This window comes from Microbacterium sp. GXF7504 (genome assembly GCF_054798235.1).
Genome location: NZ_JBSJZI010000005.1, coordinates 1 through 203,951, shown reverse-complemented (window position 1 = coordinate 203,951; position 203,951 = coordinate 1). Strand labels below are relative to the sequence as shown.

The window sequence follows — 203,951 nt, the reverse complement described above, 5'->3', positions numbered from 1 at the left end:
CAGCCGCTACGGTGCGAAGAAGGGTTGAGTTAGATGCCTCGTAAGGGTCCCGCCCCGAAGCGCCCCGTCGTCAACGACCCGGTCTACGGCGCACCGATCGTCACCTCGCTGGTCAACAAGATCCTCGTCGACGGCAAGAAGTCGCTCGCCGAGTCGATCGTCTACGGCGCCCTGAAGGGCGTCGAGGCCAAGACCGGCCAGGACGCCGTCGCGACGCTCAAGAAGGCGCTCGACAACGTCCGCCCCACCCTCGAGGTCAAGAGCCGCCGCGTCGGTGGCTCGACCTACCAGGTGCCGGTCGAGGTCAAGCCGCACCGCGCGAACACGCTCGCGCTGCGCTGGCTCGTCTCGTACGCGAAGGGTCGTCGTGAGAAGACGATGACCGAGCGTCTCCAGAACGAGATCCTGGACGCCTCGAACGGTCTGGGTGCCGCGGTCAAGCGCCGCGAGGACACCCACAAGATGGCCGAGTCGAACCGCGCCTTCGCCCACTACCGCTGGTAATCAGCGGATCGTGGCCGGTCCCCGGCCGCCCGGCACCGCCGGACCGGGGACCGGCCCCTCAGCTACCACCTCACAACAGGTAAGGAACAGCCCGTGGCACAAGAAGTGCTCACCGACCTCAACAAGGTCCGCAACATCGGCATCATGGCGCACATCGATGCCGGCAAGACGACGACGACCGAGCGCATCCTCTTCTACACGGGCGTCAACCACAAGATCGGCGAGACGCACGACGGTGCGGCGACGACCGACTGGATGGAGCAGGAGCAGGAGCGCGGCATCACCATCACCTCCGCCGCGGTGACCTGCTTCTGGAACAAGCACCAGATCAACATCATCGACACCCCCGGTCACGTGGACTTCACGGTCGAGGTGGAGCGCTCGCTGCGCGTCCTCGACGGTGCCGTCGCCGTCTTCGACGGCAAGGAGGGCGTCGAGCCCCAGTCCGAGACCGTGTGGCGTCAGGCCGACAAGTACGACGTCCCCCGCATCTGCTTCGTCAACAAGATGGACAAGCTCGGCGCGGACTTCTACTTCACCGTCGACACGATCATCAAGCGCCTCGGTGCGAAGCCGCTCGTGCTCCAGCTGCCGATCGGTGCCGAGAGCGACTTCGTGGGCGTCATCGACCTGGTCGAGATGCGCGCGCTGGTGTGGCCCGGCGACGCCAAGGGTGATGTCACCATGGGCGCCAAGTACGAGATCCAGGAGATCCCGGCCGACCTCGCCGACAAGGCCGCCGAGTACCGCGAGAAGCTGCTCGAGACCGTCGCCGAGTCCGACGAGGCGCTGCTGGAGAAGTACTTCGGCGGCGAGGAGCTCACGCTCGCCGAGATCAAGGGCGCCATCCGCAAGCTCACCGTCGCCGGCGAGCTGTACCCGGTGCTCTGCGGCTCCGCGTTCAAGAACCGCGGTGTCCAGCCCATGCTCGACGCGGTCGTCGACTACCTCCCCTCGCCCCTGGACGTGCCCGCCATCGAGGCGCACGACCCCAAGGACGAAGAGGTCGTCATCGAGCGTCGTCCCGACGCCTCCGACCCGTTCGCGGCGCTCGCGTTCAAGGTCGCGGTGCACCCGTTCTTCGGTCGCCTCACCTACGTCCGCGTCTACTCCGGTCAGCTCGCTTCCGGCGCCCAGGTCATCAACTCGACCAAGGGCAAGAAGGAGCGCATCGGGAAGATCTTCCAGATGCACGCGAACAAGGAGAACCCGGTCGACGAGCTGCGCGCCGGCAACATCTACGCGGTCATCGGCCTGAAGGACACCACCACCGGTGACACCCTCGCCGACCCGAGCGCGCCGGTCGTGCTCGAGTCGATGACGTTCCCGGAGCCGGTCATCGAGGTCGCGATCGAGCCCAAGACCAAGGCCGACCAGGAGAAGCTGGGTGTCGCCATCCAGAAGCTCGCCGAGGAGGACCCCACCTTCCGCACCGAGCTCAACCCCGAGACCGGTCAGACGGTCATCAAGGGCATGGGCGAGCTGCACCTCGACATCCTCGTGGACCGCATGAAGCGCGAGTTCAAGGTCGAGGCCAACGTCGGCAAGCCGCAGGTGGCGTACCGCGAGACGATCAAGCGCGCCGTCGAGCGTCACGACTACACCCACAAGAAGCAGACCGGTGGTTCGGGTCAGTTCGCGAAGATCCAGTTCGCGCTCGAGCCGCTCGAGGTCACGGCCGACAAGACGTACGAGTTCGAGAACAAGGTCACCGGTGGCCGCATCCCGCGCGAGTACATCGAGCCGACCAACCAGGGCTTCCAGGACGCGATGAACGTCGGTGTCCTGGCCGGCTACCCCATGGTCGGTGTCAAGGCGATCCTCATCGACGGCGCGAGCCACGACGTCGACTCCTCGGAGATGGCGTTCAAGATCGCGGGCTCGATGGGCTTCAAGGAGGCCGTCCGCAAGGCGAACCCGGTCCTGCTCGAGCCGCTCATGGCGGTCGAGGTCCGTACTCCCGAGGAGTACATGGGCGACGTCATCGGCGACCTGAACTCGCGCCGTGGCCAGATCCAGTCGATGGAGGACGCGGCCGGCGTCAAGGTCGTCCGTGCCAACGTCCCGCTGTCCGAGATGTTCGGCTACATCGGCGACCTGCGGTCGAAGACCTCCGGCCGTGCCGTCTACTCCATGGAGTTCGACAGCTACGCCGAGGTCCCCAAGGCCGTCGCCGACGAGATCATCCAGAAGAAGGGCGAGTAACCTCCTCGGAGGCCTCTCCCGGCGGATGCGGCGCCCGTCGCCGCATCCGCCTCCGGATCACAACTTCACACGCAACTCTCTCTACTAGACTGAGAACCATCCCCGTAGAGGACCGGTCGCAACCCAGTGCCCGGAGCTTCTACATGAACGTCCTGAGGAGGACCCAGTGGCCAAGGCCAAGTTCGAGCGGACCAAGCCGCACGTCAACATCGGAACGATCGGTCACGTCGACCACGGCAAGACCACGCTCACCGCTGCCATCTCGAAGGTGCTCGCCGACAAGTACCCGTCGGCCACCAACGTGCAGCGTGACTTCGCGTCGATCGACTCCGCTCCGGAAGAGCGTCAGCGCGGTATCACCATCAACATCTCGCACGTCGAGTACGAGACCCCGAAGCGTCACTACGCGCACGTCGACGCCCCGGGTCACGCTGACTACATCAAGAACATGATCACCGGTGCCGCCCAGATGGACGGCGCGATCCTCGTGGTCGCCGCGACCGACGGCCCGATGGCCCAGACCCGCGAGCACGTGCTGCTCGCCAAGCAGGTCGGCGTCCCCTACCTGCTGGTCGCGCTGAACAAGTCCGACATGGTCGACGACGAGGAGATCCTGGAGCTCGTCGAGCTCGAGGTCCGCGAGCTCCTCTCGTCGCAGGACTTCGACGGCGACAACGCCCCCGTCGTCCGCGTCTCGGGCCTCAAGGCGCTCGAGGGCGACGAGCAGTGGGTGCAGTCGATCCTCGACCTCATGGAGGCCGTCGACTCGTCCATCCCCGACCCGGTGCGTGACAAGGACAAGCCCTTCCTCATGCCGATCGAGGACGTCTTCACGATCACCGGTCGTGGCACCGTCGTCACCGGTCGCGCCGAGCGTGGCACCCTGGCCATCAACTCCGAGGTCGAGATCGTGGGTCTGCGCCCGACGCAGAAGACGATCGTCACCGGTATCGAGATGTTCCACAAGCAGCTCGACGAGGCCTGGGCCGGCGAGAACTGCGGTCTGCTCCTGCGCGGCACCAAGCGTGACGACGTCGAGCGCGGCCAGGTCGTCGTGAAGCCGGGTTCGGTCACCCCTCACACCAACTTCGAGGGCACCGCGTACATCCTCTCCAAGGACGAGGGTGGCCGTCACAACCCCTTCTACACGAACTACCGTCCGCAGTTCTACTTCCGCACCACGGACGTCACCGGCGTCATCACGCTGCCCGAGGGCACCGAGATGGTCATGCCCGGTGACACCACGGACATGACGGTCGAGCTCATCCAGCCGATCGCCATGGAAGAGGGCCTCGGCTTCGCGATCCGTGAGGGTGGCCGCACCGTCGGCGCCGGCACGGTGACCAAGATCCTGAAGTAATCCACTCGGATCTCCACGGTGAGGGATCGGGCTTCGGCCCGGTCCCTCGCTGCGTTTCCGATGGATGCGTCGCGTTACGCGCAGGTAAAGATCCGTCATGCACTAGATCGCGATCTTGTGGATCTGCTGATAGTGCGGCTAGGGTGCTTTGTGGGGGCAGGCGCTGAGGTTGAGTCGTCTTGACTCCCGTTGCATCCACGAACATCTGCACTCCCCCCAGAGACACCTACGGAGAGAACATGAAGAGCCTTCGCATCAAGCTGGCCGCGATCGCCGTCGCGATCGTCGCCCTCGTCGCGGCGCCCGCCGCGGCCAACGCCGCCTACACCCCCTCGCCGCAGGGCGGGACCACCACGTTCACCGCCGCTCCCGGCGGCAGCGTCAGCGTTCCCTACACCGGCTTCCAGCCGGGCGAGACGGTCCGCTTCTCGCTCACCGGTGAGAACGCCAACGGCGCGACCCTCGCCCTGGTCAAGACCGCGGTCGAGACCAAGACCTTCGACAAGGCCGCTTCGGCCTCCGGTGCCGTCACCGTCACGGTCACGCTGCCGTCGAACGCCACCGGCGCGTACACGCTGTCCGCCCAGGGCCTGACCTCCGGCACGTCGGCTGCGGCCGTCACCATCAACGCCGGCCAGGTCCCGGCCGCGACCGGTGTCGACTCCGCCTCCCTCATGGGCGTCTGGATCGGCGGCGGCGTGCTGCTGCTCGGTGGTCTGGCCGTCACGGTGTTCGCCGTGCGTCGCCAGCGCCAGGACGTCTGAGTCCACAGCGACTGACGGAAGCCCCCGGGGGAGACCCCGGGGGCTTCTTCGTGTCCGCCGGCCGGCGGGTCGCGACACGCGGAGCGACACGCCCGGGTTTGCGACACGCCCGGGCGCCACGTAGACTAGTCAGGTTCCACATTCCGCGTGCGCTCCGGCGCGCGCAGGATCACTGCCAGGGCAGTGCACAGAGCGATCACGACTCTGGGCCGCGGGCAGCAGAACACCACCCCAACACTCCACACGTCGGAAGACCGGCGGTCAGCCGCGTGCGGAGAGACGGGGCCGAGGCCACTCGGTCTCGGACTGACATGAGAACAGCGGTGCAGCATCCCGCGAAAGCGGAGGAGTGCCCCGGCGCGTGAGCGTCGCCGTGCGTCCAATGCCCAAGAGGTATGACGCGAGAAAGAGAGTGAGCAGACAATGGCGGGACAGAAGATCCGCATTCGCCTGAAGTCGTACGACCACGCAGGTCTCGACTCGTCGGCACGCAAGATCGTCGACACCGTGACCCGTGCCGGCGCGACGGTCGTGGGCCCCGTGCCCCTTCCGACCGAGAAGAACGTCGTCGCCGTCATCCGGTCGCCGCACAAGTACAAGGACAGCCGCGAGCACTTCGAGATGCGCACCCACAAGCGCTTGATCGACATCATCGACCCGACGCCCAAGGCCGTCGACTCGCTGATGCGTCTCGACCTCCCGGCCGACGTCAACATCGAGATCAAGCTCTGAGGTTCGACATGGCTGACATCACCACCAAGACTTCCAAGGGTCTGCTGGGCACCAAGCTCGGCATGACGCAGGTCTGGACCGAGGGCGGCAAGATCGTCCCCGTCACGGTCATCCAGATCACCCCGAACGTCGTGACCCAGGTCCGCACGCCCGAGAAGGACGGCTACTCGGCCGTCCAGATCGCCGCCGGGCAGATCGACCCCCGCAAGGTCACCAAGCCCCTCGAGGGCCACTTCCAGGCCGCCGGTGTGACGCCCCGTCGTCACGTCACCGAGGTCCGCACCGCTGACGCCGCTGACTACTCACTCGGTCAGGAGCTCACGGTCGACGGTCTCTTCGAGGCCGGCCAGCTGGTCGACGTCGTCGGCACCAGCAAGGGCAAGGGCTTCGCGGGTGTCATGAAGCGCCACAACTTCAAGGGCGTCTCGGCGTCCCACGGTGCGCACCGCAACCACCGCAAGCCGGGCTCCATCGGTGCCTCGTCGACGCCCAGCCGCGTCTTCAAGGGCATGCGCATGGCCGGTCGCATGGGTGGCGAGCGCGTCACCGTCCTCAACCTCACGGTGCACGCCGTCGACGCCGAGAAGGGTCTGCTGCTCGTCAAGGGCGCCGTCCCCGGTGCTCGTGGCCGCATCGTCTACGTCCGCAACGCAGTGAAGGGTGCCTGATCATGGCTGACTCGACTCTCGCGCTCGACGTCCGCAAGGCAGACGGCAAGAAGGCCGGCTCCGTGGAGCTGCCCGCCGCCCTGTTCGACGTCAAGACGAACATCCCGCTCATCCACCAGGTCGTCGTCGCGCAGCTCGCGGCGGCTCGCCAGGGCACCCACTCGACCAAGCGTCGCGGTGAGGTCTCCGGTGCCGGCCGCAAGCCCTTCAAGCAGAAGGGCACGGGTAACGCCCGTCAGGGCTCGATCCGCGCGCCGCACATGACCGGTGGTGGCATCGTCCACGGGCCGAAGCCGCGCAACTACTCGCAGCGCACGCCCAAGAAGATGGTCGCCGCGGCCCTGCTCGGCGCCCTGAGCGACCGCACCCGCGGCCAGCGCCTGCACATCGTCGAGGGCTTCGGCATCGAGGGTGCGCCCTCGACCAAGGCCGCCGCGGCCGTGCTGTCGACGCTGAACGCGACCAAGAACGTCCTCGTCGTCATCGAGCGAGGCGACGAGCTCAGCATCAAGAGCGTCCGCAACCTCGCGTACGTGCACGTGCTGACCTTCGACCAGCTGAACGCCTACGACGTGCTCGTCTCCGACGACATCGTCTTCACCAAGGCCGCCTACGACGCCTTCGTCGCGGCGAAGTCGGCCACCGAGGAGGTCTCGGCATGACCGCCGTCAACAAGGACCCGCGCGACATCATCCTGAAGCCGGTCGTCTCTGAGAAGAGCTACGGGCTCATCGACGAGGGCAAGTACACGTTCCTCGTGGACCCGCGCTCGAACAAGACCGAGATCAAGCTCGCGATCGAGAAGATCTTCGGCGTCAAGGTCGCGTCGGTCAACACGATCAACCGCGTCGGCAAGGCCCGTCGCACCCGCTTCGGCATCGGCAAGCGCAAGGACACCAAGCGCGCGATCGTCACCCTGAAGTCGGGCACCATCGACATCTTCACGGCAGTCGGCTGACGGCCAGGGGAGAGGACACACACATGGCTATTCGCAAGTACAAGCCGACGACCCCGGGTCGCCGCGGCTCGTCGGTCGCCGACTTCGCCGAGATCACCCGCTCGACGCCGGAGAAGTCGCTCCTTCGTCCGCTGTCGAAGACCGGTGGCCGCAACAACCAGGGCCGCATCACGACGCGTCACATCGGTGGTGGCCACAAGCGCCAGTACCGCGTGATCGACTTCCGTCGCAACGACAAGGACGGCATCAACGCCAAGGTCGCCCACATCGAGTACGACCCCAACCGCACCGCGCGCATCGCGCTGCTGCACTACGCCGACGGCGAGAAGCGCTACATCATCGCGCCGAACAAGCTGTCGCAGGGTGACGTCGTCGAGTCGGGTCCGAACGCGGACATCAAGCCCGGCAACAACCTGCCGCTGCGCAACATCCCCACCGGTACCGTGGTGCACGCCATCGAGCTGCGCCCCGGCGGCGGTGCCAAGATGGCCCGTTCGGCCGGCGCCTCCGTGCGTCTGGTCGCGAAGGACGGCCCCTACGCGCAGCTGCGTCTGCCCTCGGGCGAGATCCGCAACGTCGACGCCCGCTGCCGCGCCACCATCGGCGAGGTCGGCAACGCCGAGCAGTCGAACATCAACTGGGGCAAGGCCGGCCGCAACCGCTGGAAGGGCATCCGCCCGACCGTCCGCGGTGTGGCCATGAACCCGGTCGACCACCCGCACGGTGGTGGTGAGGGCAAGACCTCCGGTGGTCGCCACCCGGTGTCGCCGTGGGGTAAGGCCGAGGGCCGCACCCGTCACGCGAACAAGGAAAGCGACAAGCTGATCGTCCGCCGTCGCACCGCCGGCAAGAAGCGCAAGTAGGTAGGAACAGAAGATGCCACGCAGTCTTAAGAAGGGCCCCTTCGTCGACGAGCACCTGCTTCGCAAGGTCGTGTCGCAGAACGAGGCGGGCACCAAGAACGTCATCAAGACCTGGTCGCGTCGCTCGATGATCGTGCCGGCCATGCTCGGCCACACGATCGCCGTGCACGACGGTCGCAAGCACATCCCCGTGTTCGTGAGCGAGTCCATGGTCGGACACAAGCTGGGCGAGTTCGCGCCCACCCGCACCTTCCGCGGCCACGAGAAGGACGACAAGAAGGGCCGCCGCCGCTGACGCGGTGGCGCTCCAGAGAGGACAGAGGAGGAGTAGGCATGGTCGAATCCATCGCACGCGTGAAGCACATCCGCGTGACCCCTCAGAAGGCCCGTCGCGTCGTCGCGCTCATCAAGGGGAAGCAGGCCGAGGAGGCCCTCGCCATCCTGAAGTTCGCGCAGCAGTCCGCGAGCGAGCCGATCTACAAGCTGGTCGCTTCCGCGATCGCCAACGCCCGCGTCAAGGCGGACCAGCAGAACGAGTACCTGGACGAGGCCGACCTGTACGTGAAGAACGCGTACGTCGACGAGGGCACCACCCTCAAGCGGTTCCAGCCCCGTGCCCAGGGTCGCGCGTTCCAGATCAAGAAGCGCACGAGCCACATCACGGTCGTGCTGAGCACGCCGGAGGTCGACGAGACCGCGGCCGGCGCCCAGAGCAAGAAGGCGAGCAAGTAATGGGACAGAAGGTCAACCCGTACGGCTTCCGCCTCGGCATCACCACGGACCACGTGTCCCGCTGGTTCTCCGACTCCACCAAGCCGGGCCAGCGCTACGCCGACTACGTGGCCGAGGACATCAAGATCCGCAAGCTCCTGCAGTCGAAGCTCGACCGTGCAGGCGTGAGCAACATCGAGATCGAGCGCACGCGTGACCGCGTCCGCGTCGACATCCACACCGCGCGTCCGGGCATCGTCATCGGCCGTCGTGGTGCGGAGGCCGAGCGCATCCGCGCCGACCTCGAGAAGCTCACCGGCAAGCAGATCCAGCTGAACATCCTCGAGGTCAAGAACCCCGAGGCCGACGCCCAGCTCGTCGCTCAGGGTGTCGCCGAGCAGCTCTCCGCCCGCGTGGCCTTCCGCCGCGCGATGCGCAAGGGCCTGCAGGGCGCGCTCCGTGCCGGCGCGAAGGGTGTCCGCATCCAGGTCTCCGGCCGTCTCGGCGGCGCCGAGATGAGCCGTTCGGAGTTCTACCGCGAGGGTCGTGTGCCGCTGCACACGCTGCGCGCGAACATCGACTACGGCTTCTACGAGGCCAAGACCACCTTCGGCCGCATCGGCGTGAAGGTCTGGATCTACAAGGGCGACCTGACCAACAAGGAGCTCGCCCGCGAGCAGGCCAACGCGCCGAAGTCCCGCGACCGCGGTGACCGTCGTCGTGGCCCGCGCAACGAGGCCCCCGTCGCAGAAGGAGCGTCCGCCTGATGCTTATCCCCCGCAAGGTCAAGTACCGCAAGCAGCACCACCCCAAGCGCGACGGCCAGGCCACCGGCGGCACGAAGGTCACCTTCGGCGAGTTCGGTATCCAGGCCCTCACGCCCGCGTACGTGACGAACCGTCAGATCGAGTCCGCTCGTATCGCGATGACCCGTCACATCAAGCGTGGCGGCAAGGTGTGGATCAACATCTACCCCGACCGTCCGCTCACCAAGAAGCCCGCCGAGACCCGCATGGGTTCCGGTAAGGGCTCCCCCGAGTGGTGGGTCGCGAACGTCAAGCCGGGTCGCGTCCTCTTCGAGGTCGCCGGCGTCAACGAGCAGCTCGCTCGTGAGGCCCTGACCCGAGCCATCCACAAGCTGCCGCTGAAGGCACGCATCATCAAGCGCGAGGAGGGCGACGCGTAATGGCGATCGGCACCAAGCAGCTCGCCCCGAGCGAGCTCGACACGTTCGAAGACCAGCGCCTTGTCGAGGAGCTGCGCAAGGCCAAGGAAGAGCTGTTCAACCTGCGCTTCCAGTCGGCCACCGGCCAGCTCGAGAGCCATGGCCGTATCCGTGCGGTCAAGCGCGACATCGCGCGCCTGTACACCGTGATCCGCGAGCGCGAGCTCGGCATCCGTGCCACGCCTGCGCCCGTCGAGGCTCCGGCGAAGGCCAAGAAGAGCAAGGCGAAGAAGACCGAGGACACCTCGGCCGCCGCCGAAGGAGAGGCTGAGTGATGGCCACCGAGAAGAAGGACGAGGCCGTGAAGGCCGACGCGCCCGCCCGCGGCTACCGCAAGGCCCGCCGCGGCTACGTCGTCAGCGACAAGATGGACAAGACCATCGTCGTCGAGGTCGAGGACCGCGTGAAGCACCCGCTGTACGGCAAGGTCATCCGCCGCACCTCCAAGGTGAAGGCGCACGACGAGACGAACTCGGCCGGCATCGGCGACCTGGTCGTCATCAACGAGACCCGTCCGCTGAGCGCCACCAAGCGCTGGCGCCTGGTCGAGATCCTCGAGAAGGCCAAGTAAGCCTCCGGGCCTGCTTGGAACCCAAGGAGTAACAAGTGATTCAGAACGAATCCCGCCTCAAGGTGGCCGACAACACCGGTGCCAAGGAGCTGCTCACGATCCGTGTGCTCGGCGGCTCGAACCGGCGCTACGCCGGCCTGGGCGACGTCATCGTCGCCACGGTCAAGGACGCCATCCCGGGCGGCAACGTCAAGAAGGGCGACGTCGTCAAGGCGGTCGTCGTCCGCACCCGCAAGGAGACCCGTCGTCCCGACGGGTCCTACATCAAGTTCGACGAGAACGCCGCCGTCATCCTGAAGAACGACGGGGAGCCCCGCGGCACCCGCATCTTCGGCCCGGTCGGTCGTGAGCTTCGCGACAAGAAGTTCATGAAGATCGTCTCGCTCGCCCCGGAGGTGATCTGACCCGATGGCCAAGATCAAGAAGGGTGACCTGGTCCAGGTCATCACTGGCAAGAAGCAGGACAACGGCGGCGACCGCGGCAAGCAGGGCAAGGTCCTCGAGGTCCTCGCCGAGCAGAACCGCGTCATCGTCGAGGGCGTGAACTACGTCACGAAGCACACCCGTGTGGGCCAGTCCCAGCGCGGCACCAAGACGGGCGGCATCGAGACTGTCGAGGCCCCCATCCACATCTCCAACGTCGCCCTGGTCGACCCCTCCACGAAGAAGCCGACCCGCGTCGGCCACCGCGTCGAGGAGCAGGTCAAGGACGGCGTGAAGCGCACGGTCCGCGTGCGCTACGCGAAGAAGAGCGGCAAGGACCTCTGAGCATGAGCAACGCAACTGCCGTGGAGGCTGGCAAGATCCAGCCCCGCCTCAAGCAGAAGTACCGGGACGAGATCCTGCAGAAGATGCAGGACGAGTTCGGCTACGAGAACGTGATGCAGATCCCCGGCCTGGTCAAGGTCGTGGTGAACACCGGTGTCGGCGAGGCGGCTCGTGACAGCAAGGTGATCGATGGTGCGGTCGACGACCTCACCAAGATCACCGGTCAGAAGCCGGTCGTCACCAAGGCCCGGAAGTCCATCGCGCAGTTCAAGCTGCGCGAGGGGCAGCCCATCGGCGCGCACGTCACCCTCCGCGGTGACCGCGCCTGGGAGTTCCTGGACCGTCTCATCAACCTGGCGCTGCCCCGCATCCGCGACTTCCGCGGGCTGAGCGACCGCCAGTTCGACGGCTCGGGCAACTACACGTTCGGTCTGCAGGAGCAGTCGGTCTTCCACGAGATCGACCAGGACAAGATCGATCGCGTGCGCGGCTTCGACATCACCGTCGTCACCTCCGCCAAGACGGACGACGAGGGCCGCGCACTCCTGCGCCACCTCGGCTTCCCGTTCAAGGCGAACGACGCGAAGTAATCCCCCCGTCGGCATCCGCCGGCATCCACCACAGGTCGGCCGTCGTGTAACGGCGCGTCGAAACCTGGTGAACGAAGGAACACCCACATGACAATGACAGACCCGGTCGCAGACATGCTGACCCGTCTGCGCAACGCGAACTCGGCGCACCACGACTCCGTTTCGCTGCCGAGCTCCAAGCTCAAGACGCACATCGCCGAGATCCTCAAGCAGGAGGGTTACATCTCGGACTGGTCCGTGTCCGACGCCCGCGTCGGTCAGACCCTCACCATGACCCTCAAGTACGGCCCGAACCGCGAGCGGTCGATCGCCGGCATCAAGCGGGTCTCCAAGCCGGGTCTGCGCGTGTACGCGAAGTCCGGCGAGCTCCCCAAGGTCCTCGGTGGGCTGGGTGTCGCCATCCTGTCCACCTCCTCTGGCCTCCTCACGGACCGCCAGGCCGAGCAGAAGGGCGTGGGTGGGGAAGTCCTCGCCTACGTGTGGTGATCTGACATGTCGCGTATCGGACGTCTTCCCATCGACATCCCCGCCGGCGTCACCGTGACCGTCGACGGTCAGGATGTCACCGTCAAGGGTCCCAAGGGTGAGCTCGTGCTCACCGCGGCCCGTCCCATCGAGGTCAAGGTGGAGGAGAACCAGGTTCTCGTCACCCGCCCCGACGACGAGCGCGAGTCTCGGTCGCTCCACGGCCTGACCCGCACCCTGATCAACAACAACATCATCGGTGTCACCCAGGGCTACACCAAGGGCCTCGAGGTCGTCGGTACCGGTTACCGCGTCGCGCAGAAGGGCTCGTCCGTCGAGTTCGCGCTCGGGTTCTCGCACCCGGTCCTCGTGGACCCGCCCGCCGGCATCACCTTCACGGTCGAGGGCAACAACAAGCTCACCGTGAGCGGCATCGACAAGCAGGCCGTCGGCGAGGCGGCTGCCAACATCCGCAAGATCCGCAAGCCCGAGCCGTACAAGGGCAAGGGTGTGCGCTACGCCGGCGAGGTCGTCCGGCGCAAGGCCGGAAAGGCTGGTAAGTAACCATGGCTGTGACTTCGAAGGCTGCTGCACGTTCGCGTCGTCACGCCCGTCTTCGCAAGAAGATCGTCGGCACCGCCGAGCGGCCCCGTCTGGTCGTGACCCGTTCGTCGCGTCACGTGTTCGTCCAGCTGGTCGACGACGCCAAGGGTCACACCCTGGCGTCCGCGTCCACGCTCGAGACCGACCTGCGCGGTTTCGACGGTGACAAGACCGCCAAGGCGCGCAAGGTCGGCGAGCTCGTCGCCGAGCGCGCGAAGGCCGCCGGCATCGAGGACGTCGTGTTCGACCGTGGCGGCAACCGCTACGCCGGACGCGTCGCCGCGATCGCCGAGGGCGCCCGCGAAGGAGGGCTGAACCTGTGAGTGAGAACAAGGAGACCGAAGTGACCGACGCCACTCAGGCCGCGCCTGAGGCCACGGACGCGGCGGCGAACGCCACGACCGACGCCCAGCGCGAGCCGCGCGAGGCCCGCCGCGGCGGTCGCGAGCGCAACCCCAACCGCGACCGCAACTCGCGCGACCGCTCGGAGAGCCAGTTCCTCGAGCGTGTCGTCACGATCAACCGCGTGTCGAAGGTCGTCAAGGGTGGTCGTCGCTTCAGCTTCACCGCGCTCGTCGTCGTCGGCGACGGCAACGGTGTCGTGGGCGTCGGCTACGGCAAGGCCCGCGAGGTGCCGCTGGCGATCTCGAAGGGCGTCGAAGAGGCGAAGCGGAACTTCTTCCGCGTGCCGCGCGTCGGCTCGACCATCCCGCACCCGGTGCAGGGCGAGGCCGCTGCCGGCGTCGTGCTCCTGCGTCCGGCCGCCGCGGGTACCGGTGTCATCGCCGGTGGTCCGGTCCGCGCCGTGCTCGAGTGCGCCGGTATCCACGACGTGCTGTCCAAGTCGCTCGGCTCGTCCAACACGATCAACATCGTGCACGCGACCGTCGAGGCCCTGAAGAGCCTCGAGGAGCCCCGTGCCGTCGCCGCCCGTCGCGGCCTCGAGTACGACGCGGTCGTTCCCGGCATCATCATCCGCAACGAGGCCAAGGCTGCAGCTGCGGCGAAGGCAGGTGTCTGATGGCTAGCCGTCTGAAGGTTACCCAGGTCAAGTCCAAGGTGAGCGAGAAGCAGAACCAGCGCGACACGCTGCGTTCGCTCGGTCTCAAGCGGATCGGCGACTCGGTCGTCCGTCCCGACGACGCGCAGACGCGCGGTTACGTCAAGACCGTCGCGCACCTCGTGAAGGTTGAGGAGATCGACTGATGGCCGAGAAGGCTGAGAAGACGACCGACGAGGTCGTCGAGAAGAAGGCTCCCGCGAAGAAGGCCGCTGCCAAGGCGCCGGCCAAGAAGGCGGAGCAGAAGGATGCGGCCCGCCCCGGCGTGCTGAAGGTGCACCACCTGCGTCCGGTCCCCGGCGCCAACACCGCGAAGACCCGTGTCGGTCGCGGTGAGGGCTCCAAGGGTAAGACCTCGGGCCGTGGCACCAAGGGCACCAAGGCCCGCTACCAGGTCAAGGTCGGCTTCGAGGGCGGCCAGATGCCGCTGCACATGCGCACCCCGAAGCTGCGCGGGTTCAAGAACCCGTTCCGCGTCGAGTACCAGGTCGTGAACCTGGACAAGCTGGCCGAGCTGTACCCGGCCGGTGGCGACGTGACCGTGAGCGACCTCGTCGCGAAGGGCGCCGTTCGCAAGAACGAGAAGGTCAAGGTGCTCGGCAACGGCGACATCGCGGTGGCGCTGAACGTGTCGGTGGACAAGGTCTCGAGCTCCGCGGAGCAGAAGATCGTCGCCGCCGGCGGCACCATCAAGTAATCACCCGGTGGGGGTCGGAGCACGCTCCGGCCCCCATCGTCGTACCTGCGGGGAGCCGTCCGCTTCCGCTTCGCGCCTCAGGGTGGGCTACCCTGAATATCTGTGCGCGCGCCCCGCGCCGGCACCCATCTGGAGGACTCCCACGTGTTCAGCGCTATCGCGCGCGTGTTCCGCACGCCAGACCTGCGGCGGAAGATCGCATTCACCCTGGGCATCATCGTGCTCTACCGCCTCGGCGCGCACGTCCCCACGCCGTTCGTCGACTTCAGCAACGTGCAGCAGTGTCTGGCGGACTCCTCCGACACGCAGGGGCTGCTGTCGCTGGTCAACCTCTTCTCCGGCGGCGCGCTCCTCCAGCTCTCGATCTTCGCGCTGGGCGTCATGCCCTACATCACGGCGACGATCATCGTGCAGCTGCTGCGCGTGGTCATCCCGCACTTCGAGACCCTCTACAAGGAGGGCCAGGCCGGTCAGGCCAAGCTGACGCAGTACACGCGGTACCTCACGATCGCCCTCGCGCTGCTGCAGTCGACGACCCTCGTGACGGTCGCGCGCAGCGGTCAGCTCTTCGGCGCGACCGACATCGCCGCCTGCAACCAGCTCCTCACCAACGACGCGTGGTGGGCGCAGCTGCTCATGATCATCACGATGACCGCCGGTACCGGTCTCATCATGTGGTTCGCCGAGCTCGTCACCGAGCGCGGCATCGGCAACGGCATGTCGCTGCTCATCTTCACCTCGATCGCGGCGTCCTTCCCGGCGGCCATGTGGGCCATCTGGCAGTCGCGCGGCTTCGAGACGTTCCTGCTCGTGCTCGCCGTCGGCGTGGTCATCGTCGCACTCGTCGTCTTCGTCGAGCAGTCGCAGCGCCGCATCCCGGTGCAGTACGCGAAGCGGATGGTGGGGCGGCGCACGTACGGCGGCACCAACACGTACATCCCGATCAAGGTGAACATGGCCGGTGTCGTGCCCGTCATCTTCGCCTCGTCGCTGCTGTACATCCCGGCGCTCATCGCGCAGTTCAACCAGACACCCAACGAGGACGGCCAGCTGCCCGGCTGGGTGGTCTGGATCAACAACAACCTGACCACAGGCGACAGCCCGCTGTACATGGCGGTCTACTTCCTGCTCATCGTCGGGTTCACGTACTTCTACGTCGCGATCACGTTCAACCCCGTCGACGTCGCCGACAACATGAAGAAGTACGGCGGCTTCATCCCTGGCATCCGCGCGGGCCGCCCGACCGCCGAGTACCTCGACTACGTGCTCACCCGCATCACGCTGCCGGGGTCCATCTACCTGGGCCTCGTCGCCCTGATCCCGCTGATCGCGCTGGCGACGGTGGGCGCGAACCAGAACTTCCCGTTCGGCGGGACCTCGATCCTCATCATGGTCGGCGTCGGCCTCGAGACCGTGAAGCAGATCGACGCACAGCTCCAGCAGCGACACTACGAAGGGCTTCTCCGATGACCGCACGCCTCCTGATCGTCGGACCGCAGGGTTCCGGGAAGGGCACCCAGGGTGTCCGCATCTCGAAGGCGTTCGGAGTCCCCGCGGTCTCGACCGGGGACGTCTTCCGCGCGAACATCTCCGAGGGCACCGAGCTCGGCCGCCAGGTGCAGGCGATCATCGAAGCCGGCAACCTCGTCCCGGACGAGCTGACCAGCGAGGTCGTGCGCGACCGCCTCTCGCAGGACGACGCCGCCCGCGGCTTCCTGCTCGACGGCTACCCCCGCAACCTCGGGCAGGTCGCCGACCTCGACGCGTTCCTCGAGGCGCGCGACGAGAACCTGGATGCGGTCATCGAGCTGAACGTGCCCCGGGCCGAGAGCATCTCGCGGCTCACGCTCCGCGCGAAGGAGCAGGGCCGCACCGACGACACCGAAGAGGTCATCGCCAAGCGGCTCGCGATCTACGAGTCCGAGACCGCGCCGATCCTCGACGTGTACGGCGACCGCGGGCTCGTGCTCTCGGTCGACGGCGTCGGCTCGCTCGACGAGATCACCGAGCGGATCGTCACCGGGCTCATCGCCCGCGGCCTGACGCCGCAGTCCTGATGGCCCTCCGCCGCGGGATCTACAAGTCGCCCGCACAGCTGCGTGCGATGGTCGAACCCGGACGCATCACCGCGGCCGCGCTCGACGCCGTCCGTGCCGTCATCGCGCCGGGCGTGACGACCGCGGAGCTGGATGCCGCCGCATCCGCCGTGGTGCTCGCGCGCGGCGCCAAGTCGAACTTCAAGATGGTCCGCGGCTACCACCACACGACGTGCGTCTCGGTCAACGAGCAGGTCGTCCACGGCATCCCGGGCGACCGGCCGCTCGAGCCCGGTGACATCGTCTCGATCGACGCCGGCGCCGAGTTCCAGGGCTGGAACGGCGACTCCGCGATCACGGTCGTGGTGCCCGACCCGGCGCGGCCCGACCTCGTCGCGGCGCGCGAGGAGCTCTCCCGGGTGACCGAGGGGTCGATGTGGGCGGGCATCGCGGCGATGGCACGCGGCAGCCACATCGGTGAGATCGGTGCGGCGATCGAGGACTTCGTCGTGGCGTCCGGCCACGGCTACGGCATCCTCCGCGACTACGTCGGTCACGGCATCGGTCGCAAGATGCACGAATCGCCCAGCGTGTTCAACTACCGCGTGGCCGATCCGGGTCCCCGCATCCAGCCCGGCCTCGTGCTCGCGATCGAACCGATGATCGTGTCGGGCGACGAGGCGACGCTCGTCGAGGACGACGACTGGACCGTCTCGACGGTCGACGGCGGCGACGGCTCACACTGGGAGCACAGCGTCGCCGTGCACGATGGTGGCATCTGGGTGCTCACGGCGCCCGACGGTGGGGCAGCGGGGTTGGCGCCGTTCGGCGTCGTCCCCCGCGAGATCGGATAGGACGGAAATGGCTGCTGCACAGCGGAAGAACAAGGGCCCGAACTGGTTCGCCATCTGGATCAGCGTCGCGGCCGTGGTGGTCGTGGTCGGCGTCGCCGCCCTGGTCGTGTGGATGAACAACGTCGCGTCGGAGCCCGCGGTGGCGCCGGTCGCGTCGAACGTCGACACCGAGACCGGCGGCGTGACCTTCGGCGACGGCCCGAACACGGTGGACACCTACATCGACTTCCTCTGCCCCTACTGCGGTCAGTTCGAGGAGACCGAGGGCAAGACGATCCAGAACCTCGTGGAGTCCGGCGAGATCACCCTCACGGTGCACCCGGTCTCGATCCTCGACCGCCTCTCGCAGGGCACCGAGTACTCGAGCCGTTCCGCCGCCGCGTTCTACTCGGTCGCCGTCGCGGACCCCGACAACGCATACGCGTACCTGCAGGCGCTGTTCGCGAACCAGCCGGCCGAGAACACCTCCGGCCTGACCGACGAGGAGCTCGTCGCGCTCGCGGAGCAGACGGGCGTGAACGTCACGGCCGAGCTCGAGGAGAGCATCCTCACCGGCGAGTTCAAGGGATTCGCGAAGGAGCGGTCGCTCCCGGAGGGCGCCACCGGCACCCCGACCCTCATCGTCAACGGCGAGATGGTGAACGTGACCTTCAACCCGCAGACGGACATCGTCGACCGCCTGAAGTAGACCGGCATCCGTCTCACACGACGCCCCCGCCCGGGTCCTCCGGGTCGGGGGCGTCGATCGTGCACCCGGCGGCGGACGCGACGACACGCCCGACTGGCGGGATGGCGAGACGTCACGTATAGTTGATCTTTGGTGCTTTGCGCCTGTCTCGGCGTGTCGCCTGGACGGGCCCGCGAGCACCGTATCCCATCCACCGCAGACCGGCCGGTCTGCAGAAGCGTCAGCGAGGCTATGGCTAAGAAAGACGGTGTCATCGAGATCGAGGGTGTGGTCTCCGAGGCTCTTCCCAACGCGATGTTCCGCGTGGAGTTGAGCAACGGACACAAGGTCCTCGCCACGATCTCCGGCAAGATGCGGCAGAACTACATCCGCATCATCCCGGAGGACCGCGTGGTCGTGGAGCTCTCTCCGTACGACCTGACCCGCGGCCGTATCGTCTACCGCTACCGCTGAGCCGCCCGGCCGAGAAGTAACGGCCTGTGGAGCCTTCCTCTCCACGGGCACGAAGACAGCGAACAGGAACGAACATGAAGGTCAACCCGAGCGTCAAGCCGATCTGCGACCACTGCAAGGTGATCCGCCGTCACGGCCGCGTCATGGTCATCTGCAAGTCCAACCCGCGCCACAAGCAGCGCCAGGGCTGAGACGACGGATGCGGCCCGCGGCCGCATCCGTGCAGTGCACAACTCAACACAACACACCAGGCAGGATCAGAACCCGCAAGGGGGACACCTCGGGGCGGAGGCCCGGGCACCGATCCTGCTCCACACCTCCACTCACTCCTAGGAGCACCGCATGGCACGTCTTGCCGGCGTCGACATCCCGCGCGACAAGCGCGTGGTGATCGCCCTCACCTACATCTACGGCGTTGGTCGCACCCGCTCGGTCGAGATCCTCACCGCGACGGGCATCGACGAGAACATCCGCGTCAAGGACCTCACCGACGACCAGCTCGTCGCACTCCGTGACTACATCGAAGGCAACTACAAGGTGGAGGGTGACCTTCGCCGCGAGGTCGCCGCCGACATCCGCCGCAAGGTCGAGATCGGTTCCTACGAGGGTCTGCGTCACCGTCGCGGCCTTCCCGTGCGTGGCCAGCGCACCAAGACCAACGCGCGTACGCGCAAGGGTCCGAAGCGCACCGTCGCCGGTAAGAAGAAGGCGCGCTAAGGCGCCCCCAGGTTTAGGAGAACAGACAAATGGCACAGGCCAAGTCCGCGGCGCGCAAGCCCCGCCGCAAGGAGAAGAAGAACATCGCCGTGGGTCACGCCCACATCAAGTCGACGTTCAACAACACGATCGTCTCGATCACCGACCCGTCGGGCGCCGTCATCAGCTGGGCGTCCTCCGGTGGCGTGGGCTTCAAGGGCTCGCGCAAGTCGACCCCGTACGCGGCCGGCATGGCCGCCGAGTCGGCCGCCCGCCAGGCCGCCGAGCACGGCGTCAAGAAGGTCGACGTCTTCGTCAAGGGCCCGGGTTCGGGCCGCGAGACCGCGATCCGCTCGCTGACGGCCGCCGGTCTCGAGGTCGGTTCGATCCAGGACGTGACGCCGCAGGCGCACAACGGCTGCCGTCCCCCCAAGCGCCGCCGCGTCTGACACTTCGGAGCCGGGGCACCCATCACGGGTGCCCCGGCATCCGCGCGCTTCTGGATGCGCCCGTTCCGGCATCCGTCCACAACTCAACATCTCAGCCACTGCAAGTGTCATATAGCGGGCACTTAGCCGAAAGGAACACATCGTGCTCATTGCACAGCGTCCCACTCTGACCGAGGAGAAGATCGGGGAGTTCCGCAGCCGCTTCGTCGTCGAGCCGCTCGAGCCCGGTTTCGGTTACACGATCGGCAACGCGCTGCGTCGCAGCCTCCTGTCCTCCATCCCGGGTGCCGCCGTCACCAGCATCCGCATCGACGGTGTGCTGCACGAGTTCAGCACCATCCCCGGTGTGAAGGAGGATGTCACCGAGATCATCCTGAACATCAAGCAGCTGGTGGTCTCCAGCGAGCGCGACGAGCCCATCACCGCGTACCTGCGCAAGACGGGTGCGGGCGAGGTCACCGCCGCCGACATCTCGGCCCCCGCCGGTGTCGAGGTGCACAACCCCGAGCTCGTCATCGCGACCCTGAACGACACGGCCCGCTTCGAGCTGGAGCTGACGATCGAGCGCGGTCGCGGCTACGTGTCCGCCACGCAGAACCGCAACGAGTACGCCGAGGCCGGTCAGATCCCGATCGACTCGATCTACTCGCCCGTGCTGAAGGTCAGCTACCGCGTCGATGCCACCCGTGCCGGTGAGCGCACCGACTTCGACAAGCTGGTCCTGGACGTCGAGACCAAGCCGTCGATCGCCCCGCGCGACGCCGTGGCCTCGGCCGGCAAGACCCTCGTCGAGCTGTTCGGCCTGGCCCGTGAGCTCAACGTCGAGGCCGAGGGCATCGAGATCGGCCCCGCGCCGGTCGAGACCGTCCTCACCAACGAGCTCTCGATGCCGATCGAGGACCTGGACCTGTCGGTCCGCTCGTACAACTGCCTGAAGCGCGAGGGCATCAACACGGTCTCGGAGCTGGTCGCCCTCTCCGAGACGCAGCTGATGAACATCCGCAACTTCGGTCAGAAGTCGGTCGACGAGGTGCGCGACAAGCTCGTCTCGCTCGGTCTCTCGCTGAAGGATTCGGTGCCCGGCTTCGACGGCGCCCACTTCTACGGCGGCTACGACGACGAGACCGTCTGATCCGGCCCCGCACCCGTTCGTTTTCAATCTGGAGTAATTGAGATATGCCTAAGCCCAACAAGGGTCCCCGCCTCGGTGGCGGTCCCGCCCACGAGCGTCTGCTCCTCGCGAACCTCGCTGCGGCGCTGTTCACGCACAAGTCGATCAAGACCACCGAGACCAAGGCGAAGCGCCTGCGTCCGCTGGCCGAGCGTCTGATCACCTTCGCCAAGCGCGGTGACCTGCACGCCCGTCGTCGCGTGCTCTCGGTCATCGGTGACAAGGAAGTCGTGCACGTCCTGTTCACCGAGATCGCCCCGCTCGTCGCGGACCGTGAGGGCGGCTACACCCGCATCACCAAGGTCGGCAACCGCAAGGGCGACAACGCCCCCATGGCCGTCATCGAGCTCGTCCTGGAGCCCGTGACCAAGAAGGCCAAGGCCAAGAAGGCCGACGCCGCTCCCGCCGCAGCCGAGGCTCCGGTCGAGGAGGCCCCGGTCGAGGAGGCCACTGAGGCTCCCGCCGAGGACACCGCCGCCGAGGCCGGCGCCGAGTCGCCCGAGGAGGGCGCCGCCGCCGAGGCCGCCGCGGAGGAGGCCGTCGAGGCTCCCGCCGAGGAGAAGTCGGAGTAATCCGAACCGGCATCGCACGAAGCCCGCGTGGACCACGGTCCACGCGGGCTTCGTCGTTCCCGGGGGAGGCGGGATGCAGCGTCGTCACCGGCGGCGGGTCGGTGGTGGTCCGGCAGCGTCGTTCAGCGGGTGCGGTGAGGACCTTCGGTCCGTTCGAACCCGCGGGTGTGCGGCGGTGTCGGGTGGATGTCGGAGGTCCGGCGTAGTGTTTCGGGTATCAGGAAACGCCGCACACGTGCCCATTTCGTGCGACCCCGATGCCACCCGGATGGGTGGTGGGATGAGGAGCGATCATGGGCACGGGCACCGGGCATCTCGACCGGCTGAAGGCGCTGGTGCGGGATGCTGCGGCAGCGCATCGTGCGGTCGCGGTCGCGCAGGCCGCGGAAGCGCGGGTGTTCGCGGATGCGGTGGAGCTGGTGCTGGAGCGGCAGGCGGCGCTGCGTGCGGAGGGCCGGCTCGGTGAGGGTGACATCCCGTTGCGGGAGGTGTGCGCGGAGCTTGCGACCGCGTTGCGACTGTCGGATGCGGCGGTGCAGCGCCGCCTCGGGGATGCGGCGTCGCTGCGGTCCGGGTTCCCCGCCACGACGGCGGCGTGGGAGCGGGGTGAGGTCGATGCGGGGCAGGTGTCCGCGATCCTGAACGCGGGGATCCCGCTGACCCCGGAGCACCGGGACCGGTACGAGCAGATCGTGCTGGACGCGGCGCGGACGGAGGCAGCGGGGCGGATGCGGCACATCGCCCGGGTCGTCGCCGCCCGCATCGACCCGGACGGCGCGGCCGAGCGGGTGACGGAACGGCACGCGGAACGGCGGGTGCGGGTAATCGACCTGGACGACGGGTTCGCCCGGCTGCTCGCGGACCTTCCCGCGACCCTCGCCTACGCGATCCACGACCGGCTCACCCGCATGGCCACCACTGTCCGCGACGGCGACAGGGATACACCAGCTTCGGCCGACGATGCCGTCGAGGTGCCTGCAAACGCACCCAGCCCTCAACCCGAGCCCGACACCGCCCCGACCGTCGTCACGGACGCGACCCGTCCCGCCCGGCACGGGCAGCTGGGAACCCCACCGGCGGCCGGTGCCGGGGACCCGCGGACGCTGGACCAGCTGAGGGCGGACGTGCTCGCAGACCTCCTCCTCGCCGGCGGCACCGTCGCCCACGGCGACGGCCTGACCGCGGTCACCGGGCACGTGCAGGTCACCGTCCCCGTCCTCACCGCCGCCGGCCAAGGCAACGCACCCGCGCTGCTGGCCGGGCACGGACCCATCGACCCCGACACCGCGAAACGCCTCGTCGGGGCAGCATCCGGGTGGGACCGGGTCCTCACCCACCCGTACACCGGCACCGTCCTCGACGTCGACCGGTACCGGCCACCCGAAGCCCTCAAACGCCTCCTCCGCGCGAGGGATGAACACTGCCGGTTCCCCGGCTGCCGCCGCCTCGCCCGCGGCGCCGACCTCGACCACACCATCGACGCCGCCCTCGGCGGGAACACCAGCCTCCACAACCTCGCCCACCTCTGCCGACGCCACCACACCCTCAAACACCACACCGCGTGGACCGTGCGACAACGCCGCGGGGGCGTCATCGAATGGCGAAGCCCCACCGGACGCACCCACCACGACCGACCACCCGCCACCGTCACCTTCACCCCCGACACCGACCCACCACCGTTCTGAGGCGGGGAGTCGTCTCGACCCGCCCCGCTCGCGAAACGGCGTGAAGCGACGAGACGTAACCCGCCCGACCCTGGGCCGTGGCGCGGTGCTACTGCTCGGCCGGTGCGGCCTCGGGCTCGTCCTCCGCGGGCGGCGCCGTGAGGTGGCGCACGATCGCCTCGAGCCGGAGCTGCGACTCCTGCGACCGTCGCAACGCCTGCTCCACGGCGTCCGCGAACACCCGACCGCCGGCATCACCGGGGTGGATCTGATCGCCCGCCAGCAGCTCCAGGTGCGGCGCGATCGACCCCGCCCAGTCCGCGAGCTGCACGTCGTGGTGTGCGCGCGCGAACGCCCCGAGCTCCGCGTTCACCCCTTCGGTCCACGACCGCGGCGCGTACGCGTTCACCAGCACGAGCCGCCGCGACGACCCGATGATGTCGCGGATCTCCGCCAGGGTCTCCCGCTCGATCGGACCGTTCGTGCCGAGCGCCACCACCACGTACGGGCGCAGCTGCCCGGATTCGGCGAGCCCACGCAGGATGCCGGGCGCCGCGTACATCGACCGCGACACCGCGGCGTCCACATGGATGCCCGGGAACCGCTCCAGCAGCGCCGGCGCGGACGCGAGCATCACCGAATCGCCCACCGCCGTGATGTCCCACCCCGACACCGGTTCCGGCGTCGCCGTCGGCACCGGCACCGGGGTGTGCTCGGGCGTCCCCGTGGGCGACGGCGTGGGGGAGGGGGATGCTGCCGCCTGATCCCGCAACGCCTCCATCCCCGCATCCACGACCGCCTCGCCGCTGGACACGTCCGGGGCCGCCGCGATCGCCGCCGTCGTCCCGCCCACGAGCGCGACCGACAGCACCGCCGCGCCCAGCACCCGGACCCGTCCTCGCCGCGACCGCCGCAGGGCGGCGCCGGCGCGCGCGAGCCCGCCGCGGAACCCCAGGCGCCGCACCGGCGTCTCGAGGAACCGGAACGACACCTCGGCGGCGACGAGGGTCAGCAGCAGCGCGAGCACGCCCACGGTCACCGGGACGGACCCCGCGTCCGCGGGCAGGCCCAGCCCCGCCAGCAGCAGCACGAGCACGGGCCAGTGCCAGAGGTAGATCCCGTAGGAGCGTTCACCGATCACACGCAGCGGCGCCACGTCGAGCGCCCGCCCGAACGGGGAGCCCGGCCACACCCCGGCCGTCAGCACCACGGACGACAGCACGGTCGCGAGGATCAGCGCGGCGGGCACCGTCGTGTCCCCGGGGCGCAGGGTCGCCGCGGACAGCAGCAGCACGAGCCCCACCGCGCCGGCCAGCGACACGAGTGAACGCACCCAGCCCCGCAGCATCCACGCCGCGGGCTGCTCGAGCGCCGGCTGGAGCAGGAACGCGAGGGCGACGCCCGCGAGCAGCCCGAACGCGTGCGAATCGGTGCCGAAGTACGCCCGGGTCAGCCCGCCGGACGCCGCGACCGCCACCATCCACGCCGCCGACCCGGCGCCGAGCACCAGTGCCGCCCCCGCGCGGGCGAACCGTGACGGGATGCGGAGGAACAACGGCAGCAGCAGCGGCCACACCAGGTAGAACTGCTCCTCCACCGCGAGCGACCACAGGTTCCGGAGCAGCTCCGGCTGCCCCTGTGCGAAGTAGTCGCCGCCCGCCGCGATCGAGACCCAGTTGAACGAGAACGTCGCCGCACCGAGCACCTGCCGCCCGAGGTCGACCAGCACGTCGCCGCCGATGAGCCACGCGACGCTCGCGCAGACCGTCACCATCAGGCCGAGGGCGGGCAGGAGGCGGCGCGCCCGCCGCGACCAGAACCGCCCGAGCCGGATGCGGCCGTGCTCCGCCCGCTCCCGGATGAGGAGCGACGTGATGAGGAACCCGCTGATGACGAAGAACACGTCCACGCCGACGTAGCCGGCCCGGAGCACGCTCTCCGGGAAGAGGTGGTACAGCACGACGAGGGCCACCGCGATGGCGCGGAGACCGTCGAGGCCGGCGAAGCGGGGGCGCGGAGGAGTGTTCGTCACGACGAGGAGGAGGCGATACCGAGAGATCGGGAAGCCCCCAGTCTAGGTTCCATACCTCAGCGGTTCCCGAACGACGACCGCTCCGTGGGAATCCGGGGCGGCCCGGCGCCCGGATAGGCTGGACGGGTGCGGATCCGGCTCGACATCGCCTACGACGGCACGCACTTCCGCGGCTGGGCGCGCCAGCCGGGCCTGCGCACCGTGCAGGGCACCATCGAGGCCGCGATCGCACGCATCCTCGGCGGCGACCCCCGCCTCGTCGTCGCCGGCCGCACCGACGCCGGGGTCCACGCCTCCGGGCAGGTCGCGCACCTCGACCTCGACCCGGGGCAGGCTGCACGACTCACCCCGCGTCGTCGTGGTGGCGGGGGCGACCCCGTCGCGGACCTCGCCCACCGCATCCGCGGCGTGCTGGGACCGTACGCCGACGTGACGGTCCACCGGGTCGGCATCCCGCCGGAGGGGTTCGACGCCCGCTTCTCCGCCGTCTGGCGCCGCTACGCCTACCGCGTGGCCGACGAGACCGTGGGCTACGACCCCCTCGAACGGGCCCGCACCACGAGCGTGCGCGGCCGGCTCGACGTCCAGGCGATGGACGCGGCGGCCCGCTCGCTCACCGGCCTCCACGACTTCGCCTCCTACTGCAAACCGCGTCCCGAGGCGACGACCATCCGCACGCTGCTGGAGTACGACTGGCACCGCGACGACGACGGGATCCTCGTCGCCAACGTGAAGGCGGACGCCTTCTGCCACAGCATGGTCCGGGCGCTCGTGGGCGCCTGCGTCGCGGTCGGCGGCGGCCGCCTCGATCCGGCCGACCTGGTGCGCCTACGCGACGCCGCCGCGCGGACGAGCGAGTTCCCCGTGCTCGCCGCCCGCGGACTCACGCTCACCGAGGTGGGGTACCCCGCCGACGACCTCCTCGCCGCGCGCGCCGAGCAGACCCGCGCCCGGCGGGACCAGGACTGAACACACCCTGAAGGTTCGTCAAGCAGTCGGTCGGATGCCGCGTCACGCCGCTATGGTGAGGGCATCATGAGGGTGATCTCCTACAACCTGCGCAAGCATCGCGCAGCCGGCGAACTGCAGGCGCTCGTCGAGACGCACGGCGCGGAGGTGCTGTGCCTCCAGGAGGCCGACACCACCGACATCCCGGAGGAGCTCGCCGGACTCCGCCTCGCCGAGGCGACCCAGCGCAACCGTCTCGGTCTCGCGGTGTACTACCGGGAGAGCAGCTTCCGGCTGCAGGCCGTGCGCGCGCTGTCGCTGAAGAAGTCGCTGCACGACCGCGTGCTCAAGCCCGCCGAGGAGCGGATGCTGGGCGTCAGGCTGCACGACATCGACGCCGGCCGCGAGATCATCGTCGCGTCGTTCCACGCGGCGCCCCTCACCGCGCTGAACTCGCTCCGCCGGCACCAGATCCGCACCGCCCTCGCCGAACTCCAGGACCTCGGCCCCGACCTGCCGGTGCTCATGGTCGGCGACTACAACTACCCGGTCTTCAAGGAGAAGCTGGGGCAGCGGGTGCGCGACCAGGGATACGAACTGTCCCTCAGCGACGCGCGGACCTACACGCGGTACCGTTTCTTCCGGGGCCACTACGACTTCGTCACCTCGAGCGGGTTCGACGTCGAGACCGTCCGCACGCTGCCGCAGGGGCTCAGCGACCACCTGCCGATCCTCGTCACCGCCCGCATCGAGGAGCAGCGGAGCCGGCTCGCCGGCTGAGCGTCCGGCCGATCGACCGGGAAGGACGGGCTCAGGCCGCGTCGGCCTCGCGACGGCGCCGCGCGACCAGCGCCGCAGCCAGCACGACGACGCCCGCGAGCACCAGCGCGCCCCCGCCGACCCACAGGCCGAGCAGCGACTGCGCGGACAGGCCGGTCACCGACAGTGCCCCGACGGTCACCGTGACCGTGTCGCCGGGCGAGGAGGCGGAGAACACCGCGATCGTGTAGGCGCCCGCCGCATCGGCCGGGAAGGTCACCGCGAGCGGGTCGAGCCCGCCCGCCGCGTTGGCGCGTGCGCCGCCGTACGTGGCGGTCTCGATCGCCGTCCGCACGAGACCGAAGCCGACACCGGTCGCGTGCTCGCCGCGCACCGTGATCGTGAGCGGCTCGCCCGCGACGAAGGTGCCGTCGGAGACGCTGAGCCGCACCGTGCCGCCGGGTTCGCTCGTCGTCGACGAGACGCGCGCGGCGTCGTCCGGCGGGTACGCCTGGGCGGGTGCTGCCACGCCGATCACGGCGGTGAGGATGAGCGCGAGCGTCGCGAGGACCCGCGGGAACCGGTGGTGCATGGTCGTCCGTTCGTTCCGGGCGTGGAGAGACCCTCTGTGGATTATGACGGAGTCGAGCAGCTCGCGGTAATCGAGCCCGCGTTGTCGGGGAGGACCGGCGTCGTGGCGGCGCCCAGGACCGGTGTCGCGGGGGTGCGGACCCGGATGCGGGCGGTCGCCTCCGCGCCGGGTGCGAGGTCGGTGGTCCAGATGAGCACGGGGCGCCCGTCGTGCGTGCCGGTGCCGAAGCCGGGGAAGTCCGACGAGCCCTGCGACATCGCGAACACCACCTCGCTGCCCACCGGCAGGTACAGGTACGCGACGGTCCGGGTGACCCCCGCGGCGACGCCGAACGCGCCGCCGCCGGTGATGTAGCGGGGGAGGTCCGCCGCATCCGCCGGTGCGTCGCTGCGGAGGGTCACGGTGAGGGCGGCGTCGGGGTCGCCCTCCGTGTCGGTGCACCATGCCGTGCCCACGTCCACGTGCATGTAGTAGTCCATCTTCGAGCCGGTGCCGTCGTTGAGGTACACCCCGAACGTGGTCTGCTCCGCGTCCGTCACCGGCAGTGCGCCCTGCAGGGTCGTGCCGTCCAGCACGGCCTGCTCGGCCGGGTCGGCGCTCCAGACCAGCACGCGGTCCTCGGATCCCGCCTGGGCGAGGGCGGCGACGAGCTGCGTGATGTCGGCGCGACCGTCGGCCAGCGCCTCGAACACGGCGGCGGCGGCCGCCTGGAAGAATGCGTCCTGCTCGCGGGGGTCCTCGTAGCGCAGGTACACGTCGTTGAGCAGGAGCTGCAGCGCATTCTCGCTCGTGAGATCCTCACCGGTCACGAGGGTGACGGGCCCGGTCGCGCGCAACAGGTACGACAGGGCGACCGGGTCGAGCGACAGCACGCCGTCGGCCCACACGCCACGCTCGTTCGCCCACATCGTCTGCGCGAGTTGCGCGGTCAGCGGGAAGGACGGCACCTGTGTCACGTTCTGGATGTAGCGCCCCGGCTTCTGCTCGTAGACGGCGATGAGCTCGTCACTGAGCGGCACCACCGACGTGTCCGTCTCTGGGAAGTCCGAGGACGAGGCCTGTGCGGCGAGCGCGATCGCGCCGGCGTCGGTGTGCACCATCGCGGTCGCGCCGACGATGCCGCCGAGCGAGCGCCATTCCGCGTTGTTCTGGAACAGCACGAGGTAGTCGCGCGGCCGGTCGGCGCCGAGGATCGACGGCATGAGCTCGGTCGCGCGGCTGAGCGCGCCGGTCGCGGATGCGGCGGTGCCGATGAGTTCGCGCACCTGCACGACCTGGTCGGCGAGCGGTGCGAGCAGCCGCTCGGTGGGGATCGTCGCCACGGTGGCGGCGGCTTCCGCCGTGCCGGCCGCGGCGGTCGCCGCCGGGTCGTGGAGGCTTGCGAGCGCGTCGAGGTCGAAGCGTCCGCCCTCCGGCTTCAGCGACGACAGCGAGAACCCGGACGCGGACGCCGCGAGGGGTGAGAGCGCCTCTCCCACGACGTCGTCGACGGCCGCGACAGCGGTGCGCACCGCGCCGAGCTGGTCGCCGACCCAGGGAAGACGCATGGCGGCCGACCACACCGGGTCGCCCGTGAGCGCGCGGGCGGCGGCGGTCTCCTCCGCGACCCGGCCCACGCCGGCCGCGGCGCTCGCCGGGTCGCCGAGGGACGACATGAGCGACGACGCCTCCCGCTGCGCGTCGCGGAGGTGCCCGGCGGCCATCGCGCCGCGGACGCCGATCCAGGCGGTGGCGGCGAGGACGAGGACGAGGACGGCGACGAGCACCCAGATCACGACGACGCCGGCGCGGCGGGCGCGACGCGAGAGCGGGGAGCGCAGCGGCGGTGAGGCGGTCACCCGATCACTCTACGCAACGCCCCCCGACTAGACTGACCCGACGGAAGAGGGGGGCAGGATGGCGCGGATGCGGGCTGGACGTTCGGCGGTTGCGGTCGCGGCGGTCGTCGCACTCTCGCTGCTGGCGGGATGCGGACCGGCCCCGTGGAACGGCGGAGGCGACGCCACCCCGACCCCGACGAAGACGAAGAGCACACCGGTGCCCGCCCCGGTGTCGAACGACCTGTCCGCCGGATCGACCCAGCACCAGGTGACCGCCGGTGCGGTCACCGCGACGATCGACTACTGGTCGACGCTGTCCATGGACCGCTGGACGGCGACCGCCCTGAAACCGATCAGCCTCTCGATGGCGACCACCGTCACCCCCGACGACGGCAAGAAGGTGTACCTGCAGAAGGCGACCATGGTGGCGGTCCCCGCCAACGCGACCGAGACCTTCGAACCGCTCGCGCCGCAGGTGGACCAGGCGTCCGTCGCGCCCGGATACCTCGTGCTCTCGCCCTACAGCTACTCGCAGACCTTCAACGTGGGCGACGCCCCCGCCTCCGCGACCTACGTCACGGTGCAGTTCACGTACGACTTCCTGGTGCAGACGACGCCCACCTCCGCCGAATACGCCAAGCAGACGGGCAGCGACACCCTCGTGATCGCCATCGCCCCCTCCGCGACCGAGGACGCCGAGGACTGACGCGCTCCGGCGCGCTCAGCGCGCGTCGGCGCGGACCGTGCGGTCGCCGCCCGCATGCGCCGCCTCCGCCGCCGCGGCGATCGCACGCGCGACGACACCCGCAGCATCCACGTCGTCCGGACGCACGGAGGTCCATCCCACGCTCGCCGAGAGGCGCACGAACCGGGACGGGTCGGTCGAGCCGCCCACCGCTGCCAACACCGCCTCGACGTGCTGCTGCAGCACCGCCTCGGTGCGGTTGACCAGCACGAGCACCCGCCCCTCGTCGTCGACGACGACGTCGGCGTCCGCCGGCACGGCCCCCTCGACGGTGTCCTGGAACCGTGCCGCGAGATCGTGGAATCTGTCCCGTCCGAGCACCTGCGACAGTTCGGCCGCGTCGTCGAGCTGCACCGCCAGCAGCGCCCACCCGGTCTCGCCCCGGGCGCGCGCACGGCGCAGGCGGTCCGCCACCGTGCGGAGGGCGTCGCCCCGCGTCGCCGCGGCGGACGCGGGGCCGGACTGGGCGAGGGTGATGACCGCGAGCAGCGCGCAGACGAGGAACGCGATGACCCCGATCGAGTTCACCGCTCGGACCATCGAGAAGTCGCCCGCCGCGCCAGGCGCGAGGACACCCCCGACCAGTACCGCGAGCCCGAGCGCCGCGAACAGCGTGCACAGCACCACGAGCGGGATCAGCGGACCGGTGTCGCGCTCCGGCAGCCGCCGCAACTCCACGGCGCTGAGCCCGGCGAACACGCTCGCGCCGTAGAAGACGATGCGGAACGCGACCGAGAACGCGTCGTCCGGGACGACCCCGAGCGCGACGATCGCCGCGACCCCGTATGCCGGCGCCGCCCATTCGTGCGCCCGAGCACCACGCCAGGCGCGCAGTCCCGACCACAGCAGGGGGACCGCCGCCAACATCCCGGCCAGTGCGACCCGGCGCACCCGCTCCGCGCCCACGAGCTCCGCCGACAGGACGGTGTAGATCCCCGCCGCGGCGACGATCGTCATCAGCGCCCACAGCAGCGTCGCCCGGCACGGCCGGGCGAGGAACGCCAGCGGCACGACGAGCATCACGGCGAGGGTCGCGGTCGCGGCCTGCGGGACACCGAGGGTGAGGGCGGACAGGTCCGTCATCCGGTCATCCCTCCACCGGCACGGTCACCGTCACGGTCGTCCCGACGCCCTGCTCGGACGTGAGCTCGAGCCGACCGCCGTGCGACTCCACGATCGAGCGCGCGATCCCCATCCCGAGGCCCGTGCCGCCGACCCCGCTCGCACGCGCGGTCGCGGCGCGGAAGTACGGGTCGAACACGCGTTCCAGGTCGGCCGCGGCGATGCCCACGCCCTCGTCGACGACGGCGATGCGCACGACGCCGTCCGCCGCCTCGCCCCGGACGGTCACCCCGCCTCCCGGGGGCGTGTACTTGATCGCGTTGCTGAGGAGGTTGTCCACGACCTGCCGGAGCCGGAAGGCGTCCCCGACGGCGGGGAGGGCACGGGGCGCATCCACGTGGACGGTCACGCCACCGGCATCCGCCACCGGCTGGAAGGAGGCGACGGACGCACCCACGATGCGCCGCAGATCGATCGGCGTGCGCACGAGCCGGGCGCTCGACCCGTCGTGCGGGTGGGCGAGGATCTCCTCGATGAGATGGCGCATGCGGTGGGAGGCCGCCTCGATCACCCGCACCTGCTCGCGCGCGCGCTCGGGGAGCGTGTCGTCCTCCGCCAGCAGCTCGGCGTGCCCGAGCACCGCCGTGAGGGGGTTCCGCAGCTCGTGCGACACGATCGTCGCGATGCGGTCGCGTGCCAGCTGCGATTCGATGAGGGCCGTCACCTCCCGCACCATGAGGAGGGTGCTCGCCTCCTCCCCGGTCGTCGGCGGCAACGGGCGGATCGACACCGCCACCGCCCGCCACGCACCCTCCGCGTCGAACAGCCACACCAGCTCGTCCTCGACGGGTTCCCCGGCGGCGGCGCGTGCGAGCGGACGGCGGTGGGGCGGGAGCGGCTCGCCGCGCAGCGAGGAGTACTCGACGCTGCGGCCGGGCTCACCGGGACGGTCGGGGTCGAGGCCGTACAGCGACAGATAGGTGTCGTTGACGGTGAGGACGCGGCCGTCGGGGGCGACCCGGACGATGCCGAGGTCGACCGAGTCGAGCAGGAACCGGATGCGGTGCCCCTGCGCCCGCACGTCGGTCACCGTCTCCTGCAGCTTTCCGGCCTGGCGGCGCAGCAGTGTCTGGAACGCCCGGGTCTGGCGGGTCGTCAGCGCCGTGCTGATCGTGAGGAACGTGAGCGAGAGCAGCACGATGAGCAGGGACCCGACCGCGGCCTCGTCGTCGCGGTTCGACACCGCGTCCACGAGCATCAGCAGGCAGATGAGCGCGCCGCCGGTCAGCATGGCCGCGAGGCCGAAGTGGGTCGCGATCCACACGACCGGGAACACCCAGAGGAACCCGGTGGAGATCGCGCTGCCGTGCGCCATCAGCCCGATGGCGACGATGTCCAGCATGGGCAGTGCCAGGATCGCGCCACGGGGGAGACGCTGCCACGGCATGGCGAGGGACACGGCCGTCACCACCACGATGGCCGCGACGCCGGTGGCGAACTGCCAGGTGGCGAACTGCTCCGGTGCGAGCGCCTGCACGATGAGCGCGACCACGACGACGACCGCGGCCAGCAGCAACTGCGACGCCCACACCGAGCGGGTGCGGGCCGTGGTGTCGGGCTCGGGCTCCACGACCGGGGAGGCGGCGATGACGTCCCCGGCTGACATGCAGGCGAGTCTACGGATGCTGACGTATAATTTGGCACCGCCGTCCAGGATTTCTCTTCGCCGGGAAGGCACACACCCGAACCCGGTCCGCCGGGAGCCGAGATCCCCGTCGCCGACGCCGGCGACTCCGAGGAGTGGACCCGTGAACTCTCGATCGACCGGTCGCCGCCTCCGGCGCACCGCCGCCCTGGCCGTGCTGGCGCTCGCCGGCGGCACCGCGCTGACGGGCTGCGCCCAGCTCGTCGACACGTTCAACAACCTGCAGGGGGAGCCGGTCGGGGTGGTCGCCACCCCCGTCGCGTCCCCGTCGGCGTCGATGCTCTTCAACTCGCAGTTCACCTATGACGGGTCGGTGACCCTCACCAGCGACATCGCCGACGGGCTCACCGTCAACCTGGACGTCTGGGCCGAGGACCCCAAGCGCACGATGGAGTGGACACCGACGCGCCCCAAGACCTTCGGGTTCGCGATCAACGTCTACGACAGCAGGGTCGACGACAAGGCCGTCCTCGCCGAGAAGCGGCGCGTGTACATCTCCTCCGTGCAGATCAACGGGCAGACCGCGCAGAGCTCCGGTCAGACGCAGACGGCCTATCAGTTCGCGGCCGACCCGCGCACCCTCGTGCCCTCGGACACGCTCCGCTCCGATCGCGGCCTGCTGCTGAACCACTTCCAGGGGGGACTCCTCGTCGAAGGGCAGACGATCCAGCAGCTCCCCGCGGACACCTACGGTCTCACGCTCGAGTTCGCGTTCACGGTGTCGGTCGAGGGGACGGCGAACACCGACAGCTCGTTCCAGCAGCAGGTGATCTACCAGTACCTCCCCGTCGCGATCTACCCGGACTGAGCCGCGTTCAGACCGGGCGCACCCACGCCCCGCGACCACGCCGCAGCATCCGCAGATACGCCTCGAACGCCGCCTCGTCCCCGGGCTCGGCCCGTGACACCGCGATCTCCGGCAGGTCCTCGTATGCCACCAGCGGGGTGGACTCCTCGAACCGACGGCGCAGCAGCATCCCCTGCCGTGCGTTGTCCTCGGTCGGCAGCAGCGGCACGAGCACGACCCCGCCGGGCAGCGCCGCGACCGGCACCGTCTCCGGCGCCACCTCACGGACCGCACGGCACAGCGCGTCCTCCACGGACGCCGCCCGGACCGGCCCGTGCGCGATGCGGATGAGGGGCAGGTCGGGGAGGGACAGGGTCACCAGCGTGACCGGCTCGCCGGCGGCGAACCGCTCACGCACCCACGCGCGCAGCGCGGACACGTCGCGGATGCGGGCGTGGCCCGCCCCGCCGGCGCGTCCGAGGTCCGCCGCCATCCGTCCGATGCCGAGGCTGAGCAGCGCCACGGCCGCGACGCTCACGAGGGTGCTGACCGGGCTCAGTGCGCCGCCCGGGCGTACCGCGTCGTCGCCGATGCAGCTCACCGCGACCACCCGCAGGGCGCTGTAGAGGCCGTACCCGACGGCCACGGCCTGCACCGCCCGTGCGCCGACGAGCCGGGAGACCGGCTGCGTCCACGCCTCGACCGCGGCGAGCACGCACACCACGGTCAGCGCGATCGACTTCGCGACCCCGCTTCCCGCCCCGCCCAGCAGCGGCGCGGTCGCCGCGACCGATCCGGACAGCAGCAGGGCGCCGGCCATGGCCGCGCGGGAGCGGCCGTTGAGCCGGCGCAGCGCCACCCACAGCACGGCGGGGGCGAACACCATGGCGCCGTTCGCGAGCGCGAGTGCGAGCACCGTCCCGCCGCGCTCCTCCGCGAGCGTCATCAGCGCGCACAGCATCCCGGCGACCCCGCCGACGGCCGCGTACCGCAGCAGCACACCCCGCGGACCCCGGTCGCGCAGCCCGTCCGTGCGCAGCGCCAGCACCGCCCCCGTCGCCAGCAGGCACACGGTGAGCAGGGCACTCAACTCGGTCGCGCTCATCGATCCCCCGGGTTCCGCGAATCTTGCGGAAATCTTGCGCTCGGGTTCGCGACCAGCGGCGCGAACCTTGCGGGGAGTGTAGCAACGTGGTCATCGACGCCGACGACCGAATCGGCGCAGCGCCCGCAGCACACCGACGCGGGCCCACCGAGCAGGATGCGAGACCCCATGTCCGACCCGCGGATGTCCTACCAGCCCGCCCAGGCCCTCGAGCCGTTGCCGCTGACGCAGGATCCCTTCGCCGACGCCCCCGGCTTCGACGAGGACTTCATGGCGGTGCTGGAGAACACCACCGTCCACCGGTCGACCATCGGCTGCGTCATCCCCGCGTACAACGAGGCCGAATCGATCGCCGACGTGATCGAGGCGCTGCTCAAGCAGACCCGCGTGCCCGACGTGATCCACGTCGTGATCAACAACACCACCGACGACACCGCCAAGATCGCCGCGCAGTATGCCGGCCCGCACGAGATCACGACCGACCTCGGCGAGCAGTTCACCGAGGTGTTCGTGCACGACATCGGCAAGAACCCGGACAAGAAGGTCGGCGCGCTCAACTACGGCTACTCGCTCGTCGAGGGATGCGACTTCCTGCTCGGCGTCGACGGCGACACGGTCGCCGATCCTCGCGCGGTCGAGTACCTGGAGACCGAGGCGGTCAGCGACACCCGCATCGGCGGCATCTCCGCCATCTACACGATCGACGACCGCCCCATCAACGGCCTCGTCGCGAAGTTCCTCATCGCCGGGCAGCGCACCCAGTTCGCCGCGTTCAACCTGCAGAACCTGCTGCGCGGCCGCAACATGGCGGTGCTGGGCGGACAGTTCTCGATCTTCTCCACCAACGCCCTTCGTGATGCGATGAAGGCCAACCACCAGTCCACGCCCTGGGTGAAGGACAGCGAGGTCGAGGACTCGCTGCTGTCGCTGCAGATCAAGAGCGCCGGCTACCTGACGAAGATCAGCCCGTACGCGCGCGCCGCGGTCGGCGGCATGACGACCCTCAAGGGCTACGACGCGCAGCAGGTGAAGTGGACCTACGGCGCGATCGAGCTCATGTGGCCGGGACAGCGCGGCGACACGAAGGGGCAGCCCTTCCACCCCAACCTGCGCCTGCGCTGGTTCGAGAACTTCGGGATGCTCACGAACCTCTTCGTGCGCGTGGCGTTCCTGATCCTGCTCGCCGGGTCGCTGTCGATCAACGCGTTCGTGTTCTCGCCGTGGTGGCTCATCCCGCCGGCGGTGGCCGTGCTGCTGAACCTCCGCATCGCCCGGACCATGAAGTACTGCACGAACCGCGACATTCTCTTCGCGGCGCTCGTGTTCCCCGCCGAGATCTTCATGTGGATCCGGATCGGGCACTTCCTGCGCTCGTGGTCGCGCTTCCTGTCCCGCAAGAAGGTCGACAACTGGGCCATGCAGGCCAAGGCGGAGCGCGGCGGCGGCACACTCGGCCACTGGGTGCCGCTGGTCATGCTCGTCATCGTGCTCATCGCGATGGCCGTCATCTGGAACCTGCTGGGGCCGGTCGCGCAGTCGTCGATCCTGTGGGTCGGCTGGCCGATCGTCGGTGTCGTCACGGTGCTGCAGACCGTGCTGATGCTCTCGAAGCTGTTCCGCCGCTACCAGGGCTACCAGGTCTGACGCGGCCGCGCCCCGGCGGGTAGGCTGCCGCGATGGTGCGCATCGGGACCTCCGGCTGGACCTACCCGCACTGGCGGCAGGTGCTCTACCGGGGCGTGCCGGCGGCGCGGTGGCTCGAGCGCTACACCGACTCCTTCGACATCGTCGAGCTGAACGGCAGTTTCTACCGATGGCCCTCCGAGGCGCGGTTCGCGGCATGGGCCGCCCGCGTCCCGGAGGGCTTCACGTTCGCGGTGAAGGCGCCGCGCGGACTCAGCCACGGCAAGCGGCTCGCCGACCCGGACGTGTGGCTCGACCGCATCCGTTCCGCCACGGCAGCGCTGGGCGCGCACCTCGGTCCGCTCCTGGTGCAGCTGCCGCCCGACATGGCGCGGGACGACGACCGGCTCGAGGCGTTCCTCGGCGCGGTGCCGACAGGGCTCCGCCCGGTCATGGAGCTCAGGCATCCGTCGTGGGTCGACGACCGGGTCTTCGGGATCCTGGAGCGCCACGGCGCGTCGTACTGCGTGATGAGCGGTGCGGGGCTCGCGTGCGAGCTCCGGGCGACGGCACCGCTCGTCTACGCCCGCCTGCACGGTCCCGACCCGCACACGCTCTACGCCGGCTCGTACGGCGAGGACGACCTCCGCTGGTGGCGTGACCGCATCCGCGAATGGGAGGCCGACGGACACGAGGTCATGGTCTTCTTCGACAACGACGGTGAGGGGCACGCCGTGCGCGACGCGCTCTGCCTCAGGGAGCTCGTCGACGGTTCCTGACTCTGCTTGGATGACACCGTGGCCCCGCCGGGGCCGATGGGGGAAGCGGATGGACATCGCAGGCAAGGTCTTCGTCGTCACGGGCGCGGGCAACGGCATCGGGCGCGAACTCGCCCTCCAGCTGCTGGCGCGGGGCGCATCGGTCGCCGGGGTGGACCTCAGCGAGGCCGGCCTCGCGCGGACGGCCGATCTCGCGGGCGGCGTCCCGGCGTTCTCCGCCCACCCGCTCGACATCACCGACCGGGCCGCCGTCGAACGGCTCCCCGAGGCGGTGCTCGCCGCGCACGGCGCGATCGACGGGCTCGTGAACGTGGCCGGGATCATCCAGAAGTTCGTGAAGGTCGTCGATCTGCCGTACGAGGAGATCGAGAAGGTCATGAACGTGAACTTCTGGGGTGTCGTGAACCTCTGCAAGACGTTCCTGCCGCACCTGACCGTGCGCCCCGCCGCGGCACTGGTGAACGTGTCGAGCATGGGCGCGTACGCACCGGTGCCCGGGCAGGCCGTCTACGGCGCGTCGAAGGCGGCCGTGACCCTCCTGACCGAGGCGCTCTACGCCGAACTCCTCGACACCCCGGTCGCGGTCACCGTCGTCTACCCCGGCGCGATCGGTACCGACATCGCGGCGAACTCCGGCGTCGCCGTCGCGGGCGGCGAGACGGCGGACACGACCGCGATGAAGACGACGAGCCCGGTCGAGGCCGCCAGGATCATCGTCCGTGCGATCGAGAAGGGCGCCTTCCGTGCCACGATCGGCTCGGACGCGGCGGCGATGGACAAGCTGGCGCGGCTGAACCCCAAGCTCGCCACGGAGCTCATCGCGAAGAAGATGGGCGACCTCCTGGACTGACACCGTGCCCGGGCTGACGGGGGAGGGCCGCGGTAAAATCGGTGGATCCCCCGAGAACGAGGTTCCAGATGCGCTTCTCCGCCGGACAGACCATCGTCCATCCCGTCCACGGTCCCATGACGATCCGGGAGCTGAAGACCCGCACCGTCCGCGGCACCGGGATCGACTACCTGGAGCTCGAGACCGTCGGCGGGGGGCTGCGCATCAGCGTCCCCGTCGAGAAGGCGGACGAGATCGGGCTGCGCGCCCTGCTCACCGCCGCCGAGATCGATGCCCTGCTCGCGCTGATCCGGCTGCCCGCCGGTCCGGTCGAGAAGCAGTGGTCGCGGCGGATCAAGGCGTACCACGAGCGGCTGAACCTCGGCACCCCGGATGCGAAGGCCGGTGTCTTCCGCGACATCGTCCGCTCCTCCGGCGCCGAGCCGCACGCCGGCGCCGAACGCGACATCCTCCGTGAGGTGCGCGCGTCCCTCGGGGCCGAACTCGCCCTCTCGCTCGGCATCGACGAGGACGCCGCCCGTGCCATGCTCGACGAGGCCGCGCAGGCGGAGGACGCCGTCGTCGCGGGTTGAGGCCGGCGGCCCACGCGGCGCCGTCTGGTGGTTACCATCGAACCGTGCAGCGCATCCCCGCCCGGACGGGCGAACCCCGCTCCCTCCCTTCCGCCGGTCGCCGCCGTGAAGCGGCCTGAACCCGTCGTCGGCCGCAACTGGGCCGGCAACCTCGCCTACTCGGCCACCCGTCTCGTCGAGCCGGCATCGCTCGCCGAGCTCGCGTCCGTCGTCCGCCGTGAGCCGAGCCTGCGCGTGCTCGGTTCGCGTCACTGCTTCAACGACATCGCCGACACCGAGGGCGTCCTCGTCTCGCTGCGCGCGCTCGCCGGCGACGTGCTCCTGGACGGACGCGCGCGCGTGCGCGTCCCCGCCGGGTCGCGGTACGGCGACGTCGCGCCGCAGCTCCACGCCGCGGGCGTCGCGTTCGGCAATCTCGCGTCGCTGCCGCACATCTCCATCGGCGGGGCGGTCCAGACCGGCACGCACGGTTCCGGGGACCGCTCCCGCTCGCTCGCCGGTGCGGTCGCGGCCGTCGAGCTGCTCACGGCGGACGGCGAACTCCGCCGCTACGCCCGCGGCGACGCGGACTTCCCGGGCGTCGTCGTGGGCCTCGGTGCGCTCGGCGTGGTCACCCATCTCGACGTCGACGTCGAACCCGCCTACGACATCGCCCAGACCGTCTACGACGGCGGCGACTGGGACCGCATCCTCGCCGACCTCGACGCCGTGACCGCCGCCGCCCGGAGCGTGAGCGTCTTCACCACCTGGCAGGACCCCGACCGCGTCGACCAGATCTGGACGAAGGCCCGTGCCGGCGACCGGGGCCTCGACGCCGCCGCGATCGGCGCCCGCGAGGCCGACGGCCCGCGGCATCCGATCCCCGGTGCCGACCCGGCGCCCGCGACCGCGCAGGGCGGGGTACCCGGCCCCTGGTACGAACGGCTCCCGCACTTCCGTCTCGCCTTCACCCCCTCCGCCGGGGACGAACTGCAGACGGAGTACCTCATCGCGCGGGAGGACGCCGTCGCGGCGATCGAGGCGTTGCGCGGGATCGCCGACCGCATCCGTCCGCTGCTGCAGATCTGCGAGGTGCGCACGGTCGCCGCCGACGACCTGTGGCTGAGCGGCGCGCAGGGACGGGACACCGTGGGGCTGCACTTCACCTGGCGACCCGACCAGTCCGCTGTGCTGGCGCTGCTCCCGCAGATCGAGGCGGTGCTCCCCGCATCGGCGCGACCGCACTGGGGCAAGCTCTTCACCCTCGATGCCGAGACCCTGCGCGGGCGCTACCCCCACTGGGACGACTTCGTACGGCTCCGCGCCCGTCTCGACCCCGACGGACGGTTCGCGAACGCCTTCACGCGCCGTCTCGGTCTCTGATCCCACGTCACCCCCGGCCTTCAGGAGGTCCGTCATGTCCGTCCCCCGTGCGCGGATGCTGTTCACCCCGCTCACCATCCGCGACGTCGAGGTGCGCAACCGGCTCTGGGTGCCGCCGATGTGCCAGTACGCCGCGACCGACCAGGACGGCATGCCCACCCCCTGGCACCTCGTGCACCTGGGCGCCCTCGCGCGCGGCGGCGCCGGCGCCGTGATCCTGGAGGCCACCGCCGTGGTGCCGGAGGGGCGCATCAGCCCGCAGGACCTCGGACTCTGGAACGACGCGCAGCGCGACGCCCTGCGCCCCCTCGTGGAATTCATCCGGGCGCAGGGCGCCGTGGCCGGCATCCAGCTCGCCCACGCCGGTCGCAAGGCGTCCACCCACCGGCCGTACGACGCCGCGGGCACCGGGTCCATCCCGCCCGAGGAGGGCGGGTGGCGCACCGTCGCGCCGAGCGCCGTCCCGTTCGAGGGCCTCGCGGCGCCCGACGCCCTCGACGAGGACGGGATCCGAGGCGTGGTCGACGCGTTCGCGCGGGCCGCGCGCCGCGCCGCCGACGCCGGATTCTCGCTCATCGAGGTGCACGCCGCGCACGGGTACCTGCTCCACGAGTTCCTCTCGCCCCTCAGCAACCACCGGGACGACGCGTACGGCGGAACGCTGGCGAACCGCGCGCGCCTGCTGCTCGAGGTCATCGACGCGGTGCGGCGCGAGATCGGCGACGGGCTCGCCCTGCTCGTCCGCTTCTCGGCGACCGACTGGGTCGAGGGCGGATGGTCCCTCGAGGACACCTGCACGGTGGCCGGCTGGGCCCGCGATCACGGCGCCGACCTGTTCGACGTCTCGAGCGGCGGGAACGCCCCCGCGGCCATCCCGACCGGTCCCGGCTACCAGGTCTCGTTCGCCGCCGCCGTGCGCGAGGCGACCGGCACGCCGGTGGCGGCCGTCGGGCTCATCGACAACGCGTTCCAGGCCGAGCACGTGCTCGTCACCGGTCAGGCGGACGTCGTCATGACGGGGCGGGGGATGCTGCGCGACCCCCACTTCGCGATCCACGCCGCCCGCGACCTCGGGGTGGACGACGCGCTCGTGCCGGGGGCGTACGAGCGCGCCTACCGCTGATCGGCTAGCACGTCCCGCGCGCCGGCGGAAGGGCGGATGCGGCGACGGTCCGCAGGGCCATCATCGGAGCATCCACTCCACCCCGGCGAAGGGCGCATCCATGTTCCACGCGGTCCACTCCACCACCCCGGACGTCGAGGCGCTCCCGCCGACCCAGCCCATCGAGCTGCCGGTGCAGGCCGGCCACGGCCTCCGGCTGGAGCGGACCGGGTTCGACAGCTACACGGTGTGCGACGGTGACGAGCCGGTCGGCTTCGTCGACGTCGTCGGCCGCATCCACGTCGTGTACCTCGGCCGTCGCGCGGACCGCGCCGTGGAGGTCGCGCAGACGCTCGACCTCGGCACGGCGCTGGATCGGCTCGCCGCCGCCCGCTGACGCGGGCCCCGGCTCACGCGCGCGGGTCGGACTCCGGGGCGGGATCCGCGTCCGCGTCGCGGTCGAGGACCGCGGTGGCGGTCGCGGGCGCCTGCCCGGGCGCGGTCGCACGCTGTGCCGCCTCGAGCCGTTCCGCCTCCTCCCCGCCGATCGCCTCACCGCGGGCGACGAGCCCGGAGACGTCGGACAGCGGGATCTGCTTGAGGAACAGCGCCAGCACGAGCGCGATGACGATGAACGGGATGAGGTACCAGAACACCGGTGCGAGGGCGTCCGCGTACGCGTCGACGACGCCGGTGCGCAGAGCGTCCGGCAGTTCGGCGAGCTTGGCCGGGTCGATCGTCGCCGTGGCCTGGGCCGCATCCTCCGGGCTCGCCCCCGCCGCGGCGAAGACCGCGCGGAGGTTCTCGCTGAGCCGGCTCGTGAACAGCGTGCCGAAGACGGCGGTGCCGAGGGCGGCGCCCACCTCGCGGAAGTAGTTGTTCGAGCTCGTGGCGGTGCCGAGGTCGGCTGCGGGGACCGCGTTCTGCACGACGAGCACGACGACCTGCATGATGAGGCCGAGACCCGCGCCGAAGATGAACAGGTAGACGCAGATCAGCCAGACGGGAGTGGCCGCCTCGAGCGTCGTCATGCACACCATCGCGATGCCCGTGACGATCGTGCCGAGGATCGGGTAGATCTTGTACTTCTGGGTCTTGGTGATCGCGATGCCGGAGGCGATCGAGGTGCCCATGAGGCCCGCCATCATCGGCAGCATGAGCAGGCCGGACGCGGCGGCGGAGGTGCCGGAGGACATCTGCAGGAACGTCGGGACGAACCCGATCGCGGCGAACATGCCGATGCCGAGCACGAGGCCGATCGCCGTCGCGTTGATGAAGATCGGGTTGCGGAACAGCGCGAGCGGCATGATCGGGTCCTCCGCGCGCGCCTCGGTGAGGATGAACAGCACGATCGCGACGACCGTCCCCACGCCCCACGCCCAGGTCGCGAGCGAACTCCAGCCGAAGTCGGCGTCGCCGCCGAGATCGGTGAAGAGGATGAGGCAGGTCGTCGCGGCGGACAGGAACACGACACCGAGCCAGTCGATGCGCTTCGTCGCCCGCTTGTTCGGCAGCTGGAGGGCGACCAGCGCGATGACGAACGCGGCGATGCCCACCGGGATGTTGATGTAGAACGCCCACTGCCAGGTGAGGTGGTCGACGAAGAAGCCGCCGAGGAGGGGGCCGGCGACGGCCGAAAGGCCGAAGATGCCGCCGAGCGGGCCCAGGTACTTGCCGCGCTCGTTCGCGGGCACGATGTCGGCGATGATCGCCTGCGAGAGGATCATGAGCCCGCCGCCGCCGAGACCCTGCGCGGCGCGGAAGACGACGAACATCCAGAAGTCGGAGGCGAACGCGCAGGCGATCGAGGCGAGGGTGAAGATCGCGATCGCGACGAGGAACAGCCGGCGTCGGCCCAGGACGTCGCCGAACTTGCCGTAGATCGGCATGACGATGGTCGTGGCGAGGATGTAGGCCGTCGTGATCCACACCTGGTGCTCGACGCCGCCGAGCTGCCCGACGATCGTGGGCATCGCCGTCGAGACGATGGTCTGGTCCAGGCTGGCCAGCAGCATCCCGGCGATGAGCGCCGAGAAGATGATCCAGATGCGGCGTTTCGTCAGCAGGAGGGGCGCGTCCGCGCCCGCGGTGGGAGTGGTCACCGGGGTCCTTCCGTGGTCGGTGCGACCTGGGTCGCGAAGAGGTCGCGCGCGGCGGCGATCCGGCGCAGGAAGACGTGTTCGAAGGCCTCGGCCCGGTCCGAGCCGAGGAACTCGTCGGTGGCGGACCGGACGAGTGCGCCGATCACCGTGGCGGCGATCTGCGCGCGCGGGTCGCCCGACGGCAGTCCCTCACGCTGCTCGATGAGGCGCGCGTCGGCGCGTGCCGCGGCATCCGCGTGCTCCAGCATCCTCGCGAGCAGGCGCGGTTCGCGTTCCACCGCGGCGAAGAGTTCGCGGGCGGTCTCGGGGGCGATGTCCATCGTGCGCCACCGTGCGACGGCGAGGTCGGCGAGGTCGTCGAAGAGCGTGGGGGAGATCCGGCCGTGCGCGCCGCCGCGGGCGATGAAGGCCGACGTGAGCGCCTCCTCGTCGGTGTGGAGCGGGATGCCGAGGACCGCGTCCTCCTTGGACGCGAAGTGGTTGAAGAACGTGCGCCGGGAGAGGCCGGCGGACTCGCACAGCTCCTCGACGGTGAACCCGTGGATGCCGTGCTCGGCGGTGGCGGTGCGGGCGAGACGGACGAGCGTGCGCACCGTCTCGGTCCGACGGCGCTCGCGCGCGCCACCTGCACTTTCGCTCATGTAGTGCATTGTTGCACGGAAGGCGCGCAAGTGCAGAATCAGGCGGGGGTGCCGTGCGCCTCGGTCCAGACGGCGACCGCGGCGACCATGTCGCCGACGATGAGGTGCGAGGGCCCCTCCGCCTGCGCCCCGATGAGGCGGTAGCCGACGGGGAGGTCGTCGACCAGTTGTCCCGCACGGGGACCGCCTGAGAGCACGAACATGCGAGGAGATTACGCGCCGGGGTCGGGGGGGCCGAGGGGTTGCGTTCTCCAAGCGCTTCCCGCAAGGGATGTCGCCCGGTGTCGGCGCGTGACGCGGCGTGACGGCGGATGACGGCATGTGTCGGACCCCGTGGTGCGCCCCGGGCCGTCCGGGTGAGGCTCGCAGGGTGGTCCCCCTCATCACCCCGGCGGAGCTCGCCGACGCGCTGCACCGCCCTCGGCCGGTGCGGCTGCTCGACGTGCGCTGGCGGCTGGACCTCCCCGAGGGACGCCCCGCCTACCTCGCCGGGCACCTCCCCGGCGCCGTCTACGTCGACCTCGAGCGGGAGCTGAGCGAGCCGGGGCATCCTGAGGCGGGACGCCATCCGCTGCCCACCCTCGACCGCCTGCAGCGCGCGGCGCGGCGCTGGGGCGTCCGGGTCGGCGACCTCGTCGTGGGCTACGACGACAACGACGGGGTCGCGGCGGCCCGGCTCTGGTGGCTGCTGCGACGTCGAGGCGTGGACGTGCGCGTCCTCGACGGGGGGATCCGCGGCTGGATCGGGCTCGGCGGGCTCCTCGACGGCGGCGACGTGCTGCCGCCGCCGGGCGACGTGGTGCTGACCGACGCCGACCCCGGTGTCGCGGACATCGACGCCGCCGCGGCCGCCGCGGTCGAGGGCCGGCTCGTCGACGCGCGCTCGCCGCAGCACTACCGCGGCAGCGTGCCGGGCGTGGACCCGGTGGCGGGGCACATCCCCGGTGCCCACAACGTGCCGACGCTCGCACACATCGACGCGGACGGGCGGCTGCGCGACCCGCTCCACATCCGCCGCGTGCTCGGACAGGCCGGCATCCGCTCCACCGAGGGACTCGTCGTCTCCTGCGGGTCGGGGATCGCCGCCGCGCACACCGCGCTCGCCCTCGCCCATGCCGGCATCGAGGCGCGGGTCTTCCCCGGCTCCTGGAGTCAGTGGTCGCGGACCCCGGGACGGCCGGTCGCGGTCGGCCCGACCCCGTGGGGCGACGTCGTCGCCGCCCGGTGAGCGAGCCGGACGTCCGTGTGTTTCACGGCCGGGTGGCGACGCCCGGAGGGGTCGTATAGGGTCGATCGCGTGCTGACCTGTCGTTGTTGTCGCTGAGTGATCCCCCGCGCATCGCCGCGCGCCCGACCACCTCCGACCACACGACCCTGCGCCCACCGTCCCGGTGACGGCGCCCCCACGGACAGGACATCCGCAATGCGTTACGCACACAGCGTCGCCGAACTCGTCGGCAACACCCCGCTCGTCCGCCTCAGCCGCGTCACCGAGGGCATCGAAGCCACCGTGCTGGCGAAGGTGGAGTACTTCAACCCGGGCGGTTCCGCGAAGGACCGCATCGCCCGCAACATCATCGACGCCGCCGAGCGCGACGGCCTCCTCCAGCCCGGCGGGACGATCGTGGAGCCCACGAGCGGCAACACCGGCGTCGGCCTCGCGCTGGTCGCCCAGGAGCGCGGGTACCGGATGGTGTTCGTCGTGCCCGACAAGTTCGACGGCGAGAAGGTCGCGGTCCTGCGCGCCTACGGCGCCGAGGTCGTCATCGTCCCGACGAACGTGCCGCCGGAGGACCCGCGCTCCTACTACAGCGTCTCGGACCGGCTCGCGCGGGAGATCCCCGGCGCCTTCAAGCCCAATCAGTTCGCGAACCAGAACGGACCGCGCGGCCACTTCGAGACCACCGGCCCCGAGATCTGGCGCGACACCGACGGTCTCGTGACGCACTTCGTCGCCGGCATCGGCACGGGCGGCACCATCACCGGCACCGGTCGGTTCCTCAAGCAGGTCTCCGAGGGCGCGGTGACCGTCATCGGCGCCGACCCGGAGGGCTCGATCTACTCCGGCGGACCCGTCCACGGGTACGACGTCGAGGGCGTCGGCGAGGACTTCCTCCCGGACACCTTCGACCCGGCCGTCGTCGACCGGTACGAGCGGATCGACGACGCCGAGTCGTTCGCGATGGCCCGTCGCCTCGCCCGCGAGGAGGCGCTGCTCGTCGGCGGCTCCAGCGGCATGGCGGTCGCCGCGGCGCTGCGCGTCGCCCGTGAGCTGCCGAAGGAGGCGCTCGTGGTGGTCGTGCTCCCCGACCACGGTCGCGGCTACCTCAGCAAGCTCTACGACGACGACTGGATGCGGGCCCGCGGGTACGAACTCCCCGACCCCGCCGCACCCCTCGTCCCCGCCACCTTCACCACGGACCCCGCAGGAGCCGCACGATGACCACCCCCGACAGCCCCGCCCGCGGGTTCGACAGCCTCGCCGTCCACGCCGGGCAGGCGTTCGACCCCACCACCGGTGCGGTCATCCCGCCGGTCCACTTCTCGACCACGTACGCGCAGGACGGCATCGGCGGCCTCCGCGGCGGCTACGAGTACGGCCGCAGCGCCAACCCCACCCGCACCGCGCTCGAACAGCAGCTCGCCGCGATCGAGGGCGGCGCGCACGCCCTGTCGTTCGCCTCGGGGCTCGCCGCCGAGGACGCGCTCCTGCGCGCCGTGCTGAAGCCCGGCGACGAGGTCCTGCTCGGCAGCGACGTCTACGGCGGTACGTACCGCCTCATCGCCCGCATCCTCGGCCCCTGGGGGGTCGGGCTCCGGGTCGTCGACATGAGCGACCTGGATGCGGTGCGCGCGGCGCTCGAGGAGCGGCCCGCCCGCATCCTGTGGGTGGAGACGCCCTCCAACCCGCAGCTGAAGATCAGCGACATCGCCGGACTCGCCCGGCTCGGTCACGACGCCGGCGCGCTCGTCGTGGTGGACAACACGTTCGCCTCGCCCGCGCTGCAGCAGCCGCTCGCGCTCGGTGCCGACGTCGTGGTCCACTCCACCACGAAGTACCTCGGCGGGCACTCCGACGTCGTCGGCGGTGCGCTCGTGCTGAACGACGACGCCCTCGCCGAGCAGGCGAGGTTCCTGCAGTTCGCCGCCGGTGCCGTCTCCGGCCCGCTCGACGCCTGGCTCACCACCCGGGGCATCAAGACGCTGGCGGTGCGGATGCAGCGGCACAGCGAGAACGGCGAGGCCGTCGCGCGGTTCCTCGCCGCCGACGCCCGCGTCGCCCGCGTCTACTACCCCGGCCTGCCGCAGCACCCCGGACACGAGCTCGCCGCCCGGCAGATGCGCGGATTCGGCGGCATCGTCTCGCTCGAGCTCGCGGACGGCGCCGCCGCCCGACGGTTCTCCGAGTCGACGAAGCTGTTCACGCTCGCCGAGTCGCTCGGTGGCGTGGAATCGCTGCTGAACTACCCCGACGCCATGACCCACGCCTCGGTGCGGGGCACGGAGCTCGCCGTCCCGGTCGAACTCGTGCGTCTCTCGGTGGGCATCGAGTCGGTCGACGACCTCATCGCGGACCTGGACGCTGCCCTGTCCGCCCTGTGACCCTCGGCCGGGAGCGATCCCGCCGGTAGAGTGTCTGCTGCGGCCCTGCCCGAGGGCCCGGGGGAGATGCAGCGATGCACGAGGTGCGCGCGGTGCCGCCCGTCGTCGCGGCCTGGGGGCCGGTCCTGGACCGATGGCGGGACGCCGTCAGCGGCGGACGGTTCTTCACATGGTGGTCGGCGCTGGTCGCCCTGCCGGTCTCCGCCACGATCCTCGCGCTGTACGGCCGGCCGGACGACCTGCACGAGGTCGCGACCGCGATGGTGCTCTCCGCGATCGGCTGGGTGCCGTGCTTCCTGCTCGTGCTGCCGGCGGCCATCGCCGAGCGACGGCTGCGCTCGCCGATCGCGCGCGGCGTCACGGTGGTCGGCACGACCCTCGTGGTGTCCGTGCTCCGGCCGCTGCTCAACGACCTGCTGGTGCGTTCGTGGACGGACTGGCCGGTCACCGGCGACCTGCCGCTGCGGATGCTCATGAACGCCGTGGTGTGGCTGGTGCTGCTGTCGATGGTCGCCGTCGCGGTCGAGGCGAGCGACACCGCGAACCGGGTGAACCGGCGGATGCGCGCCGCACTCGCGGCGCTCGCCGGCGGTGACATCAGCACGGGCCTGCAGGCGCGGCGGGCCCGGGCCCGCGTCGTCGCGGTCGTCGAGGAACTGCGGGCACGTGCCGCCGAGCTGCGCACGGGCGTCGTCGACTTCGAACGGGTGCGCACCTTCTCCGACGCCGTGCGGCAGGCCAGCCACGATCTCGACGAATTCGCCGACAACGGACTCCCCACCGACGGTGTCCGCACGCGTCCCTCGTTCCTGGCACGGCTGGAACCGCCGCCGGTGGGCCTGGTCGCCGCGGCCTTCACGTTCGCCAGCCTCCCCTACGGGTTGCGCACACTCCCGCCGTGGACCGTCGCGCTCGGCGCGCTCGTCGTCTTCGGGGTCACGGCGGCTGGCGAGCTGCTCGCCTGGTTCATCGCCGCGAAGCGCACCCCGCGTGTGCGAGGGATCCTCGTGATCTGCTGCTCCCTCGTCACCGGCACGGCGGTCCCGCTCGCGCTGCTGGCCGTGGCGGGGGAAGGCGAGCTCATCTGGATGATCCCGGTGCCGGCGATCCCGGCCCTCACCATCCTCGCCGCCTTCGCGGAAGGCGCCTTCCGGCGGGCGGAGACGGAGCAGCGGGTGCTCACCGAGGCGCTCTGGGCCATCCGTGCCACGGGATCCGGACGCCCGGAACCGACGACGGAGCTCGTGCACCGGGCCGCCGACACCCTCCACGGCGAGGTGCAGAGCCGCTGCGTCGTGTTCGCGGCCGGGATCGAGGATGAGCCCGCGACCCCGGCCCAGGTCGAGGAGTTCATCCGCTCGATCGGGCAACGGCTCGACCGCGTGCTCGCGCCCCGGGAGGAGGATGACGAGGATCCGTTCCGCGCGCTCGTGGACGCCTGGTCGCCGGTCCTGCGCATCCGCACCGAGATCGACGCCGCCGCATCCGCCGACCTCGCCGACCGGACCACCTCGCGGCGCGTCGCGGACGTGGTCAGCGAGGCGTTCGTGAACGCGGTGAAGCACGCCGCGGCGCGGGACGCCGAGGTCACGGTGCGCGACGCCGGCGGCGGCGTGCTGGGGGTGCGGGTCGCGACCCCCGGGCGGCTGCGCACGCGACTGCGCGCCGGGATGGGACTCGTCCGGCTCGGGGTGCCGACCCGCCTCGCCCAGGACGGGCATCGCGTCGTGCTCGCCGCCGCCGTCCCGACCACGCGCATGACGACACCGCCCCCGCCGTCGGTGGGCGACGGCGGGGGCGGTGCGGACGACGACTGGCGTCAGCGCGCGTAGGCGTCGGCCGTCTCCAGCGCCCGGTCGATGATCTCCAGGCCCTGGCGCAGCTCGTCCTCGGCGATGACGAGCGGCGGGGCGACGTGCGTGCGGTTGAAATGGATGAACGGCCACAGGCCGGCCCGCTTGCAGGCGCCGGCGAACTCGCCCATCGGGGCGGCGTCCGCGCCGGCCGCGTTGAACGGCACGAGCGGCTCCCGGGTGGCCTTGTCGCGCACCAGCTCCACGGCCCAGAAGAGGCCCGAGCCGCGCACCTCGCCGACCGACGCGTGCCGCTCGGCCCACTCGGCCAGCGTCGGGGCCACCACGCGCTCGCCGAGGTCGCGCACCCGCTCGAGGATGCCGTCGCGCTCGAACACCTCGAACGTCGCGACGCCCGCGGCGCACGCCAGCGGGTGTCCGGAGTAGGTGAGCCCGCCCTGGAACACGCGGTCGTCGAAGAACCGGCCGATCTCGCCCGAGATCACGACGCCGCCGAGCGGCACGTAGCCCGAGTTCACACCCTTCGCGAAGGTGATGAGGTCGGGGACCACGTCGTGCGCCTGGAAGGCGAACCACTCGCCCACACGGCCGAAGCCGACCATGACCTCGTCGGCGATGTACACGATGCCGTAGCGATCGCACAGCTCGCGGACGCCCTTGAGGTAGCCCGGCGGCGGCACCAGCACGCCGTTGGTGCCGACGACCGTCTCGAGCACCAGCGCCGCGATCGTGCCGGCGCCCTCGAGCACGATGACCTGCTCCAGGTGGGCGAGGGCGCGCTCGGTCTCCTCCTCCGGGGTGGTCGCGTGGAACGCGGACCGGTAGAGGTACGGGCCGAAGAAGTGCGCGACCGACCCGTCGCCCGGCTCGTTCTGCCAGCGTCGCGGGTCGCCGGTGAGGCTGATCGCGGTCGTGGTGTTGCCGTGGTAGCTGCGGTACATCGACAGCACCTTGCGGCGACCGGTGAACGCGCGCGCCATGCGCACCGCGTTCTCGTTCGCGTCGGCGCCGCCGTTGGTGAAGAACACCTTCTGGAACGACGGGCCGGCGACCTCCACGATCCGCCGCGCGAGTTCGCCGCGCACGTCGTTCGCCATCGACGGCTGGATGGTGGCGAGGCGCCCGGCCTGCTCCTGGATCGCCGCGACGAGGTCGGGATGCTGGTGCCCGAGGTTCAGGTTCACCAGCTGCGAGGAGAAGTCCAGGTACCGGTTGCCGCGGTAGTCCCAGAAGGTCGAGCCCTCGCCACCCGCGACGGGCAGCGGGTCGATCGCGCCCTGCGCGCTCCAGGAGTGGAACACGTGGCCGCGGTCGTCCGCGCGGACGACGGCTTCGGCATCCGTCTCGGTCTGTACGGTCATCATCGCCTCCGGATCAGTGGTTGCTCGGGAAACCGAGGTCGATCTGCGACTCGCTGGGCTCGGGCCAGCGCGAGGTGACGACCTTGCTGCGGGTGTAGAAGTGGACGGACTCGGGGCCGTAGATGTGCGAGTCGCCGAACAGCGAGTTGCGCCAGCCGCCGAAGGAGTAGGCGCCGATCGGCACCGGGATCGGCACGTTCACGCCGACCATGCCGACCTCGATCTCGAACTCGAAGCGGCGGGCGGTGCCGCCGTCGCGGGTGAAGATCGCCACGCCGTTCGCGAACGGGTTCGCGTTGATGAGCTCGACGGCCTCCTCGTACGTCTGGACGCGCACGACCGAGAGCACCGGACCGAAGATCTCCTCGTCGTACACCTTCATGCCCGGGCGCACGTGGTCGACGAGGCTCGTGCCGATGAAGAACCCGTCGCCGTCGAAGGACTGCTGCGTGCCGTCGACGACGACCGTGGCGCCCTCCGCGGCCGCGCCGGTCACGTAGGACGCGACCTTGTCGCGGTGCTCGCGGGTGATGAGCGGCCCCATCTCGCTGGCCGGGTCGGTGCCGTCGCCGATCTGCAGCGCCCGCATCCGCTCCGACACCTTCGCGACGAGCGCGTCGGCGGTCTCGTCGCCGACCGCGACCAGCACCGAGACGGCCATGCAGCGTTCGCCGGCCGAGCCGTAGGCGGCCGAGACCGCGGCGTCCGCCGCGCCCTCGAGGTCGGCGTCGGGCATGACGACCATGTGGTTCTTCGCGCCGCCGAGCGCCTGGACGCGCTTGCCGTTCGCGCTCGCGCGCTCGTAGATCGCCTTGGCGACCGGGGTGGATCCCACGAAGCTCACGGCGCGGACGGTCGGGCTGTCGAGGATCGCGTCGACCGCGACCTTGTCGCCGTGCACGACGTTCAGGACGCCGGCGGGAAGGCCCGCCTCCTCGAAGAGCTTCGCGATGAACAGCGACGCGGACGGGTCCTTCTCGCTCGGCTTCAGCACGACCGTGTTGCCGCACGCGATCGCCGACGCGGCCATCCACAGCGGGACCATCGCCGGGAAGTTGAACGGGGTGATCGCGCCGACCACGCCCACCGGCTGCTTGACCGAGTGCACGTCGACACCGCGGGAGACCTGCTCGGAGTGCTCGCCCTTGAGCAGGTGCACGAGTCCGGCCGCGAACTCCACGTTCTCGATGCCGCGGCTGATCTCGCCCTTCGCGTCGGAGAAGACCTTGCCGTGCTCGCGCGTGATGATCGCGGCCAGGTCGTCCTGACGCTCGACGAGGAGCTGGCGCAGGCGGAAGAAGACGTCGGCGCGGCGGATGAGGCCGGTCGCGCGCCAGCCGGGAAGGGCCGCGGCGGCGGCCTCGATCGCGGCGTCGACCTCGGCGGTGGAGGCGAGCGCGACCTCGGCGCCGACGGCGCCGGTGGCCGGGTTGTAGACCGGGGCGGTGCGCTCGGCCGCGCCCGCCTCCTGGCCTGCGATGTGGTGACGGATGATGGTCATGCGGGCTCCGTATGCTGGCAACGGACAGAATGATCGGGGCCGGTGATACCGGTCGAAGCAAGCATCGCAGGGAAGCAGGGGGTGGTGCAGTGGCCGACCGTCCCGAATCCGGCATCGATCGGACAGATCGTCCGGCAGGCCCCGGACTCGTCGCGGGGCGCGTGCGCGACGTGCTCGCCATCGACGCCGTCCGCGCCGGGATGCCGGAGGTCGCGGCGGGCCGCGAGGGCCTGGACGCCCCGGTGCGGTGGGTGCACGCATCCGACAACCCCGACGTCGCGAGGCTGCTCGACGGCGGGGAGCTGCTGCTGACCACCGGCAGCGCCTGGCCGACCGACGACGCCGCCCTGGAGGCCCTCGTCGAACGGTTCGTGGCGGTGGGGATCGCCGGGATCGTGCTCGAGCTCGGCACCCGCTTCGCCCGGGTGCCGGAGGCGGTCGTCCGCACGGCCGACCGGCACGCGCTCGCCGTCGTGGCCCTGCACCGGGAGATCCGCTTCGTGGCGGTCACCGAGGCCGTCCACGCGCGCATCATCGCCGCGCAGACCACGGCGCTCGCCGCGCGTGACGACGTCCGCGAGCGCTTCACCGCCCTCGCCCTGCGCGGCGCGCCCACCGACCATGTCGTCCGGCAGGCGTCGCAGACGCTCGGTAGCGGCGTGGTGCTCGAGAACCTCGCGCACGAGGTCGTCGTGGCCGCCTTCGCCGACGTCGAGGAGGAGGCCGCCCTCGTGGGCTGGATCGAACGGTCCCGTCTCGACCGCGACGACCTGCTGCGGGTGCCGGTCGAAGCGCGCGGATCGCGCTGGGGCCGTCTCATCGCCCTGCCCGGCCCCGAGCATCCCGCCGGTCGCCGGAGCGTCCTCGAGCAGGCCGCGATCGCGCTCGCGATCGGCCGGCTCGCCGAGGGCGGCACCGCCGAGTGGGACCGGTTCGGCTCGGCCCGGATGCTGCACACGCTCCTCGACGGCAGGTTCGCGCACGAGACCGCCGTCACCGCCCGCCTCGAGGCCGCCGGCTTCCCGGTGCGGGGGCGCGTGCTGGTCGGGCTCGCGCTGCGCGGCGGCGGCGACGCATCGGCGATCGGTGCCGCCCTGCCTCCGGGTGCCCGCGTGCTCGTCGCGGCGCGAGGCCGGGTGACCGGCGTGCTGGCTTCGCTGCCGGCGGGGACGAGGGTCGACGACGCGGCGGCCGAACGCCTGCTCGCGGTCGCCGGTCGCGGCGGCGTCGTCGCGATCGGTCACGACGCGCACGCCGTCGACGCCGCGCTCGGCTCGGTCCGCGAGGCCGTGGCGCTCGCCGAGGGCAGCGGCGCCGGCGTGCTCCGCGCCGAGGACCGGCCGCTCGCCCGCCTCATCGGCGAGCTCTCCGGGGACCACCGTCTCCTCGCACACGGCGAACGGATGCTGGCGCCGCTCCTCGCGCACGACCTACGCAAGGACGGCGACCTGCTCGACGTGCTCGAGGCGATGCTCGCCCACCCGGGCAACCGCACCGCGGCGGCCGCCGCATCCCACCTGTCCCGGTCGGTGTTCTACCAGCGGCTGGAGCGCATCGAGCAGCTGCTGGGCGTCGACCTCGACGACGGTGAGACGCAGACGGCGCTGCACCTCGCGGTGCTCTCCCGGCGGCGCTGAGCCGGCGCGCTCGGCCGGGTGCGCGTGCCGGGGAACGGGCCGGCTGCGCGCAAAACTCAGGACGGATCGCCCCGACGGCGGTGTGCAACCGGTTGCCGCGGCCGGTGGCGCCAGATGTCCGGAGTTCTGAACACGGGACGTGCGGGGGCGGGCGGGTCATGTCAGCCGCGCCGCCGCCACCAGGGCCGGCGGCGGCGCTCGGCGGCCTCCGCCTCGGCCGCGGCGCGCCTGGCCTCGTCGCGGGCGGCCCGGCGCGCACGCCACGCGTCGAGCTCGGCCTCGACGTCGCGCAGCGGCGTCACCACCGGGGGACCGCCGAGCAGCTGCCGGCGTGCCTCGCGCACCCGCAGGTTGAAGTCCTCGAGCACCTCGCGCACCTCGGCCTCCCGCGGGATCGCGTCGAGCCGCGCGTCCAGCTCGCGGTCCTCGGTGCGCAGCGTGATGGCCGGGGGCCCGAGCCCGCGCAACTGCTCGCGCTCGATCTTGCGGCGGATCCACCAGTCCGGGTCGTAGCGGTCGCCCAGCCCCTCGAGCGGCTTCCCGGCACCGGGGAGGTCGTCGAACTCGCCGCGGCGGATCGCCTGCTGGATCGAGACCTCGACGAAGGCCGCACGCTCGGCCGCGGTCGAGCCGCGTGACGGACCCTCGGATGCTGCCGCCTCGGCCTCGGCCTCGGCCTCGGCGTCCGGGCCGAGGTCCTTCCGCATCCGGTACCGGGCGGCCGCGAGCCGCGGATCCTCCGACACGGTCCACTCCCTCCCACTGCGTTTCCAGTCCACCACGCACGCGGGTGCCGAAGGCTCGTTGTGACCGGTAACATCGGAGCGATGCGCGCACCGGTGCGCATCCACGGCACGCGATCCAGCCGGACGGAGTTCACAGATGAGCCAGCACACCGACCACACCGACGTCATCGCCGCGGGGGCGACGGCCCTCGGCATCGAGCTCGGCTCGACCCGCATCAAGGCGTGCCTGGTCCGCGCCGACGACCCCTCCGTCGTGCTCGCGACCGGCGCGCACGAATGGGAGAACGAGTTCGTCGACCGGGTGTGGACCTACTCGCTCGACGCGGTCGAGACGGGCGTGCAGGCCGCGTACGCGGCGCTCCGCGCCGAGGTCGCCCGCATCCACGGGGTCGAGCTCGCCTCCGTCGGCGCAGTCGGCGTCTCCGCCATGATGCACGGCTACCTCGCCTTCGACGCCGACGGCGGACTGCTCGTGCCGTTCCGCACGTGGCGCAACACCTCGACGGGCGCGGCCGCAGCGGAGCTCACCGATCTGTTCGGCGTGAACATCCCCCTGCGCTGGTCGATCGCGCACTACCGCCAGGCCGTCCTCGACGCCGAGCCGCACGTGCCCGCGGTGCGCTCCCTCACGACCCTCGCCGGGTACGTCCACTGGCGTCTGACCGGGGAGCGCGTGCTCGGCGTCGGCGACGCATCCGGCATGTTCCCCATCGACTCCGCGACCGGCGACTACGACGCCGACCTCATCGCCAGGTTCGACAGCCTGGCGGGCGGTGCCGACCGCATCCGCGACCTCCTCCCGGCCGTGCTGCCAGCCGGCGCCGACGCCGGTTCGCTCACCGCCGAAGGCGCGGCGTTCCTCGACCCGACGGGATCGCTCGCCGCCGGTGCGCCGGTCTGTCCGCCCGAGGGCGACGCCGGCACCGGCATGGTCGCCACCAACGCCGTCGCGCCGCGCACCGGCAACGTCAGCGCCGGTACGAGCATCTTCGCGATGGTCGTGCTCGAGCGCGGCCTGTCGCGCGTGCACGAGGAACTCGACCTCGTCACCACCCCGGCCGGCGACCCGGTCGCGATGGTGCACTGCAACAACGGCGCGAGCGAGCTGTCGGCGTGGGTCGGCCTGTTCGGCGCCTTCGCGGCGGCGGCCGGCACGCCCCTCGACGCGGATGCGGTGTTCGGCACCCTGTTCGCGCAGGCGCTCGAGGGCGAGACCGACGCCGGTGGCGTGCTCGCCTACAACCACCTGGCGGGGGAGCCGATCGCCGGCCTGTCCGAGGGGCGCCCGCTCGTCATCCGCACGCCCGACAGCCGCCTCACGCTGCCGAACTTCATGCGCGCCCAGATCTACGGCGTCTTCGGCACCCTGAGCCTCGGGATGCGGGTGCTCGCCGAGGAGGGCGTCGCCCTCGACGCGATGTATGCCCACGGTGGCATGTTCCGCACCGCGGGTGTCGCGCAGCGGATGCTCGCGGCCGCCATCGACGCGCCGGTGGCCGTCGCCGCGACCGCCGGCGAGGGCGGCGCATGGGGTATGGCGGTGCTCGCCGCGTTCCGCACGCAGGGCGCGGGTCGCGACCTGGCCGCGTACCTGCGAGACGCGGTGTTCGCGGGCGCGGACTTCAGCGTCGTCGCGCCGGATGCGGACGACGTCGCCGGCTACGACCGCTACCTGGAGCGCTACCGCGCGGGCCTCGCCGCCGAGGCCGCCGCGGTGACCGCGCTCTGACACGGCCGTGACCCCCGCCGAGTGCGCACCCGTTTCGCGAACGAGCATCCGATCGGGTGCGCACTCGCGGAACGGATGCGCACTCGCGGAACGGGACGCGGCGCGCATGCCCGGATGCGGGCAGGATTGAGGGGATGAACGTCATGGGGGACACACCGTCGCGGGTCGGCGTCCGGCAGGTGGCCGAGCGCGCCGGCGTGTCGACGCAGACGGTGTCCCGCGTGCTGAACGGTCACCCGAACATCCGCGAGGAGACCCGTCGCCGCGTCCTCGAGGCGATGGCCGAGCTCGACTACCGCGTGAACAACGCCGCACGCGCCCTCGGCACCCGCTCGAGCCGCACGCTCGGGGTCATCGCCTCCGAGGCGTCGCTGTACGGTCCGGCCGCCGCGATCACCGAGCTCGAGAATGCCGCCCGCGAGGCCGGGCGCTGGATCGTCACGGCCTACACGGATGCGGAGGACCCCGCATCCGTGCGTCAGGCGGTCGACCACCTGCTCGGGCAGGGCGTCGACGGGATCGTGCTCGTCGCCCTGCACGAACGGGCGCGTGACACGGTGGCCGAGCGCGCCGCCGGGGTGCGGGTGCTGGCGTTCCACGACGACGCGGGGCTCGCCGCGCAGGGCGAGGCGGCCCAGCTCGTCGTCGACCACCTCGTCGCCGCCGGGCACCGCCGCATCGCCCGCGTCGGGGGGCCGCCGGCATGGCTCGAGGAACGGGCGCGTGCCGCCGGGCACGCCGACGCGCTGCGGTCGCACGGGCTCGCCCCGGCGGGCGAGTGGCGCGGCGACTGGTCGGCCGCATCCGGATCCGCCGTGGCGGCGCGGATCGCCGGCGCGGTCGCGGCGGGCGATGGCCCTACCGCGCTCGTCGTCGCGAACGACCAGATGGCGCTCGGGGTCATCGCCGGCCTCGACGCCGCGGGACTGTCGGTGCCGGCCGACATGAGCGTCGTCGGGTTCGACGACAACCCGGATGCGGCGTACTACCGCCCCGCCCTGACGACCGTCCGCGTCGACCTCGCCGGCCAGGCGCGTCGCTGCGTCGCCGCCGCGCTCGACGTCCCGGTGCCGGACGCCGAGACCCTGGACGTCGCGCCCGTGCTCCTCGTCCGCGCCTCCACCGCCCCGCTCGCACGCTGACCCACGGCTCATCCGCCGCAAATGCAGGGTCTTGGCCAGCGGCACCCTGCATTCGCGACGGATGAACGCGCCGTGACGTGTGCGGCGGCGCGGCGACGACGCACGGCAGCGGGTGGCGGCACGCGATTGTGACCGGTAACATTTCCGGATGGCGCGCGGTCGCGCCACGAGACAAGGAGTCGTCCATGAGCCGCACCCCCCTGACCACCTCCCTGGACGCCTACGAGATCTGGTTCGTCACCGGCAGCCAGAACCTCTACGGCGAGGAGACCCTCCGCCAGGTCGCCGAGCAGTCGCAGCAGGTCGTCGCCGGCCTCGCGGGCCTGCCCGTCAAGGTCGTCTGGAAGCCCGTGCTCAAGGACGCCGACAGCATCCGCCGCCTGGCCCTCGACGTGAACGCCCGCGACGAGGTCATCGGCGTCATCGCCTGGATGCACACCTTCAGCCCCGCGAAGATGTGGATCTCCGGCCTCGACGCCCTCCGCAAGCCCCTCCTGCACCTGCACACGCAGGCGAACGTCGAGCTGCCCTGGGCCGAGATCGACTTCGACTTCATGAACCTCAACCAGGCCGCGCACGGCGACCGCGAGTTCGGCTACATCCAGTCGCGCCTCGGCGTCGCCCGCAAGACCGTCGTCGGCCACGTCTCGAACCCGGCCGTGCTCGCGAAGATCGAGGACTGGCAGCGCGCCGCCGCCGGCTGGGCCGCGGTCCGCAGCCTCAAGCTCGCCCGCTTCGGCGACAACATGCGCTACGTCGCGGTCACCGAGGGCGACAAGACCGAGGCCGAGCTCCGCTTCGGCGTCCAGGTGAACACCTGGGGCGTCAACGAGCTGGCGGATGCGGTCGCCGCCGCATCCGAGTCGGACGTCGATGCGCTCGTCGCCGAGTACGAGGAGCTGTACGACGTCGTGCCCGAGCTGCGCAAGGGCGGCGAGCGGCACCAGTCGCTCCGCGACGGCGCGGCGATCGAGCTGGGCCTGCGCTCCTTCCTCGAGGAGGGCGGCTTCGGCGCCTTCACCACGAGCTTCGAGGACCTCGGCGCCCTCAAGCAGCTGCCCGGCCTGGCAGTGCAGCGACTCATGGCCGAGGGCTACGGCTTCGGCGCCGAGGGCGACTGGAAGACCGCGATCCTCGTCCGCGTCGCCAACGTCATGGGTGCGGGCCTCCCCGGGGGCGCGAGCCTCATGGAGGACTACACCTACGACCTCGTCGCCGGCGACGAGAAGATCCTCGGCGCCCACATGCTCGAGGTCTCGCCCTCGCTCACGACCGCGAAGCCCCGCCTGGAGATCCACGAGCTCGGCATCGGCGGCAAGGAGGACCCGGTGCGCCTGGTCTTCACCGCAGACGCAGGTTCCGCGCTGGTCGTCGCCATGAGCGACATGCGCGACCGCTTCCGCCTCGTCGCAAACGTCGTCGAGAACGTCGACGCCCCCGACCTGCCGAACCTGCCGGTCGGCCGTGCGGTCTGGAAGCCCGCCCCCGACTTCGCCACCTCGGCCGCCTGCTGGCTCGAGGCCGGCGCGGCGCACCACACCGTCATGACGACGGCCGTGGGCATCGAGGTCTTCCGCGACTTCGCCGACATCGCCGGCACCGAGCTGCTCGTCATCGACGAGGACACCACGGTCCGCGGCTTCCGGCAGGAGCTCCGCTGGAACCAGGCGTACTACCGCCTCGCGCAGGGCCTCTGATGGGCACCCCGCTCTCCGGGACGCAGCACCTGCTGCGGGCCGGCGCCTACGAGGCGTCGGTCGCGAGCGTGGGGGCGACCCTGCGCACGCTCTGCCACGACGGGCGCGAGCTGGTCGTCGGCTTCGAGGCGGATGCGGTGCGCCCCGCGTACCGGGGGGTGACCCTGGCCCCGTGGCCCAACCGGGTGGTCGACGGCGTGTACGGCTTCGGCGGTGCCGAGCACCGGCTCGCGCTGACCGAGCCCGACCGCGGGCACGCCCTGCACGGGCTCGCGGTCTGGCTCGACTGGGAGACCGTCGACAAGGGGTCCGATCATGTCGAGCTCGCCGCCGTGATCGAGGCGCAGGCCGGGTACCCGTGGCGGGTGCGCGTGTCGACGCGGTTCTTCCTCGGGCAGGACGGACTGACCCAGACGGTCCGCGCGGAGAACCTCGGCGCGGAGCCCGCACCGTTCGGCACCGGCCCGCACCCGTACCTCGTGGCCGGGCCCGCGCCGCTGGACGAGTGGACGCTGGAACTCCCGGCGTCGCAGGTGCTGCACGTGACCGACGACCGGCTCGCGCCCACGTCGCTCGCCGCGGTGGACGCGGACGACCCGGCGCGCTTCGACTACCGCGCGGCCCGACCGATCGGCGCCGCCGAGATCGACCACGCCTACACCGACCTCGCCCGCGGCGACGACGGACGAGCCGTCGTGCGTGTCGTCGACCCGTCCGGCACGGGTGTGGAACTCAGCTGGGACGAGCGGTGCGGGTGGGTGCAGATCCACACCGCCGATCTCCCCGGCGGCGGGGAGGGGAACCGGGCGGGCCTCGCCGTCGAACCCATGACCTGCGCGCCCGACGCGTTCAACGACGCGCGCTACCCGTTCGAGACGGGGCTGCTCGTCATCGAGCCGGGCGCCGCCGTCGAGGCGTCCTGGCGCATCGCCGCGATCTGAGTCGTCGCGCGACGCGCGGCGGACACGGCAAAGGGCCCCGGGAAATCCATCCGGGGCCCTTCGGTTCGTCGGCGGGACGTCAGTCCCGCAGGTTCTCCTTGATGTCGTTCCGCTTCTCGACCCGGTCGCGGTCCGCCTCGGCCTTGCGCACCTCGGCGTCGGCCTTGGCCTCGTCGACCCGGTCGCCGATGCGGTCCTTCGTGTCCTCGAAGCCCTCCTTGACCTTTCGGCCGGCGGTCTCCGCGACATCCTTCGCGTCATCCATGAAACCCATGTCCTGCTCCTTTCGCTGAAGCCGAACGCGTCCGTCCGGGGGAGCGGGACGCGTCACGACGACGCTACGTCGGCCGGTTTCGTCGGGGGTCGGGGTTGCGCCGCGGACGCCCCCTCGCTAGTCGCGGCGCACCCCGCATCCCGGAGGGGTCGACGGCGTCGCCGTCGATCGTCATACTCGCTGCATGCGCTATGAGACCACGCTCCACCAGGTCGGCAACAACACCGGCATCGAGGTGCCGGACGAGGTCATCGCGGCGCTCGGCGGCGGCAGGCGTCCGCCGGTCTCGGTCGTGGTGAACGGCTACGCGTTCCGCAGCACGGTCGGGGTCATGGCCGGCCGGTCGCTCATCCCCTTCAGTGCCGACAAGCGCGCCGAGACCGGCTTGCGCGGCGGCGACGCGATCACGGTCGACGTCGTGCTCGACACCGCCCCGCGCCGGGTCGAGGTGCCCGCCGACCTCGCGGCCGCCCTCGCGATCGCCGGCGTCCGCGAGGCCTTCGACGAGCTTCCGCCGAGCGGACGGAAGGCGCACGTCGTGGCGGTCGAAGGGGCCAAGGCCGCGGCCACCCGTGCGCGCCGCATCGAGGGGATCGTCGCGAAGCTCGGCGGGTGAACCGGACGACGGCCGCCGGCGTCCGAGCCGGGTCCGGTGCGGACCCGGGGCGCACCCCGCCCGAAGGATGGGAATCGCCCGGGGCCGCGTCGGAGCGGGCGCGTAGAGTCGGAGGAGGGGGTGCAGTGGCTGCGAAGGATCACCGTGACGACCGCGAGGGCGATGCCCGCGGTCGCGCGAAGCGACCCAAACTCGACGAGATCGTCGCGGAGGGCGTCTACATCGCCGCCGCGGCGACCCGGCTCGCGCTGAAGAACCGCATCCTCGTGCACATCCTCGCCGACGGCGAGGGCTTCGAGGCCGACGCCTTCCTCCCCGATGCGAAGGAGACCCTGCTGACGCTCGCCGCGGAGGCGGACCAGGATGCGGCGCGGGCCGAGCGCGAACGCCGGCTCGCGCGGCGGCGCCACAGCGACTCCGACGGTACGCACGACTACCGCAGCCGCGACGTGCGCAACCTGCGCCGACGGCGCAAGCAGTCCGAGCGGACCGCCGCCGAGCTCCGCCGCCGGGCGGACGACCCGGAGGAGTTGCGCACGCTCGTCGAGGCGGCGCGCGAGGCGGCGTGGGCCGAGGTGGCGCGCAACATCGACAGCACGCTGAAGATCGAAGCCGCCCGTCCCGACCTCGAGCCCGACTACGACCGGATGCGCGCTGCCCGCATCCAGAGCCTCGTGCTGGTCGACCTGCCGCGCCTCGCGGCCCACCGCCGACGCGTGAAGCAGGCGACCGCGTCGGCGGACGACGCGCCCGGGGAACCCGCCTGACGGGCTCGATTTCGTGCCTCGCGACTGCTGGGGTATTCTTTTCGAGTTGGTTCGCCGGAGACGGCAGCCCACGGATGCGCCTGTAGCTCAATGGATAGAGCATCTGACTACGGATCAGAAGGTTAGGGGTTCGAGTCCCTTCAGGCGCGCAGCAGACAACAGCGCCCCGATCATCAGGTCGGGGCGCTGTTTCGTTGCGTCACACCACAGGATGAACTGCGTCACCGACGGCTCACCCTTGCCACGCTCCCACGCCGAGACGGTCGCATGCGACACGCCCACCGCCTCGCCCATCTCACGGGTCGACAATCCCCGCGCGCCGCGCGTAGCGCGCAGCCACTCTGGCACCGTCTCCGCTGGTATCTCGATCATCGTCATGTCGACATGCTACGTGGAAGAAAAACGCGACACGCCGTAACCAATTAGGACGAATGGCTTACGTTCTGGTCTTCTGTCCGCATGGAAAGAATTCATGACGCGCGGAAGGGGCGCCCGCCACCATGTCCCCGCGCTGACGAGGCGCGGGGACAACTGAACAGGCGGGCAGCAGCGCCACACCACACGGCATCAGCGCCGGGACACGCGGGGGACGGCCGCGAAATCGAACACTCGTCGACCCGAGGAGAACGGGGGCGCGGTAAGTGGTACGACCGGGCGCGCCACCCCAGACGGACACCCGCTCTCCACACGCCTGTCAGTAGCTGGATCGAGAGACCAGCCCACGAACGACCGACGCCTGGCTCCGCCAAGTAACGCCGTTCCGTGGTCCCTTCCGTTCGCGGAGGGGGCCACTACTCCCTCAACCGTTCACCACCAAGTAAGGCAGCACGAAGTGCCGCACGAACACGCATTCGACCCCGTCTCCGGATGGTGCACCCGAGCACGGTGCGGACTACGCGACGACGGACGGCTCATCGACCTACAGACCGCACGGCCCTCGCGACCGCTCCGAGTCTTCCGCGAAGGCGCACCGACCACCACCGAGGAACCCACGACATGACAGACATCACTCGCCACCAGCCGCCCGTCGAGGTAGGACGTACCCGCCGCCCGACGACCGCGCAAATCATGGCGACGCGGGCGCTCTCCGACCTCGTCGACCTCGCCCGAGTCCAAGCCCGACGCGCCGCGTTCCTCGACCGACCCAACGCCGTCCGGCAACTCGAAGGCATCGGGACCACACTCGACCGCGCACGAACCCGACTCATCGAAGACGGCGAGCACTACATCGACGAGGCCCACGCCTTTGCCCTCGCCGGCCTCCGAGCGCTCACCGCATGGGGCGCGTATGTCGACCGCCACATGGAACAGGAGCTTGAACGTGCTCGCCCCTGACACCATCCCGCCCGTGTTCGCCGTGCCCGCCGCCATCGGCGCCCTCGTCGCATGGCTCTACCTCGAATGGAAGGCCCGCCGTCACGGCTGATCCCATGTCCGCGAAGCACACCGACCCCGAGTACATCGCCAACGCCCGCCTCGTCCGGCAGCAGGTCCGGCGCATGTGGAAGTACGGCGAGGAGGTCCGGTGCTGGCGACGCGGCGAGGTCATCGAGCCGGGGTCACCGTTCGATGTCGGCCACCTCGACCCCGACGGCGGCCACGCCCGCGGCAACCTCGCGCCCGAGTGCATCAGGTGCAATCGATCCGAAGGCGGGCGCCGAGGCGCAGCCCTCACCAACGCCCGACGCGGCGCTCGACGACCAGCGCCGGCACCCGCGCCGCGGCCCGACCGCTCGCGGCTTCCGCCCTGGTGAGGCGTTCTTTTTACAGATCGTGCCAACCCCCGCCTTCGGCTCCAACAGCAGCCCCTCCCCCTGAACGACAGGACACCATGACCACCACCCCGACGCTCGACGACCTCCAGGACGAGGCGACGTGGCTGGAGTGGCGCGCACGCGCCGAGGCCGTGCCGGCGCTCCGCATCACCGACATGGTCACGACCGAGGACACCCGCCGCGAGTTCCTCACCGGCGCGCGCATCCTCCGCCTCGACAAGCTCGTCCGCGCGGGCGACGGAGGCACCGGCCCGTCGCCGATCCAGCTGGTGGTCGCCGACGTGCTGAACGCCGGCCACAAGATCAACGCCATCCTGGAGCCTCGACGCACCACCAAGACCACCAGCTGCCAGGCCGTGCTCCTCGGTCGCTGCGCGCTGCGCCCGAACTACCAGGCCGCGTGGACCATGCTCACGACCGGCCAGTCGGCCGGCCAGCGCTTCCGCGAGGACATCGCCGACGGCATCCCCTACCTCGACGGCGACCTCGCCGGCTCGATGAAAGTCAACGTCGGCAAGGGCACCGAGCACATCTACTGGCCCGAGACCGGGTCACGGATGCGCGTGCTCACCCCGAAGGGCGCGAGCTTCCGAGGCGGCGGGTTCGACGCCATCTTCGCCGACGAGGGCGGCGAGGCCGACCCCGACATGTCCGACGACATCATGCAGGGCGCCCTCCCGACGATGGACACCAAGATCGGCGCCCAGTTCATCGTCGCCGGCACCCCCGCCAAGTTCCGTACCGGCAACATCCTGTGGGAGCAGCTGAACAACCCGCGCGCCGGCGTGCTCTGGCACGGCATCCCCGAGACCGTCGCACCCGAGCACCTCGCCGACTGGGAGCCGACGCCCGAGCACCCCGCGGCCCGGATGCGGGAACTCATCGAACTCGCGCACCCCGGCGTCGGATACACCACGCCCATCGAGGCCATCGGCGAGCACTTCGAGGCGTTCCCTCGTGAGAAGTTCCTCCGCGAGTACGGCGGCCTGTTCGGCATCGAGGGCGCCGCCGACCGCATCATCCCCGCCGGCCAGTGGCAGCGCGCCCGCACCTCCGAGCCGTTCCCCGACCTGCCCGACCGGTTCGCCGCCGCGTTCAAGGTCCACCACCTCGGGCACGCCGCATCCCTCGCCATCGCGTGGGAATACGAAGAACCGGCCGACCTCGTCACCGAAGCCCTTGAACTCGACGGCATCACCGAGCGTCCGAAGCGCCGCGCGGTCGCGCTCTGGTGGCACCAGCACGGGACCACGAACGTCGACCGCGAAGTGCTCCAGCGCATCCGCCGCACCCGCGCGACGCTCTGGTACGACAAGCGCGGGTACACCGAGGACATAGTCGAGAAGCGCGTCGCGACCGCGTCGCCGCGCCCGACCGTGAAACCCACACGCCCCGGCGACATCCCCCTGTCGACCGTGGCGATGCTCCGCGCGCTGGAGGACGGAACCCTCGTCGTGTTCGACCACCCCGAGCTAGAGCGCGCCGCGCAGGTAGCCACCCGGCGTGCGTTCGGCCTCCACGGGACGTTCGCGTTCGGCGCTCCGAAGTCCGACCCCGAGGCCGACGTGACCCCGCTCGAAGCCGCCGCGCTCGCCCTGCACTTCCTCGACCAGGCACCCCAGAAGCTCGACCCGACGACCGCTGTGGAGTTCGCATGATTCACCACGACATCTCTGCCCGCTCCGTCGTCACGACGTGCGACGACTGCCCCTACTGGCGCGCGTTCTCTTTCGACCATGACGAGGCCCGCCGGCGCGGCGCGAACCACCTCATCTCCGTTCACGACGTAGAGCCGTCGAGAGCGCGCGAAGCAGAGCGCAAAGCCGCGACACGCCGCGCGCGGAAGGTGAATCCCGCCTAGTGGCGGTGATTCTTCGGAGCATCTCCGCCGTGGGTATCTTCTCGAAGCGCATCGACCGTCACTACGGCGCCGCGCCGTCCGTCGCCCTCGCCTCGCCGTGGGCGCCGGACACCGACGCCCTGCAGTCATGGGCCATCGACGACGCCCTCCGCGGCGCGCTCAGCGAACACTCCGAACTCATGACGCGCGACCTCGCGCTCCGCATCCCCGCCGTCAAGCGCGCGCACGCGCTCCACGTCGGACAGTTCGCCCGCATCCCCCTCGTCCAGATGAACGACGCGACCCCGACACCCGAACAGCCGAAGTGGCTCACGAACTCGGCGTCCGGCGTATCCCCGTACCACCGCATGTACGGCGTTGGCTCCGACCTGTTCTTCTACGGCTGGGCACTCCTCGGATTCACGAAGGACCGCACCGACTGCATGCACGTCCCGTGGGGCATGTGGGAGGTCGACGAAGACCTCCGCATCACCATCGACGCGCAGATCGACACGAAGTACCACGCGACCCCCGTCGCGATCCCCGCCGGCTACGGCGACAACGGCATCCTCATCGACGGCATCGACACGCTCCGCGAGGCCCGCGCCATCGAACGCGCCTACATGGACCGCCTCGACAACCCCGTCCCGCTCACCATCCTCAGCGTCGACCAAGCCGTCTGGGAAACGTGGTCATCCACGGAGCGCGACGAGTTCCGCAAGAAGTGGATCGCCAACCGCTCCGCCGCCGGCGGCGCCACCGCAATGAAGCCCGACAGCATCACCGTCGAGATGCCCGGACAGATCGCCGTCGACCTCTACGAGTCCGGCCGCAACGCCGTCCGCCTCGACATCGCCAACCACACCAGCACACCGGCGAGTCTCCTCGAAGGCACCCGGCAGGCCGGCGGCGGCGGCACCGAAATCCGCTACAGCGGCGTGCAGAACGGCGCCAACCGCTCCGAGCTTTGGGACTACGGCAAGGCCCGCGACTTCCTCCACGCCGTCGAAGCCCGCCTTTCCCTCGACGACGTATGCGACCCCGGCCTCTCCATCCGCGGCGACATCTCCAATTTCGTCACCGTGCCCACCCCTCCCATGAACCCCACCAGCGAGGACTGACCCCCATGACCATCGAGAACGTCACCATCGAGGGCGGACACGTCCTCGCCAACCTCGAAGACCGCACCATCACCGGCCGGCTCATCCCGTACGGCGAGGAGGGCCGCACGAACGTCGGCCGCTTCATCGTCGAAGCCGGCGCCATCGACCTCCCTGCCGACCCGTCCGTCGTCACCCTCAACGTCGACCACGACCGCACCAACCCCGTCGGCCGCGCGACCCGCCTCTGGGAACAGCCCGACGGCGTCTACGCATCCTGGTCCATCGCCAACACCCCCGAGGGCGACCAGGCACTCGCGGAAGCGACCACCGGCTCCCGCCGCTGCCTGTCCGGCGAGTTCGGCCCCGCCGTCATCAAGGCCGGAAAGCTCCTCGCCGGGCACGCGAAGCTCTGGGGTTCCGCCATCGTCCCCAAGGGCGCATTCCCTTCCGCGATGGTGCTCGCCGCCGACACCCTCGACGAGGAAGTCGAGGAGGTCGTCGAGGAGGCCGCGCTCGACCCCGACGAGGAGGGCAACCTCGCCGCCCTGTCCACCACGCTGCCCGAGGTCGTGACCGTCGTCACGCCCGACGGCGAGACCGCCATCTACACCCCCGAGGCCGCCCCGGCCGAGGAATCCATCGAAGGAGAAATTGTGACCGCTTCCCGCGCCGGGGCCGTCCCCGCCCACCTGTCCGGCCGACTGCCCGCCGCCCGCACCGAGCAGCGTCCCTCGAGCTACCGGCAGGTGCTCGCCGCCATCGCGACGCTCAAGACCAACCCCCACGACCGCGACGCCGAGCACGTCCTCGCCGCGCTGACCGACATCAAGATCAGCGGCAACGGCGCCCTCCCCGCGTCCGGTGTGCTCCGCGAGAACTGGCTCGGCCAGCTCTACCAGGGCGAGGTGTACGACCGCGAGTACATCACCCTCGGCAAGCTCGGCACCGACATCACCGCCCAGGGAAAGAAGGGGTTCACCGTCCACCGCGGCACATCCGGCTCCCCGATTGCCGGACCCCAGGGCATCCCGAACGGCGGCACCTGGGCCGGCAACAAGACCGAGATCAACTCCTACGCGGGCCGCACCGCGACCAAGGAGTCGACGCTCCGCCGGTTCGCCGTCGGCCACGACATCGCCCGCGAGTTCTACGACCTGCCCGGCGGCGAGGAGGTCGTCGAGGCGTTCCTCCGCCTCGTCGTCGAGGACTACCTCTACTGGTCCGACGCCGCCGCGCTCTGGGACTGGAACACCGCCGCCGGCGCCCCCATCGCCCCGGCGAGCTACCCGACCGAGTACCCCGCCGCGCTCGGCCAGCTGATCCAGGGCATCCTCGCCGTCAAGAAGCGCAAGACGGACCAGCGGAAGGACATCCCCACCTTCGCCATCGTGAACGACCTCGCCTACGAATCGCTCATGTACGCGGCCGGCGGCGACCAGAACCTCCCCGCGTTCGTCAACCTCGCCATCTCCACCGCGAGCAACGGGACCGTGGACGGCAACGTCCAGGTCGTGCAGGGCGACACCGGCATCACCGGCAGCGCCTCGACCATCGTCGGCGCCGGCCGCGCTATCGAGTTCGACGAACTCGCCGGCGGGCCGCTGCACATCAACGCTCTCGAACTCGTCAAGGGTGGCATCGACCGCGCCACGCACGGCTACCTCCAGACCTTCGAGGCACGCCCCGAGGCTGTCGTCCGCATCGGCGCCCCGGACTCCCGTGCGAACGAGACGGCGGTCCCCGCCGGCGCCATCATCAAGGCGTCCACGACCGTCTACCGGGTCACGGTCGCCGGCACCACCGGCTCCTCCGCCCCGTCCGCCCCGGCCGTCGGCTCCACCGTCGCCGACGGCACCGCGACCCTCCTCCGCCTCGCCTGAGACTCGGGAGCGTACGCAATGGCTGACTGGTACTCCGTCCAGGACGACGCGGAGGTCGACCGGCTCACGACCCCCGCGGCATGGCCCGACGCGCCCATCGAGGACCTCGACACGCTCGAACTCATCCTCGACACGGCGCGCGAGCAAGTCATCGCGTACGCTCCCGCCCCCGGCGGGGACACCCTCACCGTCGACGACGGCTACGTCACCGCATCCCCGATTCCGGCACGGTACGCGCTCGCGCAACTCCAGCAGGCGAAGAACCTGTGGAACGCCGGCCGCGTCTCCTCCGACGGCAACCTCGGCGACGGCGGGTTCACGTTCACCCCCCGGCCCCTCGACCGCACCATCCGGCAGATCATCCGCCCTGTCGACGGGAAGCCCGATGTCTACTGACCGCGACCGCCTCGCCAGCATCGTCCGACCCATGCTCCCCGAGGCATGGCGGGGACGCATCGAGAAGCACACCGTCCGCGCCCTCGGGACGCTCTCGGCCCCCTCCGTGTTCCTCGACTTCACCACCATCACGCACGACGGGATGCCGCCCGGTGCCGTGGTCGACGAGTTCGAGGTCGCGCTCGTCCACCCCTCCACCGACTACGCGAAGGCCGAGGACGACCTCGACACCACCGTCCGCGTCCTCATCGACAACCTCGACGACGCCCCCGCCGTCGCATGGTCCCGCGCCGAGAAGCGCGGCATCGCCGACTACCTCGCGTGGGTCGTCACCGTCCAACTCATCAGCACGACCACCGACCAGGAGTAAGCCATGACCACCATCGCGGCCAAGATCGTTCACTTCACCGGCAAGGCGTCCATCGACGACGACGACTACACCGCCGCCATCGAGTCCGCCCAGTTCCAGCCCTCCGCGTCGACCGAGACGTTCGCCGACATCTCCGGCGAGGACGTGCCTGTCGCCGGCGGGTCGTCGTGGGTGTTCGCGCTCTCCGGCGTGCAGGACTGGGCCACCGCGACCAGCCTCGCCCACTACCTCAACGACCACGAGGGCGAGGTCGTCGAGGCCACCCTCGAAGTCCCCGGCGGCGGCGTGTTCACCGCCGACGTGGTGTGCGTCGCCGTGCCCATCGGCGGCGCGTCCAAGGCAGTCCCGAAGTTCTCCGTGAACCTCCCGTCGACCAAGCCCGAGTACACCGCCCCGACGCCCCCGCCCTCGTCCTGACTCATGCGTATCTCACTCCTCATCGACTCCCCGCTGGCGACGCTCATGCACGCCATGCGGGGACTCGATGCGGACGTGAAGAAGCGCATCGGTCAGCACACGAAGGCCGAGGCGCAACCCATCTGGACCGAGACCACCCGCGAGCAAGCCCTCACCCGGCTCCAGTCCCGGCTCGCCGAATCCGCCCGCGTCGGCGTCACCGCCCAGAACGTGTTCCTTCGCGCCGGGGCCGTCGGCAGGCTCTCCAGCGGCACCGCCATCAGCACCATCGCGAAGCCGGCCGAGTGGGGCGCCGACCCGGCCAAGCCGGTCAAGACCCGGTCCAAGCGGGGCACCGCCTACCAGCGGCGCCTCGGGCCGAGCTTCGGCGCACCGCGTCGCAGCGGGCACGTCGCGATGCCGGCCGCGCGGATCAGCATCGCCCGCATCGCGTCCCTCTGGATTCAGACCGCCATCCGCACCATCCACGAAAGCATCGAGAAGGCTTGACATGGCACGTTCGCCTATCGAGGTCGGCATCGCCGCAGAGACGCGCGCCTTCCGGCAGGGTGTCGAAGCCGGCATCATCGAGCCGCTGGAGGACGCCGAGAAGGCGCTGAAAGACCTCGGCAAAGCCAAGGGGCCGGACCAGCTAGAGAAGTCCATGAAGGACGCTCAGCGGCAGACCGAGAAGCTCGCCGACGAGACGAAGCAGACCGCCCGCACCATCGAACGCGAGTTCGACGACGCCTACCGGGACGCGAAGCGATCCGCCGCGGACGGTCTCGGCGGGGCACGCGAAGCAGCCGTCGAGCTACGGCAGGAAATCGGCCAGAACCTCGGCGAGACCGTGTCGTCCTTCCGCGGCGACATGGCCGACCTCGGACAGATCGGACAGGACACCCTCGGCGGACTCGCCGCGACCGCCGCCTCCGTCGGCGGTGCCGGCGGGATGATCGGCGCCCTCGGCCTCGCAGGCGCGGCCGCAGCCTGGGGCGCGTTCACCGCCGGCCAGGAGGACGCCCGCGCCAAGCAGGAGGAACTCAACGAAGCAGCCGCGAACTTCGCATCCGGCTACCTCGACGGCATCAATGGGGCCATCTCGGCCGCGCAGATCTTCGCCGAGATACAGTCCATCGCCACCGATCCCGAGCGCTACCAGCAGGCAAAGGACGCGGCCAAGGAATGGGGTGTGTCCACTGAAGTCGCGATGGGCGCGATGGCCGGCGACGCGACCGCGCTCGCGACCGCGCAGCAGGGACTCCGCGACCGCACCGCGGAAGCAGAAGCCGCTCTCGCAGCCCAGGAGGAGCAGGTCGACAAGAACGCCGGCGCCGCCTACGACCTGGCCGACAGCGTGAAGTCCGGCGCGGAACGGATGGAAGCACTCACCGGCGCTCTCGCACAGGGCAAGCAGCAGGCCGACGATGCCGCCGCGGCCCTCTACAACTACGCCACCTCCGCCGGGGAAGCGACCGACGAGACCGACGAGCTCGGGAACAAGATCGTCCGTCTTCCGGGTGGGAAGGAGGTCGTCATCGACGCCGAGACGAAGCGCGCCTACGAAGACCTCGACGCGGTCGAGAAGCGTCTCGCTGAGACGAACGGTAAGAAGGCCACCCTCAAACTCCAGGTCGACACCTCCGCCTGGGACAACTGGACCCCGGCGCAGAAGCGCGGCGTCGTCGCCGCCGACAAGAAGGGTCTGGACTGGCGATGAGCACGATTACCAGCGGCGGGACCACCATCAACCCGGTCGCCGTCTACGACTTCTCCAGCAGCCGCCCCTCTGGAAACAAGACACACCGCATCCCCGGTCGCGCCGAACCGGACGTGACCCGACGTGTCGCCGGCCTCCGGACGGGAACCCTGCGCCTCGCATTCCGCAACGCGGCCGACTCGCTCGCCGCCGAGAATCTTCACGCCTCCGGCGGCATCTGCACGCTCGTCGCGGACCCCCTCACCATGTCCTATGTCGTGGCCGACGGCGGCAGCATCGTCCGTTCTCGCACCAAGGCGGGCGCCTGGACCCTCGAAGTCGACTTCCAGGAGGTGACGACGTGACCGTATCCACTCACGCGTACACCGCCACCGTTCTCGGCGAAGACATCCCGCTCGACATCGTCGGCGGCAGCATCACCATGTCCGCCACCTCTGCACCTCACGTCGCCGGCGACCTGACGGTCACCGCCAAGTCCGACCTTCTCGACCACATCGACCCGCGCGACAACTCCATCCGCATTCGCATCGAGGCTGACGCAGTCGTCGGGGCGGTCAGCCAGAGCCGGTACTTCGACCTCGGACTCCGCGACCGAGAAGTATCGCAGAGCGACGGCACAGTCACCCTCTCGCTCGCGTCCGATGAAGCGCTCCTGAACGACTACGCGCCACTCACCGATGTGGACCTCCTCACATACGCCACCAGTCTGCGCTCCCTCGTCGAACGGGTGCTCTCAACGGCCATTCCCGGCGCCGACCTCGAAGCATCGCCCAGCATCGACCACGCATTCAGCGGGTATGAAGACGACGCGTTCACCTGGAAGGCCGGCCAGTCCGCACTCAACTTCCTTGCACCGCTCGTGCAAGCGGCAGGGTTCCGTCTCGTCTGCGATGAGCGTCGCGCCTGGACCCTCCGAGACGAGGACTACATCGCCCCTGGCGTGCTCAGCATCCGGTACGCGATCAACATGATCGATGGCACCGAATCCATCAGCCGCGACACCGGCCTCTGGCACGATGCCGCAGTCACGCGATACCGCTGGGTAAACGGAGCGGGCGAGACGCTGGAACAGATCGACGCCTACGCGCTCACCACGCCCTATAGCCGGCTCCTCCTCATCGAGAAGGACACCCCCTACCCCGGCGCAGGATTCAGCGCCTACGCCGTCCGCCGCGCCCAGTACCGGGGGCGCGAGGTCACAGCGACCGCCGTCGCAGACTGGCGCGTCCAGCCCGAGATGTACGCGCAGATCGTGCTCAACGGCGCACCCACCCAAACCGGGGCGATCGACTCCGTGACATTCGACCTCGACCAGGACCGGATGACGGTCGCCACCCGCACCGTAGACACGCCCCCGCTCGCATGGGTTCTCGGCCCCGACGAACTCGTCTGGGACGACATCGAACCCACCCTCACCTGGGCGGATATCACCGCCTGGGCCGACTTGGAGGACATCTGAGATGGCAACAGGAGACGCCGCGATCGACGCCGGCATGGAAGTGGTCGACCCCGCGACTGGGCTCGTCCGCGACGGTGCCGAGGAAATCAACAAGACCCGCGACTACATCGCGGGGGAGCGGGCCGCTCGCATCGCCGCCGACAACGGCAAGGTCGACAAGCCCAGCGACGGCGCCGGCATGGCCCGACGCGAGCCTGGCTCCGCCCACTCCATCGGGTTCTACACGACCAGTGACGGCCGCGTGTGGTTCCGGCCCGAGCCCTCCACCAACGTGTACGACTACAAGCTCGCCATCGACGGCGGCGCCAGCGGTGCGCTCCCGACCTCCGGCGGCGTGCTCACCGGCGACCTGTTCATCCCCGGCGCAAGCCCCGCCACGAGCGGCTACACCGTCGCTTACATCAACGGCGACGGCCGTGTCTCCAAGGGCGCATCCGCCGCCAAGTATAAGGAACACATCGACCCGATCGACCCCTCCGCGCTCGGCGACATCTTCCCGCAGCTCGTCGAGTACGAAATGCGCGGCGGCGACGGCGACCGCAAGGTCGGTTACATCGCCGACACCCTCGTCGGCACCCCCGCCGAACGGTTCGTCGTCTACGGCGGGGAGGCCGGCGACGAGGTGGAATCCATCGACTTCATCGCGCTACTCCTCGCCCAGGTCGCGCAGCTGCAGCAGCGAGTCCTCCGCCTGGAGGCCGGCGAATGATCACGCGAGCGCAGACGGTCGACCTGACCGGCGGACGCGGGCGGCTCGCGCCCGCGCCTGCCGCGTCCATCGCGCGCATCGACCGCGCCCTCGGGCGTCCGGCCGACATCAACAGCGCGTGGCGCGACCCGATCGAACAGCAGCGCCTCCGGGACGACTACCTACGCGACCCGAACAACAACCCCATCGCGCTCCCGCCCGACGAGTCCGTGCATTGCGTCGGATATGCCGTCGACTCCGACGACTGGTACGCCCCCACTGCCGCGGCCGTCTGGCGGGATCACGGATGGCGGCAGACCGTCTATCGCACCGTCAACGGCCGGCGCGCTCTCGTCGAACCCTGGCACGGGGAATACAACCCGTACCTCGACAACCACCGAAGCGAACAGGAGAAGGCAATGGACGAAGCAGCCAAAGAGTGGATGCGGCTCATGGTTCGCCAGGAACTCGGCGGCGCGCTGAAGGCATTCCTCGCGAACGTGCCCGACAAGGACTGGGCGCGCGAGATGGTCCGCCAAGAGCTTGGCGGCGCCCTGAGCCTCCGCGACGACTGACGCTCCCGATGGGCACTCCAGAGGACTCGGCGGCGACGCTCGCGGTCGTCGTCTCCCGCATCGATGACCTCCGCGAGGACATCGCGCAGATGCGCTCCGACATCGCCGCGGGCCGCAGCGCCAGCGTTTTGCGCGGCGAATGGGAGCAGCGCAACAACTATTCCGACCACAAGTTCGCCGGTCTCGGCCGCGAAATCGGCGAACTCCGTACCGAACTCCGCGCCCGCCGCGCGCCCTGGTGGAACGTCGCCGCCGTCATCTTCGCGGGATGCGCGTTCCTCTGGACGCTCATCGGCCCCACCATCATCGCTCTCTGAAAGGAACGCGCCATGCTCACCAACCACCCTCGTATCCGCCTCGGCATCTACCTCGGCGCGCTCGCGCTCGGCGTGGCCGGCTACTTCGCATCCCCGCTCATCGGCGGCGACATCGGCGAGGCGTGCTCCAACGCATCCGGCTACCTCATGGCCGCCGCGCTCGGCGTGGCCGCCGGCAACACGAAGGGAGACTGACCATGACCACCGACGCCGAACTCGACGCCTCCGTCCGGCGCGCCCTCGCCGACATCCTCGCCCAGGGCGGCGCGTACAACACTCTGCCGCTGGTCGACCCGTCCACCAAACTGTTCCCGGCACCGACGGTCGACGCCCTCCGCGCACCGCTCGAACAGGCCATCAGCGACCTCGACAGCGACCTCGGCGAACTCGGCGACACCGTCGAGGGGCAGGGGTCCGCCATTGGGGCACTCCAGACCCTCACCACCGAGGGCCGGCTCTCGGAGGCTGAACTAAACACTGCGTTTGCTGCCATCGCGGACGCCAAGGTCGCGCCGGTGACAGCAGCCCTGACCCGCAAGGCGAAGCGTGCCGTCCGGACGACACCCGCTGTCGGCGCGTTCGTGCAGAAGCTCGCGGCCCTCGCCGAACCGGCGTACATGACCGGCATCGGCGATTCCACGATGGCGAACGCCGTCGGGTGGTTCAACCTCGCCACCGCCTGGCTTGGCCAGCGCTTCCCTGGGCGCAGCATCATCCGCCGTGACTGGTCGCACGCGAACCAGCGGTACGAGCCGGTCAACACGCTCGTGCAGACCGGGACCGCCGGCCGTCGCCGCATGGTCGGCACCGGGGCCTCGACCGACCAGTTCTTCGTCGTCGCGGACTCCGCAGCCACGTCCCCGGCTACCGAGCTCGTCGCAGACTTCTTCGTGAAGCTCGTCGCGTCCGGTGCCGCGGTCACCCTCGGCGGCAAGTACGTCACGGCGACGAACCAGCGGTCCTGGTTCGTGCAGGTCGACGCCTCCGGGACCGTGTCGCTCTACTTCTCCACAGATGGAGAATCGGGTACGCAGTACACCCGAACCTCCACCGTGGCGCTTCCATCCGGCGCGTTCGGCGTCCCGGTGAAGATCCGCGTGTCCTTCAATGGTGACGAGGGCGGGAACAACGTCGCCCGTTTCTACTACTCCACCAACGAGGGCGCGTCGTGGACGCAGCTGGGCACCGCGGTGTCGAACACCGGCACCCGGACGATCTTCGACGGCACCGCCGCGACCCAGCTCAACGGACGCGGCGCGGCAGACGGCACCGGTACCGGTGGCAGCGCGAACAGCACCGGCGGCGCAGTCGAGTGGTACGGCATGACCGTATGGAACACGGTCACCGCCACCGCACGCCCCGTCATCGACTTTGAGACCGCGCAGTGGAACGGGTACGGGACGCTCGGCTCGTCGTCCGCACAGTTCACCGACTTCGTCGGCAACACGGTGCAGGTGACCGGGACCGGCGCAACCGGTGCCATGCAAGGCGCGCCGGTGCTGTACGTGCTCAACGGTGCCGTGTCTGGTCAGATCATCAGCTACGCGAACGACGCAGGCCGGTTCCCGAAGCTGGTGCCGTTCGGCCCCGACATTGCCGTGATCAACTTCTCGCACAACGAGGTCGGGCTCATCGCATACCGGACGCCGTACAAGCAGCTCGCCGACGCGATCCTGACCCTGAACCCGGACGCGGGGATTGTCGCGACCGCGCAGAACCAGCGGTACAGCCCCGCGACCAACATCGTGGAGCACGCGATCCGCGGTGACCGTATCCGCGGGCTCGCGGCCTCCCAGCGGTACGCGCTCGTGGACGTGTGGGCAGCGTTCGCTGAGACCGGGCACGCGCAGTCGCTCGTGCAGTCGGACGGCATCCACCCCACACTGCCCGGGACGCCGGCAGACGGGTCCAGCGGGTACGAGGTCGCCGCGGCGGAGTTCGAGTCGATCTTCGACGAGTGGATTCGCCCGGTCGCTGCCTAGATGAGTCCGGCCGCCCTCATCGCTTCGGTGATCTGCTGAGCGATGAGGGCGTGTCCGGCGTCGTCAGGGTGGCGGTCGTCGGTCGTGGCGAAGGACGACCAGCCGCTGGCGATCGGGTCGAGCACGAGCGTGTTCGGCTGGTTGGCCCATGCCTGCTGAATTGTGGCTGCACGCGCGGTCGAGGAGGGAGTGGGTTCGCCGGGCCAGAACTCACCGACGACCACGACAGGGGTGCCGGGGAGCCGGGCGCTGATGAACTCCTGCATCTCACGGATCGCTCGCCGCACGTCCTCGTCCTGTGCGCTCGCGTCGTTGTATCCGGACTGGATCAGCACTATGTCAGGGGCGATCGAATCGAGGTCCGCTCCCGCGAGCATCTGCGGCAGCGACTCGCCATTGATGCCGGGCAGTGCGTAACCGCCGCCGGGCGCGGACATGACGATGATGTCCCACCCAAGGTCATCGGCGAGGAGGGCTGCGTACCCGCCTTCTTCGGGGTCGGTCGCACCGACCCCCGCGGAGTATGAGTCGCCGAGGAGTAGAGCTACCGGCCGGGCGCGACCGTAGGACGCGACCACCGGTTGGAACGCCGCAGCCTCGGTCGCTTCGTCGGGCTGGTTGAACGAGTACTCGGATCGGGGCGTATAGCTTGCGGCGGGGTTTGCCGTGCCGCCGTCGTTACCTACGGACAGCGCGACACCGGTCGCCACCCCCACGACTGCGACCGTCGCGACGGCGATTACGCCGATCGAAAGCGGCTTGAGCCGCCCGTCACGGTGCCGCCAAATGCTGCTCTTACTCGCCATGCGCTGTATGCCCCCACCTTCGCCCCGGCCCTGTCCGTGAGGCAGGACGCAATTCTACGGTGCGACTGCCCTGATCCCTGAAATCAGTTCAGCATCGCCTCGCACCGCCGGGCGATGTCGACAAGGTACTCAGCCGCCTTGTCGACATCGTCCGTCGGCGCGTCGGCAATCCCGAGCCGCTCGACGCACGCCTCCCACCGCTCCTGATACGCCTGACGCTGCAGCGTCACCAGGAGCACCGAGACCAGCACGACCACGGCCACCAGGAGCGCCGCGAGGCCGCCGGCCACCCACCACATCGTGCGACTCATGCGAGAAGGCTAGCGCCCGACCGGCTGGCCGCCTCCACGATGGCACGCTTCCGCGCGTCCGGCAGCTTGACGTACGTACGCACCATCTGCAGGGACGCCCAGCCCATCAGGTCGGCGACGACGTACGGGTCGCCATTGGACTCGATCCAGAACCGGGTCGCGGCGCGGTGCCTCAGCTTGTGGATGGTCCAGTCGCCTTCGAGGAGCCGGCCGACCCGCTTCCCGAGCCACCGCGGCGAGACGTGGCCGGCATCGTCACCTGGGAACAGGTAGCCCGGCCCGCGGGCGAGGAGCGCGAGCGCCATCGAGCGCGTGAGTGGCACCTCGCGGAGCTTGCCGCCCTTGCCGTGGACGATGAGGTCGTGACCGAGCAGCGTCTCGACGATGTCGCGTGAGTGGATGCACGCTATCTCAGCCCGTCGGAGGCCGTGCTCGGCCGCAAGGTCGATCCACAGCCGCTCGTCGGCATCCGCCCGTATCAGCGCCTCCAGGTAGACCCGGTCGGGCACGGGCCGCGGGTTCGGGTCGCCCGGTCTCACCTTCGCGATCGTCGCCGTCGGGTCAATGTCGACACGGCCGGTCTCGACCGCCCATAAGTAGAACGCCCGGAACGTGGTCAGCCGCCCGCGGCGCGTCTCGCGCGCCCAATTCTGCTGCGCCATGAACCCGGCGAGGTCATCCCCAGTGACCTCCCACGGGCCGCAGAACACGCGCGCCGCGAGGTGCTGGAGGTGCTGCCTCCGGGTGTAGGTAGAGGTGCGAGCTATGCCCGCGGCGGTCTGTGCTGTGATGAAATCGTGGATCGGCTGGACCCACACCCCCAAGTGTTCCATTCCACGATTCTCAGCACGCGCGGAACGTCGCCGGATCGGCCGTCTTCATCCGCCGCGACTCCTCTGCCTGCACGAGCACTCGCCCGGCTTCGTTCGTGCCGGTGTGCATTACCCGCCAGACGGCGCGGCCCTGGCCGATTCGGACACGGTCACCAGGTGCGTATGGGTTCTTCATGCCGACACCTCGATCCGGTCGACCAGTTCCCAGAACGCGAGCTCGTCGGCTACAGACCAGAAGGTTAGGGGTTCGAGTCCCTTCAGGCGCGCACTGTGTTGAGACAGTATCGGAAGGCCCCCGCTTCGGCGGGGGCCTTCCTGCGTTCCGGGTCCCGGGCCGCTCGGCCGCTCGCGGGCCCCTAGGATCGAGCCGTCCCGACCGTGGCCGATCGACGAGGATGCCATGCCCGCCCGTGAGCGCGAACTGACCGAACCCGTCCCCCTCACCGCGCCCGGAGGGGTGCTGAACCCCGCCGCCGTGGGCTGGGCCCGCACCCATCTCGTGGACACCGCCGGCGTCGGCCGCGGGTGGCGAGGTCGCGGGCGCAACAAGCGGTGGGAGTACTGGAACGTCATCACCCCGACGCACATCCTGTCGCTGACCGTCTCCTCGATCGACTATGCGGCCGTGCACGACGTGTGGGTGCTCGACCGCCGCACCGAGACGGTCCGCACGCTCGGTGCCACCCTCATCCCCGCCCGCGGCGTGGCGCTGCCCGCCTCGCTCGGGGCGGGCCCGGCGCGGGCGCGCGCGAAGGGGCTCCGCATCGACGTGGACACGGATGCCGGGGCGACCCGGCTGCGCGCACAGATCCCCGGGGCGTCGTTCGACGTCACGGTGCGACGGCCTGAAGGGCACGAGCTGCTGGCCGTCGTGGTGCCGTTCGGGCCGCCCGCCCGGTTCCAGTACACCGTCAAGGACGTGGCGCTCCCGGCATCCGGGACCGTGACCGTGGACGGCGAGACCCACGACGTGCCGGCGGGCGCCTCGTGGGCGGTGCTCGACCACGGCCGCGGCCGGTGGCCGTACGACGTCTCCTGGAACTGGGGCGCCGGGTCCGGTGTCAGCGGCGGTCGCACGATCGGACTGCAGGTCGGCGGGCAGTGGACGGACGGCGCCGGCGTCACCGAGAACGGCGTCGTCGTCGACGGCACGCTGCACAAGATCCACGACGAGCTGCGCTGGGACTACGACCTGGAGGACCGGCGCCGGCCCTGGCGGGTGACCGGCGGCGGCCTCGACGCCGCCCTCGAGCCCTTCTTCCCGAAGCGGTCCGCCACGAACCTCGGCGTGCTCTCCTCCCGCACGCTCCAGTGCTTCGGGCAGTGGTCGGGCACGTTCCGGACGGAGGAGGCGGACATCCGGTTCGAGGGTCTCGTCGGCTTCGCCGAGGACGTGCACAACCGGTGGTGAACGCTTGGCACTCTCGGGTGGAGAGTGCTAATCTCGAACTGGTTGAGTCGATGTGACTCAACTCTGACGGATCGATCGGATGCAGTCCGATCCCGCTTCGAGAGGAGACGAGTATGGCCACCTACGACCCGCTCCGCGACCTGGAGCGATTCGCGAACACCTTCTTCGACGGCGCGCGCCGCGGTCCCCGGCAGATGCCGATGGACCTCTACCGCGACGGCGACCACTACGTCCTGAGTGCGGACCTTCCCGGCATCGACCCCGGTTCGGTCGACGTCGACGTCGACGGGCAGCTGCTCACCATCCGTGCCGAGCGCACGCTCCACGCAGGCGACGGCGTCTCGTGGATCACCCGTGAGCGCACCGCCGGCACGTTCCTGCGCCAGCTCAGCCTCGGGCAGGGGCTCGACACCGAGCGGATCGCCGCGACCTACCGCAACGGCGTCCTGACGGTCACCATCCCGGTGAGCGAGCAGGCCAAGCCCCGCAAGGTGCAGGTCGTGACCGAGACCGACACGCCCACGATGGAGATCACCGAGGCGAACGCCTCCTGATCACCCCATGAGGAGGGCCCCGCGCACGCCGCGGGGCCCTCCTCATGTCCGGGCGCCACGCGCCACGCGCCGTCGCGCGGCGCTCCCGTGCGCTACCCTGAGCCTGCCGAGACGCGACCCGAACCGCGCCGCGGCACGGATCTCGGGGGGAGTTCCGCCATGACGACGTGGCCGACGGCGAGCTATCTGCTGCTCGCGTCGCGGTTGTACCCGCGTGTCGACGGCGGCTTCAAGGTCGCCGTGCTGGCCAGGGCGCGGCACATGGCCGAGACGGGTGCGGGCGACGGCCGGGGGCCGACCATCCTCACCGTCGACCCCGGCACCCCGGAGGAGCACGCCGCCCATCGGGCGTCGTTCGTGGCACGAGGCCTCGCCGCATCCGCCGAGGTCTTCCGGAACCTCTTCGACGAGGCCCACGCGGACTCCGCCTGGGCGTGGGATGCGGCGACGCCCGGCGGGGCGACGCCCGGCGTCGTCTACCGCGACATCCCGCTCGGCGACGGCACGGTGCTCTCGCTCCCGGTCATCGCCGCACCGGACTGGCACCTCACCGACGCCGCCGTCGTCGTCCGGAGGCCCTCGGGCACCCGCGTCCTGCCGGGGTTCGGCGGGCTGTACTGCGCGTGGCTCGACCGCGTCGTGGCCGCCGAGCGTGCGGCCTCGCCCGACCGGCCGGTGGTCGTGGTGTGCGAGTCGCGGCAGCTCGGCGAGCTTCTGGCCGGGTGGCGTCCCCCCGGCGTGTGCCTCGTCCACACCGTGCACACCTCGCACCGCGGCGCGGACGGCGAACACGCCCAGCTGTGGCGGCGATGGTTCGCACTCGTCGACGCCTTCGACGCCGTGCTCTGGCCGACCCGGCAGCAGTACGACGACGTCGTGGCCGAGCACGGGGAGAACCCCGTGCACGCCGTCGTGCCCAACGCGCTCCCGGTGCCCGCCCCGGCCGTCGTCGAGGCTCAGCCGGGGCGGGTCGTCGCCGTCGGGCGCCTCGCCCCGGGCAAGCGGTTCGATCACGCCCTGCGCGTCTGGTACCGGGTGCTCCGGGCGGTGCCGCACGCCCGCCTGGACGTGTACGGGGAGGGCCCCTCGCGCGCGGAGCTCGAGCAGATGATCTTCGCGCACGGCCTCGCCGGAAGCGTCACGCTCTTCGGCCACGTCGACGACCTCGACGTCTGCCGGAACGGCGCGGTCGTCGTGCAGACGAGCGCGTTCGAAGGACAGGGGCTGGCGGTGCTCGAGGCGATGGCCTGCGGCAACCCGGTCGTGAGTTACGACGTGCCCTACGGACCGCGCGAGCTGCTCGGCGACGGCGCCGGGATCCTCGTCCCCGACGGCGACCTCGACGCCCTCGCCGACGCGCTCATCACGGTGCTCGGCGACCCCGCACTGCGGGCGCGCCTCAGCGCGCGGGCGGTGGCGCGCGCGGCGGACTACGCGCCCGAGACCGTCATGGCGCGGCTCGCCGCAGTCGTCGCGGGGGCACTGGGACGTGCGGCGGCGCGGGACGGGGCTCAGCCGAGCGGGACCGCGGTACCGTCCACGAGTGCGTACTCGCGGCGCAGCCAGGCACCGAACCCGGGGAGCTCGAGCGTGTCCGAGGGATCGGGCCTCGCCACCACCGGGTCGTGAGCCGCGTAGGCGCGGAAGACCTCCACCTTCCGTGCCAGCTCCGCGCCGTGCAGCACCTCGGGGAGCGATGCGGACGGGTACCCGATCCGCCACGACACGGCGTCCGGTCGGAGCCCTGCCCGCACGAGCGCGCGCTGCAGGAACGCCCCGGTCGCCCAGTGGTCGGAGTGGTCGCGCTCGGTCAGGGTCCCGCCGACCCGTGGTGCATGGGCGAGGAGCCCCGCCCCCGGATGCGCGAGCACGGCCGCCGCGAGGACTCGTTCCAGGTCGTCGGCGGTCAGCGCCGCATCCTGCTCGAGGGACTCGATCGCGGCGATGTCGCCCTCCAGCAGCCGCCGGAGACTCAGGTTGCCGGTCGCCGCGAACCCCGAGCCGTTCGGACGACCGTCCGGCAGCCGCAGCGACAGCAACCGGATCGGCGCCTCCTGGGCGGTCCACCCCGTCGCGCGCACCCCGGCGAGCTCGAGCGCCGTGTCGCGCCATGCCAGCGGGGCACCGTGCATGCGCGCGTAGGCCGCCCGGAGCCCCTCCTCGCGCGCCTCGACGTAGGCGGCGTCCCGTCCGGCGTCGCCCGCCGTGAGGAACAGTGCGGTCACCGGCGCGCCCGCGACGACCGCGCGGTCGATCGTCGGGCAGCCGAAGATGAGGTCGTCGTCGTAGTGCGCCCACACCGAGAACAGGCCCGCTGCGGCGCCGCTCATGCGCCGTCGCAGGGCGGCCGGAGCCGGGTGGTGAGGTCGAGGAGGGTGCGCAGCTCGTCGTCCGAGAGGGTCGACATCCGCTCCACGATGCTGCGGCCGTGCGCGACCGCCACCGCACGGAACGCCCTCGCGCCCTCCTCGGTCGCGCGCACGAGCGCACCGCGTCCGTCGTCGGGGTCGGCGCATTTCACGACGTGGCCGCGGGCGACCATGCGGTCGATGAGGCGGGAGACGCTCGGCTGGCTGATGAGCATGTTGCGGGTGACGTCGCGCAGCCGGGCGGTCATCCCGGGCGCCCGCGTCACGGTCAGGAGCACGTCGTACTCCGCCTGCGACAGCGACGCGTGGTCGAAGTCCTCGCTGATGCGCGCCAGGATCTCGTGCTGGGCGCGGAACAGGCTCTCCCAGGCGTCGATGGCGAGGCGGCGGTCCGTCATGGCACTTAGCGTACGCGGCGGCATCCCATAGCCTGGCGGCATGCGACGGAAGTGGCGACGCGCCCTGGCGACCCTGACGATCCTGACCGCCGCGCTGGCCCTCGCCGCGTGCAGCGGCGACGAGGACGGCGAGGGCGAGGGCACGGCGGATTTCGTCTCGACCGACCTCGACGACTTCTCGTTCCGCAGCCTCGACGTGGTCTACGACCTCACCCGCGCCGAGGACGGCACGAGCCGCATGCGCGTCACCGAGACCTTCGTCGCGGAGTTCCCGGACTACGACCAGAACCGGGGGATGCGGCGCCTGCTCCCAGACACGTACAACGGGCAGCCGCTGTTCCCCGAGCTCGTCTCGATCACCGATGCGGACGGGACGCCACGCGACGCCGAGACGGAGTCCGACGACGGCGTGTACGCCATGACCTCCCGCGCGGACGACTACGTGCACGGCACCCAGACCTACGTGTTCACGTACGACCTCGAGAACGTCACCTGGTCGTTCGCCGACACCGACGCGGACGAGTTCTACTGGGACGTCAACGGCCTCGACTGGGCGCAGCCGTTCGGGCGGGTCAGCGCGACCCTGCGGCTCGACGCCGACCTCGCGGCCGCGCTCACCGGGCAGGCGGCGTGCTACGTCGGGGCCGCCGGGGCGACCGACCCGTGCGCCGTCACGGTCGACGGCGGCACCGTCACCGCATCCACCGAAGGCCTGGCGCCGTACCGCACCATGACGATCGCCGTCGGGTTCGAACCCGGCACCTTCACCCCGTTCGACAGCCGGTATCTCGCGTCCGGCTGGTCGTGGCTGCAGCTCGGCGGCATCCTCGTCGTCGTCGGCGGCTTCGTGTGGGCGGTGGTGGTGCGCCGCACCACGCTCCGTGACGCACCGGGCCGTCCCACGATCATCGCCGAGTACGACCCGCCGCCGCTCGACGCGCTGGAGAGCGCGGTGTTCCTCGGGCGCACGGACAAGGCCATCCCGGCCGAGGTGCTGGAACAGGCCGTCGTCGGCAGCATCCGCCTCGAGGAGACCGGACGCGGGTGGTTCGGCAAGGCCACGCTCCGCGCGGTCCTCGTCGACCCGACCCTCGCCGACGAGGACGGCCGGATGCTGCTGCAGGGCCTGTTCGGCGACGACGCGCGCCCCGGCGCGGAATACGTGTTCGCCGGGAACGACACCGCGTTCGCCTCGGTGAGCCAGTCGATCCTCGCCGACGCCGGGAAGGTGCTCACCGGTCGCGGCCTGTACCGGCCGGTGCCCGCCCGGGCCCGGCTGCTCCCCGGCGCCGTCGTCGGGGCGGGGGCGGCGATCGCCGTGCTCGGCGGCGTGCTCGCACTCGGTTCCGGCGCCGACGGGCTCCCGGCCGTGCTGCTCGTGATCCTCGCCGCGCTCGCGTTCATCGCCGTCTTCTTCGTGCTCGCCCACCGGCCGCGGTCGGCGCTCGGCGCGGAACTGCGCGACCACCTCGCGGGCCTCAAGGTCTTCATCGAGTGGGCGGAGGCCGACCGCATCCGGATGCTGCAGTCGCCGAGCGGCGCGGAACGGATCGACACCGGCGACGCCCGGCAGCTGCTGCGCATCTACGAGCCGCTGCTGCCCTACGCGGTCGTCTTCGGGCAGGAGAAGGAATGGGCGAAGCGGCTCGCCGTGCTCTACGACGAGGCGAGCGTGGCCCCGGTGTGGTGGTACGGCGCCGGGGCGTTCTCCGCCGCATCCTTCTCGTCCGGGATCAGCACGCTCTCCGCGAGCGCCGCGTCGTCCTCGAGCACCTCCGGCGGGTCGAGCGGCGGCGGATCCGCCGGCGGTGGTGGCGGCGGCGGTGGCGGCGGCGGGGTCTGACCCCGGAGGTCGGCCGCGGCTGCGGGGGTAGCATCGAGGCGATGCATCCCCCCGCGAACCCCTCCGGCACCGGCGTGCCCGGAGGTGGCTCCGCATGACGGACTTCGCCGCCTCCACCGGGTCCATCCCGGTCGTCCCGTCCCGTGCCCGCGGCGGGTTCCCGTGGGTCATGTGGGTGCTCGGCTCGCTCACCTACCTCGCCGCGATCATCGGCCGCAGTTCGCTGGCCGGGGTGGGCACCGACGTCGCGGTCCGGTTCGACGCGGACTCGTCGACCCTCGCCCTGTTCGCCACCCTGCAGCTCGCGGTCTACGGCGGCATGCAGATCCCGGCGGGGCTCCTGCTCGACCGGTTCGGGTCGAGGATCGTCCTCTCCGGCGGGATGCTGATGATGGCGGGCGGATCGGTCTGGCTCGCGTTCGCGCCCGACGCCGCCTCCGCCATCCTCGCCCGCGTGCTCACCGGGGCGGGCGACGCCATGATCTTCCCGAGCGTCCTGCGTCTGCTCACCCTCTGGTTCCCGGTGCGACGCGTGCCGTTCCTGCAGCAGATCAGCTCGCAGGTCGGCCAGTTCGGGCAGATCCTCAGCGTCACGGTGCTCGCCGGCGTCGTGCACGGGGTGTCCTGGCAGGCCGCGTTCGCGGGCCTCGGGGGCGTCTTCGTCGTGTTCGCGGTGCTCAACGCCGTCGTCACCCGTGAGCGCGTCGCGATCGTGCCCGCGGCGCCCGCGGACGGGGGCACCCGGCAGCTCGCCCTCCTGGGCGAGGCGCTGCGCGAACCCGGCACCCGGCTCGGCTTCTGGGTGCACTTCGTCACGCCGTTCGCGTGCACCGCGTTCGCGCTCCTCTGGGGCGTACCCTACCTCGTGCACGGCGAGGGGATGACGACCGGTGAGGCGGGGCTCATGATCTCCGTGCTCGTGGTGAGCGGGTTCGTGCTGGCCCCCGTCATGGGCATGCTCTCCGGCGCGCACCCGTCCTGGCGGGCGGGCATCGCGGTCGGGTCGGTGCTCGCGCAGGCCGGCGCGCTGACCGCGGTGCTCCTCACCCCCGGCCGCGCCCCGTACTGGCTGCTGGTGGTGTGGATGGTCACGCTCTCCAGCGGCGCTGCGGCGAGCATGATCGCGTTCGACATCACCCGGCGCTACAACCCGGTCCGGCGGCTCTCGACGGCCACCGGCATCGTGAACATGGGCGGCTTCATCGCCGCGCTCATCGCCGTGTACCTCATCGGGCTCGTGCTCGACCTGCAGGGCGCCGACCCGGCCGCCTACACCCGTGGCGAACTGCGGTGGGCGTTCGCGTCGCTCGCGGTGCTGTGGGTCGTGGGACTCACCGGCCTGCTGCTCGAATCGTGGCGGGTCCGCCGCGCGCACGGGGAGCGGTGAGGTCGTGACGACGGCCGAGCCGACGCTGCCCGACCCGCCGCATCCGCTCACCGTCGGGGCGGGCGCCCGGTTCACCGACCGCATCCGTCGGCTCGGCCTGCACCCGGACCCGGCGCAGGACGCCGCCGTCGCGCGGCTGGCGGGGCCCGCCCGGCACGGGTTCTACCTGTGGGGGCCGGTGGGGCGCGGCAAGACCGTCATCGCCGAGGCGTACCTCGCGGCCCTGGCACCCGCGGCCGTGCGCCGGTTCCACTTCCACGGGTTCTTCCGGGCGCTGCAGCGGGAACTGTTCGGCACCGGCGCGGGTCTGGTCGCGGCGATCGACACCCTGATCGGGCCGGCGCGCGCGGTGCTGTTCGACGAGTTCCACGTGCACGACGTGGCCGACGCGGTCTACCTCACGGCCGTGCTCCGGCGGTTCCGCGAGCGCGGGGTGCTGCTCATCGCCACCTCGAACTACGCGCCCGCCGACCTCTTCCCCGACCCGCTGCACCACCACCGGTTCCTGCCGGCGATCGCGATGATCGAGCGCGACCTCGAGGTCGTGCCGCTCGGCGACGGGCACGACCACCGCACGACCGCCGCGCCGGCGGGTGCGGGCTTCGCCGCCGGGAGCTGGTCGACCGCATCCGCAGCCGTGCCGGCGACGACCCCGGTCGCGCTCGACCCCGACGGGGTGGCCCTGGCTGCCGTCGCGGTCGACGGACGCAGCGCGCAGTTCACGTTCGCGCAGCTGTGCGAGGCCGCGGTCGGCGCGCACCAGTACCTGTGGCTCGCCGACCGGTTCGACCGCATCACGGTCGTCGGCATGCCCGACCCGGCGACCGTGCGCCGCGAGCCGCTGCACCGCTTCACGGTGCTCGTCGACGTGCTGCACGACCGCGACACCGCCCTCGAGGTGCACGCGGACGGGCCCCCGGAGCGGATGCGGGAGGCGCCCGTGCCACCGCGCGACCTCGCGCGCACCCTCAGCCGCCTGTCGCTCCTCCGCCGCTGAGGAGGAGCGTCAGCGCGAGCCGCCGGCCGCCAGCCCCGCCTTCACGTAGCGCTGCGCCGCGAAGATCACCACGAGCGCGGGGAGGCTGGCGATGAGCGACGCCGCCATGACCGACGCCCACGTGTTGAACTGCGAGTTGGTCAGCGAGTAGATGAACACCGTCACCGGGTACATGTCGCTGCGCGTGACGAGGGTCAGCCCGAACAGCAGGTCGCCCCACGCGAACAGGAACGTGAACACCGCCGCCGTGATGATCGCGTTGCGCGAGAGCGGGACGACGATGCGCAGGAAGCTCCCCAGCGGCCCGAGGCCGTCGATCGTGGCCGCCTCGACCACCTCGTGGTCCAGGCGCAGCATGAACGAGCGCATCAGGATGACGCCGAAGGGGATGCCGGCGGTCGCGTTCGCGAAAATCAGGCCGACGTAGGTGTTGAGGACCCCCCACGTGTTGAACATCGCGTAGAACGAGTTCGCCAGCACGATGCTCGGGATCATCTGCGCGAGCAGCAGCAGCACGAGCGAGACCGACACCGCCTTGGAACGCAGCCGGCTGAGCGCGTACGCCGCGGGCGTCGCGACCAGGAGCGTGACCGCGACCGAGCCGAGCGCGACCACGAGGCTGACCCGCAACCGCTCCAGCCCGCCGCTGGCGAACACGTCGGCGTAGCCGCCGAGGCTCGGCGAGGTCGGGATCCAGGCCATGTCGGCCGAGCTCGCCTCGGGCTGGAACGACGCCGAGACCATGAGGAGCACGGGGAACAGGTAGAGGGCGAGGATCGCGACCGTGAGCACGGTCCAGCCCCAGCCGCGGGGGCGCCGCCGGGGGCTCATCGCTCCGCCCGTTCGCGGCGGGCCGACAGCCAGGTGTACAGCCCCGCGAAGACGAGGCTGATGACGAGCAGCAGCATGCCGTAGGCGCCCGCCTGCCCGAACTTGAAGACGTCGAACGCGGCCCGGTAGCTGAGCAGGCCCAGGGTCACGGTGGAGTTCGCGGGGCCGCCCGAGGTGAGCACGAGGACGAGGTCGACGATGAGCAGCGAGTAGACCACGCTCATCACGACGAGCACCGAGATCACCGGCCAGATCGTGGGGACGACGATGTGCACCAGGCGCTGCCAGGCGCCGGCGCCGTCGAGCTGGGCGGCCTCGAGCTGCTCGCCCGGCACCTGCTTGAGCGCGGCGCTGAGGATCGTCGACCAGTAGGGCAGGCTCGCCCAGATCGCGACGACGATGAGGAAGCCGAGGGCGGTGGAGGGGTCGGCGAGCCACGCGTTGGTGGGCAGACCTAGCGTCCCCAGCACCTGGTTGAACGCGCCGTCGCCGGAGAGCACCCACTTCCAGATCGTCGCGACGACGACCGAGGGGAGCAGCCACGGGATGAGGATGAGCAGCGGCAGCCAGCGGCTGCCGGGGAAGACCCGGTTGAACAGCAGCGCCAGCGCGAGGCCCAGCACGAGTTCGGCGGTCACGGACACGACCGTGATCACGATCGTGTTGAACACCGCCGTGCCGAGCAGCGGCGACCGGAGGACGGTGGCGAAGTTCTCGAACCCGACGAACGGCGCCTTGCCGGTGAAGAACGTCCCGGTCGTGAAGTCGGTCGTGCTCATGAACACGCCGTATCCGAGCGGGAACAGGAAGAAGACCGCGAAGAACACCATCGCGGGAATGAGGAAGCACCACAGCTCGATGCTGCGGCGCTGGACGAGGGACAGCCGGAACCGGCCGGGGGAGTGCTCCCCCGGCCGGTTCGTCGCCACGGCGGGCGAGGTCATCCCTGCGCCTGTGCGGCCTTCTCGAGGGCCTCGGCCGGGTCGGTGCCGTTGACCGCGGCATCCTGGATGGCGTCGATGTAGACCTGCTGCAGCGTGTTCCACTCGGTGCCGAGCTGCGCGGCGTTGTAGCCGTTCTCGACCGCGTCGACGAAGGACGCCGCGGCGGGCACCTCGGCGACGAACGCCTCCTGCGCGGCGGTCAGCGCCGGGATGTAGCCGCCCTGCACGGCGGTGTCGAGCTGGTTCTCCTCGGACGCGCGGCAGGCGATGAGCGCCGCCGCGGCCTCCTGGTGCGCGGCGTCACCGGCCGCCGAGACGCCGTAGGCGTACCCGAGCAGGCCGATGCGGCCCTCGTCACCGGCGTCCAGCACCGGGATCGAGGCGGTGCCGTACTCGAACGGGATGCTGGTGTCGACGAGGTTCCAGGGGCCCGAGACCTGGATCGCGGCCTTCTGCCCGAGCCACTGGTCGGTGACGTCCCAGCCCCAGTTCACGAACTCCTTGGACAGGCCCCCGTCGGCGACCAGCTGCTGGTACAGCGTGACCGCGTCGACGGCGCCCTGGCTGGTCGGGTCTGCCGGGTCGCCGCCCGCCGACAGGAGGAACGGCAGGAAGTACTGGGCGGTGGAGCCGTCGCCGCCGACGCCCGGCAGCGCGATGCCGTACTGCCCGGTGGCCGCGGCGATGGCCTTCGCGTCCTCGACGAGCTCGGCGAAGGTGGCAGGCGGGGTGTCGATGCCCGCGGCGGCGAACGCGGCGGTGTCGTAGAAGAGCACGTAGTTCTCGACCTGCACCGGCAGGCCGTACAGGGTGCCGTCGAACTCGCCGAGGCCGACGACGGTGTCGCTGATGCCCTCGGTCGACACGCCCAGCGCTCCGAGGTCGGCGAGCACGCCCTGCTCGGCGAGGAGGCCGACCTGCGTGTCGGTGCTCAGCAGCGCGATGTCGGGGAGCGACCCGGAGCTCGCGGCCTGCAGCAGCTTGGAGGTGTACTCGCCCGTGATGGTCTGCACGTCGACGGTGATGCCGAGCTCCGCGGCGCACTCCTCGAAGTACTCCTTCTGCAGCGTCTGGTACGGGTCGAAGTCGATGTTGTTCCACACGGTCAGCTCGACGCCGTCGAAGCCGTCCGCGCTCGAGGACGAGCCGGAACCGCCGGCGCAGGCGGTGAGGGACAACGCGGCGACGGTGCCGAGTGCGGGGACGACGACGCGCAGCGCGCGCTTCGCGGAGGATGCCATGTGAGGGTCCGTTCTCTTCCGGGCTGGGCGTCCCGGTCTTCGGGTGAAAGGTGCGGCGGATTCCGCCGGGTCGAGTCTGTCCGGGTGCGGCATCCGGAGACAATCAATGTGACAAGGCTGGAAACAGACTGAAACGTTCTGTAACACGGGCGGGGTCGTGCGGCTCCGCCACGCCAGGCTGGAGGCGCTTCCGCCCGATCAGAAGGAGCCCCATGGCCTCGACCGCAGCCGCCCCGAACCCCGACGCGCAGTGGGTGGTGGTCGACACCGACACCGGACTCGACGACGCCCACTCGCTGCTGTACCTGCTCGCGCAGCCGGACGTGGAGATCCTGGGGATCACCACGATCTACGGCAACACGCCGGTCGCGGACTCCGCGCGCAACGTCGCGACCGTGCTGCGCATCGCCGGCCGTGAGGACATCCCGGTGCACCCGGGCGTCGCGGGTCCCCTGCAGGGCGAGGCGAACATCGCCGACTTCGTGCACGGGAAGGACGGCCTCGGCGACCGGTTCGACCGGGCCGAGGCGCGGCTGCAGGACGAGCCGGCGGCCGAGTACCTGGTGCGCATCGCCAACACGTACCCCGGCCGGGTCGACCTGCACCCGCTCGGCCCGCTGACGAACATCGCGCTCGCGCTCGAGCTCGACCCCGACCTGTTCCTGAAGTTCCGCTCCGTGGTGATCATGGGCGGCGCCGGCCCCTACCCGGAGGCGGGGTTCCCGGCGGTCACGGACGCGAACACCCACAACGACCGGCTCGCGGCCGAGCGCGTCTTCGGCGCGCGCAACAACGGCAACGTGGTCATGGTCGGCGTCAACGTCACCTCGCACGCGCTGCTCGACGAGCAGGTGCACGCGGTGCTGAGCGCCGTCGGCACACCGTGGGCGCAGTTCGCGGCGGACGTGCTCGACGCCTACAACGAGTTCTACCAGTACAAGTGGGGGCGGCGGATCTCGGCGGCGCACGACGGCCTCGCCTCGGTCGTGCTGCACCGGCCCGAGATCGTCACCGGCTGGCTCGAGGGGCCCGTGGACTTCACCCCCACGGCCGGGTCCCTCGCGACCCGCGTGGCGCTCACCTCCGACGGCCTGCCGCTCGTGTTCGGCACCCCGGCGGGACCGTCCACCCGTGCGGTGACCTCGTTCGACCTCACGCAGTTCCGGCGCCGGTTCGTGCACGCGCTCGCGCACGGCGACGCCCGTCGGTCGCTCGACGGCCCCACCCGCGTGGGCCCCGCGGGCTGGGCGAACGGCCGTCCGGCCGGCGCCTGACCCGGTCCGGGGCGCTCAGCGCGTCGGGCCGCGCCAGCGGATGCGGCCGGCGACCACGGTCGCGCCGGCCTCGGCCGGGCCGGTCTCGACGAGCTCGGCGAGCGCGTCCGCCGGCGCGGTCGAGGCGACCGGGAACACCGCGAGGTCCGCTCGACGGCCGGCGGTGAGCGTGCCGGCGTCGTCGAGTCCGAGTGCGATCGCACCGCCCCGCGTGACCGCCGTCAGCAGCCGTTCGTGCAGGTCGGCGTCACGGTACCCCTGCGCGCGCGCCAGCCGGTGCAGCTCCGCGACGTCCTCCAGCGGGCTGAGCGACGGCGACGACGAGAGGGAGTCGGTGCCGACGGCGATGACGTTCCCCTCGCGCAGGTAGTCGGCGACCGGGGGCGCCTCGAGCCCGATGACCGCGTTCGAGCGGGGGCAGAGCGCCACCGCGACGCCGCGCTCGCGGAGGATGCGGCGGTCGTCCGCATCCACGTAGATCCCGTGTGCGAGGTGCGTCGCGGGCGAGAGCGAGCCGAGGTCGTCGAGGTACCCGATGACGCTCCGGCCGCAGCCGTCGTCCTGCAGGAGCCGGAAGTCGGCGCGCTGCTCGAGCGTCCGCCAGGTGTCGGCGAGCTCGCCCGTGCCGGTGCGGACGTACGCGTCCTCCCAGGCGGACTCGGCGGCGTGGATGTGCTGCCGGATGCCGAGCTCGGCGGCGAGCCCGGCGAGGTCGCGGAGCACGCCGGTGTCGAGCGAGTACACCGCGTGCGGGGAGATGCCCACCACGGGCGGCGAGGGGATGCGGCGCAGCTGTGCGAGCACCGCCTCCCGGCCCCCGTCGGCCCACGCCGCGTCGGTCCAGCCCATGACCTCCCAGTACACGACGCCGTGGAGGCCCGCGTCGTGCACGGCCGAGCCCGCGTCTGGGTCGGTGACGATCTCGGCGACCGCGCTCACCCCGCCGCGCAGGGACAGCGCGGCCCCCGCGGCGGCCGAGCCCTGCCAGTCGTGCGGCTGCTCGTACAGCTCCTGGAACGCGTGCATCCAGGTCTCGAACCCGTCGTGCTCCGCCCGCCCGACCGCGGCCATCGAGGTGTACTGCAGGTGCGTGTGCGCGTTCACCAGCCCCGGCAGGAGTGCGCCGTCCCACTCGTGCCGGACCGCGTCCGGGTGGAGCGCGGCGACCGTGTCGTGCGGGCCGACGGCGCGGATGCGGCCCGCCCGCACGGCGACCGCGCCGTCCACGATCGGGGGCCGGTCGACCGGCAGCACGACCGGGGCGCGGTGCAGCTCGACGGTCACGCCCCGCCCTCCTCGCCGCGCGGTCGCCACGACGCCAGGAACGCCAGCTGCTGCGCGGACGGGGTGTCCACCGCGCCGCCGAACGAGGCGAGCGCGTGCCGCGCGACCCGGTCGTCGGCCTCCCGCGGGAGCAGGTGCACGCCGGGGGCGAGGTCGCCGCGGTGCGCGAGCAGGTGGTCGACGGCGGCGAGCTGCACGCCGAAGGACAGGTCCATGATCTCGATCGGGTTGCCCTCGGCCGCGCTGACGTTGATGCAGTTGCCGTCGTCGAGGACGCGGATCGTGCGCCCGCCCGGCATCCGCCACGTCGCCACCGCGCCGTCCCGCGCGACCTCCGCTGCGCCCGCGGCGACCGCATCCTCGAGCGCGATCTCCTGGTCGACGCCGCCGCCGACCGCGACCGCCGCGCCCTCCGGCAGCAGCTCGAGGTGCGCGGCGCCCACGGTGCCGGCGATGCCGGTCGCCGAGATGAGCACGTCGGCCGTGCGGGCGGCGTCGGCGAGGGGCACGACGTCGAACCCGGCGAACACGGCCTGCAGCGCGGCGACCGGGTCGACGTCGGTCACCGTGACGTGCGCGCCGAGCGCCGCGGCGTGCCGCGCGATGCCGCTGCCCACCCGGCCGTAGCCGGCGACGACGACGCGACGGCCGAGGAGTGGCTCGCCGAGGAGATCGGCGACCGCCAGCACCACGGCCTGCCCGGTGCCGTGCATGTTGTCGAAGAGCGATTTGGTCCGGGCGTCGTTCGCCGCGACCACGGGGATGCGGAGGGCCCCCTGCCGCGCCATCTCACGCAGCGGCCGCACCCCGCTCGTGGTCTGCTCGGTCGCGCCCACGCACCCGGCGAGCACGTCCGGGCGGGCGGTGTGCGCGAGCCGGATCGTGTACGAGCCGTCGTCGATGATCACCTCGGGCCGGTGGTCGAGGACGGCGAGCACGTGCTCGCGGTCCTCGGCGTCGGTCGCGGCGCGGAACGCGTATACGGGGATGCCGGCGTGCACGAGCGCGGCGGCGACCGCGTCGTCGGTGTCGCGGCCGACGCACGAGACGGCGACGTCCGCCCCCGCCTCGGCGAGCAGCAGTGCGACGTTCGCGGTCTTCGGCTCGAGCACGTCGGACAGGGCGATGCGGACGCCCCGGACGGCGCCCGACGCCCGCAGTTCGGCGGCGAGCGCGGTGGTCGCGGGCATGAAGCGCCGCGCCCAGTCGAGCCGGTCGCGGCCCTCGGGCCACAGGGACGGGTCGGCGATGCTGCTCATGCGTCCACCTCCGTCGCGAACCGGCGGTCGAGGTCGTCGGCGGATGCGGCGGCGAGCCGCGACAGCAGCAGGAACGCGTCGAGCGCGCGCCGCTCCAGGTCTGCGGCCGACGCCGGATCGTCGGGCCAGATCGGCGGCGCCGCCACGATCCACCCCGCCCCCGTCCGGGTGACGCCGGCGCGGACCGGTGCGGCATCGGATGCGGGTGCGACGCCCGTCCCGGTGTACGAGGCGTCGATCGTCGTCGCCGCGAGGCGCGCGGCGTCGAAGGGCGCGTGGCCCTCACCGGTCGCGACGACGTGCTCGGCCGGGGCCGTCGCGGCCTCGGCCACCGGCTGCACCGCACGGCCGCGGAGCCGGTGCCGCAGCGCGGCCGCCGGGGTGTCGGTCGCGACGCCGACGCGGGCGCCCATCCGCTCGAGCACGGCGGCGACCGCATCCGTGAGCACGCCGTCGCCCAGCACGGTCACGCGGGTGCCGGCGAGCACCCGGTTCGTGCGGGCGGACAGAGCACGGACGACCTGCTGCGCCCGCAGGTGCGCCAGCAGATCGGCGAAGGCCGCCACGGCGAGCGGGTCCGCCGCCCCCGCCGCCGACGTCACCCGCACCCGGTGTGCCGCCGGCTCGCCGGGCGGCGGCGGCAGGGTCGGCGCCCACACGCAGGCGGGCAGGTCATCGGCGCCGGAGGTGGGCGCGGCGGCAGGCTCGGGTCGCACAGCACGAAGCTAGGGCCGCAGCCCGCCTCGCCGCCAATCCGGCGAAACCTGCGGTCACCGCCGCGGTGTGCGAAACGTGCGCGTCATCCGGATTCCCTATCGTCGCGGGCATGGACTCCGTGTACGTCGCCCAGGTGGGCACCCAGCAGGTCACGCTCCCGATCGTCCCCGTCTCGGACGAGCTCTCGATCGCGCTGATGATCGTGATCGACCACGGGGTGTCCTTCGTCGACACCGCGGGGGCCGAGCTCGCCGAGCGCTTCGCCGACGCGGACGCCGACATCGTCGTCGCGCCCGCGACCCTCGGCATCCCGATCGCGATGGCGGTCACCCGTGCACTCGGCCTGGACGACTACCTCATCCTGCAGAAGAGCCGAAAGGTGCACCTCGGTGACGCGCTGGAGGCGCCGGTGCACGCCATCACGAGCACCACCTCGTCGGCGCTGCTCCTGGACCGCGCGCGGCTGCACGCCGTGCAGGGCAAGCGGGTGCTCTTCGTCGACGACGTCATCTCCACCGGCTCGTCCGTGAGCGCCGCGCTCGCGCTGCTCGAGTCGGCCGGCGCCGAGATCGTGGGCATCGGTGCGCTGCTCGTCGAGGGCGAGGGGTGGCCCGCCGTGCTGGACGCGTACCGGGACCGGCTCGTCGCCCTCGGCCGCATCCCCGTCTTCCCGCAGGGGTGAGCGTGGCCGACCTCGTCATCGACGACGCGGTGGTCGTCACGATGGACCCGGACCGTACGGTCGTCCGCGGCTGGGTCTCGATCACGGACGGCCTGATCGACGCCGTCGGCACCGGGCCCGCGCCCGCCGCGGCCGAGCGCATCGACGCGGCCGGCGGGGTGCTGCATCCGGGGTTCGTGAGCGTGCACCAGCACTCGATGGACGCGCTCGCACGCGCGGCCCGCGGCGACGCGGAGGAGTTCTTCGACTGGCTGTTCGGCACGTACTACGGCGCCGTGCTCACCTACGGTCCGGACGACGCCGCCCGGGCGGTGCGGCTGACCGCGGCCGACCTCGCCCGCGCCGGGGTGACCACCGTGGTCGACTGCTGGGGCGTGGGGGATGCGGGCAGCGACCGCGCCCGGGCGTGCCTCGAGGCGACCGTCGCGGCGGCCGACGCGAGCGGGCTGCGATGGATCGTCGCGCCGATGGTGTCGGACCGGCTGCCCGAGGGCTGGGCGCCGATGCTCGCCGCCGCGCCGCCGCCGTTCCGCGCCGACGCGCTCACCGCACCCACCCCCGACGCGCTCGGGTTCGCCGCCGACGCGCTGCGCCTGGGCCGGGGGCGCGTCGAGGTGTGGGTGAGCACCGAGCTGCCGGAGATGGCGAGCGACGACCTGCTGCGCGGGCTCGTCGCGCTCGCCGACGGTGCCGGCTGCGGCGTCACGACGCACGTGTGCGCGTCCGAGGCCGGCGCCGTCGACGTCACGGGGGAGCGGGCCGTGCCGCGACTGGCACGCCTCGGGGTGCTCCGCGAGGGCGTGCTCGCCGCGCACCTGACCCACACGGATGCGGGGGACCGCCGCATCCTCGCCGCATCCGGTGCCGGCGCCGGGCACTGCGCGAGTTCGACGATGCTCGGCGGCGGCGGCCGCAGCCCGCTCGGCGAGCTCGTCGACGCGGGCGTGCCGGTGGGACTCGGGCTCGACAACGCGACGCTGAACGCCACCGCCGACATGGGCGCCGAGATGCGGCACGCGCTCATGTTCGACCGCGCCGCCGGCAGCGGCCCGCGCCGGGCGGCCGCGGCGGACCTGCTCGCGCACGCGACGATCGACGGGGCGCGTGCGCTCGGCCGCGCCGAGCGGATCGGGTCGATCGAGCCCGGCAAGGCCGCGGACCTCGTGCTGCTGGACGCGACCGGGTCGCACTGGGAGCCGCGGCGGGACCCGGCGACCGCGATCGTGCTGCAGGCGCGCATCGACGACATCCGCCTCGTCCTCGTCGGCGGGGAACCCGTCCACCGCCGCTGACCCCGCCGCGCAGAACTCAGGACGGTTGCGCGCGGCGCCTCTGACACCCGCTCCCCGTCGTCGCGGGCCGCGAGATGTCCTGAGTTCTGCACAGCCGGTCGCGGGCGGGGACATGGTGAGGGCCGGTCGGAGAGGCTTCCGACCGGCCCTTTTACCCTGCACCAAGAGTGTCCTGCAATCACATGTCGGCAGCTGCCACAGCAAAACAACTACCGTGCTTGCACTGTATAACGACGAGGTAACGGAAGGGAAGGGGTGCGCGTTATGTTTCCGTTATTTTCTTCTCATGCGTCGGCTGGATGCGGCGCGCCTCAGCCCGCGGCCCGGCGCACGAGTTCGGTGACCGTCCGCTCGACCTCGTCGTTCCAGTCCGCCAGCGCGAACGACGTCGGCCACATGGGCCCGTCGTCGAGGGCCGCGACGTCCTGGAACCCGAGGGTCGCGTAACGCGCCTTGAACTTCGCCGCGTCCTGGAAGAACACGAGCGTCTTGCCGTCCTTGGCGTACGCGGGCATGCCGTACCAGGTGCGCGGCGCGAGCCCGGGCACGGCCGCCATGACCGTGTCGTGCACGTGCTGTGCGAGGGTGCGGTCGGGTTCGGGCATCGCGGCGATCTTGTCCGCCACGTCCTGCGCGTCGGCGGCCGCCTTGTCGGCCTTGCCGGCGCGGGCCTTGGCCTTGCGTGCCTCGGCGGCGGCCTCCTTCATCGCGGCCTTCTCCTCGGCGGTGAACGTCTCGGACGCCTTCGTGGGGGTCATGCGGGGGATCCTTCCGTGGTGCGCTGCTGGATGCGGATGAGGTTGCCGGCGGGGTCGCGCACCGCGCAGTCCCGGAGGCCGTAGTCCTGGTCGATGGGTTCCTGCACGACGTCGGCGCCGCGCTCGGCGAGCTGCGCGAACAGGGCGTCCACGTCGTCGACCGCGAGGTTGACGCCGAAGTACCCGCCCTTGGCGATGATCTCCGCGAGCGTGTCCTTCTCGGCGTCCGTGAGGCCCGGCGTCGCGGACGGCGGATGCAGCACGATCGCGGTGTCCTGCCCGACCGGACCCACCGTGATCCAGCGCAGGTCCGCGTAGCCGACGTCCAGGCGCACCTCGAAGCCGAGCACGTCGCGGTAGAAGGCGAGCGACGCGTCCGGATCAGTGTGCGGCAGGAAGCTCGAGTGAATCGTGATGTCCATGGCCGTCACGCTAGTCACGGCCGGCGCCGGTGGCTTCTCGAATCCTGACCGGTCTGGACACCTGCCGCACGATGCACGGCGGCATGCCCGGCGCGGGGCGGGCGCCGCGCTCGCGGTACACGGTCGGCGGCACCCCCACGAGTTCGGTGAAGCGGGTGGAGAACGTGCCGAGCGACCCGCAGCCCACGGCGTGGCAGATGTCGGTGACCGTGCGGTCGCTCGTGCGCAGCAGCGTCATCGCCCGCTCCACCCGGCGGGTCATGAGGTAGGCGTACGGCGACTCGCCGAACTCGGCCTTGAACCGACGGCTGAGGTGCCCGGCGGACATGTGCACGCCGGCTGCGAGGGCCTCCACGTTCAGCGGCTCCGCGTACTCGCGGTCGATCCGGTCGCGCACCCGGCGCAGCAGTGCCAGGTCGCGGAGGCGCGCGGCGTCGACGGTCACAGCCTCGATGCTGGCACGTCCGGCACGACGCCGACAGAGGGCGTCGATGCGGGACCGGCGGCCCCGGCATGTCAGCATGGAGGCGTGCCGCAGTCTCCGTTCCCGCACCCGACGGGTGTCCGAGGGGCCGTCGTCGCGTGAGTCTGCTGCGAACGTACGCCGCATCGCTGGCGTCGCCCACCCTGCCCCTGCCCGGCATCGCCGCGCCCCGGTACGACGAGGTCGTCGACGGTGACGGCGCGCTGCGTGCCGCCTGGAAGCCGCTCGCCGCGTCCGCGTACGAGCTGACCGCGGACGAGCTGCGCCGCGTCGACGACGAGATCGCGACGCTGCTGGCCGACGACGGCGTCACCTACGAGCATCCGGATGCGGGCAGCATCCCGTGGGGACTCGACCCGGTGCCGCTCGTGCTCGACGCCGGGGAATGGTCGCGGCTCGAGGTCGGGCTCGCGCAGCGCCACGAACTCCTGAACGCGCTACTGGCCGACCTGTACGGGGCGCAGCGGATGCTGGCCGAGCGGGTCGTGCCCGCGGCCGCCGTGTTCTCCCACACCGGCTTCGTACGTCCGCTCGTCGGCGCCGCACCCGCCTCCGCGCACCGGCTCGTGCTCTCCGGCGCCGACCTCGGCCGGGACGCCGAGGGGGAGTGGCGGGTGCTCGCCGACCGGGTGCAGGCGCCGTCCGGCCTCGGCTTCGCGATGGAGAACCGCCGCGTCATCTCCCGCGTGCTCCCCGACCTCGCGCAGGAGACCCCGCTGCACCGCATGGAGCCGTACGTGGCCGCGGTGCGGACGGCCCTGCTGCAGGCGGCGCCGACCGGCGTCACCGATCCGCGGATCGTGGTGCTCTCGCCGGGCCCGCACTCCGAGACCGCGTTCGACCAGGCCTTCCTCGCCAACGCGCTCGGCTTCCCGCTCGTGCAGGGTGACGACCTCGTGCTCCGTGACGGCACCGTGTGGATGAAGCCGTCGGGCTATCCGCGGCGTGCCCCCGAGGAGCGGGTCGACGTCATCCTCCGCCGCGTCGACGCCGAATGGTGCGACCCGCTCGAGCTCCGCGCCGGCTCCCGCCTCGGCCTGCCCGGACTCGTGGAGGCCGTCCGTCGCGGCAACGTGGCGATCGTCAACGGGCTCGGCGCCGGCGTGCTCGAGAACCCGGCGCTCATGCCGTTCCTCCCTGCGCTGTGCGAGCGGCTCCTCGGCGAACAGCTCCGGCTGCCGTCCGTCCCCACCTGGTGGGGCGGCGACGACGAGGGGCTCGCCCGCATCCTCGACGGGATCGGCGGCGAGACCCTCAGCATCCGGCGGATCGACGGCCGCACCGCCCACCTGGCGGCGCTCCCGGCCGACGAGGTGCGTGCCCGCGTGCTCGACGAGCCCCATCGGTACGTCGGCCGCGAACTGCTGCCGCTGTCGCAGGCGCCGACCTGGTCGGGCGGCAAGGCGGTCGTCTCCCGCCAGGTGACCCTGCGCACCTTCGCCGTGTCGGACGGCTCGGTCACCCGCCCGCTCATCGGCGGGCTCGCCACCGTCGCCGGCACGACCGGTCCCGCGCCGGTCACGAAGGACGTGTGGGTGCTGAAGGCCGCGGCCGACGACCCCGACCAGGGGCTCGGCGACCTCGCCGTCCCGACCCTCGACGCGCTCACGCCGGCCGTCGGCCCCCGCGCGCTCGCCGACCTGTTCTGGGCCGGGCGGTACGCCGAACGCGCCGAGGACATGCTCCGGCTCGTGCTCACCGCCGACGGCCTCACCGACCGGCTCGACGTGGTCTCGGCGGACCGCGCGCGGGACGCGATCCGTGCCGCGGTCACCCTCCTCGCCGGCCGCCGGCACGACCGCCTCGGCGACGAGCTGCGCTCCGTGCTGCTGGACACGGCACGCGAGGGCGGCGCCGCGCACGCGTTCGAGCGGCTCCGCGACGCGCTGGAGGGGGTGCGCGACCAGCTCTCGAACGACACCTGGCGCGTGTTCGCCGCCGTGGAGCGCGCGGGTCGTGTGCTGCGGCTCTCCCGCCACGCGCAGGGGGTCCCGGATGCCGCCGGGCGCATGCTCACGGGCGTGCTGTCCTTGCAGGGCGTCACGGCGAACATGATCCAGGACCCGGGCTGGCACATGATCGAACTCGGCCGATCGCTGGAGCGTGCGCTGCAGGTGGGTCTGCTGCTGCGGGCGACGGTCACCGCGGCCCGGACGCCCGCGGCCGAGCGCGCGGTGCTCGAGGCCGTGCTCATGGCCGCCGAGAGCGCCGTCACCCACCGGCGACGCAACCGCGGCGGTGCGCGTGCCGCCGGTGCGCTCGAGCTCCTGCTCACGGATGCGGCGAACCCCCGCTCCGCCGCGTTCGCGCTCGCGCGGGTGGGCGAGCACCTCGCCGCCCTCCCCACCTCGACCGGCTCGAGCCGGCCCGAGCGGCTCGTGGACGACCTCCGCGAATCCCTCGCCGCGGTGCGGATCGACGACCTGCTGGCGGAGGCGGACGGTGTCCGGCCGGTGCTCGCGGCGTTCCTCGACGACCTCGTGGACCAGACCCAGCGGGTCTCCGACGCGGTCCTGCAGGTGCACGTCGAGAGCGGTCCGCCGGCGCAGCCGCTCGCGCTGGACGCCGAGGAGACGGACGCATGAGGTACCGCGTCACGCACCGCACCGAGTACACCTACGACGCCGAGGTGACCTCCAGTTACGGCAGTGCCCACGTCACGCCCCGGGCGCTGGACTGGCAGCGCACGAGCGACCACCGGCTCACGATCGAGCCGGTCCCGGGCGACCTCGGCCGGCACGTCGACGCGGCGGGCAACGACGGCGTGTACTTCCACGTCACGGAACCGCACGACCGGCTCGTGATCGAGGCCGTGACCGACGTCGACGTCGTCCCCACCGACCATGACCCGGCGGCGCTCGAGGCGCCGTGGGAGCAGGCGCGGCCCCTTCGGCATCCCGACGCCCCGCACGCCTGGGCCGCCGCCGAGTTCGCGATCGCCTCGCCGAAGGTCCGGCTCGTGCCCGAGGCCACCGCGTACGCGGCCGCATCCCTCACACCCGGCCGGCCCGTCCGTGAGGCGGTCGGCGAGCTCATGCACCGGATCAAGACCGACTTCCGGTACGACAGCACGGCCACGACCGTCACCAGCACCGTGTCGGACGTGCTCGCGGCGCGCGCCGGGGTGTGCCAGGACTTCGCGCACCTCGCGCTCGCCGGACTGCGCGGTCACGGCGTGGCCGCGCGCTACGTGAGCGGGTATCTCGCGACCCAGCCCCCGCCCGGCAAGGAACGGATGGTCGGCGCCGACGCCTCGCACGCCTGGGTGGCGGTGTGGCTGCCCGGCACCGACGAGTGGCTCGCGTTCGACCCCACGAACGACATGTGGGTCGCGGAGCGTCATGTCACGGTCGCCTGGGGCCGGGACTACGGCGACGTGCCGCCCGTGAAGGGCGTCATCTTCACCGAGGCCAAGCGCTCGACCCTGCACGTCTCGGTGGACGTCGCCCCCCTCGACTGACGCGCGAACGGGCACTCGTGGCGGGGATTCCGAGGCCGGAACCCGCCACGAGCGCCCACTCGCGGTGCGGTGATCAGGGGATGGGGCGGATCGTCACGTCGCCGGCGGAGAGGGTGACCGTGACGGTCCGGGATGCGGCGGAGTCGGTCCGCATCGCGCCGGCGTCGAGGCGCCCGGCGGACACGTCCGACTGCACGGCGTAGGCGACGTCGGGGAGGAACAGGTCGAGCCCGCCTGCGCTCACGTCGACCTCGACCTCGCGGGGCGCAGCGCCCGTCAGCCGGACGACGGTGTCGCCGGCCGACAGTCTCAGGTCCGCGTCGGCGACGTCGGCGAGCTCCACGTCGGCGCTGCCGGCGCTCACCTCCAGGTCGAGCGAGGACGCCGCCCCGGAGACGTCGAGGTCACCGGCGGACAGGTCGACCTCGAGCTCGCCGAACGTGCCGTCGGCGTGGAGACTGCCCGCCCCCAGCGCGAGCGACGCGTCGGCGCCCTCGAGCGATGCCGGCAGGGTCAGCACGGCGCGGCCGTTGTCGCCGAACAGCCAGCCGAAGAACGGCCGGTGCGGGGTCGCGACGCGCAGGGTGTCGCCGGAGACCTCGAAGATCCAGGCGCCGGCGCCCTCGACGACCCGCAGGCTCGCCTCGTCGACGTCGTCGAACTGGACGGTGACGTCGGCGGCGCCCGCGTCGAGTTGCAGCTCGGTCACGCCCGCGACCGCGAGGGACCGGGTCTCGGTGACCCGGCCGGCGGTCGCGGCGACCGAGCCGACGACGGCGGTGACGACGGTGCCGAGCACGATCGCGGCACCGAGGACGATCGTGAGGATCGCGACGACCTTCGGGCCGGAGCGACGGGGTGCGGCCGGTGGCGGCGGGGTCGGGGTGGACGGGGGCGGCGGGGTGACTGATGCGGTGGTCATGCGTGGTCTCCGGGATGGGTGCGGGTCTCGCCGGCGGGGGTGCCGCCGTGCTCGACGTGGGCGAGGGCGGCGAGGACGCGGCGGTTGCCGGACTCGTCGGGCTCGAGCTCGAGCTTCTGGAAGATGGCGGTGATGTGCTTCTCCACCGACGCCTCCGACAGGAACAGGGTGGCGGCGATCGCCTGGTTGGACTTGCCCTCGGCGATGAGCGCGAGCACGGTCGACTCGCGTTCGGTGAGGCGCCGCATCCGCTCGTCGCGGGTGCGACGGTTCAGCAGCTGCGCCACCACCTCCGGGTCGAGCACGGTCGCGCCGCGGCCGATGCGGTCCACGGTCTCGACGAACTCGGCGACGTCGGCGACGCGGTCCTTCAGCAGGTAGCCGAGGGCGCCGCCGCCGCCGGTGATGAGGTCGCTGGCGTAGCGCTCCTCGACGTACTGGGACAGCACGAGCACGGGCAGCTCCGGTGCCGCGGCGCGCAGCCGCAGCGCGGCGAGGATGCCCTCGTTCGTGAACGTCGGCGGCAGCCGCACGTCGAGGATGCACAGCTCGGGGGCGGTGCGGGCGACGGTGTCGTCGAGGGCCGAGGCGTCGGGGAGCGCGGCGACGATCTCGTGGCCGGCGTCGGCGAGGAGCCGCACGAGGCCTTCGCGCAGGAGCACGGAGTCCTCACAGATCAGGATGCGCACGGGACGCTCACCTCCAGGGCGGTCGGGCCCCCGGCGGGGCTGTCGAGACGGACGGTGCCGCCGGCGGCGAGCACGCGGTTGGTGATGCCGTCGAGGCCGCCGCCCGGGAGCACCTTCGCGCCGCCGATGCCGTTGTCCTCGACACGGGCCCACAGGGTCCCGTCCTCCCGGCGACGCACGAGCACCCGGGTCTCCGAGGCGCGCGAGTGCTTCGCGGCGTTCGTGAGCGACTCGGCGATCGCGAAGTACACGGCGGTCTCCGCGGTGCGGCTGCAGCGGCCGTCGATGCGGACGTCCAGCGCGACGGGCACGTGCGAGCGCGCGGCGAGGGCGGACAGCGCCGCGTCGAGGCCGCGGTCGTCGAGCACCGACGCGTGGATGCCGCGGGCGAGCTGCCGCAGCTCCGTGATCGCGGCCTTCGTGGAGGTGTGCGCCTCCTCGATGAGCGCCCGCGCGGCGGCCGGGTCGTCGTCGATCTTCTGCTTGGCCAGGCCCAGCGTCATGCCGACCGAGACCAGTCGCGGCTGGACGCCGTCGTGCAGGTCGCGCTCGATGCGGGTGCGCTCGACGTCGGCCGCGCGCACGGCGCCCTCGCGGCGCTCCTCCGACACCTGCGCCTGCGCGGCGAGCACCGCCTCGCGGGAGGGGACGAGGATGCCGCGGGTGAGCACGCCGTGCAGCAGCGCGATCGCGACGACCGCGGCGAGCGAGAGCACGGCGGTGAGCACGCCGACGACCGGGGCCCACACGAGGGGGACGTCGAAGCCGGTGCGGAAGACGCGCGCGATGCCCTCGGTGGCGACGCGGCCGGTGCCGCCGTCGGCGTAGAGGGGCGCGAAGGCCAGCGCGATCGCCGAGGCGAACAGGCTCAGCAGCGGCAGCACGACGAGGCCGAGCACGGTCGAGAGCGCGGCGCTGCCGACGCCCCGCCACATCGGTCCGTCGCCGAGCTGACGGCCGACCGTGCGGAGGAAGCCGCCGAAGCCGGACCCCGCGGAGGGGCGCAGCCGGAGGCGGGGGAGGCCGATGCCGTACAGCCCGTCGACCCGCGCGTACTCGAGCCAGGCCAGCGCGAACAGCGCGTACACGAGGCCGATCAGCACGATGAGGCCGATGCCGATCACCGGGACGAGGCCGACGCCGACGCCGAGGAGGGTGAACAGGATGCCGAACACGACGGGGCCGACGACCCCGAGCGCGGCGAGCTGGGCGATCGCGCCGAGCAGCGGGACCGGCGCGAAGCGGCGGGCCGTCGGGGCGGCCGTCGCGTCGGCGGGGGAAGGTGCAGTGGTCATGACGTTCACGGTATTGCCGGGGGCGGTGCCGGGGCAGCCGAGCCAGCCCGACGGTGTGATTCGGGTTTTCCCGAATCCCGGCGGCGGGATCGTGCCGGTCCGCGTCCGTCCGGGCTCTCGACGGTGTCGGTCCCCGGCGTCATGATGGACCCGTCCCCGTCCCCCGGAGCCGACCGTGACCGACCCTTCGCAGCTGCCGCCGCATCCCGGCGCGCCCGACGTGCCGGTGACGGCAGGCGCCCCGGGACAGGACCCGCCGGGGCCGGCGACCGTCCGCGCGTTCCACCAGGTGCTGCTGAACACGCTCGTCGCCAACGTGACCACGTCGTACCTGTGGTTCGGACTCACCTTCTGGGCGTACCTGGAGACGCGGTCGGTGCTGGCGACCTCCATCATCGGCGGCAGCTACATGCTGCTCGTCGCGGTCTTCGGCATCGTGTTCGGCGCGATCGTCGACCACATGAAGAAGAAGGCGGTGATGCTCCTCTCGAGCATCGTCACCCTCGCCACCTACCTGCTGGCGGGCGCGCTGTTCCTCGCCTTCCCCGAGGCCGTGCTGGTCGACTGGGGCGGACCGTGGTTCTGGCTGTTCGCCGGGGTGATCCTCGTGGGCGGGGTGGTGGAGAACCTCCGCAACATCGCGCTGTCGACCACCGTGACCCTGCTCGTGCCCGCCGACCGCCGCGACCGCGCGAACGGACTCGTCGGCACCGTGCAGGGCATCGCGTTCATGGTCACGAGCGTCTTCTCCGGGCTGTCGATCGGCCTGCTCGGCATGGGGCCGACGGTGCTCATCGCGATCGCGATGACGGGGCTCGCGTTCGTGCACCTGCTGTTCGTACCGATCCCCGAGCGCGGCGTCGTGCGCGACCCGGCCGCCGGTCGCAGCCGCATCGAGTTCCGCGGCGTGATCACCGCCATCCGGGCCGTCCCGGGGCTCATGGCCCTCATCCTGTTCACCACGTTCAACAACCTCGTCGGCGGGGTGTTCATGGCGCTCATGGACCCGTACGGGCTGACCCTGTTCTCGGTCGAGGCGTGGGGGATCATCTTGGGCGTGACGAGCGTCGGCTTCATCATCGGCGGCGCGGTCGTCGCCCGGTTCGGCCTCGGCCCGAAGCCGGTGCGCACCCTCCTGCTCGTGAACGTCGGCGTCGCCGTGCTCGGGGTCGGCTTCACCCTGCGCGAGTGGGGCTGGCTGTACATCCTCGGCATCCTCATCTTCATGGCGCTCATGCCCGCGGCCGAGGCTGCCGAGCAGACGATCGTGCAGAAGGTCGTGCCGTACGAGACCCAGGGACGCGTCTTCGGCTTCGCCGCGAGCGTCGAGTCCGCCGCATCCCCGATCTCCGCCTACCTCATCGGGCCGATCGCGCAGTTCTGGCTCATCCCGTTCATGGAGACGGATGCGGGACGGGACGCCTTCGGGTGGCTGCTCGGCGACGGCGACGCCCGTGGGATCGCGCTCGTGTTCGTGATCGCCGGGCTGCTCACGTTCCTGCTGGTGCTGCTCGCGTTCTGCTCGCGCGCGTACCGACGCCTCACCGAGGCCTACGCCGCCGCATCCTGACCGGATGCGCGCCGGGCGGACGCCCAGGGCAGACGGGGGAGGATGGAGGGATGCTGCTGCCCGACCCGCGCCCCGACATCCGCCTCATCGCCGTCGACATGGACGGCACCCTGCTCGACGGCGAAGGCCGCGTGCCGGAGGCGCTGTGGCCGATGCTCGACGACCTCCGCGACCGCGGCATCGCCTTCGCACCCGCCAGCGGCCGGCAGTACGCGACGCTGCGCCGCGAGTTCGGCGCCCACGGCGACGACATGGTCTTCATCGCCGAGAACGGCACCCTCGTGATGCGCCGCGACGAAGAGCTCAGCGCCGACCCGATGGACCGCGCGGTCGTCCGCGACGTGACCGCGACCGTCCGCGCGCTGCCGCTCGATGTCGGCATCGTGCTGTGCGGCAAGCGGTCGGCCTACATCGAGCGCACCGATGAGGCGTTCCGCAGCGAGGCCGACCGGTACTACGCGCGGCTGGCGGAGGTCGCCGACCTCGACGCGGTGGACGACGAGATCATCAAGATCGCGGTCTTCGACTTCGGCGGTGCCGAGCAGGGGGTCGCGCCCGCGCTCGCCGACGTCGCCCGCACCCACCAGGTCGTCGTGTCCGGCCACCACTGGGTCGACGTGATGAACAGCGGGGTGAACAAGGGGGCGGCCCTCCGCCGCCTGCAGGACGCGCTGGGCGTCACCCCCGAGCAGACCGTCGTGTTCGGGGACTACCTCAACGACCTCGAGATGATGGATGCGGCCGCGCACTCGTTCGCGATGGCCAACGCGCACCCTGACGTCGCCGCGCGGGCCCGCTTCCGGGCGCCCGCGAACACCGAGCACGGCGTCATCCGCGTGCTCGAGCGCCTGCTGGGCTGACGGTCCCGGCCCGGGACCCCGGAGGGCTCCCGAGCCGGGAGCCGGTCAGGCGTTCTGCATCGACCGCAGTCGCAGGAGCAGGTCCGGGGCCGTGCGGTCGAAGACCCGGCCGCCGACGAGGACGCCGGCGACGAGGAACACCGTGCCCAGGACGAGTCCGACGGCCAGCGCCAGCCAGCCGAACAGCGTCGCGCCGGTGACCGCCGCGACCACCGCGAGGACGACCGCGGGTGAGCCGAGCACGAGGATGATGAGCCAGACCAGGAACATCATGAGCCCCATGAGCGCGTTCGTGCCCGGCACCCGCTTGAACGGGCTGTCGCCGGGCGCCGCCACCGGGACGACCAGCAGCGCCGAGCTCACCGCGCACACGCCGAACCCGGTCAGCAGGAGGCCGATGCTCGCCCCGAGCACTGCGGGCAGGAGCGCCCACTCACCGGAGAGCCCGACCGTGACGAGTGCGACCAGGACGAGCAGCGGCACCCCGATGACGGATGCGGCCAGCATCCGGCCCGCTCGGTCGGCGCGGCCGCGCACGCCCGTGGCGAGCACGGATGCGAAGGCCGTGCCGTCGTAGGAGACGTCCACGTACGGGACCACGCCGAAGACGAACGCGATGAGCACCGCCGAGAACGCGAACACCGGGCTCTGCACGTCCCAGCCGGAGTAGAAGAGGATCAGCACCGGGAAGACGGGCACCGCGATCAGCTGCCGCAGGTACCGCGGGTCGTGCAGCCAGTACGTCTGCGACCGCGCCCAGGATCCGCCGACCGGGCCGCTCGGCAGTCGGCCGAACCAGCCGAGCCTGCCCTGCTTGACCCGGCGGCCGGCGCGCTGCACCGGTGCGCCCTGCGAGGCGACGAGGATGCGGCGCCACAGCCACCACAGCAGTGCCGGGGTCGCGACGGCGATCGCCGCCTTCGCGAGGGCCACGAGCCAGGCGCCCGCGGCGACCTCCCCCGGGACCGCCCAGGCGGCCGCGAGCGGCGTCCACGACACCGCGGACACGACCGCCTGGACCGACGCGAACGGGTCGGGGCCGCTGCCGGCGCGCAGGAGACCGGTGACACCCGCGATGATCGGGCCGACCAGGACGAGCAGGAGGAAGGCGATGCCGCCGATGATCTCGCGCACCCGTCGGTTGCCGCCGGCGCCGCTCATGAGCGAGGCGACCAGGCGCGACGCGAGCACGCAGGTGAGCACCCCGAGCACCACCGCCGGGACGGCGGCCACGGCGGCCAGCGGCCAACGGCCGAACGCCGGGATGATCGCGAGCGCGCCGAGGGAGGTCGCGATGCCCGGCACGCCGGTGAGTCCGGCGGCGGTCAGCGCGACCATCATCCGGTCGGTGGAGATGGGGAACGGGGCGAGCCGGTCGGGGTCGAGCGTGGTGTCGACACCCGTGAGGAGCACCGGACCGATCACCCAGCCCAGCAGCAGCACCGCACCGGCGCCGGTCACGACGTTCGTCACGACCTCGAGCCCGCCGAACCCGGCGGCGATGAGGCCGGCCCACACGAGGAACAGCGCGGCGACGGCCCACAGCATCCCGAGCACGAAGCCGATGAGCTGCCAGACGCTCGAGCCCAGCTGATTGCCGAGGACGCGGAACCGCAGCCTCAGGAGAGTCGCAACCACTCCGGGCCCTCCGAACGGTGACGGCCGCCGACGAGGTCGACGAAGCGGTCCTGCAGGCTCTGTCCGCCGCGCACCTCGTCCACCGTGCCGGCGGCGAGCACGCGCCCGTGCGCGATGACGGCGACGTGGTCGCACATGCGCTGCACCAGGTCCATCGAGTGGCTGGAGACGATGACGGTGCCGCCGCTGCCGACGTAGCCGCGCAGCACGTCCTCGATGTTCGCGGCCGAGACGGGGTCGACCGACTCGAACGGCTCGTCGAGCACGAGGACCCGGGGTGCGTGGACGAGTGCGCAGGCGAGCGCGACCTTCTTCGTCATGCCGGCGGAGTAGTCGACGACCGGGGTTCCCGCGGCCTCCGTGAGGTCCATGAGGGCGAGGAGGTCCGCGGTGCGGCGGCCGATCTCGTCGCGGGCGAGTCCGAACATCATGGCGGTGTAGGTGATGAGCTGTTCGCCGGTGAGCCGGTCGAACAGGCGTACGCCGTCGGCGAGGTTGCCGATCATGCCCTTCGCCCGCACCGGGTCGCGCCACACGTCGACGCCGTGGAGCACGGCGGTGCCGGCGTCGGGGCGCAGGAGCCCCGTGGCCATCGACAGGGTGGTGGTCTTGCCTGCGCCGTTCGGCCCGACGAGGCCGTAGAACGAGCCGGTCGGGACGGTCAGGTCGAGATCGGCCACCGCGGTCTTCTCGCCGAACCGCTTGACGAGTCCGGTCAGCTGCAGGGCGGCCTCTCCCGGCGGGGCGGAATCGAGCGGGACGAGGTGGGCGTCGGTCATCGGGCCATCGTATTGGGCGCCGCGCCGGGCTGCGGTGGTTCCACCCGGCCTGTGGGCGCAGCAGGATGGAGCACATGGTCACGATCCCCACGGTCACCCTGAACGACGGCACCGCCTTCCCCGAGCTCGGCCTCGGCACGTACAAGCTCACCGGACCGGACGGCGTCGCCGCCGTGCGCGCGGCGATCGACACCGGCTACCGGCTGCTGGACACCGCGGTGAACTACGAGAACGAGCGCGAGGTCGGCGAGGCGGTCCGCACCTGCGGCCTCGACCGCGACGAGCTGCTGGTGGCCACGAAGGTCCCCGGACGCGACCACGGGCACGACGAGGTCATCGCGAGCGCGCGCGGCTCCCTGGAGCGGCTCGGCCTCGAACGCATCGACCTGTACCTCATCCATTGGCCCAACCCGAGTCAGGACCGCTACCTCGACACCTGGCGCGGGATGATCGCGCTGCAGGAGGAGGGGCTGGTCACCTCCATCGGCGTCTCGAACTTCACCGAGGGGATGCTGACGCGACTCATCGACGAGACCGGCGTCGTGCCGGCGGTGAACCAGGTCGAGCTCCATCCGTACTTCCCGCAGGGCGCGCTCCGCGCCTTCCACGCGCGCAACGACATCCGCACGCAGAGCTGGAGCCCGCTCGCCCGCCGCAGCGAGCTGCTGTCGGAGCAGGTGGTGCAGGAGGTCGCGGCACGGCACGGGGTGAGTCCGACGCAGGCGGTGCTGCGCTGGCACGTGCAGCTGGGGACGACGCCGATCCCGAAGTCCGCCGACCCGACCCGTCAGCGGGAGAACGCGGACGTGTTCGGGTTCTCGCTCACGGACGACGACATGGCCGCGCTCAGCGGTCTGGAACGCGGTCGCCTCTGGGACGGCGACCCCGAGACCCACGAGGAGTACTGAGTCAGCCGGCCAGCCACTGCGCGAACGTCTGCGTGCCGCGGTCGCTGTCCGCATCCGGGAGCAGTCGCCCGTCCCGCTGCGCCCGCCCGAGCTCGCCGGGCATCGAGACGGCGGGGATCCACCCTCGTCGCCCGCGCGACCTCGCGTAGGCGCGGACCATCTCCACGAGCGACTCCTCCCGGGGCCCCGCGAGATCCCGCGCCCGACCGGCGGCGGGCCGCTCCGCGAGGGTGACGAGCCGGTCGGCGACCTCGTCGGCCGATACGGGCTGCGTCCGCATCCGGGGGGCCAGATGCAGCGGGCCGACGCGGGCACGGACGTACATCTGCCGAGCGAACTCGTGGAACTGGGTGGCGCGGAGGATCGTCCAGGGCACGGGGCCGGAGGCGAGGATCCGCTCCTGCGCCATCTTGCCCGCGTAGTAGCCGTAGGGCGCCCGGTCGACCCCGACGATGGAGACGGCGACGTGATGCGGCACCTCGGCCACCTCCTCGGCGATCAGCAGCGACCGGGTGGTGCGCTCGAAGAAGTCCACCGCACGGGCGGCGTCGAGCGTCGCGACGCCGAGTGCGTCCACGACCGCGTCGACGCCGTCGAGCGCGCGGGCCGCCCCGGCGCCGGTGAGCAGGTCGACGCCGGTCGAGCGGGCCAGCACGACCGGTTCATGCCCCCGTCGTGCGACCGCCGCGACCGTCTTCTGGCCCAGCAGACCCGTGCCTCCGGCGACGGCGATCCTCATGGGCGTGGTCCCGGGACCCGTCAGAGCTGCGCGCCGTCGTCGTCGCGGTCGTAGATGCCGACGTTGCGGCCCCGCCAGGACTCGTACGCGATGAGCCAGCCGATCGAGACGATGGCGGCGATGAACAGGCCCATGAGGACGCTGCCGAGGAGGATGCCGACCAGGATGCCGCCCGCGAGCAGGACCGCGGTGCCGAGGATCCAGGTGGTGCGGCCGCGCGGCCAGCCGGTGTCAGAGGTCGCCATGCACTCAGCGTACGGGGGCCGGTCAGTCGGACGCGACCATCCACGGCACCCCGAACCGGTCGGTGACCATCCCGAACCGTCCGCCCCACGGCGGGGTGTCGTAGGGGAGGGTGACGGTGCCGCCCTCGGCCAGCGCGTCCCAGCATCGCTGCAGTCGCTCGCCGTCGTCGCCGGAGAGCGAGACGGTGATGCCGGACGGCTCGGCGAACGGCATCCCCGGCGGGGTGTCCGACCCCATCAGCACGAGGCCGTCCTCGGTCGTGAGCTGCGCGTGCATGACGAGCGACTGCTGCTCGGTGCTCAGACCGCTGTCGGGGTAGTCGGCGAAGGTGCTGATCTCCAGCTCGCCGCCGAGGACCGAGCGGTAGAACTCCATCGCCTCCCTCGCCTCGGTGCGGAAGGACAAATACGGGTTCAGGTGCAGCATCGCGGTCCCCGATCGTCAGGCGCCGCCGGGTGCGACGCACCGACAGTGTGCGCCGGTGCCGGTGCGTGCGCAACGGGTCAGCGGGACCGGTGGTCCTCCGGATGCAGCCGGGCGCCCCGGCGCGGTTCGTGCACGCCGCTGAGCCCCAGCAGGCGGATCACCCGCTGCCGGTGCCCCGCCCACGGCGCGAGCAGTTCCAGCATCCCGTCGTCGTCGGTGCGGTGCCCGGTCAGCGCGTAGCCGACCTGATGGGCGAGGTGGTAGTCGCCGACGCTCACGGCGTCCGGGTCGCCGTAGGCGCGGATGCGGGTCTCGGCCGAGGTCCACGGGCCGATGCCCGGGAGGCTGGTGAGGATCCGCTCACGGTCGGCGGGGCGCTCCGCGAGGGCACGGACGAGGGACCCCGCCCGTTCCGCCGCGCGGACGACCGCGCGCGACTGGGGTGGTTCGAGTCCGGCGCGATGCCAGTCCCACGAGGGGATGCGGCGCCAGCCGTCGACGGAAGGGGGTGCGAACATGGCGCGCGGCGTCGGGCCGGGGGCGCGCTCGCCATGCCGGGTGACGATGCGGCGCCAGGCGCCGAACGCCTGCAGCCCGGTCACCTTCTGCTCGAAGATCGCGCCGGCGAGGGCGTCGAAGACGAGGTCGGTGCGGCTGAGGCGCAGGCCCGGGTTGCGGTGATGGGCGGCGGCGACGAGCGGGTGCCGGGACGGATCGAAGCCGTCGGGGGCGTCCTCCGCGCCGCAGAGGGCGGGAAGCTGCGCGAGCGTCCACTCGGCGCCCGGGCCCCACGCTGCCGCGCGGACGGTGTCACCGGCGGCGCGCAGCGCGATCGTCGCGACGCCGAGCGGGGTGCGGGAGGCCCGCCAGACCACCGGTCCGTCGACATACAGGGTCGGGTCGTGGGCCCCGCGCCGTTGCACGAGGACCGTGCGGTGCAGGTCGAGCGGGCGACGCGGACGGTACTCGGCTTCGAGGCCGCGCGTGATGGTCCTCACCTGCTCCACCCGGCAACCCTACGTCGGCACCACCGACATCGGGCTGGGAGGGCGGGTCAGAAGCGGTCGGGGGAGGGGGTGCCGTGGCCGTAGCGGATGACGACGTCGGCGTGCCGGTCGAAGCGGTACCCGACGCCGCGGACGGTGCGGACGATGTCCTCGAACCGGCCGAGCTTCGCGCGGAGGCGCCGCACGTGCACGTCGATCGTGCGCTCGCCCGGGACCTCGTCGCCGTCGGGGGCCCAGAGCGACGAGACGAGCTCGGCCCGCTCGATGGTGCGGCCCTCGCGGAGCACGAGGTACTGCAGCAGCTCGAACTCCTTGAACGTGAACGACGCGGACTCGCCGTCGATGAGCACCCGCTTGCGGGAGATGTCGACGACGACGCCGGCCTCGGCGCGCTCCTCGACCTCGATCTCGGGCTTCGTGCGGGCGACCGCGGACGGCTCGTGCAGGGCGAGGCGGACGACGTCGACATCGCGGCCGCCGGCGCCGGCCGGAGCGAGGGCGACGGTCGCGTAGGTCTCGGCCTCGGGGGCCAGGTCGTGGAGGGTGCGGCGCAGCGCCTCGACGAGCACGCCGAGCGAGACGCCGGATGCGGCCGCCTTCGCCTCGTCGATGCCGACGTAGAGGGCGAAGCCGCGGGGCGCGGTGCCGGCGGGGATGTTGCGCTCGGCGGGGGCGGCGGGGGCCTCGGGCTCCGCGGCGCGGGGGACGAGACGCAGGTCCGGGCGGGTGGCGGCGGGACGGTTGAGGAGGGCGGTGGTCGACATGATGCGAGTCCTTGCGGCGGTGGGGACCGTGTGGTCCGAGCTGTTGTCAGCAAGCCCTGGGTCGGGCTGGGTGCGCGACTCCGCGCGTGACGCTGCGGAGCGGGGGATCGGCGGCTGTGATGCAGACGCAGCGGCCGTATCCGGCGGGTTCACCGATTCAGCGGCACATTCGACAACACATGACGACGCGCCCGGCCATGATGCCGGTCGTCCCGTTCGCCTCCAGGGCGGACAGAGAGCGTGCGAAGTCGGTCATGCGCCCGATTATCCACGCCGTCGTCACATTCCGTCAAACCGGAGGCCCCGGTGGCGGCTTGTGTGACGGATTGTGACGGCCCGGGGCGGCGGTGTCCGCATCCGGAGCCGGGCATCCGTGGGCGGCGTACCCTGGTGCGGTGACCGACGACCTGCGCTTCACGGACGAGCCCGACGCCTCGCGCTACACGCTGCACCGCGGCGACGCACTGGTCAGCGTGCTGGACTACCGCGACGACGGCCGCACCGTCGCCATGACCCGCGCCTACACGATCCCGACGTACCGCGGACACGGGTACGCGGGTGAACTCGTCGACCGCGCCGTCGCCCACCTGGAGGCACGCGGCGACCGGCTCGTCATCCCGGTCTGCTGGTACGTCGCGGACTGGTTCGCGGCCCACCCGCACCGCGCCGGCATCCTGCAGGACCGCGCCTCCGCCTGACCCGGGCGTCGGCGGGACCGCGCCCCTACACTGACCGCATGGAATCGGTCTTCAGCGCCGTCGCCGTGGGGTTCGAGTGCGTCGGCGCCGCCGTCATGGTGGTCGGGTTCTTCGTCGCGGTCTGGTTCGGCCTCCGGGCGCTCCGCCGGGGCGAGGGCGGGCGCACCGCGTTCCAGACGCTGCGGACGAGCCTCGGCGGCGCGATCCTTCTGGGCCTCGAGGTGCTCGTCGCCGCGGACCTCATCCGCACGATCACCTCCAAGCCCTCGCTCGAGGACGCCCTCATCCTCGGCATCATCGTCGTCATCCGGACCGTGCTCTCCATCTCCATCCAGATCGAGATCGAGGGCACGCTGCCCTGGCGCCGGGCCCTGCTCGGCAGCGGCGCCCAGGTGGTCGCGGGGCAGATCGCCCGCGATCGCGACGCCGGGCGCGGCGCCGCGTCCTAGACCCGCGGCGCGGCGGGGTCAATCCCCTCGGGCGGTGTCAGCCGCGGCGTCAGGCTGGGGATCCCGACGAGAGGAACCGCCATGTCAGATGCCGATCTGCCCGAGGGCGTCATCGACGCCGATCCCGCCGGAGGCTGGGAGGACGGCGCCACCGCAGACCAGGAGACCGCCGAGCAGGACGCGGCCGCCACCGACTCGCCCGATCTGGTCACCAGCGACGAGGTCACGAGCGACGAGCCGTCGAAGGGCGCGGACCCCGACCTCGCACCCGGGGAGGACCGATGAGCGAGCACGAGCAGGACGAGCCGGTCATGGACATGCATCCCGTCGACGACCAGGACCGGATCGACGGGATCATCGCGCAGACCCGCATCGACGTGGGCGACAAGGGCGAACGGCGCATCGCCGACGTGCTGCGGCAGCGGTTCGAGCAGAGCGGCGTGCCGTTCGACGACGCCCTCATCGCCTCAGCGGTCGGCCGGGTCCGGGAGGGCTGAGGGCGCGCCCGCGCCGATGAAGCCGAGCACGAGCGAGGCGGTCGGCCGGGCGTCGCGGATCATCGTCTCGTGGCCGTGCCCGGGGATCTCCGCGAGCCGCGCGTCCGGGATCCGGGAGACGACCGAGGCGCACCAGGGCCGCGGACAGACCACATCGCCCTCGCCGCGGACGACGAGGGTCGGCGCCTGCACCCTCGGGTAGGCGTCCTCCGGGCGGTGCGAGAGCATCGCCTTGAGCTTGCGACGGAGGTTCGGTCCGGCCCGCAGGTACTCCCGGGCGCCGACCACGAGCACCTTCGGGCTCTCCGCGAACAGATCGCGTCCCAGCCGCAGCAGCTGCGCCGGCGCGGTGCGCGCGGCGACGTCGACCGTCGGTGCGAGCAGCACGAGGCGGTCGACGAGCATCGGATGCCGGGCCGCCAGCTCGACGGCGACCTGCGTGCCCATCGAGTGCCCGATCACGACGATCTCGTCCGCATCCGGGCGCGCCCGTGCGCGCAGGAGCGCCGCGACCAGGTCCGCCGTCCGCGCCATCGTGGGGGTGCGCGGCGGCTCGGGCGCCTCGCCGTAGCCCGGCTGGTCGACCGCGATCACGCGGCCGTGCGGGATGAGCTCCGGCACGAGTCCGGCGAACACGGTGCGCCCCATGCCGATCCCGTGGACGAGGACGAACACGCGGCGGCCGGCGCCCTGCTCCTCGACGACGAGGGTCGCCCCGTCGTGGTCGAAGGCGTACCGGAGCGCGTCGTCGTCGGGGCGTGGGACGGTCATCCTCCGACCGTACCCGGCCTCACACGCCGATCGTCGGGGTCTCGGCGACGACCGTGGCCAGGTCGTCCCCGAACGTGTAGCCGGATGCGGTGATGCGGCCCCCGCGCAGGACCCCGGGCAGCCAGCGGGCGGCGTCGTCCCACATCCGCTCGTAGGGCACCTCGTCGACCGCGAACCAGGCCGGCACGATCTCGTCGGTCTCGACCGGCTCCCCCTCGAACGTCCGGCAGACGAAGACGTGCGAGCGCTGCGAGTAGTCGGGGCGGGCGGGGAAGTGGTAGTCGAGCACGCCCACCGGGACGAGGTCGGCGGCGGCGATCGTGAGGCCCGTCTCCTCCCGCACCTCGCGGACGGCCGCCTCGGCGACGCTCTCCCCGGGCTCCACCTTGCCGCCGATGCCGACCACGCGCCCGAGCCCGAGGCCGGTGCGCTTGTACCCGAGCAGCACCTCCGGCACCCCGTCACGGGTGCGCTGGATGTAGACGACGCAGACGTCGATGAGAGCCATGATGTCCTCCACGGTACGCCGTGAATGTTTCCGGCCCGTGGCGGGCCTGCCGGGGCATGTCGGAGGCCCGATCTACCGTGAGGGCATGCGCATCCTGCACACGTCCGACTGGCACATCGGTCGCACCTTCCACGGGCACTCGACGCTGGACGCGCTGCGCGGGGTGCTGACGGCGCTGGTCGAGCAGGTGCGCGCGAACGACGTCGACCTGGTCCTCGTCGCCGGCGACGTCTTCGACTCCCCGACGCCGTCGGCCGACTGCTACACGCTGCTCACCGACACCCTCGTCGCGCTGCGCGAGACGGGCGCCGTCGTCGTCGTCACCAGCGGCAACCACGACTCCGCCGCCAGGCTCGGGTTCCAGTCGCGGCTGCTCCGCGAGGGCATCCACGTGCGCACCGACCCCCGGGCGCTGGCGGAGCCGGTGACCGTGACGGATGCCGACGGCCCGGTGCACGTGTACGGCATCCCGTACCTCGAGCCCGCGCTGCTGCGCCACGAGTGGCAGGGCGTCCGCACGCAGGAGGCCGCCGTCGCGCACGCCATGGGGCTCGTCGCCGCCGACCTCGCCGAGCGCGGCGGCCGCTCCGTCGTCATGGCCCACTGCTTCACCGCCGGTGTGGAACCCACCCCGCAACTCGAACGCGACATCCAGCAGGGCGGCCTCGACGTCGTCCCGACCCGTGTCTTCGACGGGATCGACTACGTCGCGCTCGGCCACATCCACGGCCGGCAGGCGCTCGAGGACCGCGTCCGCTACTGCGGGGCACCGCTGCACTACAGCTTCGGCGAGGGCGACAAGCCGCGCGGCGCCTGGCTCGTCGACCTCGCGGCCGACGGCGCGGTGGCGGCGGAGTGGCTCGAGCTGCCGGTGCCGCGGCCGCTCGTGACGCTCCGCGCGCCCATGGCCGACCTCCTCGACGATCCGCGCTTCGACGTCCACGCCGACGCGTGGGTGCAGGCCGAGTACACCGACGCCCTGCCCGAGCGCGAGGCGATGCGCAGGTTGCAGGCGCGGTTCCCGCACTGCGCCGTCGTGGTGCACGCGCCGGCCGAGCGCGCCGCCGCCGCGACCCGCAGCTACGCCGAACGGGTGCGCGCCGCACGCAGCGACGCCGAACTGCTCGACGCGTTCCTCACGCACGTCAGACAGGGCGAGGGCCCCTCCGACCGCGAACGCGACCTGCTGCGCGACCTGCTCGACGAACGCACCGCCGCGGAGGCGCGGGCATGAGGCTGCACCGCATCGAACTGACCGGGTTCGGCCCGTTCCGCGACCGCCAGTGCGTCGACTTCGACGCGTTCCTGGGCGAGGGCATCTTCCTCATCGCCGGGCGCACCGGGGCGGGCAAGTCCAGCATCCTCGACGGTGTCGTGTTCGCGCTCTACGGCGGCGTGCCGCGCTACGACGGCGGCGAGAAGCGTCTGCGCAGCGACTACTGCGAACCCGGCGACCCGACCTCGGTCCGGCTCGAGTTCACGGTGGGGGAGCGCCGGTGGCGGGTCACCCGGGCGCCCGAGTACCAGCGACCGGCCAAGCGGGGCGGCGGCCTCACCCCGGAGCCCGCGCGGGCCGAACTGGAGGAGGATGTCGACGGCGTCTGGGTCGGCCGTGCCGCGCGCCCGCGCGACGTCGCGCTGCTCCTCGACGAGATCGTGGGGCTCAACCAGACCCAGTTCCAGCAGGTGATCCTCCTCGCCCAGAACCGCTTCTCGCGGTTCCTGCTCGCCGAGAACAAGGACCGGCAGGCGCTGCTGCGCACCCTGTTCGACAGCCGCCGGTTCGAGCAGTACCGCGAGGCGCTCGAGGAGCGGCGGCGCCAGGCGCAGCGCCGGCTCGAGGAGGCCGGTGCCGAGGTGCGGACCCTCGTCGAGGTGGCCGAACGGCTCATCGAGGACGACCTCGCCGCATCCGGCGTCGGGGCGGACGCACCGGCCGAGGCGCCGGCACCGACGACGCTCGCCGAGCGCATCGCCGCCGCGGACCAGGCGCTGCAGCGCGCGGCCTACCGGGCGGACGCCGCGGTGCAGACCCGCGCGCAGGCCGACGAGGCGCACGCCCTGGCCGCGGCCGAACACGCCCGCCTCACCGCGCTCGCGAAGGCGCAGGGGGAGCTTGTCCGTGCCCGAGAGACGCTCGCGGCGCTCGAGGCCGACGCCGCCGCCGTCGCCGCGGACACCGAACGGCTCCGTGCCGCGCGCGCCGCCGAGACGGTGCGGGCCGTGCTCGCCGAGGTGGAGCGCGCGGAGCTCGCCGCAGCCGGCGCCGTCATGGCGCTGGAGACGGCGCAGACCACCTGGATGCGGACCGCCGAGGCGCCCGACGACGACCCCGAAGCCGTCGCCGAACGCCTCGGCGGGGCGCTGGCGGTGTGGGAGACGGCGAGGACGCAGGAGCAGGCGCTGCCGGCGCTGACGCGGGAGGCGGACGACGCCGTCCGCGATGTCGCGGACGCGGCCGCGGCGCTCGCCGAGCTGCAGCGGCTCGGTGCGCAGATCCCGGACGAACTCACCGCGCTCGACGCCCGCATCGCCGAGACGGCGCTCGCCGCCGGCGGCATCGAGGCCGCCCGCGAACACCACACCCGGCTGCAGGCGCAGCGCGCCGCGGCCGTCGAGGCCGAGACCCTCGCGGCGCGCGCGCACGACGCCGACCGCGCCTACCGCACCGCCGCCGAGGCCTCGCAGACCGCATCCGGTGCGGTCGCGGCACTGCTGCGCCGACGACTCGACGGATACGCCGGCGAGCTCGCCGCAGCGCTCGTGCCCGGCGAGCCGTGCCCGGTGTGCGGCGGCGCCGAGCACCCGCATCCCGCCGCCGGCGGCGCCGACCCCGTCACCGACGAGCAGTTCGCCGCGGCCGAGGCCGAGCGCGACGCCGCCGCGGCCGCCGAACGCGAGGCCGCCGACGCCGCACGGCAGGCACGCGACGCGCTCGCCGCCGCGCAGGCGCGCGCGGGCGGGCGGACCGTCGCCGACCTCGACGCCGACCTCGCCGCCGCCGCCGAGGCGCTGCAGGCCGCGGACGACGCCGCGACCGAACGCGAGCGCCTCCTGTCCGCGCGCGCCGACCTCGTCGCACAGCAGGACGTGGTCGCCGACTCGCTGACCCGGCTCGCCGTACGGCAGGCCGACGCACGCGAGCGCGAGGCCACCGCCCGGGAACGACTGGCCGCCGCGACCACCGCCGTGACCGAGGCGCGCGGGACCCATGACACCGTCGCCGACCGGATCGCCGCCGGCACGCGCGTGCGGGACGCGGCGCAGGCGCTCGTCACGGCGACCCGCGACGCCGAACGCGCCGTCGACACCCTGCGCGAGGCGCGGGCGCGGGCCGACGACGCCCTCGCCGCGACGGACTTCGCCGACGCCGGCGCGGTCCGGGCCGCCCTCCTCGACCGGGCCGAACGGGAGCGGCTCGACGCCCGGATCGCGGCGCACCTCGCCGACACCGCAGCGACCCGCCAGCGCCTCCTCGACCTCGAACTCGAACTCGCCGGCACCGACGACGCCGCCGTCGACGTCGACGCGTCCGCAGCCGCACTCGCCACCGCGGACGCCGTCCGCTCCGACGCGATCGCCGCGGAGGAGGGCGCACGCAGCCGGGTCGCCGCCCTGCGCGACCTGCTCGAGCGCATCGACGCCGCCCATGCCGCCGTCGCCGCGCAGACGGCCGAGGCCGAGGCCGTCACCCGCCTCGCCGACACCGTCGCCGGGCGCGTGCCCAACACCATGAAGATGGACCTCGAGACGTTCGTGCTCGCCGCCGAGCTCGAGGAGATCGTCGCGGCCGCCAACCTCCGTCTCGCGGAGATGTCCGCCGGACGCTACACCCTGCTGCACTCCGACGCGCTCGCCTCGCACGGGCGGGCGTCGGGCCTCGGCATCGAGGTGCTCGACGCGCACACCGGCCGCACCCGGCCCCCGCAGTCGCTCTCCGGTGGCGAGACCTTCCTCGCGTCCCTCGCGCTCGCGCTCGGCCTCGCCGAGGTCGTCACCGCCCGGGCCGGCGGCATCCGGCTCGACACGCTGTTCATCGACGAGGGCTTCGGCTCGCTCGACGCCGAGACCCTCGAACTGGCGATGCGCACCCTCGACCAGCTCCGCGCCGGCGGGCGCACGGTCGGCGTCATCAGCCACGTCGAGGCGATGCAGGAGCAGATCGCCGCGAAGGTGCACGTCGTCGCCGGCACGGACGGCCCGAGCGTCGTGCGGCAGGAGACCGCGGTAGCGCTCTGACGCCGGCGCGCAACCGCCCCCGCACCGATCGCCGGACCTCCTAGGCTGAGGCTGTGAACAAGAACACCGTCTGGACCGTGCTCGGCGTCGTCGTCGCGATCGTCATCGCCTGGTTCCTCGTGAACGTGCTCTTCTCGCTGCTGGCGTTCGTGTTCAAGCTCGTCATCGTCGCGGTGGTCGCGCTCGTCGTCTTCCTCATCCTCCGCGGTCTGTTCCGGGGTTCGCGTGACTGACGGGCCCGAGCTGCGACGACCCGCGACGGGCGCCGCACCGGTCACCCGCGACATCCCGCTCCCGCCGCGCCGTCGCTGGCAGGCGTTCGCGGTCTGCGTCTCCGTCGCCGCCATCACGATCCTGGACCTGTCGAAGGTCAACGTCGCGCTGCCCTCCATCGAGAGCGCGTTCGGCGCCGGCTCCACCCAGCTGCAGCTCATCGTCTCCGGGTACGTCCTCACGTTCGGGCTCTTCCTCGTCCCGATGGGCCGCCTCGGCGACCAGCGCTCCCGGCGGGCCCTGTTCCTCATCGGCCTGTCGATCTTCACGCTCGCCAGCGCGGCGTGCGCCCTCGCGCCCAGCATCGAGATCCTGCTGATCGCCCGGCTCGTGCAGGGCATGGCCGCCGGCATCCAGATGCCGCAGGTGCTCGGCCTCATCCAGCAGCTCTTCCAGGGCGAGGAACGCGCCCGCGCCTTCGGCCTGTTCGGCGCCACGATCGGCATCGCCACCGCGTTCGGACCGACCCTCGGCGGGCTCCTCATCGCGGTGGGCGGCCCGGTCGACGGGTGGCGCTGGACCTTCTGGATGAACCTCCCGCTCGGACTCGTCGTGATCGCACTGGCGGTGTGGATGCTGCCGCAGACCCGCACGAAGTCGCACCGCCGCATCCAGCTCGACCCGTTCGGGCTCGTGCTGTTCGCGCTGACCGTCACGTCGCTCCTCGTGCCGTTCCTGTTCACGACCGGTTCCCCCGACGACGACCCGCGGCGCTGGTGGCTGCTCGTCGCGTTCGTGCTCTTCGCCGGCGGCTTCTTCGCCTGGGAGCGCCACTACGCCGCATCCGGCAAGTCGCCGCTCATCCCGTTGAAGCTCTTCCGGATCGCCTCGTACCGCAACGGCACGCTGCTGCAGGTCGCGTACTTCGCCGCGGCGCCGTCGCTGTTCCTGCTCACCACGCTCTACCTGCAGACCGGGCTCGGCATCCCGGCCGTGTACGCCGGGATGGTCAGCATCGGCTTCGCGCTCGTGAGCGCCGTCGCCTCCTGGTACGGCGGGCGGCTCGTGTCGCGGTTCGGCCGCAAGGTCGTGGTGTGGGGGCTCGTGCTCGTGCTCGCCTGCACCGTCGGACTCGTGGCCTCCGCCCTGTTCGTGCCCGACGACATCACGATCTACGTGATGGCGGCGGTCATGGTCGTCGGCGGCTTCGGCGGCGGGTTCGTCATCTCCCCGAACCAGACGCTCACGCTCGCCGACATCCCGGTCAAGCGCGGCGGCATCGCAGGTTCGGTCGGTCAGCTCGGTCAGCGGATCGGCACGGCGGTCGGCACCGCGATCGCACTCGCCCTCTTCTACGCCACGATCTACCGCGAGGGCGCGGGCGACGGGCAGGCGGATGCGGCGGTGTTCCACGACGCGTACGGCTACGGGATGCTGACGGTCGCGCTGTTCCTGTCGGTCGCGTTCATCATCGCTGTCGTCGACCTCAGCGCGCGCCGCCGCTCCAAGAAGGGCAAGAAGGCCGACGACCTCGTGGGCGTCCCCGAACCGGGGATCTGACCGTCCTCAGACGCCGTACTCGGTGCGCACGCGCTCGCGCAGCCAGCCGCTGCAGGTGCCGACGACCTCGTCCCAGAGCGTCGTCGCGCCGTCCTGCGCCTTGTCCGAGATCGCCTTGAAGACGCGGATCGGGACGCCGCGGCGCTCCGCGACCCAGAAGTACGCGTAGGTCTCCATGTCGACGAGGGTGGCCCCGAGCGACCGGATGTGCGCCACCGCATCCGCGTCGTCGATGAACCGGTCACCGGTGGCGATGACGACCGCGTCGTGACCGCCCACCCGCTCGGGGAGTGCCACGTGTCGGCCGACGACGCCGTCGAGGTCTGCGACGTCGTGCTGCAGCGCGGCGGTCACCTCGTGCACCTCGCCCTCGAGGTCGGGGTCGAGGCAGCCGGCGGTGCCGACGACGACGACCTCCTCGTAGTCCTTCGCCAGCAGGGCCTCGTCGAGCCCGACGGCGGCCTGCAGCTTGCCGAGACCGGTGACGAGGATGTCGAATCCGTCGAGCTCCTCCGGGAAGGCCTGGATCTCCGAGGCCAGTGCCGCGACCAGCAGGCGCATGTCAGTTCCCTCCCGTGACGATGCCGATGATGCCCGAAACGAGCATGAAGACGCCCACGGCGCCCACGACGAGCCAGATCCCGATGCGTGCCGGGGACGGCTTGTTGCTGTTGTCGTCAGGAGGGAAACTCACCCTCCGAGCGTAGTCGGCGCTCAGGCGCCGGGAGTCCAGGCGGAGATCCGGTCGAGCTCGGCGATCTCGTCGACCGTGAGGTCGGTGCGCGCGCCGTCGAGCAGGTCCTGCACCTGCTCCACCCGTGACGCGCTCGCGATCGGCGCCACCACGGCCGGCTGCGCCCGCAGCCAGGCGATCGCGGTCGCCGCGACCGAGACGCCGTGGGCGGCGCCGATCCGCTCGAGCGCGTCGACGATCGCGAGGCCCTGCGGCGTCGCGTACTTGACGGCGCCCTTCGCGCGCGGTGAGGCCTGGCCGGAGGTCTCCGCCGAGCGGTACTTGCCGGTGAGGAACCCCGCGGCGAGGGCATAGTAGGGGATGACGGCGAGATCGTGCTCCTCGGCGAGCGGGATGATCCGCTCCTCCACCTCGTTGCGGTGCACGAGGTTGTAGTGGGGCTGCACCGCCACCGGCAGGTCGCCGCCGCCGGCCTGCGCGAGCGAGATCCACGAACGGATGCGCTCGGCGGTGACGTTGGACACGGCGGTGTAGCGCACGAGTCCGTCGTTCACGAGGTCGGCGAACCCGCCCACGATCTCCTCGATCGGCACGTCCGGGTCGTCGTAGTGGGCGTAGTACAGGTCGATCGCCTCGACGCCGAGCCGGCGCAGCGATGCTTCAGCGGCGGCGCGCACGTTCTTCGGGGACAGCCCGGGGAACTCCGGATGGCGGCTCACCTTCGTGGCGACCACCATGTCCGCGGGCTTCCGGGAGGCCAGCCACTCGCCGATGAGCCGTTCGCTCTCGCCGCCGGAATGCCCGGGCACCCACGCGCTGTACGAGTCGGCCGTGTCGACGAAGTTCCCGCCGCCCGCGCGGTAGGCGTCGAGGATCGCGAACGACGCGTCGCGGTCGGCGGTCCAGCCAAACACGTTGCCGCCGAGCGAGAGCGGGAAGACGTCGAGGGCACTGCGGCCGATCCGGGGCATGGGGGTCCTTTCGTCGTGGGCTACTCTGCCGCATCCGTGGCGGTCGGTGTGTGCAGAACTCAGGACATCCCGCGTGGGCGGGGCCGGAGGCCGCGGTTTCCGGGTGGTCGGCGGCATCCGTCCTGAGTTCTGCGCAGCCGGCGTACCGTCAGTCCGCGTACTGGGGGAGCGCGGCGTCGAGCTCGGCGAGCCACGCGGTGGCGTTGCCGTCGCTCGGGGCCCGCCAGTCGCCGCGCGGCGACAGCGACCCGGCGGCCGCGACCTTCGGGCCGTTCGGCAGGGCGCTGCGCTTGAACTGCGCGAACCCGAAGTAGCGGCGCAGGAACACCTTGAGCCACTTCACGACGGTCTCCTCGTCGTAGGCGTACCGCTCGTCGTCGGGGAACCCGGCGGGCCAGGTGCCGAGGTCGGGGTCCGCCCACGCCCGGGTCGCGAGGAACGCGATCTTCGAGGGACGGAAACCGTAGCGGAGCACGTGGGCGAGGGTGAAGTCGTGCAGGGCGTAGGGGCCGATCGTGTCCTGCGTGGACTGCACCTTGCCGTCCTCGCCGGCCGGCACCAGCTCGGGGCTGATCTCGGTGTCGAGCACCGACTGCAGCACGGCCGCGGTGGCCTCGTCCACGCCCTCGCCCGCGGCGATGACCCAGCGGATGAGGTGCTGGATGAGGGTCTTCGGCACGCCGACGTTCACGGCGTAGTGGCTCATGTGGTCGCCGACGCCGTAGGTCGCCCAGCCGAGGGCGAGCTCGGACAGGTCGGAGGTGCCGATGACGATGCCGCCCAGGTGGTTCGCGAGCCGGAACAGGAAGTCGGTGCGGACGCCGGCCTGCACGTTCTCGTAGGTGACGTCGTACTGCTTCTCGCCCTGCGCCGCGGGATGCCCGATGCCGGTGAGCAGCTCGGTGGCGGCCGGGCGGATGTCGATCGTCTCGACGGTCGCCCCGATCGCCTCGGCGAGGGCGACGGCGTTCGACTTCGTGTGGTCGCTCGTGGCGAACCCGGGCATCGTGTACGCGAGGATGTCGCTGCGCGGGCGTCCCATCCGGTCCATCGCGCGCGCCACGACCAGCAGCGCGTGGGTCGAGTCGAGGCCGCCGGAGACGCCGATGACGGGCTTGGGCTGACCGATCGCGCGCAGCCGCTGCTCGAGCCCCGACACCTGGATGTTGAACGCCTCGTAGCAGTCCTGCGCGAGCCGTGCCGGGTCGTCCGGCACGAACGGGAACCGGTCGAGCGCCCGGGAGAGCCCGAGGTCGCGCGCCGGCGGGTCGACCCGGAAGTGGACCGTCCGGAAGGCGTCGGTGCGTGCGGCGTGCGTGCGGCGGTTGTCGTCGAACGTGCCCTGCCGCAGCCGCTCCTGCACGAGGAGGTCGAGGTCGACGTCGGCGAGGCTCCGGCGCGGACCGTCGGGGAACCGCTCCGTCTCGGCCAGCAGGCCGCCGGCCTCGTAGATCATGGTCTGGCCGTCCCACGAGACGTCGTTCGTGGACTCGCCCGCGCCGCCCGCGGCGTACGCGTATGCGGCCAGGCCCCGGAGCGACTGCGACTTCGCCAGCAGGTGCCGGTCGTCGGCACGACCGATCGTGATGGGGCTGCCGCTGAGGTTCAGCAGGACCGTGGCGCCGGCGAGCGCGGCCTCCGCGGACGGCGGGATCGGCACCCACATGTCCTCGCACACCTCGGCGTGCACGACGAGGCCGGGCACGTCGATCGCCTCGAACAGCAGGTCGGTGCCGAACGGCGCGTACGTCGATCCGATGCGGATGTCGTCGCCACGGATGTCGTCGCCGGGGGCGTACCAGCGGCGCTCGTAGAACTCGCGGTACGTCGGCAGGTAGGCCTTGGGGGCGACGCCGAGCACCTCGCCGCGGTGGATCACGACGGCGCAGTTGTAGATCCGGTTGCGGTGGCGCAGGGGCGCCCCGACCACGAGCATCGGCATGAGGTCGACGGATGCGGCCACGAGCTCCTCGACCGCGACGACGACCGCGTCCAGGAGGGCGTCCTGGAGCACGAGGTCCTCGATCGCGTAGCCGGAGAGGCAGAGCTCCGGGAAGAGCGCCACGGCGACGCCGTCCGCGTCGCACAGCCGGGCCTCGGCCAGCACCGAGGCGGCGTTGGCCGCGGGGTCGGCGACGCGGACCGGGACCGTGCACGCGGCGACGCGCGCGAACCCGTGGCGGTAGACACTGTCGAACGGGAGATCGCTCACCCCCACAGTCTTGCACCCCGCCCGCCGGTGCCGCCGGGTCGGGCGCACCCCTTGCCCCGCCGCCGCATCCGTCGTAGGGCCCCGGTGCCGTGTCGGGACCGGTCGGTAGGGTCGGAGGGAAAGGGGACGGATGCGGTACATCGAGGCGGCGGCCGGACGCGACGCGCGGGTGGTGTGGAGCGCGAGCGACCTGAAGGCCGCGGCGGAGTGCGAGTTCGCGTGGCTGCGGGCCATCGACGCGAAACTCGGCCGCATCCCCGCCGTCCCCGACCCGGAGGACCCGACCCTCGAGCGCGCGGGCCGGCTCGGCACTGCGCACGAGCTGCGCGTGCTCGCCCGGTACCGGGAGCGGTTCGGCGACGCGGTCGTCGAGATCCCCGAGACCCGGTCGACCGACGACGCGGCGATGTCCGCGGCGGTGGCGGCGACGCGGGCGGCGCTCGCCGACCCCGCCGTCGAGGTGCTGTACCAGGCCGCGTTCGCGACCGAGGAGTTCGTCGGGTTCGCCGACTTCCTCGTCCGCGACCACGCGGCACCCGGTTCGCCGTGGCGGGTGCAGGACACGAAGCTGGCACGGCACGCGCGTGTCACCGCCCTCATGCAGCTCGCGGCCTACGTCGACCAGCTCGACCTGCTGACGGTGCCGCGCAGCGGTGCGGTCGACCTGCTGCTCGGCGACGGCAGCACGAGCACCCATGCGGTCGCCGACCTGCTGCCGGTGTTCCGGCTCCGCCGCCGGCGCCTCGCCGACCTCATCGCGGACCGGCGGATCGTCGACGGCGCCGCGGGCACCCCGATCGCCTGGGGCGACGCGCGGGGCGACCTGCAGGTGCTCGCGTGCGGGCGCTGCCCCACCTGCGAGCAGGAGGTCGTGGCATCCCGCGACCTGCTCCTCGTGGCCGGGATGCGGCCGGTGCAGCGCCAGCGGCTGCGCGACGCCGGCGTCACCACGATCGATGCGCTCGCCGCGTCCCCGGGCGCGCCGGAGGGCATGCGCGCCGAGGTCTTCGAGGGGCTGCGTGAGCAGGCGCGGCTGCAGCTCGCGAGCCCGGCAGGCGTCCCGGAGCCGGGCGAGGCCCCCGCCGGGCGGCCGCCCGTGCCGGAGTACGAGGTGGCGCTGCCGGCCGCGCTCGCCGGGCTCCCGCGCCGCGATCCGGGCGACCTGTTCTTCGACTTCGAGGGCGACCCGCTCTACACCGAGGGCGACGCGGGCGTCTGGGGCATCGAGTACCTTTTCGGCTGGGTCGACAGCGCGAGCCGGTACGGCACGCTGTGGGCGCACGACTTCGCGGGCGAGAAGCAGGCGTTCGAACGGTTCATCGACATGGTGACGCTGCTGCGGCGCACGAACCCGGGCATGCACGTCTACCACTACGCCCCGTACGAGCCCGCGCACCTGCTGGAGATGGCGGGTCGGTACGGCACGCGGGAGTCGGAGCTCGACCGGCTGCTGCGCGAGGGCGTGTTCGTCGACCTGTACCCGATCGTGCGCCGTGCGCTGCGGGTCGGGTCGCGGTCGTACTCGATCAAGAAGCTCGAACCGCTGTACATGGGCGACGACGTGCGCACGAGCGACGTGCAGCGCGGCGACGACTCGATCGTCCGGTACGTCGAGGCGCGGATGCTGTGCGACGCCGGCGACGAGGCGGGCGCGCAGGCGATCCTCGACGACCTCGCCGAGTACAACCGCGACGACTGCGTCTCGACGCTGCGGCTGCGCGACTGGCTCGTGGACCGTGCCCGCGAGGCCGGGCTCATGCCCTCGCTCGCGCCGGACTCGGCCGAGTTCGTCTACGAGCCCTCGCCCCGGGCGCTCGCGCTCACCCGGCTCGCCGCGGCCGCCGCGCCCGCCCCGGCGGCACCCGGCGCGGTCACGCCGGATGCCGATCCGGACGCGGTCGCGCTGCGGCTCGCCGCCGCGGCGATCGACTACTACCCGCGCGAGGCGAAGACGTTCTGGGCCGGGCACTTCCTGCGCCTGCGCGAGCCGGTCTCGCTCTGGGAGCAGACCCGCGACGTCGTGGTCGTCGACCCGGCGCGCTCGTCCGTGCGCGAGCAGTGGCACCGTCCCGACGGGCAGCGGGTGTTCCGCCGGCTCGTCGAACTGCGCGGCGAGCTCGCACCCGGCACCCGGCTGTCGGAGGGGTCGCAGCCGTTCGTGCTGTACGAGCTGCCGGCGCCGTTCCCGTACGCGCCGTCGCCCCGCTGGATCCACGGCGCCCGACAGGTCACGGTCGTCGAGGTGCTGGAGGACGGCGCCGTCGTGCAGGAGAACGCGGTGGACGGCGAGACCTGGGATCCGCTGCCGTTCGCCCTCACGCCGCCGTCCCCGCCGAACGCCGGGCAGCAGCAGTCCGCGATCGACGTGTGGGCGGACGGCCTCATCGACGCCGCGCCGGACTTCCCGGAGGACCCGGCGACCGACATCCTCCTCCGCCGACCGCCGCGCACCCGAGCCGGGCTCGCGCGGGGTGAGGGCGACGTCGACGACATCGTCCGCAGCATCCTGGACCTCGACCGCAGCTACCTCGCGGTGCAGGGCCCTCCCGGCACCGGCAAGACCCACGTCGGGTCGCACGTGATCGCGACGCTCGTGCAGGAGCACGGGTTCCGGGTCGGGGTGGTCGCGCAGTCGCACGCGGTGGTCGAGAACATGCTCGACCGGGTGGTCGCGGCGGGTGTCCCGGCCGAGAAGGTCGGGAAGGCGCCGAAGGATCCGGCCGCGAAGACGTCGTTCACCCCGGTGCCGAAGAACGGGCTCGCGCAGTTCGTCGCGGACCGTCCCGGCGGGTTCGTGGTCGGGGGCACGGCGTGGGACTTCGCGCACCCGCAGCGGGTCGCGCGCGGCAGCCTCGACCTGCTCGTGATCGACGAGGCCGGGCAGTTCTCGCTCGCCTCGACCGTCGCGGTCGCGATCTCCGCGCGGCGGCTGCTGCTGCTCGGCGACCCGCAGCAGCTGCCGCAGGTGAGTCAGGGCACGCATCCCGAGCCGGTCGACACGTCCGCGCTCGGCTGGGTGATGGGCGACGAGCCGGTCATCGACCCCGATCGCGGGTACTTCCTCGCCCGCACGTGGCGGATGCGGCCGGAGGTCGCCGCCCCCGTGTCGGTGCTCTCCTACGCGGGGGAGCTCGAGGCGGCGCCGGTCACCGCGCACCGCGTGCTCGAGGGCGTCGAGCCGGGTGTGCACGCGGTCCCGGTCGCGCACCGGGGCAACGCGGTGCAGTCGCCGGAGGAGGCCGCCGAGGTGGTGCGGATCGTCCGTGACGTGCTCGGGCGCACCTGGACGGATGCGGACGAGCGCGACGGAGGCGTCGTCACCGACCCGCCGCGGCCGCTGACGACGGCCGACGTGATCGTGGTCACCCCCTACAACGCGCAGCAGGTGATGGTCGAGGAGGCGCTCGCCGCCGCCGGCATCGACGGGGTGCGGGTCGGCACGGTCGACCGGTTCCAGGGGCAGGAGGCGGTCGTCGCGATCGTCAGCCTCGCGGCATCCTCGGGTCGCGACGCACCCCGGGGACTGGAGTTCCTGCTGCTGCAGAACCGCCTGAACGTGGCGATCTCGCGCGCGCAGCACACCGCGTACGTGCTGTACTCGCCCGGGCTGCTCGACGACCTGCCGCGCACCCCCGAGGGCGTCGCACGCCTCAGCGCCTTCGCGACGCTCGTCGGCGCCTGACCCCCGATCGGGCCGCGAGACTGCAACTGCGCGACGAGACTGCTGACAATGGATGCAGTCTCGTCGCGCAGATGCAGTTTCAGCGCCCGCGCGGGGCGCGGGGCGCGGGTGGGTCAGACGGTGCCGTAGAGGCGGTCGCCGGCGTCGCCGAGACCGGGCACGATGTAGCCCTTCTCGTTGAGCCGCTCGTCGAGCGCGCCGAGCACGAGGGTCACGTCACGGCCCGCGACCTGCTTCTCGATCGCCGCGACGCCCTCCGGGGCGCCGAGGAGGCACACCGCGGTGACGTCCTGCGCGCCGCGCGTGAAGAGGAACTCGATCGCGGCGCCGAGCGAGCCGCCGGTGGCGAGCATCGGGTCGAGCACGAAGCACTGGCGGTCGCTGAGGTCGTCGGGCAGGCGTTCGGCGTAGGTCGCCGGCTGCAGCGTCTCCTCGTCGCGGAGCATGCCGAGGAACCCGACCTCGGCGGTCGGGATCAGCTTGACCATGCCCTCCAGCATCCCGAGGCCGGCACGGAGGATCGGCACCACGAGCGGGCGCGGGTCGCTGAGCTTCACGCCGGTCGTGGTCGTGACGGGGGTGACGACCTCGATCTCGTCGACGCGCACGTTGCGGGTCGCCTCGTAGGCGAGCAGGGTCACGAGCTCCTCGGTCAGCTGGCGGAACACCGGCGACGGGGTCGTGTGCTCGCGGAGCACCGAGAGCTTGTGGGTGATGAGCGGGTGGTCGGCGACGTGCAGGCGCATGGGTACCAGGCTAGGGCACCGTCCCTCGGAACACCCCTGGTGTCGTCGTCGCCGGCCAGGCGCGTCCGCCTACGCTGGAGCCGTGAGCCTGCCCGTCGCCGACCGAGACGCCGCCGCGATGGCGCGTGCCCTCGAGCTGGCGGCGGATGCGGCGGCCGCCGGCGAGGTGCCGGTCGGTGCCGTGGTGCTCGGTCCCGACGGCGCCGTCCTCGGGGAGGGCCGCAACCGGCGGGAGGAGTCCACCGATCCCACCGCGCACGCCGAGGTGCTCGCGATGCGCGCCGCGGCCGCATCCGTCGGCGACTGGAACCTCGACGGCTGCACGCTCGTGGTCACGCTCGAGCCGTGCCTCATGTGCGCCGGGGCGATGCTGCAGGCGCGCGTCGGCCGGCTCGTGTTCGGCGCGTGGGACGACAAGGCCGGCGCGACCGGCTCGATGTACGACGTGGTCCGCGACCGACGGCTGCCCTACCGGGCCGAGGTGGTCGGCGGGGTGCGTGAGACGGATGCGGCGGCACTCCTGCGCGCGTTCTTCGAGGCCCGCCGCCCCTGATCCCCGCGCTCGCCTGTCGCTTGTGGTCGCCGGAAGTCACCGTTCGCGACAGGTGAGCGGTCGACGAAAGCGCTCGGATGCCGTCAGTCGCGGGGGAGGTGCGGCAGCACCTCGGTGCCGAGGTACTCGAGCTGGTCGAGGTCGCGCATGTCGAGCAGCTGGAAGTACACGCGCTCGGCGCCGAGGTCGCGCAGCCGCAGCACCTTCGCCGCGATCTCGTCCGCGCCGCCGACGATGTTGCCGCGCGCCCGGAACGCGTCGAGGTCCTCGCCGATGTGCTGGGCGCGCCAGCGCAGGTCGGTCTCGCTGCGCCCGGCGAGCGTGGGGAGCGCGACCGAGAGCTTCAGGTCCATCGGGTCGCGGCCGATCCGCTCGCACGCGGCGCGCACGTTCGCGAACTTCTCGGCGATGACGTCCTCGGGCTGGAACCCGATGTTGAACTCGGTCGCGTACCGGGCCGCGAGCGCCGGGGTCCGCTTCGGGCCGCCGCCGCCGACGATGAGCGGCACCGGGGACTGCACCGGGTGGGGGAGTGCCGGCGCGTCGGTGAGGTCGTAGTGCTCGCCGTGGAACGAGAACGGCTCGCCCTCCGGGGTCGACCACAGCCCCGTGACGATCTGCAGCTGCTCCTCGAGCAGGTCGAAGCGGCGGGGCGGGAACGGGATGCCGTAGGCGGTGTGCTCCGCCTCGAACCAGCCGGTGCCGAGCCCGAGCTCGATGCGGCCGTCGCTCATCCGGTCGACCTGCGCCACCTGGATCGCGAGGATCCCGGGCACCCGGAAGGTGGCCGAGGAGACGAGGGTGCCGAGCCGGATGCGGGCGGTCTCGCGGGCGAGCCCGGCGAGCGTCGTCCACGCGTCGGTGGGGCCGGGGAGCGGGTCGCCGTCGCCCATCCGCAGGTAGTGGTCGGAGCGGAAGAACCCGTCGAACCCGAGCCGCTCGGCGGTCTGCGCGAAGTCGAGCTGCTCCTGGTAGGAGAACCCCTGCTGCGGTTCGGTGAAGACGCAGTACTCCATGCTCAGTCCTCCGACTTCAGGATGATCGTCTCGGTCGGCAGCGACGGCTGCGGCTGCCGGTACAGGTCCGGCTCGAGGTAGATGACGCGGGCCACCGGCACGGCCTCGCGGATGCGGCGCTCGACCGTGTCGATGTCGCCCGCGACCTCGGCGAGCGGCTTGTCCGCGGCGAGGCCGATCTTCGCGGCGACGAGCAGCTCGTCGGGGCCGAGGTAGAGGGTCTTCAGGTGGATGAGCTTCTCGACCTCGTCGCCGGCGTTGATCGCCCGCATGATGGCGGCGTGGTCGGTCGCGGTGGCCCCCTCGCCGACGAGGAGGCTCTTCGTCTCGACGCCCAGGACGATCGCGACGAGGATGAGCAGCACACCGATCGCGAGCGTGCCGATCGCGTCGAACACCGAGTCGCCGGTGATGACCGTGAGGCCGACGCCGAGGAGCGCGAACACGAGGCCGGTGAGCGCCGCGACGTCCTCGAGCAGCACGACGGGGAGCTCCGGCGCCTTGGCGCGGCGGACGAACGCGACCCACGACTGGTCCTTGGGGCGCACGAGGTTCGATTCCTTCACCGCCGTGCGCAGCGAGAACGACTCCAGGCCGATCGCGATGAGCAGCACCGCGATCGGGAGCCAGGCGTTCTCCAGCTCGTGCGGGTGGGTGAGCTTCTCGACGCCCTCGTAGACCGAGAACAGGCCGCCGACCGAGAACAGGATGATCGACACCACGAACGCGTACACGTAGCGCTCACGCCCGTACCCGAACGGATGCTCGTTGTCGGCTGCCTTCCGGGCCTTCCGGCCGCCGAGCATGAGCAGCAGCTGGTTGCCGGAGTCGGCGACCGAGTGGATGCCCTCGGCGAGCATCGACGCCGACCCCGACAGGAGCCATGCGATGAACTTCGCGATCGCGATCCCCAGGTTCGCCGCGAACGCCGCCAGAATCGCCTTGCCACCACCGGAAGCACTCATGGCGATGAGTCTACGGATGCCGGATGCCGCCGCATCCGCGCCCGCGCCCGATCTGGGGAGGAGTCAGTCCGAGGACTTCAGGATGATCTGCTCGGTGGTCGGCGGCGGGTCGTCGAGGAGGCCGGTGTGCGCGAGGATCGCGCGCCGCACCCGCTCCGGTGCCTCGAGGTGCGGCGTGTGGCCGATCTGGGGGAGGGCGAGCTCCCGCACCTGCCCGCCGCCCTGCCGGTAGGCGTCGAGCACGTCGCGGGTCTGGGCGATCATCGGCTGCGCCGGCGCGATCTCCTCGCCCGGCCAGCCGGGGGCGATGCCGAGTGCGCCGAGGTGGTCGACGTCGATGAACGACGTGTCCGAGACGATCGCGTCGAGCTCGCCGTGCACCCACAGGATCGGCGGCTTCGGGTCGATCCCGGCGATCCCCGACAGGTCGCACCGGCTCGGCGCGAGGGCGTTGAGCACCCCGGTGGTGCCGGCTGCGTAACCGGGCCAGGTCTCGGAGGGGATGCTGTCGCCCGGGTAGTTGCCGCCGGCGGTGGAGGTGGCGAGCATGGCCTGCACCCACAGGTCCTCGTGCGGGACGGCGCCCGGGTCGGCGACGAAGTCGTGGCGGATGAGCGAGCGCGGCGAGCTCTCCGCCTCGTCGGTCTCGTCGCGCCCCATGAGTCGCCGAACGAATTCGGGGTTCGACAGCCCCGCACCGGTGCCGGCGTCGTCGTCGGTCAGTCGCGACCCGTCACGGCGCGTGCCGCCCAGCCCGTACGGCGAGAACGGCGCGATGAGCGTGAGGGATCGGACCGGATGCTCGAGCGCGAACCGCAGCGCGACCGAGCCGCCGAGCCCCCAGCCGACCAGGTGCACCGAAGACAGTTCCAGCGTCTCCAGGGTCGCGTGCAGGTCGTCGGCGAAGTCTCCGAGGCCGCGGGTGGCGTCCACCGGCAGGTTCTCGGTGTCGCCGAACCCGCGCAGGTCGACCGCGACGCCGCGCACGCCCGCGGGGAGCGCGACCAGGAGGTCCTGCCACAGCAGCGACGAGGCGAGCATGTCGTGGAGGAACACGATCGTCCGCTCCGGCGGGGCCTGCGCGGGGCGTTCGATCACCGCCGCCGCGATCCGGCCCGTCTCCACGATGCGTGCCTCGAGTCCGTCCTGCAGGGTGTCTTCGGTGCCGGTCATCACGTGCCTCCGCGGCCGATGATAGACCGCGCGCCGTCGCGGGGCACCGGGTCCGCGTAGGTTGGACGGCATGAGCACCCTTCCTCCCATCGCGATCCTCGGCGCCGGCTCCATGGGCGGCGCGATCCTCAGCGGCCTCGTCGACTCCGGCCTCGCCGACGAGGTCGTCGTCACCAACCGCACGGCCGCGAAGGCCGACGCGCTCGCGGGCCTCGAGGGCGTCACGAGCATCGCCCTGGCGTCTCGCCCGGACGGCAACCGCGAGGCCGCCGCATCCGCCCGGATCGTACTCATCGGCGTGAAGCCGACGATGGTCCCCGACCTGCTGACCGAGATCGCGCCCTCGCTGCAGCCGGGCGCCGTCGTGGTGAGCCTCGCGGCGGGCGTCACGATCGCGACCTTCGAGCGGATCCTCGGACCGGATGCGGTGGTGCTCCGGTCCATGCCGAACACGCCCGCCGTGGTGGGCAAGGCCGTGACCGGTCTCGCCGCCGGCACGAACGCGACGGCGGAGCACGTCGCGGAGGTGCGACGGCTGTTCGAGACCGTGGGGTCGGTCATCGAGGTGCCCGAGGACCAGATCGACGAACTGTCGACCATCTCCGGGTCGGGCCCCGCCTACATGTTCCTGCTCATCGAGAAGCTCACCGACGCCGCGATCGGCAAGGGCTTCACCGCCGAGCAGGCCCGGCTGATGGCGGAGCAGACGTTCATCGGCGCAGCGGCCCTCCTCGACGCGTCGGGCGAGGACCCGGCGGAGCTCCGGCGTCGCGTGACGAGCCCCAAGGGCACCACCGAGCGCGCGATCGCGGTGCTGCAGGACGCCCGCCTCGACGAGGTGTTCGCGGCGGCGACGGACGCCGCGCTCGCCCGCGCGAAGGAGCTCGCTGCGGGCGCCTGATCCGGCACCGGAGAGCGGCTCAGCGGTCGGCCGCCGGCGTGCGACCGAACCGTGCGCGGTAGGCGCGGTGGAAGGTCCCGACGTCGGCGAAACCGTGCGCACGGGCGACCGCGGCCACCGACCGGTCGGACCGGTCGGGTGACTGCAGGGCGCTGCGTGCGGCGTCGAGTCGTCGCTCGCGCAACCAGGACGAGAACGTCGTGCCGGTCGCGGCGAACTCGGCCTGCACGGTCCGTGTGGAGCAGTGGAACGCGCGAGCGAGCGCGGACAGGTCGAAGCCGGGGTCGTGCATCCGGTGCTGGGCGTACAGGCGCATGCTCTCCAGCCGGCTCGCGTGCCGCGGCTCGGATGCGGAGAACGCGTCCAGCATCTCCACGACCGCCTCGCCCATCACGCGCGCCGCGGCGGGCATCGCCGCACGGGCGGCGCCCAGCAGCAACGCCAGCTGGGCGCCGAGCTGCATGCCCTCGCGGGTGCCGCTCAGCCGGTCGTCGAGGCTCGGCAGCGCCGCCCGGGTGCGGGCGGTGAGCCGTTCCCGGGGGATCCGCAGCGTGGCCAGCCGCAGCGGGCGCTTCGGATCGGCGACGACCGTGAACGAGGCGGCGTTGTCCAGGACGAGCGCGGAGCCGGCGGGTGCGTCCCAGGTGTTGCCGTGCTGGACGAGCCCCCACCCGGCCGCGCTGTGGTTCAGGAAGACCGCGTCGTCGGCGACGGCACGCAGCGAGGACCGATCGCGCTGGGCGGACACCCCCGGCGTCGAGACCCACCCCAGATGGAACGGGTCGAGGTCGTACAGGGCGAAGTCGGCGGCGAACCGGCCGCTCTCCGGGCGTCGCGGTCGGACACCGATGTAGACCTCCGCGATCGAATCGCAGAAGTGGTCGTAGTCGCGTCCCGACGGCAGCCCACGGGTCGTGCCGGTGACGTCCGCGTTCGCGTCTGCGTCCATCGCCACTCCTTCTCGCCGTACGCCACTGCGCGCACGTCAGGCCGGTTCTCGTTTCGTCCCACGCCCCCCGATACTCCAGTCGACCGAAAGGAACGAAGATGTCCCGATCAACCCTGCTGCTCGTCCATGGCGCCTGGCACGGCGCATGGTGCTGGGAGCCCTTGCGGAACGTGCTGGCCGAGCGTGGCTGGGACGTCCGCACGCTCGACCTGCCCACCGTCCATGCGGCGGACAAGAGCAGTCTCGGCATGCAGGACGACGCCGACGCGGTCGCGGCTGCGATCTCCGAGATCGACGGGCCGGTCACGGTCGTCGCGCACTCCTACGGCGGTGTCCCGACGACGCAGGGCGCGCTCGACCCGCGCGTGCAGCACATCGTCTACATCGCCGCCTTCGTGCTCGAGGAGGGCGAGTCGCTGCTGGGTGCGGTCGGTGGGGTCGCGCCCGACTGGTGGCGCGTCGCGTCACCGCTCGTCACCGCCGGTGATGCGACGACGCCGCCCCGGACGCTGTTCTTCGCCGACGTCGACGAACCCCTCGCCACCGCGTCCGTCGCGAGGCTGCTGCCGCAGTCGGAACGCGCGTTCCGGGACCCCGTGACCGAGGCCGCCTGGCGCGGGCGGCCGACGACCTATGTGATCACCGAACAGGATGCGGTGTTCCCGCTGCGGGCGCAGGAGGCGCTCGCCGCGCGGGCGGGGTCGACCGTGGTGCGGATGGACACGAGCCATTCCCCGTTCCTGTCGCGGCCGGAAGCCGTCGCCGACGTCATCGAGCGCGCCGCATCCTGACGCCGTCCGGCGGCGGCCGTCCCGCGGTCGTCGCCGGAACGCGGCTCAGCGGTCGAGCGAGGCGAACCGCTCGATGTCGCTGTTGGTGCCCGACACGATGATGAGGTCGTGGTTGGTGACCACGGTGTCCGCCTCGGCGTAGCGGAACGGCTTGCCGGGGCTCTTCACGCCCACCACGGTGACCTTGTACTTCGTGCGCACGCCCGACTGGTTGAGGCCCACGCCGCGGATGAAGCGGGGCGGGTACATCTTCGCCAGCACGAAGTCGTCGTCGAAGCGGATGAAGTCCAGCATCCTGCCCGACACCAGGTGCGCGACGCGCTCGCCGGCCTCCCGCTCGGGGTAGATGACGTGGTTCGCGCCGACGCGGGCGAGGATCTTGCCGTGCGACTGCGACACCGCCTTCGCCCAGATCTGCGGCACCTTGAGGTCGACGAGGTTGGCCGTGATCAGCACCGACGCCTCGATGGACGAGCCGACGGCGACCACCGCGACCTGGAAGTCCTGCGCGCCGATCTGCTTCAGCGCCTCGAAGTTGCGCGCGTCGGCCTGCACCGTGTGCGTGACCCGCTCCGACCACTTCTGCACGAGGTCGAGGTTCTCGTCGATCGCGAGCACCTCGCGGTCGAGCCGGTCGAGCTCGCCGGCGCAGGCCGCGCCGAAGCGGCCCAGCCCGATCACCAGCACGGGGGCGTCGGTGCGGATCTGCTCAACCAACGATCGGCCTTTCCACCGGCAGCGAGTACAGCTGCGTGCGCGTCGCCGCGGCCACCGCCGCGGCGAGTGTCACTGTACCAACGCGGCCCATGAACATGGTCGCCGCCAGCACGTACACCGCCGGATCCGGCAGCGTGGCGGTGAGGCCCGTCGACAGGCCGACCGTCGCGAACCCGGAGACCACGTCGAACAGCACCCGGTCGACGGGTGCGTGCGTGATCTGCGCGATCACGATCGTCGACAGCGCCACGATCGTGGCGCCCCACGCGACGACCGACAGCGCGACCCGCTGCACGTCCGAGGGGATGCGGCGGCCGAACGCCTGCACGGAGGGACGCCCCTTCGCCTCCGACCACACCGCGAGCGCGAGCACCGCGAGGGTCGTGACCTTGATGCCGCCCGCCGTGGACGCGGAGCCGCCGCCGACGAACATGAGCATGGACCCGACGAGCAGCGACGAGCCGTAGAGGTCGCCGATGTCGATGACGCTGAACCCGCCGGAGCGGGTCATCGCGGACAGGAACAGGGACTGGAAGGTCGTGTCCCACGCATCCATCCGACCGAAGGTGAGCGGGTTGCCGTACTCGAGCACGACGAACGCGACCGCCCCGGCGAAGAAGAGCAGCACGGTCGTGATGATCGTGAGCTTCGCGTGCAGCGACCACTGCCGCACGTGCCACTGGTGCCGCCACAGGGTGAAGATCACCGGGAACCCGATCGAGCCCAGGAACACGCCCACCATGAGCACCGACATGAAGATGTAGTCGTTCGCGAACGGGGTGAGGCCCTCCGCGTTCGGCACGAACCCGGTGTTCGTGAACGCCATGGCGGCGAAGTACGGCGCTTCCCAGAGGGCGGTGATGGGGTTGACGCCGCCGAGGAGCAGGGAGGGGTAGAGCAGGACGGCGAGGCCCGCCTCGATGACCACGGTGGAGAGGGCGACCGTGCGCAGCAGCAGCGCGACCTCGCCCAGGCGCACCGTCTGACCCTCGTTCACCGGGCCGCCGTGCATGCGCAGCGGGTTGGTGTCGCCGGCGGCGAGGAGCTTCGCGCGCAGGCCGAGCCGCTTCGAGATGACCATGCCGAGGATCGAGGCGAGGGTGAGGACGCCCAGGGCGCCCACGTTCACTCCGAGGTAGATGAGCACGTGCCCGAACGGTGACCAGTGGGTGCCCATGTTCACGGTCGACAGGCCCGTGACGCAGATGGTCGACACGGCCGTGAACAGGGCGTCGGCGAACGGGGTCCACGTGCCGTCCGCCGCGGCCGCCGGCAGCGACAGCAGCAGCGTGAAGAGGGCGACCAGGGACGAGAACACGAGGATCGCGAAGCGCGCGGGGGAGGAGGTCGTCAGCCCGCGCATCGCGTCGAGGAGACGGTCCCACCACAGGGCGATCCGGTGGCGGAGGCCCGAGACCGCGTTCTGGCCGGTCATCAGCGGCGCTCCTTCCCTGCCCCGTCCTTCGGTCGATGGTCGCGCGTGCGGCGCACGGCTAACCTAAGCACATGGCGGACATCTTCGGCGTGATCGCGGACGCGACCCGGCGCGACATCCTGCGGCTGCTGCTGGAACGCTCCGCTGCCTCTGCCGCCGGCACGAGCGTGTCGCAGATCGTGCATGAGCTCGGCGTCAGCCAGCCGACCGTCTCGAAGCACCTCAAGGTGCTGCGAGACGCGGACCTCGTCACGGTCCGCGAGGAGGGGCAGCACCGGTATTACAGCCTGTCCGCCGGACCGCTCGACGAGGTCGAGGACTGGCTCATGCCGTTCCAGGACGCCGCCTCCGACATCGAGGGTATCCAGGTGACCCTGCCGGCGCAGGCCGCGGCCGCGGCGGACGTGGTCGGCCGCGCCGCCGCATCCGTCGGCCACGTGGTCTCGGTCGCGCTGCGTCGTCTGCCCCGGCCCTGACCGCCCAACCCGACGGTTTACACGGATCCGGCGGAGACCCTAGAGTTGCGGGCAACCGCGAGAGGGGAACCGCCATGGCCGAGCTGCCCGACGTCCGCTTCCTCACCGTTGCGGAGGTGGCCGCGATCATGCGTGTCTCGAGCATGACGGTCTACCGGATGGTGCACGCCGGAGAACTGCCCGCGGTGCGCTTCGGGCGCAGCTACCGGGTGCCCGAATCCGCGGTCGCGGACCTCGTGCAACGTCCTGCCGCCGACGTCGGCTAGACTGCTCTGAGGCATTTTTTCCGTATGCCCGTTCCCGGGCGCAGGCTCCCTGCGTCCAGACCCCTGACATAGCGAGGTTTTCCGTGGGTTCTGTCATCAAGAAGCGCCGCAAGCGCATGGCGAAGAAGAAGCACCGCAAGCTGCTTCGCAAGACTCGCCACCAGCGCCGCAACAAGAAGTAAGTCCGTAAGGACCGCTGTCGCGGCAACCGAACACCGAGCGCCCCCGACCGGCTTCAGCCTGTCGAAGGGGCGCTTCGTGTACGACCTGAAAGGTTGAGATGAAGTCCATCACCGTCCAGCAGCTCCGTGAGCGCACCGACGTGCCCCTCATCGACGTGAGGGAGCCCGACGAGTTCGCGGCCGGGCACGTGCCGGGTGCCGTGAACCTCCCGATGTCCAGCATCGGCGAGCACCTCGACGAACTGCCTGACGGCGCGTTCGACGTGATCTGCCAGGCCGGCGGTCGCTCGGCGCGGGTGGTGCAGGCGCTCGAGGCCCGCGGTCACGACGCGACGAACGTCGAGGGCGGCACCGGGGAGTGGATCGCGGCCGGGTACCCGGTCGAGAAGTAGCCGTCGGCGCGTCCGCCCCGTCATGGCGCGGATACGATGGCATCGTGACCACCCTCACGATCATCGGTAAGGACGGATGCCACCTGTGCGACGTCGCGCGCGGCGTCGTCGAGCAGGTCCTCGCGGACATGCCCGAGGACCGGGCCGACCGGGTCGAGGTCGTGGAGGCCTCGATCGAGGAGGACCCCGCGTTGTACGACCTGTGGTGGGAGAAGATCCCCGTCATCCTCATCGACGGTGCGATGCACGCCCACTGGCGGGTCGCCCCCGAGCGCCTGCGCGAGGCGCTCCTCGACGCGGAGCCGGTCCGATGACCCTCCGGCACGTCGTCGCGTGGAAGCTCGCGACCGAGGACGAGACCGAGCGGCGCGAGCAGGCGCAGCGGATCGCCGACTCCCTGAACGCGCTGCGCGGTGTGGTCCCCGCGCTCATCGACATCACCGTCGGTCCCGACGTGATCGGCGGCGGCAACTGGGATGTCGCGCTCGTCGCGGACGTCGCGGACGCCGACGCGCTCGAGGCCTACCAGCACCACCCCGCGCACGAGGCGGTCGTCGACTACGTCCGCTCGGTCGTCTCCTCGCGCGTCGCGGTCGACTTCGAGGTCTGATCGGCGTCCTGGTCCGAGATCACCGGGTTCGCCTGGGTGAACGTGCTGGCACGCGCCTCCGCCTCGGCGCTGCCGGTGAACAGCCCGCCCTCGCCGCTCGCGTCCGGCTCGGCCTGCGTGATCGCGGGCTCCTCGGTCATCAGCACGCGCTGCACCGGGAGCGCGGCCGGCATCTCCTGCTGCATCCAGGTCACCATCGCCTCCCGGACGAGGCACCGCAAGTCGAAGAGGGTAGGGGCGTCCTGCGCGGTCACGAGGATGCGCACGCGCACGAACCCGCCCACCGCGTCGGTCACCTGCAGCACGCTGGCACGGCCGTCCCAGAGGTCGGTGCCCCCGAGGACCTCGTCGAGGTGCGCACGCATGCGGCTCGGTGAGATGCGCCAGTCGAGATCGAGCTCGACCGCGCCGAGCAGCTCCGAGCCCTGCCGCGTCCAGTTCTGGAACGGCGTCGTCGTGAAGTACGTGCACGGCAGCACGAGTCGCCGCTCGTCCCACAGGTCGAGCACCACGTAGCTGAGCGTGATCTCCCCGACCCGGCCCCATTCGTCCTCGACCACCACGACGTCGTCCACGCGCAGCGCCTCGCTGAAGGCGACCTGCAGCCCGGCGAAGATGTTCGCCAGGATCGACTGCGCGGCCAAGCCCGCGATCACCGAGGCGATCCCGGCCGAGGCCAGCACGCTCGCACCGAAGGCGCGCACGCTCGGGAAGGTGAGCAGCACCGCGCCGATCGCGATGATCACGATGATCGCCACGGTCAGCCGGCGCACGATGAGCGTCTGGGTGCGGATGCGGCGGGCCACCCGGTTGTCGGGCACGTCGATCCGGTGCCGGCCCAGCATGAGGTCGGTGACGAAGAAGACCAGCGCCGCCAGCAGCCAGGCGGCGGCCACGATCACGAGGATGCTGAACACCTGGTTCAGCACCTGCATCCAGTCGCGCTGCGGGAAGGCCGCCGTCACCGCGATCCACAGCGCCACGAGGAACACGAGCGCGCGGAACGGGCGGTGGGCGCGCGCGATGAGTCCGCGCGGCCACGAGTGCCGGCGGGCCATGAGGCGGGTCACGAGGGCGACCACGACGGCCACCGCGATCGCCGCGAGCACGGCCGCGCCGAGGGCGACGAGGAACGCGATCCAGGGTTCGGGCATGCGACTCCTTCCGGGTGCGCCCCACCGTAGGGGAGAGCCCGCCGGGTGCCGGGCGGGGTCGACAGCGCCGCAGGGCGTCCGGGATACTGCGCCGGGCCTGACGGTCGCGCCGCTGTGACCTCGCGGAAACATCACCGCCGTACGCTGTGAACCGATCAGTTCAATGTGAGATCGGAGCATGTATGGGCACGCCGTGGAAGATCGGGATGTTCACCTCGATGGGGATCACGGGGGCGTGGCGCCTCCCCGAGAACACGTCCACCGAGTTCCTGTCCCTCGACCACTGGATCCGCATGGCGCGGAGCCTGGAGGCCGCCGGCGTCGACTTCCTCTTCTTCGCCGACGACTACGGCTACCCGGTCGTGAACGACGCGATCCCCGCGACATCGCTCCGGGCGGCGGCGCAGTTCCCGAAGGGCGACCCGCTCGCGGTGCTGCCCGCGCTGGCGGCCGTCACCGAGCGCCTCGGCCTCGTCGTCACGCTCTCGACGACGGTGGAGAAGCCCCCGATGGTCGCCCGGAAGATGGCGACGCTCGACCACGTGAGCGGCGGCCGGGTGGGGTGGAATATCGTCACCGGAGCCGGTCAGAACGCCTCCGCGCGTCTGTTCGGCATCCCGCTCATCGATCATGACAAGCGTTACGAGATCGCCGCGGACCACGTCGACCTCTCGCTGAAGCTGTGGGAGGGGTGCTGGGACGAGGGCGGCCTCGTCGTCGACCGTGAGACGCCGGTCTACGCCGATCCCGACCGCGTGCGCGAGATCGAGCACCACGGTCCGCACTTCGACGCGAAGGGCATCCTCACCGTGCCGCCGGGGCCGCAGCGCACCCCGGTCCTGTTCCAGGCCGGCACCTCGGCGCCCGGCCGCGACCTCGCCGCGCGGTATGCGGAGGCCGTGTTCCTCGCGGCCGAACCCGCGGCGATGGCCGAGCAGATCGCGGACATCCGTCGGCGTGCCGAAGCGTACGGCCGTGACCCGCGGGCCGTGAAATGCCTGGTCGCCGGTACGTTCTACGTCGCCGAGACCGAGGCTGAGGCGTTCGCGATCCGCGAGCGGCAGATGGCGACGCGCACGCTCGAGGAGGCGGCGGCGCTGTACGCGTTCTACACCGGTCTCGACCTGTCGAGCATGGACCCGGACAAGCCGCTCGACCCCGACGCAGGGCTCACGCAGACCGGCCGCACGAACGTCGAGCGGTTCCTCGGGCCGGACGCGCCGACCGTCCGCGAGATCCTCGAGGAGTTCCAGCGCAACAGCGTCATGGGCGCCCCCTACATCGGCACCCCGGCGCAGGTCGTGGACGAGGCGGCCGCCGTGCTGGAGGAGATCGACGCCGACGGCTTCCTCGTGCAGCCCGACCACACCGGTACGTTCGAGAGCTTCACCGAGCTCGTCGTGCCGGAGCTGCGCCGTCGCGGGCTCGTCGCCCCCGAACCCGCTGCGCCTGTCACCCTGCGCGAGCGGCTCCTCGGGGCGGGCCCGCACCTCGCCGCCGACCACCCCGGTGCCGGGTACCGCACCGCATCCGTGCCCGCCTGAGCGACGCGCGGCCCCGCACCGCCGAGCACAACTGCGGAGGTCACGGCCGACACGCCGCATCCGAGCCCCCGCGTGGCGGCGTGTCGCGGGCGATCTCCGCAGTTGTGTTCGCGGGGCACCGGCAGGTGGGACGACGAAGGGCCGGGAGGATGCAGCATCCTCCCGGCCCTTCGTGTGTGCGCGGCTTACGGGGCGAGGCGGGTCGGCCCGCGGAACAGGTAGGTCACCTCGCGGATGCTGCTCTCGCCGAGCAGCAGCATGAGCACGCGTGCGAGGCCCATGCCGAAGCCGCCGTGCGGCGGGGCGCCGAAGCGGAAGAAGTCGAGGTAGAAGTCGAGGTGCTCCGGGTCGAGCCCCTTCTCCTTGGCCTGATCGATCAGGACGTCCACCCGGTGCTCGCGCTGCGCGCCGGTCGTGATCTCGACGCCCTTGAAGAGCAGGTCGTACGACTTGGTGAGCCCGGTCTCCTCGTCGCGCATGTGGTAGAACGCGCGGATCTCGGGGTGGTAGTCGGTGATGAAGACGAACTGGTGGCCGAAGGTCTCCTCGACGTGCGCGGCGATCTGGCGCTCGCCCTCGGGGTCGAGGTCGCCGTCGGTGCGGGGGATCTCGTAGCCGCGGGCCTTCACGATCTCGCGGGCCTCGGCCAGCGGGATGCGCGGGAACGGGATCGCCGGCACCTGCACCTCGAGCCCGAACAGCTCCTCGATCTCGGCGCCGTGCTTGTCCTTGACCGCCTGGAACGCGGTCTGGATGAGCTCCTCCTGCATCCGGGCGACGTCCTCGTGGGAGTCGATCCAGCTGATCTCCGCGTCGATCGAGGTGAACTCGGTCGCGTGGCGGCTGGTGAAGGAGGGATCGGCACGGAAGGCGGGGGCGATCTCGAAGATCTTGCCGAAGCCGGCGACCTGCGCCATCTGCTTGAAGAACTGCGGGCTCTGCGCCAGGTACGCGGTCTTGTCCTCGAAGTAGGGCACCTCGAACAGCTCGGCGTTCGACTCCGACGGGGACGCCATCAGCTTGGGGGAGTGCACCTCGATGTAGTCGCGCTCGATCCAGTAGGTGCGCATCGCGTGCTCGAGGGTGGTCTGCACGCGGAAGATGAGGTTGTTGCGGCGCTGGCGCAGGTCGAGGAAGCGCCAGTCCATGCGCTTGTCGACGCTGGAGTCCGCGGCGATCGGGGTCTCCGGGTTCGCGGCGGCGGCGATGTCGAGCGCGTGGATCTTGATCTCCACGCCGCCGAGCTTCACGCGCTCGTCGTGCTTGAGCTCACCGGTGACGGTGAGGAACGTGCCGGTCGCGAGCGCCGAGATCGTCTCGGTCAGCGCGAGCGCGGCGGATGCGGCCGCGTCGGCGCCCTCGGGGAGCTCGCGCGTCGCGGGGTTCACCAGCTGCACGGCGCCGGTCTCGTCACGGAGGATGACGAACTGCACCTTCTTCTGATCGCGGACGGTCTCCACCCATCCGGACACGGTCACAGGACCGTCGGGGCGGGACAGAAGCTGATTCACCAGGACGCGTTCGCTCACGAGGCACCAGTCTACGTGGCCCCGCGCGCGGGGCACGGGCCCGGCGGCCCTACGATGGCGGCGTGAGTGAATCGCGCAACGACGGCGAGCCCGCCGTCTTCACGATGCCGCCGAGTGCGTACCGGGTGGGGGACGGCACCCCGCAGTCCGCCCGCGCGGTCCCGACACCGCCGCCCGCGGCGTCGCATCCGACGGCACCGGAGACCGGGACGGTCGACGCCGGGAGGCCGCGGCTGCGGCTCGGCGACACGATCGCGACGGTGCTGCTCATCGTGCTCGGGGCGGCCGTCGCCGGGGTCGGGTCGGTGATGGCGCTGTTCCTCGCGTTCGCGTCCGACGGCTGCGCGTCCGACGGCTGCGCCGCCCGCATCGAGGTCGGCATGCTCACCGCCATGTTCACCCCGTGGGTGCTGTGGTTCGTCGGGGTCGTGTGGGCCATCGTGCGCGTGGTGCGGCGCCGCCTCGCGTTCTGGGTGCCGCTCGCGGCCGCCGCGCTCGGCGTCGCCGTGTGGTTCCTCGGCGCGTGGATCGCCCTCTCGACGCTCGGCTGAGCCCGCCCGGATGCGGCGCGTACAGCGTCCGCTCAGCCTCTTCATATGCGGCGGCCACGTAAACTCGACGGGTGCCCGCCGAACGCCTCCATCTCGTGCGCCACGGGGAGGTTCATAACCCCACCCGTGTGCTCTACGGACGGCTCCCGGAATTCCGGTTGAGCGAGGCCGGGCGCGAGATGGCGCGACAGGCCGCCGACTACGTGCACCGCCTCACCCGTCCGGTGACCGCGCTCGCCTGCTCGCCGCTGCTGCGCACCCGGCAGTCGGCCGAGCCGTTCACCGAGCTGTTCGGCATGGACCCGGTCGTCGACGAGCGGGTCATCGAGCCGACGAACGTCTTCGAGGGGCAGCGGATGTCGCGCGCGCTGCGCAACCCCGCCAACTGGCGGCACCTGCGCCGGCCCGAGATCCCCAGCTGGGGTGAGCCGTACGCCGAGGTCGTCGCGCGCATGCGGGCGGCGATGAACGACGCCTGGAACGCGGTCCCGTCCGGCGATGTCGTGATCGTCAGCCATCAGCTGCCCATCTGGGTCACCCACCTCGACATCTCCGGTCTGCCGCTCCGGCACGACCCGCGCCGCCGCCGGTGCGCCCTCTCCAGCGTGACGAGCTTCGCCGGCGGTCCCGGGCAGTGGTACGAGGTCGGCTACGCGGAGCCCGCCAGCACCGCCGGATCCGTGGACGTGGGGGCAGTGTGAACCGCCGCATCCTGCGCCGCGCCGCATCCGCGGTGCTCGCCGTCGTGCTCGTCGGCGGGCTCGCCGCGTGCAGCAACGACCCGCTCGCAGATCAGTACCGCGAAGGCTCCAACAAGGGCTTCATCGCGGGCGACTCGCGGGTGCTCGAGACCCCGGCCGAGGAGCGCGGCGAGCCGATCGCGTTCGACGGCGTGAACGAGACCGGGGAGGCCGTCTCGAGCGCCGACTTCGCCGGCCGGGTGCTCGTGGTGAACTTCTGGTACGCCGCGTGCGGTCCGTGCCGGGCCGAGGCGGGCGAGCTCGCCGAGTCGGCGGCCTCCTTCGCCGACCAGGACGTCTCGTTCCTCGGCGTCAACATCTACGACCAGCCCGCGACCACCGTCTCCTTCATGGAGACGTACGGGGTGGACTACCCGAGCCTCATCGCCGTCGACGACGCCGACCTCACCCTCGCGTTCGCCGACGCGGTGCCGCTGACCGCGGTGCCGGTGACGCTCGTGCTCGACGCGCAGGGCCGGGTCGCGTCGCGCATCATCGGGCAGATCCCCGATCCCTCGATCCTGAACACCCTGGTCCGCGACACGCTCGCGGAGACCTCGTGACCGGCATCGTCGCCGACGGCGCGCTGTGGCTGGCGGTGCCGATCGCGCTCGCCGCCGGCCTCGTCTCGTTCCTGTCCCCGTGCGTGCTGCCCCTCGTGCCGGGCTACCTCGGCTTCCTCGGCGGCGCCGTCGCACCCCGTGGCGGCGGTGAGGCGGGTCGCGGGCGCCTCCTCGGCGGCGTCCTGCTGTTCATCGCCGGGTTCACCGTCGTGTTCATGGCGATGAACATCCTCGGCGGCGCGTTCGGCGGCTTCCTCTTCGTCTACAAGGACGTCATCACCCGCGTCATGGGTGTCGTGATCATCCTGCTCGGCCTCGTGTTCATCGGCCTGTTCGGCTTCGCCCAGCGCACCCTCAAGCCCGCGGTCAAGGGCAACCTCGGCCTCGTGGGCGCGCCGCTCCTCGGCCTCGCGATGGGCCTGGGCTGGGCGCCGTGCATCGGCCCGACCCTCGCCGTCATCCTCGGGATGTCGTTCGACCAGGCCTCCGCCGGTCGCGGTGCGCTCCTCGGCCTCGTCTATTCGCTCGGCCTCGGCATCCCCTTCATGCTCATCGCGCTCGGTTTCGGTTGGGCCTCCCGCTCCGTCGCGTTCGTGCGACGCCACATCCGCACCGTGAACATCATCGGCGGCGTGCTGCTCATCGCCCTCGGTCTGCTCATGGTGACCGGGGTGTGGACCATGCTCATGTCCGACCTGCAGGGGGTGATCGCCGGTGTCACACCCGCGCTCTGAGACTCGTGAGACCGACCCGCTCCGGCCGTCCGACTACACCGACGGCGGCGCGTCGACCGCATCCGACGACGACACCGTCACCGCGCCGCGGCTCGGCGTGATCGGCTGGATCCGCTGGGGCTGGCGGCAGCTGACGAGCATGCGCACCGCGCTCGTGCTGCTGCTCCTGCTCGCGATCGCCGCGGTGCCCGGCTCGATCTTCCCGCAGCGCAGCGCCGACCCGAACGGCGTCACCCAGTGGCAGGCCGACAACCCCGACCTGTTCCCGGTGCTCGACGACCTGCAGCTGTTCGACGTGTACTCGTCGGCGTGGTTCTCGGCGATCTACATCCTGCTGTTCATCTCGCTCATCGGCTGCGTCATCCCCCGCACGAAGCACCACTGGAAGGCGCTGCGCACGCGGCCGCCGCGGACCCCCGCCCGCCTGTCGCGCCTCGAGCACCACACGGCGGTCACGGTGCCGCTCGCGCCCGGGGCGGATGCGGACGACGCGGCGGAGGCTGCGATCGACGCCGCCTCGAAGCAGCTGCGTGCCGCCGGTTACCGCGTCGAACGGTACGACCGTGCGGGTGCCCGGTCGGTGTCCGCCGAGCGCGGCTACCTGCGCGAGACCGGCAACCTCCTGTTCCACGTGTCGCTCATCGGCGTGCTGCTCGCGGCCGGCATCGGCGGTGCGTACACCTACACCGGGCAGCGCGCGATCATCGAGGGCACCTCGTTCACGAACGCCCTCACCTTCTACTCCTCGTTCAACCCGGGCCGGCTCGTCGACGGCGAGCACCTGACGCCCTACTCGGTCACCCTCGACGAGTTCGACGTCTCCTACGTCCCGTTCGGAGAGCAGGGTTCGGGGCAGGCCGGCGACTTCGCCGCGCACGTGACCGTGACGCGTCCGGGGGAGGATCCCGTCGACGGCGAGGTGCGCGTGAACCACCCGCTCGACGTCGCCGGCGACCGCGTCTACCTCATGGGCAACGGGTACGCCCCGACCATCACGGTGCGCGACGACGAAGGCACGGTCGTGTTCCACGACTCGGTCGCGTTCCTCCCGCAGGACAACAACATGACCTCGCTCGGCGTCGTGAAGGTCGCGGACGGCCTCGACGAGCAGCTCGGCCTCGTCGGGTTCTTCTACCCCACGATGCAGCCGCTGGAGTCCGGCGCGTTCACCTCGATCTACCCCGACCTCGTGCTCCCGGTGCTCACCCTGAACGTCTACGCCGGCGACCTCGGCATCGACGACGGCACCGCGCGCTCGGTGTACACCCTCGACCCGACCGGGATGACGCAGCTCACCGGCGGCGACACCGGCGCCGAGTCGATCCAGCTCCTGCCCGGGCAGACCGGCGAGCTCCCGGGAGGGCTCGGCACCGTCACGTTCGAGGACGAGACCCCGGACGGGGCCGACCTCTCCGACGGCGAGTACTCGCAGGCCGTGAAGCGGTACGTCTCGCTCTCCATCCACCGCGACGTCGCCGCCCCGTGGGTGCTGCTGTTCGCCGTGCTCGCCCTCGCCGGCCTGCTGCTGGCCCTGTTCGTTCCGCGCCGACGCATGTGGGTCAAGCTCGCCGCCCGCGACGGACGTCTGCGGATCGAGTACGCCGGACTCGCCCGTGGCGAGGACCCGACCCTCGGCGCCGCCGTCGAACAGCTCGCGCGCAAGCACGGCCAGACGCTCGCCGCCGACCCGCAGCGGTTCGCTGCCGCATCCGGGGCCGAGGCTGCGTCTCCCGGGTCGGAGGCGCCCTCGGCACCCGCATCCGACCAGCCCGCGCCGACTGCGGAAACCACCTCCGACCAGGGCCGCCCCGCGACCCCCGACCTAGACTGAGGACCATGTCCGAACAGCTCACGCTCGACTCCGTGTCGCTCCTGCTCGTGTGGACCGCCATCGCCGTCTACGCGCTGGCGTTCATCGCCTACGCGATCGATCTCGCCCGCCGCGGGGCGGCGGCCGTCGACGCGCAGGATGCGGCCATGGAGCGCGAGCTCGTCGGCGCCGCCGTCGGCGGACGCGCCCCCGCCGAGAGCCTCACGCGCAAGGACACGGCGGCCCGTGACGGCGGCAAGCGTCCGGTCTGGGCCCGGATCGGCACGGCGCTGACCTGGCTCGCGTTCCTCTTCCACGTGGGCGGCGACGTCACGCGCGGGATCGCGGCCGAACGCGTGCCGTGGTCGAACATGTACGAGTTCGCGCTCACCGGCACCATGCTCATCGTGGCCGTGTACCTGGTGGTGCTGTTCAAGTACGACCTCCGCTTCCTCGGCACCTTCATCACCGGCCTCACGGTGCTGCTGCTGGGCGGCGCGACCCTCGGCTTCTACGTCGCGATCACCCCGCTCGCCGATCCGCTGAAGTCGCCGTGGCTCGTCATCCACGTGTTCGTGGCGTCGCTGGCGACCGCGCTGTTCGCGCTGTCGTTCGGCCTCTCGGTCGTGCAGCTGCTGCAGGCCCGGCGGGAGCGCAAGCGGATCGCCGCCGCGGCTGCGGGTGAGACCGCGACGAAGACCGGTCCGAAGTTCCTCCGCATCCTGCCGTCGTCCGACGCGCTGGAGTCGCTCGCGTACCGCTTCGCGATCATCGGGTTCATCTTCTGGACCTTCACCCTCATCGCCGGGTCGATCTGGGCGAACGACGCGTGGGGCCGCTACTGGGGCTTCGACACGAAGGAGGTCTGGACCTTCGTGATCTGGGTGCTCTACGCCGGGTACATCCACGCGCGGGCGACCCGCGGCTGGCGCGGCACCCGGTCGGCGTGGCTGTCGATCATCGGCTTCGCGGCGGTGTTGTTCAACTTCACGATCGTGAACATGTTCTTCAAGGGGCTGCACGCCTACTCCGGCCTGGAGTGACCCGCCCGCCGCATCGTGAGTGCGCATCCGTTTCGTGAGTGCGCACCTGATCGGATACGCGTTCGCGAAACGGATGCGCACTCGGGCGCTCGTCAGCGGGCGGTGAGGTGCGCGTGGCAGCGCTCGAGACGGGCGAGCCACCAGTCGCGGCGGTCCGCGGGTGCGGCGTACCGCGCCAGCAACGCCGGGTCGGCCTCGGCGCGGCGGACCGGGATGACGCCGCCGACCGCCTGCAGCGGCTCGGCCGTGACGTCCGCGGCGAGGAGCGAGCCCGTGCCGAGTCCGCAGTCGTGGGCGAGGTCGGGGAGCGCGGCGGCGAGGGCCAGCCCCATCCCGAGCCCGACCGAGGTGTCCAGCGCGCTCGAGACGACGGCGGGCACCCCGGCGCGTTCGACGACGTCGAGCGCCGCGCGGACACCGCCGAGCGGCGCGGCCTTCACCACCACGAGGTCGGCGGCCTCCTCGCGCACGACCCGGACCGGGTCGTCGGCCTTGCGGACGCTCTCGTCCGCCGCGACCGGGATCCCGAGCCGCACGATGCGGGCGCGCAGCTCGGCCAGCTCGGCGACGGTCGCGCACGGCTGCTCGACGTACTCCAGGTCGAACTCCGCGAGCGCCCGCACCGCGTGCTCGGCCTCGTCGACGTTCCAGCCGCCGTTCGCGTCGACCCGCACCCGGCCCTCGGGACCCAGGATGCGGCGCACCTCCCGCACCCGCGCGACGTCGTCCGCGAGCGTCTGCCCGAGCTCCGCGACCTTGACCTTGACCGTGCGGCATCCGTCGTACCGGGCCAGCACCTCGGCGACGGATGCGGCGGCCACGGCCGGGACGGTCGCGTTCACCGGGATGCCCTCCCGCCGCGCCGGCGGTTGCGGCATCCAGCCGAAGTCGAGCGCCGCCGCGAGCCAGGTCGACGCCTCCCGATCGTCGTACTCGGCGAACGGGGAGAACTCGCTCCACCCCTCCGGGCCGTCGAGCAGCAACGCCTCCCGCACCGTGATGCCGCGGAACCGGGTGTGCAGGGGGAGGGCGACCACGTGCGCGGACGCGCGCACCTCGGCGAGGTCGGGCAGGAGTGGACTCATGCCTCCATCCTCGCCCCGGGAATAGGCTGGCGTCATGCCGCTTCTGGAAACCCCCGTGCGCCTCGGCGTGCAGATCGAGCCCCAGCACGTCGCGTACGACGACATCCGGACGGCGGTGACCCGCCTGGAGGAGATGGGCGTCGACATCGTCTTCAACTGGGACCACTTCTACCCCCTCTACGGCGAGCCGGACGGGCGCCACTTCGAGGGCTGGACGATGCTCGCCGCTTGGGCCGAGCAGACCGAGCGCATCGAGTTCGGCGCGCTGGTGAACTGCAACGGGTACCGCAACCCCGACCTGCAGGCCGACATGGCCCGCACGGTCGACCACATCAGTGCGAAGGGCACCGGCACCGGCCGGTTCATCTTCGGTACCGGCTCCGGCTGGTTCCAGCGCGACTACGACGAGTACGGTTACGAGTTCGGCACCGCCGGATCCCGACTGGACCTGCTCGCCGCGGGGCTCGACCGCGTCGAGGCGCGGTGGGAGCAGCTGAACCCGCCGCCGACCCGCCGCATCCCGGTGCTCATCGGCGGCAAGGGCGAGCAGAAGACGCTCCGGATCGTCGCGAAGCACGCCGACATCTGGCACAGTTTCGTCGCCCCCGACGAACTCGGCCACAAGCTCGACGTCATCGCCCGGTGGGCGGACACCGACGGCTCGGACGTGTCGGACCTCATCGTCTCGAACGAGCTGAAGGGGCGCGACGAGGAGACCGCCGATGCGCTCTTCGACGCCGGGGCGCGGCTGTTCACGCTCGGTTTCGCGGGTCCCGACTGGGACTTCGCCCTGGTGCAGCGCTGGCTCGACTGGCGGGATCGGAAGAACGCATGACCGTCTCGGACATCTTCGACGAGGCCGAGTGGACCCTCGCGCCCGGCGCCGAGGAGTACACCGACATCACCGCGCACGTCACCCACGACGGCCGGGTCGCGCGCATCGCGTTCGACCGGCCCGAGGTGCGGAACGCCTTCCGCCCGCACACGGTCGACGAGCTGTACCGGGCGCTCGACATCGCGCGGCAGGACCCGCGGATCGGCGTCGTGCTCCTCACCGGCAACGGGCCGAGCCCCAAGGACGGCGGGTGGGCCTTCTGCTCCGGCGGCGACCAGCGCATCCGCGGCCGCGACGGGTACAAGTACTCGGACGACGAGACGCAGGTGCAGGACTCCGCCCGCGCCGGGCGCCTGCACATCCTCGAGGTGCAGCGCCTCATCCGCTTCATGCCGAAGGTCGTCATCGCCGTCGTCCCAGGCTGGGCCGCCGGCGGCGGGCATTCGCTGCACATCGTCTGCGACCTGTCGCTCGCGTCGGCCGAGCACGGCCGGTTCAAGCAGACGGATGCGGACGTCGGCTCCTTCGACGCCGGCTACGGGTCCGCGTACATGGCGCGGCAGGTCGGCCAGAAGATCGCCCGCGAGGTGTTCTTCCTCGCCGAGGAGTACTCCGCCCAGCGCGCCTACGAGATGGGCGCGGTGAACCGCGTCGTGCCGCACGCGGAGCTCGAGCGCGAGGCGCTCGCGATGGCCCGCACGATCCTCGGCAAGTCGCCCACCGCCATCCGGATGCTGAAGTTCGCCTTCAACGCGATCGACGACGGCATGGTCGGCCAGCAGGTGTTCGCGGGTGAGGCCACCCGCCTCGCCTACGGCACCGACGAGGCCGTGGAGGGCCGCGACGCGTTCCTGCAGAAGCGCGACCCGGACTGGTCGCCCTACCCGTACCACTTCTGATGCGCGCGGTGCCGCCGGAGGGCGAGGGCGCGCGCGACGTGCTCCGCGCGATCCGGCGTGCGGTCGACGGACCGGGACCGGCGGTGCTCCTCGGGTCCCCGGACCCGGTCGAGGTGCCGGCCGGCACGGCGGCGGTCGTCACGACCTCCGGGTCGACCGGGTACCCGAAGCAGGTCGTGCTCGGCCGCAACGCCCTGGTCGCGAGCGCGTTCGCCACCGCCGCGCGGATCGGTGAGGGGGCGTGGCTGCTCGCCCTCCCCGCCGGATACGTCGCCGGGCTCCAGGTGCTCGTACGGGCGCTCATGGCCGGTCACGAACCCGCCGTGCTCGAGGGGCGGTTCAGTCCCGCCGCGTTCACCGCCGCCGCACGCGGCATGGTCTCCTCACGCGGTGGCGACCGCATCCCGCGCTTCACCTCGCTCGTCCCCGCGCAGCTCGCCCGGCTCGTCGACGCGGCCCACGACCCCGACGTGGCGGCCGCGCTCGCCTCGTTCGACGCGATCCTCATCGGCGGGCAGGCGCTGCCGCAGCAGATCGCCGACCGGGCCGCCGCGCTCGGCGCCCGCATCGTCCGCACCTACGGCTCCACCGAGACGAGCGGCGGCTGCGTCTACGACGGCCGGCCCCTCGACGGCGTCCGGATGCGGATCGAGGACGGCGAGGTGCAGCTGAGCGGTCCGACCCTCGCGGACGGGTACCTCGGCGACCCGGAGCGCACCGCATCCGTGTTCACGACGGATGCGGACGGCGCGCGCTGGTACCGCACGGGCGACGCCGGCCGGATCGAGGACGGCGTGCTGCAGGTCACAGGACGCATCGACAACGTCATCGTCTCGGGCGGGGTGAACGTCTCGCTCGACCGGGTGGAGCGCGTCGTGCGGTCGCTCCCCGGGCTCGCGTCGGCGGTCGTCATCGGCGTCGACGACGAGCGCTGGGGCGAGACCCCCGTCGTCGCGGTCGCGGGGGAGGGGTCGGACCGGCTCGCGGAGGTGCGCGCGGCGGTCGAGGCGGAGCTCGGTGCACCGGCGCGGCCGTCACGGATCGCGGTGCTCGCCGAGCTCCCGGTCCTCACGAGCGGCAAGCCCGACCGGGTGGCGCTGCGACGCATGCTGAACGGCTGACACCCCCGCCGCGACTACGATTGCCCCTCGTGGCACGTAGCGCTCGCAAGCATCCCTCGAACCGTTCCGGCAACCCGCGGAAGCGGAACGCGCCGCCCACGCCGGCCGTGCGCCGCGCCGGGCTCGGCGACTGGATCGGCGCCGCGCGTCTGCGGACGCTGCCGCTCGGCATCACCCCGGTGCTCATCGGCACCGGTGCCGCCCGCGTGGTCGACGGTCAGTTCCACTGGTTGCTCGCGCTCGCCTGCCTCGCGGTCGCGGTGTTCCTGCAGATCGGTGTGAACTACGCGAACGACTACAGCGACGGCGTCCGCGGCACGGACGACTACCGGGTCGGCCCCGCCCGGCTCACCGGCGCCGGCCGGGCGAAGCCGAAGACGGTGCTGGTCGTGGCGTTCGTCTTCTTCGGCCTCGCTGCCCTCACCGGTCTCGCCGTCGTCGTCCGCACGCAGCACTGGTGGCTGCTGCTCGCCGGCGCCGCCTGCATCGTCGTCGCCTGGTTCTACACCGGCGGCAAGCGACCCTACGGCTACGCCGGGTTCGGCGAGCTGTTCGTCTTCGTGTTCTTCGGACTCGTCGCCACCGCCGGCACGACCTTCATCCAGGTCGGCACGGTCACGCAGGCCGCGTGGCTCGGGGCGGTCGCGGCGGGCCTGCTCGCCTGCGCCGTGCTGCTCGCGAACAACCTGCGCGACATCGAGCCCGACAAGCTCGCGGGCAAGCGCACCCTGAGCGTGCGGATCGGCAAGCGCTGGACGCAGGTGCTGTTCACGGTGTTCGTGCTCGTGCCGTTCGTCATCTCGGCGTTCCTCGCGCTGTTCTACCCGATCGCGTGGCTGACGCTGCTGGCACTGCTCGGTGCACTCCCGGCGATCCTCATCGTGTGGACGTACCGGCAGCCGAAGGAGCTCGTCGTCGCGCTGAGCGTGACCTCCCTCACCTCGCTCGCCTACGGTGCGCTGCTCTTCTGGGCGCTCATCGGCTGAGCGCGCGTCGCGCGGTGGTCGCCGCATCCGGGCGTCTTGGGTGGCGGTTGGCGCCGCATCCGGGGGCTTCGCGTGGCGCTTGCTGCCGCATCCGGGTGTCTCGGGTGGCGCTTGCTGCCGCATCCGAGCGGTCGAGGCGGCAGCACCTGCCACCTGACGCGCGGGGTCGGCGTCGCAGGTGGCGCTCAGCGGGGGTCGGTGTCGCGCGGTGCGGCGTCGTCCGCGGCATCGAGGGCCGCATCCTCGGTCGCCGCGTCCTGCGCGCCCGGCTCGCGCGGCATCCGCTTCGCCGGGAGGCCCGCGGTCGCCTCGGCGAGCGGGCGGCGGAGGAAGATGATCGACAGGCTCAGCCCGATGAGCGCCGCGAAGATGGCCGACAGCCAGTAGAACTCGCGCAGGATCGGCACCAGCATCATGAGTCCGAACGGCACGAGGAACACCAGGAGCCGCAGGACGGAGTACACGATGGCGGGACGGGCTTTCACCCCGCCATCCTACGGCCGGCCCCTGCGCGCAATCCCCGGCCGGTGCCCAGGTCCGGCGGCCTAGGATGGGACCGTGGCTAGGCTCCTGCTGATTCTCGCGCTGGTGGCCGTGGTCTTCTGGGTCTACAGCGTCGTCGACTGCGCGGTGCAACCCCCGGAACGGCACCGCGGCGTCAGCAAGGTGTCCTGGATGCTCATCGTCATCCTGCTCCCGGTCGTCGGCGGCATCCTGTGGCTGGCCGTCGGCAAGCTCACCCGTCGGGCGATCGCCGCGCGGCGCGCGCCCGACGACGACCCGGCCTTCCTGCGGTCGCTCAGCACGAAGGAGCAGGACGAACGGATCCGGCGCCTCGAGGCGGAGCTGGCGAAGCTCGACGCCGAGGAGGAGCCCAAGCCCGCCCCCGCGCCCGACGAGGAGCCGACCGACCCGGCCGACGGTCCCACCACGCCGCGCCGCCGCGACACCGACGACGACCTCTCATGACCGACGGCACGACCCCGCCCTCGCCGGCGACGGATGCCGCGGCCGCCCTGCTCGACGAACTCGTCGCCCGCGGCGTGCGCCATTTCGTCGTGAGCCCGGGGTCGCGGTCCCAGGCGCTCGCGCTCGCCGCCGCGCACCTCGAGCGCAGCCGTGAAGACGTGCACCTGCACGTGCGGATCGACGAGCGCGTGGCCGGGTTCACCGCCCTCGGCATCGGCCGGGAACTCCGGATGCCCGCCGTCGTCATGTGCACGTCCGGCACCGCCGTCGCGAACCTCCTCCCGGCTGTGCTCGAGGCGCACCACTCCGGTGTACCGCTGATCCTCCTCACCGCCGACCGCCCGCCGGAGCTGCGCGGTGTCGGCGCGAACCAGACCACCCGCCAGCCCGGGATGTTCGCCCCGAACGTGCGCCTGGACGCCGACCTGCCGGTGCCCGACGCGGCCGACCCCGACGGCACCGGTGCGCAGACCGCGATGCTCCGCCGCGTCGCCGTCGACGCCGTCGCCGCATCGCTCGGCGCGGGTGCCCGCGCGGCCGGCCCGGTGCACCTCAACCTGCCGCTGCGCGAACCGCTCGCCGGCGCACTGCCCGCGTGGTTCGCACCGGCTGCGGCCGGCACGGATGCCGACGGCGTCGCAGCCGCATCCGCATCCGACGACGACGCCCGCTTCGGCGCGCTGTACCAGGGCGGCGGCGGCATCGGCGCGGCCGACGAGCCCTTCCTCGGTGAACCGGTGCGCATCGAGCGAGGCCCGCGCACGGTCGTCATCGCCGGCGCCGACGCGGGCCCCGCCGCGGAGCAGCTGGCGCACGAGGGCGGCTGGCCGCTCGTCGCGGAGATCGTGAGCGGTGCGCGGTTCGGCCGGCAGATCGTCCACGGCTATCGGGAGCTCCTGCGCGAACCCGACCTCGGCGGCGCCGTCGAACGGGCGCTCGTCCTCGGGCACCCGACGCTGAGCCGCGAAGTGACCGCACTCCTCTCCCGCGACGACGTCGAGGTGTACGCCCTGCGCGGCACCGGCGAACCGCTGAACCTCAACGGCCGCACGGTCGCCGTGGACGGCTTCGCGGTCGACGACGGTGCCGCCGACCGCGCCTGGCTCGGTGCCTGGATGCGGGCGTCGCAGGCCGCATCCGTCGACCTCTCCCCGCCGGCGCCCGACGCGGAGGGACTCTCCTCCGCCGTGCCGGACAAGCGCCTCGGCGCCATCTCGGCCGAGCTCGGCATCATCCGCGCCCCCGTCGACCGCGAGACCCTCGTCGACGCGGTGTGGCGCGCCACCTGGCCGCACGACCGACTGCTGTTCGGGTCGTCACGGCTGGTGCGCGTCGCCGACCGGGTGCTCGGCGGCAAGAAGGTGCCCGTGCACGCGAACCGCGGCCTCGCCGGCATCGACGGCACCGTGGCGACCGGGATGGGCATCGCCGCGGCCAGTCAGGCCGGGGGCTCGCCCGGGGTGACCCGCGTGCTGCTCGGCGACCTCGCGCTGCTGCACGACGTCGGTGCGCTGCTGCTCCCGGCGGCCGAGACCGAGCCCCGCATCCAGGTCATCGTCGGCAACGACGGCGGCGGCACGATCTTCGACGCGCTCGAGGTCGCGCAGGTGGCAGGCGACGAGGCCATGCAGCGGGTGCTGTACACGCCGCACGAGGCGCGGCTGGAGCAGCTCGCGCTCGCCTACGGCTGGGAGTACCACCGGATCACGACCAGGTCGGCGCTCGACCAGGTGCTCACCTCGCCCGTGGGCGGCCGCCAGCTCATCGAGGTGCCGCTCACCCGCTGACGCATCCCGTCCCTCCTCCGGCTCGCCTGTCGCGAAGTGCGGTCGCGGGACGCGCATCCGGACAGGTGAGCGAAGCGGGATCCGGCTCGCCTGTCGCGAAGTGTCGCCGGCGCCCGCACTTCCGGACAGGTGAGCATGCACGTGTGTGCCGGCCCCGGATGCGGTGACCCGGACGGCCCCGGATGCGGTGTGCACAACTGCGGAGACGGTGCGCGACACGCCGCGGCGCCCGCATCCGTGGTCGGCGTGTCGGCGACGAACTCCGCAGTTGTGCACGGCGTCACGCACCGCGCACCACCCGGGACGGCGGGTCGGCGGACTCAGGCGAGGGCGTCGATGATGGGCCGCAGCTTCACCCGGGTCTCGAGGAGCTCGGCCTCGGGGTCGCTGCCGGTGACGATGCCCGCGCCGGCGTAGGCGGTCAGCGGCAGCCGGTCGCCGTCGGGGGCGCCGAACTGCGCGCACCGCAGCGCGATCGCCCACTCCCCGTCGCCGTGCGCGTCGATCCAGCCGACGGGCCCGGCGTACCGGCCCCGGTCGAAGGCCTCGAGCCGGCGGATCACCGCCATCGCGGCGGGCGTCGGCGTCCCTGCGACGGCGGCGGTCGGATGCAGCGCCGCCACGAGGTCGAGGGCGGACGCCGCATCCGACAGCTCGCCCTCCACGTCGGTCGCGAGGTGCCACACGTTCGGGAGCTTCAGGGTGAACGGCTGCTCGCCGGCCGCGAGCACCCGGGTGTGCGGGGCGAGGGCGGCGAGGACGCTCCGCACCGCGAACTGGTGCTCGTCCTGGTCCTTGGCGCTCGTGGCGAGCGCGGTCGCTGCGGCGACGTCCGCATCCGGGTCGGCCCCCCGCGCCGCGGTGCCGGCGAGCACGCGCGCGGTGACGGTGCCGCCGTGCACGGTGACGAGCGTCTCGGGACTCGCGCCCACCAGCCCGTCCACCGCGAACGCCCACGTGTCGGGGTAGTCGGATGCGAGCGAGCGCACGAGCCGGCGCAGGTCGGCGCCGACCGGTGCCGTGCCCACGACGTCGCGCGCCATGACGACCTTGCTCACCTCGCCCGCCGCGATGGCCGCAAGCGCACCGCGCACGGCGTCCTGGTACCGCTCCGGGGTCTGCACGCCGGGTCCGACCGTCGCCGACCAGTGCGGCCCGTACGGCTGCGGGTCGGGGTCGGAGCCCCACGTCTCGTCCTCACGACGGATGCGGGTGACCCACGCCCGGCCGTCGCGACGCCCCACGATGCGGTCGGGCACGACGACCGTGCTGGTGGCGCGGCCGCCGTCGAACGCGAGCGCGCCGAAGCCGACGAGTCCGGTGCCGGGCAGCCCCACCTCGTCGTCGATGCGCGCGGTCTCGGCGAACGCGCGCCAGCGCTCGCCGAGGGAGAGGTCGGCGACGGGACCCTGCAGCTCGACCGTGTGGCGGGCGCCGTGTCCGACGAAGCCGTCGCCCCGGCGCTGCCAGACGAGGGGGGATGCCGCCGGGGTGTGCAGCAGCAGGTCCTCGACCGGGTCGATCTCGCGGGTCTCGACCACCAGGCGGGGCAGGGATCGGGTCACCCCTCCAGCCTATGCGCGCGAGTGGGCGGTCGTGGCGGGTGACGGCGCCACGAGTGCCCACTCGCGCCGGAGGCCGGGGAGGGGCGAGACTGGCGGGATGAGCGCCGACCTCGTCCGTCCACGCCCCGGTGCGCCGGTGACCTTCCGCTGGCGCAAGTGGGACGGCGGGGTGCACTGGGTGCACGAGTGCGTGTACCTCGGCCGCGACCGGTACGGCGAGTGGGTGGGGCAGCTCGCCGGATGGCGGAGCGTGCGCCCTGGGCGCGACGTGACCGCGCCGGTGCCGAACGTCACGCTCGTGCCCGACAGCGGCGACTACGCGTACACCGTGAACGAGGCCGGACACCGGGTGCGCGTGTACATCGACCTCGCCTGGGACGTGCGGTGGTCCGACACGGTCGCCGACGAGTTCACCGGCATCGACATGGACCTCGACGTCGTGAAGGCGATCGACGGTCGCGGCCTCTGGATCGACGACCGCGACGAATGGGATGAGCACCGCGTGCACTACGGCTACCCCACCGGCGTGCAGCGGCACCTGGAGGCGCTCGCCGACGACCTCGAGGCCCGCGTGGGCGCCGGCGTCCCGCCGTTCGACGACGCCGTCCCCGACGCGTGGCTGGCCCGGCTGGCCGCACTCACCGCCTGACCGCATCCCGAACGCGCATCCGTTCCGCGAACGCGCACCCGATCGGATACGCACTCGCGGAACGGATGCGCACTCGCGCAACGGATGCGGGACGGATGCGGCCGCGCGCCGTGCGGGCGCACACCGCCTAGGCTGAACGGGTGAGCGAGCAACCCAACCGCGCCGACCTCGGCAAGGACCCCGCCCGGGTCTCCGGCATGTTCGACCAGGTGGCCGCCGCCTACGACCGTACGAACACCGTGCTGAGCCTCGGCAACGACAAGCTCTGGCGCGTCGCCACCACCCGCGCGGTCGCACCGCGCCCCGGGGAGCGGATCCTCGACCTCGCGGCGGGTACCGGGGCGAGCTCCGTCGCCCTCGCCCGGAGCGGCGCCGAGATCGTGGCCGCGGACTTCTCGCCCGGCATGATCGCCGAGGGCACCCGCCGGCACGGGCACATCCCGAACGTCACCTTCCAGCAGGCCGACGCCACCGCGCTGCCGTTCGAGGACGACACCTTCGACGCCGTCACGATCTCGTTCGGGCTGCGCAACGTCAGCGACCCCGACCTCGCCCTGCGCGAGATGCTGCGGGTCACCAAGCCCGGCGGGCGGATCGTGGTGTGCGAGTTCTCGCATCCGCAGCAGCCGCTGTTCAACCGGGTCTACCGCTTCTACAACGACCGCGTCCTGCCGATCGTCGCCCGCGGCGTGAGCTCGAACGCCGAGGCGTACGACTACCTCAACGAGTCGATCAAGGACTGGCCCGACCAGGCCACCCTCGCGGGCCGGCTGCGCGCCGCCGGCTGGACCGGCGTGGCCTACCGCGACCTCACCTTCGGGATCGTCGCGCTGCACCGCGGACGCAAGCCCGGAGCCTGAGCGCAAGCCCGACGTCCGCGTACCGTCACCCGGGTAGGCTGAGCAGTGTGACCCGGAGCCCCTCAGCGCCTGACGCGCGCCTCGCGAGCCGGCTCGGCCTGACCGAGCGCGTGTTCGCCGGTCCCGCGTCCCGTCGACTGCAGCGCACCGTCGAAGACGGCATGGCGCGCATCGAGTCGTATCTCGCCGATCAGCTGAGCGTGGCCGACACCCTCGCCGACGCGACCGGCAGGTACCTCTTCGAAGCCGGCGGCAAGCGGGTGCGGCCCATGCTGAGCCTGCTCACCGCCCAGCTCGGCGACGGCGCCACCGACGAGGTCATCGCGGCCGCCGGGGCGCTCGAGCTCACCCACCTCGGCTCGCTCTACCACGACGACGTCATGGACGGCGCCGACGTGCGCCGCGGGGTCCCCGCCGCGCACGAGGTGTGGGGCAACAATGTCGCCATCCTCACCGGCGACCTCCTCTTCTCACGCGCGAGCCAGATCATGTCCCGGCTCGGCGAGGGCGCCATCAAGCTGCAGGCCGACACCTTCGAACGGCTCGTGCTCGGGCAGATGCACGAGACCGTCGGCCCCACCGAGGACGACGACCGCGTCGCGTTCTACCTCCAGGTGCTCGCGGACAAGACCGGGTCGCTCATCGCGGCCGCCGCGGAGGCCGGGGTCATCTTCTCCGGCGCCGACGACGCGTACCGCGAGCCGGTGCTGCAGTTCGGCGAGAAGGCGGGCGTCGCGTTCCAGCTCCTGGACGACGTCATCGACCTCAGCGCCGACGCGGACGAGACCGGCAAGGTGCCCGGCACCGACCTGCGCGCGGGTGTGCCCACCATGCCGTACCTGCTCCTCGCACAGCGCACCGACGCCGCATCCGTCGACCTGCTCGCCCGCATCGACGACGGCGTCGCCCGCATCGCGGAGGGGGAGGATGCGGCCCTGCTCGACGGTCCGCTCGCGGAGCTCCGCGAACACGACGCCACCGACGAGACGCTGCGCCTCGCCCACACCTGGTCGCAGGAGGCGGCGGACGCGCTCGCGCCGCTGCCGCGCGGCGCGGTCAAGGAGGCGCTCACCCGCTTCGCCGAGGCCGTCGCGAACCGCAGCAGCTGACGACGACCGCCCCCGCGTGCGGGCGGATCGACCCCATGAAAGGACCATCCATGACCAAGCTCCGGCTGGCCATCGTCGGTGCCGGACCCGCGGGCATCTACGCGGCCGACATCCTGCTGAAGACCGAGCGTGCGTTCGACGTGTCGATCGACCTGTTCGAGCAGCTCCCCGCCCCCTACGGACTGGTCCGCTACGGCGTCGCCCCCGACCACCCGCGCATCAAGGGCGTCATCAACGCCCTCCGCGAGGTGCTCGACCGCGGCGACATCCGCATCTTCGGCAACGTGCGCTTCGGTGAGGACATCACCCTCGACGACCTCAAGCGTCACTACAACGCCGTGATCTTCGCCACCGGCGCCATCCGCGACGCCGACCTCGACATCCCCGGCATCGACGCGGTCGGCTCCTTCGGCGCCGCCGACTTCGTGAGCTGGTTCGACGGTCACCCCGACGTGCCCCGCGACTGGACGCTCGACGGCGAGTCCGTCGCCGTGATCGGCAACGGCAACGTCGCGCTCGACGTGTCCCGCATCCTCGCCAAGCACGCGGTCGACCTGCTGCCGACCGAGATCCCCGACAACGTGTACGAAGGCCTCAAGGCCTCGCGCGTCACCGACGTGCACGTCTTCGGTCGCCGCGGCCCCGCCCAGGTGAAGTTCACGCCGCTGGAGCTGCGTGAGCTCGGCGAGCTGCGCGACGTCGACATGGTCGTGTATGACGAGGACTTCGACTACGACGAGGCGTCGCTCGCCGCGATCGCCAGCAACAAGCAGGTCAAGGTGATCGACCGCATCCTGCAGGAGTGGCGTACGCGTCCCGGCGTGAACAACGCCGGCGGCCAGGCCTCCCGCCGTCTCCACCTGCACTTCTGGGCCCGCCCCGTCGAGGTGCGTACCGACGACGAGGGCCGCGTGGCCGAGTTCGTGTACGAGCGCACCCGGCCCGACGGGCAGGGCGGCGTCGAGGGCACCGGCGAGCTGCGCACGGTGCCGATCCAGCAGCTCTACCGTGCCGTCGGATACTTCGGCTCGCCGCTGAAGGACGTGCCGTTCGACGAGCAGCACGGCGTCATCCCGAACCACGAGGGGCAGGTGCTGCGGCCCGACTCGAACGAGCGGGTCCCCGGCGTGTACGCCACCGGCTGGATCAAGCGCGGGCCGGTCGGCCTCATCGGTCACACGAAGTCCGACGCGATGGAGACCATCCAGCACCTGGTGAACGACCAGGGCTCGTGGTGGCAGCCGGAGGACCCGTCCGAGGCCGGCATCCCCGCCCTCCTCGCCGAGCGCGGCGTCGCCTGGACCGACCTCGAGGGCTGGCACCGGCTCGACGAGCACGAGATCGCCCTCGGCGCCCCGCACGAGCGGGCGCGCATCAAGGTCGTGCCGCGCGACGAGATGATCCGCGTCTCCCGCGGGGAGTGAGCCGCGGCGCCCGGTCGTGCTGGAGCAGGCCGGGCGTCGTCCGCATCCCCTGACCGCCTGCCACCGGATTCGGGGATTTCAGCGGATGCGGACGGGTCACCGGATTCGGGGATTTCACCGGATGCGGACGCGATCCGTGCATCCGCTCCGAATCCCGTGACTTCTCCGAATCCCGTCGCGCCGCCCGCGTCTGTGGATCCCGCGTCCCGACGGGTAGGATCGTATATGATCCAGGGACGGACGGAGGCGTATGCGCGACAGGCTGACACCCGGGCTGCTGGCCACGCTCGGATTCACCGCCAGCGTCGGTCCGCTCGCGACCGACATGTACCTGGCGTCGTTCACCGACATCGCGCAGGAGTTCTCGGCGCCGGCGTCCGGGGTGCAGCTCACCCTGACGGCGTTCCTCATCGGCGTCTGCCTCGGGCAGCTCTTCCTCGGCCCGCTCTCCGACCGGTTCGGCCGCCGACCGGTGATGCTCATCGCGCTCGCCGTGTTCGCCGCCGCCGGCGTCGGCGCGACGTTCTCGGTCAGCATCGAGATGTTCGTCGCGCTGCGGGCCGTCCAGGGGTTCTCGGGAGCCGCGGGCGTCGTCATCGCGCGGGCGATCGCCGCCGACCTCAGCACCGGGCGCACTGCGGTCCGTGCCCTGAGCCTCATCGCGATGGTGGGGGCGCTGGGGCCGCTCCTCGCGCCCCCGATCGGCGGGGCGGTCGCCGAGGTCGCCGGGTGGCGCGGCGTCATGGCGGTGCTCGCCCTCGCCTCGGTCGCGATGTTCGTGGCGGCCGCGATCATGGTGCCGGAGTCGTTCCCGCGCGAGCGACGGCGGCCGGGCGGCATGGTTGCCGCGTTCGGCGCCTACGGGCACCTCCTGCGGGACCGTGCGTACGTGGGCTACGTCGTCGCGTTCGCGACCTCGTTCGCCGCCATGCTCGGCTACATCTCCGCATCCCCGTTCGTCGGGCAGCGCATCCTCGGGATGAGTCCGTTCGTGTACGCACTGAGCTTCGGTGCGGCCGGCGCGGCGCTCGTCCTCGCACAGATGACGAACGCGCGCCTCGCGCCCCGGGTCGGCCCGCGGCGGATGCTTGTCGTCGGGCTGTGCTGCAGCGGGGTGGCCTCGCTCGCCTTCCTGCTGCTCTCGCTCACCGGGTCGCTGTCGATCCCGACGTTCATCGCGTCGGCGTTCGTGCTCACCGGGGGCACCGGGTTCATCATGTCCAACTGCAGCGCCCTCGGGATCGCCCGCGCCGACGCCACGCGCGGCGCCGGCGCCGCACTGCTGGGCTCCAGCCAATTCCTCATCGGGGCGATCGCCTCGCCGATCGTGGGGCTCTGGGGCGAGGACACCGCGGTGCCCATGGCGGTCGTCGCGGTGGTGGCCGTCGCGGTCGCGACCGCCGCCGCATCCGTCGCGCTGCGGTCGGACCGGGCATCCGCGTGAGCGACCGTCTCACCCGGGGGGCGTGCCCGCGCCTGGAGTGCCGCGCAAAGCCGCGCTGACGCGGGCCCTGCGGGGGAGGTCGGGACGGCCGCCTAGGCTGACGGTATGCGCGATGGGTGGGGGCCCGACATCCTCGGGACGGGGTACGAGCAGCGCACGCTGCCGCTCGGCACCGACGACGAGGGCGAGCTCGTCGCGACCCTGGTGCGTCGGCGGCGCGACCCGCTCGGGATGCTGACGGGACCCCTGCACGACGTCGACGTGCTCTACATCCACGGCTGGTCGGACTACTTCTTCCAGCGCGACGAGGCGGACTTCTGGGCGCGGCTGGGCGCCCGCTTCCACGCGCTCGACCTGCGCAAGTACGGCCGGAGCCTGCGCGAAGGGCAGACACCCGGATACGTCGCCGACCTCGAGGTGTACGACGCCGACATCGCCGCCGCGCTCGAGGCCATGGGTCGCGGCCCGCGCACGACCCGCCGGCTCATCGTCGTCGCACACTCCACCGGCGGCCTGATCGCGACGCTGTGGGCGGCCCGTCACCCCGGTGTCGCGGACGCGCTCGTGCTGAACGCCCCGTGGCTCGAGCTCCAGACCGGGTCGTGGGGCAGGCAGGCCCTCGCCCCGCTCGTCACCGTGCGGGCGAAGTACGACCCGCTGGGCACCCATCCGGTGGTCGACCTCGGGTTCTACACGCGCGCGCAGCGCGAGGTCGGCACGCTGCCCGACGCCCCGGACGGCTGGCGGCCCGAACGCGGCTTCCCCACGCATCCGGGCTGGCTCAACGCCGTCATCGAGGGGCACACGGCCGTCGCGCGTGGCGTCGACGTCGGCTGCCCCGCCCTGGTGCTCCTCTCGACCCGCTCGACCGCGCCGCTGCGGTGGCTGCCCAGCATGCTCGAGAGCGACTCGGTGCTCGTCGTCGACGACATCGCCCGCGCGGCGCTGCGCATCGGGCGGGTCGTGACGGTCGCCCGCATCGAGGGGGCGTTGCATGACGTGTTCCTCTCCGCGCCGGAGCCGCGCGCGACCGCGTTCCGGATGCTGCGCGACTGGGCGGTGGGGTTGCCGCGCGGTCAGTAGGCGCCGGTGAGGCGCGTGCGCTCGATGAGCCGGCCGACGAGTGCGGCCCCCGCCACCGCGACGATCACGGGCCCCGAGAAAGCGAGCCCCTGGCCGGTGAACTCGAGCACGAGCACGACGGCGGTGATGGGCGCCCGGATCGCGCTCGCGAGGAACGCGGCGGCGCCCACCACCGCGAACGCGGCGAGCTCGGTGCCGGGCCAGACCATGCTCCACAGCGCCCCGGTGAGCGCCCCGAGCGCGGCGCCGAACGCGACCGAGGGCGTCATGGTGCCGCCCGCGGCGCCGGCGGCGAAGGTGGCGAGGGTCGCGACGAGCTTCACCGCGATCACGAGGGCGAGCAGCACGAGCAGGGTGCGGGCGTCGAACGCCGTCGTCGACAGCGCCCCGCCGTCGCCGAGCACCGCGGGGAGGGGCCAGGCCAGCAGGCCGACACCAGCGAACACGAGCGGCATGACCCACAGAATGCGGGTGCCGGTCGGCCGGTGCCGCACGGCCCAGGCGGTGGTCCGGGTGAACCAGGCGCCGCCGAGCCCGAGCATGGGGCCCGCGATCACGGCCCACAGCCACAGCGAGGGGGTGGCCTCGAGCGCGGTGAGCTCGAACAGCGGACGGTCGGGCACCAGCATCCGGCCGAGGAGTGCCGAGACCACCGACGTCGTGAGCGCCATCACGATGACCTTCGTGCGGAGTCCGAGGTACAGCACCTCGAGTGCGAAGATCGCGCCGCCGAGCGGGACGTCGTACACGGCGGCGAGTCCGGCGCCGGCGCCGCACGCGACGAGGGCACGGCGTTCGCCCGCGGAGAGGCCGGTGCGGTCGCTCAGCCACGCCCCGACGAGGGCGCCGAGCTGCCGGGGCGCGAGTTCGCGGCCGGTCGAGGCGCCGAGGCCGATCACCGCCATCTGCAGGAGCGCGTCGAGGGTGGTGCGCGCCGCGGGTGTGCGGGCACCGGCGACGACCTCCTCGTCGGTGCGGACGCGGTCGCCCCGCCGCAGCAGGTACCAGCCGACCGCGCCGACGACCCCTGCGACCAGGAGCGCGGTGAACCGTCGCCACGGCGGAGTCGCCTCGAACGACGCGAGCAGGGACTGGCCCGGCTGATGCGCGAACGCCAGCCACGCGGTGACGTTCAGCACGGCGACGATCGCGATGCCGGCGAGACCCGCGCCCACGCCGACGCCGAGCGTCACGAGGCCGAGGCGGAGGAACCGGCGTGGCACGGGGTTCGCGGAGGTCATCGTGCCGTGCCGTCCTTCCGCTGGATCACCGTCCCGCCGAACCTATCGGATGCGGTGCGGCACCCTCGGTCGGGGGCCCGGCGACCACCCGAAAACAGGAGAAATCCCGAGACCAGGAGCATCCTGTGCGGATCGTCCTGTTCTCGGGATTCCTCCTGATCCCGGGTGCGGGGTCAGCGGTAGTTGACGAACTGGAGGTCGACGTCGAGGTCGGCGGCCTTCAGCAGCCGCTGCACCTCCTGCAGGTCGTCGCGGCTCTTGGACTGCACGCGCAGCTCGTCGCCCTGGATCTGCGACTTCACCGACTTGGGGCCCTCGTCGCGGATGATCTTGGAGATCTTCTTCGCGTTCTCGGAGGAGATGCCCTCCTTGAGGGTGGAGGAGATGCGGTACTCCTTGCCGGATGCGGTGGGCTCACCCGATTCGAGGCTCTTCAACGAGATGCCGCGCTTGATGAGCTTGGTCTGGAAGACGTCGAGGACGGCCTTGGCCCGCTCCTCGCTGTTCGCCTTGATGAGGATCGACTCGCCGCTCCACTCGATCGAGGCGTCGGTGCCCTTGAAGTCGTAGCGCTGCTCGACCTCCTTGCGCGCCTGGTTGAGGGCGTTGTCAGCCTCCTGGCGGTCGATCTTCGAGACGATGTCAAAACTGGAGTCGGCCATGCTGCGATTCTACGGCGAGGCCGAAGCCTGCGCCCGGATGGACGGCCGCCATGGAAACCGCGACGGCGAGGTCGGACGGGCGTGGCAGGGTGAAGTGCATGAAGCTGCATACGAAGCTCGGGATCGCGGCGGTCACCGTCGTCGTCATCGCCGGCCTCGTGGCCCTGCTCCTTCCGGTGCTCCTGCCGTTCCTGCCCTCGAAGGCCCAGGCGGTGCTCGGCGGGACGATCACGACCGTTCCGGGCACCGTCGACGAGCTCCTCGAGGTGGCGGCGCTCGACGACGAGGGCGGCTACGGCGACATCCGCTACACCCATGAACAGGTCGACGAGGAGTACGTCGCGGCCGCGTCGATCTGGCCGTGGCGGCTTCCGCCCGGATGGGGGTTCCCGAAGAACCGCGGCGTCGCCGACGTGCCGGGCGCGCACTGGAACGGGATGGGCGTACAGGCCGCGTTCTCGAAGTGGGCCGCCACGGCGCTCGACGTGGTCGAGGCCGGCGACCTGGAGCCCGACGAGGCGAATGCGCTGCTCGACGAACTCGAGTCGGCCACCCGCATCCTGCTGGATGAGGGCGTGCTGTCCGACCGCGCGTTCATCGCCCGCGACATCGAGCCGCTGCGACAGTGACGCCGGCCCCGGAATGACGCCGCTGCGACAGTGACGAGCGCCCCGGCCTGACGCGGGCCGCGCTCAGCGGCCGAGCAGCTCCAGCGCCGCCATCGCGGCGTTGTGCCCGCCGATCCCGCTGACCGCGCCGCCGCGCCGGGCGCCCGATCCGCACAGGAGCACACGTTCGTGCGGGGTCGCGACGCCCCACCGCTGCGCCGGGGTCTCCAGTGGTGCGTCGTCGTCCGCCCACGGCCATGCCAGCGACCCGTGGAAGATGTCGCCGCCGACCATCCCGAGCGACGCCTCGAGGTCCGCGGTCGTGCGCGCCTCGATGCAGGGGGTGCCGTCCGGCGCCTCGAACAGCACGTCCGCGATCGGCTCGGCGAGCACCGAGTCCAGCGAGCGCTGCGCCGCCGAGAGCAGCGCATCCCGGTCCGCGTGGCCCTCCGCAACCAGCCGGTGCGGCACGTGCAGGCCGAACAGCGTGAGGGTCTGCGCCCCCTGTGCACGCAACTCCGGGCCGAGGATCGACGGGTCGGTGAGCGAGTGGCAGTAGATCTCCGCCGGAAGCGGATCCGGGATGCCGCCGCCGGCCGCGGTCGCGTGCGCGGCGTCGAGCTGGCTGAGGGTCTCGTTGATGTGGAACGTGCCGGCGAACGCCGCCTCCGGTGACACCGTCGTGTCGTGCAGGCGGGGGAGGCGCCGCAGCAGCATGTTCACCTTGATCTGCGCACCCTCGGGCACCTCCGCATCCGTGCCCGCCGCCCCGCCGGCCAGGAGCAGGCGGTCGAGCACCGCCGGGCCGACCCCGGACAGCACGAGCCGGGCACCGATCGTCTCGCCGTCCTCGAGCACCACCTCGCCGTCGGGAGAGATGGCGGTCACCGTGGCGCCGGTGCGGATCTCGGCGCCCGCCTCACGGGCCGCGCGCTCGAGGGCGCCGGAGACCTGCCCCATCCCGCCGACGGGTACGTCCCAGTCGCCGGTGCCGCCGCCGATGACGTGGTAGAGGAAGCAGCGGTTCTGCCGGAGGCTCGCCTCGTCCGCCGACGCGAAGGTGCCGATGAGGCCGTCGGTGAACGCGATGCCCCGGGCGATGTCGGTGTCGAGGGAGTCGCGGAGCAGCCCGCCGAGAGGTCGGGCGACGACGGCATCGAACAGCGCGTCGTCGCCGAGCGCGGCGCGCACCTCGCGCTCGCGACGCAGCGGCTCGGTGACGGTCGGCCAGAGAACCTGCGCGAGCGGCGCGAGTCGGTCGGAGAACGCCGAGAAGCGCTCGGCCTCCTCGGCCGATCCGGTCACGCTGACGAAGCTCGCGACCGTCGCCGCCTCGTCGCCGCGGTCGACGAGGATGCCGCGGGTCGGGTCCACCGGGGACGGCGTGTAGGACGAGTACCGGCGGCGCTTGAGCGTGATGTCCAGCCCGAGGTCGTCCCGGATCCGCTGCGGCAGCAGGCTCACGAGGTAGGAGTACCGCGACAGCCGCGCGTCGACCCCCGCCCAGGGCCGCTCCGAGACCGCCGCGCCGCCGACGTGATCGAGACGTTCCAGCACCGTGACGGTGCGTCCGGCACGGGCGAGGTAGGCGGCGGCGACGAGGGCGTTGTGTCCGCCGCCGACGATGGCGACGTCGCGGATGCTGGTCATGCGCGACACGTTACCGACGCGAAGCGACTCGGATGTTTCGGCCGATACACCACATCGGTGGTTCTGCGGAGGAGTTGCCTCGGGTGGGCGGGGGCTTCCTAGACTGTGCGGATGCGTCCCCTCACCGAACACGAGCTGAAAGCGTGTCTCGTCAACGTCGATGAGGTCGAGCGGGAGCAGGTGGGCCTGCCGCACGATTGGCTCATCCTCGACTGGGACCATCTGGACTTCCTCGCCTGGCGCGACCCGCACCTGCGCGGCCGCGGGTACCTGGTGATCGAACGCGACGGGCGGCCGACCGGCATCGCACTGCGCGCCGCCGACGGCACGAGCCGTGCCCGCGCCGCCGTCTGCAACGTCTGCCACACGATGCGCCCGGGCGACCACGTCACGCTGTTCACCGCGCGCGTGCCCGCTCCCGCGGAGAAGAGCATCGGCACCTATCTGTGCAGCGACCTGACCTGTCATGAGAACGTGCGGATCGCGCCGCCGCTCGCACCGAACGAGATCCGTGCGAGCGTCGACCGGCGCATCGACGGCACCAAGCACCGCGCCGAGGAGTTCCTCGTGCGGGTGACCGAGTCCTGAGGGGGATGAGCGTGGGGGAGACCGGCCGCGTGGTCGTGATCGGCGATGCGCTGATCGACGAACTGAGGGATGCCGCCGGCGTCCGCGAATTCGTGGGCGGCGCCGCGCTGAACGTCGCCGTGGGGCTGTCCCGCCTGGGGCTGCCGACGGCGCTCATCGCGATGGTGGGCGACGACGAGGCCGGCGAGCACATCCGCTCCTACCTCGACGACTACGGTGTCGACCTCCTTGCGTCGCCGTCGCCGCTCGGCAGCTCGCGGGCCGTGAGCACCCGCACGGCGGGCGAGCCCGTGTACGAGTTCAATGAGGCGGCCCGAGGGCGCCGCATCCGGTTCGGTGACGCGGAACGGGATGCCGTTCGCACCGCCGCGATCGTCGTGGTCACCTGCTGGCCCTTCGACGACGCCGAGCAGACCGCGGAGCTCGAGGGCGTGCTCGCCGACGCGACGGGCCTCGTCGCGGTCGACCCCAACCCGCGCACCGGCATGGTGCGCGACCGCGACGACTTCACCGCCGGGTTCGCGCGGATCGCCGCGAACGCCGACCTGGTGAAGATCGGCGACGACGACGCCGCGCTCCTCTACGGCGAGTCCCTGGATGCGGTCGCCGCACGCCTGCGGGCCGACGGCGCCTGGGCGGTGCTCGCCACCCGTGGCGCGGACGGCGCGTCTGCGCTCGCCGACGGGGTCGACGTCGCCCGTCCGATCTCGACCGCGCCCGCCCCGATCGTCGACACGATGGGTGCCGGTGACGCGGTGCTCGCCTCCGCCGTCGCCTCCGTGCTGTCGCAGTGGCCGGACGACGACGAGGGGTGGGGGCAGCTCCTCGCCACCGCGATGGACGTGGCCGCGGCGACCTGCCGGTTCGAGGGTGCGCTGCTGCGGCTGCCCTCCGCGTTGTCCGGTCTCGACCACGGACGCTCCGGCAGCTGAGCCGATTTCGATCCGCCGCGCAGGTTGGGTACTATGGGTACTCGCGCCTCCGGTCGACTGTACAAGCCGGGCGGGTGCGCCCTGGCAGGTTACCCAAGCGGCCAAAGGGATCTGACTGTAAATCAGACTGCACTGCATTCGGGGGTTCGAATCCCTCACCTGCCACCACCAAAAGGCCCCCGCGGAGCGGGGGCCTTTCCCGTTGCGCCTGCGCGGTTCGCCCCGCCGCCCCGGCTCGCCGCTCGCGGGCATTCGCCCGTCGCAAATGCAGGGTGTCACGGCGCAGCATCCGTCATTCGCGACGGATGAACACGTGCTCACCTGTCGCGAAGTGCGGCGCGCGGCAGCAGCGAGCGACAGGGGAGCGGGAAATGAGGAGGGCCCCCGCGGATGCGGGGGCCCTCCTCATCTCCCTGTGCGCTGGGAAACCTGTTCAGCCGAGCACGGCGATGACGTCGGCCTGCACGAGCAGCCCGTTGTCGAGGTCGGCCTTCACGACGTGCCGCGCGGGGCGGGATGCGGGGTCGGGGAACATCGCGAGCCACTCGCGGTTCAGCGCCTCGCGGTTGCGGAACTCCGCGAGCCACACCGTCATCTTCATGACGTCGTCCGTCGTGCCGCCGACCTCCGCCATGAGCGCGCGCACGTGCCGGAACACGTTCACCACCTGCTCGTCGAGCGTGGCGGGCAGCTCGCCCGTCTCCGGGTCGCGGCCGGTGAAGGCGCCCGAGAACACGAACGGACCCTTGCGACTCGCGGCGGGGATGGGGTTCGCATGCCCGAAGCCGGGCAACTCGATGGACGTGCGGCCGGTCATCGCGGGTTCTGACGCTCCCATTCGGCCAAGTATGCCTTGCCGTAGTCGTTGCCGTTCGGCAGCCGCAGGCAGGTGTGCACGTGGAACCGCGCGGGCAGCTTGTTCGACAGCCAGACCCCGGCGTGGTTGTCGAGCTCGGCGAGCACGACGGGGGACTGGATGCGGAAGTACACCGGCTGCGACCCGTCGACCGCGCCGTACCAGGAGAACCACGTCTCCTCCAGGTGCGCGTCGTACTCGGCCATGGTGCGGGCGCGCTGCTCGGGTCGCAGGAGCAGGTGGAAGTCCTCGACGATGTCGCGCAGCATCCGCTGCTGGTCCGCGTCGAGCTCGGTGGCTCGGATGCCCTCGACGGGGACGACGCGGTTGTCGCGGAACGCGCCGCCGACGTGCCGCTCGTCGGCCGGATGCAGCCGGCCCTCGGGCATCCGGGGGTCGAGCACCGACTCGAACACGACCGCCTGGGCGCGCTGCGCGTCGGTGAGCGATCCGGCGAGTTCCAGCGCGAGCCGCTCGCGGTCCGCGAACAGCGGCGGGCGGCCCTCGGCGATCGCGGGCTCGCCGCCGATGAACACCGGCGCGACGACCTCGCGGCCGCCGACCACGACGAAGTTCAGGCACACGTGGTGCCCGAACAGCTGCCAGCCCCACGGGGCGTCGACGGCGGGCGTGCCGAAGACCGACACCCAGAACGACCGCTCGTTCATCACGTTCGTGAGTCCGGTGAGCTCGCCGAGGTAGCCGTTCAGGGCCATCGCCTCGCGCACGCGGGCGGTCCCCTCCGGGCTCAGGGATGCGGCGAGCAGCTCCAGGAATGCCTCGGCCTGCGCATCCGCGAGGTCTTCGAGCCGGATGCCGTTCCGGTGGAACACGAACTCCGGGTTCGACCAGCCGCGCCACTCCGGTGCGTCGATCGGGTACTGCACGCGCGAACGCTGCTCGGGGTAGAGCGACGCGAGGAACGCGGTCGCGGCCGCCACCGACTTGGGGTCGTTGGTGTCGCCGGCGGGCAGGGGGTAGAGCCCCTCCCGGACCGTCCCGTCGGTCGTGATGCCGACGAACGGCTCGGCGTACATGCCGTCCCAGTCGTCGAGGAGTGCGCGCAGGAACTCGTTGCCCTTGCGCTCTGCGGTGAACCGCTCGTACGTCATGGCGCGCCAGGGCGCGAGCTCCTCGGAATCCAGCGGGTAGAGGTAGTCGCGGAAGTCCTCGGTCTCGAGCAGCACGGCCTCGTCGCGGCCGCTCACGCGCGCCGTGGTGAAGAAGCCGTCGATGTCCTGGTCGTCGGTCACTCCCCGTCCCCTTCCGTCGAGGTGCCGGCACCCCGGTCGCGCAGCCGCGCGCGGGAGCCGTTCTTGTAGATCGCGGCGACGATGTCGTCGGGCGTGAGCGGTGCCTTCAGCTCCTGCGTCACCACGCCGCCCTCGAAGACGAGCACGCGGTCGCAGAGCATCGACAGCACGTTCTCGTCGCCGTCGGCCACGAGCACATGGGCGCCGGACTCCGCGGCGTCGTGCACGGCGCCGACGATCGTGCGGCGGGCGCCGACGTCGACGGCCTGCGTGGGCTCGTGCATGAGCAGGAGCGTGGGGGAGGTGGAGAGCCACTTCGCCAGCAGCACCTTCTGCTGGTTGCCGCCGCTGAACGTGCCGACGACCGCATCCGCGCGCGGCGGGCGCACGTCGAGCTGCCCGATCCATTCCGCGGTGCGCCGGCGCTCGGCCGCGCGTCCGTTCGGCAGCAGGGAGCCCTTGCGCAGGGAGGTGTGCGGGAACGACACGTTCTCCGCGACCGTGGCCTGCATCGCGAGCCCCGCGTGCTCCCGGCCTTCGGGGAGGAGGGCGATGCCGTGGCTCATCGCGGTCGAAGGCTGGAGGCCGGGGATGCGGAGGCCGGCGGCCGGTCCGCCGGGCAGCCGGATCGTCCCGTCGGCGGCGCGCTTGGCCCCGGCGAGCAGGTACGGCACGTCCTCGTAGCCGGAGCCGGCGAGCCCGGTGACGCCGACGATCTCGCCGGCGCGCACGTCGAGGTCGACGCCGTCGACGAGGTCGCTGCGCAGCCCCGTGACGTGCACGGTGGTCTTGTCGTCGAAGCTCGCGGCGACGCGGGAGGTGTGCGTCTCGACGTCGCGACCGAGCATGATGGCGGTGAGCTCCGCCTCGGTCAGCCCCGCCACGTCATGGCCGGATGCGGCGGTGCGGCCGTCGCGCAGCACGGTCACCCGGTCGGCGGCGTCGAGCACCTCCTCGAGCCGGTGGGTGATCATGAGGATGCCGGTGCCGGTCGAGACGATCTCGTCCAGCAGGGTGAAGAAGTGCTCGAGCGACCGGCGGCTGAGGGCGCGGGTGGACTCGTCGAAGATCATGATGCCGGAGCCCGATTCCGCATCCTGCAGGGCGCGGGCGATCGCGACGGTGGAGCGCTCCTCCTCGTGGAGGTCGGCGACCTTCGCATCCAGCGGCACGGAGCGGCCGATGCGGGCGAGGGAGGCCTCGGCGTCGGCGCGCTCCCGCTTCCAGTCGATGCGGTGCAGCACGCCGCGGCCCTTGAGCCGGCCGATGCGCAGGTTCTCCAGCACGGTGTACCCGGGGAGCAGACCGAGGTTCTGGTGCACGGTCGCCATGCCGCGGCGGCGTGCTTCGTCGGGGCGGACGGGCAGCTCGAACGGCTGCCCGTCGATCGACACGACGCTTCCCGGGTCCGGCGTGTAGAGGCCGGACAGGATCTTCGCGACGGTCGACTTGCCCGACCCGTTCTGCCCGACGAGGGCGTGGATCTCACCCGGACGCACGTCGAACGCCACGTCCGTGAGCACCCGGCTGTTGCCGAAGGTCTTGGACAGCGACCGGACTTCGAGCCGGGCCGGAGGGGCGGACGTGACCGTCCGCCCCTCCGGGGTTGCGTGCGTCACTGCCACAGCGCCACGAAGTCCTTCTTGAACGACGTCGGGCCGAACCACTCGCCGGAGAGGACGGCCTCCTCGGTCAGGTTCTCGGGCAGCGTGTCCTGCGTGAACAGGCGGATGGGCTCCTCACCCGGGACCATCTCCTCGACGGGGGTGCCGGTCAGCAGGCGCAGGATGGTGTCCGCCTGGCGGTAGCCGATGAACGCGCTCGGCTCGGCGGCGACCGCGGCGAACTGGCCCGCCTTGACGCCCTCGATGGCGCCGAGGGTCGCGGAACCGGCGAGGAACTTCACGTCCGTGCGTCCGGAGTCCTGGATCGCGCCGGTCGCCTGCGGGATGTACTGGGCGAAGTCGGTGAGCAGGTAGCCGATCTCCGGGTTGCTGATGAGCTCGGCGGCGATGTTGCCCTGGAGCTGCGCCTGGGTAGCGGTCGAGATGTCGACCGTCGCGGCCACGGTGCAGCCGGGGCAGTAGGTCGGCAGGTCCTCGAGCGCGTCGCTCATGAACTTCGACGACCAGTAGCCGTCGGCGGAGCGGCTGACGAGGATGACGGCCTCGCCGTTCGAGTCCTCGGCGATCCAGCGGAGCATCGCCTCGTCGGTCGCCGGGGCGCCGGAGGGGATGTAGGCGAGGGTCTCGTCGGCCGGGAAGTCCTGCTCGTTCGGACCCTGGTTGGTGATGACGACCGGGAGACCGGCCTCGCGGGCCTTCGTGAACGCCTCTGCCCCCATCTGGTAGGGGAGGGCATCGGCGATGACGCCGAGCGCGCCGGCGGCGATGGCCTGGTCGACGCACGAGGCGATGTTCGCCGGGTTGCCGTCGGCCGGGCAGGACTGCACGGTGATACCGACCTCGCCGAGCGCCTCCTGCAGCGACTCCTGGATCGCGGCGAACACGGGGGCGCGGAGGGTGATCGGCACGTAGAACACGGTGCCGCCGGCGAACGCGTCGGCGCCTTCGATCGGCTCGGTCGGCAGCGGGTACGACTCGGCCGGCTGGGTCACCGTGGCCAGGTAGGCGGCGTTCTCCGACTCCTCGGATGCGGCGGCCGTGGTGGTCTCGGCGGCGGGTGTCGAGCTGGAACACCCCGCGAGCGCGAGGGCGGCGGAGGCCACCGCGACGAGGGCCATGCCTCCGCGGCGAACGGAACGGTTGTTCTTGCTGATCTTCATGTGATGCACTTCCTTCTTGACTTCGTCGGCAACGGAATTGCTGTGTCGGATGGATACGGGTGGGTGGTACGTCTATCTGGCCCTTCGGCCGAGCACCGTGGAGACGGTGACGGCGATGATCAGCACTGCGCCGTAGAACACGTTCGGCACCCAGATGTTGGAGTTCGTGCCGATGAGTGCCAGCTGCAGGCCGAGGGTTCCGGTGGCCAGGAAGTAGGCGGCGATGAAGGAGCCGAGCGGGTTGAACTTGCCCGGGATGAGGATGGCGGTGCCGAGGAACACGGTCGCGAACATCGGCAGCAGGTAGGTCTGCGCGGTCGCCGCGTCGAACCCGCCGATCTTCGCGGCGCTGAGGACGCCGCCGAGGCCGGCGATGACGCCTGCCGCGACGAACGAGCCGAGGCGGATGCGGTTGACCCGCACGCCTGCCAGACGGCTGACCTCGCGGTTCTCGCCGACGAAGCGCATGTTCCGCCCGAGCGGGGTGAACTGGAGCACGTAGGCGAAGCCGAGCATGAGCACGAGCCCGATGAAGAAGCTGACGGGCAGGCCCAGGACATCGGTGTTCACGATCGCGGTGAAGTCCCGCGGGATGCCGCTGATCGGCTGCGCGTTGCTCACCCAGATGCACAGGCCCGCGAGCACCGTGCTCATACCGAGTGTCACGACGATCGTGTTCACACCGGCCTTGACCACCAGCAGCCCGTTGATGAGGCCGATGAGGGTCGAGGCGGCGATGGCGATGAGCGCGGCGAGCCAGACGTTCGTCTGCAGGTTCACCGCGAGTACCGCGGTGATCGTGCCGGCAAGGCCGTAGTTGGCCGCGACCGACATGTCGACGAACTCCCCGACGATGATCGTGCAGAGCAGACCTGCCGCCAGGAAGATGATCTCCAGCTGGCCGCTGAGGATCACCCGCGGGACGCCGGGGGTGAGGAAGCGCTCCGGGCTGAGGAACGCGAACACCACGATCATCAGGATCCAGACCCCGATCACCGAGAACCGGGATGCCCACCAGCCGAAGTCGAGCGGGGTGCGTTGCGGTGTGATGGCCGCGGAGGTGACCGTGAGGGTCTCCTTCTCCTTGGGAGAGGTGAGGTTCGTCATCGAGCGTTCTTCCGTCCTCGCGTCGTTGCGATCGTGTGCGACATCGTATGTGATCCCAGATCAAATGTCATCGGCGATGATGCGGTTCTCGATGAACCCGAGGCCCTCGATCTCCGAGCGCACCACGTCGCCGACACGCAGGAAGTTGCCGGTCGGTGCCGCGATGCCCTGCGGCGTGCCGGTCAGCAGCACGTCGCCCGGCATGAGCGTCATGACGGTCGTGAGGTATTCGATCTGCTCGTAGACGTCGTAGATCATGTCGTCGGTCACGTGGTCCTGGCGCACCTCGCCGTTGACCGTGAGCACCATCCGCAGGTTCAGCGGGTCGGCGATCTCGTCGTCGGTGGTCAGCCACGGGCCGATGGGGCCGTGGGTGTCCCACCCCTTGCCGAGGATGAAGGTGGGCGACTTCTTCTGCAGCCAGTCGCGGACCGAGATGTCGTTCGTGACGACGTAGCCGGCGATCACGTCACGCGCGTTCTCGCGGGAGACGCGGCGACACTGCGTGCCGATGACGACACCGAGCTCGATCTCGTAGTCGAGCGCGTCCGAGATCGCCGGCTTCACGACGTCGCCGAACGGGTCGTTGAGGCTCGAGATCTGCTTGTTGAACCACAGCTGGCTCGTCGGGGTCGCGATGCCGGCGGCGGCGGCCTCCTCGGCGTGCTCCTTGTAGTTCATGCCGATCGCCAGCACCTTCTGCGGGTCGTCGATCGGGTTGCGGAGGGTCACCTCGTCGAGTGCGTACGAGGGGCCGGATGCCGCGGCCAGCGCCGGCTTCAATTCCTCGAGCCGCGGCAGGATCGCGCGCAGCGACGCACCCCCTGCGGCGTCGGTGACGTCGACGACGCGATCGCCGTCCACCCGGCCGAGGCGGACCTCTGCGTCTGCGACCTGGAAGCGTGCGAGCTTCATCTCTTCTCCTGGTTCGTCTCTTCTGCGGCCTGTTCGGAGGGGAGCTTGCCCCACACGCCTTCGCTGATCGGGGTCATCTGGAAACTCACGAAGCGCCAGGCGCCGTCGGCACCGCGATGCAGCACCTGGGTCACCCAGCCCGAGAGCGTGCGCTCGCCACCGCCGGGTGCCCGCATCCGGTTCGTGAGTTCGCCGGTCATGACGGCGACGTCGTCGAAGACGCGGATCTCGAGGTCGCCGCGGGTGATCTCGAGGTAGGGCCGCCGGGTGTCGGTGTGCTCGAGCAGCATCTCCTTGGTGTGGCGGATGCCGGCGGCGTGGATGTGGACGAGCGAGTCCTCGAACACCTCCGCGAGCGCCTCGAGGTCGACCGCGACGAGCGCGGCCTGGCGACGGGCCTCGACCTCGAGGATCGCGGCGCGCGTCTCGTCCGTGGGGGAGCTGTCGGCGGTCATCGGGCGACCTCGGCCTCCCAGGTGCGGAACCCCGTCGCCTCCGACGCGTCACGGCCGGGGCGCGGCGCGCCGACGAGCGCGTGGTACTTGCTGAAGATCTCGTCGGCCTCGGCGAGCGGCAGCACGTCCTCGATGTCGTCGAACGGCTTGCCCTCGGAGCGCTCGGCGACGATGCGGCGGATGACCTCGTAGCCCTCGCCCCGCATGTTGAGCATGATGCGGTTGACCGGCTCGCGACGGATCGCGTCGTAGGCGACGAAGGCGGCGTGCGGGTCGTCGGGGTGCGCCGCGAGCTGCTCGACGAGCACGCGGCCGTCGATCATCGCCTGCGTGATGCCGTTGCCGCCGCGCGGGTACATCGCGTGTGCGGCGTCGCCGAGCAGGGTCACCCGGCCGTCGACCCAGTTCTCGAGCGGCTCGTGCCGGATGAGCGGGAACATGTACACCTCGCGCGCCTCGCGCATGAGGCGCTGCACGTCGAGGAACGGGATGTCGACGGTGTCGTACAGCGGGATGACCTCGCTGATGTCGCCGATCTGGTTCCAGTCCTCGATGCTCTCCTCGCCGTTGGTCTCGGCCACCCAGTTGACGAGCGTCTTGCCGGTGCCCTCGAAGTCGTCGGCGATCGGGTAGACGATCATCGACGAGATGTTCGGGTCGCCGATGTGCAGGATCGTGTGCCCGCCCCGGAACGGCTCCATGAGGGTCGTACCGCGCCACATCGTGATGCCGGAGAAGTGGGGCTCGGCCATCTCCGGGAACATCTGCCTGCGGATCGCCGACTTGATGCCGTCGGCGGCGACGACCGCGCCGTGGCGCACCTGCTCGGTGCGGCCGTCCTCGTAGGCGATGCTGAGCGTGACGCCGTCGGCATCCTGCTCGTAACCGGTCACCCGTGCGCCGAGCTTCACCGCGTCGGCGCCCAGGCGCTCGAGCACGACCTGGTAGAAGAGCATCTGCAGCCGGCCGCGGTGCACGAAACGCTGCTCGTGCACGTACCCGGCGTGCACGCCGCACTTCTCGGCGTAGATCTCCTGGCCGTAGTGGTTGAAGAAGATCGAGTCCTCGGCGTCGACGGAGATCGCGCGGAACTCCTCGAGCAGGCCGAGGTCGTCGATCTCGGCAGTGCCGACGGTCTTGATGTCGACGCCGACGCCGAGCGGCTTCAGCTCCGGCACCACCTCGTAGATGGTCGGGCGGATGCCCTGCTTGTGGAGGCGGAGCGCCGTGAGCAGACCCGCGGGTCCGGCGCCGACGATGGCGATGTCGGTGGTCATGTGTCCTCGCTTCATTCCCGTGCCACGGGTCCGAGGGGATCCGCTCGGCCCTGAGCTGCGCATCATCATACGCGAAATCACACACGATTCCACACACGAAATCGACGAAGACTCGTATGCTGGGTCACGCAACCAACGAAGGAGCACCCATGCCGGTCGTCGACATCAACATCCACCACCTCCCCGAAGACCTGTTCACGAACGAGAAGATCCTCAACGGATTCCTCGACTCGGCGCCGCGCGGGTTCGGGGAGATCGCCAGCGTGATCACGATGGAGAGCGGCAAGAAGCAGCTCATCCTCGAGAAGCCCAAGGGGCACCAGAACCTGAACTACGTCGAGGGCGACTACTCCACGGAGTCCAAGCTCAAGGCGATGGACGAGGCCGGCGTCGACTACGGCATCATGCGCGTGCCGGTCTGGCAGGAGTGGCTGGGCCTGGAGACCTGCCGTGCGGTCAACGACAACGCCGCGAAGATCGTCGAGGAGTCGAACGGTCGGCTGTTCTCGACCGCGTGCGTGCCGCCGTGGGGCGGCAAGGAGTACATCTACGAGCTCGAGCGCTGCCTCGACATGGGCGCGGTGGGCGTGCAGCTCGCGTGCCACTACGGCCAGCTCTACCTCGACGACGAGGTCTTCGAGCCGTACCTCAAGGTGCTCAACGAGAAGAACGTGCCCGTCATCGTGCACCACACGCCGCTGCCGGTCGAGTGGCGCTCGGTCATCGACTACACGAACCTGCGCCGCGAGTTCGGCCGGATCATGGACCAGGGTGTCGCGGTCGGGCGCGAGCTGTTCAGCGGCATGTTCGACAAGTTCCCGAACCTCAAGTTCATCCACACCATGTTCGGCGGCAACTGGTTCGCGAACGCAGCGCTGCTCACACCCCACAAGCCGGTGAAGGCCGAGGCGATGAACCGGCTCGACCCCACCGGTGGCGAGAAGATCAAGCAGTACCTCAACGAGAACATCTTCTTCGACATGACCCACCCGCACTCGTGGGGCAAGGCCCAGGTGGAGGCCGCCGTGGAGGTCAGCGGCGCCGACCACCTGCTGTTCGGCTCGTCGTTCCCGGTCTTCTACTCCTGGATGAGTCAGGGTGTGGAGTTCGTCAAGCACGAGCTCGACGTCACCGACGAGCAGCGCGAGCTCATGCTGTACGGCAACGCCAAGCGCATGTTCAACCTCCCCATCTGATCGCGGTGTCCGGGGCGCCTCGGCGGCGCCCCGGACATCTCCCCGCGGAAAACTGTTGACAGCGTCACCACATATAGGTACATATATATTTACCAATATGTGTTCTGCTCGATGGCCGAGCGGAATCTACGAGGAAGTAGGCGGTACAACACATGACCCTGCAATCGGTTCTCGTCGTCGGCGGTGGCATCGGCGGACTCTCCACCGCGATCGCGCTTCGGCAGAAGGGCTTCGAGGTCACGGTCCTCGAGCGTTACCCGGACCTGCACGCGTCGGTCTTCGGTGTCGGCATCATCCAGCCCGGCAACGCGCTGCGTGCGCTCGACATGATCGGCTGCGCCGACGCCTGCATGGAGGCCGGCTACACCGCCAAGCAGTGGGGCCGGATGCTGGACGCTGAGGGCAACCACCTCCGCGACATGCCGGGTGTCCGGATCGAGGGCGCCGACCTGCCCCCGCTGAACGGCATCACGCGTCCGAAGCTCCACGAGATCCTCACGGCGCGCGCGGTCGAGGTCGGCGCCGACATCCACTACGACGTCACCTTCGAGCGGCTCGTCGAGGATGCGGACTCGGTCACCGCGACCACGACCGACGGCCGCACCTTCACCGCCGACATCCTCGTCGGGGCCGACGGCGTGCGCTCCAAGGTGCGTCAGTACGTCTTCGACGGCACGGTCATGGAGCCGGAGTACATCGGCCAGTCGGCGTTCCGCATGAACATGCCGCTGCTGCCCGAGATCGACTGCATCGTGCTGCAGGGCGACGACCAGGGCATGGCCGGCTACGTCCCGATCGGGCCCGACCTGGCGTACATGTTCTACAACGCGCACATGGGCACGCACGAGCGCATCCCGGACGACCAGCTCGCTCCGCGGCTGCGCGAGTACCTCGCGCGCTTCGGCGGGCTCACCGCCCGTGTCCGCGACGAGTTCGTCACCGACGACGCCGAGATCGTGCTGCGTCCCGAGGAGTCGATGGGCACGCCGCGGCCGTGGCACAAGGGCCGTGTGGTGCTGATGGGCGACGCCGTGCACGCCATCACGCCGCACCTCGGTCAGGGCGCCGCGCAGGCGATCGAGGACGGTGTGGTGCTCGCCGAGGAGCTCGCCGCCCAGGGCGACGACCTCGAGGCGGCGTTCCTCACCTACACCGACCGCCGGTTCGAGCGCTGCAAGCTCATCGTCGACACCTCGCTCGCGATCGGCGAGTGGGAGATGGGCCGCAAGCCCGGCTTCGACAACGTCTCGGCGACCATCCACGTGCTCGACGTCATGGCGCAGCCGCTCTGACGCGGATCTCGGACGACACGGCGGTCCGGCCCCGACCCGGGGCCGGACTGCCGTGCATCCGGCGGCATGCCATGCTGGTGGGGAAGACGAAGGAGCCCGACGCCATGCCGGACAGACCGGACACCCCGCTCGCAGTGATCCTGCGCGAACTGGCGTGGACGATCCACAAGCGCAGCCCCGACCGGGCGGGTGTGGGGCCGCTGCCGACCATCGAGGTCGCGCTGCTGAAGCAGATCGTCGACAGCCCCGGGTCGACCGTGGGGGAGCTCTCCACCGCGCTCGGCCTGCGGCAGCCGAACACGAGCGCGGCGCTCCGCGACCTCGTGGACCGGGGCCTCGTGGCGCGCGTCACCGACGAGCGCGACCGGCGCACCGTGCGGATCGAGCCCACCGAGCTCGGTCGCACCGAACACGTGGAGATCGCCGGCGCGTGGGCGAACGACGTCGCCACGGCGCTCGAGCAGCTGCCCGAGGCCGACCGTGCGGCGCTCGAGGGGGCAGCAGGCGCACTGGCGTCGCTTTCGCGCATCGTGCGCGGCGCGGCGTCCTGAAGCCCGCGACTCAGGGGCGGACGACGCCCTCGGCTTCGAGGGCGTCCTCGTGGCGGGCGACGGCCTCGAGCGTGTTGAGCTGGTGGGTGCGCATCGCGGCCTCGATGCGTTCGCCCTCGGCGCCCTGCTCGATGAGGTCGAGGAGGTCTTCGTGCTCCGCGATCGACGCGAGCGGGCGTCCGGGCGCATAGAAGTAGCTGGTGCGCCGGACCATGTCGAGCCGGGTCCACTCGTTGCGCACGAGGTCGACCAGGTGGTCGTCGTCGCACTTGATGCAGATGAACTCGTGGAATTGCCGGTTCAGCGCTCCGAAGCGCGCGAGGTCGAACTCCTGCAGCGCGACCTCCATCTCGCGGTCGAGCGAGCGGGCGTGCGCGATGTCGTCGGCGGTGAGCTGCGGCGCCGCGAGCGCCGTCGCGAGCCCCTCGATACGGGCGAGGAGGCGCATGGTGCGACGCCAGGCGTAGGTGTCGAAGGTCTTCACCACCGCGCCCACGTTGGGGATGATCTCGACCCAGCCCTCTGCCTCGAGGCGGCGGAGCGACTCGCGCCACGGCACGGACGAGATGGAGTGCTCACGGCCGAGCTGGTCGATCACCAGGCGCTGACCGGGGTTGAAGGTGCCGTCCATGATCCGTTCGCGCAGGATCTGATACGCCTGTTCGGACTTCGTCGCCATGCCACCTCCTCACCTCGTGGACCGCGCGTCGACAACGGTCGGAACTATCGTATAGAAGATCGCACACGATCCGGCGGTCGTGTGGAGAGGACGCGCCGGAGCAAACCGGCGAGCGTCGCGTCGCGTGCGGCCCCCGGACGGGTGAGCACGAACGCGCGCAGCGGGCGCGGTGCCGGCTGCAGCTCGCGGACCGTGAGGCGGAAGCGCGCCAGGCTCGCGCCGTCGGGATCGGGCAGGATGCCGCAGGCCAAGCCGGCCTCGATGAGCGGCACGCTCGCCTGGATCGTGTGCTCGGTACGGATCTCGGCGGGCACGACGCCGTGACGGAGCAACGCCTCGTCGACGGCCTCCGGCAGGCTCGGCACCGCGGCGGTGCGACGGGGGAGCACCATCCGCCGCCCGTCGAAGGCGGCGAGCGGGAGTGGATCGGGTGCGTCGTCTTCCTCCGGCGGAAGTGCGGCGACGAGCGGGATCGCGCCCCAGTCCACGAGCTCGAACTCGTCGCGATGCTGCGCGGCGAACCGGCGGGGATCGGCGACCATGACCGCCACGGCGTCGACGCTGCGCTGACGGAGCATCTCGATCGCCTGCCACGGGGGCGGATCGAGGAGGCGGACGTCGACGTCGGGCGCCTGGTCGGCCTGCAGCCGCAGGAGCGCCGGGATGCGATGCCACATGAGCGCGGGGACCGCCGCCAGGGTGAGGGTCCCGGTCACCCCCGCACCATGGCGCCGCAGCTTGTCGCCGAGTTCGTCGACGTCGGCAAGGATGCGCGTCGCACCGTCGAAGAGGCGCCTACCGGCGGCCGTGGGCTCCACACCGCGCGCCGTGCGCGTGAGCAGCGGCACCCCGAGTTCCTCCTCCAGGCGCCGGACCGCGACCGACAGCGACGGCTGCGCCAGGTGCAGCGCCGTGGCGGCGGCGGTGAGCGAGCCGGCGCCCACGACCGCGACGAAGTACCGCAGCTGCCGAAGCTCCATAGCGCAAACCCTAGCGAGTCGCGAAAGGCATAGGGCAGAACTATGGCACGTCAAGGTGATCGGGGCTGCCGTCGGCGTCGCGGACCTGCGAGCCTGAACGAGCAGGACACCCGATCGAGAGGAGCCGGCGATGCTGCCGACCACGAACCCGCAGCCCCCGTTCGCCCTGACCCGTGCGAGCCACGTCCGGATGCAGGTGACCGACCTCGAGGCGTCGCGCGACTTCTATCGCGACGTCATCGGACTGGTCGTCACGGAGGAGACCGACGACGCGGTGTACCTCCGCGGTTGGGAGGAGGTCGCGCACCACAGCCTCGTGCTCGAGCGCGGCGACACCGCCAAGGCGCTGCAGATCGGCCTGCGGGTGCGCACCGACGAGGACATCGTGAAGGCCGAGCGCTTCTGCAAGGACGCGGGCCTCACGTACGAGCGGGTCGAGCTGCCGCACCAGGGTCCCACGCTGCGGTTCGTCGACCCGGTGGGCACGCACATGGAGCTCACCTCGTCGATGAGCCTCGAGCAGCGCCGCCACCAGGACTTCGCGTCGTTCGTCGCCGGTGCCCCGCAGCGTCTCGACCACTACCAGGTGGTGACGTACGACGTGCAGACCGCGACCGACTTCTGGGCCGGGCTCGGCATGCGGATGGCGGAGTTCACCGCGACCGACGGCACCGACGAGCTGTGGGGCAGCTGGCTCGAGGTGAAGGGGAACACCCACGACCTCGTCTTCACGAACGGCCGCGGTCCGCGCCTCCACCACTTCGCCTACACGGTGCCGGACGCGACCGCCCTCATCCACGCGGCCGACGTCGCGGGCGACCTCGGCTTCGGTGACGAGATCGACCGCGGCCCGGGCCGCCACGGCATCTCCAACGCGCTCTTCCTCTACCTGCGCGACCCCGACCAGCACCGGATCGAGCTGTTCACCACGCACTACCAGTTCATCGACCTCGAGGACGAGCCCATGCGCTGGGACCTCTCCAACGCCGCGCGCTCGCAGCTGTGGGGCATGCCCGCCACCCGCCGCTGGTTCTTCGAGGCGAGCGAGTTCCCGGGCGAGCCGGTGCGCGACCCGCTGCTGCAGGCGTCGCCCGCGACGCTCGAAGACGTCCTCGGCATCCACTGAGCGGCACGGACGCATCGGATGACGACACTCGATCCCCAGGTGCGGGCACTCCTCGAGCGCACCGCCGTCTCCACCATCAGCAGCGCGTTGCGCAAGCGCGGACACGTCGACGTCTTCGTCGACGGCGTCACGCCGAGCCGACCGGGTGCGCGCATGGTCGGCGTCGCCCGGACGCTGCGCCTGCTCCCGTACCGGAAGGACCTCTTCGAGACGCACGGCGGCGGGTACAACGCGCAGAAGCAGGTGATCGACGCGCTCGGCGCCGGCGAGGTGCTCGTCGTCGAGGCGCGGGGTGTGCGTGACGCCGGCACGATCGGCGACGTGCTGGCGACGCGCGCCAAGGACCTGGGTGCGGCCGGAGTGGTGACGGACGGGGCCGTCCGCGATCTCGCGCCCGTCGCCGAGATCGGCCTCCCCGTGTTCAGCCAGGGCGGGCACCCGGCTGTGCTCGGGCGCCGTCACGTGCCCTGGGAGTACGACGTCGCCGTCGCCTGCGGCGGCGCGGCCGTGCTCCCGGGCGACGTCATCGTCGGCGACGACGACGGGGTCGTCGTGATCCCCGCCGCGCTCGTCGCGGAGGTCGCCGTCGAGGCCGAGGCGCAGGAGCGCGAGGACGCCTGGGTGGCGGGACAGGTCGCGGCGGGCAACGCCGTCCGGGGCCTGTTCCCGCCGAACGAGGAGTGGCGGCGGCGGTACCGCGAACACGCAGTCGAGGAGGAGACCCGATGACCGGGTGGATCGCACGGGACGTCGAGTACACGCACGGTGACACCCGGATGCGGGGACTCCTGCTCGCCGCGCCCGGGGCCGCATCCGCCCCCACCGTCGTCGTCATCCACGACGCGTTCGGGCTCGGCGGCTTCTCGCTCGCCGAGGCGGAGCGGTACGCCGACCTCGGGTACACCGTGTTCGCCGCCGACGTGTGGGGCGACCGCGCGACCCTCGCGAGCCCCGACGAGATCGGACCGAAGATCGGCGGGCTGGTGGGCGACCGCGGCGAGTGGATGGCGCGGCTCGCTGCCGCCCGCGACACCGCCGCCGCACAGCCCGAGGTCGACGGGGACCGGATCGTGATGGTCGGGTACTGCTTCGGCGGTGCGTCCGCACTCGAGTACGCCCGCGGCGGCGGGCAGGTGCGCGGCGTCGTGGCGATCCACCCCGGCCTCGACCTGTTGGAGCCCGGGGCCGAATGGACCCCGCGGGACGACCTCGACGTGCTGGTGTGCGTCGGTGCGATTGACCCGATGGCCACGCCCGCGCAGCGCGAGTCGTTGCTGTCGGCGATGGATGCGGCCGGGGTCGGGTGGGAGCTCGACCTCTACAGCGGCACCACGCACGCCTTCACGAACCCGCAGCTCGCGGACTCGCCGAACCCGGCGGTCTTCGCCTACGAACCGCGCAGCGCCGGTCGCTCCCAGCGTGCCACGAGCGCCTTCCTCGCAGAGGTCCTCCCGGCGCCGCATGGCTGAGTCCGGGCGGTCGCGTCCGGCGCTGACGCCGGCGATGTTCGCGGTGCTGGCGATCCTCACCGCGCTCGCGCCGCTGTCGATGGACATCTACATCCCGTCGCTGCCCGCGATGCAGGCCGATCTGGGCGGCGCGGACTGGCTCGCACAGGGCAGCATCACCGGGTGCCTGCTCGGCATCGCGCTGGGGCAGCTCGTCTGCGGTCCGCTCAGCGACCGGCTGGGGCGCCGCCCGGTCATCCTGGTCGGCGTCATCGGCTGGACCGTGACCTGCGCGCTGTGCGCGCTCGCGACCGACCCCGTGCTGCTCGTCGCGATCCGCGTCGTCGTCGGCGTCTGCGGTGCGGCCGGCATCGTGGTCGCACGAAGCATCATGCGCGACGTGTCGGACGACCCGCACCAGGTCGCCTCCCGCGTCGGGCTGCTCTCGACCGTCACCGCGATCGCCCCGGTGGTGGCGCCGGTGCTCGGCGCCGGCATCGCGGTCGTGGGCGGGTGGCGGGGCGACTTCGTGGTGCTCGCGGCCTTCGGCGGGATCCTGAGCCTGGCGTTCGCGCTGACCGTTCCCGAGACGCTGCCCGCCGACGCGCGCGTCGCGGACCGGGGGATCGCTCGCGCCCTGGTGCGCGGACTCCGCGACCGCGAGCTCGCGTGGGTGACGGCCGGCATGCTCGCGTACGGGATCGGGTTCTACGCCTACGTCGCCACGACCGCGTTCGTGGTGGAGCGCGAACTCGGGTATCCGCCGATCGTGTTCGCACTCGTGTTCGGCACGAACGCCGCCGCCATGTTCGTCGCGAACCTCTCGTTCCGCCGGATCGTGCGGCGGCTGCATCCCTCCGGACCGCTCGCGGTGGGGCTGCTGGTGAGCGCCTGCGGCGGACTGCTCGGGCTGGTCGCGGCGCTGTCGGGGCTCCCCGACGGCGTCCTGTGGCTGGCATCGACCGTCTTCGCCGCCGGCGCGGGCTTCGTGCTGCCGGCCACCCACGGCTGGGGACAGAGCGTCGCGGTCGCCAGCGGCGCCGCATCCGCCCTCACCGGCGCCGCGCAGTTCCTCGGCGGTGCGCTCGGCTCGCCCCTTACCGGTGTCATCGGCATCGGTGCGACCAGTCTCGCCGCGGTCGTCCTCGCCGGGTCGGCGTGCGCACTCGGATGCTGTCTGCTGGCGCGGGCGGCGATGCGGCGCCGCGCCGCACCCGCGTCCCGCTGACACGTTTTCACATCGGCACCGGCGCATCCGCCGCCCTGCGTGTCAGGATGGGCGATGCGGGCGCATGCCCGCCGGAGGGGGAGGTGCCGAGATGACCGGACCGGAACAGCCGACCGCGACACCGCAGTCGGACTCGTCGAAACTCGTCCGCTGGGCGATCTGGGTCGCCATCGGGGCGCTCATCGCCGCGGCGATCGTGAGCGTCGTCTGGGTGCTCATCGGCTCGCAGAACGACATCATCGGCCGGGCGTTCATCACGATCTTCCTGCTCGCCGGCTTCGCCGGTGCGGCGATCCTCGAGGCCCACCTCGCACCGCGCCGACCCGACTGGTTCACCTTGCTGAGCATGACGAGCTGGGTGCTCGCCCTCCTCATCGGCGCGTTCCTCACCTGGGCGCCCGCCGGCTACGACTCCTACGGCTTCGAGGGCATCACGAGACTGCTCTCGTTCCTGCTCATCGTCCTCATCCTCCAGCTGACCGTGCTGCACATCCGGCTCTACACGAAGGCGATGGCGCACCGGCCCACGACGTTCAATCGCACCGTGGGGTACATCACCCTCGGCCTCGTGGTGCTGCTCGCGGTCATGCTTATCTCGCCGCTCATGCTGCACGAGTGGGTGAGCTTCCACGACATCTACTGGCGTGTGGTGGTCGCCGTCACGATCCTCGCCGCCCTCGGCACGGCACTCGTGCCGCTCGTGAACCTCCTGTTCGCCCCGCGCCGACCGCGCCCCGTGGTGGCGGCGGCGCCGGCATGGCCCACCTACGCCGACGGCGTGACGCCGCTGCCCGTGCTGCCCGACGGCACCCCCGACTGGAACGCCTACTACACCGGCTACCCGACCTACGCCGCGCCGACGCACGCACCCTCGCCCACCGCGCAGGCCGCGTACGCCCCGCATCCGTCCGACGGACCCGTGATCACCCCGTCGGAGCCCGCCGTGCACCCGGACGCCGCGGCGCCGCAGCCCGACGCGGCCCCGCAGCAGCCAGGCACCCCCTCCGGGTACGAGGGCTATCCGCCGCCCCCGCCGCTTCCGCCGCGTCCCTGACGCCGCCGCAGCGGCCGGGCTCCTGACGCGCCGGTAGCGTGGAGCCATGACCGCAGCCCCCGCCGATCTGCTCCAGCTCGCCGTCGACATCGCCCGGGAGGCCGGCGCGCTCGCCGCCGCCCGCCGGGCCGCCGGGGTCTCGATCGCGGCGACCAAGTCGGCGGTGGCCGACATCGTCACCGAGGCCGACCGCGAGGTCGAGGCGCTCATCCGATCGCGGCTCGACGCCGCACGGCCCGACGACGGGTTCCTCGGCGAGGAGTCCGGTGCCGGGGTGTCCCGCAGCGGACTCACGTGGGTCGTCGACCCGATCGACGGCACCGTCAACTACGCGTTCGGCATCCCGGCGTATGCGGTGAGCATCGCGGTCGTGGCGGGCGAACCCGCCCCCGGCACCTGGAACGCGTTGGCCGGTGTGGTCTACAACCCGGTCACCGACGAGTGCTTCCGGGCCGCCCGCGGCGAGGGTGCCTGGCTCGGCGACGCCCGGCTCGCCGTCACCCGGGACGCCCCCGCGGGCGCGCTGCTCGCCACCGGGTTCGGGTACGACCCCGCCACCCACGCCGGCGACCTCGCCCGCGTCGCCAAGGTCATGCCGATGGCGCGCGACCTGCGCCGGATGGGAGCGGCCTCGCTCGACCTCGCCTTCGTCGCCGCGGGCCGCCTCGACGGCTACTTCGAGCGCGGCCTCCACCCCTGGGACCACGCGGCCGGGGCGTTGCTCGTCGAGGAGGCCGGCGGCCGTGTCGGCGGCATCGGCGGAGGACCCATGGGACGTGCCATGACGATCGCCGCGGGGCCCGTGGTCTTCGACCGGCTCGTTTCCCTCATCACGGAGTGAATCCCGTACATGGCATTCTCAGGTGAGGGCAGGTAGGGTTTATCTGTTTGTTATCTTCGGCGTCCCGAACCGAAGTGACGGGCAACCCGATCCGAGACCCTTGTCGCGTCGCGACACGAACCGAGGCGAATCAGAGTTTTGACTTCCGCACAGACCCCGGCTGAGAGCGCTCCTTCGCGCCGCAGCCGCCGCTCCGCTCCCGTCGTGGAGGCGCAGCAGGTGTCGGAAACTCAGCCTGACGCGATGGATGCGGCCGTGCTCGCCGCTCCCGCCGACGTGCGCCCGCCGGCCGTCCCGCTGACCCGCCGCCAGCTGCGCGAGCTCGCCGCTCGCGAGGCCGCCGTGAAGCCCGTCTCCGCCCCCGCCGAGCCAGCGCTCATCGTCGAGTCGGTCGACACGGTGACCACGCCGATCATTGACTCGACCGCATCCGAGCCGGAGGCGGTCGTCGTCGAGTCGGTGGCGCAGGAGTCCGTGGCCGAGGAGGAGTTCGTCGAGGCCGTCCGCGCCGACGGGCGCGCCGTCGTCGACGAGTTCGAGGCCGCCGCCCGGCTCTTCTCCTTCACCGGCGAGACCCCCGTCCAGGTCGCCGCCGCCGCGATCGTCGAGGACGAGCCGGTGGCCGAGACCGCACCCGCTGCGGCTCCCGCACCGAAGCGCGGCCGGTCGTTCATCCGCGGTGGGGGCCTTCGGCGCCTCACCGCCGCATCCGCCTCGATCGGGGCGATGGGTGTCGTCGGCCTCCTCGCCGTCGGCATGACCACCCCCGCCGAGGCCGTCGCCGCCGCATCCGGTGCCAGCCCCGTGGGCACCGTGTCGCTCGCGTCCGACGTCTCCGCCGACGAGGACGAGCTGCAGGCGTACGTCGTCCCGTCGACGGCCGAGCTCGCGAGCCTCGACCGTGCCGACTACGGCACGGCCACGACCGCGTCGCTGGCTGCCGAGCAGGGCATCAGCAACTACTCCACGTTCTTCACCAACAACCCCAACGCTGCGATCCAGTGGCCCTTCGCCGTCGGCGTGCCGATCACGTACGGCTACGGCTGGCGCAGCGGTGCGATGCACGAGGGCGCGGACTTCGTCCCCGGGCAGGGTGCGCACGTGCAGGCGATCGCCGCGGGCACGGTCCGTATCGCGACCGAGAGCGGCGGCGCGTTCGGGGTGACGGTGCTCATCGACCACATCATCGACGGCAAGCTCGTCTCCACCCGCTACGGCCACATGCTCTACGGCTCGCTGCAGGTGAAGGTGGGCCAGACGGTCACCGCCGGCCAGTACCTCGGTCGCACCGGTGACACCGGTCGTTCGTTCGGCGCGCACACGCACGTCGAGGTGCTCGAGAACGGCACGACGGCGATCGATCCGATCGAGTGGCTGCGGTCCAACGCGGGCCGTATGAGCCTGGACGGCTGAGGCCGTCTCGATTTCTTGAGAACGCCGAAGCTCTGGTATTCTCGTTGAGTTGCCCGGTGACGGGCAGCACGCCCCGATAGCTCAGTGGCAGAGCACTTCCATGGTAAGGAAGGGGTCGTCAGTTCAATCCTGACTCGGGGCTCGAAGCATCCACGGATGCTGCGCGGCAGGGTAGCTCAGTTGGTGAGAGCGCACGACTCATAATCGTGAGGTCGCGGGTTCAAGCCCCGCTCCTGCTACAGAACAAACCCCCGGTTATCCGGGGGTTTTCCGTTCCCGCACGGCGCGTGTCGGGTCCGGGGGGGGCGTGCCGCCCGTTCGGTCTCGGGGTCAGATGGCGAGCAGGCTGGAGACGTCTGCGAGGGCGTTCGGCCGGAGCCGGTAGTACGCCCAGGTGCCGCGCTTCGATCGGGACAGGAATCCGGCCTCGGTCAGCACCTTGAGGTGGTGGGACACCGTCGGCTGGGACAATCCGACCGGCTCGGTCAGATCGCAGACGCACGCTTCCTGATCGGCGGATGCGGCGACGATCGACAGGAGCCGGAGGCGGGTGGGGTCGGCAAGCGCTTTGAGCCTCGTCGCCGTGCGTTCCGCGTCCGCCTGACTCATGGGTTCTTTCGCGAAGGAAGAGCAGCAAGCGTCGCCGGGCGCGGACACATCGGTGAGCTTGAGCGCGGTGGGCATGCATCGATGCTAGTCGATATTGACATCGATCGATATAGAGATGGATACTCGACATCGACGCTCATCGATATTCAGGAGACCCTCCATGACGTTGCTCGACCTCACGCCGAGAGTCCCGGTCGCGGACCGCTTGTCCGGGCTGCCGGTGGTCATCATCGGAGCGGGACCCGTCGGGCTCGCCGCCGCCGCGAACCTCGTGGAGCGGGGGATCGACTTCGTCGTCCTGGAGGCCGGTGAGGACATCGCCGCGTCCGTTCGGGCATGGGGGCACACGCGGCTCTTCTCGCCGTGGCGTCACCTCATCGACCCCGCGTCGCGCCGCCTCCTCGCCGAGTCCGGTTGGGTCGAACCGGACGAGAGCCGCGTGCCGACCGGCCGGGAACTGGTGGACGCGTACCTCGCGCCGCTGTCCCGACTCGACGCGATCGCGCCCTGCATCCGGTTCGGTGCACGCGTCGTCGCGGTCACACGGGAGGGCATGGACCGGACCCGCACCGCGGGCCGGGAACAGGCCCCCTTCGCCCTCCGTATCGAGGCCGCCGACGGCACGGTGAGCGAAATCACCGGCCGAGCGGTCATCGACGCATCCGGCACCTTCACGACGCCGAACCCGCTGAACTCCTCAGGGCTCGAACCCCTCGGTGCCGAGGCATGGGCGGACGCGATCCTCCCGGCGCTCCCGGATGTGCTCGGCGCGGACCGCGCCCGCTTCGCGGGACGCCGCGCCACTGTGGTCGGCGCCGGTCACTCCGCCGCGAACACCCTCATCGCGCTCGCCGAACTCGCGGAGACCGAGCCCGGGACGCGCGTGACCTGGCTGATCCGGAACGCGTCGGCCGTCCGCGTCTCGTCCGCGGCCGGAGACGAACTCGCCGACCGGGCACGGCTCGGCTCCCGTGTCGACCGTCTCGTCGACGACGGCGTCATCGTCAAGCTGGACTCGTTCGAGATCCGCGACGTCACTCGCGGCGACCGCGGTGTCCGGCTGCTCGGTTCCAGGAACGGCGCACCCGCGGCCCACGAAACCGATCTGGTGGTCAACGCGACCGGGTTCCGTCCCGACCTCGACATGCTGCGCGAGGTACGCATCGCGCTCGACGAGATCGTCGAAGCGCCGGTGCGCCTCGCGCCGCTCATCGACCCGAACCTCCACTCGTGCGGCACCGTCGCACCCCACGGGTTCGCGGAGTTGCGGCATCCGGAACCCGGCTTCTTCATCGTCGGCATGAAGTCCTACGGTCGCGCGCCCACCTTCCTCCTCGCGACCGGATACGAGCAGGTACGCTCCGTCGCGGCCTGGCTGGCGGGTGACATGGCGGCCGCGACGCGGGTGCAGCTCACGCTCCCCGAGACCGGGGTCTGTTCCACCGACCTCGCCGGTTCGACGTCATGCTGCTCATGACCACGATCCGCGAGATGACGGCCGAGGACTGGCCGCAGGTCGAGGCGATCTTCGCGGCGGGGATCGCGGGCGGCGAGGCCACCTTCGAGCGCACCACGCCCACTTGGGCGGCGTTCGACGCCGGCAGGATCCGCGAGGGGCGACTCGTCGCGGTCGACGACGCAGGCGACGTGGTCGGTTGGGCCGCCGCATCGCCGGTCTCGACACGAGCCGTGTACCGCGGCGTCATCGAGCACTCCGTCTACATCGACCAGGCACAGCAGGGGAGAGGGATCGGTCGAGCCCTGCTCACCGCCTTCGTCGACGCGGTCGAGGACGCCGGATACTGGACCATCCAGTCGAGCATCTTCCCCGAGAACACCGCGAGCCTCCGCCTGCACGAGCGGCTCGGGTTCCGTGTCGTCGGGACACGGCAACGCATCGCCCGCTCCACCCTCGGACCACACGCCGGCCAGTGGCGCGACACCGTCCTCGTCGAACGACGCTCGACCCGGAACGGCTCGCCCAGACCCACCGTGCTGTTCGTCTGCGTTCACAACGCCGGGCGATCCCAGATGGCCGCCGGCTACCTCACCGCACTCGCCGGCGATCGCATCGACGTGCGCTCCGCCGGTTCCGAGCCGCGGGACCGGATCAATCCCGTCGCCGTCGAGGTGATGCGCGAGGAGGGCATCGACCTCACTGGCGGCATCCCGACGCTGCTCACCGCCGATGCGGTCAAGACCTCGGACATGGTCATCACCATGGGATGCGGCGACGCGTGCCCGGTCTTCCCGGGGAAGCGCTACGAGGACTGGCAGCTCGACGACCCCGCGGGACAGGACGCCGACACCGTCCGCCGCATCCGCGACGACATCCGCGCACGCGTCGAACACCTCGTGCGTGAACTCCTGCCACAGTGATGCACGCGGCCGAGTGGTTTGCGCGGGAACCCTCGCAGCGCGTGGACGTTATTCGTCGGCGGCCGTCGCCGCATCCGCCGCACGACCGCCGACCACGGCGCCGTACCCGGCGCACGCGATCATTATGATGGCCGCGGTGACCGCGATGACGGCGATTGCGGGCGCCGGGGCGGGCACCGGGAGGATCACGACGCCCGCGGCGATCGCCACGATGCCGGCGGCTCGCGTCGGGCGCTCCGCGCGGACATGCGCCGCGTGCCACGCCTCGTCGCTCGCGAGCGTGCGGCGGGTGCGGATCCCGGCGAGCTGGTTCCGTTTCAGGCGGCCGGACGCTCCCGCCCGTGCCAGCCACAGCATGAGCACGCCGGCGCCCCCGAGCGCCACGAAGAGGATGAGCCGTGCGGCGAGCATCTCGGCGTCCATGTCCGCCACCCTAACCCGGCGCCGTGATGGTCAGGCGGACTCGCGCACCACGAGCTCGGGGCGCAGCGTGACCGCTGTCGGACCGTCGCCGGGGGAGAGCAGCAGATCGACCGCGCGTGCGCCGATCTCGTCCGCGGGTTGACGGACCGAAGTGAGCGGGACGACGGCGGATGCGGCGAAGTCGATGTCGTCGTACCCGATCACGGCGACATCGTCCGGCACCCGCGCGGCGCCCGACATGTGGAGTCCCTGCAGCACGCCGAGGGCGAGGAGGTCGTTCGCGGCGAACACCGCGTCAGGGCGCTCCGCCGGGGCGAGCGCGGCCAATGCCTCCGCGGCCCGTCGCCCGCCGAGGACCGTCAAGTCCGTCGGCTCCAGCACGTCGAGCCGCAGGCCGTGCGCTTCGGCGGTCGCGCGCGCGCCGGCGAAGCGGCCCGCGATCTGCCGCACCGACATCGGTCCGCCCACGAACGTGACGTGCCGACGCCCGATGGTGAGCAGCCGCTCCATCGCTGCACGCCCACCCGCGGCGTCGTCCACCGTGACCGTCGGAAGGCTCGCATCGCCGCCGTGGGCGTCGACCAGCACCACCTGCGTGCCCCTGGCGGCCAACTCACCCGCGTGCGGGTTCTCGGGGGAGAGGGGCGCGACGAGGATGCCGAGGGCGCGCTGCCGCTCGAACAGCGAGAGGTGCGCGACCTCCTGCTCGTGGTCGCCGCGGCTGTCCGCGACCAGGACCGTCAGGCCGGCCTCGGCCGCCCGGTCCTCGGCGGCCCGTACGAGGGCCGCGTAGAACGGGTTCCGGAGGTCCTGCACGATCATGCCGATGCAGCGGCTCCTGCCGGCGCGCAGCTGTCGGGCGGCGTCGTTCGGGACGTACCCGAGCCGGTCGATCGCCGCGTGGACGCGGTCGACGGTCGCGGGCGTGACGCGGTCGGGCCGGTTGAGGACGTTCGACACCGTGCCGACGGAGACCCCTGCGGCGACGGCGACGTCCTTGACGCTGACCATGGCATGCCTCTCGGTTGACTTCGCCTGCCATCGGATCGTAGCATTTGAACGATTCAATGAAACGTTTCATAGGGCGAAGGAGCGGGTCGAAATGGTGGAATTCACGGCACAGGTGCAGCACGCCCTCGCCGGGCAGGGGATCGAGCTGCCCAGCTGGGCGTTCGGCAACTCCGGGACGCGGTTCCGCGTGTTCCCCACCGCGGGCACCCCGCGGGACCCGTTCGAGAAGATCGCGGATGCGGCGGTGGTCCACCGGCTGACCGGCCTCGCGCCGAGCGTGGCGCTCCACATCCCGTGGGACGAGGTCGACGACTACGGCGCCCTCCGTCGTCACGCCGAGGACCTCGGTGTGCGCCTCGGCACGATCAACTCCAACACGTTCCAGGACGAGGACTACAAGTTCGGTGCCCTCACGCACGAGGACGACCGCATCCGCCGGAAGGCCATCGACCACCACCTCGAGTGCATCGAGGTCATGCATAAGACCGGGTCGCGGGATCTGAAGATCTGGCTCGCCGAGGGATCGAACTACCCGGGACAGACCGACATGCGCGCCCGGCAGGACCGCCTGCACGAATCCCTCAGCGAGATCTACGCCCGCCTCTCCGGCGAGCAACGGCTCGTGCTCGAGTACAAGTTCTTCGAGCCTGCGTGCTACCACACCGACGTTCCCGACTGGGGGACGTCCTACGTGCAGGTGAGTGCGCTCGGCGACCGCGCGATGGTCTGCCTCGACACCGGTCACCACGCGCCCGGGACCAACATCGAGTTCATCGTGATGCAGCTCCTGCGCCTCGGCAGGCTCGGATCGTTCGACTTCAACTCCCGCTTCTACGCCGACGACGACCTCATCGTCGGCGCCGCCGACCCGTTCCAGCTCTTCCGCATCCTGTTCGAGGTCGTGCGCGGCGGCGGGCTGAACAACCCCGACGTGGCCTTCATGCTCGACCAATGCCACAACGTGGAGGCGAAGATCCCCGGGCAGATCCGCTCCGTGTTGAACGTGCAGGAGATGACCGCGCGCGCCCTGCTCGTCGACCGCGAGGCGCTCGCCGCCGCGCAGTCGGCGAACGACGTGCTCGGTGCGCACGGGGTGTTCATGGACGCCTTCTCCACCGACGTACGTCCGGCGCTCGCCGAGTGGCGCGAGGGGCGCGGCCTGCCGGCCGACCCGATGGCCGCCTACGCCGCATCCGGATACCAGCAACAGATCGAAGCCGACCGTGTGGGCGGCGCACAGGCCGGCTGGGGCGCCTGACGCCCCCTACCGAGGAGATCCACGACATGACCAACCCAACCGCCGCGGCCCTCATCGCCCGGAGCAACCGCCTCGGGGCCGACCCGAGGAACACGAACTACGCGGGTGGCAACACCTCCGCCAAAGGCACCGACATCGACCCGGTCACCGGCGAGCCCGTCGAACTCCTCTGGGTCAAGGGGTCCGGTGGCGACCTCGGCACCCTCACCGAGCAGGGCCTCGCCGTGCTGCGGCTCGACCGGATGCGCGCACTCGTCGACGTATACCCCGGCGTCGAACGTGAGGATGAGATGGTCGCGGCGTTCGACTACTGCCTCCATGGCAAGGGCGGTGCCGCCCCGTCGATCGACACCGCCATGCACGGCCTGGTGGACGCCGCGCACGTCGACCACCTGCATCCCGACGCAGGGATCGCGATCGCGACCGCCGCGGACGGTGAGCAACTCACGCGCACGATCTTCGGCGACAAGGTCGTCTGGGTGCCGTGGCGGCGTCCCGGCTTCCAGCTCGGCCTCGACATCGCCGCGATCAAGGCGACGCACCCGCAGGCGGTCGGCACCATCCTCGGTGGCCACGGCATCACCGCCTGGGGTGAGAGCTCCGACGAGGCCGAGGCCAACTCGCGATGGATCATCGAGACCGCCGCCGCCTACATCGCCGAGCACGGCGCCCCCGAACCTTTCGGCGCGTCCCGGCCCGGATTCGAGGCGCTGCCGGAACCCGAGCGTCGGGCGAAGGCCGCAGCCCTCGCGCCGACGATCCGAGGGTTGGCATCGACCGACAAGCCCATGGTCGGCCACTTCACCGACACCGACGTGGTGCTCGACTTCCTCGCCTCGGAGAAAGCCCCCGCCCTGGCCGCGCTCGGCACGAGCTGCCCCGACCACTTCCTGCGCACCAAGGTCAAGCCGATGATCCTCGACCTGCCGGCCACGGCAGGCGTCGAAGAGTCCATCGCCCGGCTGAAGGAACTCCACGACCAGTACCGCACCGAGTATCGGGCCTACTACGACGCACACGCCACCGCGGACAGCCCGGCGATCCGAGGTGCAGACCCGCTCATCGTGCTCGTGCCCGGTGTCGGCATGTTCAGCTACGGCGCGAACAAGCAGACGGCCCGTGTGGCGGGTGAGTTCTACGTCAACGCGATAAACGTGATGCGTGGCGCAGAGGCGCTCTCCACCTACACCCCGATCTCGGATGCGGAGAAGTTCCGCATCGAATATTGGGCGCTCGAGGAGGCGAAGCTCCAGCGGATGCCGAAACCGAAGAGTCACCGGGGGCGCGTCGCATTCGTCACCGGCGCCGCATCCGGCATCGGCAAGGCGATCGCCACGCGACTTGCCGCGGAAGGCGCGTGCGTGGTCGTCGCCGACCTCGACCTCGCCACGGCGCAGGCCGCGGCGGCGGAACTCGGGGACGCGGACGTCGCGATCGGCGTCGCGGCGAACGTCGCCGATGCCGGCGCCGTCCAGGCCGCGATGGACGAGGCCGTGCTCGCCTTCGGCGGCGTCGACCTCGTCGTGAACAACGCCGGGCTGTCGCTGTCCAGGCCGCTGCTGGAGACGACCGAGGCGGACTGGGATCTCCAGCACGATGTCATGGCCAAGGGGTCCTTCCTCGTCTCGAAGGCAGCCGCGCAGATCCTCATCGAGCAGGGCATGGGCGGTGACATCGTCTACGTCTCCTCGAAGAATTCGGTCTTCGCCGGTCCGAACAACATCGCGTACTCCGCGACCAAGGCCGATCAGGCGCACCAGGTGCGGCTCCTCGCGGTCGAGCTCGGTGAGCACGGCATCCGGGTGAACGGCGTCAACCCGGACGGGGTCGTGCGCGGCTCCGGCATCTTCGCCTCCGGCTGGGGTGCGAACCGCGCCGCCACCTACGGCATCGCGGAGGAGGACCTCGGCGCGTTCTACGCGAAGCGCACGATCCTCGGCCGCGAGGTGGTCCCCGAGCACGTCGCGGATGCGGTGTTCGTGCTCACCGGTTCGGAACTGTCCCGCACGACCGGGCTGCACATCCCGGTCGACTCGGGCGTCGCCGCGGCATTCCTCCGATGACCGGTGCGGTCGCCGCCGTCGACCTGGGGGCGACGAGCGGCCGCGTCATCGTCGGACGTGTCGGGCGCCACGTGCTCGACACGACCACGGTCGCACGGTTCCCGAACGATCCGGTCCATCTGCCCGACGGGCTGCACTGGAACCTCGTCGGTCTGTATGGGCAGGTGCTCGCCGGCCTTCGCACGGCGCTGCGAGATGCCCCGGACCTCGCGGGCATCGGCGTCGACTCCTGGGCGGTCGACTACGGGCTCGTCGGCGGGGGACGCCTGCTCGGCACGCCGTACCACTACCGTGACGACCGCACCGTCCGCGGTGTCGAGGCCGTGCATGTGATCGCGCCGCACGCGGAACTCTTCGCGCGCAACGGCCTGCAGTTCCTCCCGTTCAACACGCTCTACCAACTCGCGGTCGAGGACGCGGCACTCCTCGAGCTCGCGGACCACGCGCTGCTGGTGCCCGATCTCATCGGGTACTGGCTGACCGGGGCGGTCCGCACCGAACGGACCAACGCCTCGACGACGGGGCTGCTCCGCGCCGGCCGCGCCGAATGGGACGCCGAGCTCATGGCGCGACTCGGCATCGACCGGCGCCTGCTCGCCCCCCTCATCGAACCCGGCGAGCCGCTGGGGCCGCTCCGCGGCGATGTGCGGGCGCTCGTCGGTGCGAGTGATGGGGTGACGGTGACCGCCGTCGGCTCGCACGACACCGCATCCGCCGTCGTCGCCGTCCCGATGACCGACGGTCACGCCGCGTACATCTCGTGCGGTACGTGGGGGCTCGTCGGGGTCGAGGTGGATCGCCCCGTCCTCACCGACACCGCGAGGGAGGCCGGGTTCACCAACGAGGGCGGCGTCGACGGGCGCACGCGCTTGCTCCGCAACGTCATGGGGCTGTGGATGCTGAGCGAGACCGTCCGCGGGTGGGAACGGGAGGGAGACCGGATCGACCTGCCCGACCTGCTCCGGGCGGCCGAGGCGGTCACGGACGAGGTCCCGCTGCTCGACGTCGACGATCCCCGGTTCCTGGCGCCGGGTGACATGCCCGCCCGCATCGACGCATGGTGCGACGAGCACGGTCTCGCCGCGCCCCGAAGCCGGCCGGCGTATGCGCGCAGCATCGTCGAGTCGCTCGCGCAGGCATTCGCCGACGCGGCGCTCGAGGCCGCACGCGTCGGGCGGGTCGACGTGCGCGTCATCCACATCGTCGGCGGCGGTGCGCTCAATGAGCTGCTGTGTCGGCGCATCGCCGACCGCTCCGGCCTGCCCGTGCTCGCCGGTCCGGTCGAGGCGACGGCTCTCGGCAACATCCTCGTCCAGGCGCGCAGTGCCGGACTCGTGTCGGGCACGCTCGAGGCGCTCCGCGACCTCGTGACACGCACGCACAGCCCACGCCGCTACGCTCCCCGGGCATAGAGAGAGAAGGAACCCATGGTCACGCGTCAGCTGCCCAACCCCGCCGAGCTCCTGGAACTCATGAAGTTCAAGAAGCCCCAGCTCAACGGGAAGAAGCGCCGACTCGACGCCGCGCTCACGATCGCCGATCTGCGCGCGATCGCGAAGCGCCGCACACCGAAGGCGGCCTTCGACTACACCGACGGCGCCGCGGAGGGGGAGCTCTCACTCGCCCGCGCCCGCCAGGCGTTCCAGGACGTCGAGTTCCACCCCGACATCCTGCGTCCCGCGACCGACGTCGACCTGTCGTGCGAGATCCTCGGGGGTCCATCGGCACTGCCGTTCGGCGTCGCCCCCACCGGATTCACCCGGCTCATGCAGACCGAGGGGGAGATCGCGGGCGCAGGCGCAGCCGGTGCCGCGGGTATCCCGTTCACCCTGTCGACGCTCGGCACCACCTCGATCGAGGCGGTCAAGGCCGCCAATCCGAACGGCCGCAACTGGTTCCAGCTGTACGTCATGCGCGACCGCGAGATCTCCTACGGGCTGGTCCGCCGGGCGGCCGCCGCCGGGTTCGACACCCTGCAGTTCACGGTCGACACCCCCGTCGCCGGTGCCCGCCTGCGCGACAAGCGCAACGGCTTCTCGATCCCGCCGCAGCTCACGCCCGGCACGATCCTCGACGCGATCCCGCGCCCCTGGTGGTGGTTCGACTTTCTCACCACCCCCAAGCTCGAGTTCGCGTCGCTCTCGAGCACCGGCGGCACGGTCGGCGAACTTCTGGACGCCGCGATGGACCCCACGATCAGCTACGACGACCTTGAGGTCATCCGCGGGATGTGGCCGGGGCGGATCGTCGTCAAGGGCGTGCAGAACGTGCCGGACGCCAAGCGCCTCGTCGACCGCGGCGTCGACGGAATCGTCCTGTCGAACCACGGTGGCCGGCAGCTGGACCGCGCACCGATCCCGTTCCATCTGCTGCCCGAGGTCGTCCGCGAGGTGGGGCGCGATGCGACCGTGATGATCGACACCGGCATCATGAACGGCGCCGACATCGTCGCCGCGGTCGCCCTCGGCGCCAAGTTCACGCTCATCGGGCGTGCGTACCTGTACGGGCTGATGGCCGGCGGTCGAGCGGGCGTCGACCGGACGATCGCGATCCTCCGGAGCGAGATCGAACGGACGATGAAGCTCCTCGGCGTCTCCTCGCTCGCCGAGTTGGAATCGCGGCACGTCACCCAGCTGGAGCGACTGGTCCCTCGCGCCCGGGACCTCGGCTGACCGGCCGTCGGGGCGGAGGCACGGATCGCCTGTCGCGAACTGCTGCCCGACGCAGCATCGAGTGACAGGGAAACGGATGCGGAACCCCGACGGCCCGCCACCCTGACCCGGCGCCGTGGCAGGATGCCGGGATGACCGGTGCCGTCCGACTCATCCGATCTGCGAAGCTCAGCGGCGTCGCGGAGTACGCCTACGCCGCATCCGTGCGTCCGGGCGCGCGACTCGTGTTCCTCGCCGGCGCATGCCCGCTGGACGCCGACGGTGCGACGGTCGGTGTCGGCGACGTGCGGGCGCAGGCTCGGCAGTGCGTCGCCAACCTCGTCGAGGCGCTCGCGGACGCCGACGCCACGCTGCAGGACGTCGCATCGACCCGCGTGCTCGTCGCGTCGACCCGGCGGGACGACCTCGTGGCGGCGTGGGAGGTCATTCGCGACGCCTTCGGCGACCACGACGTGCCGAGCACGCTCATGGGCGTGACCGTCCTCGGCTACGACGACCAGCTGGTCGAGCTCGAGGCCGTCGCCGCCGTGCTCGACTGATATGTAGGGCTTTCTGTCAAGTGGGCAGGGTGAAGCGCCGCCGGGCTGGCTGCTCGGCGGCGCTTCTT

Annotated in this window: 216 protein-coding genes, 4 tRNA genes and 2 pseudogenes; 150 read left to right on the top strand and 72 right to left on the bottom strand. The window is 71.6% G+C overall.

Going from position 1 to position 203,951, the window contains the following annotated elements; genetic code table 11:
• Nucleotides 1-33 precede the first annotated feature (33 nt).
• The 35 genes from rpsG (at nucleotide 34) to ACWAUO_RS13305 (ending at nucleotide 23,348) form a co-directional block, all read left to right on the top strand.
• Nucleotides 34-504, top strand: a complete 471-nt coding sequence (gene rpsG / locus ACWAUO_RS13475) for a 30S ribosomal protein S7 (protein ID WP_460776119.1) — start codon at nucleotides 34-36, stop codon at nucleotides 502-504.
• A gap of 93 nt (nucleotides 505-597) precedes the next feature.
• Nucleotides 598-2,709 carry an elongation factor G gene (fusA, locus tag ACWAUO_RS13470; protein ID WP_460776117.1) on the top strand — a complete coding sequence of 704 codons (2,112 nt, stop codon included), beginning with the start codon at nucleotides 598-600 and terminating at the stop codon, nucleotides 2,707-2,709.
• A gap of 166 nt (nucleotides 2,710-2,875) precedes the next feature.
• A complete protein-coding gene (gene tuf / locus ACWAUO_RS13465; RefSeq protein WP_460776116.1) occupies nucleotides 2,876-4,069 on the top strand; it encodes an elongation factor Tu in 1,194 nt (397 codons plus the stop codon).
• 239 nt (nucleotides 4,070-4,308) lie between these two features.
• Complete coding sequence (locus ACWAUO_RS13460; RefSeq protein WP_460776114.1) at nucleotides 4,309-4,833, top strand: hypothetical protein; 525 nt, start codon at nucleotides 4,309-4,311, stop codon at nucleotides 4,831-4,833.
• Between the two features lie 423 nt (nucleotides 4,834-5,256).
• Nucleotides 5,257-5,565, top strand: a complete 309-nt coding sequence (gene rpsJ / locus ACWAUO_RS13455) for a 30S ribosomal protein S10 (RefSeq protein ID WP_378841551.1) — start codon at nucleotides 5,257-5,259, stop codon at nucleotides 5,563-5,565.
• Nucleotides 5,566-5,573: 8 nt separating this feature from the next.
• On the top strand, nucleotides 5,574-6,233 hold the full coding sequence (rplC, locus tag ACWAUO_RS13450; RefSeq protein WP_460776113.1) for a 50S ribosomal protein L3: 660 nt from the start codon (nucleotides 5,574-5,576) through the stop codon (nucleotides 6,231-6,233).
• A gap of 2 nt (nucleotides 6,234-6,235) precedes the next feature.
• Nucleotides 6,236-6,895 (top strand): 50S ribosomal protein L4, encoded by a 660-nt coding sequence (gene rplD, locus ACWAUO_RS13445; protein ID WP_460776112.1) that lies wholly within the window; start codon nucleotides 6,236-6,238, stop codon nucleotides 6,893-6,895.
• Nucleotides 6,892-7,191 carry a 50S ribosomal protein L23 gene (gene rplW / locus ACWAUO_RS13440; protein ID WP_286288001.1) on the top strand — a complete coding sequence of 100 codons (300 nt, stop codon included), beginning with the start codon at nucleotides 6,892-6,894 and terminating at the stop codon, nucleotides 7,189-7,191. Before rplD ends, rplW begins: the two co-directional genes overlap by 4 nt.
• Before the next feature lie 23 nt (nucleotides 7,192-7,214).
• Nucleotides 7,215-8,054 carry a 50S ribosomal protein L2 gene (gene rplB / locus ACWAUO_RS13435; RefSeq protein ID WP_460776110.1) on the top strand — a complete coding sequence of 280 codons (840 nt, stop codon included), beginning with the start codon at nucleotides 7,215-7,217 and terminating at the stop codon, nucleotides 8,052-8,054.
• Nucleotides 8,055-8,067: 13 nt separating this feature from the next.
• Nucleotides 8,068-8,349 (top strand): 30S ribosomal protein S19, encoded by a 282-nt coding sequence (gene rpsS / locus ACWAUO_RS13430; protein WP_029145862.1) that lies wholly within the window; start codon nucleotides 8,068-8,070, stop codon nucleotides 8,347-8,349.
• Between the two features lie 38 nt (nucleotides 8,350-8,387).
• Nucleotides 8,388-8,786: a 50S ribosomal protein L22 gene (gene rplV, locus ACWAUO_RS13425; RefSeq protein ID WP_460776109.1), complete on the top strand. Its 399-nt coding sequence runs from the start codon at nucleotides 8,388-8,390 to the stop codon at nucleotides 8,784-8,786.
• The gene (rpsC, locus tag ACWAUO_RS13420) at nucleotides 8,786-9,532 is read left to right on the top strand and encodes a 30S ribosomal protein S3 (protein ID WP_460776107.1); all 747 of its coding nucleotides are present in this window, start codon (nucleotides 8,786-8,788) and stop codon (nucleotides 9,530-9,532) included. The genes rplV and rpsC overlap by 1 nt, the downstream gene beginning before the upstream one ends.
• Nucleotides 9,532-9,951 (top strand): 50S ribosomal protein L16, encoded by a 420-nt coding sequence (gene rplP / locus ACWAUO_RS13415; RefSeq protein ID WP_067194535.1) that lies wholly within the window; start codon nucleotides 9,532-9,534, stop codon nucleotides 9,949-9,951. The genes rpsC and rplP overlap by 1 nt, the downstream gene beginning before the upstream one ends.
• Nucleotides 9,951-10,265 carry a 50S ribosomal protein L29 gene (gene rpmC / locus ACWAUO_RS13410; protein ID WP_460776106.1) on the top strand — a complete coding sequence of 105 codons (315 nt, stop codon included), beginning with the start codon at nucleotides 9,951-9,953 and terminating at the stop codon, nucleotides 10,263-10,265. Before rplP ends, rpmC begins: the two co-directional genes overlap by 1 nt.
• Nucleotides 10,265-10,561 carry a 30S ribosomal protein S17 gene (gene rpsQ / locus ACWAUO_RS13405; RefSeq protein WP_460776104.1) on the top strand — a complete coding sequence of 99 codons (297 nt, stop codon included), beginning with the start codon at nucleotides 10,265-10,267 and terminating at the stop codon, nucleotides 10,559-10,561. The genes rpmC and rpsQ overlap by 1 nt, the downstream gene beginning before the upstream one ends.
• Before the next feature lie 35 nt (nucleotides 10,562-10,596).
• On the top strand, nucleotides 10,597-10,965 hold the full coding sequence (rplN, locus tag ACWAUO_RS13400; RefSeq protein ID WP_460776103.1) for a 50S ribosomal protein L14: 369 nt from the start codon (nucleotides 10,597-10,599) through the stop codon (nucleotides 10,963-10,965).
• 4 nt (nucleotides 10,966-10,969) lie between these two features.
• Entirely contained in the window at nucleotides 10,970-11,329 is a 360-nt protein-coding gene (gene rplX, locus ACWAUO_RS13395; protein ID WP_460776102.1) for a 50S ribosomal protein L24, read from the top strand.
• A gap of 2 nt (nucleotides 11,330-11,331) precedes the next feature.
• Nucleotides 11,332-11,919, top strand: a complete 588-nt coding sequence (gene rplE / locus ACWAUO_RS13390) for a 50S ribosomal protein L5 (RefSeq protein WP_460776100.1) — start codon at nucleotides 11,332-11,334, stop codon at nucleotides 11,917-11,919.
• 87 nt (nucleotides 11,920-12,006) lie between these two features.
• On the top strand, nucleotides 12,007-12,405 hold the full coding sequence (gene rpsH / locus ACWAUO_RS13385; protein ID WP_460776099.1) for a 30S ribosomal protein S8: 399 nt from the start codon (nucleotides 12,007-12,009) through the stop codon (nucleotides 12,403-12,405).
• 6 nt (nucleotides 12,406-12,411) lie between these two features.
• Complete coding sequence (gene rplF, locus ACWAUO_RS13380) at nucleotides 12,412-12,948, top strand: 50S ribosomal protein L6 (RefSeq protein WP_460776097.1); 537 nt, start codon at nucleotides 12,412-12,414, stop codon at nucleotides 12,946-12,948.
• Nucleotides 12,949-12,950: 2 nt separating this feature from the next.
• On the top strand, nucleotides 12,951-13,310 hold the full coding sequence (rplR, locus tag ACWAUO_RS13375) for a 50S ribosomal protein L18 (protein WP_460776095.1): 360 nt from the start codon (nucleotides 12,951-12,953) through the stop codon (nucleotides 13,308-13,310).
• Entirely contained in the window at nucleotides 13,307-14,008 is a 702-nt protein-coding gene (rpsE, locus tag ACWAUO_RS13370) for a 30S ribosomal protein S5 (protein ID WP_460776093.1), read from the top strand. The genes rplR and rpsE overlap by 4 nt, the downstream gene beginning before the upstream one ends.
• A complete protein-coding gene (gene rpmD / locus ACWAUO_RS13365; RefSeq protein WP_028496517.1) occupies nucleotides 14,008-14,193 on the top strand; it encodes a 50S ribosomal protein L30 in 186 nt (61 codons plus the stop codon). Before rpsE ends, rpmD begins: the two co-directional genes overlap by 1 nt.
• Complete coding sequence (rplO, locus tag ACWAUO_RS13360; RefSeq protein ID WP_460776092.1) at nucleotides 14,193-14,744, top strand: 50S ribosomal protein L15; 552 nt, start codon at nucleotides 14,193-14,195, stop codon at nucleotides 14,742-14,744. Before rpmD ends, rplO begins: the two co-directional genes overlap by 1 nt.
• A gap of 144 nt (nucleotides 14,745-14,888) precedes the next feature.
• Nucleotides 14,889-16,214, top strand: coding sequence for a preprotein translocase subunit SecY (gene secY, locus ACWAUO_RS13355; protein ID WP_460776237.1), 1,326 nt, complete (start codon nucleotides 14,889-14,891; stop codon nucleotides 16,212-16,214).
• Nucleotides 16,211-16,801, top strand: a complete 591-nt coding sequence (locus tag ACWAUO_RS13350) for an adenylate kinase (RefSeq protein ID WP_460776090.1) — start codon at nucleotides 16,211-16,213, stop codon at nucleotides 16,799-16,801. Before secY ends, ACWAUO_RS13350 begins: the two co-directional genes overlap by 4 nt.
• Nucleotides 16,801-17,634, top strand: coding sequence for a type I methionyl aminopeptidase (gene map, locus ACWAUO_RS13345; RefSeq protein WP_460776089.1), 834 nt, complete (start codon nucleotides 16,801-16,803; stop codon nucleotides 17,632-17,634). The genes ACWAUO_RS13350 and map overlap by 1 nt, the downstream gene beginning before the upstream one ends.
• A gap of 7 nt (nucleotides 17,635-17,641) precedes the next feature.
• Complete coding sequence (locus ACWAUO_RS13340) at nucleotides 17,642-18,322, top strand: DsbA family protein (RefSeq protein ID WP_460776087.1); 681 nt, start codon at nucleotides 17,642-17,644, stop codon at nucleotides 18,320-18,322.
• A gap of 231 nt (nucleotides 18,323-18,553) precedes the next feature.
• Complete coding sequence (gene infA, locus ACWAUO_RS13335) at nucleotides 18,554-18,775, top strand: translation initiation factor IF-1 (protein ID WP_018171468.1); 222 nt, start codon at nucleotides 18,554-18,556, stop codon at nucleotides 18,773-18,775.
• A gap of 74 nt (nucleotides 18,776-18,849) precedes the next feature.
• Nucleotides 18,850-18,966 carry a 50S ribosomal protein L36 gene (rpmJ, locus tag ACWAUO_RS13330; protein WP_005050492.1) on the top strand — a complete coding sequence of 39 codons (117 nt, stop codon included), beginning with the start codon at nucleotides 18,850-18,852 and terminating at the stop codon, nucleotides 18,964-18,966.
• 151 nt (nucleotides 18,967-19,117) lie between these two features.
• Nucleotides 19,118-19,492 (top strand): 30S ribosomal protein S13, encoded by a 375-nt coding sequence (rpsM, locus tag ACWAUO_RS13325; protein WP_460776086.1) that lies wholly within the window; start codon nucleotides 19,118-19,120, stop codon nucleotides 19,490-19,492.
• Nucleotides 19,493-19,521: 29 nt separating this feature from the next.
• Nucleotides 19,522-19,920, top strand: a complete 399-nt coding sequence (rpsK, locus tag ACWAUO_RS13320; RefSeq protein WP_039395885.1) for a 30S ribosomal protein S11 — start codon at nucleotides 19,522-19,524, stop codon at nucleotides 19,918-19,920.
• A 142-nt stretch (nucleotides 19,921-20,062) separates the two neighbouring features.
• Nucleotides 20,063-21,052, top strand: a complete 990-nt coding sequence (locus ACWAUO_RS13315) for a DNA-directed RNA polymerase subunit alpha (RefSeq protein WP_460776084.1) — start codon at nucleotides 20,063-20,065, stop codon at nucleotides 21,050-21,052.
• Nucleotides 21,053-21,096: 44 nt separating this feature from the next.
• Nucleotides 21,097-21,663 (top strand): 50S ribosomal protein L17, encoded by a 567-nt coding sequence (gene rplQ / locus ACWAUO_RS13310; protein WP_460776083.1) that lies wholly within the window; start codon nucleotides 21,097-21,099, stop codon nucleotides 21,661-21,663.
• Nucleotides 21,664-21,956: 293 nt separating this feature from the next.
• Entirely contained in the window at nucleotides 21,957-23,348 is a 1,392-nt protein-coding gene (locus ACWAUO_RS13305; protein WP_460776082.1) for an HNH endonuclease signature motif containing protein, read from the top strand.
• 88 nt (nucleotides 23,349-23,436) lie between these two features.
• Here ACWAUO_RS13305 and ACWAUO_RS13300 read toward each other — a convergent pair whose 3' ends face one another.
• On the bottom strand, nucleotides 23,437-25,359 hold the full coding sequence (locus ACWAUO_RS13300) for an acyltransferase family protein (RefSeq protein WP_460776080.1): 1,923 nt from the start codon (nucleotides 25,357-25,359) through the stop codon (nucleotides 23,437-23,439).
• Between the two features lie 126 nt (nucleotides 25,360-25,485).
• Here ACWAUO_RS13300 and ACWAUO_RS13295 point away from each other — a divergent pair, with 126 nt between their 5' ends.
• Entirely contained in the window at nucleotides 25,486-26,328 is an 843-nt protein-coding gene (locus tag ACWAUO_RS13295; protein WP_460776079.1) for a tRNA pseudouridine synthase A, read from the top strand.
• Between the two features lie 66 nt (nucleotides 26,329-26,394).
• A complete protein-coding gene (locus tag ACWAUO_RS13290) occupies nucleotides 26,395-27,087 on the top strand; it encodes an endonuclease/exonuclease/phosphatase family protein (protein WP_460776077.1) in 693 nt (230 codons plus the stop codon).
• Between the two features lie 31 nt (nucleotides 27,088-27,118).
• Here the strand turns inward: ACWAUO_RS13290 and ACWAUO_RS13285 are convergent, their stop codons facing one another.
• Together ACWAUO_RS13285 and ACWAUO_RS13280 are read right to left on the bottom strand one after the other, a co-directional pair.
• The gene (locus ACWAUO_RS13285; protein ID WP_460776075.1) at nucleotides 27,119-27,658 is read right to left on the bottom strand and encodes a cell wall protein; all 540 of its coding nucleotides are present in this window, start codon (nucleotides 27,656-27,658) and stop codon (nucleotides 27,119-27,121) included.
• Between the two features lie 41 nt (nucleotides 27,659-27,699).
• Nucleotides 27,700-29,496: a DUF4012 domain-containing protein gene (locus tag ACWAUO_RS13280; RefSeq protein WP_460776074.1), complete on the bottom strand. Its 1,797-nt coding sequence runs from the start codon at nucleotides 29,494-29,496 to the stop codon at nucleotides 27,700-27,702.
• Nucleotides 29,497-29,563: 67 nt separating this feature from the next.
• Between ACWAUO_RS13280 and ACWAUO_RS13275 the strand changes: the two genes are divergently transcribed.
• Complete coding sequence (locus tag ACWAUO_RS13275; protein WP_460776072.1) at nucleotides 29,564-30,184, top strand: hypothetical protein; 621 nt, start codon at nucleotides 29,564-29,566, stop codon at nucleotides 30,182-30,184.
• A gap of 15 nt (nucleotides 30,185-30,199) precedes the next feature.
• On the opposite strand, the gene ACWAUO_RS13270 is transcribed toward ACWAUO_RS13275, so the two are convergent.
• Together ACWAUO_RS13270 and ACWAUO_RS13265 are read right to left on the bottom strand one after the other, a co-directional pair.
• Nucleotides 30,200-31,306 carry a hypothetical protein gene (locus ACWAUO_RS13270; protein WP_460776071.1) on the bottom strand — a complete coding sequence of 369 codons (1,107 nt, stop codon included), beginning with the start codon at nucleotides 31,304-31,306 and terminating at the stop codon, nucleotides 30,200-30,202.
• A 4-nt stretch (nucleotides 31,307-31,310) separates the two neighbouring features.
• Complete coding sequence (locus tag ACWAUO_RS13265; RefSeq protein ID WP_460776069.1) at nucleotides 31,311-32,951, bottom strand: sensor histidine kinase; 1,641 nt, start codon at nucleotides 32,949-32,951, stop codon at nucleotides 31,311-31,313.
• 142 nt (nucleotides 32,952-33,093) lie between these two features.
• Between ACWAUO_RS13265 and ACWAUO_RS13260 the strand changes: the two genes are divergently transcribed.
• On the top strand, nucleotides 33,094-33,798 hold the full coding sequence (locus tag ACWAUO_RS13260; protein ID WP_460776068.1) for a fructose 1,6-bisphosphatase: 705 nt from the start codon (nucleotides 33,094-33,096) through the stop codon (nucleotides 33,796-33,798).
• 7 nt (nucleotides 33,799-33,805) lie between these two features.
• Here ACWAUO_RS13260 and ACWAUO_RS13255 read toward each other — a convergent pair whose 3' ends face one another.
• Nucleotides 33,806-34,882 carry a hypothetical protein gene (locus tag ACWAUO_RS13255; protein ID WP_460776066.1) on the bottom strand — a complete coding sequence of 359 codons (1,077 nt, stop codon included), beginning with the start codon at nucleotides 34,880-34,882 and terminating at the stop codon, nucleotides 33,806-33,808.
• Between the two features lie 168 nt (nucleotides 34,883-35,050).
• On the opposite strand from ACWAUO_RS13255, the gene ACWAUO_RS13250 reads away from it, so the two are divergent.
• The 7 genes from ACWAUO_RS13250 (at nucleotide 35,051) to ACWAUO_RS13220 (ending at nucleotide 41,567) form a co-directional block, all read left to right on the top strand.
• Nucleotides 35,051-36,526, top strand: coding sequence for a glycosyltransferase family 2 protein (locus tag ACWAUO_RS13250; protein ID WP_460776065.1), 1,476 nt, complete (start codon nucleotides 35,051-35,053; stop codon nucleotides 36,524-36,526).
• A gap of 32 nt (nucleotides 36,527-36,558) precedes the next feature.
• Nucleotides 36,559-37,284, top strand: coding sequence for a DUF72 domain-containing protein (locus tag ACWAUO_RS13245; RefSeq protein ID WP_460776063.1), 726 nt, complete (start codon nucleotides 36,559-36,561; stop codon nucleotides 37,282-37,284).
• A 49-nt stretch (nucleotides 37,285-37,333) separates the two neighbouring features.
• Nucleotides 37,334-38,134: an SDR family NAD(P)-dependent oxidoreductase gene (locus tag ACWAUO_RS13240; RefSeq protein WP_460776061.1), complete on the top strand. Its 801-nt coding sequence runs from the start codon at nucleotides 37,334-37,336 to the stop codon at nucleotides 38,132-38,134.
• Nucleotides 38,135-38,202: 68 nt separating this feature from the next.
• Nucleotides 38,203-38,706 carry a CarD family transcriptional regulator gene (locus tag ACWAUO_RS13235; protein ID WP_460776060.1) on the top strand — a complete coding sequence of 168 codons (504 nt, stop codon included), beginning with the start codon at nucleotides 38,203-38,205 and terminating at the stop codon, nucleotides 38,704-38,706.
• Between the two features lie 105 nt (nucleotides 38,707-38,811).
• The gene (locus ACWAUO_RS13230; RefSeq protein WP_460776058.1) at nucleotides 38,812-40,068 is read left to right on the top strand and encodes a D-arabinono-1,4-lactone oxidase; all 1,257 of its coding nucleotides are present in this window, start codon (nucleotides 38,812-38,814) and stop codon (nucleotides 40,066-40,068) included.
• 34 nt (nucleotides 40,069-40,102) lie between these two features.
• Entirely contained in the window at nucleotides 40,103-41,191 is a 1,089-nt protein-coding gene (locus tag ACWAUO_RS13225) for an NADH:flavin oxidoreductase/NADH oxidase (protein ID WP_460776056.1), read from the top strand.
• A gap of 100 nt (nucleotides 41,192-41,291) precedes the next feature.
• Complete coding sequence (locus tag ACWAUO_RS13220; protein ID WP_460776055.1) at nucleotides 41,292-41,567, top strand: hypothetical protein; 276 nt, start codon at nucleotides 41,292-41,294, stop codon at nucleotides 41,565-41,567.
• Nucleotides 41,568-41,580: 13 nt separating this feature from the next.
• Here the strand turns inward: ACWAUO_RS13220 and ACWAUO_RS13215 are convergent, their stop codons facing one another.
• The 3 genes from ACWAUO_RS13215 to ACWAUO_RS13205 are packed head-to-tail and all read right to left on the bottom strand — an operon-like array spanning nucleotide 41,581 to nucleotide 44,116.
• Nucleotides 41,581-43,272 carry an MDR family MFS transporter gene (locus ACWAUO_RS13215; RefSeq protein ID WP_460776053.1) on the bottom strand — a complete coding sequence of 564 codons (1,692 nt, stop codon included), beginning with the start codon at nucleotides 43,270-43,272 and terminating at the stop codon, nucleotides 41,581-41,583.
• Entirely contained in the window at nucleotides 43,269-43,913 is a 645-nt protein-coding gene (locus ACWAUO_RS13210) for a TetR/AcrR family transcriptional regulator (protein ID WP_460776052.1), read from the bottom strand. The genes ACWAUO_RS13215 and ACWAUO_RS13210 overlap by 4 nt, the downstream gene beginning before the upstream one ends.
• A gap of 38 nt (nucleotides 43,914-43,951) precedes the next feature.
• Nucleotides 43,952-44,116, bottom strand: coding sequence for a hypothetical protein (locus ACWAUO_RS13205; protein WP_460776050.1), 165 nt, complete (start codon nucleotides 44,114-44,116; stop codon nucleotides 43,952-43,954).
• Between the two features lie 167 nt (nucleotides 44,117-44,283).
• Between ACWAUO_RS13205 and ACWAUO_RS13200 the strand changes: the two genes are divergently transcribed.
• The 4 genes from ACWAUO_RS13200 (at nucleotide 44,284) to ACWAUO_RS13185 (ending at nucleotide 49,348) form a co-directional block, all read left to right on the top strand.
• Nucleotides 44,284-45,141: a sulfurtransferase gene (locus tag ACWAUO_RS13200; RefSeq protein ID WP_460776049.1), complete on the top strand. Its 858-nt coding sequence runs from the start codon at nucleotides 44,284-44,286 to the stop codon at nucleotides 45,139-45,141.
• A gap of 195 nt (nucleotides 45,142-45,336) precedes the next feature.
• Nucleotides 45,337-46,356: a PLP-dependent cysteine synthase family protein gene (locus tag ACWAUO_RS13195; protein WP_460776048.1), complete on the top strand. Its 1,020-nt coding sequence runs from the start codon at nucleotides 45,337-45,339 to the stop codon at nucleotides 46,354-46,356.
• Nucleotides 46,353-47,516 (top strand): cystathionine gamma-synthase, encoded by a 1,164-nt coding sequence (locus ACWAUO_RS13190; RefSeq protein ID WP_460776046.1) that lies wholly within the window; start codon nucleotides 46,353-46,355, stop codon nucleotides 47,514-47,516. Before ACWAUO_RS13195 ends, ACWAUO_RS13190 begins: the two co-directional genes overlap by 4 nt.
• Nucleotides 47,517-47,590: 74 nt before the next feature.
• Nucleotides 47,591-49,348 carry a hypothetical protein gene (locus ACWAUO_RS13185; protein WP_460776045.1) on the top strand — a complete coding sequence of 586 codons (1,758 nt, stop codon included), beginning with the start codon at nucleotides 47,591-47,593 and terminating at the stop codon, nucleotides 49,346-49,348.
• On the opposite strand, the gene ACWAUO_RS13180 is transcribed toward ACWAUO_RS13185, so the two are convergent.
• Nucleotides 49,336-50,691 carry an aminotransferase class III-fold pyridoxal phosphate-dependent enzyme gene (locus ACWAUO_RS13180; RefSeq protein WP_460776043.1) on the bottom strand — a complete coding sequence of 452 codons (1,356 nt, stop codon included), beginning with the start codon at nucleotides 50,689-50,691 and terminating at the stop codon, nucleotides 49,336-49,338. The genes ACWAUO_RS13185 and ACWAUO_RS13180 overlap by 13 nt on opposite strands.
• A gap of 13 nt (nucleotides 50,692-50,704) precedes the next feature.
• A complete protein-coding gene (locus tag ACWAUO_RS13175; RefSeq protein ID WP_460776042.1) occupies nucleotides 50,705-52,192 on the bottom strand; it encodes a CoA-acylating methylmalonate-semialdehyde dehydrogenase in 1,488 nt (495 codons plus the stop codon).
• Nucleotides 52,193-52,281: 89 nt separating this feature from the next.
• Between ACWAUO_RS13175 and ACWAUO_RS13170 the strand changes: the two genes are divergently transcribed.
• Nucleotides 52,282-53,829: a PucR family transcriptional regulator gene (locus ACWAUO_RS13170; protein ID WP_460776040.1), complete on the top strand. Its 1,548-nt coding sequence runs from the start codon at nucleotides 52,282-52,284 to the stop codon at nucleotides 53,827-53,829.
• A gap of 161 nt (nucleotides 53,830-53,990) precedes the next feature.
• Here ACWAUO_RS13170 and ACWAUO_RS13165 read toward each other — a convergent pair whose 3' ends face one another.
• Complete coding sequence (locus tag ACWAUO_RS13165) at nucleotides 53,991-54,575, bottom strand: DnaJ family domain-containing protein (RefSeq protein ID WP_460776039.1); 585 nt, start codon at nucleotides 54,573-54,575, stop codon at nucleotides 53,991-53,993.
• Nucleotides 54,576-54,711: 136 nt separating this feature from the next.
• On the opposite strand from ACWAUO_RS13165, the gene ACWAUO_RS13160 reads away from it, so the two are divergent.
• The 4 genes from ACWAUO_RS13160 to ACWAUO_RS13145 all read left to right on the top strand — a co-directional run bounded on the left by ACWAUO_RS13160 (nucleotide 54,712) and on the right by ACWAUO_RS13145 (nucleotide 60,084).
• On the top strand, nucleotides 54,712-56,304 hold the full coding sequence (locus ACWAUO_RS13160; protein ID WP_460776037.1) for a xylulokinase: 1,593 nt from the start codon (nucleotides 54,712-54,714) through the stop codon (nucleotides 56,302-56,304).
• A 134-nt stretch (nucleotides 56,305-56,438) separates the two neighbouring features.
• On the top strand, nucleotides 56,439-57,446 hold the full coding sequence (locus ACWAUO_RS13155; RefSeq protein WP_460776036.1) for a LacI family DNA-binding transcriptional regulator: 1,008 nt from the start codon (nucleotides 56,439-56,441) through the stop codon (nucleotides 57,444-57,446).
• 185 nt (nucleotides 57,447-57,631) lie between these two features.
• A complete protein-coding gene (gene araA, locus ACWAUO_RS13150) occupies nucleotides 57,632-59,143 on the top strand; it encodes an L-arabinose isomerase (protein ID WP_460776035.1) in 1,512 nt (503 codons plus the stop codon).
• On the top strand, nucleotides 59,143-60,084 hold the full coding sequence (locus ACWAUO_RS13145; protein WP_460776033.1) for an aldose 1-epimerase family protein: 942 nt from the start codon (nucleotides 59,143-59,145) through the stop codon (nucleotides 60,082-60,084). Before araA ends, ACWAUO_RS13145 begins: the two co-directional genes overlap by 1 nt.
• Before the next feature lie 79 nt (nucleotides 60,085-60,163).
• Here the strand turns inward: ACWAUO_RS13145 and ACWAUO_RS13140 are convergent, their stop codons facing one another.
• The gene (locus tag ACWAUO_RS13140) at nucleotides 60,164-60,358 is read right to left on the bottom strand and encodes a hypothetical protein (RefSeq protein WP_460776032.1); all 195 of its coding nucleotides are present in this window, start codon (nucleotides 60,356-60,358) and stop codon (nucleotides 60,164-60,166) included.
• Between the two features lie 184 nt (nucleotides 60,359-60,542).
• Between ACWAUO_RS13140 and ACWAUO_RS13135 the strand changes: the two genes are divergently transcribed.
• The 3 genes from ACWAUO_RS13135 (at nucleotide 60,543) to ACWAUO_RS13125 (ending at nucleotide 61,890) form a co-directional block, all read left to right on the top strand.
• Nucleotides 60,543-60,974, top strand: coding sequence for a DUF1905 domain-containing protein (locus ACWAUO_RS13135; RefSeq protein ID WP_460776031.1), 432 nt, complete (start codon nucleotides 60,543-60,545; stop codon nucleotides 60,972-60,974).
• A gap of 125 nt (nucleotides 60,975-61,099) precedes the next feature.
• Nucleotides 61,100-61,741: an asparagine synthase gene (locus tag ACWAUO_RS13130; protein WP_460776029.1), complete on the top strand. Its 642-nt coding sequence runs from the start codon at nucleotides 61,100-61,102 to the stop codon at nucleotides 61,739-61,741.
• A 76-nt stretch (nucleotides 61,742-61,817) separates the two neighbouring features.
• Nucleotides 61,818-61,890: transfer RNA gene (locus ACWAUO_RS13125), tRNA-Arg, on the top strand.
• On the opposite strand, the gene ACWAUO_RS13120 is transcribed toward ACWAUO_RS13125, so the two are convergent.
• Nucleotides 61,856-62,119 (bottom strand): helix-turn-helix transcriptional regulator, encoded by a 264-nt coding sequence (locus ACWAUO_RS13120; RefSeq protein WP_460776028.1) that lies wholly within the window; start codon nucleotides 62,117-62,119, stop codon nucleotides 61,856-61,858. The genes ACWAUO_RS13125 and ACWAUO_RS13120 overlap by 35 nt on opposite strands.
• A gap of 618 nt (nucleotides 62,120-62,737) precedes the next feature.
• On the opposite strand from ACWAUO_RS13120, the gene ACWAUO_RS13115 reads away from it, so the two are divergent.
• The 17 genes from ACWAUO_RS13115 to ACWAUO_RS13035 all read left to right on the top strand — a co-directional run bounded on the left by ACWAUO_RS13115 (nucleotide 62,738) and on the right by ACWAUO_RS13035 (nucleotide 76,242).
• The gene (locus ACWAUO_RS13115) at nucleotides 62,738-63,076 is read left to right on the top strand and encodes a hypothetical protein (protein ID WP_460776026.1); all 339 of its coding nucleotides are present in this window, start codon (nucleotides 62,738-62,740) and stop codon (nucleotides 63,074-63,076) included.
• 95 nt (nucleotides 63,077-63,171) lie between these two features.
• The gene (locus ACWAUO_RS13110; RefSeq protein ID WP_460776025.1) at nucleotides 63,172-63,495 is read left to right on the top strand and encodes a hypothetical protein; all 324 of its coding nucleotides are present in this window, start codon (nucleotides 63,172-63,174) and stop codon (nucleotides 63,493-63,495) included.
• 77 nt (nucleotides 63,496-63,572) lie between these two features.
• On the top strand, nucleotides 63,573-65,174 hold the full coding sequence (locus tag ACWAUO_RS13105) for a hypothetical protein (RefSeq protein WP_460776023.1): 1,602 nt from the start codon (nucleotides 63,573-63,575) through the stop codon (nucleotides 65,172-65,174).
• 232 nt (nucleotides 65,175-65,406) lie between these two features.
• On the top strand, nucleotides 65,407-66,477 hold the full coding sequence (locus ACWAUO_RS13100; RefSeq protein WP_460776022.1) for a hypothetical protein: 1,071 nt from the start codon (nucleotides 65,407-65,409) through the stop codon (nucleotides 66,475-66,477).
• A 5-nt stretch (nucleotides 66,478-66,482) separates the two neighbouring features.
• A complete protein-coding gene (locus ACWAUO_RS13095; protein WP_460776020.1) occupies nucleotides 66,483-68,339 on the top strand; it encodes an HK97 family phage prohead protease in 1,857 nt (618 codons plus the stop codon).
• 18 nt (nucleotides 68,340-68,357) lie between these two features.
• Nucleotides 68,358-68,735 (top strand): hypothetical protein, encoded by a 378-nt coding sequence (locus ACWAUO_RS13090; protein ID WP_460776019.1) that lies wholly within the window; start codon nucleotides 68,358-68,360, stop codon nucleotides 68,733-68,735.
• On the top strand, nucleotides 68,725-69,105 hold the full coding sequence (locus tag ACWAUO_RS13085; protein ID WP_460776017.1) for a hypothetical protein: 381 nt from the start codon (nucleotides 68,725-68,727) through the stop codon (nucleotides 69,103-69,105). Before ACWAUO_RS13090 ends, ACWAUO_RS13085 begins: the two co-directional genes overlap by 11 nt.
• 3 nt (nucleotides 69,106-69,108) lie before the next feature.
• On the top strand, nucleotides 69,109-69,522 hold the full coding sequence (locus ACWAUO_RS13080) for a hypothetical protein (protein WP_460776015.1): 414 nt from the start codon (nucleotides 69,109-69,111) through the stop codon (nucleotides 69,520-69,522).
• A gap of 3 nt (nucleotides 69,523-69,525) precedes the next feature.
• Nucleotides 69,526-70,011 carry a hypothetical protein gene (locus tag ACWAUO_RS13075; RefSeq protein ID WP_460776014.1) on the top strand — a complete coding sequence of 162 codons (486 nt, stop codon included), beginning with the start codon at nucleotides 69,526-69,528 and terminating at the stop codon, nucleotides 70,009-70,011.
• A gap of 1 nt (nucleotide 70,012) precedes the next feature.
• Nucleotides 70,013-71,221, top strand: a complete 1,209-nt coding sequence (locus ACWAUO_RS13070) for a hypothetical protein (RefSeq protein ID WP_460776013.1) — start codon at nucleotides 70,013-70,015, stop codon at nucleotides 71,219-71,221.
• A complete protein-coding gene (locus ACWAUO_RS13065) occupies nucleotides 71,218-71,565 on the top strand; it encodes a hypothetical protein (RefSeq protein ID WP_460776011.1) in 348 nt (115 codons plus the stop codon). The genes ACWAUO_RS13070 and ACWAUO_RS13065 overlap by 4 nt, the downstream gene beginning before the upstream one ends.
• Nucleotides 71,562-72,680, top strand: a complete 1,119-nt coding sequence (locus ACWAUO_RS13060) for a hypothetical protein (RefSeq protein ID WP_460776009.1) — start codon at nucleotides 71,562-71,564, stop codon at nucleotides 72,678-72,680. Before ACWAUO_RS13065 ends, ACWAUO_RS13060 begins: the two co-directional genes overlap by 4 nt.
• Nucleotide 72,681: 1 nt before the next feature.
• Nucleotides 72,682-73,389, top strand: coding sequence for a hypothetical protein (locus tag ACWAUO_RS13055; protein ID WP_460776007.1), 708 nt, complete (start codon nucleotides 72,682-72,684; stop codon nucleotides 73,387-73,389).
• Nucleotides 73,386-73,943: a M15 family metallopeptidase domain-containing protein gene (locus ACWAUO_RS13050; RefSeq protein ID WP_460776005.1), complete on the top strand. Its 558-nt coding sequence runs from the start codon at nucleotides 73,386-73,388 to the stop codon at nucleotides 73,941-73,943. The genes ACWAUO_RS13055 and ACWAUO_RS13050 overlap by 4 nt, the downstream gene beginning before the upstream one ends.
• Nucleotides 73,944-73,951: 8 nt before the next feature.
• Complete coding sequence (locus ACWAUO_RS13045) at nucleotides 73,952-74,260, top strand: hypothetical protein (protein ID WP_460776003.1); 309 nt, start codon at nucleotides 73,952-73,954, stop codon at nucleotides 74,258-74,260.
• Between the two features lie 12 nt (nucleotides 74,261-74,272).
• Nucleotides 74,273-74,455 carry a hypothetical protein gene (locus ACWAUO_RS13040; protein ID WP_460776001.1) on the top strand — a complete coding sequence of 61 codons (183 nt, stop codon included), beginning with the start codon at nucleotides 74,273-74,275 and terminating at the stop codon, nucleotides 74,453-74,455.
• Between the two features lie 2 nt (nucleotides 74,456-74,457).
• On the top strand, nucleotides 74,458-76,242 hold the full coding sequence (locus ACWAUO_RS13035) for an SGNH/GDSL hydrolase family protein (RefSeq protein ID WP_460775999.1): 1,785 nt from the start codon (nucleotides 74,458-74,460) through the stop codon (nucleotides 76,240-76,242).
• Here the strand turns inward: ACWAUO_RS13035 and ACWAUO_RS13030 are convergent.
• The 3 genes from ACWAUO_RS13030 to ACWAUO_RS13020 form a co-directional block, all read right to left on the bottom strand.
• The gene (locus tag ACWAUO_RS13030) at nucleotides 76,239-77,048 is read right to left on the bottom strand and encodes an SGNH/GDSL hydrolase family protein (protein ID WP_460775997.1); all 810 of its coding nucleotides are present in this window, start codon (nucleotides 77,046-77,048) and stop codon (nucleotides 76,239-76,241) included. The two genes, ACWAUO_RS13035 and ACWAUO_RS13030, sit on opposite strands and share 4 nt — an antisense overlap.
• An 83-nt stretch (nucleotides 77,049-77,131) precedes the next feature.
• Complete coding sequence (locus ACWAUO_RS13025) at nucleotides 77,132-77,359, bottom strand: hypothetical protein (RefSeq protein ID WP_460775995.1); 228 nt, start codon at nucleotides 77,357-77,359, stop codon at nucleotides 77,132-77,134.
• Nucleotides 77,356-78,021: a tyrosine-type recombinase/integrase gene (locus ACWAUO_RS13020; RefSeq protein WP_460775993.1), complete on the bottom strand. Its 666-nt coding sequence runs from the start codon at nucleotides 78,019-78,021 to the stop codon at nucleotides 77,356-77,358. The genes ACWAUO_RS13025 and ACWAUO_RS13020 overlap by 4 nt, the downstream gene beginning before the upstream one ends.
• Before the next feature lie 571 nt (nucleotides 78,022-78,592).
• Between ACWAUO_RS13020 and ACWAUO_RS13015 the strand changes: the two genes are divergently transcribed.
• From ACWAUO_RS13015 to ACWAUO_RS13005, 3 genes are all read left to right on the top strand, one after another.
• Complete coding sequence (locus ACWAUO_RS13015; RefSeq protein WP_460775991.1) at nucleotides 78,593-79,603, top strand: DUF2804 domain-containing protein; 1,011 nt, start codon at nucleotides 78,593-78,595, stop codon at nucleotides 79,601-79,603.
• Nucleotides 79,604-79,716: 113 nt separating this feature from the next.
• Complete coding sequence (locus ACWAUO_RS13010) at nucleotides 79,717-80,157, top strand: Hsp20/alpha crystallin family protein (RefSeq protein ID WP_460775989.1); 441 nt, start codon at nucleotides 79,717-79,719, stop codon at nucleotides 80,155-80,157.
• Between the two features lie 159 nt (nucleotides 80,158-80,316).
• On the top strand, nucleotides 80,317-81,786 hold the full coding sequence (locus tag ACWAUO_RS13005; protein ID WP_460775988.1) for a glycosyltransferase: 1,470 nt from the start codon (nucleotides 80,317-80,319) through the stop codon (nucleotides 81,784-81,786).
• On the opposite strand, the gene ACWAUO_RS13000 is transcribed toward ACWAUO_RS13005, so the two are convergent.
• Nucleotides 81,669-82,487, bottom strand: coding sequence for a PIG-L family deacetylase (locus ACWAUO_RS13000; RefSeq protein ID WP_460775987.1), 819 nt, complete (start codon nucleotides 82,485-82,487; stop codon nucleotides 81,669-81,671). The two genes, ACWAUO_RS13005 and ACWAUO_RS13000, sit on opposite strands and share 118 nt — an antisense overlap.
• Nucleotides 82,484-82,924 (bottom strand): MarR family winged helix-turn-helix transcriptional regulator, encoded by a 441-nt coding sequence (locus ACWAUO_RS12995; RefSeq protein WP_460775985.1) that lies wholly within the window; start codon nucleotides 82,922-82,924, stop codon nucleotides 82,484-82,486. The genes ACWAUO_RS13000 and ACWAUO_RS12995 overlap by 4 nt, the downstream gene beginning before the upstream one ends.
• Nucleotides 82,925-82,964: 40 nt before the next feature.
• On the opposite strand from ACWAUO_RS12995, the gene ACWAUO_RS12990 reads away from it, so the two are divergent.
• The 3 genes from ACWAUO_RS12990 to zapE all read left to right on the top strand — a co-directional run bounded on the left by ACWAUO_RS12990 (nucleotide 82,965) and on the right by zapE (nucleotide 87,151).
• Nucleotides 82,965-84,767 carry a DUF2207 domain-containing protein gene (locus tag ACWAUO_RS12990; protein WP_460775984.1) on the top strand — a complete coding sequence of 601 codons (1,803 nt, stop codon included), beginning with the start codon at nucleotides 82,965-82,967 and terminating at the stop codon, nucleotides 84,765-84,767.
• Nucleotides 84,768-84,861: 94 nt separating this feature from the next.
• Nucleotides 84,862-86,154: an MFS transporter gene (locus tag ACWAUO_RS12985; RefSeq protein ID WP_460775982.1), complete on the top strand. Its 1,293-nt coding sequence runs from the start codon at nucleotides 84,862-84,864 to the stop codon at nucleotides 86,152-86,154.
• Nucleotides 86,155-86,158: 4 nt separating this feature from the next.
• Nucleotides 86,159-87,151 carry a cell division protein ZapE gene (gene zapE, locus ACWAUO_RS12980; protein ID WP_460775981.1) on the top strand — a complete coding sequence of 331 codons (993 nt, stop codon included), beginning with the start codon at nucleotides 86,159-86,161 and terminating at the stop codon, nucleotides 87,149-87,151.
• 9 nt (nucleotides 87,152-87,160) lie between these two features.
• On the opposite strand, the gene ACWAUO_RS12975 is transcribed toward zapE, so the two are convergent.
• The 3 genes from ACWAUO_RS12975 to ACWAUO_RS12965 are packed head-to-tail and all read right to left on the bottom strand — an operon-like array spanning nucleotide 87,161 to nucleotide 90,167.
• Nucleotides 87,161-87,982, bottom strand: coding sequence for a carbohydrate ABC transporter permease (locus ACWAUO_RS12975; RefSeq protein WP_460775979.1), 822 nt, complete (start codon nucleotides 87,980-87,982; stop codon nucleotides 87,161-87,163).
• The gene (locus tag ACWAUO_RS12970) at nucleotides 87,979-88,926 is read right to left on the bottom strand and encodes a carbohydrate ABC transporter permease (protein ID WP_460775978.1); all 948 of its coding nucleotides are present in this window, start codon (nucleotides 88,924-88,926) and stop codon (nucleotides 87,979-87,981) included. Before ACWAUO_RS12970 ends, ACWAUO_RS12975 begins: the two co-directional genes overlap by 4 nt.
• Entirely contained in the window at nucleotides 88,923-90,167 is a 1,245-nt protein-coding gene (locus tag ACWAUO_RS12965; RefSeq protein ID WP_460775976.1) for a sugar ABC transporter substrate-binding protein, read from the bottom strand. Before ACWAUO_RS12965 ends, ACWAUO_RS12970 begins: the two co-directional genes overlap by 4 nt.
• A 212-nt stretch (nucleotides 90,168-90,379) precedes the next feature.
• Here ACWAUO_RS12965 and ACWAUO_RS12960 point away from each other — a divergent pair, with 212 nt between their 5' ends.
• On the top strand, nucleotides 90,380-91,441 hold the full coding sequence (locus ACWAUO_RS12960; protein ID WP_460775974.1) for a nucleoside hydrolase: 1,062 nt from the start codon (nucleotides 90,380-90,382) through the stop codon (nucleotides 91,439-91,441).
• Between the two features lie 15 nt (nucleotides 91,442-91,456).
• Here ACWAUO_RS12960 and ACWAUO_RS12955 read toward each other — a convergent pair whose 3' ends face one another.
• Genes ACWAUO_RS12955 through ACWAUO_RS12945 form a run of 3 tightly spaced genes read right to left on the bottom strand, consistent with a single transcriptional unit; the run spans nucleotide 91,457 to nucleotide 94,700 of the window.
• On the bottom strand, nucleotides 91,457-92,725 hold the full coding sequence (locus ACWAUO_RS12955) for an amidohydrolase family protein (protein ID WP_460775973.1): 1,269 nt from the start codon (nucleotides 92,723-92,725) through the stop codon (nucleotides 91,457-91,459).
• A complete protein-coding gene (locus tag ACWAUO_RS12950) occupies nucleotides 92,722-93,984 on the bottom strand; it encodes an adenosylhomocysteinase (RefSeq protein ID WP_460775971.1) in 1,263 nt (420 codons plus the stop codon). Before ACWAUO_RS12950 ends, ACWAUO_RS12955 begins: the two co-directional genes overlap by 4 nt.
• The gene (locus ACWAUO_RS12945) at nucleotides 93,981-94,700 is read right to left on the bottom strand and encodes a Rossmann-fold NAD(P)-binding domain-containing protein (RefSeq protein ID WP_460775970.1); all 720 of its coding nucleotides are present in this window, start codon (nucleotides 94,698-94,700) and stop codon (nucleotides 93,981-93,983) included. The genes ACWAUO_RS12950 and ACWAUO_RS12945 overlap by 4 nt, the downstream gene beginning before the upstream one ends.
• A gap of 110 nt (nucleotides 94,701-94,810) precedes the next feature.
• On the opposite strand from ACWAUO_RS12945, the gene ACWAUO_RS12940 reads away from it, so the two are divergent.
• Nucleotides 94,811-95,383: a phosphoribosyltransferase family protein gene (locus tag ACWAUO_RS12940; RefSeq protein WP_460775968.1), complete on the top strand. Its 573-nt coding sequence runs from the start codon at nucleotides 94,811-94,813 to the stop codon at nucleotides 95,381-95,383.
• A gap of 2 nt (nucleotides 95,384-95,385) precedes the next feature.
• Nucleotides 95,386-96,675 (top strand): amidohydrolase family protein, encoded by a 1,290-nt coding sequence (locus tag ACWAUO_RS12935; protein WP_460775967.1) that lies wholly within the window; start codon nucleotides 95,386-95,388, stop codon nucleotides 96,673-96,675.
• A 311-nt stretch (nucleotides 96,676-96,986) separates the two neighbouring features.
• On the opposite strand, the gene ACWAUO_RS12930 is transcribed toward ACWAUO_RS12935, so the two are convergent.
• The 3 genes from ACWAUO_RS12930 to ACWAUO_RS12920 are packed head-to-tail and all read right to left on the bottom strand — an operon-like array spanning nucleotide 96,987 to nucleotide 98,309.
• A complete protein-coding gene (locus tag ACWAUO_RS12930; RefSeq protein WP_460775965.1) occupies nucleotides 96,987-97,433 on the bottom strand; it encodes an iron chaperone in 447 nt (148 codons plus the stop codon).
• Complete coding sequence (locus ACWAUO_RS12925) at nucleotides 97,430-97,855, bottom strand: VOC family protein (RefSeq protein WP_460775963.1); 426 nt, start codon at nucleotides 97,853-97,855, stop codon at nucleotides 97,430-97,432. Before ACWAUO_RS12925 ends, ACWAUO_RS12930 begins: the two co-directional genes overlap by 4 nt.
• 10 nt (nucleotides 97,856-97,865) lie before the next feature.
• The gene (locus ACWAUO_RS12920) at nucleotides 97,866-98,309 is read right to left on the bottom strand and encodes a helix-turn-helix transcriptional regulator (protein ID WP_460776235.1); all 444 of its coding nucleotides are present in this window, start codon (nucleotides 98,307-98,309) and stop codon (nucleotides 97,866-97,868) included.
• A gap of 128 nt (nucleotides 98,310-98,437) precedes the next feature.
• Between ACWAUO_RS12920 and ACWAUO_RS12915 the strand changes: the two genes are divergently transcribed.
• A complete protein-coding gene (locus tag ACWAUO_RS12915) occupies nucleotides 98,438-100,924 on the top strand; it encodes a circularly permuted type 2 ATP-grasp protein (protein WP_460775962.1) in 2,487 nt (828 codons plus the stop codon).
• The gene (locus ACWAUO_RS12910; RefSeq protein ID WP_460775961.1) at nucleotides 100,921-101,799 is read left to right on the top strand and encodes a transglutaminase family protein; all 879 of its coding nucleotides are present in this window, start codon (nucleotides 100,921-100,923) and stop codon (nucleotides 101,797-101,799) included. The genes ACWAUO_RS12915 and ACWAUO_RS12910 overlap by 4 nt, the downstream gene beginning before the upstream one ends.
• A 73-nt stretch (nucleotides 101,800-101,872) precedes the next feature.
• Here ACWAUO_RS12910 and ACWAUO_RS12905 read toward each other — a convergent pair whose 3' ends face one another.
• The 3 genes from ACWAUO_RS12905 to ACWAUO_RS12895 are packed head-to-tail and all read right to left on the bottom strand — an operon-like array spanning nucleotide 101,873 to nucleotide 104,705.
• Nucleotides 101,873-102,721, bottom strand: coding sequence for a DUF4097 family beta strand repeat-containing protein (locus tag ACWAUO_RS12905; protein WP_460775959.1), 849 nt, complete (start codon nucleotides 102,719-102,721; stop codon nucleotides 101,873-101,875).
• Complete coding sequence (locus tag ACWAUO_RS12900; protein ID WP_460775958.1) at nucleotides 102,718-103,410, bottom strand: response regulator transcription factor; 693 nt, start codon at nucleotides 103,408-103,410, stop codon at nucleotides 102,718-102,720. Before ACWAUO_RS12900 ends, ACWAUO_RS12905 begins: the two co-directional genes overlap by 4 nt.
• On the bottom strand, nucleotides 103,398-104,705 hold the full coding sequence (locus tag ACWAUO_RS12895; RefSeq protein ID WP_460775956.1) for a sensor histidine kinase: 1,308 nt from the start codon (nucleotides 104,703-104,705) through the stop codon (nucleotides 103,398-103,400). Before ACWAUO_RS12895 ends, ACWAUO_RS12900 begins: the two co-directional genes overlap by 13 nt.
• A 226-nt stretch (nucleotides 104,706-104,931) precedes the next feature.
• Here ACWAUO_RS12895 and ACWAUO_RS12890 point away from each other — a divergent pair, with 226 nt between their 5' ends.
• Nucleotides 104,932-106,275 carry an MFS transporter gene (locus ACWAUO_RS12890; protein ID WP_460776234.1) on the top strand — a complete coding sequence of 448 codons (1,344 nt, stop codon included), beginning with the start codon at nucleotides 104,932-104,934 and terminating at the stop codon, nucleotides 106,273-106,275.
• A 50-nt stretch (nucleotides 106,276-106,325) separates the two neighbouring features.
• Nucleotides 106,326-107,135 carry a Cof-type HAD-IIB family hydrolase gene (locus ACWAUO_RS12885; RefSeq protein ID WP_460775955.1) on the top strand — a complete coding sequence of 270 codons (810 nt, stop codon included), beginning with the start codon at nucleotides 106,326-106,328 and terminating at the stop codon, nucleotides 107,133-107,135.
• 45 nt (nucleotides 107,136-107,180) lie between these two features.
• On the opposite strand, the gene ACWAUO_RS12880 is transcribed toward ACWAUO_RS12885, so the two are convergent.
• Nucleotides 107,181-108,773 (bottom strand): hypothetical protein, encoded by a 1,593-nt coding sequence (locus tag ACWAUO_RS12880; RefSeq protein WP_460775953.1) that lies wholly within the window; start codon nucleotides 108,771-108,773, stop codon nucleotides 107,181-107,183.
• Nucleotides 108,755-109,552, bottom strand: a complete 798-nt coding sequence (locus ACWAUO_RS12875) for an ABC transporter ATP-binding protein (RefSeq protein WP_460775952.1) — start codon at nucleotides 109,550-109,552, stop codon at nucleotides 108,755-108,757. Before ACWAUO_RS12875 ends, ACWAUO_RS12880 begins: the two co-directional genes overlap by 19 nt.
• A gap of 74 nt (nucleotides 109,553-109,626) precedes the next feature.
• Between ACWAUO_RS12875 and ACWAUO_RS12870 the strand changes: the two genes are divergently transcribed.
• On the top strand, nucleotides 109,627-110,460 hold the full coding sequence (locus tag ACWAUO_RS12870) for an aldo/keto reductase (RefSeq protein WP_460775950.1): 834 nt from the start codon (nucleotides 109,627-109,629) through the stop codon (nucleotides 110,458-110,460).
• A gap of 1 nt (nucleotide 110,461) precedes the next feature.
• On the opposite strand, the gene ACWAUO_RS12865 is transcribed toward ACWAUO_RS12870, so the two are convergent.
• The 5 genes from ACWAUO_RS12865 to ACWAUO_RS12845 all read right to left on the bottom strand — a co-directional run bounded on the left by ACWAUO_RS12865 (nucleotide 110,462) and on the right by ACWAUO_RS12845 (nucleotide 113,642).
• Nucleotides 110,462-111,199 (bottom strand): SDR family oxidoreductase, encoded by a 738-nt coding sequence (locus tag ACWAUO_RS12865; protein ID WP_460775949.1) that lies wholly within the window; start codon nucleotides 111,197-111,199, stop codon nucleotides 110,462-110,464.
• Nucleotides 111,200-111,219: 20 nt separating this feature from the next.
• The gene (locus ACWAUO_RS12860) at nucleotides 111,220-111,444 is read right to left on the bottom strand and encodes a hypothetical protein (protein ID WP_460775947.1); all 225 of its coding nucleotides are present in this window, start codon (nucleotides 111,442-111,444) and stop codon (nucleotides 111,220-111,222) included.
• Between the two features lie 22 nt (nucleotides 111,445-111,466).
• Nucleotides 111,467-111,871: a VOC family protein gene (locus tag ACWAUO_RS12855; RefSeq protein ID WP_460775946.1), complete on the bottom strand. Its 405-nt coding sequence runs from the start codon at nucleotides 111,869-111,871 to the stop codon at nucleotides 111,467-111,469.
• A 77-nt stretch (nucleotides 111,872-111,948) separates the two neighbouring features.
• Complete coding sequence (locus tag ACWAUO_RS12850; protein ID WP_460775944.1) at nucleotides 111,949-112,878, bottom strand: DNA-3-methyladenine glycosylase family protein; 930 nt, start codon at nucleotides 112,876-112,878, stop codon at nucleotides 111,949-111,951.
• A gap of 47 nt (nucleotides 112,879-112,925) precedes the next feature.
• The gene (locus tag ACWAUO_RS12845) at nucleotides 112,926-113,642 is read right to left on the bottom strand and encodes a winged helix-turn-helix domain-containing protein (RefSeq protein ID WP_460775943.1); all 717 of its coding nucleotides are present in this window, start codon (nucleotides 113,640-113,642) and stop codon (nucleotides 112,926-112,928) included.
• 395 nt (nucleotides 113,643-114,037) lie between these two features.
• Here ACWAUO_RS12845 and ACWAUO_RS12840 point away from each other — a divergent pair, with 395 nt between their 5' ends.
• The 4 genes from ACWAUO_RS12840 to ACWAUO_RS12825 all read left to right on the top strand — a co-directional run bounded on the left by ACWAUO_RS12840 (nucleotide 114,038) and on the right by ACWAUO_RS12825 (nucleotide 115,286).
• On the top strand, nucleotides 114,038-114,340 hold the full coding sequence (locus ACWAUO_RS12840) for a GNAT family N-acetyltransferase (protein WP_460775942.1): 303 nt from the start codon (nucleotides 114,038-114,040) through the stop codon (nucleotides 114,338-114,340).
• Nucleotides 114,341-114,378: 38 nt separating this feature from the next.
• A complete protein-coding gene (locus ACWAUO_RS12835) occupies nucleotides 114,379-114,789 on the top strand; it encodes a DUF1622 domain-containing protein (protein WP_460775940.1) in 411 nt (136 codons plus the stop codon).
• 81 nt (nucleotides 114,790-114,870) lie between these two features.
• Nucleotides 114,871-115,074 carry a hypothetical protein gene (locus ACWAUO_RS12830; protein ID WP_460775938.1) on the top strand — a complete coding sequence of 68 codons (204 nt, stop codon included), beginning with the start codon at nucleotides 114,871-114,873 and terminating at the stop codon, nucleotides 115,072-115,074.
• Nucleotides 115,071-115,286, top strand: a complete 216-nt coding sequence (locus tag ACWAUO_RS12825) for a hypothetical protein (RefSeq protein WP_460775937.1) — start codon at nucleotides 115,071-115,073, stop codon at nucleotides 115,284-115,286. Before ACWAUO_RS12830 ends, ACWAUO_RS12825 begins: the two co-directional genes overlap by 4 nt.
• Here ACWAUO_RS12825 and ACWAUO_RS12820 read toward each other — a convergent pair.
• Together ACWAUO_RS12820 and ACWAUO_RS12815 are read right to left on the bottom strand one after the other, a co-directional pair.
• Nucleotides 115,257-116,057: an alpha/beta fold hydrolase gene (locus ACWAUO_RS12820; RefSeq protein WP_460775935.1), complete on the bottom strand. Its 801-nt coding sequence runs from the start codon at nucleotides 116,055-116,057 to the stop codon at nucleotides 115,257-115,259. The two genes, ACWAUO_RS12825 and ACWAUO_RS12820, sit on opposite strands and share 30 nt — an antisense overlap.
• A 19-nt stretch (nucleotides 116,058-116,076) precedes the next feature.
• Nucleotides 116,077-116,565 carry an 8-oxo-dGTP diphosphatase gene (locus tag ACWAUO_RS12815; protein WP_460775934.1) on the bottom strand — a complete coding sequence of 163 codons (489 nt, stop codon included), beginning with the start codon at nucleotides 116,563-116,565 and terminating at the stop codon, nucleotides 116,077-116,079.
• Nucleotides 116,566-116,650: 85 nt separating this feature from the next.
• On the opposite strand from ACWAUO_RS12815, the gene ACWAUO_RS12810 reads away from it, so the two are divergent.
• Genes ACWAUO_RS12810 through ACWAUO_RS12795 form a run of 4 tightly spaced genes read left to right on the top strand, consistent with a single transcriptional unit; the run spans nucleotide 116,651 to nucleotide 122,577 of the window.
• Nucleotides 116,651-117,799, top strand: a complete 1,149-nt coding sequence (locus tag ACWAUO_RS12810) for an exonuclease SbcCD subunit D (protein WP_460775932.1) — start codon at nucleotides 116,651-116,653, stop codon at nucleotides 117,797-117,799.
• Nucleotides 117,796-120,804: an AAA family ATPase gene (locus tag ACWAUO_RS12805; protein ID WP_460775931.1), complete on the top strand. Its 3,009-nt coding sequence runs from the start codon at nucleotides 117,796-117,798 to the stop codon at nucleotides 120,802-120,804. The genes ACWAUO_RS12810 and ACWAUO_RS12805 overlap by 4 nt, the downstream gene beginning before the upstream one ends.
• Nucleotides 120,805-120,857: 53 nt before the next feature.
• Nucleotides 120,858-121,037, top strand: coding sequence for a hypothetical protein (locus ACWAUO_RS12800; RefSeq protein WP_460775929.1), 180 nt, complete (start codon nucleotides 120,858-120,860; stop codon nucleotides 121,035-121,037).
• On the top strand, nucleotides 121,030-122,577 hold the full coding sequence (locus ACWAUO_RS12795) for an MFS transporter (RefSeq protein WP_460775928.1): 1,548 nt from the start codon (nucleotides 121,030-121,032) through the stop codon (nucleotides 122,575-122,577). The genes ACWAUO_RS12800 and ACWAUO_RS12795 overlap by 8 nt, the downstream gene beginning before the upstream one ends.
• A 6-nt stretch (nucleotides 122,578-122,583) precedes the next feature.
• Here ACWAUO_RS12795 and ACWAUO_RS12790 read toward each other — a convergent pair whose 3' ends face one another.
• From ACWAUO_RS12790 to ACWAUO_RS12775, 4 genes are all read right to left on the bottom strand, one after another.
• A complete protein-coding gene (locus tag ACWAUO_RS12790; protein WP_460775926.1) occupies nucleotides 122,584-123,138 on the bottom strand; it encodes a phosphorylase family protein in 555 nt (184 codons plus the stop codon).
• Between the two features lies 1 nt (nucleotide 123,139).
• Complete coding sequence (locus ACWAUO_RS12785) at nucleotides 123,140-123,271, bottom strand: hypothetical protein (protein WP_460775925.1); 132 nt, start codon at nucleotides 123,269-123,271, stop codon at nucleotides 123,140-123,142.
• A gap of 20 nt (nucleotides 123,272-123,291) precedes the next feature.
• The gene (locus tag ACWAUO_RS12780; protein ID WP_460775923.1) at nucleotides 123,292-124,242 is read right to left on the bottom strand and encodes an aldo/keto reductase; all 951 of its coding nucleotides are present in this window, start codon (nucleotides 124,240-124,242) and stop codon (nucleotides 123,292-123,294) included.
• Nucleotides 124,243-124,390: 148 nt separating this feature from the next.
• Complete coding sequence (locus ACWAUO_RS12775; protein ID WP_460775922.1) at nucleotides 124,391-126,454, bottom strand: NAD(+) synthase; 2,064 nt, start codon at nucleotides 126,452-126,454, stop codon at nucleotides 124,391-124,393.
• A gap of 130 nt (nucleotides 126,455-126,584) precedes the next feature.
• Between ACWAUO_RS12775 and ACWAUO_RS12770 the strand changes: the two genes are divergently transcribed.
• Complete coding sequence (locus ACWAUO_RS12770; RefSeq protein ID WP_460775921.1) at nucleotides 126,585-130,136, top strand: TM0106 family RecB-like putative nuclease; 3,552 nt, start codon at nucleotides 126,585-126,587, stop codon at nucleotides 130,134-130,136.
• Nucleotides 130,137-130,249: 113 nt separating this feature from the next.
• On the opposite strand, the gene upp is transcribed toward ACWAUO_RS12770, so the two are convergent.
• Nucleotides 130,250-130,882: a uracil phosphoribosyltransferase gene (gene upp / locus ACWAUO_RS12765; protein WP_460775919.1), complete on the bottom strand. Its 633-nt coding sequence runs from the start codon at nucleotides 130,880-130,882 to the stop codon at nucleotides 130,250-130,252.
• A 118-nt stretch (nucleotides 130,883-131,000) separates the two neighbouring features.
• Between upp and ACWAUO_RS12760 the strand changes: the two genes are divergently transcribed.
• Entirely contained in the window at nucleotides 131,001-131,435 is a 435-nt protein-coding gene (locus tag ACWAUO_RS12760) for a nucleoside deaminase (RefSeq protein ID WP_460776232.1), read from the top strand.
• Nucleotides 131,436-131,518: 83 nt separating this feature from the next.
• Here ACWAUO_RS12760 and ACWAUO_RS12755 read toward each other — a convergent pair whose 3' ends face one another.
• The 3 genes from ACWAUO_RS12755 to ACWAUO_RS12745 all read right to left on the bottom strand — a co-directional run bounded on the left by ACWAUO_RS12755 (nucleotide 131,519) and on the right by ACWAUO_RS12745 (nucleotide 134,589).
• A complete protein-coding gene (locus ACWAUO_RS12755) occupies nucleotides 131,519-132,451 on the bottom strand; it encodes an LLM class F420-dependent oxidoreductase (RefSeq protein ID WP_460775917.1) in 933 nt (310 codons plus the stop codon).
• 2 nt (nucleotides 132,452-132,453) lie between these two features.
• Nucleotides 132,454-133,416: a cation diffusion facilitator family transporter gene (locus ACWAUO_RS12750; protein ID WP_460775916.1), complete on the bottom strand. Its 963-nt coding sequence runs from the start codon at nucleotides 133,414-133,416 to the stop codon at nucleotides 132,454-132,456.
• Nucleotides 133,417-133,479: 63 nt separating this feature from the next.
• On the bottom strand, nucleotides 133,480-134,589 hold the full coding sequence (locus ACWAUO_RS12745) for an alpha/beta hydrolase (RefSeq protein ID WP_460775914.1): 1,110 nt from the start codon (nucleotides 134,587-134,589) through the stop codon (nucleotides 133,480-133,482).
• Between the two features lie 70 nt (nucleotides 134,590-134,659).
• On the opposite strand from ACWAUO_RS12745, the gene proC reads away from it, so the two are divergent.
• The gene (gene proC, locus ACWAUO_RS12740) at nucleotides 134,660-135,490 is read left to right on the top strand and encodes a pyrroline-5-carboxylate reductase (RefSeq protein ID WP_460775913.1); all 831 of its coding nucleotides are present in this window, start codon (nucleotides 134,660-134,662) and stop codon (nucleotides 135,488-135,490) included.
• Nucleotides 135,491-135,509: 19 nt separating this feature from the next.
• Here the strand turns inward: proC and ACWAUO_RS12735 are convergent, their stop codons facing one another.
• Nucleotides 135,510-136,439 (bottom strand): AraC family transcriptional regulator, encoded by a 930-nt coding sequence (locus ACWAUO_RS12735; protein WP_460775911.1) that lies wholly within the window; start codon nucleotides 136,437-136,439, stop codon nucleotides 135,510-135,512.
• A gap of 98 nt (nucleotides 136,440-136,537) precedes the next feature.
• Between ACWAUO_RS12735 and ACWAUO_RS12730 the strand changes: the two genes are divergently transcribed.
• Complete coding sequence (locus tag ACWAUO_RS12730) at nucleotides 136,538-137,230, top strand: alpha/beta hydrolase (RefSeq protein ID WP_460775909.1); 693 nt, start codon at nucleotides 136,538-136,540, stop codon at nucleotides 137,228-137,230.
• A gap of 45 nt (nucleotides 137,231-137,275) precedes the next feature.
• On the opposite strand, the gene ACWAUO_RS12725 is transcribed toward ACWAUO_RS12730, so the two are convergent.
• Both ACWAUO_RS12725 and ACWAUO_RS12720 read right to left on the bottom strand, forming a co-directional pair.
• A complete protein-coding gene (locus ACWAUO_RS12725) occupies nucleotides 137,276-137,947 on the bottom strand; it encodes a potassium channel family protein (RefSeq protein ID WP_460775907.1) in 672 nt (223 codons plus the stop codon).
• Nucleotides 137,940-139,310 carry a TrkH family potassium uptake protein gene (locus ACWAUO_RS12720; RefSeq protein WP_460776231.1) on the bottom strand — a complete coding sequence of 457 codons (1,371 nt, stop codon included), beginning with the start codon at nucleotides 139,308-139,310 and terminating at the stop codon, nucleotides 137,940-137,942. Before ACWAUO_RS12720 ends, ACWAUO_RS12725 begins: the two co-directional genes overlap by 8 nt.
• A gap of 143 nt (nucleotides 139,311-139,453) precedes the next feature.
• Here ACWAUO_RS12720 and ACWAUO_RS12715 point away from each other — a divergent pair, with 143 nt between their 5' ends.
• The 6 genes from ACWAUO_RS12715 to ACWAUO_RS12690 all read left to right on the top strand — a co-directional run bounded on the left by ACWAUO_RS12715 (nucleotide 139,454) and on the right by ACWAUO_RS12690 (nucleotide 141,308).
• Nucleotides 139,454-139,858 carry an ArsR/SmtB family transcription factor gene (locus ACWAUO_RS12715; protein WP_460775906.1) on the top strand — a complete coding sequence of 135 codons (405 nt, stop codon included), beginning with the start codon at nucleotides 139,454-139,456 and terminating at the stop codon, nucleotides 139,856-139,858.
• Nucleotides 139,859-139,932: 74 nt separating this feature from the next.
• Complete coding sequence (locus ACWAUO_RS12710; RefSeq protein WP_460775904.1) at nucleotides 139,933-140,124, top strand: helix-turn-helix domain-containing protein; 192 nt, start codon at nucleotides 139,933-139,935, stop codon at nucleotides 140,122-140,124.
• 83 nt (nucleotides 140,125-140,207) lie between these two features.
• Nucleotides 140,208-140,306, top strand: coding sequence for a 30S ribosomal protein bS22 (locus ACWAUO_RS12705; protein ID WP_003792170.1), 99 nt, complete (start codon nucleotides 140,208-140,210; stop codon nucleotides 140,304-140,306).
• Nucleotides 140,307-140,404: 98 nt separating this feature from the next.
• A complete protein-coding gene (locus ACWAUO_RS12700) occupies nucleotides 140,405-140,698 on the top strand; it encodes a rhodanese-like domain-containing protein (RefSeq protein WP_460775903.1) in 294 nt (97 codons plus the stop codon).
• A 44-nt stretch (nucleotides 140,699-140,742) separates the two neighbouring features.
• Nucleotides 140,743-141,012, top strand: a complete 270-nt coding sequence (locus tag ACWAUO_RS12695; RefSeq protein ID WP_460775902.1) for a glutaredoxin family protein — start codon at nucleotides 140,743-140,745, stop codon at nucleotides 141,010-141,012.
• Entirely contained in the window at nucleotides 141,009-141,308 is a 300-nt protein-coding gene (locus ACWAUO_RS12690) for a Dabb family protein (protein ID WP_460775900.1), read from the top strand. The genes ACWAUO_RS12695 and ACWAUO_RS12690 overlap by 4 nt, the downstream gene beginning before the upstream one ends.
• Here ACWAUO_RS12690 and ACWAUO_RS12685 read toward each other — a convergent pair.
• On the bottom strand, nucleotides 141,257-142,462 hold the full coding sequence (locus tag ACWAUO_RS12685; RefSeq protein WP_460775899.1) for a mechanosensitive ion channel family protein: 1,206 nt from the start codon (nucleotides 142,460-142,462) through the stop codon (nucleotides 141,257-141,259). The genes ACWAUO_RS12690 and ACWAUO_RS12685 overlap by 52 nt on opposite strands.
• 182 nt (nucleotides 142,463-142,644) lie before the next feature.
• Here ACWAUO_RS12685 and ACWAUO_RS12680 point away from each other — a divergent pair, with 182 nt between their 5' ends.
• The gene (locus tag ACWAUO_RS12680; protein ID WP_460775897.1) at nucleotides 142,645-144,006 is read left to right on the top strand and encodes an NtaA/DmoA family FMN-dependent monooxygenase; all 1,362 of its coding nucleotides are present in this window, start codon (nucleotides 142,645-142,647) and stop codon (nucleotides 144,004-144,006) included.
• A 185-nt stretch (nucleotides 144,007-144,191) separates the two neighbouring features.
• Here the strand turns inward: ACWAUO_RS12680 and aspS are convergent, their stop codons facing one another.
• Nucleotides 144,192-145,535: an aspartate--tRNA(Asn) ligase gene (gene aspS / locus ACWAUO_RS12675; RefSeq protein WP_460775896.1), complete on the bottom strand. Its 1,344-nt coding sequence runs from the start codon at nucleotides 145,533-145,535 to the stop codon at nucleotides 144,192-144,194.
• A 62-nt stretch (nucleotides 145,536-145,597) separates the two neighbouring features.
• Between aspS and ACWAUO_RS12670 the strand changes: the two genes are divergently transcribed.
• The 6 genes from ACWAUO_RS12670 (at nucleotide 145,598) to ccsB (ending at nucleotide 150,976) form a co-directional block, all read left to right on the top strand.
• Nucleotides 145,598-146,086, top strand: a complete 489-nt coding sequence (locus ACWAUO_RS12670; protein ID WP_460775894.1) for a DUF6264 family protein — start codon at nucleotides 145,598-145,600, stop codon at nucleotides 146,084-146,086.
• Nucleotides 146,087-146,157: 71 nt separating this feature from the next.
• Nucleotides 146,158-146,787 (top strand): histidine phosphatase family protein, encoded by a 630-nt coding sequence (locus tag ACWAUO_RS12665; protein ID WP_460775893.1) that lies wholly within the window; start codon nucleotides 146,158-146,160, stop codon nucleotides 146,785-146,787.
• Complete coding sequence (locus ACWAUO_RS12660) at nucleotides 146,784-147,389, top strand: TlpA family protein disulfide reductase (protein ID WP_460775891.1); 606 nt, start codon at nucleotides 146,784-146,786, stop codon at nucleotides 147,387-147,389. The genes ACWAUO_RS12665 and ACWAUO_RS12660 overlap by 4 nt, the downstream gene beginning before the upstream one ends.
• Nucleotides 147,386-148,123 carry a cytochrome c biogenesis CcdA family protein gene (locus tag ACWAUO_RS12655; RefSeq protein ID WP_460775890.1) on the top strand — a complete coding sequence of 246 codons (738 nt, stop codon included), beginning with the start codon at nucleotides 147,386-147,388 and terminating at the stop codon, nucleotides 148,121-148,123. Before ACWAUO_RS12660 ends, ACWAUO_RS12655 begins: the two co-directional genes overlap by 4 nt.
• Nucleotides 148,104-149,954, top strand: a complete 1,851-nt coding sequence (resB, locus tag ACWAUO_RS12650; protein ID WP_460775888.1) for a cytochrome c biogenesis protein ResB — start codon at nucleotides 148,104-148,106, stop codon at nucleotides 149,952-149,954. The genes ACWAUO_RS12655 and resB overlap by 20 nt, the downstream gene beginning before the upstream one ends.
• 5 nt (nucleotides 149,955-149,959) lie before the next feature.
• Complete coding sequence (gene ccsB, locus ACWAUO_RS12645) at nucleotides 149,960-150,976, top strand: c-type cytochrome biogenesis protein CcsB (RefSeq protein WP_460775886.1); 1,017 nt, start codon at nucleotides 149,960-149,962, stop codon at nucleotides 150,974-150,976.
• 92 nt (nucleotides 150,977-151,068) lie between these two features.
• Here ccsB and ACWAUO_RS12640 read toward each other — a convergent pair whose 3' ends face one another.
• Nucleotides 151,069-152,061, bottom strand: a complete 993-nt coding sequence (locus ACWAUO_RS12640; protein ID WP_460775885.1) for an o-succinylbenzoate synthase — start codon at nucleotides 152,059-152,061, stop codon at nucleotides 151,069-151,071.
• A gap of 34 nt (nucleotides 152,062-152,095) precedes the next feature.
• Between ACWAUO_RS12640 and ACWAUO_RS12635 the strand changes: the two genes are divergently transcribed.
• The 4 genes from ACWAUO_RS12635 to ACWAUO_RS12620 are packed head-to-tail and all read left to right on the top strand — an operon-like array spanning nucleotide 152,096 to nucleotide 155,902.
• A complete protein-coding gene (locus ACWAUO_RS12635; RefSeq protein ID WP_460775884.1) occupies nucleotides 152,096-152,896 on the top strand; it encodes an LLM class F420-dependent oxidoreductase in 801 nt (266 codons plus the stop codon).
• The gene (locus tag ACWAUO_RS12630; protein WP_460775882.1) at nucleotides 152,893-153,795 is read left to right on the top strand and encodes a 1,4-dihydroxy-2-naphthoyl-CoA synthase; all 903 of its coding nucleotides are present in this window, start codon (nucleotides 152,893-152,895) and stop codon (nucleotides 153,793-153,795) included. The genes ACWAUO_RS12635 and ACWAUO_RS12630 overlap by 4 nt, the downstream gene beginning before the upstream one ends.
• Entirely contained in the window at nucleotides 153,795-154,916 is a 1,122-nt protein-coding gene (locus tag ACWAUO_RS12625) for an AMP-binding protein (RefSeq protein WP_460775881.1), read from the top strand. Before ACWAUO_RS12630 ends, ACWAUO_RS12625 begins: the two co-directional genes overlap by 1 nt.
• 29 nt (nucleotides 154,917-154,945) lie before the next feature.
• Nucleotides 154,946-155,902, top strand: a complete 957-nt coding sequence (locus ACWAUO_RS12620; protein WP_460775879.1) for a 1,4-dihydroxy-2-naphthoate polyprenyltransferase — start codon at nucleotides 154,946-154,948, stop codon at nucleotides 155,900-155,902.
• Between the two features lie 185 nt (nucleotides 155,903-156,087).
• Here ACWAUO_RS12620 and ACWAUO_RS12615 read toward each other — a convergent pair whose 3' ends face one another.
• Nucleotides 156,088-156,387, bottom strand: coding sequence for a DUF4229 domain-containing protein (locus ACWAUO_RS12615; protein WP_460775877.1), 300 nt, complete (start codon nucleotides 156,385-156,387; stop codon nucleotides 156,088-156,090).
• Nucleotides 156,388-156,460: 73 nt separating this feature from the next.
• Between ACWAUO_RS12615 and ACWAUO_RS12610 the strand changes: the two genes are divergently transcribed.
• Complete coding sequence (locus ACWAUO_RS12610) at nucleotides 156,461-156,871, top strand: PLD nuclease N-terminal domain-containing protein (protein WP_460775875.1); 411 nt, start codon at nucleotides 156,461-156,463, stop codon at nucleotides 156,869-156,871.
• On the top strand, nucleotides 156,868-158,658 hold the full coding sequence (menD, locus tag ACWAUO_RS12605) for a 2-succinyl-5-enolpyruvyl-6-hydroxy-3-cyclohexene-1-carboxylic-acid synthase (RefSeq protein WP_460775873.1): 1,791 nt from the start codon (nucleotides 156,868-156,870) through the stop codon (nucleotides 158,656-158,658). The genes ACWAUO_RS12610 and menD overlap by 4 nt, the downstream gene beginning before the upstream one ends.
• A gap of 320 nt (nucleotides 158,659-158,978) precedes the next feature.
• On the opposite strand, the gene ACWAUO_RS12600 is transcribed toward menD, so the two are convergent.
• A complete protein-coding gene (locus tag ACWAUO_RS12600) occupies nucleotides 158,979-160,223 on the bottom strand; it encodes an isochorismate synthase (RefSeq protein ID WP_460775871.1) in 1,245 nt (414 codons plus the stop codon).
• A gap of 97 nt (nucleotides 160,224-160,320) precedes the next feature.
• On the opposite strand from ACWAUO_RS12600, the gene ACWAUO_RS12595 reads away from it, so the two are divergent.
• The 6 genes from ACWAUO_RS12595 to ACWAUO_RS12570 all read left to right on the top strand — a co-directional run bounded on the left by ACWAUO_RS12595 (nucleotide 160,321) and on the right by ACWAUO_RS12570 (nucleotide 166,792).
• Nucleotides 160,321-160,872, top strand: a complete 552-nt coding sequence (locus ACWAUO_RS12595; protein WP_460775869.1) for a hypothetical protein — start codon at nucleotides 160,321-160,323, stop codon at nucleotides 160,870-160,872.
• A gap of 140 nt (nucleotides 160,873-161,012) precedes the next feature.
• Nucleotides 161,013-161,732, top strand: a complete 720-nt coding sequence (locus tag ACWAUO_RS12590; protein WP_460775867.1) for a demethylmenaquinone methyltransferase — start codon at nucleotides 161,013-161,015, stop codon at nucleotides 161,730-161,732.
• A 47-nt stretch (nucleotides 161,733-161,779) separates the two neighbouring features.
• On the top strand, nucleotides 161,780-162,841 hold the full coding sequence (locus ACWAUO_RS12585) for a polyprenyl synthetase family protein (RefSeq protein WP_460775865.1): 1,062 nt from the start codon (nucleotides 161,780-161,782) through the stop codon (nucleotides 162,839-162,841).
• A 50-nt stretch (nucleotides 162,842-162,891) separates the two neighbouring features.
• The gene (locus ACWAUO_RS12580) at nucleotides 162,892-164,265 is read left to right on the top strand and encodes an FAD-dependent oxidoreductase (protein ID WP_460775863.1); all 1,374 of its coding nucleotides are present in this window, start codon (nucleotides 162,892-162,894) and stop codon (nucleotides 164,263-164,265) included.
• Between the two features lie 250 nt (nucleotides 164,266-164,515).
• Complete coding sequence (locus ACWAUO_RS12575; RefSeq protein ID WP_460775862.1) at nucleotides 164,516-165,709, top strand: multidrug effflux MFS transporter; 1,194 nt, start codon at nucleotides 164,516-164,518, stop codon at nucleotides 165,707-165,709.
• Nucleotides 165,710-165,814: 105 nt separating this feature from the next.
• Nucleotides 165,815-166,792: an alpha/beta hydrolase gene (locus ACWAUO_RS12570; RefSeq protein WP_460775860.1), complete on the top strand. Its 978-nt coding sequence runs from the start codon at nucleotides 165,815-165,817 to the stop codon at nucleotides 166,790-166,792.
• Here ACWAUO_RS12570 and ACWAUO_RS12565 read toward each other — a convergent pair.
• Nucleotides 166,786-168,033: a chloride channel protein gene (locus tag ACWAUO_RS12565; RefSeq protein WP_460775859.1), complete on the bottom strand. Its 1,248-nt coding sequence runs from the start codon at nucleotides 168,031-168,033 to the stop codon at nucleotides 166,786-166,788. The genes ACWAUO_RS12570 and ACWAUO_RS12565 overlap by 7 nt on opposite strands.
• Before the next feature lie 173 nt (nucleotides 168,034-168,206).
• The gene (locus ACWAUO_RS12560) at nucleotides 168,207-168,695 is read right to left on the bottom strand and encodes a YajQ family cyclic di-GMP-binding protein (RefSeq protein ID WP_460775857.1); all 489 of its coding nucleotides are present in this window, start codon (nucleotides 168,693-168,695) and stop codon (nucleotides 168,207-168,209) included.
• 98 nt (nucleotides 168,696-168,793) lie between these two features.
• On the opposite strand from ACWAUO_RS12560, the gene ACWAUO_RS12555 reads away from it, so the two are divergent.
• Complete coding sequence (locus tag ACWAUO_RS12555) at nucleotides 168,794-169,324, top strand: hypothetical protein (RefSeq protein ID WP_460775855.1); 531 nt, start codon at nucleotides 168,794-168,796, stop codon at nucleotides 169,322-169,324.
• A 63-nt stretch (nucleotides 169,325-169,387) separates the two neighbouring features.
• Here the strand turns inward: ACWAUO_RS12555 and ACWAUO_RS12550 are convergent, their stop codons facing one another.
• A complete protein-coding gene (locus ACWAUO_RS12550) occupies nucleotides 169,388-170,953 on the bottom strand; it encodes a phytoene desaturase family protein (protein ID WP_460775853.1) in 1,566 nt (521 codons plus the stop codon).
• Nucleotides 170,954-171,064: 111 nt separating this feature from the next.
• Between ACWAUO_RS12550 and ACWAUO_RS12545 the strand changes: the two genes are divergently transcribed.
• The 3 genes from ACWAUO_RS12545 to ACWAUO_RS12535 all read left to right on the top strand — a co-directional run bounded on the left by ACWAUO_RS12545 (nucleotide 171,065) and on the right by ACWAUO_RS12535 (nucleotide 172,641).
• A complete protein-coding gene (locus tag ACWAUO_RS12545) occupies nucleotides 171,065-171,541 on the top strand; it encodes an FBP domain-containing protein (RefSeq protein ID WP_460775851.1) in 477 nt (158 codons plus the stop codon).
• Between the two features lie 5 nt (nucleotides 171,542-171,546).
• On the top strand, nucleotides 171,547-172,473 hold the full coding sequence (locus ACWAUO_RS12540) for a PfkB family carbohydrate kinase (RefSeq protein WP_460775849.1): 927 nt from the start codon (nucleotides 171,547-171,549) through the stop codon (nucleotides 172,471-172,473).
• A gap of 83 nt (nucleotides 172,474-172,556) precedes the next feature.
• Nucleotides 172,557-172,641 (top strand) — tRNA-Tyr (locus ACWAUO_RS12535).
• A gap of 265 nt (nucleotides 172,642-172,906) precedes the next feature.
• On the opposite strand, the gene ACWAUO_RS12530 is transcribed toward ACWAUO_RS12535, so the two are convergent.
• The 8 genes from ACWAUO_RS12530 to ACWAUO_RS12495 form a co-directional block, all read right to left on the bottom strand.
• On the bottom strand, nucleotides 172,907-173,290 hold the full coding sequence (locus ACWAUO_RS12530) for a RidA family protein (protein WP_460775847.1): 384 nt from the start codon (nucleotides 173,288-173,290) through the stop codon (nucleotides 172,907-172,909).
• Nucleotides 173,287-174,582: a DUF3500 domain-containing protein gene (locus ACWAUO_RS12525; RefSeq protein WP_460775845.1), complete on the bottom strand. Its 1,296-nt coding sequence runs from the start codon at nucleotides 174,580-174,582 to the stop codon at nucleotides 173,287-173,289. The genes ACWAUO_RS12530 and ACWAUO_RS12525 overlap by 4 nt, the downstream gene beginning before the upstream one ends.
• Nucleotides 174,579-176,201 carry a sugar ABC transporter ATP-binding protein gene (locus ACWAUO_RS12520; protein WP_460775843.1) on the bottom strand — a complete coding sequence of 541 codons (1,623 nt, stop codon included), beginning with the start codon at nucleotides 176,199-176,201 and terminating at the stop codon, nucleotides 174,579-174,581. The genes ACWAUO_RS12525 and ACWAUO_RS12520 overlap by 4 nt, the downstream gene beginning before the upstream one ends.
• Nucleotides 176,198-177,367 (bottom strand): sugar ABC transporter substrate-binding protein, encoded by a 1,170-nt coding sequence (locus ACWAUO_RS12515; protein ID WP_460775842.1) that lies wholly within the window; start codon nucleotides 177,365-177,367, stop codon nucleotides 176,198-176,200. The genes ACWAUO_RS12520 and ACWAUO_RS12515 overlap by 4 nt, the downstream gene beginning before the upstream one ends.
• Before the next feature lie 72 nt (nucleotides 177,368-177,439).
• Nucleotides 177,440-178,474 carry an ABC transporter permease gene (locus tag ACWAUO_RS12510; RefSeq protein WP_460775840.1) on the bottom strand — a complete coding sequence of 345 codons (1,035 nt, stop codon included), beginning with the start codon at nucleotides 178,472-178,474 and terminating at the stop codon, nucleotides 177,440-177,442.
• Between the two features lie 60 nt (nucleotides 178,475-178,534).
• Nucleotides 178,535-179,389: a fumarylacetoacetate hydrolase family protein gene (locus ACWAUO_RS12505; RefSeq protein WP_460775839.1), complete on the bottom strand. Its 855-nt coding sequence runs from the start codon at nucleotides 179,387-179,389 to the stop codon at nucleotides 178,535-178,537.
• Nucleotides 179,386-179,844 carry a YybH family protein gene (locus ACWAUO_RS12500; RefSeq protein ID WP_460775837.1) on the bottom strand — a complete coding sequence of 153 codons (459 nt, stop codon included), beginning with the start codon at nucleotides 179,842-179,844 and terminating at the stop codon, nucleotides 179,386-179,388. Before ACWAUO_RS12500 ends, ACWAUO_RS12505 begins: the two co-directional genes overlap by 4 nt.
• Nucleotides 179,841-181,121 carry an FAD-dependent monooxygenase gene (locus tag ACWAUO_RS12495; RefSeq protein ID WP_460775836.1) on the bottom strand — a complete coding sequence of 427 codons (1,281 nt, stop codon included), beginning with the start codon at nucleotides 181,119-181,121 and terminating at the stop codon, nucleotides 179,841-179,843. Before ACWAUO_RS12495 ends, ACWAUO_RS12500 begins: the two co-directional genes overlap by 4 nt.
• A gap of 149 nt (nucleotides 181,122-181,270) precedes the next feature.
• Here ACWAUO_RS12495 and ACWAUO_RS12490 point away from each other — a divergent pair, with 149 nt between their 5' ends.
• The 3 genes from ACWAUO_RS12490 (at nucleotide 181,271) to ACWAUO_RS12480 (ending at nucleotide 184,160) form a co-directional block, all read left to right on the top strand.
• Nucleotides 181,271-182,317 carry an amidohydrolase family protein gene (locus tag ACWAUO_RS12490; RefSeq protein ID WP_460775834.1) on the top strand — a complete coding sequence of 349 codons (1,047 nt, stop codon included), beginning with the start codon at nucleotides 181,271-181,273 and terminating at the stop codon, nucleotides 182,315-182,317.
• Between the two features lie 152 nt (nucleotides 182,318-182,469).
• Nucleotides 182,470-183,609, top strand: coding sequence for an FAD-dependent oxidoreductase (locus tag ACWAUO_RS12485; protein WP_460775832.1), 1,140 nt, complete (start codon nucleotides 182,470-182,472; stop codon nucleotides 183,607-183,609).
• A 104-nt stretch (nucleotides 183,610-183,713) separates the two neighbouring features.
• Entirely contained in the window at nucleotides 183,714-184,160 is a 447-nt protein-coding gene (locus ACWAUO_RS12480; RefSeq protein WP_460775831.1) for a MarR family winged helix-turn-helix transcriptional regulator, read from the top strand.
• Between the two features lie 10 nt (nucleotides 184,161-184,170).
• Here the strand turns inward: ACWAUO_RS12480 and ACWAUO_RS12475 are convergent, their stop codons facing one another.
• Together ACWAUO_RS12475 and ACWAUO_RS12470 are read right to left on the bottom strand one after the other, a co-directional pair.
• Nucleotides 184,171-184,839, bottom strand: a complete 669-nt coding sequence (locus ACWAUO_RS12475; protein WP_460775829.1) for a GntR family transcriptional regulator — start codon at nucleotides 184,837-184,839, stop codon at nucleotides 184,171-184,173.
• Nucleotides 184,840-184,883: 44 nt separating this feature from the next.
• Nucleotides 184,884-185,819: a LysR family transcriptional regulator gene (locus ACWAUO_RS12470; protein WP_460775828.1), complete on the bottom strand. Its 936-nt coding sequence runs from the start codon at nucleotides 185,817-185,819 to the stop codon at nucleotides 184,884-184,886.
• A gap of 130 nt (nucleotides 185,820-185,949) precedes the next feature.
• Here ACWAUO_RS12470 and hpaD point away from each other — a divergent pair, with 130 nt between their 5' ends.
• The 9 genes and pseudogenes from hpaD to ACWAUO_RS12425 all read left to right on the top strand — a co-directional run bounded on the left by hpaD (nucleotide 185,950) and on the right by ACWAUO_RS12425 (nucleotide 193,168).
• Nucleotides 185,950-186,945 (top strand): 3,4-dihydroxyphenylacetate 2,3-dioxygenase, encoded by a 996-nt coding sequence (gene hpaD, locus ACWAUO_RS12465; RefSeq protein ID WP_460775827.1) that lies wholly within the window; start codon nucleotides 185,950-185,952, stop codon nucleotides 186,943-186,945.
• 27 nt (nucleotides 186,946-186,972) lie between these two features.
• Nucleotides 186,973-187,674 (top strand): annotated as a pseudogene (locus ACWAUO_RS12460) (RraA family protein); the annotation flags it as partial.
• Complete coding sequence (locus tag ACWAUO_RS12455; protein WP_460775825.1) at nucleotides 187,671-188,414, top strand: dienelactone hydrolase family protein; 744 nt, start codon at nucleotides 187,671-187,673, stop codon at nucleotides 188,412-188,414. The pseudogene ACWAUO_RS12460 and the gene ACWAUO_RS12455, both read left to right, overlap by 4 nt.
• On the top strand, nucleotides 188,407-189,621 hold the full coding sequence (locus ACWAUO_RS12450) for an MFS transporter (protein WP_460775824.1): 1,215 nt from the start codon (nucleotides 188,407-188,409) through the stop codon (nucleotides 189,619-189,621). Before ACWAUO_RS12455 ends, ACWAUO_RS12450 begins: the two co-directional genes overlap by 8 nt.
• A gap of 91 nt (nucleotides 189,622-189,712) precedes the next feature.
• Entirely contained in the window at nucleotides 189,713-190,675 is a 963-nt protein-coding gene (locus ACWAUO_RS12445; RefSeq protein WP_460775822.1) for a hypothetical protein, read from the top strand.
• Nucleotides 190,676-190,721: 46 nt separating this feature from the next.
• Entirely contained in the window at nucleotides 190,722-191,516 is a 795-nt protein-coding gene (locus ACWAUO_RS12440; RefSeq protein ID WP_460775821.1) for an inositol monophosphatase family protein, read from the top strand.
• Nucleotides 191,517-191,735: 219 nt separating this feature from the next.
• Nucleotides 191,736-192,929, top strand: coding sequence for a M23 family metallopeptidase (locus ACWAUO_RS12435; RefSeq protein WP_460775819.1), 1,194 nt, complete (start codon nucleotides 191,736-191,738; stop codon nucleotides 192,927-192,929).
• 70 nt (nucleotides 192,930-192,999) lie between these two features.
• Nucleotides 193,000-193,071 (top strand) — tRNA-Thr (locus tag ACWAUO_RS12430).
• 23 nt (nucleotides 193,072-193,094) lie between these two features.
• Nucleotides 193,095-193,168, top strand: a tRNA-Met gene (locus ACWAUO_RS12425).
• 91 nt (nucleotides 193,169-193,259) lie between these two features.
• Here ACWAUO_RS12425 and ACWAUO_RS12420 read toward each other — a convergent pair.
• The gene (locus ACWAUO_RS12420; protein WP_460775817.1) at nucleotides 193,260-193,613 is read right to left on the bottom strand and encodes a metalloregulator ArsR/SmtB family transcription factor; all 354 of its coding nucleotides are present in this window, start codon (nucleotides 193,611-193,613) and stop codon (nucleotides 193,260-193,262) included.
• Nucleotides 193,614-193,698: 85 nt separating this feature from the next.
• On the opposite strand from ACWAUO_RS12420, the gene ACWAUO_RS12415 reads away from it, so the two are divergent.
• The 3 genes and pseudogenes from ACWAUO_RS12415 (at nucleotide 193,699) to ACWAUO_RS12405 (ending at nucleotide 195,917) form a co-directional block, all read left to right on the top strand.
• Nucleotides 193,699-195,015: an NAD(P)-binding domain-containing protein gene (locus ACWAUO_RS12415; protein WP_460775816.1), complete on the top strand. Its 1,317-nt coding sequence runs from the start codon at nucleotides 193,699-193,701 to the stop codon at nucleotides 195,013-195,015.
• Nucleotides 195,012-195,518 (top strand): annotated as a pseudogene (locus ACWAUO_RS12410) (GNAT family N-acetyltransferase); the annotation flags it as partial. The gene ACWAUO_RS12415 and the pseudogene ACWAUO_RS12410, both read left to right, overlap by 4 nt.
• Nucleotides 195,519-195,530: 12 nt before the next feature.
• Entirely contained in the window at nucleotides 195,531-195,917 is a 387-nt protein-coding gene (locus tag ACWAUO_RS12405; protein ID WP_460776229.1) for an arsenate reductase ArsC, read from the top strand.
• 48 nt (nucleotides 195,918-195,965) lie between these two features.
• On the opposite strand, the gene ACWAUO_RS12400 is transcribed toward ACWAUO_RS12405, so the two are convergent.
• Entirely contained in the window at nucleotides 195,966-196,340 is a 375-nt protein-coding gene (locus tag ACWAUO_RS12400) for an SdpI family protein (protein ID WP_460775814.1), read from the bottom strand.
• Between the two features lie 30 nt (nucleotides 196,341-196,370).
• Nucleotides 196,371-197,351 carry a LacI family DNA-binding transcriptional regulator gene (locus ACWAUO_RS12395; protein ID WP_460775813.1) on the bottom strand — a complete coding sequence of 327 codons (981 nt, stop codon included), beginning with the start codon at nucleotides 197,349-197,351 and terminating at the stop codon, nucleotides 196,371-196,373.
• Nucleotides 197,352-197,442: 91 nt separating this feature from the next.
• On the opposite strand from ACWAUO_RS12395, the gene rhaI reads away from it, so the two are divergent.
• The 5 genes from rhaI to ACWAUO_RS12370 all read left to right on the top strand — a co-directional run bounded on the left by rhaI (nucleotide 197,443) and on the right by ACWAUO_RS12370 (nucleotide 203,883).
• On the top strand, nucleotides 197,443-198,609 hold the full coding sequence (rhaI, locus tag ACWAUO_RS12390) for an L-rhamnose isomerase (protein WP_460775811.1): 1,167 nt from the start codon (nucleotides 197,443-197,445) through the stop codon (nucleotides 198,607-198,609).
• A 26-nt stretch (nucleotides 198,610-198,635) separates the two neighbouring features.
• Entirely contained in the window at nucleotides 198,636-200,672 is a 2,037-nt protein-coding gene (locus ACWAUO_RS12385; RefSeq protein ID WP_460775810.1) for a bifunctional aldolase/short-chain dehydrogenase, read from the top strand.
• Nucleotides 200,669-202,084 (top strand): rhamnulokinase, encoded by a 1,416-nt coding sequence (locus ACWAUO_RS12380; protein ID WP_460775808.1) that lies wholly within the window; start codon nucleotides 200,669-200,671, stop codon nucleotides 202,082-202,084. The genes ACWAUO_RS12385 and ACWAUO_RS12380 overlap by 4 nt, the downstream gene beginning before the upstream one ends.
• Before the next feature lie 15 nt (nucleotides 202,085-202,099).
• Nucleotides 202,100-203,344 carry an alpha-hydroxy acid oxidase gene (locus ACWAUO_RS12375; protein ID WP_460775807.1) on the top strand — a complete coding sequence of 415 codons (1,245 nt, stop codon included), beginning with the start codon at nucleotides 202,100-202,102 and terminating at the stop codon, nucleotides 203,342-203,344.
• A 131-nt stretch (nucleotides 203,345-203,475) separates the two neighbouring features.
• On the top strand, nucleotides 203,476-203,883 hold the full coding sequence (locus tag ACWAUO_RS12370; protein WP_460775805.1) for a RidA family protein: 408 nt from the start codon (nucleotides 203,476-203,478) through the stop codon (nucleotides 203,881-203,883).
• Nucleotides 203,884-203,951: the final 68 nt, after the last annotated feature.

Bases quoted from the DNA above. Each gene is read 5' to 3' on its own strand.
- ACWAUO_RS13030 (WP_460775997.1), bottom strand. From the start codon at position 77,048: ATGGCGAGTAAGAGCAGCATTTGGCGGCACCGTGACGGGCGGCTCAAG.
- ACWAUO_RS12905 (WP_460775959.1), bottom strand. From the start codon at position 102,721: ATGACCACCGCATCAGTCACCCCGCCGCCCCCGTCCACCCCGACCCCG.
- ACWAUO_RS13070 (WP_460776013.1), top strand. From the start codon at position 70,013: ATGGCACGTTCGCCTATCGAGGTCGGCATCGCCGCAGAGACGCGCGCC.
- ACWAUO_RS12575 (WP_460775862.1), top strand. From the start codon at position 164,516: ATGCGCGACAGGCTGACACCCGGGCTGCTGGCCACGCTCGGATTCACC.
- hpaD (WP_460775827.1), top strand. From the start codon at position 185,950: ATGCTGCCGACCACGAACCCGCAGCCCCCGTTCGCCCTGACCCGTGCG.
- ACWAUO_RS12750 (WP_460775916.1), bottom strand. From the start codon at position 133,416: ATGAGTGCTTCCGGTGGTGGCAAGGCGATTCTGGCGGCGTTCGCGGCG.
- ACWAUO_RS12450 (WP_460775824.1), top strand. From the start codon at position 188,407: ATGGCTGAGTCCGGGCGGTCGCGTCCGGCGCTGACGCCGGCGATGTTC.
- ACWAUO_RS13275 (WP_460776072.1), top strand. From the start codon at position 29,564: ATGCGGGCTGGACGTTCGGCGGTTGCGGTCGCGGCGGTCGTCGCACTC.
- ACWAUO_RS12810 (WP_460775932.1), top strand. From the start codon at position 116,651: ATGCGCATCCTGCACACGTCCGACTGGCACATCGGTCGCACCTTCCAC.
- ACWAUO_RS12790 (WP_460775926.1), bottom strand. From the start codon at position 123,138: ATGCGCCTGCTGGTCGCGGCACTGGCCTCGGAGATCCAGGCCTTCCCG.
- ACWAUO_RS13020 (WP_460775993.1), bottom strand. From the start codon at position 78,021: ATGGCGCAGCAGAATTGGGCGCGCGAGACGCGCCGCGGGCGGCTGACC.
- rplO (WP_460776092.1), top strand. From the start codon at position 14,193: ATGGCCGAGAAGGCTGAGAAGACGACCGACGAGGTCGTCGAGAAGAAG.
- ACWAUO_RS12990 (WP_460775984.1), top strand. From the start codon at position 82,965: ATGCGACGGAAGTGGCGACGCGCCCTGGCGACCCTGACGATCCTGACC.
- rplE (WP_460776100.1), top strand. From the start codon at position 11,332: ATGAGCAACGCAACTGCCGTGGAGGCTGGCAAGATCCAGCCCCGCCTC.
- ACWAUO_RS12510 (WP_460775840.1), bottom strand. From the start codon at position 178,474: ATGACGAACCTCACCTCTCCCAAGGAGAAGGAGACCCTCACGGTCACC.
- ACWAUO_RS12530 (WP_460775847.1), bottom strand. From the start codon at position 173,290: ATGACCGGCCGCACGTCCATCGAGTTGCCCGGCTTCGGGCATGCGAAC.
- ACWAUO_RS13350 (WP_460776090.1), top strand. From the start codon at position 16,211: ATGACCGCACGCCTCCTGATCGTCGGACCGCAGGGTTCCGGGAAGGGC.
- ACWAUO_RS12760 (WP_460776232.1), top strand. From the start codon at position 131,001: ATGGCGCGTGCCCTCGAGCTGGCGGCGGATGCGGCGGCCGCCGGCGAG.
- ACWAUO_RS12940 (WP_460775968.1), top strand. From the start codon at position 94,811: ATGGACTCCGTGTACGTCGCCCAGGTGGGCACCCAGCAGGTCACGCTC.
- ACWAUO_RS12825 (WP_460775937.1), top strand. From the start codon at position 115,071: ATGAGCGAGCACGAGCAGGACGAGCCGGTCATGGACATGCATCCCGTC.
- rplB (WP_460776110.1), top strand. From the start codon at position 7,215: ATGGCTATTCGCAAGTACAAGCCGACGACCCCGGGTCGCCGCGGCTCG.
- araA (WP_460776035.1), top strand. From the start codon at position 57,632: ATGAGCCGCACCCCCCTGACCACCTCCCTGGACGCCTACGAGATCTGG.
- ACWAUO_RS13155 (WP_460776036.1), top strand. From the start codon at position 56,439: ATGAACGTCATGGGGGACACACCGTCGCGGGTCGGCGTCCGGCAGGTG.
- rpsC (WP_460776107.1), top strand. From the start codon at position 8,786: ATGGGACAGAAGGTCAACCCGTACGGCTTCCGCCTCGGCATCACCACG.
- ACWAUO_RS12735 (WP_460775911.1), bottom strand. From the start codon at position 136,439: ATGGACGCAGACGCGAACGCGGACGTCACCGGCACGACCCGTGGGCTG.
- ACWAUO_RS12830 (WP_460775938.1), top strand. From the start codon at position 114,871: ATGTCAGATGCCGATCTGCCCGAGGGCGTCATCGACGCCGATCCCGCC.
- ACWAUO_RS13250 (WP_460776065.1), top strand. From the start codon at position 35,051: ATGTCCGACCCGCGGATGTCCTACCAGCCCGCCCAGGCCCTCGAGCCG.
- ACWAUO_RS13185 (WP_460776045.1), top strand. From the start codon at position 47,591: ATGCACGAGGTGCGCGCGGTGCCGCCCGTCGTCGCGGCCTGGGGGCCG.
- ACWAUO_RS12970 (WP_460775978.1), bottom strand. From the start codon at position 88,926: ATGACCTCGCCCGCCGTGGCGACGAACCGGCCGGGGGAGCACTCCCCC.
- ACWAUO_RS12455 (WP_460775825.1), top strand. From the start codon at position 187,671: ATGACCGGGTGGATCGCACGGGACGTCGAGTACACGCACGGTGACACC.
- ACWAUO_RS13055 (WP_460776007.1), top strand. From the start codon at position 72,682: ATGGCAACAGGAGACGCCGCGATCGACGCCGGCATGGAAGTGGTCGAC.
- ACWAUO_RS12495 (WP_460775836.1), bottom strand. From the start codon at position 181,121: ATGACCACCGACATCGCCATCGTCGGCGCCGGACCCGCGGGTCTGCTC.
- ACWAUO_RS13245 (WP_460776063.1), top strand. From the start codon at position 36,559: ATGGTGCGCATCGGGACCTCCGGCTGGACCTACCCGCACTGGCGGCAG.
- rhaI (WP_460775811.1), top strand. From the start codon at position 197,443: ATGGTGGAATTCACGGCACAGGTGCAGCACGCCCTCGCCGGGCAGGGG.
- ACWAUO_RS12640 (WP_460775885.1), bottom strand. From the start codon at position 152,061: ATGAGTCCACTCCTGCCCGACCTCGCCGAGGTGCGCGCGTCCGCGCAC.
- ACWAUO_RS13285 (WP_460776075.1), bottom strand. From the start codon at position 27,658: ATGCACCACCGGTTCCCGCGGGTCCTCGCGACGCTCGCGCTCATCCTC.
- menD (WP_460775873.1), top strand. From the start codon at position 156,868: ATGACCGACGGCACGACCCCGCCCTCGCCGGCGACGGATGCCGCGGCC.
- rpsG (WP_460776119.1), top strand. From the start codon at position 34: ATGCCTCGTAAGGGTCCCGCCCCGAAGCGCCCCGTCGTCAACGACCCG.
- ACWAUO_RS13015 (WP_460775991.1), top strand. From the start codon at position 78,593: ATGCCCGCCCGTGAGCGCGAACTGACCGAACCCGTCCCCCTCACCGCG.
- proC (WP_460775913.1), top strand. From the start codon at position 134,660: ATGAGCACCCTTCCTCCCATCGCGATCCTCGGCGCCGGCTCCATGGGC.
- infA (WP_018171468.1), top strand. From the start codon at position 18,554: ATGGCTAAGAAAGACGGTGTCATCGAGATCGAGGGTGTGGTCTCCGAG.
- rpsK (WP_039395885.1), top strand. From the start codon at position 19,522: ATGGCACAGGCCAAGTCCGCGGCGCGCAAGCCCCGCCGCAAGGAGAAG.
- ACWAUO_RS13045 (WP_460776003.1), top strand. From the start codon at position 73,952: ATGGGCACTCCAGAGGACTCGGCGGCGACGCTCGCGGTCGTCGTCTCC.
- ACWAUO_RS12950 (WP_460775971.1), bottom strand. From the start codon at position 93,984: ATGAGCAGCATCGCCGACCCGTCCCTGTGGCCCGAGGGCCGCGACCGG.
- rplX (WP_460776102.1), top strand. From the start codon at position 10,970: ATGGCCAAGATCAAGAAGGGTGACCTGGTCCAGGTCATCACTGGCAAG.
- ACWAUO_RS12860 (WP_460775947.1), bottom strand. From the start codon at position 111,444: ATGGCGACCTCTGACACCGGCTGGCCGCGCGGCCGCACCACCTGGATC.
- ACWAUO_RS13255 (WP_460776066.1), bottom strand. From the start codon at position 34,882: ATGAGCGCGACCGAGTTGAGTGCCCTGCTCACCGTGTGCCTGCTGGCG.
- ACWAUO_RS13190 (WP_460776046.1), top strand. From the start codon at position 46,353: ATGACCACCCCCGACAGCCCCGCCCGCGGGTTCGACAGCCTCGCCGTC.
- ACWAUO_RS12380 (WP_460775808.1), top strand. From the start codon at position 200,669: ATGACCGGTGCGGTCGCCGCCGTCGACCTGGGGGCGACGAGCGGCCGC.
- rplR (WP_460776095.1), top strand. From the start codon at position 12,951: ATGGCTGTGACTTCGAAGGCTGCTGCACGTTCGCGTCGTCACGCCCGT.
- ACWAUO_RS13210 (WP_460776052.1), bottom strand. From the start codon at position 43,913: ATGAGCGAAAGTGCAGGTGGCGCGCGCGAGCGCCGTCGGACCGAGACG.
- rpsH (WP_460776099.1), top strand. From the start codon at position 12,007: ATGACAATGACAGACCCGGTCGCAGACATGCTGACCCGTCTGCGCAAC.
- ACWAUO_RS12925 (WP_460775963.1), bottom strand. From the start codon at position 97,855: ATGGACATCACGATTCACTCGAGCTTCCTGCCGCACACTGATCCGGAC.
- ACWAUO_RS12865 (WP_460775949.1), bottom strand. From the start codon at position 111,199: ATGAGGATCGCCGTCGCCGGAGGCACGGGTCTGCTGGGCCAGAAGACG.
- ACWAUO_RS12500 (WP_460775837.1), bottom strand. From the start codon at position 179,844: ATGACCGCCGACAGCTCCCCCACGGACGAGACGCGCGCCGCGATCCTC.
- ACWAUO_RS12685 (WP_460775899.1), bottom strand. From the start codon at position 142,462: ATGCCCGAACCCTGGATCGCGTTCCTCGTCGCCCTCGGCGCGGCCGTG.
- ACWAUO_RS12485 (WP_460775832.1), top strand. From the start codon at position 182,470: ATGACCCTGCAATCGGTTCTCGTCGTCGGCGGTGGCATCGGCGGACTC.
- ACWAUO_RS12985 (WP_460775982.1), top strand. From the start codon at position 84,862: ATGACGGACTTCGCCGCCTCCACCGGGTCCATCCCGGTCGTCCCGTCC.
- ACWAUO_RS13175 (WP_460776042.1), bottom strand. From the start codon at position 52,192: ATGACCATCATCCGTCACCACATCGCAGGCCAGGAGGCGGGCGCGGCC.
- rpsM (WP_460776086.1), top strand. From the start codon at position 19,118: ATGGCACGTCTTGCCGGCGTCGACATCCCGCGCGACAAGCGCGTGGTG.
- ACWAUO_RS12690 (WP_460775900.1), top strand. From the start codon at position 141,009: ATGACCCTCCGGCACGTCGTCGCGTGGAAGCTCGCGACCGAGGACGAG.
- ACWAUO_RS13075 (WP_460776014.1), top strand. From the start codon at position 69,526: ATGCGTATCTCACTCCTCATCGACTCCCCGCTGGCGACGCTCATGCAC.
- rpmD (WP_028496517.1), top strand. From the start codon at position 14,008: ATGGCTAGCCGTCTGAAGGTTACCCAGGTCAAGTCCAAGGTGAGCGAG.
- ACWAUO_RS13220 (WP_460776055.1), top strand. From the start codon at position 41,292: ATGTTCCACGCGGTCCACTCCACCACCCCGGACGTCGAGGCGCTCCCG.
- ACWAUO_RS12975 (WP_460775979.1), bottom strand. From the start codon at position 87,982: ATGAGCCCCCGGCGGCGCCCCCGCGGCTGGGGCTGGACCGTGCTCACG.
- ACWAUO_RS13140 (WP_460776032.1), bottom strand. From the start codon at position 60,358: ATGGGTTTCATGGATGACGCGAAGGATGTCGCGGAGACCGCCGGCCGA.
- ACWAUO_RS12730 (WP_460775909.1), top strand. From the start codon at position 136,538: ATGTCCCGATCAACCCTGCTGCTCGTCCATGGCGCCTGGCACGGCGCA.
- ACWAUO_RS12680 (WP_460775897.1), top strand. From the start codon at position 142,645: ATGGGCACGCCGTGGAAGATCGGGATGTTCACCTCGATGGGGATCACG.
- ACWAUO_RS12420 (WP_460775817.1), bottom strand. From the start codon at position 193,613: ATGCCCACCGCGCTCAAGCTCACCGATGTGTCCGCGCCCGGCGACGCT.
- rplD (WP_460776112.1), top strand. From the start codon at position 6,236: ATGGCTGACTCGACTCTCGCGCTCGACGTCCGCAAGGCAGACGGCAAG.
- ACWAUO_RS12595 (WP_460775869.1), top strand. From the start codon at position 160,321: ATGAGCGCCGACCTCGTCCGTCCACGCCCCGGTGCGCCGGTGACCTTC.
- ACWAUO_RS12995 (WP_460775985.1), bottom strand. From the start codon at position 82,924: ATGACGGACCGCCGCCTCGCCATCGACGCCTGGGAGAGCCTGTTCCGC.
- ACWAUO_RS12490 (WP_460775834.1), top strand. From the start codon at position 181,271: ATGCCGGTCGTCGACATCAACATCCACCACCTCCCCGAAGACCTGTTC.
- ACWAUO_RS12375 (WP_460775807.1), top strand. From the start codon at position 202,100: ATGGTCACGCGTCAGCTGCCCAACCCCGCCGAGCTCCTGGAACTCATG.
- ACWAUO_RS12780 (WP_460775923.1), bottom strand. From the start codon at position 124,242: ATGCCCCGGATCGGCCGCAGTGCCCTCGACGTCTTCCCGCTCTCGCTC.
- ACWAUO_RS12755 (WP_460775917.1), bottom strand. From the start codon at position 132,451: ATGGAGTACTGCGTCTTCACCGAACCGCAGCAGGGGTTCTCCTACCAG.
- ACWAUO_RS12715 (WP_460775906.1), top strand. From the start codon at position 139,454: ATGGCGGACATCTTCGGCGTGATCGCGGACGCGACCCGGCGCGACATC.
- ACWAUO_RS12820 (WP_460775935.1), bottom strand. From the start codon at position 116,057: ATGACCGTCCCACGCCCCGACGACGACGCGCTCCGGTACGCCTTCGAC.
- rpmC (WP_460776106.1), top strand. From the start codon at position 9,951: ATGGCGATCGGCACCAAGCAGCTCGCCCCGAGCGAGCTCGACACGTTC.
- ACWAUO_RS13135 (WP_460776031.1), top strand. From the start codon at position 60,543: ATGCGCTATGAGACCACGCTCCACCAGGTCGGCAACAACACCGGCATC.
- ACWAUO_RS12440 (WP_460775821.1), top strand. From the start codon at position 190,722: ATGACCGCAGCCCCCGCCGATCTGCTCCAGCTCGCCGTCGACATCGCC.
- upp (WP_460775919.1), bottom strand. From the start codon at position 130,882: ATGCGCCTGCACGTCGCCGACCACCCGCTCATCACCCACAAGCTCTCG.
- rpsS (WP_029145862.1), top strand. From the start codon at position 8,068: ATGCCACGCAGTCTTAAGAAGGGCCCCTTCGTCGACGAGCACCTGCTT.
- ACWAUO_RS13240 (WP_460776061.1), top strand. From the start codon at position 37,334: ATGGACATCGCAGGCAAGGTCTTCGTCGTCACGGGCGCGGGCAACGGC.
- ACWAUO_RS13105 (WP_460776023.1), top strand. From the start codon at position 63,573: ATGACCACCACCCCGACGCTCGACGACCTCCAGGACGAGGCGACGTGG.
- ACWAUO_RS12555 (WP_460775855.1), top strand. From the start codon at position 168,794: ATGAAGCTGCATACGAAGCTCGGGATCGCGGCGGTCACCGTCGTCGTC.
- ACWAUO_RS12580 (WP_460775863.1), top strand. From the start codon at position 162,892: ATGACCAAGCTCCGGCTGGCCATCGTCGGTGCCGGACCCGCGGGCATC.
- ccsB (WP_460775886.1), top strand. From the start codon at position 149,960: ATGTCCGAACAGCTCACGCTCGACTCCGTGTCGCTCCTGCTCGTGTGG.
- ACWAUO_RS13095 (WP_460776020.1), top strand. From the start codon at position 66,483: ATGACCATCGAGAACGTCACCATCGAGGGCGGACACGTCCTCGCCAAC.
- ACWAUO_RS13085 (WP_460776017.1), top strand. From the start codon at position 68,725: ATGTCTACTGACCGCGACCGCCTCGCCAGCATCGTCCGACCCATGCTC.
- ACWAUO_RS13025 (WP_460775995.1), bottom strand. From the start codon at position 77,359: ATGAGTCGCACGATGTGGTGGGTGGCCGGCGGCCTCGCGGCGCTCCTG.
- ACWAUO_RS13010 (WP_460775989.1), top strand. From the start codon at position 79,717: ATGGCCACCTACGACCCGCTCCGCGACCTGGAGCGATTCGCGAACACC.
- ACWAUO_RS13305 (WP_460776082.1), top strand. From the start codon at position 21,957: ATGGGCACGGGCACCGGGCATCTCGACCGGCTGAAGGCGCTGGTGCGG.
- ACWAUO_RS12635 (WP_460775884.1), top strand. From the start codon at position 152,096: ATGCCGCTTCTGGAAACCCCCGTGCGCCTCGGCGTGCAGATCGAGCCC.
- ACWAUO_RS12965 (WP_460775976.1), bottom strand. From the start codon at position 90,167: ATGGCATCCTCCGCGAAGCGCGCGCTGCGCGTCGTCGTCCCCGCACTC.
- ACWAUO_RS12625 (WP_460775881.1), top strand. From the start codon at position 153,795: ATGCGCGCGGTGCCGCCGGAGGGCGAGGGCGCGCGCGACGTGCTCCGC.
- ACWAUO_RS12565 (WP_460775859.1), bottom strand. From the start codon at position 168,033: ATGACCTCCGCGAACCCCGTGCCACGCCGGTTCCTCCGCCTCGGCCTC.
- ACWAUO_RS12515 (WP_460775842.1), bottom strand. From the start codon at position 177,367: ATGAAGATCAGCAAGAACAACCGTTCCGTTCGCCGCGGAGGCATGGCC.
- ACWAUO_RS13265 (WP_460776069.1), bottom strand. From the start codon at position 32,951: ATGTCAGCCGGGGACGTCATCGCCGCCTCCCCGGTCGTGGAGCCCGAG.
- ACWAUO_RS13110 (WP_460776025.1), top strand. From the start codon at position 63,172: ATGTCCGCGAAGCACACCGACCCCGAGTACATCGCCAACGCCCGCCTC.
- ACWAUO_RS12550 (WP_460775853.1), bottom strand. From the start codon at position 170,953: ATGACCAGCATCCGCGACGTCGCCATCGTCGGCGGCGGACACAACGCC.
- rpsJ (WP_378841551.1), top strand. From the start codon at position 5,257: ATGGCGGGACAGAAGATCCGCATTCGCCTGAAGTCGTACGACCACGCA.
- ACWAUO_RS13120 (WP_460776028.1), bottom strand. From the start codon at position 62,119: ATGACGATGATCGAGATACCAGCGGAGACGGTGCCAGAGTGGCTGCGC.
- ACWAUO_RS12815 (WP_460775934.1), bottom strand. From the start codon at position 116,565: ATGGCTCTCATCGACGTCTGCGTCGTCTACATCCAGCGCACCCGTGAC.
- ACWAUO_RS12700 (WP_460775903.1), top strand. From the start codon at position 140,405: ATGAAGTCCATCACCGTCCAGCAGCTCCGTGAGCGCACCGACGTGCCC.
- ACWAUO_RS13195 (WP_460776048.1), top strand. From the start codon at position 45,337: ATGCGTTACGCACACAGCGTCGCCGAACTCGTCGGCAACACCCCGCTC.
- ACWAUO_RS12960 (WP_460775974.1), top strand. From the start codon at position 90,380: ATGGCCTCGACCGCAGCCGCCCCGAACCCCGACGCGCAGTGGGTGGTG.
- ACWAUO_RS12545 (WP_460775851.1), top strand. From the start codon at position 171,065: ATGCGTCCCCTCACCGAACACGAGCTGAAAGCGTGTCTCGTCAACGTC.
- ACWAUO_RS13050 (WP_460776005.1), top strand. From the start codon at position 73,386: ATGATCACGCGAGCGCAGACGGTCGACCTGACCGGCGGACGCGGGCGG.
- ACWAUO_RS13460 (WP_460776114.1), top strand. From the start codon at position 4,309: ATGAAGAGCCTTCGCATCAAGCTGGCCGCGATCGCCGTCGCGATCGTC.
- ACWAUO_RS12855 (WP_460775946.1), bottom strand. From the start codon at position 111,871: ATGCTGCACCTGAACCCGTATTTGTCCTTCCGCACCGAGGCGAGGGAG.
- ACWAUO_RS12470 (WP_460775828.1), bottom strand. From the start codon at position 185,819: ATGGAGCTTCGGCAGCTGCGGTACTTCGTCGCGGTCGTGGGCGCCGGC.
- ACWAUO_RS12475 (WP_460775829.1), bottom strand. From the start codon at position 184,839: ATGGCGACGAAGTCCGAACAGGCGTATCAGATCCTGCGCGAACGGATC.
- ACWAUO_RS13005 (WP_460775988.1), top strand. From the start codon at position 80,317: ATGACGACGTGGCCGACGGCGAGCTATCTGCTGCTCGCGTCGCGGTTG.
- ACWAUO_RS12875 (WP_460775952.1), bottom strand. From the start codon at position 109,552: ATGACCGACGCCCACCTCGTCCCGCTCGATTCCGCCCCGCCGGGAGAG.
- ACWAUO_RS12910 (WP_460775961.1), top strand. From the start codon at position 100,921: ATGAGGTACCGCGTCACGCACCGCACCGAGTACACCTACGACGCCGAG.
- ACWAUO_RS12370 (WP_460775805.1), top strand. From the start codon at position 203,476: ATGACCGGTGCCGTCCGACTCATCCGATCTGCGAAGCTCAGCGGCGTC.
- map (WP_460776089.1), top strand. From the start codon at position 16,801: ATGGCCCTCCGCCGCGGGATCTACAAGTCGCCCGCACAGCTGCGTGCG.
- ACWAUO_RS12885 (WP_460775955.1), top strand. From the start codon at position 106,326: ATGCTGCTGCCCGACCCGCGCCCCGACATCCGCCTCATCGCCGTCGAC.
- ACWAUO_RS12845 (WP_460775943.1), bottom strand. From the start codon at position 113,642: ATGTCGACCACCGCCCTCCTCAACCGTCCCGCCGCCACCCGCCCGGAC.
- rplP (WP_067194535.1), top strand. From the start codon at position 9,532: ATGCTTATCCCCCGCAAGGTCAAGTACCGCAAGCAGCACCACCCCAAG.
- ACWAUO_RS12480 (WP_460775831.1), top strand. From the start codon at position 183,714: ATGCCGGACAGACCGGACACCCCGCTCGCAGTGATCCTGCGCGAACTG.
- ACWAUO_RS12805 (WP_460775931.1), top strand. From the start codon at position 117,796: ATGAGGCTGCACCGCATCGAACTGACCGGGTTCGGCCCGTTCCGCGAC.
- ACWAUO_RS12895 (WP_460775956.1), bottom strand. From the start codon at position 104,705: ATGACCACTGCACCTTCCCCCGCCGACGCGACGGCCGCCCCGACGGCC.
- ACWAUO_RS12720 (WP_460776231.1), bottom strand. From the start codon at position 139,310: ATGCGCGGGCTGACGACCTCCTCCCCCGCGCGCTTCGCGATCCTCGTG.
- ACWAUO_RS13180 (WP_460776043.1), bottom strand. From the start codon at position 50,691: ATGACCGTACAGACCGAGACGGATGCCGAAGCCGTCGTCCGCGCGGAC.
- ACWAUO_RS13340 (WP_460776087.1), top strand. From the start codon at position 17,642: ATGGCTGCTGCACAGCGGAAGAACAAGGGCCCGAACTGGTTCGCCATC.
- ACWAUO_RS12445 (WP_460775822.1), top strand. From the start codon at position 189,713: ATGACCGGACCGGAACAGCCGACCGCGACACCGCAGTCGGACTCGTCG.
- rpmJ (WP_005050492.1), top strand. From the start codon at position 18,850: ATGAAGGTCAACCCGAGCGTCAAGCCGATCTGCGACCACTGCAAGGTG.
- rplC (WP_460776113.1), top strand. From the start codon at position 5,574: ATGGCTGACATCACCACCAAGACTTCCAAGGGTCTGCTGGGCACCAAG.
- ACWAUO_RS12415 (WP_460775816.1), top strand. From the start codon at position 193,699: ATGACGTTGCTCGACCTCACGCCGAGAGTCCCGGTCGCGGACCGCTTG.
- ACWAUO_RS12710 (WP_460775904.1), top strand. From the start codon at position 139,933: ATGGCCGAGCTGCCCGACGTCCGCTTCCTCACCGTTGCGGAGGTGGCC.
- ACWAUO_RS13205 (WP_460776050.1), bottom strand. From the start codon at position 44,116: ATGTTCGTGCTCTCAGGCGGTCCCCGTGCGGGACAACTGGTCGACGAC.
- rplW (WP_286288001.1), top strand. From the start codon at position 6,892: ATGACCGCCGTCAACAAGGACCCGCGCGACATCATCCTGAAGCCGGTC.
- rplF (WP_460776097.1), top strand. From the start codon at position 12,412: ATGTCGCGTATCGGACGTCTTCCCATCGACATCCCCGCCGGCGTCACC.
- ACWAUO_RS13000 (WP_460775987.1), bottom strand. From the start codon at position 82,487: ATGAGCGGCGCCGCAGCGGGCCTGTTCTCGGTGTGGGCGCACTACGAC.
- ACWAUO_RS12395 (WP_460775813.1), bottom strand. From the start codon at position 197,351: ATGGTCAGCGTCAAGGACGTCGCCGTCGCCGCAGGGGTCTCCGTCGGC.
- ACWAUO_RS13080 (WP_460776015.1), top strand. From the start codon at position 69,109: ATGACCACCATCGCGGCCAAGATCGTTCACTTCACCGGCAAGGCGTCC.
- ACWAUO_RS13235 (WP_460776060.1), top strand. From the start codon at position 38,203: ATGCGCTTCTCCGCCGGACAGACCATCGTCCATCCCGTCCACGGTCCC.
- ACWAUO_RS12570 (WP_460775860.1), top strand. From the start codon at position 165,815: ATGCGCGATGGGTGGGGGCCCGACATCCTCGGGACGGGGTACGAGCAG.
- ACWAUO_RS12930 (WP_460775965.1), bottom strand. From the start codon at position 97,433: ATGACCCCCACGAAGGCGTCCGAGACGTTCACCGCCGAGGAGAAGGCC.
- ACWAUO_RS12770 (WP_460775921.1), top strand. From the start codon at position 126,585: ATGCGGTACATCGAGGCGGCGGCCGGACGCGACGCGCGGGTGGTGTGG.
- ACWAUO_RS12835 (WP_460775940.1), top strand. From the start codon at position 114,379: ATGGAATCGGTCTTCAGCGCCGTCGCCGTGGGGTTCGAGTGCGTCGGC.
- ACWAUO_RS13290 (WP_460776077.1), top strand. From the start codon at position 26,395: ATGAGGGTGATCTCCTACAACCTGCGCAAGCATCGCGCAGCCGGCGAA.
- ACWAUO_RS12505 (WP_460775839.1), bottom strand. From the start codon at position 179,389: ATGAAGCTCGCACGCTTCCAGGTCGCAGACGCAGAGGTCCGCCTCGGC.
- ACWAUO_RS13065 (WP_460776011.1), top strand. From the start codon at position 71,218: ATGAGCACGATTACCAGCGGCGGGACCACCATCAACCCGGTCGCCGTC.
- ACWAUO_RS13115 (WP_460776026.1), top strand. From the start codon at position 62,738: ATGACAGACATCACTCGCCACCAGCCGCCCGTCGAGGTAGGACGTACC.
- ACWAUO_RS12400 (WP_460775814.1), bottom strand. From the start codon at position 196,340: ATGGACGCCGAGATGCTCGCCGCACGGCTCATCCTCTTCGTGGCGCTC.
- ACWAUO_RS12540 (WP_460775849.1), top strand. From the start codon at position 171,547: ATGAGCGTGGGGGAGACCGGCCGCGTGGTCGTGATCGGCGATGCGCTG.
- ACWAUO_RS12385 (WP_460775810.1), top strand. From the start codon at position 198,636: ATGACCAACCCAACCGCCGCGGCCCTCATCGCCCGGAGCAACCGCCTC.
- ACWAUO_RS13160 (WP_460776037.1), top strand. From the start codon at position 54,712: ATGAGCCAGCACACCGACCACACCGACGTCATCGCCGCGGGGGCGACG.
- rplV (WP_460776109.1), top strand. From the start codon at position 8,388: ATGGTCGAATCCATCGCACGCGTGAAGCACATCCGCGTGACCCCTCAG.
- ACWAUO_RS12630 (WP_460775882.1), top strand. From the start codon at position 152,893: ATGACCGTCTCGGACATCTTCGACGAGGCCGAGTGGACCCTCGCGCCC.
- ACWAUO_RS13225 (WP_460776056.1), top strand. From the start codon at position 40,103: ATGTCCGTCCCCCGTGCGCGGATGCTGTTCACCCCGCTCACCATCCGC.
- ACWAUO_RS13145 (WP_460776033.1), top strand. From the start codon at position 59,143: ATGGGCACCCCGCTCTCCGGGACGCAGCACCTGCTGCGGGCCGGCGCC.
- ACWAUO_RS12870 (WP_460775950.1), top strand. From the start codon at position 109,627: ATGGTCACGATCCCCACGGTCACCCTGAACGACGGCACCGCCTTCCCC.
- ACWAUO_RS13270 (WP_460776071.1), bottom strand. From the start codon at position 31,306: ATGACGGACCTGTCCGCCCTCACCCTCGGTGTCCCGCAGGCCGCGACC.
- ACWAUO_RS13040 (WP_460776001.1), top strand. From the start codon at position 74,273: ATGCTCACCAACCACCCTCGTATCCGCCTCGGCATCTACCTCGGCGCG.
- ACWAUO_RS13090 (WP_460776019.1), top strand. From the start codon at position 68,358: ATGGCTGACTGGTACTCCGTCCAGGACGACGCGGAGGTCGACCGGCTC.
- ACWAUO_RS12745 (WP_460775914.1), bottom strand. From the start codon at position 134,589: ATGACCGGCACCGAAGACACCCTGCAGGACGGACTCGAGGCACGCATC.
- rplQ (WP_460776083.1), top strand. From the start codon at position 21,097: ATGCCTAAGCCCAACAAGGGTCCCCGCCTCGGTGGCGGTCCCGCCCAC.
- ACWAUO_RS12560 (WP_460775857.1), bottom strand. From the start codon at position 168,695: ATGGCCGACTCCAGTTTTGACATCGTCTCGAAGATCGACCGCCAGGAG.
- rpsQ (WP_460776104.1), top strand. From the start codon at position 10,265: ATGGCCACCGAGAAGAAGGACGAGGCCGTGAAGGCCGACGCGCCCGCC.
- ACWAUO_RS13035 (WP_460775999.1), top strand. From the start codon at position 74,458: ATGACCACCGACGCCGAACTCGACGCCTCCGTCCGGCGCGCCCTCGCC.